At 56.2% G+C, this 230686-nt stretch carries 211 protein-coding genes, 1 tRNA gene and 1 riboswitch (1 of these 213 cut by a window edge); of the genes, 109 read left to right on the top strand and 103 right to left on the bottom strand.

The genetic code is table 11. From position 1 onward, the window contains the following. From N879_RS19225 to phoB, 5 genes are all read right to left on the bottom strand, one after another. On the bottom strand, positions 1-669 hold the 5' portion of the coding sequence (locus N879_RS19225; RefSeq protein ID WP_009458684.1) for a biotin-dependent carboxyltransferase family protein. It extends 345 nt beyond the left edge of the window; only the first 669 of its 1014 coding nucleotides appear in the window; the start codon lies at positions 667-669; its stop codon lies off the left edge, out of view. Beyond that, positions 666-1364 carry a 5-oxoprolinase subunit PxpB gene (gene pxpB, locus N879_RS19220; protein WP_009458686.1) on the bottom strand — a complete coding sequence of 233 codons (699 nt, stop codon included), beginning with the start codon at positions 1362-1364 and terminating at the stop codon, positions 666-668. The genes N879_RS19225 and pxpB overlap by 4 nt, the downstream gene beginning before the upstream one ends. 2 nt (positions 1365-1366) lie before the next feature. Next, positions 1367-1798, bottom strand: a complete 432-nt coding sequence (locus N879_RS19215) for a VOC family protein (protein ID WP_022983640.1) — start codon at positions 1796-1798, stop codon at positions 1367-1369. An 80-nt stretch (positions 1799-1878) separates the two neighbouring features. After that, positions 1879-3177, bottom strand: a complete 1299-nt coding sequence (phoR, locus tag N879_RS19210) for a phosphate regulon sensor histidine kinase PhoR (protein WP_009458690.1) — start codon at positions 3175-3177, stop codon at positions 1879-1881. A 4-nt stretch (positions 3178-3181) separates the two neighbouring features. Continuing rightward, a complete protein-coding gene (phoB, locus tag N879_RS19205) occupies positions 3182-3892 on the bottom strand; it encodes a phosphate regulon transcriptional regulator PhoB (protein WP_039941907.1) in 711 nt (236 codons plus the stop codon). A gap of 257 nt (positions 3893-4149) precedes the next feature. On the opposite strand from phoB, the gene ubiE reads away from it, so the two are divergent. From ubiE to rfaE2, 6 genes are all read left to right on the top strand, one after another. Then, entirely contained in the window at positions 4150-4920 is a 771-nt protein-coding gene (gene ubiE / locus N879_RS19200) for a bifunctional demethylmenaquinone methyltransferase/2-methoxy-6-polyprenyl-1,4-benzoquinol methylase UbiE (protein ID WP_009458695.1), read from the top strand. Positions 4921-5133: 213 nt separating this feature from the next. Next, positions 5134-6126 (top strand): Tim44 domain-containing protein, encoded by a 993-nt coding sequence (locus N879_RS19195; protein ID WP_009458696.1) that lies wholly within the window; start codon positions 5134-5136, stop codon positions 6124-6126. Between the two features lie 180 nt (positions 6127-6306). Continuing rightward, the gene (locus N879_RS19190; RefSeq protein WP_009458697.1) at positions 6307-6936 is read left to right on the top strand and encodes a ubiquinone biosynthesis accessory factor UbiJ; all 630 of its coding nucleotides are present in this window, start codon (positions 6307-6309) and stop codon (positions 6934-6936) included. Between the two features lie 2 nt (positions 6937-6938). Continuing rightward, the gene (gene ubiB / locus N879_RS19185) at positions 6939-8495 is read left to right on the top strand and encodes a ubiquinone biosynthesis regulatory protein kinase UbiB (protein ID WP_022983639.1); all 1557 of its coding nucleotides are present in this window, start codon (positions 6939-6941) and stop codon (positions 8493-8495) included. Positions 8496-8669: 174 nt separating this feature from the next. Next, positions 8670-9539, top strand: coding sequence for a ferritin (locus tag N879_RS19180; RefSeq protein ID WP_026484472.1), 870 nt, complete (start codon positions 8670-8672; stop codon positions 9537-9539). Position 9540: 1 nt separating this feature from the next. Further along, the gene (gene rfaE2, locus N879_RS19175) at positions 9541-10023 is read left to right on the top strand and encodes a D-glycero-beta-D-manno-heptose 1-phosphate adenylyltransferase (RefSeq protein WP_009458698.1); all 483 of its coding nucleotides are present in this window, start codon (positions 9541-9543) and stop codon (positions 10021-10023) included. 133 nt (positions 10024-10156) lie between these two features. Here rfaE2 and N879_RS19170 read toward each other — a convergent pair whose 3' ends face one another. The 5 genes from N879_RS19170 to N879_RS19150 form a co-directional block, all read right to left on the bottom strand. Further along, entirely contained in the window at positions 10157-11479 is a 1323-nt protein-coding gene (locus tag N879_RS19170) for a TolC family outer membrane protein (RefSeq protein ID WP_009458700.1), read from the bottom strand. Between the two features lie 15 nt (positions 11480-11494). Then, positions 11495-12175, bottom strand: coding sequence for a protein-L-isoaspartate O-methyltransferase family protein (locus N879_RS19165; protein WP_009458702.1), 681 nt, complete (start codon positions 12173-12175; stop codon positions 11495-11497). Between the two features lie 74 nt (positions 12176-12249). Continuing rightward, a complete protein-coding gene (locus N879_RS19160; RefSeq protein WP_041203004.1) occupies positions 12250-12945 on the bottom strand; it encodes a 5'-methylthioadenosine/adenosylhomocysteine nucleosidase in 696 nt (231 codons plus the stop codon). Between the two features lie 40 nt (positions 12946-12985). Continuing rightward, entirely contained in the window at positions 12986-13804 is an 819-nt protein-coding gene (thiD, locus tag N879_RS19155; protein WP_022983636.1) for a bifunctional hydroxymethylpyrimidine kinase/phosphomethylpyrimidine kinase, read from the bottom strand. A gap of 7 nt (positions 13805-13811) precedes the next feature. Beyond that, positions 13812-14618 (bottom strand): thiazole synthase, encoded by an 807-nt coding sequence (locus tag N879_RS19150; protein WP_009458704.1) that lies wholly within the window; start codon positions 14616-14618, stop codon positions 13812-13814. 595 nt (positions 14619-15213) lie between these two features. Here N879_RS19150 and N879_RS19145 point away from each other — a divergent pair. The 8 genes from N879_RS19145 to N879_RS19110 all read left to right on the top strand — a co-directional run bounded on the left by N879_RS19145 (position 15214) and on the right by N879_RS19110 (position 21812). Beyond that, positions 15214-15555 (top strand): hypothetical protein, encoded by a 342-nt coding sequence (locus tag N879_RS19145; RefSeq protein ID WP_009458705.1) that lies wholly within the window; start codon positions 15214-15216, stop codon positions 15553-15555. Positions 15556-15665: 110 nt separating this feature from the next. Then, entirely contained in the window at positions 15666-16004 is a 339-nt protein-coding gene (locus tag N879_RS19140) for a hypothetical protein (protein WP_009458706.1), read from the top strand. Further along, positions 16001-16939, top strand: coding sequence for a CorA family divalent cation transporter (locus tag N879_RS19135; RefSeq protein ID WP_009458707.1), 939 nt, complete (start codon positions 16001-16003; stop codon positions 16937-16939). Before N879_RS19140 ends, N879_RS19135 begins: the two co-directional genes overlap by 4 nt. Positions 16940-16982: 43 nt before the next feature. Continuing rightward, positions 16983-17282, top strand: a complete 300-nt coding sequence (locus N879_RS19130) for a hypothetical protein (protein WP_009458709.1) — start codon at positions 16983-16985, stop codon at positions 17280-17282. Positions 17283-17285: 3 nt separating this feature from the next. Further along, on the top strand, positions 17286-18239 hold the full coding sequence (locus N879_RS19125; RefSeq protein ID WP_009458711.1) for a magnesium transporter CorA family protein: 954 nt from the start codon (positions 17286-17288) through the stop codon (positions 18237-18239). Continuing rightward, a complete protein-coding gene (locus tag N879_RS19120) occupies positions 18236-19138 on the top strand; it encodes a CorA family divalent cation transporter (protein WP_009458713.1) in 903 nt (300 codons plus the stop codon). Before N879_RS19125 ends, N879_RS19120 begins: the two co-directional genes overlap by 4 nt. 249 nt (positions 19139-19387) lie before the next feature. After that, positions 19388-21106, top strand: coding sequence for a porin (locus tag N879_RS19115; RefSeq protein ID WP_009458714.1), 1719 nt, complete (start codon positions 19388-19390; stop codon positions 21104-21106). A gap of 388 nt (positions 21107-21494) precedes the next feature. Beyond that, positions 21495-21812, top strand: a complete 318-nt coding sequence (locus N879_RS19110; protein ID WP_009458715.1) for a hypothetical protein — start codon at positions 21495-21497, stop codon at positions 21810-21812. A gap of 150 nt (positions 21813-21962) precedes the next feature. Here N879_RS19110 and N879_RS20235 read toward each other — a convergent pair whose 3' ends face one another. The 7 genes from N879_RS20235 to N879_RS19075 form a co-directional block, all read right to left on the bottom strand. Next, on the bottom strand, positions 21963-22871 hold the full coding sequence (locus N879_RS20235) for a PD-(D/E)XK motif protein (RefSeq protein WP_161808946.1): 909 nt from the start codon (positions 22869-22871) through the stop codon (positions 21963-21965). 23 nt (positions 22872-22894) lie between these two features. Then, positions 22895-23560: a DUF6339 family protein gene (locus N879_RS19105; RefSeq protein ID WP_009458716.1), complete on the bottom strand. Its 666-nt coding sequence runs from the start codon at positions 23558-23560 to the stop codon at positions 22895-22897. Then, complete coding sequence (locus N879_RS19100; RefSeq protein ID WP_009458717.1) at positions 23557-24525, bottom strand: hypothetical protein; 969 nt, start codon at positions 24523-24525, stop codon at positions 23557-23559. The genes N879_RS19105 and N879_RS19100 overlap by 4 nt, the downstream gene beginning before the upstream one ends. Then, complete coding sequence (locus tag N879_RS19095) at positions 24522-26594, bottom strand: hypothetical protein (RefSeq protein WP_009458718.1); 2073 nt, start codon at positions 26592-26594, stop codon at positions 24522-24524. The genes N879_RS19100 and N879_RS19095 overlap by 4 nt, the downstream gene beginning before the upstream one ends. Positions 26595-26602: 8 nt before the next feature. Then, positions 26603-29401, bottom strand: coding sequence for a Z1 domain-containing protein (locus N879_RS19090; protein WP_031233056.1), 2799 nt, complete (start codon positions 29399-29401; stop codon positions 26603-26605). A gap of 260 nt (positions 29402-29661) precedes the next feature. Next, positions 29662-30603, bottom strand: coding sequence for an ABC transporter substrate-binding protein (locus N879_RS19080; RefSeq protein ID WP_235484346.1), 942 nt, complete (start codon positions 30601-30603; stop codon positions 29662-29664). A 187-nt stretch (positions 30604-30790) separates the two neighbouring features. Beyond that, complete coding sequence (locus N879_RS19075) at positions 30791-32635, bottom strand: TonB-dependent receptor domain-containing protein (protein ID WP_022983631.1); 1845 nt, start codon at positions 32633-32635, stop codon at positions 30791-30793. 70 nt (positions 32636-32705) lie between these two features. Continuing rightward, a riboswitch (cobalamin riboswitch) is annotated at positions 32706-32870 on the bottom strand. Positions 32871-33012: 142 nt separating this feature from the next. Between N879_RS19075 and metH the strand changes: the two genes are divergently transcribed. Both metH and N879_RS19065 read left to right on the top strand, forming a co-directional pair. Continuing rightward, positions 33013-36786 carry a methionine synthase gene (gene metH / locus N879_RS19070; protein ID WP_022983630.1) on the top strand — a complete coding sequence of 1258 codons (3774 nt, stop codon included), beginning with the start codon at positions 33013-33015 and terminating at the stop codon, positions 36784-36786. Between the two features lies 1 nt (position 36787). Then, on the top strand, positions 36788-37627 hold the full coding sequence (locus N879_RS19065) for a helix-turn-helix transcriptional regulator (RefSeq protein ID WP_039941917.1): 840 nt from the start codon (positions 36788-36790) through the stop codon (positions 37625-37627). A gap of 129 nt (positions 37628-37756) precedes the next feature. Here the strand turns inward: N879_RS19065 and N879_RS19060 are convergent, their stop codons facing one another. After that, positions 37757-38599 (bottom strand): AraC family transcriptional regulator, encoded by an 843-nt coding sequence (locus N879_RS19060; RefSeq protein ID WP_009458723.1) that lies wholly within the window; start codon positions 38597-38599, stop codon positions 37757-37759. 226 nt (positions 38600-38825) lie between these two features. Between N879_RS19060 and N879_RS19055 the strand changes: the two genes are divergently transcribed. The 7 genes from N879_RS19055 to pdxH are packed head-to-tail and all read left to right on the top strand — an operon-like array spanning position 38826 to position 46568. After that, positions 38826-39716 carry a DMT family transporter gene (locus N879_RS19055; RefSeq protein WP_031233054.1) on the top strand — a complete coding sequence of 297 codons (891 nt, stop codon included), beginning with the start codon at positions 38826-38828 and terminating at the stop codon, positions 39714-39716. Between the two features lie 56 nt (positions 39717-39772). Continuing rightward, positions 39773-40483 carry a B3/B4 domain-containing protein gene (locus N879_RS19050; protein WP_009458725.1) on the top strand — a complete coding sequence of 237 codons (711 nt, stop codon included), beginning with the start codon at positions 39773-39775 and terminating at the stop codon, positions 40481-40483. A gap of 52 nt (positions 40484-40535) precedes the next feature. Further along, positions 40536-42683: an oxidoreductase gene (locus N879_RS19045; RefSeq protein WP_051359156.1), complete on the top strand. Its 2148-nt coding sequence runs from the start codon at positions 40536-40538 to the stop codon at positions 42681-42683. Positions 42684-42697: 14 nt separating this feature from the next. After that, a complete protein-coding gene (gene trpD, locus N879_RS19040; RefSeq protein ID WP_235332462.1) occupies positions 42698-43786 on the top strand; it encodes an anthranilate phosphoribosyltransferase in 1089 nt (362 codons plus the stop codon). Continuing rightward, a complete protein-coding gene (gene trpC, locus N879_RS19035; RefSeq protein ID WP_009458728.1) occupies positions 43783-44574 on the top strand; it encodes an indole-3-glycerol phosphate synthase TrpC in 792 nt (263 codons plus the stop codon). The genes trpD and trpC overlap by 4 nt, the downstream gene beginning before the upstream one ends. Positions 44575-44628: 54 nt before the next feature. Beyond that, entirely contained in the window at positions 44629-45915 is a 1287-nt protein-coding gene (locus N879_RS19030; RefSeq protein ID WP_009458729.1) for a diaminopimelate decarboxylase, read from the top strand. A gap of 11 nt (positions 45916-45926) precedes the next feature. Continuing rightward, complete coding sequence (gene pdxH / locus N879_RS19025) at positions 45927-46568, top strand: pyridoxamine 5'-phosphate oxidase (protein WP_009458730.1); 642 nt, start codon at positions 45927-45929, stop codon at positions 46566-46568. A 65-nt stretch (positions 46569-46633) separates the two neighbouring features. On the opposite strand, the gene N879_RS19020 is transcribed toward pdxH, so the two are convergent. Further along, entirely contained in the window at positions 46634-48067 is a 1434-nt protein-coding gene (locus N879_RS19020) for a DHA2 family efflux MFS transporter permease subunit (RefSeq protein ID WP_022983627.1), read from the bottom strand. A gap of 76 nt (positions 48068-48143) precedes the next feature. Here N879_RS19020 and N879_RS19015 point away from each other — a divergent pair, with 76 nt between their 5' ends. From N879_RS19015 to N879_RS19000, 4 genes are all read left to right on the top strand, one after another. Beyond that, the gene (locus N879_RS19015; RefSeq protein WP_009458738.1) at positions 48144-48335 is read left to right on the top strand and encodes a DUF3460 family protein; all 192 of its coding nucleotides are present in this window, start codon (positions 48144-48146) and stop codon (positions 48333-48335) included. 45 nt (positions 48336-48380) lie between these two features. Then, positions 48381-49223, top strand: a complete 843-nt coding sequence (locus N879_RS19010) for a segregation and condensation protein A (protein WP_009458739.1) — start codon at positions 48381-48383, stop codon at positions 49221-49223. A gap of 11 nt (positions 49224-49234) precedes the next feature. Continuing rightward, positions 49235-50083: a pantoate--beta-alanine ligase gene (gene panC / locus N879_RS19005; RefSeq protein ID WP_009458740.1), complete on the top strand. Its 849-nt coding sequence runs from the start codon at positions 49235-49237 to the stop codon at positions 50081-50083. A 761-nt stretch (positions 50084-50844) separates the two neighbouring features. Continuing rightward, a complete protein-coding gene (locus N879_RS19000; protein ID WP_009458741.1) occupies positions 50845-51120 on the top strand; it encodes a response regulator transcription factor in 276 nt (91 codons plus the stop codon). A 1-nt stretch (position 51121) separates the two neighbouring features. On the opposite strand, the gene N879_RS18995 is transcribed toward N879_RS19000, so the two are convergent. Then, entirely contained in the window at positions 51122-51760 is a 639-nt protein-coding gene (locus N879_RS18995) for a hypothetical protein (protein ID WP_009458742.1), read from the bottom strand. Between the two features lie 134 nt (positions 51761-51894). On the opposite strand from N879_RS18995, the gene coaE reads away from it, so the two are divergent. The 6 genes from coaE (at position 51895) to N879_RS18965 (ending at position 62470) form a co-directional block, all read left to right on the top strand. Then, entirely contained in the window at positions 51895-52497 is a 603-nt protein-coding gene (gene coaE / locus N879_RS18990; protein WP_009458744.1) for a dephospho-CoA kinase, read from the top strand. Between the two features lie 50 nt (positions 52498-52547). Further along, on the top strand, positions 52548-53303 hold the full coding sequence (gene zapD / locus N879_RS18985; protein ID WP_026484449.1) for a cell division protein ZapD: 756 nt from the start codon (positions 52548-52550) through the stop codon (positions 53301-53303). A 222-nt stretch (positions 53304-53525) separates the two neighbouring features. Continuing rightward, positions 53526-54797, top strand: coding sequence for an efflux RND transporter periplasmic adaptor subunit (locus N879_RS18980; RefSeq protein WP_009458749.1), 1272 nt, complete (start codon positions 53526-53528; stop codon positions 54795-54797). Between the two features lie 3 nt (positions 54798-54800). Then, entirely contained in the window at positions 54801-57887 is a 3087-nt protein-coding gene (locus N879_RS18975) for a multidrug efflux RND transporter permease subunit (protein WP_031233051.1), read from the top strand. Continuing rightward, a complete protein-coding gene (locus N879_RS18970) occupies positions 57884-60988 on the top strand; it encodes an efflux RND transporter permease subunit (protein WP_022983623.1) in 3105 nt (1034 codons plus the stop codon). Before N879_RS18975 ends, N879_RS18970 begins: the two co-directional genes overlap by 4 nt. Before the next feature lie 6 nt (positions 60989-60994). Then, positions 60995-62470, top strand: a complete 1476-nt coding sequence (locus tag N879_RS18965; protein ID WP_022983622.1) for an efflux transporter outer membrane subunit — start codon at positions 60995-60997, stop codon at positions 62468-62470. A gap of 294 nt (positions 62471-62764) precedes the next feature. Here the strand turns inward: N879_RS18965 and N879_RS18960 are convergent, their stop codons facing one another. The 3 genes from N879_RS18960 to N879_RS18950 are packed head-to-tail and all read right to left on the bottom strand — an operon-like array spanning position 62765 to position 65347. Further along, complete coding sequence (locus N879_RS18960) at positions 62765-63490, bottom strand: hypothetical protein (protein ID WP_022983621.1); 726 nt, start codon at positions 63488-63490, stop codon at positions 62765-62767. Beyond that, positions 63487-64488, bottom strand: a complete 1002-nt coding sequence (locus tag N879_RS18955) for a Nudix family hydrolase (RefSeq protein WP_009458754.1) — start codon at positions 64486-64488, stop codon at positions 63487-63489. Before N879_RS18955 ends, N879_RS18960 begins: the two co-directional genes overlap by 4 nt. Beyond that, a complete protein-coding gene (locus tag N879_RS18950; RefSeq protein WP_009458756.1) occupies positions 64481-65347 on the bottom strand; it encodes an ATP-binding protein in 867 nt (288 codons plus the stop codon). Before N879_RS18950 ends, N879_RS18955 begins: the two co-directional genes overlap by 8 nt. A 173-nt stretch (positions 65348-65520) precedes the next feature. Here N879_RS18950 and ispB point away from each other — a divergent pair, with 173 nt between their 5' ends. Together ispB and gltS are read left to right on the top strand one after the other, a co-directional pair. Beyond that, positions 65521-66486 (top strand): octaprenyl diphosphate synthase, encoded by a 966-nt coding sequence (gene ispB, locus N879_RS18945; protein WP_009458758.1) that lies wholly within the window; start codon positions 65521-65523, stop codon positions 66484-66486. A gap of 253 nt (positions 66487-66739) precedes the next feature. After that, complete coding sequence (gltS, locus tag N879_RS18940) at positions 66740-67969, top strand: sodium/glutamate symporter (protein WP_009458760.1); 1230 nt, start codon at positions 66740-66742, stop codon at positions 67967-67969. Between the two features lie 183 nt (positions 67970-68152). On the opposite strand, the gene N879_RS18935 is transcribed toward gltS, so the two are convergent. The 10 genes from N879_RS18935 to N879_RS18890 all read right to left on the bottom strand — a co-directional run bounded on the left by N879_RS18935 (position 68153) and on the right by N879_RS18890 (position 77805). Then, on the bottom strand, positions 68153-69055 hold the full coding sequence (locus N879_RS18935) for a TIGR01777 family oxidoreductase (protein WP_022983620.1): 903 nt from the start codon (positions 69053-69055) through the stop codon (positions 68153-68155). Between the two features lie 98 nt (positions 69056-69153). Continuing rightward, entirely contained in the window at positions 69154-69615 is a 462-nt protein-coding gene (locus N879_RS18930) for a short-chain dehydrogenase/reductase SDR (RefSeq protein WP_009458762.1), read from the bottom strand. Positions 69616-69641: 26 nt separating this feature from the next. Beyond that, on the bottom strand, positions 69642-71201 hold the full coding sequence (locus N879_RS18925) for a cryptochrome/photolyase family protein (RefSeq protein WP_009458764.1): 1560 nt from the start codon (positions 71199-71201) through the stop codon (positions 69642-69644). Between the two features lie 12 nt (positions 71202-71213). After that, a complete protein-coding gene (locus tag N879_RS18920; RefSeq protein ID WP_009458766.1) occupies positions 71214-72005 on the bottom strand; it encodes an SDR family NAD(P)-dependent oxidoreductase in 792 nt (263 codons plus the stop codon). A gap of 5 nt (positions 72006-72010) precedes the next feature. After that, complete coding sequence (locus N879_RS18915) at positions 72011-72571, bottom strand: DUF3833 domain-containing protein (RefSeq protein ID WP_003801994.1); 561 nt, start codon at positions 72569-72571, stop codon at positions 72011-72013. Beyond that, complete coding sequence (locus N879_RS18910; RefSeq protein ID WP_031233050.1) at positions 72568-73863, bottom strand: MFS transporter; 1296 nt, start codon at positions 73861-73863, stop codon at positions 72568-72570. The genes N879_RS18915 and N879_RS18910 overlap by 4 nt, the downstream gene beginning before the upstream one ends. 13 nt (positions 73864-73876) lie before the next feature. Next, positions 73877-74446 (bottom strand): chalcone isomerase family protein, encoded by a 570-nt coding sequence (locus N879_RS18905; RefSeq protein ID WP_022983618.1) that lies wholly within the window; start codon positions 74444-74446, stop codon positions 73877-73879. Further along, complete coding sequence (locus N879_RS18900) at positions 74439-75710, bottom strand: SAM-dependent methyltransferase (protein ID WP_022983617.1); 1272 nt, start codon at positions 75708-75710, stop codon at positions 74439-74441. Before N879_RS18900 ends, N879_RS18905 begins: the two co-directional genes overlap by 8 nt. Beyond that, positions 75707-76459 (bottom strand): DUF1365 domain-containing protein, encoded by a 753-nt coding sequence (locus N879_RS18895; RefSeq protein WP_009458773.1) that lies wholly within the window; start codon positions 76457-76459, stop codon positions 75707-75709. Before N879_RS18895 ends, N879_RS18900 begins: the two co-directional genes overlap by 4 nt. Further along, complete coding sequence (locus tag N879_RS18890; RefSeq protein WP_009458775.1) at positions 76456-77805, bottom strand: NAD(P)/FAD-dependent oxidoreductase; 1350 nt, start codon at positions 77803-77805, stop codon at positions 76456-76458. Before N879_RS18890 ends, N879_RS18895 begins: the two co-directional genes overlap by 4 nt. Before the next feature lie 143 nt (positions 77806-77948). On the opposite strand from N879_RS18890, the gene N879_RS18885 reads away from it, so the two are divergent. Next, positions 77949-78605: a TetR/AcrR family transcriptional regulator gene (locus tag N879_RS18885; RefSeq protein ID WP_009458777.1), complete on the top strand. Its 657-nt coding sequence runs from the start codon at positions 77949-77951 to the stop codon at positions 78603-78605. Positions 78606-78667: 62 nt separating this feature from the next. Here the strand turns inward: N879_RS18885 and N879_RS18880 are convergent, their stop codons facing one another. After that, on the bottom strand, positions 78668-79138 hold the full coding sequence (locus tag N879_RS18880; protein ID WP_009458783.1) for a nuclear transport factor 2 family protein: 471 nt from the start codon (positions 79136-79138) through the stop codon (positions 78668-78670). 173 nt (positions 79139-79311) lie between these two features. Between N879_RS18880 and N879_RS18875 the strand changes: the two genes are divergently transcribed. Beyond that, the gene (locus N879_RS18875) at positions 79312-80115 is read left to right on the top strand and encodes a formylglycine-generating enzyme family protein (protein WP_161808945.1); all 804 of its coding nucleotides are present in this window, start codon (positions 79312-79314) and stop codon (positions 80113-80115) included. Positions 80116-80123: 8 nt separating this feature from the next. On the opposite strand, the gene N879_RS18870 is transcribed toward N879_RS18875, so the two are convergent. Together N879_RS18870 and norR are read right to left on the bottom strand one after the other, a co-directional pair. After that, entirely contained in the window at positions 80124-80822 is a 699-nt protein-coding gene (locus tag N879_RS18870; protein ID WP_009458784.1) for a Crp/Fnr family transcriptional regulator, read from the bottom strand. Continuing rightward, on the bottom strand, positions 80815-82356 hold the full coding sequence (gene norR / locus N879_RS18865; RefSeq protein WP_022983615.1) for a nitric oxide reductase transcriptional regulator NorR: 1542 nt from the start codon (positions 82354-82356) through the stop codon (positions 80815-80817). The genes N879_RS18870 and norR overlap by 8 nt, the downstream gene beginning before the upstream one ends. Before the next feature lie 306 nt (positions 82357-82662). On the opposite strand from norR, the gene N879_RS18860 reads away from it, so the two are divergent. The 8 genes from N879_RS18860 to N879_RS18825 all read left to right on the top strand — a co-directional run bounded on the left by N879_RS18860 (position 82663) and on the right by N879_RS18825 (position 93973). Continuing rightward, positions 82663-84942 carry a nitric-oxide reductase large subunit gene (locus tag N879_RS18860; protein WP_009458786.1) on the top strand — a complete coding sequence of 760 codons (2280 nt, stop codon included), beginning with the start codon at positions 82663-82665 and terminating at the stop codon, positions 84940-84942. Between the two features lie 267 nt (positions 84943-85209). Next, positions 85210-86052, top strand: a complete 843-nt coding sequence (locus tag N879_RS18855; RefSeq protein ID WP_009458787.1) for a p-hydroxycinnamoyl CoA hydratase/lyase — start codon at positions 85210-85212, stop codon at positions 86050-86052. A gap of 85 nt (positions 86053-86137) precedes the next feature. After that, positions 86138-88261, top strand: a complete 2124-nt coding sequence (locus N879_RS18850; protein ID WP_031233048.1) for an acetate--CoA ligase family protein — start codon at positions 86138-86140, stop codon at positions 88259-88261. 69 nt (positions 88262-88330) lie between these two features. After that, the gene (locus tag N879_RS18845) at positions 88331-89701 is read left to right on the top strand and encodes an MFS transporter (protein WP_009458788.1); all 1371 of its coding nucleotides are present in this window, start codon (positions 88331-88333) and stop codon (positions 89699-89701) included. A 2-nt stretch (positions 89702-89703) separates the two neighbouring features. Further along, a complete protein-coding gene (locus N879_RS18840; protein ID WP_022983613.1) occupies positions 89704-91479 on the top strand; it encodes an acyl-CoA dehydrogenase in 1776 nt (591 codons plus the stop codon). Between the two features lie 23 nt (positions 91480-91502). Beyond that, on the top strand, positions 91503-92072 hold the full coding sequence (locus N879_RS18835) for a MarR family winged helix-turn-helix transcriptional regulator (RefSeq protein ID WP_235484344.1): 570 nt from the start codon (positions 91503-91505) through the stop codon (positions 92070-92072). 229 nt (positions 92073-92301) lie between these two features. After that, positions 92302-93447 (top strand): copper-containing nitrite reductase, encoded by a 1146-nt coding sequence (nirK, locus tag N879_RS18830; RefSeq protein ID WP_009458792.1) that lies wholly within the window; start codon positions 92302-92304, stop codon positions 93445-93447. Between the two features lie 196 nt (positions 93448-93643). After that, complete coding sequence (locus N879_RS18825; RefSeq protein WP_009460372.1) at positions 93644-93973, top strand: c-type cytochrome; 330 nt, start codon at positions 93644-93646, stop codon at positions 93971-93973. A gap of 24 nt (positions 93974-93997) precedes the next feature. Here the strand turns inward: N879_RS18825 and N879_RS18820 are convergent, their stop codons facing one another. The 3 genes from N879_RS18820 to N879_RS18810 form a co-directional block, all read right to left on the bottom strand. Further along, positions 93998-94792 (bottom strand): exodeoxyribonuclease III, encoded by a 795-nt coding sequence (locus N879_RS18820; protein WP_022983611.1) that lies wholly within the window; start codon positions 94790-94792, stop codon positions 93998-94000. 72 nt (positions 94793-94864) lie between these two features. After that, a complete protein-coding gene (locus N879_RS18815; RefSeq protein ID WP_022983610.1) occupies positions 94865-95674 on the bottom strand; it encodes a DODA-type extradiol aromatic ring-opening family dioxygenase in 810 nt (269 codons plus the stop codon). A gap of 56 nt (positions 95675-95730) precedes the next feature. After that, entirely contained in the window at positions 95731-96132 is a 402-nt protein-coding gene (locus N879_RS18810) for a DoxX family protein (protein WP_009460378.1), read from the bottom strand. 219 nt (positions 96133-96351) lie between these two features. Between N879_RS18810 and N879_RS18805 the strand changes: the two genes are divergently transcribed. Both N879_RS18805 and pyrE read left to right on the top strand, forming a co-directional pair. Beyond that, a complete protein-coding gene (locus N879_RS18805) occupies positions 96352-97242 on the top strand; it encodes a LysR family transcriptional regulator (protein ID WP_022983609.1) in 891 nt (296 codons plus the stop codon). A gap of 53 nt (positions 97243-97295) precedes the next feature. Then, the gene (gene pyrE, locus N879_RS18800) at positions 97296-97970 is read left to right on the top strand and encodes an orotate phosphoribosyltransferase (protein WP_009460379.1); all 675 of its coding nucleotides are present in this window, start codon (positions 97296-97298) and stop codon (positions 97968-97970) included. A gap of 91 nt (positions 97971-98061) precedes the next feature. Here pyrE and gatB read toward each other — a convergent pair whose 3' ends face one another. Genes gatB through gatC form a run of 3 tightly spaced genes read right to left on the bottom strand, consistent with a single transcriptional unit; the run spans position 98062 to position 101357 of the window. Further along, positions 98062-99519: an Asp-tRNA(Asn)/Glu-tRNA(Gln) amidotransferase subunit GatB gene (gene gatB, locus N879_RS18795; protein WP_022983608.1), complete on the bottom strand. Its 1458-nt coding sequence runs from the start codon at positions 99517-99519 to the stop codon at positions 98062-98064. After that, positions 99519-101039 (bottom strand): Asp-tRNA(Asn)/Glu-tRNA(Gln) amidotransferase subunit GatA, encoded by a 1521-nt coding sequence (gatA, locus tag N879_RS18790; RefSeq protein ID WP_009460380.1) that lies wholly within the window; start codon positions 101037-101039, stop codon positions 99519-99521. The genes gatB and gatA overlap by 1 nt, the downstream gene beginning before the upstream one ends. A gap of 9 nt (positions 101040-101048) precedes the next feature. Next, positions 101049-101357: an Asp-tRNA(Asn)/Glu-tRNA(Gln) amidotransferase subunit GatC gene (gatC, locus tag N879_RS18785; protein ID WP_003801948.1), complete on the bottom strand. Its 309-nt coding sequence runs from the start codon at positions 101355-101357 to the stop codon at positions 101049-101051. A gap of 270 nt (positions 101358-101627) precedes the next feature. Between gatC and N879_RS18780 the strand changes: the two genes are divergently transcribed. From N879_RS18780 to rodA, 5 genes are all read left to right on the top strand, one after another. Continuing rightward, on the top strand, positions 101628-102671 hold the full coding sequence (locus N879_RS18780; protein WP_003801946.1) for a rod shape-determining protein: 1044 nt from the start codon (positions 101628-101630) through the stop codon (positions 102669-102671). A 61-nt stretch (positions 102672-102732) separates the two neighbouring features. Further along, positions 102733-103614, top strand: a complete 882-nt coding sequence (mreC, locus tag N879_RS18775) for a rod shape-determining protein MreC (protein ID WP_009460381.1) — start codon at positions 102733-102735, stop codon at positions 103612-103614. Next, positions 103598-104179, top strand: a complete 582-nt coding sequence (gene mreD / locus N879_RS18770; RefSeq protein WP_009460382.1) for a rod shape-determining protein MreD — start codon at positions 103598-103600, stop codon at positions 104177-104179. Before mreC ends, mreD begins: the two co-directional genes overlap by 17 nt. 14 nt (positions 104180-104193) lie before the next feature. Then, positions 104194-106053 (top strand): penicillin-binding protein 2, encoded by a 1860-nt coding sequence (gene mrdA / locus N879_RS18765; protein WP_009460384.1) that lies wholly within the window; start codon positions 104194-104196, stop codon positions 106051-106053. Beyond that, on the top strand, positions 106050-107192 hold the full coding sequence (gene rodA, locus N879_RS18760; protein WP_009460538.1) for a rod shape-determining protein RodA: 1143 nt from the start codon (positions 106050-106052) through the stop codon (positions 107190-107192). Before mrdA ends, rodA begins: the two co-directional genes overlap by 4 nt. 35 nt (positions 107193-107227) lie before the next feature. Here rodA and mutY read toward each other — a convergent pair whose 3' ends face one another. Genes mutY through N879_RS18745 form a run of 3 tightly spaced genes read right to left on the bottom strand, consistent with a single transcriptional unit; the run spans position 107228 to position 109895 of the window. Beyond that, positions 107228-108319, bottom strand: a complete 1092-nt coding sequence (mutY, locus tag N879_RS18755) for an A/G-specific adenine glycosylase (RefSeq protein ID WP_009460540.1) — start codon at positions 108317-108319, stop codon at positions 107228-107230. Beyond that, on the bottom strand, positions 108319-109227 hold the full coding sequence (locus N879_RS18750) for a cell division protein FtsX (protein ID WP_009460542.1): 909 nt from the start codon (positions 109225-109227) through the stop codon (positions 108319-108321). Before N879_RS18750 ends, mutY begins: the two co-directional genes overlap by 1 nt. After that, complete coding sequence (locus tag N879_RS18745; protein WP_009460544.1) at positions 109224-109895, bottom strand: cell division ATP-binding protein FtsE; 672 nt, start codon at positions 109893-109895, stop codon at positions 109224-109226. Before N879_RS18745 ends, N879_RS18750 begins: the two co-directional genes overlap by 4 nt. Positions 109896-110115: 220 nt before the next feature. Between N879_RS18745 and N879_RS18740 the strand changes: the two genes are divergently transcribed. The 6 genes from N879_RS18740 to N879_RS18715 all read left to right on the top strand — a co-directional run bounded on the left by N879_RS18740 (position 110116) and on the right by N879_RS18715 (position 116215). Next, positions 110116-111132, top strand: a complete 1017-nt coding sequence (locus tag N879_RS18740) for an amino acid ABC transporter substrate-binding protein (protein ID WP_022983607.1) — start codon at positions 110116-110118, stop codon at positions 111130-111132. 98 nt (positions 111133-111230) lie between these two features. Beyond that, on the top strand, positions 111231-112418 hold the full coding sequence (locus N879_RS18735; RefSeq protein WP_022983606.1) for an amino acid ABC transporter permease: 1188 nt from the start codon (positions 111231-111233) through the stop codon (positions 112416-112418). Next, positions 112419-113513: an amino acid ABC transporter permease gene (locus N879_RS18730; protein ID WP_009460546.1), complete on the top strand. Its 1095-nt coding sequence runs from the start codon at positions 112419-112421 to the stop codon at positions 113511-113513. It abuts the gene before it with no gap. Positions 113514-113573: 60 nt separating this feature from the next. Further along, positions 113574-114311: an amino acid ABC transporter ATP-binding protein gene (locus tag N879_RS18725; protein ID WP_009460548.1), complete on the top strand. Its 738-nt coding sequence runs from the start codon at positions 113574-113576 to the stop codon at positions 114309-114311. A gap of 70 nt (positions 114312-114381) precedes the next feature. Next, positions 114382-115371: a Bug family tripartite tricarboxylate transporter substrate binding protein gene (locus tag N879_RS18720; protein WP_009460550.1), complete on the top strand. Its 990-nt coding sequence runs from the start codon at positions 114382-114384 to the stop codon at positions 115369-115371. Between the two features lie 265 nt (positions 115372-115636). Next, positions 115637-116215 carry an OmpA family protein gene (locus tag N879_RS18715; protein ID WP_088453170.1) on the top strand — a complete coding sequence of 193 codons (579 nt, stop codon included), beginning with the start codon at positions 115637-115639 and terminating at the stop codon, positions 116213-116215. 1136 nt (positions 116216-117351) lie between these two features. Here N879_RS18715 and thiC read toward each other — a convergent pair. From thiC to N879_RS18700, 3 genes are all read right to left on the bottom strand, one after another. Next, a complete protein-coding gene (thiC, locus tag N879_RS18710; RefSeq protein WP_009460552.1) occupies positions 117352-119268 on the bottom strand; it encodes a phosphomethylpyrimidine synthase ThiC in 1917 nt (638 codons plus the stop codon). 190 nt (positions 119269-119458) lie between these two features. Further along, positions 119459-119836 carry a helix-turn-helix domain-containing protein gene (locus N879_RS18705; RefSeq protein WP_022983604.1) on the bottom strand — a complete coding sequence of 126 codons (378 nt, stop codon included), beginning with the start codon at positions 119834-119836 and terminating at the stop codon, positions 119459-119461. 212 nt (positions 119837-120048) lie between these two features. Continuing rightward, positions 120049-120423 (bottom strand): helix-turn-helix domain-containing protein, encoded by a 375-nt coding sequence (locus N879_RS18700; RefSeq protein ID WP_022983603.1) that lies wholly within the window; start codon positions 120421-120423, stop codon positions 120049-120051. Positions 120424-120535: 112 nt separating this feature from the next. Between N879_RS18700 and N879_RS18695 the strand changes: the two genes are divergently transcribed. Further along, complete coding sequence (locus tag N879_RS18695; protein ID WP_009460558.1) at positions 120536-121297, top strand: helix-turn-helix domain-containing protein; 762 nt, start codon at positions 120536-120538, stop codon at positions 121295-121297. 86 nt (positions 121298-121383) lie between these two features. Here the strand turns inward: N879_RS18695 and N879_RS18690 are convergent, their stop codons facing one another. The 5 genes from N879_RS18690 to rplU all read right to left on the bottom strand — a co-directional run bounded on the left by N879_RS18690 (position 121384) and on the right by rplU (position 126055). After that, complete coding sequence (locus N879_RS18690) at positions 121384-122637, bottom strand: D-amino acid dehydrogenase (protein ID WP_009460560.1); 1254 nt, start codon at positions 122635-122637, stop codon at positions 121384-121386. A 129-nt stretch (positions 122638-122766) separates the two neighbouring features. Further along, positions 122767-123924: a glutamate 5-kinase gene (proB, locus tag N879_RS18685; RefSeq protein WP_009460562.1), complete on the bottom strand. Its 1158-nt coding sequence runs from the start codon at positions 123922-123924 to the stop codon at positions 122767-122769. A 133-nt stretch (positions 123925-124057) separates the two neighbouring features. Then, positions 124058-125146: a GTPase ObgE gene (gene obgE, locus N879_RS18680; protein ID WP_009460564.1), complete on the bottom strand. Its 1089-nt coding sequence runs from the start codon at positions 125144-125146 to the stop codon at positions 124058-124060. Positions 125147-125432: 286 nt separating this feature from the next. Then, positions 125433-125693 carry a 50S ribosomal protein L27 gene (gene rpmA / locus N879_RS18675; RefSeq protein ID WP_009460566.1) on the bottom strand — a complete coding sequence of 87 codons (261 nt, stop codon included), beginning with the start codon at positions 125691-125693 and terminating at the stop codon, positions 125433-125435. A gap of 50 nt (positions 125694-125743) precedes the next feature. Then, complete coding sequence (gene rplU, locus N879_RS18670; RefSeq protein WP_003801901.1) at positions 125744-126055, bottom strand: 50S ribosomal protein L21; 312 nt, start codon at positions 126053-126055, stop codon at positions 125744-125746. Positions 126056-126450: 395 nt separating this feature from the next. On the opposite strand from rplU, the gene N879_RS18665 reads away from it, so the two are divergent. Beyond that, complete coding sequence (locus tag N879_RS18665) at positions 126451-126654, top strand: CsbD family protein (protein ID WP_009460568.1); 204 nt, start codon at positions 126451-126453, stop codon at positions 126652-126654. A 105-nt stretch (positions 126655-126759) separates the two neighbouring features. Continuing rightward, positions 126760-126921: a DUF1328 domain-containing protein gene (locus N879_RS20230; protein WP_009460570.1), complete on the top strand. Its 162-nt coding sequence runs from the start codon at positions 126760-126762 to the stop codon at positions 126919-126921. Between the two features lie 75 nt (positions 126922-126996). Here the strand turns inward: N879_RS20230 and argJ are convergent, their stop codons facing one another. Together argJ and N879_RS18655 are read right to left on the bottom strand one after the other, a co-directional pair. Then, on the bottom strand, positions 126997-128223 hold the full coding sequence (argJ, locus tag N879_RS18660; RefSeq protein ID WP_009460572.1) for a bifunctional glutamate N-acetyltransferase/amino-acid acetyltransferase ArgJ: 1227 nt from the start codon (positions 128221-128223) through the stop codon (positions 126997-126999). A 94-nt stretch (positions 128224-128317) separates the two neighbouring features. Continuing rightward, positions 128318-128848, bottom strand: a complete 531-nt coding sequence (locus N879_RS18655; protein ID WP_009460574.1) for a MarR family winged helix-turn-helix transcriptional regulator — start codon at positions 128846-128848, stop codon at positions 128318-128320. Positions 128849-129581: 733 nt separating this feature from the next. Here N879_RS18655 and N879_RS18650 point away from each other — a divergent pair. Further along, the gene (locus N879_RS18650; protein ID WP_009460576.1) at positions 129582-131231 is read left to right on the top strand and encodes an AMP-binding protein; all 1650 of its coding nucleotides are present in this window, start codon (positions 129582-129584) and stop codon (positions 131229-131231) included. A 55-nt stretch (positions 131232-131286) separates the two neighbouring features. On the opposite strand, the gene hemL is transcribed toward N879_RS18650, so the two are convergent. From hemL to N879_RS18635, 3 genes are read right to left on the bottom strand one after another with little or no spacing between them, the layout of a single operon-like run. Next, the gene (hemL, locus tag N879_RS18645; RefSeq protein ID WP_022983602.1) at positions 131287-132570 is read right to left on the bottom strand and encodes a glutamate-1-semialdehyde 2,1-aminomutase; all 1284 of its coding nucleotides are present in this window, start codon (positions 132568-132570) and stop codon (positions 131287-131289) included. A 44-nt stretch (positions 132571-132614) separates the two neighbouring features. Then, positions 132615-133301, bottom strand: coding sequence for a thiamine phosphate synthase (thiE, locus tag N879_RS18640; RefSeq protein WP_022983601.1), 687 nt, complete (start codon positions 133299-133301; stop codon positions 132615-132617). Then, complete coding sequence (locus N879_RS18635; protein WP_031233047.1) at positions 133294-134103, bottom strand: bifunctional hydroxymethylpyrimidine kinase/phosphomethylpyrimidine kinase; 810 nt, start codon at positions 134101-134103, stop codon at positions 133294-133296. The genes thiE and N879_RS18635 overlap by 8 nt, the downstream gene beginning before the upstream one ends. Positions 134104-134243: 140 nt before the next feature. Between N879_RS18635 and N879_RS18630 the strand changes: the two genes are divergently transcribed. The 4 genes from N879_RS18630 (at position 134244) to N879_RS18615 (ending at position 136254) form a co-directional block, all read left to right on the top strand. Beyond that, positions 134244-134408, top strand: coding sequence for a rubredoxin (locus N879_RS18630; protein ID WP_009460582.1), 165 nt, complete (start codon positions 134244-134246; stop codon positions 134406-134408). Between the two features lie 112 nt (positions 134409-134520). Further along, complete coding sequence (locus tag N879_RS18625) at positions 134521-135042, top strand: YqgE/AlgH family protein (RefSeq protein WP_009460584.1); 522 nt, start codon at positions 134521-134523, stop codon at positions 135040-135042. Between the two features lie 16 nt (positions 135043-135058). Next, positions 135059-135466 carry a Holliday junction resolvase RuvX gene (gene ruvX, locus N879_RS18620; RefSeq protein WP_009460586.1) on the top strand — a complete coding sequence of 136 codons (408 nt, stop codon included), beginning with the start codon at positions 135059-135061 and terminating at the stop codon, positions 135464-135466. Between the two features lie 23 nt (positions 135467-135489). After that, the gene (locus N879_RS18615; RefSeq protein WP_009460588.1) at positions 135490-136254 is read left to right on the top strand and encodes a lysophospholipid acyltransferase family protein; all 765 of its coding nucleotides are present in this window, start codon (positions 135490-135492) and stop codon (positions 136252-136254) included. 5 nt (positions 136255-136259) lie between these two features. On the opposite strand, the gene N879_RS18610 is transcribed toward N879_RS18615, so the two are convergent. The 8 genes from N879_RS18610 to mpl all read right to left on the bottom strand — a co-directional run bounded on the left by N879_RS18610 (position 136260) and on the right by mpl (position 144779). After that, the gene (locus N879_RS18610; RefSeq protein WP_022983600.1) at positions 136260-137096 is read right to left on the bottom strand and encodes a symmetrical bis(5'-nucleosyl)-tetraphosphatase; all 837 of its coding nucleotides are present in this window, start codon (positions 137094-137096) and stop codon (positions 136260-136262) included. A gap of 3 nt (positions 137097-137099) precedes the next feature. Beyond that, positions 137100-138260, bottom strand: coding sequence for an LPS export ABC transporter permease LptG (gene lptG, locus N879_RS18605; protein ID WP_022983599.1), 1161 nt, complete (start codon positions 138258-138260; stop codon positions 137100-137102). 53 nt (positions 138261-138313) lie between these two features. Then, complete coding sequence (mtgA, locus tag N879_RS18600) at positions 138314-139033, bottom strand: monofunctional biosynthetic peptidoglycan transglycosylase (RefSeq protein ID WP_009460596.1); 720 nt, start codon at positions 139031-139033, stop codon at positions 138314-138316. Position 139034: 1 nt separating this feature from the next. Continuing rightward, complete coding sequence (gene aroE, locus N879_RS18595; protein ID WP_009460598.1) at positions 139035-139886, bottom strand: shikimate dehydrogenase; 852 nt, start codon at positions 139884-139886, stop codon at positions 139035-139037. Between the two features lie 106 nt (positions 139887-139992). Next, entirely contained in the window at positions 139993-140862 is an 870-nt protein-coding gene (locus N879_RS18590; RefSeq protein WP_009460600.1) for an energy transducer TonB, read from the bottom strand. A 5-nt stretch (positions 140863-140867) separates the two neighbouring features. Then, on the bottom strand, positions 140868-142757 hold the full coding sequence (locus N879_RS18585; RefSeq protein WP_022983598.1) for a ribonuclease catalytic domain-containing protein: 1890 nt from the start codon (positions 142755-142757) through the stop codon (positions 140868-140870). 41 nt (positions 142758-142798) lie between these two features. Continuing rightward, positions 142799-143386 carry a YqiA/YcfP family alpha/beta fold hydrolase gene (locus N879_RS18580; protein WP_009460602.1) on the bottom strand — a complete coding sequence of 196 codons (588 nt, stop codon included), beginning with the start codon at positions 143384-143386 and terminating at the stop codon, positions 142799-142801. 28 nt (positions 143387-143414) lie between these two features. Beyond that, positions 143415-144779: a UDP-N-acetylmuramate:L-alanyl-gamma-D-glutamyl-meso-diaminopimelate ligase gene (mpl, locus tag N879_RS18575; protein ID WP_009460604.1), complete on the bottom strand. Its 1365-nt coding sequence runs from the start codon at positions 144777-144779 to the stop codon at positions 143415-143417. A gap of 141 nt (positions 144780-144920) precedes the next feature. On the opposite strand from mpl, the gene N879_RS18570 reads away from it, so the two are divergent. The 8 genes from N879_RS18570 (at position 144921) to N879_RS18535 (ending at position 151662) form a co-directional block, all read left to right on the top strand. Further along, positions 144921-145385: a TlpA family protein disulfide reductase gene (locus N879_RS18570; protein ID WP_232466626.1), complete on the top strand. Its 465-nt coding sequence runs from the start codon at positions 144921-144923 to the stop codon at positions 145383-145385. 161 nt (positions 145386-145546) lie between these two features. Continuing rightward, on the top strand, positions 145547-145981 hold the full coding sequence (gene aroQ, locus N879_RS18565) for a type II 3-dehydroquinate dehydratase (RefSeq protein WP_009460608.1): 435 nt from the start codon (positions 145547-145549) through the stop codon (positions 145979-145981). Between the two features lie 86 nt (positions 145982-146067). Next, on the top strand, positions 146068-146520 hold the full coding sequence (accB, locus tag N879_RS18560; RefSeq protein ID WP_009460610.1) for an acetyl-CoA carboxylase biotin carboxyl carrier protein: 453 nt from the start codon (positions 146068-146070) through the stop codon (positions 146518-146520). 4 nt (positions 146521-146524) lie between these two features. Continuing rightward, positions 146525-147874: an acetyl-CoA carboxylase biotin carboxylase subunit gene (gene accC, locus N879_RS18555; protein ID WP_009460612.1), complete on the top strand. Its 1350-nt coding sequence runs from the start codon at positions 146525-146527 to the stop codon at positions 147872-147874. A 96-nt stretch (positions 147875-147970) separates the two neighbouring features. Further along, complete coding sequence (gene prmA / locus N879_RS18550) at positions 147971-148891, top strand: 50S ribosomal protein L11 methyltransferase (RefSeq protein WP_009460614.1); 921 nt, start codon at positions 147971-147973, stop codon at positions 148889-148891. Positions 148892-148915: 24 nt separating this feature from the next. After that, on the top strand, positions 148916-150163 hold the full coding sequence (locus tag N879_RS18545) for a zinc-ribbon and DUF3426 domain-containing protein (protein WP_022983596.1): 1248 nt from the start codon (positions 148916-148918) through the stop codon (positions 150161-150163). 8 nt (positions 150164-150171) lie between these two features. Further along, entirely contained in the window at positions 150172-151113 is a 942-nt protein-coding gene (locus N879_RS18540) for a carbohydrate kinase family protein (protein ID WP_009460622.1), read from the top strand. A gap of 57 nt (positions 151114-151170) precedes the next feature. Continuing rightward, a complete protein-coding gene (locus N879_RS18535) occupies positions 151171-151662 on the top strand; it encodes a glycine zipper 2TM domain-containing protein (RefSeq protein WP_003801873.1) in 492 nt (163 codons plus the stop codon). 61 nt (positions 151663-151723) lie between these two features. On the opposite strand, the gene N879_RS20835 is transcribed toward N879_RS18535, so the two are convergent. From N879_RS20835 to N879_RS18515, 4 genes are all read right to left on the bottom strand, one after another. Next, positions 151724-152962 (bottom strand): methylated-DNA--[protein]-cysteine S-methyltransferase, encoded by a 1239-nt coding sequence (locus N879_RS20835; RefSeq protein WP_022983595.1) that lies wholly within the window; start codon positions 152960-152962, stop codon positions 151724-151726. A gap of 137 nt (positions 152963-153099) precedes the next feature. Beyond that, positions 153100-153663, bottom strand: a complete 564-nt coding sequence (locus N879_RS18525; protein ID WP_009460629.1) for a YggT family protein — start codon at positions 153661-153663, stop codon at positions 153100-153102. A 114-nt stretch (positions 153664-153777) separates the two neighbouring features. Then, entirely contained in the window at positions 153778-154677 is a 900-nt protein-coding gene (locus tag N879_RS20220) for a histone H1-like repetitive region-containing protein (RefSeq protein ID WP_128831683.1), read from the bottom strand. Between the two features lie 461 nt (positions 154678-155138). Then, positions 155139-158597, bottom strand: a complete 3459-nt coding sequence (locus tag N879_RS18515; protein ID WP_009460633.1) for an indolepyruvate ferredoxin oxidoreductase family protein — start codon at positions 158595-158597, stop codon at positions 155139-155141. A gap of 112 nt (positions 158598-158709) precedes the next feature. Between N879_RS18515 and N879_RS18510 the strand changes: the two genes are divergently transcribed. The 3 genes from N879_RS18510 to N879_RS18500 all read left to right on the top strand — a co-directional run bounded on the left by N879_RS18510 (position 158710) and on the right by N879_RS18500 (position 160402). Continuing rightward, positions 158710-159168 carry an Lrp/AsnC family transcriptional regulator gene (locus N879_RS18510; RefSeq protein WP_009460635.1) on the top strand — a complete coding sequence of 153 codons (459 nt, stop codon included), beginning with the start codon at positions 158710-158712 and terminating at the stop codon, positions 159166-159168. A gap of 99 nt (positions 159169-159267) precedes the next feature. Then, on the top strand, positions 159268-159777 hold the full coding sequence (locus N879_RS18505; RefSeq protein WP_009460637.1) for a hypothetical protein: 510 nt from the start codon (positions 159268-159270) through the stop codon (positions 159775-159777). Positions 159778-159853: 76 nt separating this feature from the next. Beyond that, positions 159854-160402, top strand: a complete 549-nt coding sequence (locus N879_RS18500) for a YaeQ family protein (RefSeq protein WP_009460639.1) — start codon at positions 159854-159856, stop codon at positions 160400-160402. A 197-nt stretch (positions 160403-160599) separates the two neighbouring features. On the opposite strand, the gene gltX is transcribed toward N879_RS18500, so the two are convergent. The 5 genes from gltX to N879_RS18475 all read right to left on the bottom strand — a co-directional run bounded on the left by gltX (position 160600) and on the right by N879_RS18475 (position 167016). Further along, positions 160600-162009 carry a glutamate--tRNA ligase gene (gene gltX / locus N879_RS18495; protein WP_009460641.1) on the bottom strand — a complete coding sequence of 470 codons (1410 nt, stop codon included), beginning with the start codon at positions 162007-162009 and terminating at the stop codon, positions 160600-160602. Between the two features lie 103 nt (positions 162010-162112). Further along, entirely contained in the window at positions 162113-162754 is a 642-nt protein-coding gene (locus tag N879_RS18490; RefSeq protein ID WP_009460643.1) for a response regulator transcription factor, read from the bottom strand. Then, positions 162751-163830 carry a sensor histidine kinase gene (locus N879_RS18485; RefSeq protein ID WP_022983594.1) on the bottom strand — a complete coding sequence of 360 codons (1080 nt, stop codon included), beginning with the start codon at positions 163828-163830 and terminating at the stop codon, positions 162751-162753. The genes N879_RS18490 and N879_RS18485 overlap by 4 nt, the downstream gene beginning before the upstream one ends. A 130-nt stretch (positions 163831-163960) precedes the next feature. After that, on the bottom strand, positions 163961-166663 hold the full coding sequence (gene mgtA / locus N879_RS18480; protein WP_022983593.1) for a magnesium-translocating P-type ATPase: 2703 nt from the start codon (positions 166661-166663) through the stop codon (positions 163961-163963). A gap of 134 nt (positions 166664-166797) precedes the next feature. Next, entirely contained in the window at positions 166798-167016 is a 219-nt protein-coding gene (locus N879_RS18475) for a hypothetical protein (protein ID WP_009460652.1), read from the bottom strand. A 393-nt stretch (positions 167017-167409) separates the two neighbouring features. Here N879_RS18475 and N879_RS18470 point away from each other — a divergent pair, with 393 nt between their 5' ends. After that, on the top strand, positions 167410-169881 hold the full coding sequence (locus tag N879_RS18470; RefSeq protein ID WP_022983592.1) for a bifunctional acetate--CoA ligase family protein/GNAT family N-acetyltransferase: 2472 nt from the start codon (positions 167410-167412) through the stop codon (positions 169879-169881). Positions 169882-170068: 187 nt separating this feature from the next. Next, the gene (locus N879_RS18465; RefSeq protein ID WP_022983591.1) at positions 170069-172147 is read left to right on the top strand and encodes a CocE/NonD family hydrolase; all 2079 of its coding nucleotides are present in this window, start codon (positions 170069-170071) and stop codon (positions 172145-172147) included. 59 nt (positions 172148-172206) lie between these two features. Here the strand turns inward: N879_RS18465 and N879_RS18460 are convergent, their stop codons facing one another. Both N879_RS18460 and yjgA read right to left on the bottom strand, forming a co-directional pair. Further along, positions 172207-172875, bottom strand: coding sequence for an alpha/beta hydrolase (locus N879_RS18460; protein WP_022983590.1), 669 nt, complete (start codon positions 172873-172875; stop codon positions 172207-172209). Continuing rightward, entirely contained in the window at positions 172872-173426 is a 555-nt protein-coding gene (gene yjgA / locus N879_RS18455; protein WP_009460660.1) for a ribosome biogenesis factor YjgA, read from the bottom strand. Before yjgA ends, N879_RS18460 begins: the two co-directional genes overlap by 4 nt. A 67-nt stretch (positions 173427-173493) precedes the next feature. Between yjgA and pmbA the strand changes: the two genes are divergently transcribed. The 7 genes from pmbA (at position 173494) to erpA (ending at position 179852) form a co-directional block, all read left to right on the top strand. Next, a complete protein-coding gene (gene pmbA / locus N879_RS18450) occupies positions 173494-174861 on the top strand; it encodes a metalloprotease PmbA (RefSeq protein ID WP_009460662.1) in 1368 nt (455 codons plus the stop codon). Positions 174862-175141: 280 nt separating this feature from the next. Then, positions 175142-176245, top strand: a complete 1104-nt coding sequence (locus N879_RS18445; RefSeq protein WP_009460663.1) for a TRAP transporter substrate-binding protein — start codon at positions 175142-175144, stop codon at positions 176243-176245. 330 nt (positions 176246-176575) lie between these two features. Beyond that, on the top strand, positions 176576-177004 hold the full coding sequence (rplM, locus tag N879_RS18440) for a 50S ribosomal protein L13 (RefSeq protein ID WP_003801836.1): 429 nt from the start codon (positions 176576-176578) through the stop codon (positions 177002-177004). Between the two features lie 9 nt (positions 177005-177013). Further along, a complete protein-coding gene (gene rpsI / locus N879_RS18435) occupies positions 177014-177406 on the top strand; it encodes a 30S ribosomal protein S9 (RefSeq protein WP_009460666.1) in 393 nt (130 codons plus the stop codon). A 159-nt stretch (positions 177407-177565) separates the two neighbouring features. Then, positions 177566-178630: an N-acetyl-gamma-glutamyl-phosphate reductase gene (gene argC / locus N879_RS18430; protein ID WP_009460668.1), complete on the top strand. Its 1065-nt coding sequence runs from the start codon at positions 177566-177568 to the stop codon at positions 178628-178630. Positions 178631-178665: 35 nt separating this feature from the next. Then, entirely contained in the window at positions 178666-179403 is a 738-nt protein-coding gene (locus N879_RS18425) for a DUF6776 family protein (RefSeq protein ID WP_152978331.1), read from the top strand. Positions 179404-179483: 80 nt separating this feature from the next. Continuing rightward, on the top strand, positions 179484-179852 hold the full coding sequence (gene erpA, locus N879_RS18420; RefSeq protein WP_003801826.1) for an iron-sulfur cluster insertion protein ErpA: 369 nt from the start codon (positions 179484-179486) through the stop codon (positions 179850-179852). 388 nt (positions 179853-180240) lie between these two features. Here erpA and N879_RS18415 read toward each other — a convergent pair whose 3' ends face one another. Beyond that, entirely contained in the window at positions 180241-181338 is a 1098-nt protein-coding gene (locus N879_RS18415) for an anhydro-N-acetylmuramic acid kinase (RefSeq protein WP_009460674.1), read from the bottom strand. A gap of 3 nt (positions 181339-181341) precedes the next feature. Beyond that, on the bottom strand, positions 181342-182709 hold the full coding sequence (locus N879_RS18410; RefSeq protein WP_009460675.1) for a M23 family metallopeptidase: 1368 nt from the start codon (positions 182707-182709) through the stop codon (positions 181342-181344). 242 nt (positions 182710-182951) lie between these two features. On the opposite strand from N879_RS18410, the gene tyrS reads away from it, so the two are divergent. From tyrS to N879_RS18380, 6 genes are all read left to right on the top strand, one after another. Then, positions 182952-184178 carry a tyrosine--tRNA ligase gene (gene tyrS / locus N879_RS18405; protein WP_009460677.1) on the top strand — a complete coding sequence of 409 codons (1227 nt, stop codon included), beginning with the start codon at positions 182952-182954 and terminating at the stop codon, positions 184176-184178. A gap of 19 nt (positions 184179-184197) precedes the next feature. Next, on the top strand, positions 184198-184833 hold the full coding sequence (locus N879_RS18400) for a YbhB/YbcL family Raf kinase inhibitor-like protein (protein WP_009460679.1): 636 nt from the start codon (positions 184198-184200) through the stop codon (positions 184831-184833). A gap of 183 nt (positions 184834-185016) precedes the next feature. Beyond that, on the top strand, positions 185017-186267 hold the full coding sequence (glyA, locus tag N879_RS18395; RefSeq protein WP_009460681.1) for a serine hydroxymethyltransferase: 1251 nt from the start codon (positions 185017-185019) through the stop codon (positions 186265-186267). Positions 186268-186303: 36 nt separating this feature from the next. Next, complete coding sequence (nrdR, locus tag N879_RS18390) at positions 186304-186765, top strand: transcriptional regulator NrdR (protein ID WP_003801815.1); 462 nt, start codon at positions 186304-186306, stop codon at positions 186763-186765. A 4-nt stretch (positions 186766-186769) separates the two neighbouring features. Further along, entirely contained in the window at positions 186770-187918 is a 1149-nt protein-coding gene (ribD, locus tag N879_RS18385) for a bifunctional diaminohydroxyphosphoribosylaminopyrimidine deaminase/5-amino-6-(5-phosphoribosylamino)uracil reductase RibD (protein WP_009460683.1), read from the top strand. Positions 187919-188058: 140 nt separating this feature from the next. Further along, a tRNA-Ser gene (locus N879_RS18380) sits at positions 188059-188149 on the top strand. Positions 188150-188292: 143 nt separating this feature from the next. Here N879_RS18380 and N879_RS18375 read toward each other — a convergent pair. Continuing rightward, a complete protein-coding gene (locus N879_RS18375; RefSeq protein ID WP_009460685.1) occupies positions 188293-189276 on the bottom strand; it encodes a GlxA family transcriptional regulator in 984 nt (327 codons plus the stop codon). 253 nt (positions 189277-189529) lie between these two features. Here N879_RS18375 and N879_RS18370 point away from each other — a divergent pair, with 253 nt between their 5' ends. Genes N879_RS18370 through N879_RS18350 form a run of 5 tightly spaced genes read left to right on the top strand, consistent with a single transcriptional unit; the run spans position 189530 to position 193442 of the window. Beyond that, positions 189530-189997 carry a GNAT family N-acetyltransferase gene (locus tag N879_RS18370; protein WP_009460687.1) on the top strand — a complete coding sequence of 156 codons (468 nt, stop codon included), beginning with the start codon at positions 189530-189532 and terminating at the stop codon, positions 189995-189997. A gap of 24 nt (positions 189998-190021) precedes the next feature. Continuing rightward, positions 190022-190744 (top strand): TenA family transcriptional regulator, encoded by a 723-nt coding sequence (locus tag N879_RS18365; protein ID WP_009460689.1) that lies wholly within the window; start codon positions 190022-190024, stop codon positions 190742-190744. Positions 190745-190783: 39 nt separating this feature from the next. Next, positions 190784-191998, top strand: coding sequence for an MFS transporter (locus N879_RS18360; protein WP_009460691.1), 1215 nt, complete (start codon positions 190784-190786; stop codon positions 191996-191998). Next, positions 191931-193235 carry an aminotransferase class I/II-fold pyridoxal phosphate-dependent enzyme gene (locus tag N879_RS18355; protein WP_235484342.1) on the top strand — a complete coding sequence of 435 codons (1305 nt, stop codon included), beginning with the start codon at positions 191931-191933 and terminating at the stop codon, positions 193233-193235. The genes N879_RS18360 and N879_RS18355 overlap by 68 nt, the downstream gene beginning before the upstream one ends. A 9-nt stretch (positions 193236-193244) precedes the next feature. Then, on the top strand, positions 193245-193442 hold the full coding sequence (locus tag N879_RS18350; RefSeq protein WP_009460694.1) for a hypothetical protein: 198 nt from the start codon (positions 193245-193247) through the stop codon (positions 193440-193442). A gap of 85 nt (positions 193443-193527) precedes the next feature. On the opposite strand, the gene N879_RS18345 is transcribed toward N879_RS18350, so the two are convergent. The 8 genes from N879_RS18345 to N879_RS18310 all read right to left on the bottom strand — a co-directional run bounded on the left by N879_RS18345 (position 193528) and on the right by N879_RS18310 (position 200105). After that, a complete protein-coding gene (locus N879_RS18345) occupies positions 193528-193935 on the bottom strand; it encodes a YgiW/YdeI family stress tolerance OB fold protein (RefSeq protein WP_009460696.1) in 408 nt (135 codons plus the stop codon). Between the two features lie 96 nt (positions 193936-194031). Next, positions 194032-195423 carry an ATP-binding protein gene (locus N879_RS18340; protein WP_009460698.1) on the bottom strand — a complete coding sequence of 464 codons (1392 nt, stop codon included), beginning with the start codon at positions 195421-195423 and terminating at the stop codon, positions 194032-194034. Next, positions 195420-196088, bottom strand: a complete 669-nt coding sequence (locus N879_RS18335; protein WP_009460700.1) for a response regulator transcription factor — start codon at positions 196086-196088, stop codon at positions 195420-195422. Before N879_RS18335 ends, N879_RS18340 begins: the two co-directional genes overlap by 4 nt. Before the next feature lie 146 nt (positions 196089-196234). Then, a complete protein-coding gene (gene arsH / locus N879_RS18330; RefSeq protein ID WP_022983587.1) occupies positions 196235-196969 on the bottom strand; it encodes an arsenical resistance protein ArsH in 735 nt (244 codons plus the stop codon). After that, a complete protein-coding gene (gene arsC, locus N879_RS18325) occupies positions 196938-197369 on the bottom strand; it encodes an arsenate reductase (glutaredoxin) (RefSeq protein WP_009460703.1) in 432 nt (143 codons plus the stop codon). Before arsC ends, arsH begins: the two co-directional genes overlap by 32 nt. Before the next feature lie 22 nt (positions 197370-197391). Then, positions 197392-198678, bottom strand: a complete 1287-nt coding sequence (locus N879_RS18320) for an arsenic transporter (protein WP_009460705.1) — start codon at positions 198676-198678, stop codon at positions 197392-197394. Positions 198679-198766: 88 nt separating this feature from the next. Further along, positions 198767-199090 (bottom strand): ArsR/SmtB family transcription factor, encoded by a 324-nt coding sequence (locus N879_RS18315; RefSeq protein ID WP_009460707.1) that lies wholly within the window; start codon positions 199088-199090, stop codon positions 198767-198769. Between the two features lie 157 nt (positions 199091-199247). Continuing rightward, a complete protein-coding gene (locus tag N879_RS18310; protein ID WP_009460708.1) occupies positions 199248-200105 on the bottom strand; it encodes a LysR substrate-binding domain-containing protein in 858 nt (285 codons plus the stop codon). Positions 200106-200467: 362 nt separating this feature from the next. On the opposite strand from N879_RS18310, the gene N879_RS18305 reads away from it, so the two are divergent. Both N879_RS18305 and N879_RS18300 read left to right on the top strand, forming a co-directional pair. Then, the gene (locus N879_RS18305) at positions 200468-201085 is read left to right on the top strand and encodes a LysE family translocator (protein ID WP_009460710.1); all 618 of its coding nucleotides are present in this window, start codon (positions 200468-200470) and stop codon (positions 201083-201085) included. Positions 201086-201463: 378 nt separating this feature from the next. Continuing rightward, on the top strand, positions 201464-202687 hold the full coding sequence (locus N879_RS18300) for an amidohydrolase (RefSeq protein WP_009460712.1): 1224 nt from the start codon (positions 201464-201466) through the stop codon (positions 202685-202687). 198 nt (positions 202688-202885) lie between these two features. Here the strand turns inward: N879_RS18300 and N879_RS18295 are convergent, their stop codons facing one another. Together N879_RS18295 and N879_RS18290 are read right to left on the bottom strand one after the other, a co-directional pair. Next, positions 202886-204532: a long-chain-fatty-acid--CoA ligase gene (locus N879_RS18295; protein ID WP_009460714.1), complete on the bottom strand. Its 1647-nt coding sequence runs from the start codon at positions 204530-204532 to the stop codon at positions 202886-202888. Between the two features lie 140 nt (positions 204533-204672). Then, positions 204673-205557, bottom strand: coding sequence for a LysR substrate-binding domain-containing protein (locus tag N879_RS18290; protein WP_009460716.1), 885 nt, complete (start codon positions 205555-205557; stop codon positions 204673-204675). A 113-nt stretch (positions 205558-205670) separates the two neighbouring features. On the opposite strand from N879_RS18290, the gene phnD reads away from it, so the two are divergent. Genes phnD through phnX form a run of 5 tightly spaced genes read left to right on the top strand, consistent with a single transcriptional unit; the run spans position 205671 to position 210220 of the window. Next, positions 205671-206561 (top strand): phosphonate ABC transporter substrate-binding protein, encoded by an 891-nt coding sequence (phnD, locus tag N879_RS18285; protein ID WP_022983585.1) that lies wholly within the window; start codon positions 205671-205673, stop codon positions 206559-206561. Beyond that, positions 206558-207373 carry a phosphonate ABC transporter ATP-binding protein gene (phnC, locus tag N879_RS18280; RefSeq protein WP_009460718.1) on the top strand — a complete coding sequence of 272 codons (816 nt, stop codon included), beginning with the start codon at positions 206558-206560 and terminating at the stop codon, positions 207371-207373. The genes phnD and phnC overlap by 4 nt, the downstream gene beginning before the upstream one ends. A 2-nt stretch (positions 207374-207375) precedes the next feature. Then, a complete protein-coding gene (gene phnE, locus N879_RS18275; RefSeq protein ID WP_009460720.1) occupies positions 207376-208191 on the top strand; it encodes a phosphonate ABC transporter, permease protein PhnE in 816 nt (271 codons plus the stop codon). Between the two features lie 25 nt (positions 208192-208216). Next, entirely contained in the window at positions 208217-209329 is a 1113-nt protein-coding gene (gene psrA, locus N879_RS18270) for an iron-containing alcohol dehydrogenase PsrA (protein WP_009460722.1), read from the top strand. Positions 209330-209377: 48 nt separating this feature from the next. Next, on the top strand, positions 209378-210220 hold the full coding sequence (gene phnX, locus N879_RS18265; RefSeq protein ID WP_009460724.1) for a phosphonoacetaldehyde hydrolase: 843 nt from the start codon (positions 209378-209380) through the stop codon (positions 210218-210220). Between the two features lie 115 nt (positions 210221-210335). Here the strand turns inward: phnX and N879_RS18260 are convergent, their stop codons facing one another. The 11 genes from N879_RS18260 to N879_RS18210 all read right to left on the bottom strand — a co-directional run bounded on the left by N879_RS18260 (position 210336) and on the right by N879_RS18210 (position 221842). After that, the gene (locus N879_RS18260) at positions 210336-210842 is read right to left on the bottom strand and encodes a LysR family transcriptional regulator (protein ID WP_009460726.1); all 507 of its coding nucleotides are present in this window, start codon (positions 210840-210842) and stop codon (positions 210336-210338) included. A 59-nt stretch (positions 210843-210901) separates the two neighbouring features. Then, positions 210902-213049 (bottom strand): phosphocholine-specific phospholipase C, encoded by a 2148-nt coding sequence (locus N879_RS18255; RefSeq protein ID WP_022983583.1) that lies wholly within the window; start codon positions 213047-213049, stop codon positions 210902-210904. A 74-nt stretch (positions 213050-213123) separates the two neighbouring features. Beyond that, on the bottom strand, positions 213124-213360 hold the full coding sequence (locus N879_RS18250) for a hypothetical protein (RefSeq protein WP_009460728.1): 237 nt from the start codon (positions 213358-213360) through the stop codon (positions 213124-213126). Between the two features lie 11 nt (positions 213361-213371). Continuing rightward, positions 213372-215627: an alkaline phosphatase family protein gene (locus N879_RS18245; RefSeq protein WP_152978330.1), complete on the bottom strand. Its 2256-nt coding sequence runs from the start codon at positions 215625-215627 to the stop codon at positions 213372-213374. Positions 215628-215843: 216 nt separating this feature from the next. Continuing rightward, entirely contained in the window at positions 215844-216578 is a 735-nt protein-coding gene (locus N879_RS18240) for an alpha/beta hydrolase (RefSeq protein WP_031233037.1), read from the bottom strand. Between the two features lie 12 nt (positions 216579-216590). After that, positions 216591-217331, bottom strand: coding sequence for an ABC transporter ATP-binding protein (locus N879_RS18235; RefSeq protein ID WP_009460732.1), 741 nt, complete (start codon positions 217329-217331; stop codon positions 216591-216593). Next, positions 217315-218076 (bottom strand): ABC transporter ATP-binding protein, encoded by a 762-nt coding sequence (locus tag N879_RS18230; protein ID WP_009460734.1) that lies wholly within the window; start codon positions 218074-218076, stop codon positions 217315-217317. The genes N879_RS18235 and N879_RS18230 overlap by 17 nt, the downstream gene beginning before the upstream one ends. Further along, the gene (locus tag N879_RS18225; protein ID WP_009460736.1) at positions 218073-218933 is read right to left on the bottom strand and encodes a branched-chain amino acid ABC transporter permease; all 861 of its coding nucleotides are present in this window, start codon (positions 218931-218933) and stop codon (positions 218073-218075) included. The genes N879_RS18230 and N879_RS18225 overlap by 4 nt, the downstream gene beginning before the upstream one ends. Positions 218934-219089: 156 nt before the next feature. Continuing rightward, a complete protein-coding gene (locus N879_RS18220; protein ID WP_009460738.1) occupies positions 219090-219971 on the bottom strand; it encodes a branched-chain amino acid ABC transporter permease in 882 nt (293 codons plus the stop codon). A 10-nt stretch (positions 219972-219981) separates the two neighbouring features. Then, complete coding sequence (locus N879_RS18215) at positions 219982-221223, bottom strand: ABC transporter substrate-binding protein (RefSeq protein WP_031233034.1); 1242 nt, start codon at positions 221221-221223, stop codon at positions 219982-219984. A gap of 40 nt (positions 221224-221263) precedes the next feature. After that, positions 221264-221842: a cupin 2 protein gene (locus N879_RS18210; RefSeq protein WP_009460742.1), complete on the bottom strand. Its 579-nt coding sequence runs from the start codon at positions 221840-221842 to the stop codon at positions 221264-221266. Positions 221843-221984: 142 nt separating this feature from the next. Between N879_RS18210 and N879_RS18205 the strand changes: the two genes are divergently transcribed. Further along, positions 221985-222590 carry a TetR/AcrR family transcriptional regulator gene (locus N879_RS18205; RefSeq protein ID WP_022983581.1) on the top strand — a complete coding sequence of 202 codons (606 nt, stop codon included), beginning with the start codon at positions 221985-221987 and terminating at the stop codon, positions 222588-222590. A 41-nt stretch (positions 222591-222631) separates the two neighbouring features. On the opposite strand, the gene N879_RS18200 is transcribed toward N879_RS18205, so the two are convergent. Beyond that, positions 222632-223546: a LysR family transcriptional regulator gene (locus tag N879_RS18200; RefSeq protein ID WP_009460746.1), complete on the bottom strand. Its 915-nt coding sequence runs from the start codon at positions 223544-223546 to the stop codon at positions 222632-222634. Between the two features lie 175 nt (positions 223547-223721). On the opposite strand from N879_RS18200, the gene N879_RS18195 reads away from it, so the two are divergent. The 3 genes from N879_RS18195 (at position 223722) to N879_RS18185 (ending at position 229345) form a co-directional block, all read left to right on the top strand. Continuing rightward, positions 223722-224822, top strand: coding sequence for an alkene reductase (locus tag N879_RS18195; RefSeq protein ID WP_031233032.1), 1101 nt, complete (start codon positions 223722-223724; stop codon positions 224820-224822). Between the two features lie 31 nt (positions 224823-224853). Then, positions 224854-225876 (top strand): zinc-binding alcohol dehydrogenase family protein, encoded by a 1023-nt coding sequence (locus N879_RS18190; RefSeq protein ID WP_009460750.1) that lies wholly within the window; start codon positions 224854-224856, stop codon positions 225874-225876. Positions 225877-226057: 181 nt separating this feature from the next. Next, positions 226058-229345 carry an autotransporter outer membrane beta-barrel domain-containing protein gene (locus tag N879_RS18185; protein ID WP_022983580.1) on the top strand — a complete coding sequence of 1096 codons (3288 nt, stop codon included), beginning with the start codon at positions 226058-226060 and terminating at the stop codon, positions 229343-229345. Between the two features lie 117 nt (positions 229346-229462). Here the strand turns inward: N879_RS18185 and N879_RS18180 are convergent, their stop codons facing one another. Then, positions 229463-229990 carry a DUF2478 domain-containing protein gene (locus tag N879_RS18180; RefSeq protein ID WP_009460756.1) on the bottom strand — a complete coding sequence of 176 codons (528 nt, stop codon included), beginning with the start codon at positions 229988-229990 and terminating at the stop codon, positions 229463-229465. Positions 229991-230275: 285 nt separating this feature from the next. On the opposite strand from N879_RS18180, the gene N879_RS18175 reads away from it, so the two are divergent. Continuing rightward, positions 230276-230686 (top strand): IclR family transcriptional regulator (locus tag N879_RS18175; protein WP_022983579.1); only part of this gene is annotated, 411 nt, incomplete at its 3' end.

Raw genomic sequence — 230686 nt, 5'->3', positions numbered from 1 at the left:
TGAGGCCGGGCTGATGCGGTAGCTTTGGCCTTGGAACAATTCCAGCGATTCGTCGGTAAACAAATCGGCCTGATCCAGCATGACGCGCAGGCGTTCCCGTGGAGCCAGGGCCAGGGCGGCGGGCATGTAAATGCGCAGCTCATCCAGCTCGGCTTGCAGACTGTTCAAGGTCGTTTCGTCATTGGGTAGTGGTCGAGCCAATGCGATCTGGTCGCCTTTCTTCAAGGCGCGGCCTTCAAAACCACCCAGGCCAACGCGCATGTGGGTGCTTTGACTGCCCAGCAGGGATTCGACCTGAAAACCGCCGTAAACAGACAGGTAGCTACGGGCACCTTGGCCGGGTTTGGCGGACTGCATCGTCAGGGCTTGTCCGGCACGTGCCAGAGTAGGGCGCAGGACTGCTACGGGTTGGCCGTCCAGGCTGGCATTCATATCTGCGCCGGTCAGGACAAACAGGGCAGCTTCGTCAAAGCGCAGGCTGGGGCCTTGTACGGTAATTTCCAGGCTGGCCAGATCCTGGTCGGTGGTATTGCCTGCTAGCAAATGGGCCAGTCTGTGGGCGCGTTCATCCATGGCACCGCTGGGCGAAACCCCCAGGTGCTGGTGTCCATAACGGCCTCGGTCTTGCAGGCTGCTCATCATGCCTGGTTTGAGGATATGCACCGTCATGCGGGTGTCCAGTGATCAAACTGCTCGTGAGGCAGAGGCACAAAGCGCACTTGGTCGCCGGGGGCGAGCAGGGCGGCGGGCGAGCGCCGGGCATCAAACAAATTAACTGGCGAGCGGCCAATAAGATGCCAACCGCCGGGGGATTCGTTGGGGTAAATAATGGTTTGCTGGTTCGCAATGGCGACCGAGCCTTTGGGCAGCACAGTGCGTGGTGTGGCGCGGCGCGGCACATTCAGTTGCTCGGGCAAGATGCCCATATAGGGAGCGCCGGGGGCAAAGCCCACCATGAATACCAGTTGCACCTGGCTGCTGTGCAGTTCGATGACTTGTTCCTGGCTTAGCCCCAATTGCTCGGCAATGGCAGGCAGGTCCGGACCGAAGAGGCCGCCGTAGCACACGGGAACATCTACCAGTGCGCCGGGAGCGGCCTGGTCCTGGCTGGCATCCAGCTCGACCAGGGCTTGGTGAACATAGTCGTGCAAACGAGCAAGCTGGTCGCTGCTGCCATCCGGGTAAAAGTGGATGGCGACTGCGGTAAAGCTGGGGACCAGATCACGGACACAGGCGGGGGCGTGGTCGCGCAGCAAGCGGGCGGCGCGGGTACAGCGCAAGCCGGTGTCCAGAGAAAGCGGGCCGCTGAACTGTACTAGCAAACAGCGGTCGCCTTGCTCGTTAAGTTGCCAGGATTTGTGCATCTTTATTTGGCGAAAAGCGAATCCAGGCTGTTGAAGGCCTTGAACTCCAGGGCGTTGCCCGAAGGGTCCATGAAGAACATGGTGGCCTGTTCGCCGGGCTCGCCCTTGAAACGGATATAAGGTTCGATAACGAATTTGGTGCCAGCGGCCACCAGCTTGTCAGCCAGGGTCTGCCAGGTGGGCATGTCCAGCACGACGCCAAAGTGGCGCACGGGCACATTATGGGCATCCACCGCGCTGGTGGCGTTGCTGCCACACTCTGAAGGGGCCAGATGAGCCACGATCTGGTGGCCGTAGAAGTTGAAGTCAATCCACTGGTCCGAGGATCGGCCTTCGGGACAGCCCAGTGTCTGTCCGTAGAACTGGCGTGCAACGGCCAGATCATGGACCGGAAAAGCCAGGTGGAAAGGGCGCAGCTCGTTGGTATGGGACATGCTTGGCTCCTGTGCGGCATAAGGCCGCCAACGTGGTCTTCAGAGCCGTTTATTGTAGGGCCAATATGGCCCCACATGTTCTAGCTGTCCTGGAGTCGAACCCGGCTCTTGGGGAAACGCAACATAAATACGCTGCCCACACCCAGACGGCTCTGGATTTGCAGGTCGGCGTTATGTCGCACGATGATGTGTTTGGTGATGGCCAGGCCCAGACCCGTACCGCCGGTGGAGCGGGAACGGCCCTTGTCTACGCGGTAAAAGCGTTCGGTCAGGCGGGGAATATCCTGGGCGGCAATACCGATGCCCGTGTCTTGCACCGAATAACAGGCCTCGCCATTGTCATTCAGATACCAGCGCACGGTGATGGTGCCATCCTTGGGGGTATAGCGCACCGCGTTGGTAATCAGGTTGGAGACAGCCGAGCTCAGTTCGGTTTCCATGCCCTGAATGGCAATGCGAGGGTCCAGATCTGTGACAAAGCTGTGCTGGCCGCCAGAAATAGCCTCGCCTTGTTTCAGCGCGCTTTCAATCAACTGGCTGACCTGTACCGTCTCCCCTTCCACTGTGGGTGAGGATTCCAGCGTGGATAAGGTCAGCAAGTCGGACACAATCGACTGCATGTGGCGAGTCTGCTCCAGCATCATCTGCTCGTAGCGTTGACGCTGTTCCAAAGGCAGGCTTTCGGGCGGCATGTCCTGCAGGGTTTCCAGAAAACCCAGCAAGACGGTAAGCGGTGTGCGCAGTTCATGGGAGACATTGGCCACAAAGTCCTTGCGGGTAGTCTCCAGCATTTCCACCTGGGTGACATCACGCGTCACGATCAGGAACTGGCCCAGGCCATAAGGGGTTAATTGCAGCAGCAAGGAGCGCTCACGTCCGTCTTTGCTCAGATGCAGCAGCAAAGGGCCATCCCATTGAGGCTGACGGGCGTAACGAGAAAACTCGGGTTCGCGCAGGATATTGAAGATGCTGTGATGGCGGTCCGTGGCCAGATTCAGGCCTATGTGCTCACAGGCGGTCTGGTTGCACCATTGCAGTTCCATCTCCCCATTCAGGGTAATGGCACCGTCGGGCAGGGCCTCGGCGGCCATCATGATGCCGTCTACGTAACGATTCAGATCCTGAATTTCCTGGCGATCACGGCGCAGTTGGCGGTAGATGGGAGCCAGAATGGCGTCCCAGGGGCCAACTGCGGGGGGCGGAGGATCATTCAGGTTGCGGGTCCAGCGTTCAACGCGGGAAAGCTGCAGGGTGCTGATGACAACCAGCAATAACAGGCCACCACAAAACAAGGCCAGACCGGTGAATGGCCCTAGCCACCAGCCGATCAAGCTGCCCAACAGGGCCCAGATAACAATAGACGTAAATATGCTGAACATGGGATCAGGCGGTCGGCGCCTTTTCCAGTGGGGAAAGGGCAAAACGATAGCCCGAGCCACGAATCGTTTCAATATTTTTGTCGTGTCCGCTAGGCTCCAGCGCCTTGCGCAAGCGACGAATGTGCACGTCTACCGTACGTTCTTCCACAAATACGTGGTCGCCCCAGACCTGATCCAGCAACTGGGAGCGGGTGAATACGCGCTCGGTGTGTGTCATGAAAAAATGCAGCAGACGGAACTCGGTAGGCCCGATGGTCAGCGCCATGCCCTGGCTGGACAGACGGTGCGTGCTGGGGTCCAGCTGCAGGGTGCCGATGGAGATCACATCGTCAGTTAGCTGGGGAGCGCGGCGGCGCAATACGGCCTTGATGCGGGCAATCAGTTCTTTGGGCGAGAAAGGCTTGGTGATGTAATCGTCCGCACCGGCTTCCAGGCCATCGACCTTGTCCTGTTCCGAGCCTTTGGCGGTCAGCATGATGACCGGAATATGACGGGTACGTTCGTCCGAGCGCAGTTTGCGGGCCAGATTGATGCCCGAGGAGCCGGGCAGCATCCAGTCCACCAGAATCAAATCAGGCAGTTCCGCGCGAATGAGGATCTGGGCTTGTTCGGCATCGAAGGCGCGCAGCACTTTATGGCCGGCAAAAGACAGATTGACAGAGATCAGTTCCTGGATCGCAGGCTCATCTTCCACGACTAATATGCTTGTACTCATTGTTAGCTTCAGACTGGTCCGATAAAAAATAATAGAGGGTCAGGCTGGCTGTCTGTATTGTGCTTGGGCGCGGGGCCTGCTGTTGCCATCAGGCGGCTCAAGGGCAATACGGCAGGCGCTTCAAATCCCTGACTGCACGTAATAGCGCCATCATATGGCGTTAATGTTTCAGGTTTGTGAATGTGTAAAAAAGGGGAGCGCTCAGCGAGCCGGATTTTCGTTTCTGTACCGGGAAATCTGCGTTACGATTATGCACTATGGAAAAACAGCGTCCTCAAACCTCCTCCGCCCAGAACGCCGATACGCACTTCGGTTTTCAAACCGTGGCCGAAAACGAAAAAGCGGGCAAAGTAGCCCAGGTTTTTCATTCGGTGGCTAACAACTACGACATTATGAACGATCTGATGTCGGGCGGCCTGCACCGTATCTGGAAAGCCTTCACGATCGGTCGCGCAGCAGTGCGTCCCGGCATGAAAGTGCTGGATATTGCCGCGGGTACGGGTGATTTGACCAAGACTTTTGCGCGTCAGGCCGGTGCGGACGGCGAGGTCTGGCATACCGATATCAATAGCTCCATGCTGCGCGTGGGTCGTGATCGCTTGCAGGACAAGGGCATCATCACGCCCGTTACGGTCTGTGATGCCGAGCACCTGCCTTTCCCTGACGGCTATTTTGATCGCGTCTCGGTGGCCTTTGGCTTGCGCAACATGACGCACAAGGATCGCGCACTGGCTGAAATGAAGCGGGTGTTGCGTCCGGGCGGCAAATTGCTGGTGCTGGAGTTTTCCCGCGTGGCCAAGCCTTTGCAGGCCCCGTATGACTGGTATTCCTTCAATATCCTGCCCTGTATTGGCAAGTTTGTTGCCAAGGACGAGGAAAGCTACCGCTATCTGGCTGAATCCATTCGCATGCACCCCGATCAGGAAACTCTGGCCGACATGATGCGCGAAGTGGGTCTGGAGCGCGTGCAGTATTTCAATCTGACAGCCGGCGTAGCCGCGCTGCACGAAGGCATCCGCCTGGATTGATGCCAGGCGTTCCCTCTCTATATACAGCGGCACCTTCTGGTGCCGTTCGTTTTTTGTCTGTAATGAACGGTAAAAAAAACATGGTGCATGAGAACTTGTCATGTTAATGTTCAGCTTATCGTAAGTTTTCTTGAATAATCGACTGGGATGGCATGGCCGGGGGCGTCAAAACCCTGTGTGTTAAGCGCTTGTTCTGGTCAGGAGTTTGTGACTATGTCTGGACGGCTTTCTCGTTATTTCATGGCCGCTGTATTGGCTTTTAGCACCGGCGCCTTGCTGACCGTTTCTTATGATGCGGAAGCACGACGCATGGGTGGTGGCTCCAGTTTTGGCCGCCAATCCTCCAACATTACCAGCAACCGCTCGGCAGCGACGCCTCCTGCTGCAGCGAATAACGCGACTCGCTCGGCTACGCCTGCTGCGGGTGCCGCTGCTGCCGGTACGGCTGCGGCTGGTACCGCTGCCAAGTCGGGCATGTCCCGCTTCCTGGGCCCGATCGCCGGTATCGCCGCTGGTCTGGGTATTGCCGCCTTGCTGTCCAGCATGGGTCTGGGCGGTGCTTTCCTGGAAATGATGTCCAGCCTCTTGTTGATCGGTCTGGTGGTCTTCGCCGTTCTGTTCATCGTGCGTCGTCTGCGTGGCTCGGCTGCTCGTCCTGCCATGCAACAAGCCGGTGGTCAGTCCATGATGCGCAATGCTGATCCTGCTCCCAGCCCATGGAAGCAGCCCCAAGCTGCGCCAGCACCTATGCCTGCTGCCGCTCCAGCTGCTCAGCCCGCTGCTGCCGCCGCTGTTCCAGCGCCGCCAGTAGACGAGAGCTGGTTCATCCCCGGTGATTTCGACACGCCTACGTTCCTGGCCAATGCCAAGACCCAGTTCGTGGAAATCCAGAAGCTGTGGGACAAGGGCGACGTGGAGCAACTGCGTACCTTCCTGACCGACGACCTGCTCAAGGAAGCCGCTCCTCAAATCGCTCAGCGCCAAGGCGAGAACGTGACTCAAGTGGTACTGCTCAATGCAGAGCTGCTGGGTATTGAAAAAGTAGCCGACGGCCACCTGGCCAGCGTGCGCTACTCCGGTATGCTGCGTGAAGAAGTGGGTGCAGAGGCTTTCCGCTTTGAGGAAGTCTGGAATCTGTTCAAGGCCGACGGCGCAGGCTGGCTGCTGGCTGGTATTCAGCAGATCCCGGTTGACCCCAACGCTTGATCTTTACCTATACAGACAGCCGCCTTCTTACCCAGGCGGCTGTTCTGTTATGAGCGCTCCCGTTTCGCTGTGATCCCATCTGCCCGTGTTCCTGTCGCCCTGTACATCCGGCCGTGTCTGTGTCGGGTTAAACTGGCTGTTTTAATTGGACTGGTTTACTTGCCCCGGCAGTAGACTTGCATGGACATGCTTGGTATCCCTTCATTCCTAGAACCTGGCGCCGTGGGCGTGCGTTTGCTCAATGCCTTGCTTGATCGCGAGGATTGGGCGCGTGAGCGTTTGCGCAGCCATGCAGGTAAAACCGTGTCGCTGATTGTGGGCCGTTTGCAACTGGTCTACACCATCAGCTCTCAAGGAAAGCTGGAGCAGGGCCATCCTGCCGTCGTGCCGGATGTCACGTTGACACTGCCTCAGGACAAGCTACCTGAACTGCCACAAATTCTTCAAGACGGTGATTTCAGCCGTGTCGCCCAGTTAATGCATGTGCAAGGCGAGGCTGGGCTGGCCAATCTGGTGTCGGACCTGGCGGCCAATCTGCGCTGGGATGCCGAGCATGATCTGGCCAAAATTGTGGGTGATGTCATGGCGGTGCGTCTGTTCAGCGGGGCGCGCCGGGCCGTTTCCGGTTTGCGGGATCTGGGCCAGCGTTTGGCAGGCAATGCCAGCGAATACTTGACTGAAGAAAGTGCTTTACTGGTTACCCGCCCCGAACTGGAACGGATGCGCGAGCAATCGGCTGGTTTGGTCCAACGTCTGGACGAACTGGACCAGCGTTTGAAGCGTCTTGACGCGCGTCGGCGGGAGTCCTGAGCATGTTCTCCTTGTGTCGTCTGCTGACCATTTTGCTGGTTGTATTCCGTTATCGCCTGGACGAGCTGGTGCTATCGAGCATCCGCCACCCTTGGGCATCACGTATGTTGCGCATTGTGCGCCTGGGTCGCAAACCCAAGCTGCCACGTGGCGTACGTTTACGGCTGGCCCTGGAAAGTCTGGGGCCCATCTTCGTTAAATTCGGCCAGGTGCTCTCCACTCGCCGGGATTTGATCCCGCTGGATATTGCCGAGCAACTGGCTTTGCTGCAGGACCGGGTGCCGCCATTCCCTTCGGAGGTGGCGGAAGCCACAATTCAGAAGGCCCTGGGTGCTTCGCCTTACGAACTGTTCCAGAAGTTTGATCGCGAACCCATCGCTTCGGCGTCGATTGCGCAGGTTCACTTTGCCGAGCTGCACAATGGCCGCGAAGTGGCGGTGAAGGTATTGCGTCCCGGTATGCGCGAAGTCATCCATAAAGACTTGCGTCTGATGCGCGTGCTGGCTGCGTTCATGGAACGGCTGGGCCCGGATGCCCGTCGCTTGAAACCGCGCGAAGTGGTGGCCGAGTTCGACAAGTACCTGAACGACGAGCTGGACCTGATACGCGAAGCCTCCAACTGCAGTCAGCTACGCCGCAACTTCACCAAAGATGTAGAGCGTACCCAGCTTTTGATCGTGCCCGAAGTGCATTGGGACTATTGCGCCTCGACCGTGTTCACCATGGACCGCATGAAGGGCATCCCGGTCAACCAGATTGATCGCCTGCGCGCCGCCAATGTGGATTTGAAGGATCTGGCCCGCAAAGGGGTGGAGATTTTCTTCACCCAGGTGTTTACCGATGGTTTTTTCCATGCCGACATGCACCCCGGCAATATTTATGTCTCGGACGCACCGGAGAGCTTGGGCCGTTATATTGCCCTGGACTTTGGCATTGTGGGTTCGCTGTCCGAGTTCGACAAAAACTATCTGGCGCAAAACTTCCTGGCTTTTTTCCGGCGCGATTACCGCCGGGTGGCTCAACTGCACATCGAGTCCGGCTGGGTGCCACCTGAAACCCGTGAAGAGGAGCTGGAAGGCTCGGTACGCGCGGTATGTGAACCGTATTTTGATCGGCCCTTGTCCGAGATCTCCCTGGGGCAGGTGCTGTTGCGCCTGTTCCAGACCTCGCGCCGGTTCAATGTAGAAATTCAGCCGCAGCTGGTGCTGCTGCAGAAAACCCTTCTGAATGTGGAAGGGATGGGGCGGGATCTGGATCCGGAGCTGGATCTGTGGGATACCGCCAAACCTTATCTGGAAAAGTGGATGTACCAGCGTATTGGTCCATCGGGCTTTTATTCGCGTTTGAAACAGGAAGCAGGGCAGTGGGCCCAGATCATGCCGCAGCTTCCGCGTCTGGTGTATTCCGCTTTGAATAGGCCAGAGACAGGGCAGGCGTTGAACCAGGAACTCAAGCTGCTGCGCCAGTCGCAGCAGCAGACCAACCGATTATTGACTGCCTTATGCGCTGTATTGGCGGTTGCGGTCGGGGTGGCCATCTGGGCTTTGGTGGGGCGATAAGTGTGACGACCCCGCAACGCGTCAGTTTTTTTGTGGCTGACATATTTCTGATAACTGCAGGTTCTACGATAGACGCAGGTCCGCCAGCTGATTGCTAAGCTGGCGCTTTCCGGCGCCTTCCGGACGGTGAATGGCCGCCCTCAAGGAACCGCTTGATTCTTTTTAGGAATCGTTATGCTTTACCATGACTTATTTAAATCCATGGAAGCGGTGCGCTGGAATTTTGCGCATGACATACCGTGGGATGACTTTGATGGCAGCAAGCTCACAGACGAGCAGGCCTACACCATCAAAATGAACGCCATTACCGAGTGGGCAGCCTTGCCTGCTACCGAAATGTTCCTGCGTGACAATAAAGATGACAGCGATTTTTGCGCCTTTATGTCCGTGTGGTTCTTTGAAGAGCAAAAGCACTCGCTGGTTCTGATCGAATACCTGCGCCGTTTCCGCCCCGAGCTGATGCCTACCGAGGAAGAACTGCACAAAGTGCGTTTTGACTTCGATCCGGCCCCGGCCATGGAAACGCTGATGCTGCACTTTTGCGGCGAAGTGCGCCTGAACCATTGGTATCGCCGTGCTGCCGACTGGCACACCGAGCCTGTGATCAAGGCCATCTACAAGATCGTGGCTCAGGACGAGGCTCGTCACGCCGGTGCTTACTTGCGCTACATGAAGCGTGCCTTGGTGCACAAGGGCCAGGAATTTGGCCTGCAAGCCCGTCTGGCTTTCTCCAAGATTGGTGTTCTGATGGCTTCTGCTCATCGCACAGCACAGGCGTTGCACCCCACCAACTTGCACGTGAACAAAGCCATGTTCCCGGAAGACACCGTGCAGTCCAAGCTGCCATCGCCTGGCTGGTTGGAAAACTGGCTGGATACGCAGATTCGTTTCGACAAGGAATGGGAGCACAAGGTCAGCTCGCGCATCTTGCACAATATGTCGCTGCTGATGGGTAGCTCGTTCGAGACCGTGCAGGAATTGAACCGCTACCGCAAGGATCTGGCACGTCAGGTCGGCTCTGATTCGACGCTGGTGCAGGCTTGATATGAGCGCACGTTTCGAGGCCAAGGTGATGGGTCTGGATGCCTTGCGTGAAGCGGTGGAGCAGGGGCGCCTGGCGCGCCCGCTGGTCTTTACTAACGGTGTGTTTGATATTTTGCATCGTGGGCATGTCAGCTACCTGGACGAGGCTGCCCAATTGGGTGCCTCGCTGATTGTCGGTGTGAATACCGATGCCTCGGTGCGCCGTCTGAACAAGGGGCCGGAGCGCCCCATCAATCCCGAGCAGGATCGCGCTGCCTTGCTGGCTGCGCTGGCCTGCGTGGATGCGGTGGTCTTGTTTGACGAGGACACGCCCGAAGCCCTGATCGCGGCGCTGCGTCCGGACTTGATCGTGAAGGGCGGCGACTACGATATGGAAGCCTTGCCTGAAACGGCTTTAGTGCGTAGCTGGGGTGGCGATGCAGTCGCGATTCCCTTCGAGTTCCAGCGTTCCACGACAGCACTGGTCAAGAAGCTGCGCGACTAAAAGCGCAGGACAAATTGATGTGTTGAATCCCGGCTTGGTCCGGGATTTTTTTGCTTCTAAGTCGTGAGCTCGAGGTTCTGCTTTTAAAGGCCAGATTGCGGTGCCTAGACTGTATTTTTTGCCAGCGCAGGCTTCAGGACGCCGGTTCAAGCAGATCGTTGACAGCACGCAGATCGTTTTCGTTCAAGGTGCCGCTGGCTGCTTTCAGGCGCAGGCTGTTCATCAGAACTTCGTAACGCGCTTGGGCCAAGCTGCGTTGCGCTTCATACAACTGCTGTTGGGCATTGAGTACATCGATGTTTACACGTACACCGACCTCGTAAGCCAGCTTGTTGGCCTCTAGGGCGTCCTGACTGGATTTGGTGGCTGCTTCCAGTGCCTGCACACGGACCAGACCTGTGGTGACGCCAGAGAAGTACTGGCGCGTCTGCTGGATGGATTGCTGAATAGCGAACTGATGATCGTAGCGGGCCTGTTGCAGGCGCGAGCTTTGTTCGCGTACTTGCGAGCTGGTTTCACCACCACGGAAAATCGGGATGCTTAACTCCAGACCTAAAGCGCTGTTCAGCGAACGTGGGCCACCGCCCGCTTGGCCAAACAGAGTCTGGTCGCTACCGCTGCCGGTTTGGGCTTTCAGGGCCAGGGTGGGTTCGTGCAGGGCCTGGGTGCTTTTCAACTGCTCTTCGGCAGCACGGGCCTTGATATCAGCCAGTGCCACGGTCAAGCCGGATTGGCTGGACTGATCCAGCCAGTCTTGCAAATTCGCAGGCTGCGGGGCGGGAAGGCGTAAAGGCTCACGCAGGCGCGCCAGCGTGTCATAACGCTCCAGCGTCAGCGCAGCCAGCTTGTCCTGAGCCACCTGCAGGGCATTTTCAGCCTGCAAGACGCCAGCCCGGGTCAGGTCCAGGCGCGATTTGGTTTCGTAGGTATCGGTAATCGTGGTGCCACCCAGCTGAAAGTTCTGATCAGCAGCACGTAATTGCTCGTCAATGGCGGCTTGCTGGGCTTTCAGGGTAGACAGCGTATCTTGCGCAGCCAGCACATCAAAATAGCTTTGGCTGACGCGCAGCATCAAATCTTGCCGATCCAGCGTCAGCTGAATATCCGCACCCTGCGCCAGTAATTGGGCACGCTCGTAACGGGCCCAGGCATTACGGTTGTACACGGGTTGGCTCAGCGTCAAGGTCCAGGCAGCTCGGTCACTGGAATGCTGATTGGACAGCTTGCTGGTTTGACGCCGCTCTTGTAGTTCGGCTGTGCCGATGGCGCTTATCTGCGGCAACAGTTGTGCCCGGCTTTGGGGTACTTGTTCCTGATCGGCTTGATGCGCAGCTTGCGCAGCGCCAAACTGCGGTTCATGTGCCAGGGCCTGGTTCCAGGCCTGCAGCAGATCTTGCGACTGGGCGGTGCTACTTAAGGCAAGCAGCGAAAGCAATGCCAGGCGCAAGGGAGTCATGAACCGCATATGTGCTTAAAAGCGGAATTGCGAAACGGCGGTGCCGCGCAACGGTTTGATCCAGGTGTCGAACAGGGGTGTAGTCTCGAAGCTGGCCGCGCTGGTGCGAGTAATACGTACAGCCGTCATGACCGGGTTTTGACCGACCACTACAACCAGACGACCGCCGATACAGAGCTGGTACTTCAAAGCATCAGGAATGGTGGGCACGGAGCCGGTGACCAGAATGGCGTCGTACTCGGTGGTGCCCCAGCCTGCGTGCGCGTCACCCACTTCAACCTTGACGTTGCGCACATTGTTGCGCTGCAGGTTTTCCTGGGCGAAAGCGGCCAGTTTGCTGTCAATTTCGATGGAGGTAACTTGTTGGGACAGGTGAGCCAGCAAAGCAGCCTGGTAGCCCGAGCCGGTACCAATTTCGAGCACACCGTCGCTAGGCTGCAGCAGCAGCTCTTGAGTCAGACGGGCTTCGACTTTGGGCGAGAGCATGGTCTCATGCGTGTCCACGGCATTGATGATCAGTGGCAGCTCGGTGTCCGAAAAGGCCGAAGGGCGCAAGGACGAGGGAACAAAGCGTTCGCGCTGGACCTCGACCAATGCTTGCAGCACTTTTTCGTCGGATACGTTCCAGGGACGGATTTGTTGTTCCACCATGTAGTAACGGGCACGTTCGAGTTCAGACAGCGCAAAATGGTTCATAGCTTCCAGAAAACTAAAGGCTTGGCAAAGAGCCGATTATAAGCCAGCACATCGATAAAGATGCGCAGTTGGGCTTAGCAGGACGGCACCATTGCATGGAGCAAGGTGCTGGCGTTGTTGACGGCAATGGGCAAGAAGGTATCAAAATCCATGTGCGCTTCACTGTTGGCATTGTCTGAAATACTGCGTATGCAGACAAAAGGTACCTTGTTCAGATAGCACACCTGGGCAATGGCGCCACTTTCCATTTCGCAGGCTAAAGCGTTGAAGGTGGCGCTTAACCACTGTATTTTATCGTTACATGCGATAAATTGGTCGCCGGTAACAATTCGGCCCGTATGGACCTGATGGCCTTCGATCTGCTGGGCGGCGGTTTGAGCCACGGTCAGCAGGGCGGGATCGGCGGGGAAATCGAAGGTATCCAGACGGAAAACCTGTCCCGGCGCCAGACCCAGGGCTTTCAGTTCCACATCGTGCTGGACCAGGGTATCGGCAATGACGATATCGCCCGGTCGGATGCTGGGTTCAACCGCACCCGCAATACCGATATTGATAATGCTGTCCACGGCAAATTCCGAGATCAGCATCTGGGTGCAGGCGGCGGCGTTGACCTTGCCCACGCCGCAAACCACGGCCACAACGGGCTTGCCCAGATAGCTGCCGCGATGAAAATCCATGCCGGCGCGCTGGATGGTCTGGGGCTCTTGCAAGCGCTCCAGCACAATCTCCAGCTCTTCGCGCATGGCGACAATAATTCCAAGTGTAGACATAAGACAAGGGCCTTCAAGCGGCCCGATCAAACGGCACGTATCAGGACGATGGCCACAGTTTATGGAAGTGATGCACCGGACCATGTCCGCTGCCCACTGTCAGTTCACCCGAACGGGCAATGGCTTCGTACAAGTACTTTTTGGCAGCCAGAGCAGCGTCAGGCACATTGCTGTATTGGGGGAGCAGGGCGGCCAGCGCAGCCGACAAGGTGCAGCCGGTGCCGTGCGTATTGGCAGTATCAATACGTTTGGCGGGCATTTCGATCATCTTGTCGCCATCGTGCAGCAGGTCTATGCAGTCCGAACCGGGCAGGTGACCGCCTTTCAGGAAGACCCAGCGTTGATCGCTGTGATTCATCAGGCGACGCAGACGCTCGGCAGCCTGACGCATTTCCTTGACGGTTTCTACCGGGCGGGCGTCCAGCAGGACACCGGCTTCGGGCAGATTGGGCGTGATCATGGTGCACTGGGGCACTAACTGTTCACGCAGGGCATGGACGGCCGACTTTTCCAGCAGATGATCGCCGCTTTTGGCGATCATTACCGGGTCCAGCACCAGATGCCTGGGTTTGAAGTGAGCCATGCGCTCGGCCACCACGGTGGTGACGGCCTCCTGGCCCAACATGCCGATCTTGACACCATCAATGCGCACATCGGCAAACAGCGTATCAATCTGCTGGCGCACAAAGTCGGCAGGAACCGGGCTGATACCGGTTACCCCTTGAGTATTTTGTGCCGTCAAAGCGGCAATCACAGCGGTGGCATAAGCACCCAGGGCGCTCATGGCTTTGACATCAGCCAGAATACCGGCGCCGCCGGAGGGGTCAACCCCGGCAATGGTCAGCGTGTTGGGAATCATGTCTCAATCAGGTACGGGAGTGAATCAGCCCTTCGGTGGGGGAGCTGGGGTCGGCATCGTAGTATTTGCGGGGCACACGGCCAGCCAGATAAGCCTGACGACCGGCTTGTACAGCCAGGTTCATGGCGCTGGCCATCATCACAGGCTGGCGGGCACCGGCAATCGCGGTGTTCATCAGGACACCATCACAGCCCAGTTCCATGGCAATGGCCGCATCCGAGGCTGTACCGACACCGGCATCGACCAGCACAGGCACCTTGCTCTGATCGATGATCAGGCGCAGGTTCCAGGGGTTGATGATGCCCATGCCCGAACCGATCAGGGAGGCCAAGGGCATGATGGCTACACAGCCAATATCTTCCAGCATACGGGCCTGGATAGGATCGTCGGCGCAATACACCATCACATCAAAGCCTTCATCCACCAGGGTTTTGGCGGCTTTCAAGGTTTCGGGCATATTGGGGAACAGATTGCCGGAGTCGCCCAGCACTTCCAGTTTGACCAGTTTGTGGCCGTCCAGCAGTTCGCGGGCCAGACGCAAGGTACGCACGGCGTCCTCGGCGGTATAGCAACCCGCGGTGTTGGGCAGCAGGGTGTATTTGGAGGGGGGCAGGTAATCGAGCAGATTGGGCTCGTTGGCGTTCTGGCCGATATTGGTGCGGCGAATGGCCACCGTCACAATTTCAGCGCCACTGGCTTCAATAGCCTGACGAGTTTCATCAAAATCTTTGTATTTACCGGTGCCTACCAATAGCCGGGATTGGTAGCTGGTTCCGGCCAGGATAAAGGGATCGTTGTTCACTGTTTGGGTCATGGTGGTGCTTTGTTGCGCATCCGTCTTTGTTGACGGATAAAGAATTGGTTTTTTGCTGGGCAAACACTGCAAGAATAATCCATTTGGCCGGTGCCCGCAGGAAAACCCGTATGCCGGCTTGCTGGTGTGCGGTAGGGATTTGGCTCGGGCAGGGGGCTGGCCACGGATGCGAGCCTGATTGGCCTGTGGCTGTGGCAAATATATACCTTGGCATATTCGCCTTATGTTTAAGGCCATGCGCAAGGCCCCAATGCAGGCTGGCCCTGCCAGAGTTGCGATGCGAAAATTCTGTTGTTCCTCAAGAACGGGATTTTTCTTGAGGGATCCGTAGATTTCATCCGTTCTTTCTGTTTTATCGCTCGGACACAAGCCTCAGGTGCTGATGTACCTGGGGCTTGAGTTCGATTGGCATTGTTTGATTGTTAAAGGAGCACGTTCTTGGGTCCTGACCCTGAATCTGAAAGACGCACATTTGCGTTGCGCCCCGCGTTTCATGTCCGCATGAAACCCCATTGCGAATTGAGCACCGGCTCCAGGTTCCTCACGGTCTAAGACGTGTGGGGCGCTTCTGTGGCCGTGTGCCCAGGAGAATCTCATGCTGTTTTCCCGCCCTCACGATAGCTTGCAGCGCGCTTTGCGTATGGCTGTCGCCACTTACCGCCCTGTCGCCGTGTGCGACTTGCTGGCCTCGCACGGCACCCTGGCTTTTGCCCAGGCCTTGCCCGAGCTTTCGGCTCGTGTCCGCGCCGATGTTCTGGCCATGCTTCCCGAGTTTGATCGCAGTCAGGTCTACAACGCCATGCATACCGGCGTGCGAGTAGGGCATTTGGGTCGCCGCCGCACTCATGGCCCGTCGCCCAGCCTGTTCACCCTGTTCCCGCACCGCTACGGCACGCAGGACTGGTTGCGTGAGTATCGCCAGCCCCAGCGCTCTTGAGCACTGGACCCTACCCCTTTTCTGTTCAACCTGTCACAGCAGACCAGCCCATGCGGGGTTCGCACCGTCATGGACGGCTGCTGTGGCTTTCATCAACCCAAAAGAGTGCTATGCCGCAAACCATTCCCTCTTCCTTGAGCAGCAAACCGTATCAGGACAACTCGCTGGCCGCCCAGGTCTGGACCCGCTCGGCGCGTCGCCCCAGTGTTGCACCGTTCAAGGGTCGCAAGCGTTGGTCGCGCTACGAGCGTCTGTCCTTTTCCATGCTGCTGTCTTCGTGGGGCATTTTGATTGTGGTGGTGAGCTGGCTGTTTTTCAGCAACTCGCACCTGGAAACCCGGACCAGTTCTACCTCCGGCTCGCATTCCAGCTTTTACATGGGTACCACGACGCCGTCGCCCGATGCGTCCAGCACCCAAGAGACCCGTTCTGATGGAGATCAACAATGACGGACCAAGGTAAAACGCCGCCGCTCTTTGGCAACGACGGCCAGCCCAATAACTGGATGCGCATCAGCATCCATGCCACCGAGCAGATCAGTGGCCTTCGTAAAAAGCTGGGCGTGGAAATTCCACAGACCTTGCAGAACAGTCCCACACAGGAAGGCCCTTTCAGCTTTGTGCCTGTGACGTTTCTGAACGTGGACAAGGGTCAGAAGAAAGCCAGCCGTGTGGTGTTCATCCTGAGCCGCGAAGCCTTGGTGTCCATTGAACCTGATCCCAGCCCCAAGCCACTGGCCCAGGCCCTGCAGCGCTTGCAGCGTGATGGTCGCGAGAACGACGCCTTCGAAAGCTTTGCGGTGATTTTGCAATCCATTAACGATGCCACCGATGAACTGCTGGACTCCCTGAGCCACGATCTGGGCAAGGTGCTGACTCAGACCAACGCCGTGCTCAACAGCCTGGAAACCAAGGACCGGGACTTTGGCGTCAGTGATGTGGTCTCCACCCAGATGGATTTGAGCGAAGTAGAAGAACTCTTGTCCGACTGCCTGGAAAGCCAATTGCAGCTGGCCATGGCTGCTCGTCATGCCCTGGCGCGTTTACCCGCAGATCAGGAAAAACTGAAGCCTGTTTTTCATACCCTGATCGACGACATCGAGGCCGTGGAAAAGCAGGTGAACTTTGTGCACGACCGCGTCCGCCTTTTGCAGACCACCAACAATATGGCGCTGAACGTGAAGCAGAACCAGATTGTGAAAGTGTTCTCGGTGGTGACCGCCGTGTTCCTGCCCGCCATGCTGATTTCAACCTACTACAGCATGAACTTTGCCTATATGCCGATTCTGCAATGGGAGCACGCCGAGATAGTGGGGATTATTTCCACCGCCTTGTTCTCCATGTTGCCGCTGATCTATGTGAAACACCGAGGCTGGCTGCGCTAGAGCGCGCTGCCTTTGATACTTAAATGAATGGGAAGAATTTCGTATGTTGAACACACTGAAAAGCAGTACCGAGGTGGCAACGGCAGGCTCGGATAAATTACGCGGACTGGTTTGGAATGAAGACTTGAGCCTGCAGTCGGACTCCAACGCGGCCGTCCAGCAGCGCCGTCAGGCCATTGACCGGGCGCGTGCCAACCGCCCACGCACCGCGCATATCGAGCGCGAAATCATGATTGCGGTGGTGGTGCTGTACATCCTGATTCTGGGCAGTTTTGCCGGTCTGCATTTGTATGGCCACTACATGGTTTCCCCGGAAGCGGAACAGGTACAAAGTGAGGACTAAGCCATGACTGAAAAAAAACAGGGGGGCGCGGTGGTGTCCAGCCTGAGCGACAAGCGCGGGCAAAAAACGGCATGGTTGCAGCTGTCGGCCAGCCGGCACGATGAATTGGCCGAGGCGCAAGCCAAACTGGGCCTGGACCTGAGCGTCAAACGGGGCCGTGCTGCCGCGGAAGAAGCGGGCTTTATTCTGATTCCCGTGGAGATGGTGATACGTCAGGGCCAGCAGTACCGCGAAACCAGCCTGCTGTTCGCCTTGAGCAAGGACCGCCTGATCAGCGTGGAGCAGGACGTGCGGGTTGATACCTTGGAGCGAGTCAGCCAGCAGTTGAACGCCATGGCAGAGGCCGGACAAGCTGCGCCCAGCCCCGCGTCAATTCTGTTCATGATCCTGCAGGCTCTGAACGACCAGGCTCGTGCCACGATTTCCGATATTGCCGGGCGTCTGGACGAGCGCAGCGATACGGTGGCGGCAGCCAGTGGCGGCTTTGATACCTCCGGCCGTCAGGCCGGGGTAGCGGATATTGCCAGTACCGCTATCGGTCTGGGTGAGGCCGAGGAACTGGTCGCCAAAACCGTGGAAGGGCAATTGATGCTGGCTCGCGCAGGTCGTTGGCTGCGTCGTACGCCCGGTGGCGAAAGCGCAGAGAACCTGTCCATGTTGCTCTCGGATATTCAAAGCTTGCGTCGCTATGCCCGCTTTCAGCACGACAAGATCCGCAACTTGCAGCAGTCCTTGATGACCACGCTGGATTTGAAGCAGAACCAGGTGATCAAGGTCTTTACAGTGGTTACTGCCGTGTTCTTGCCGCCTACGCTGATCGCGGCGTTTTACGGCCAGAACTTTGCCAATATGCCCGAGCTGGAAATTATCGGTGGCGAGTGGCTGGTCATGGGCATGACCGCCGTATTTGCCTTGGCTCCCTTGGCCTATGTAAAGCGTAAAGGGTGGATGCGATGACGGCCCGTTTCAAGGATATGGCTTCCTGGCGGCGCTTGCAGGCCCCTGACCGTCAGGCGCTGGAAGATCTGGGCAAGTTGTATCGCGTGGATTTGTTGCCACAAGCCCAGGCCAGCCTGGGGATGGCCACACGCATACGCTGTGTGCGAGTGAGTGACGAACAGATGCAGGTGTCTGACCTGATCTGGTGTTTGGGGCAGGATGATCAGCCTTTGTATACCGTGGAAACTGGCCATCGTCTGCTGCGTCCCGGCCAGGCTCTGGAGCGCTTGAGTGCCCAGGAAATGTCCTTGGCCAGCTCCCATGCCCTGGCTTTGACTTTGCTGTATCAATTGCTGGCGCAGACCTCGCAAGTGCTGGACCGTATTGATCAGGGCCTGAGTGTCTCGACCCTGTCCTTGCGCGGCTTTCTGTCCAATGTCGGCACGGACTATTCGCGCGGTGCCGAGGACATGATTGATCTGGACAGCCATATGGCAACCCTGCACAAACCGCTGTCTCATGTGATGCATTCCATTGACGATCTGGAGCAGGCCGCACAACGCTTGCGCCGCTGGGTGTATCAGGAAAAAAGCCTGGAGTTGAGCCGAGTGGACGAGCTGATTGCCGCCATTGAAGGCATGCAGCGCCGTGCGCATTTCGCCATTGAACGCCAGCGTTTTCATTGGCGTGCCGCCGGAGAGTCCGTGGCCATGAGCGACCTGAACGTGACCAAGGTCTTTACGGTGCTGTGGGCCTTGCTGGTGCCCGGTACAGCCTTGATCAATTGGTACGGTCAGAACTTCCATGTCATGCCCGAGTTATCTTGGGAGGGCACCATGTGGGTGCAGTTGGTGACCGTGTTGGTGTTGACGGCGGTACCGATCTGGACAATCAAGAAATCGGGCGCGTTGCGTTGAGGGGAAGCGCCGTGTGCTGGCCCGGTTAGGCGGTGCACAGGCTGTTTGTTGAAGAACTCATTGAACGAAACAGAGGTGTTGATGGCCGATGACCACGAGATAGTGCCCGTTGGTTCTGAATGCAGGCCAGCGGGCGGTAACTCCTATCCGAATCAATTAGCGATTTTTGTCTTTCCACTGCGACGGTAAACACATCCCTAACCTTTCAGAGCGGGGTGGCCGTCCCTGCACCAATGTGTAGAGGTATCCATGAATGCAAGCCGGTTTTTCCATCCCGATCACAGCGCCGTCGTCCACCAGAGCCCGGTGCGTCTGGTACGCCGTGCCCACTGTGCGCTGAGCTACTACGCCACCCGCAGCGTGCCACAAGTGTTGCAAGCCTTGAATACCCAGCGCCATGGCCTGGCCTTTGATGAAGTGTTGCGCCGTCTTATACAGAACGGCCCCAATCAAGTACGGGTACTGCGTTCCAGCCCTGCTGATCTGACCCAAGTGGTCCAAACCATGAAAAAACAAACCTGTCAGGTGCGCCGCGATTTGACCATGTACGATCTGGCACGGGATCACCAGTCCCGCGTGCCGGCTCGTATGCTCGTGACTGGCGATATCGTGCTGTTGTCTGCCGGTGATTACGTGCCGGCGGATCTGCGCTTGATCCATCAGGATCACCTGATTCTGAACCGCGCCATTTTGCAGGCCGCACCCGATACTTGCGCCATGGGCGACCGGGTTGTGGCCGGGACCGCACAAGGTGTGGTGGTGGCGACGGGTAATCAAACCTTGTTAGGAGTTCTGATGCGTGAACCTGTTCCTGTGGCCTGCGGCTGGCGTCGTGTGCTGGAGTGCAGTCCTTTTCAATTGAGCAAAGCCGCTTCTTTGGCAGCTGGCGTGGCCCTGTTTGGTCTTGCAGGAGCGCTGATGATGCCCAGCCACAGCCATGCTGAAACCTCGGTGCAGCTCTATGGCACTTTGGATGCCGGTTTGGGTTGGACTCGCGTGAGCGGCGAAGGCTCGCAGCGCGACGTGTTAAGCGGTGGGCAGACGGACTCGCTGTGGGGGATTCGCGGCCATGAGGATCTGGGCGATGGGCTGCGTGCCACCTTCAATCTGGAAAGCGGTATTGATCTGGCCACAGGCCGGGCCGAGGATTCCGGGCGTCTGTTCAACTATCAGGCCTGGCTGGGTCTGGGCAGTGATAACTGGGGTGAGCTGCGTTTTGGACGCCAGTACACCGTGGGCCAGGAATTTGTCTCTGCCATTGAAGTGGGTTCCTGGAAAGACTTTGGCATGGGCGCTTTGATGCGTGCCTCGGACAACTACCAGATCTCCAATCAGTTCAGCTGGCGCAGCCCGGAATGGGCGGGTATGCAGTTAGGCGCCAGCTATAGCGCGGATGTGGGCGAGCAGGGCCTGGGAGGTTCCCGCAGCAAACTCTATAGCCTCGCTTTGCGCTACGAGGACGGCCCCTGGCTGTTGGGGGCCAGTTACGAGAGCTTGAGTCGTGTCGAGTCCCATCGTCCTACGGCCTGGCAATTGGGCGCGAGCTATGACTTTGAGGTAGCCCGCCTTGCAGCTGGCTGGAGCCGTCAGAGCAATGGCTTTGTGGGCCTGAATGGTGATGATGGTCCTGCCCATCTGCAAGACAAGGGCTTGGAAGGCTTGGGCCCGGCGGAGTTCATCAACGGTGGCCGGCTGGACACCTGGTATGTGGGCACGGCGATTCCTGTAGGCAAGGGCGAGTTCCAGCTGCAATGGTCTTTGGGCCGTCCGAACTGGACCTGGGAGGATACCGATGAGCGCGCACGTCGCATTCAGGTGATGTCTGTGGGCTACGTGCATGCTTTGTCGCCCCGAACTAGCGTCTATGCCTTTGCGGCTCAAGGACGTCGCTTTGATATGGAAACGGCAGCCAGTGCCAGCGAACCGCGTAGCAGCCGTGTGGCTTTGGGCGTGACGCATCACTTCTAATGAAATGGCCGGTTTCCTGCACCTGAGTCCGTGTTCTCACTGGCCCTGGCGCAGGAAGGTCGGGCAGGGCTGAGTGCTTGTGGGGACGGCTCAGGAGACATATCCCTAAGTATAAATTTGATGTCTGCAAGGCGATGGAAAGTGTGCAAATGCCTGGCAGACAAGCCCACACTCAGATGCGAAAATACTGTTGGTGCAAAAACCGTTGCACCTTCTTTTTTAACTACTCACGTTTAAAAGTAAATGGACCCTGATCCTTCTTTATGGCTTTGTTCCTGTAAAGGACAAGCCTCCTTAATGACCAGTCAATTGGACACTGGACCACAAAGCGGGCCCCTCTGATGAGGTGAGCACTCTTTCTGGACCCCTGTGTCCGAAGGAGAATGCTATGTTCCGCCTCAACCTGTTTCGTTCCGCCCCACACAACAACGCTCTGCAAGACGCTCTGCGCCTGGCCGCATCCCGCCAGCGTCAAGGCTACCTGCTGGAGCTGCTGCAAACCCACGGCGCTCGCGAGTTTGCTTACGCACTCAACGACCTGTCCGGTCGCACCATTGAAAATGCACTGTCCACACTGCCTACCGTGGAGCGCAGCCAAGTCCTCAAGCATCTGTCCCGTCGTGCCAAAGCCCGTCTGAACGATGTAGAAGGATTTCGCTACCAGCCCACTCATGCCGTGCTGACACTGCCTTCTTTTGTGATGTAAGGGCAGGCCGATAGCGGTGTGAGCTGAATGGCCTGACAGAGCTGGGTATACCGCTGGATTTTCTGTCGCATGAGTTCTCGCACAGGCACGGTTTACATACCGTGCCTGTTTGGAGTCAGGCTTGGCGAGTGTTTCTGGAGTTGGAGTTTTTCAGAATGGTTGTCCTTGTAATGTGGAAAGATCCACATCGTATTCAATGGATACAATACCGGCCGGAATTATGTTATTCCGGAAGCTGGATGGAGTAATACTGGGAAAGTTTTCATCTATTTCATAGATGATCGACTCTAACTGCCGGTATGTTTCTGTTCGAGCAGCCCCGCCGGCATGAAGTCCGATACGGCTTAGTAACGCTTCCAGTTCTTCTTCAACCAGTCCATGGTCGATGAGACGAAGTACTACAGAGTTGATGGAGTCGCCTGCCGTAGAAGGTTCGAACCGATGGTGAATGAGATAAAGAGGGTTGTGTCTGGATCGATTCAATTGAAATTGTCCTGCGATATGTACTACTGAGCCATAGCGACTTAGTGTTGATTTCACCTCGTATGATCTACCAGTAGCTTCAATATCTACAGATCCCTTTAGAGGTCCAATCCATTTTGCATTGATGCTTTGTGAAAGAAGCCGCTCCAGAGTAAGTAGTTCGCCGAGAGTACTGTAGGTCTGCTGGTCTCGATTGGTATTTCCTAATAATTGTCGCCAACGGTCCCACCATGCCAATGGATCGGAGATCAAGTGCGCTCTTGTTTGCCTGCCTATACCCAGTTCAATAAATTGTGCGCAGAGAACTGCAAACTCGTTACGCAGTGCCTCTTGTCCTGAGTCAAGGCGAAGCAAGGTGCGAATGTGCCCTCCAATGTCCCGCTCTACGGCGTTTAGCCTGGCTCCGGCGAAGAACTCGAGAACATGGCGAGGGCTGTTTAAAGGAACGGCGACGCCAAAGCGTCCATCTTCCCGAAATACCCAAGCTTCTGAATCAGTCTGCCCGGATACGACAGGGAGCATTGCGCCTTCTCGTACATTTGCAAAAGCAGTTCGAATTTCTTGTACGACGTTCATTGATTCAACCTGTCTTTTGCGCATCAAGTGAGTTGATCGATCTGTTTGTATAAGGCCTCCACATATTTTGGAAGTCCTCCTTGGTAAATAGAAGGTTCGACCATCACTACGGTCGCTGTATTAAGCTTCATCAGTTGTCGAATCTTTCTGTCCTTTTGAGGCCTTGTGCTTGCCGTTTGAATCATTACTCGGTATAGCTCCACGCGGAAACCATGGCGTCCCGGGCGCTCAACGATTTGTACAACATCGTCGGTGGTCATGCCTTTTATTGCCATGCGTGTGGAGTCTTCGTCGCCCTGCCATGAAAGATGAATGAACCACCAGATTGCACGTAGCCAGATACGGCTTCGATCCCGCCAAAAGCGTGCTTCGGCATTGCCTGAGTTCCATCGCGATCTTACATAGTCGGGTAGAACAATGAGAGACAGATGGCGCCAGATGCTTTCATCTGCGGCTTGGCGAACCTCGAACTTTTTTTCTTTCAGGACTCTGTACAGGGTCAGGCCAGCCTCCAGATCGTAAGCTCCTGCTTCCAGATCGCTGTTTTCAAAAGGTTGAAGATTGTCGACAATTGCTTGCCTTAACTCGGAATAGCTGGTGGCTAAAAAGCCGTGTTTGAATTCATCGTTATTTCTGAGTTCGTCAAATTTCCGGCTGGCTGCGTTACGTGTCAATTTAGCCCAGTTCATTGCGTCTCCAGAGGCGGTCGGGCTGTACTATCAATCCATGATTGAATAGAGCTGATTAGTGCCCCGGGTGACGTACAGTCGAGGTTGCCGCGCTTCACCATTGATGCTGCTGCATCTACTATGCTGCCGGGCACACTTTTTCCCGGCCGTCCGAAGGTAATGGGATTAAAATCATTTCCCATTTCAGCTTTGAGCTCCAGAAGAAATGTGCTCATCCATGCTGTAATTACTTGGCAAAAGAGGGGGCTCCATGCGTCTGACTCTTGTTCGCGCAGCAGTGGGAAAGCTGGATGGTCTGTGTTCAAGCATAAAGATAGCCAGACTGTAGAGAACTCGTCCTCCAAAGGATCAGACCAATCTTGAGTAAATAACCACAGGGGTTTGTCAACGCCAAGTGACTCGGATACAACAGGAAACAGTGAGCCGCTCCCGTCTACTATAAGTCGGGTTTCAGCTCCGAGCGTGCCGAATCTGAATCCTGGAAGACGCGCAAGGCCTTTTTCGCCCTCTTCGAGGGTGCCGACACTGGCAAGTAATAGCTGTAGCGAGAGTGTCCCAGTTCCCCGAGCAGTATTGGCGGGCAAGGTCAGCTTGAGCTTCACCGGGACTGGCGTATCGGATTGCTTGGGTAGCTCTAGAATCGCCGGCTCCCCAAGGAGGCGGCAGCCCGAGTCAATAGAGAGCCATTCCAGAGCTAGCGCCAGCGTCGCGGACCTTGGCGCAACTCCGTGCGGGCCGAATAGTAGGGTGGTGTTCCGGATATCATCAAGACAGCAGCTCACTTCCAGCTCGTCTTTGCTGGGATCCCAGTCGGAGTCATGGCCCAGTGTGTATTGTTCTCCCCATTTTCCTTTTTCTCCTGGACTGGTTCGTGATGAGGAAAATGAAATGGTCGGGGTAATCTCTAATTGTTCAATTAGTGCGGGAGTAAGTACAGGGTGCGGAGGGATTGGAGAATGTTTCATTCTTGTTCCTTCGCAGTTGCCAGTATCGAACTAGCGTGCAGTACTGGGCGCAAACTTCCTGTCATTTCCTTGGATATGTTGATGGTCAGCTCACCATCAAGGGTGGCACCATCCATTTTCAGTAGCCAAGGGTTGATCGTTATTGCAGTTCCGCTAGTGGTCAGGATGTCTGCATTGCCTGAAACGGTTTCTTCATTAATTGATGCTGTTTCGATTGTGAGGGGGAATGCCCCAAGCCCTTCAGCACCCCATTTCTCATGGCTGATGAAGCCCGACTCCGAATCGATCCCCAGTTGTATGTTCCTGCTGGAACGGCCTTTGCCCCAATACAATCTCCAGCAAATTTTTATGTTGCCTTCTCCGTACTGCACATTCCTTATTTCAAGATCAGGTAACGATGGTGTATCGCCCTGGTGCCTGGCTGGGCCCCCCTTGTCAGTCCTTCCGGTCGTTGTAGGTGCGATGCGTCCGTCTTGGCCGAAGCCGGAGGGTAGTAATTTGTCCGCAATATTGCGAGCTTCGCGTAGTGACACACGAGAGGGATTAGCTACTATGGGTGAGTGAAATCTTTCAATCGTACTGCCCGCCTTGCTTCGGATTCTGCTGATGATGGTAAGTCCTGCCTGATCCAACCACTGATGGTGGTCGGCCCGTTCGCATGAGCGTAAGTACGATTCCAGTGTCTGATCGTGATTGCGCAGCTTATCCTGGATGTCTTTTCTTAGTTCTCGGTCTTTATCTGGAACAAACAAGCCTATAAGGAAGGTTTTACCTGCTTCCAGCTGGGTATTTCCTCCCCAGCCTTTTGGGTCGACGCTATTATCCCAGCGGATGACCATGCCGGGTCCGCGCATGAAGGCTACTAAAGGTCGGTCCCGTTGAGCATGTTCTTGTATGTCGAAAATACAACGATAGGGATCGGGCATGTTATCTGGTACTGCCACCTTGAGTTGTTCTTGGGTCAGGCGAACAGCAGCAATCCGGCCGGCATTCGTGCCCGTTTTAAATACTCGGTGCACATCAATCGGAGCGTGGAAAACATTGTTCTCATTGGTACCGCATTGATCCAGATAGTCTTCCCTGAGCCTGTCAGTGGTTGGTTCCATCCTGTTATAGAGTGCTTGCAAAACTTGGAATACCGGCAACATTTTCCGGGTCTCCAAGCGACGTCCATTGATGCTGACTACGAGCGCTGGCCCGGCGCGAAATAAAGGATTGTCAATTCTTGCGCAGAACCACCGTTCCATCGAAATGCGGATATAGTCCGCATAGTTTGTGAACCACCATGGTGGTGGTTCAGATTTCGTTGGCTCATTAAGCTCATCGGAGTAGGCGTCGTCCTGTTGAGGGGTCAAGTCAGGACGAAGGAAAGGGATAATTATGCTTGTACCTGTCTCCTTCCCTGCGTATGGTTGCACATCGATTGCCTGCAGGATCCGTGCAACTTCGGTGGGCTCAGTAATTGGAGCGCCTTCGCCTACCCCCCACCAGGCAATGCCTGTGGCCGAGTCTCGTTGCAGGCGAGACTCGTCAGATTCGTTTTCGACAAGGCAAGCAACGAGTCTCTCTTCGAAATGATCGTCAACTTGAATACGTGAGTAATAGAGTACAAGTCCTATGCCCACCCGAAAGTAACATGTTTTACCAAGCCCCCATGACCCTCCAGCATTTTCATCATTGTGAGTACGACCTACTTCATAGACGAGTTTTAGAAAGTTCCCGCGCGGTGTGTCGGAAGTGACGTCTTTTAAGCGGATTGGGCCGGTTAGCCCTTCAGTGCCTGAATCTCGAATTTCGAGCATGCAGCCACCGTTGGGAAATCGGCGGGTGAGCACCTCTCTGTCGATACCAGACTCAAATAGATTAGTGACAGTGTCAGTTTCATGAGTACGGATTCTCACATCTATAGATACCGTATCAGTGGCAGGCTTTCGGGCAGCATCCAGGCTATTTTGAACAGCTTCGCGGACCAGCAGGTCAAGAGGAATCATTGATTCATTTTGCAATGCCCGCAGCAATGCGCTGCCAGACTCTTGCATTGGCCCCAAGCTTAGTGGAAAGTATTTCATTTATCGTTTCAAATCCCGGTGCCAGGAATATCATCTTCTTCGGTGAACAATACGGTGGGCATTTTCACAGTGAGATGTGTTGCGTAGGATCGTGTGGAGTCTTTAGCTCCTGGAAGCCAGATGCTGACGCCGACGATATCTTCTGTTGCTCCAAGCTCTCCCCTTTCCCTGGCTTTGTCTTTTCGTGGTTTGGATATTTCTGACTCGGCAGGTTTGCTGTTCTTGTCGATCAGGTAAAGTAAGAGTTGAGGGGTCTTGCCCAAGCCCGCTGCATTACGCATGCGTGAGATATCTTCATTGCTTGGGGGTTTGGAGTCGGTGTACTTTGTGTCGGTGTCGGCTAACAAGTCTAATGGATCTCGCAAGACACCAATCGAAACCGCGCTGTCGCTACTTGCGTTTTTTAGGCGAGAGCGAGTGATGAGTCCTATTGTCTCTCCGCATATGTGCCACGGATTGTGACCCCCTCCTGTACCTGCGACAACGACATTCCAATTTTGATATTCCGCATTTCCAGCTTGCTGTCGATACCATTCCAGAAATGGCTCTATGTCAGAGAAAAACTGTGCGTTTGGATGGAAGCTGAGCTTGCTCAAGAGCTGGGCAATCTTCTCGAAAGCTATGTTTTTCCAAATGAGGGCGTTTCGGGTTGAGGCTCTCATGGGGCCATTTGCAAGGCTGCCAAGGAATTTTTCGGTTTCAGATTTATTTTGTTGGAGAATGTGCTTGCTGTCTTCTCCTGAGTGAAAAATAGTTGTTTGCCGGTTGACTCCTGAAAAGTCATATTCAGCGGTGGTGGCATGTGCCATCCTGTTTTTAGCGGTTGGACGTAGCCATGAGGCACGTGGATGAACGCGGACCCTTGGTCCGAACTCATTAGGTTTGGCTCCTCCGTCCATGAATCTTTTGAGGTCGTCTCGCAGATCTTCTTCTGCCAATGTCAAAAACTCAAACTTTTCTTGGGTCAGGCGTGGCATCCAGATTCGGGGGAGGAGTTCATATCCTTTTCTGTAGCCAAACCAGCGGCCCATCTGCATCAGGGAGTCCCCAAGAACGGATGCCCGAAGAAAGTAAGTGCTAACAAGGTTTTCGATCGTTAGTCCGCGAGCAAGGGTGCTTCCACCTACGACGATAAATGCTGTTGAGAACTCAGGGTAGTCTTGAGCGCTGGGGTCAGGGTAGACCAGGCGCCGGATCTCGTTTTCATCATTGACACCATTATTCGCGCAGTTATCTATGCAGATATGAATGCCGCGGTGATAGGCGGTAGAGCCCTCCTCGTCAAGGGGGATTGAGGATACTCCTGCTAGTAGTTCCTTGATATGAGGTTCTAACGTATCGAAATCAGGGTAGTCACCAAGATTATGCAGCCAGCCATAGCCAGGGAAACGTTCGTTGAAATCATCTTTGCTAAGCTGTGTACCAATCTCCTCCCAAGTTGTCCGGCAGGCGGCAAGGAAGTCCAAGTCTGTGCGTGCTGTTGTGAGGTAACCGCGTATAGCATCGGCGAGATGTTTGTGATGCTGTTGCCTTTGACTGGTATGTACCAGCATGCTGACAGGCTTGGCAACGCTATTAGCGCGAAATACCGCTGCCGCGCAGATGAACCAGCGTATCGCTTCTTCAAGGCTATGAGGCATGTTTGCGGACGCCTCATCGTGTAAAACGCTGATGGCTTCTAGATCGCCTGAAGAAATTGGGTTGATAATTCCTAGGGGCTCGATATCGCGGTCAGGGACTCCAAATATCTGTGGTGGTCCGAAATGCTTGTTTGATTGCGGTAGTGAAAGAATGAAATCCTGGGGGTACAACCCCTCTCCAGGTCCTTCGTTCAGGAAGTTGGCTGCAGGTGTTGCTGTGTAGCCGATGTAGTTTACTGACAGCGCTTCAACCTGGGTTAGAGAGATGATTGCCTGGTTGATAGTGGTTCTGGTGTGCTCTGCAGCAGCAGTATTGATGCTGGCTTGATCTGCTTCATCATCAATGATCAAGATCCGCATTTGTCTCAATGACGCTTTGTCTTTCGTAAGCCATTCAAGCAGATTTTTGAGGCGTGTTGGATTTTTAAGGCACACAGTAAGGTAGCGTGACGTACTCCCTGGTCGAAAATGCTTGTCTGATGCTCGATGGCCATCTGGGCTGTCGCTTGAGGGTTGATCGATAGCCTCCCAGTGCAAGTTGCCGGGGTGATTCAGATCGTTAACTAATCGACGAAGCGTCTGGCGTCGTAGGTTTTCCAGTGTGCCGCTCAGGACAATTATTAAATTCCAACCATGATCTGCAGCCATAGCGGATAGCCCGGCAATACTTGCGGTTTTTCCTGACTGGACATGACCGATTACCATGCCTCGTACGGGCTGCTTAAACGGTGTTTTCTTTTTCAGCCGTTTCAGGATTCTGAGTGATGATTCTTCAATGGGTGAAATAGCATTATTGTCCCAACCTTGATTTTGCAGATGGGAACGGTAAAGTTGCCATGCAGAGTGCTCGGCCTCTGGAATATGGATGTCAGGTTCGGTTTCTTCTTGTCCAACTAAAACGAGCGGGCGTTGAGCGCGCGTCATGCGTGTGTCCGCATCTTCTTTTGCATCAAGAAGTGCTATCCATGCTGAAAGCCGATCTTGTAATGTGGAGCCAAGGCTTGGCCATGATGAAAAATCTTGCTGGAACTGCAGCCATTGATCGAGTTTTTCCGGCGTTTTTTCTACTTGGTCCCGCAGTTCTGTCCAAGTTTTGCCTTCTCGTAGTTGTCTTTCTATATGTGCACGATAAGGGTCAAATTCTGGATCAATAAGGAAATTTGTCATGGTTGTCTATGTCTATCCAAATAGTTTTTAATTAGGCAAGGGCAAAGCATGATCGCAATCATTTTCAATTTTATTACCGAACAGTTATTCGTCGGTATTTTTTAGTTACACGATTATGGCATATCGGGTATGGAGGTGGCTAATAAGCCCCTGGGTGATTGGGACTGTGAAGATAATAATTCGCCAATTTTTTTTGGGGCGAACCGCGCAACATGATGCTGGCGGTGAAGTATCAGTTCTAAGCCGAAGTAGAAAACCGCTCAGGATACCTGGGCTCGATAGCGATCCAGTTGCGCGCACAGTTCGCGAGTAGCAGCTATCAGCCTGGGGCCGGGGCGGTACAGCGCATCCGGGTTCAGGTTCAGCAAGGCGTGGGGACTTAGCCCCAGATGCTTTTCCCAGAACAGGTGGCGGGCGCGTAGTTGGGCCGGATCACGGTAGGCCATGATGACCACTTGCGGGCGCTTGTGCAGCACGTCTTCCAGGCTGATGGTGGGGGCGACGGCAGCATGGCGAGCGTAGATGTTTTGCGCTTTGCAGGTGGTCAGCACATCTTGAATCAAGGGATCGCGCGCCAAGGTGTACAACGGCTCGGAACCGATTTCCAGAAACACGCTGACCGTCTCGCCCAAGCGGCTGTTCTGGCGCAGGGCGGCAATCTGATTGTCCAGCAAAGCAGCCATCGGCACGGCTACCTCCGCCGTGTCCAGACTGTCTCCTGCCAGACGGACAAAGGCGGGAATATCGTCCAGTTTTTCAGGGGCGGCAAAGATCAGGCTGATATGGGTTTGCTGTAGCTGGCGCTGTAATTCAGGGCCGATCTGGTTGGCTTGCCAGGCCCAGACCTGATCAGGCTTTAGCTCCAGCAGCCGTTCCGGGTTTACGCGCAAGGCGTCCCCAATGCGGGGCAAATCCTTGGCGGCAGGCGGGTAGTCACTGGAACTGTCTACGGCGATCAAGTGCTCTTGGGCACCGGCGGCAAACAGAATTTCAGTGATGTGAGGGGCCAGACTAATCGCGCGGGCTGGAGCGACAGTTTGTGGGGGTTGGACTGCTTGCCCTGTCGCGGCTTTTTGTATTGTTTTATCTTGCTGCTTGCTCTGTACTTCTTGAGTGCTTTGCTCTGTGCTTGTCTGTGTCTCGGGCTGTGCTTGAGTCTGCGCCTGTGACAGCAGCGGGTCGTGCTCCTGCGCTTGCGTCAAGATGGGCAATCCCAAAAGCAGGGTGAACAGGCAAAGCAAACCCCATAGCCCCAATCCACTCCAGACAGAGCGCTTTGAGTGCTGAAGACGACAAGTCGCAAGCAAAGAGGGCATCGTGCGCCTTTAAGTAAATGGCGCGGCTCTTGTGCAGATCCGCGCCAAAATCAAGCAAAGCTGATTTTACTGATTACATGCGCCAGGCAAAGTTCAGGAACACGCTGGAGCCGGCGTTGTTATAGCCACGAGCCAAGGTGTAATCCTTGTCGAACACATTGTTCCAACGCAGCTGGGCTTCCAGACTGGAGGTCAGCGGGTAGCTTGCGGTCAGGTTCAACAGGCCGTAGCTGCCCAGGCGCTGTTCGTTCTTTGCGTCTTCATAGCGATGGGACGCGAACAAGTATTCTGCGCCGGTTTTCAGGTCACCAAACTTGTGCTCCACAGCAACTTTGTAGTTCTGCTTGGCACGACGCACCAATTGCTTGTCGGTGTTTCGATCTTTGGGGTCGGTGAAGTCGGCACTGGCAGTCAGCGTGGTGTCGCCCAACTGTTTCATGGCAGTCAAGGTCACGCCAGTGATACGCGCTTTTTCGGTGTTGCTGGTCGTGCACTCGAAGTTGGCGTCACACACATAAGGGTTGATCATGTCGCGGATGCGGTTCTGGTAGACCACCAAGCCCAGCTCAGTCGTATCGTCCGTGTAGCGGATATGGCCTTCGACGTTGCGGGATTTTTCCGGTTTCAGATCCGGGTTGCCTTGGAAGCCCCAGTTGTATGGCGAGTACAAGTCCGCGAACGTAGGTGCACGAAAGCCCGTGTTGGCGGCGACGCCTACTGTCCAGTTGCTGGTGATATCCAGGTCATAGCCCAGGCCACCCGTTACCTTGTTGCCATAGCCACTGATATTGTCGTTACGCACGCTGGCTTGCAGGTGGTGTTGATTGATGTCGCCACGGTAAATCAGGGCAAAGGCATTGGTGTTGCGCTTGTCGTCCTTGTGTACGGTGGTGTGGGTCATGCGCTCTTCCAGACGCTCGGCCAGCAAGGAGACGGTATGGCCCTTCGCCACGGTCAGATCGTTTTGCCAGCTGTATTGGCGTTGCAGTGTGGAATAGCGAGAGCCAAAGGCGCGGTTTTCCACTGTTTCTTTGCTTAGCGAGGCACTCAGGCGGCTGGTCCACAACTCAGACAGCTTGTTGGTGCTGGTCAGGCCGTAGGCTTGCTGACGTGTTTGCGTACTGGGGGTGCGGCGTTCGGACAGGCCGTTGTCGAATTGACCATCCATAAAGCTGTTGATGGCAGTCATGCCCAGGTGTTGGCCTTGTGCCCATTCATATCCCAGAGAACCGTTCAGTCCGTGCTGGGTGTAGCCATTTTTGTCCGGGTTGTAGCTGAAGGACAGCGGGTTGGTTGCGTTGAAACCATCGCTGGTGCCGTAGCTGGAAGCCAGGCTGTAGTCCCAGCCTTGGGCCGCACCTGAAAAACCGGCGCTGGCTTTGAAGGTGTCTTGCGAACCCAGGCCTACATTCCCCCATGCGCTCAAGGCACGGTCGCCGCCGCCTTTTTTGGTGATGATGTTCACCACACCACCAATGGCATCCGAGCCATAGAGGCTGCTGCCTGCGCCACGCACAATTTCAATGCGTTCGATCAGGGCGGGGTCAATCGCTTGCCAGTTCACCGAACCACTGGTGGAGCTGTTGATGCGCATCCCGTCGATCATGACGCGGGTATGTTGTGGATTGGTACCGCGCAGGTAAATGCCCGTTGTAGTCTGCGGGCCCCCACTGCTGTAAATCTCCACCCCAGGCTGACGCTGCAAAATTTCAGCCACACTGCTTTGACCTGCTTTCTGCAAGGTTTCCTGATCAATCACCGTCACGTCACCCACCACGTTTTTCAGTGGCTGAGCCATGCGGCTAGGGGTAACAACAATTTGATCCAGTTTGGCGACAGGGGCAGTTTGGGCCGTGGCGATCAAAGGCAGGGCGCCCGCCAGGGCGACCATCAAAGGTCTGATGGACAGTAGTGTCATGGAGATTCCTGTGAGATGTGCGTCCCCGCACATCAGTAAGCGAAGCCGCCCACCGTGGGACGGCCATGAATTCAGGGTCGAGAAGCAGGCTGGTGTCGGGCTTTGCGCGTAGCAGGTACCGTTGCGGGGGCAGCACGTTTGGCAGTTCCAGGGCGGAACCGCTCACGTTTCCCATTTGACTTTCCCAGGCCCAGGGCTACATGGGCCGGAAAGCACCTCTTTCCGAGCGGAAAATGTTACATGCCGCTGGGGCAAAGGTTAAGTGTTTAGGGGGGATTCGCTGTACAAAGCGCTACAATTGTGGCGCCAATCCACCATTCTCGCGGCTCTTGCTGTCAGATGCCGTCAACGTCCCGTTTCGTGTTACGGAGCTTTTAGTGTCCTATCCTGCTTTGCCTTATCCGATCTCTGCCTATACGCGTGGTACCGAGTTTGCGCGCCGTTTGGGGCAGCAAATTCTGATTCTGGATGGTGCAATGGGCACCATGATTCAGCGTTACAAATTGGGCGAGGCCGATTTCCGGGGCGAGCGCTTCGCGAATCACCATAAGGACGTCAAAGGCAATAACGAATTGCTGTCGCTGGTACGCCCTGACATCATTCGTGAAATTCACGAGAAATATCTGTCCGCCGGCGCCGACGTCATCAGCACCAACACGTTTGGTGCGACGGATATTGCCCAGGGTGACTACGATTTGCAGGGCATCAGCTATGACCTGAACCTGGCTTCTGCCCAACTGGCCTGTCAGGCGCGCGATGCCTTCAGTACACCTGAATGGCCGCGTTTTGTGGCTGGTGCCTTGGGCCCGCAGCCCAAGACGGCTTCTATTTCGCCGGATGTGAATGACCCGGCCGCCCGTAACGTCACCTTTGAGCAACTGCGTGTGGCCTACACCGAACAGGTCCGTGCCTTGCTGGATGGTGGCGTTGACATTCTGCTGATCGAAACCGTTTTTGACACGCTGAATGCCAAAGCAGCTGTGTTTGCTCTGGAAACGGTCTTTGATGAACGCGGTGAACGCGTTCCGGTGATGGTGTCGGGCACGGTCACGGATGCCTCGGGCCGTATCTTGTCTGGTCAGACCGTGGAGGCTTTCTGGAACTCCATGCGTCATGCCCGTCCTATTACGATTGGCCTGAACTGTGCCTTGGGCGCTGCCTTGATGCGTCCCTACGTGGCCGAGCTGTCCAAGATTTGTGACACCTATGTGTGTGTCTACCCTAACGCAGGCCTGCCCAACCCCATGGCGGAGACCGGCTTTGATGAAACACCTGCCGATACGTCCAGCCTGCTGCAAGAGTTCACGCAAGCCGGTTTGGTGAATATGGTGGGGGGCTGCTGTGGCACGACGCCAGAGCACATTGCCGCCATTGCCGAGCTGTGCCGCAAGCTGCCTCCCCGCATTGTTCCTGAAGTTCCTGTCAAAACCCGTTTGTCGGGTCTGGAACCACTGAATATTGACGAGGAAACCCTGTTTGTGAACGTGGGTGAACGTACCAATGTCACGGGCAGCAAGGCTTTCTTGCGCCTGATTCAGCAAGAAAACTACGAAGAAGCCTTGTCGGTGGCCCGTCAGCAGGTGGAAAACGGTGCACAGATTATCGACATCAATATGGACGAAGGCATGCTGGACTCGGCAGCCTGTATGCATCGTTTCCTGAACATGATTGCCTCCGAGCCGGATATTGCCCGCGTGCCCATCATGATCGACAGCTCCAAGTGGGATGTGATCGAAACGGGTTTGCGTTGCGTTCAAGGCAAGGCCATCGTGAACTCCATTTCCATGAAAGAGGGCATTGAGCCTTTCCTGGAACATGCCCGCCTGTGTCGTAAATACGGTGCCGCCATTGTTGTGATGGCGTTTGACGAGCAAGGTCAGGCCGATAGTTACGAGCGCCGGGTGGAGATTTGTGAGCGCGCTTATCGCTTGCTGGTGGACGAAGTCGGTTTCCCACCTGAAGACATTATTTTCGACCCCAACGTCTTTGCTGTTGCAACCGGCATGGACGAACATGCGACTTACGGTCTGGACTTTATTCGCGGTGTTGGCTGGATTCACAAGAATCTGCCGCATGCACGCTTGTCCGGTGGTATTTCCAACGTCAGTTTCTCCTTCCGTGGCAACGAAGCCATGCGCGAGGCCATCCACACCGTCTTCCTGTACTACGCTATTCAGGAAGGTCTGACCATGGGTATTGTGAATGCCGGTCAGTTGGGTGTGTACGCCGATATCGAACCGCATCTGCGCGACTTGATCGAAGACGTGATCCTGAATCGGGCCGAGCCCAAAGGGAAAACCGATCCGGCGGACGAACGCACCCCCACTGAACGCCTGGTGGAAATGGCCGAGAGCGTCAAAGGCTCCGGCGCCAAGAAAGAGGAAGACCTGAGCTGGCGCGAAACTACGGTTGAGCAGCGTCTGATCCACTCTTTGGTGCATGGCATTACCAGCTTCATCGTGGAAGATACGGAAGAAGTTCGTCAGAAGATTGATGCCCAGGGTGGTCGCCCCATCAGCGTGATTGAAGGTCCTTTGATGGACGGCATGAACGTGGTGGGCGACCTGTTCGGTCAGGGCAAGATGTTCCTGCCGCAGGTGGTGAAATCCGCGCGTGTAATGAAACAGGCCGTGGCCCACCTGATTCCCTTTATCGAAGAAGAAAAGCGCCAGATCGAGGCCGCAGGTGGTGATGTGCGCTCCAAAGGCCGCATGGTGATTGCCACGGTGAAGGGCGACGTCCATGACATTGGCAAGAACATTGTGTCCGTGGTGATGCAGTGCAATAACTTTGAAGTGGTCAATATGGGCGTGATGGTGCCTTGTGCCGAGATCCTCGCCAAGGCCAAAGAAGTGGAGGCCGATATTGTGGGTTTGTCCGGCCTGATCACTCCCAGCCTGGAGGAAATGGCCTATGTCGCTTCCGAGATGCAGCGCGACCCGTACTTCCGTGAGCGCAATATTCCTCTGATGATTGGCGGCGCAACCACCAGCCGCGTGCATACGGCGGTGAAGATCGCCCCGCATTACGACGGCCCGGTTATCTATACTCCGGACGCCAGCCGCTGCGTGGGTGTGGCTACCCAACTGGTGTCGGACAATGTGGAAGAGTTTTTGGCTGAAGTGCGCGAGGAATACGAGCAAGTGCGCCAGCGCCATGCCAATCGTAAAGCCACGCCTTTGATCTCGCTGGAAAAAGCGCGCGAAGACAAGCCTGCCATTGACTGGTCCACTTACGTGCCACCACGCCCTAAATTCATTGGCCGCCGCACCTTCAAAAACTACGACTTGGCCGATATTGCCCAGTTCATCGATTGGACGCCGTTTTTCCAGACTTGGAGCTTGTTCGGCAAGTATCCGGCCATTCTGGAAGACAAGGTGGTGGGCGAGCAGGCCAAGACGCTGTTTGCCGAAGGGCAGGCCATGTTGAAGAAAGTCATTGAAGGACGCTGGTTGACGGCAAACGGTGTGATTGCGTTCTACCCTGCCAATACCGTCAACGGCGAAGATATCGAGGTCTACTCGGACGAATCACGCAGCGAAGTCCTGTTCACCTGGCGCAACCTGCGCCAGCAAGGCGTCAAGCGTGAAGGCGTGGATAGCAAGTGTCTGGCTGACTACATTGCTCCGAAAGAAAGCGGCGTGGCCGATTACATCGGCATGTTTGCGGTTACTGGCGGGATTGGCGTAGACAAACTGTCCGAGCGCTTCCAGGCTGCCGGCGACGATTACTCGGACTTGATGATCAAGGCACTGGGCGACCGTTTTGCCGAGGGCTTTGCCGAATGTCTGCATGCTCGCGTACGTACCGACTTGTGGGGCTATGTCACCGACGAGCGCCTGTCCAACGAAGAGCTGATCGACGAGAAATACCAGGGCATTCGTCCTGCACCCGGCTATCCGGCCTGCCCGGAACACGTGGTCAAGCACGATATGTTCCGTGTCCTGCAGTGTGAAGACATCGAGATGTTCATCACCGACAGCTACGCCATGATTCCGGCTTCCAGTGTGTCGGGCTTCTACTTCAGCCATCCGCAGTCCAAGTACTTCAACGTGGGCAATATTGGTGAAGACCAGTTGCAAGACTATATCCAGCGCAGTGGTCGTACGGAAGAAGACGTACGCCGCAGCTTGTCGGGCGTATTAGGCTGATATGGGAACGACGGGGCCAACAGGGGCTAATCCGGGCGGCGCCGAGGGCGCCTCTCAAACCCGGCGTCAGGCTTTGGGACGATTTTTGCGTAATGCACGCGAGCGTATCCAGCCTGTAGACCTGGGGCTGGCCCCCGGTGTGCGCCGTCGCACTCCTGGTTTGCGTCGCGAAGAAGTGGCGCAGCTGTGCGATATCAGCACCACCTGGTACACCTGGATCGAGCAGGGTCGCGACGTTACCGTGTCCCCCACGGTCTGCGCCCGCCTGGCAACGGTCCTGAAACTGGCCCGGGCCGAGCGCCACTATCTGTTTGAACTGGCTGACTGCGCCGATCCCGAGCATTGGCAGGGTGATATTCAACCCTTGCCGCAAGGCTTGAGCGCATGTGTCGATAGCATCTCCGCCCCGGCCTACATTCTGGACCGCAGCTGGAACGTACTGGCTCGCAACGAAGCCTTGTTGGGTTTGTTCGATGGCTGGCCCGACCGTAGCGAGCAGCCCAATCTGCTGCGTTATATCTTCCTGGACCCGGCAGCGCGTGAGCTGGTGGTGGACTGGGAGCAGCGCGCCAGCCGCGTCGTGGCCGAGTTCCGCGCTGACGTAGGCGCCCATGCGGACGAGGCCGATATACAGGCTTTGATCCAGGAGTTGGCGCAGCAAAGCCAGGTATTCGCTTTCTGGTGGGGACGCCAGACCGTGGTGGAGCGGGAGGGCGGCTTGCGGGATTTCCGGCACCCCAGCCAGGGAGTGCGCCGCTTTCAGCAATTTACCTTTCGCCTGGCGATACGGCCGGATTGCAAGCTGGTGATGTTGCTGGAGGATGAGGATAAGCCGGTTTAAATTGGCTTCCTTATTATTTATTTTTCAAGATTGATTTTATTGCCAATCAAATTTTTTTCAATAAAATAAATTATCAAAATTATTGATTCTTGATTTGTCGTCTTGAATTAATTATCGGATTTCCCTCAATTACTTGAGCGCCGAAAAAGACTGCATTTTGCGAGATTGAGAGAGGGAGCCGGGCGTCAGGCCATAACTTGAGACGAAATGGCGGGTTAAGTGGCTTTGATCTGCAAAACCCGATAAAAGAGACGCTTGCAGTAAGGTGTGTCCTTGCATGATCAGGCGGCGTGCCATTTGCAGCTGACGCTGTAGTCGATACGCATGAGGCGGTAATTGCGTCACCGCCTTGAACGCCCTTAGAAATTGGAATCGGCTTAAACCGGCCTCCGTTGCCAGTTCATTAAGTGAGACCGGGATTTCTGGGTGAGCATCAAGACGAGCTTTGGCTCTGGCTAACTCGGCAGATAGAATCTCTGCTTCCGTGGGCTGATTATTTCCAAGCAGTGGCACCAGAATTTGAAAAAGCTCCTGCTCCGCAATTTCATCTATCAGTCCTTGCTTGGGCTCGCGCTTTGGATCGGTTAATGCCACGTACAGGCGCTTGAATGCCATGACCGCCGAGGTGTCGCCAAGAACAGGGTGGATAAACTCCACCCCGGCGCTATGCCCCATGGACTGGGCAAACTGGGCGATCAGCTCTGGGTCCAGATACAGCATGCGCCAGGTTCTTGCCTTGCCGTCTACGGGTCTTCCATCGTGAACTTCATTCGGGTTGACGGTAATCATGTTGCCGTTGGTCGCTCGTACCTGTCCGCGACCACTGGCTGAGTCCTGAGCTCCGCTGACCAGCACCCCTATCCCAAACTGATCGTGAGTATGCCGACCAAACGATTGGCTGGACATCGCTTCAACAGCGACGATATCTGTCTGCCCGCATACCTTCGCTTTGAATTGCTTACTGACCTTCATTTGGGATATTTCCTTTCATTTTCTAAGAGCGCACTTCGTGTTCCTGGATGAGTGGGGAAATGACTATTCTAATCGTTTTCTATTTTTGTTTTTATCAAAAAATAGTGCTCCCTCTTGATGTCTGCGGATTTTCTGTTTCCTTGCAATATCGTTCAAGATTTTTCTTGATCAATATTATTAAATACCAAGGTTATTACGTGAATTGATTTGCGTCCTAGAGGAAAAGATGTCAAGTCGCACACTTGGATATGTATTGTTGTCCTTGGCCATGATGACGGTTGGATCGACCGTTATTGCCTCCAAACTGATCGCTGGCAACATGCCTGCTTTTTTGGCAACGGCACTTCGTTTTGCTCTTGCCTTGCCGGTTTTGCTTGCCCTGATGTTCTGGCAGCGAGAGCGGTGGCCCAAGCTGTTGTTCCGGGACTGGGTACTGTTGCTGCTTCAGGCCGGGGCGGGCAGTGTTGGCTATACGACCTTACTGATAGCAGGCTTGTCCCATTTGTCGGCGGCTGATGCGGGCGTAATCATCGGCACATTGCCCGCTGTGTCTGCGCTCTTCTCCGTGATCGTCCTGGGCGAGCGGCCAGGGCTAAGGCTGCTGATCAGCGTCGTGCTGGCGACCTTGGGTGTCATGGCAGTGGTCTGGAAGGGCTCAGGTCCAAGTTCGTCCATTGGCATGTTTTATATCCTGGGAGCCGTGGTTTGTGAGAGCGCATTCATTTTGCTTAACAAGCGCATCCCTGTGCCGCTGCGGCCTTTGTTGCAAGCCACCACGATGACCGGTCTGGGCCTGCTGGTGTCCTTGCCCTTTGCTTTGCTTGAGTTACCGCTTTCCATGCCAGATACCGCAGCGATAGGTGCTGTGGCTTGGTATGCGCTTGTCCCTACCGTTGCAGGGTTTTTGCTGTGGTATGGCGGGGCAGCGCGGGTCAGTGGCAGCGAAGCGTCTGTATTTACGGCGGTGGCTCCTTTGACAGCCGTCACCCTGGCAGCGCTGGTTTTAGGGGAGCAGATTGGGTGGGTACAGATTGTGGGTGTTGCCACGGTCATTCTTGCCATTTTTGTGTTGACCTTCCCGGAGCGAACCCGAGCACGAACTGTACTGACGCAATAGGCAGTGTGCTTGCCTGTATTTCACATTTTCAATTGGCGAAAGGTGCCCTGCATACCATGTACTTCAATCATTCTGACACTGTGTGGAACCGCTTTCCGAGGCTGACGGCATTGGTCCTGGTTTTACAAGGGGTGAGGGTAGCTAAACTCCAAAACGATGCCCTGAACAGCACATTTACGAGGGTTGGCCAGTTGCTGGAGCAGGGGCCGGAGAGCGAACTCCCGTCTATTCAGGCCTGGCGTCAGGCGTATTCCCAGATGGGCATGAAGCCGACCCAATACCGCTGTGCGGTTGAGGCATTGCTGCGTCGCTTTCGTAAAGACGGACACCTGCCTGGCTTTCATCCCTTGATCGATACTTTGAACGCAGAGTCTATGCAGGCAGCCATTCCGATTGCGGCATTTGACTGCGCCCATATTTCTGGAGGCATCACAGTTCGGCCTGCCGATGGTACGGAGATTTACCGAACCTTTCAGGGTGAGGTCGAACATCCAACAGAGGACGAGATTGTGTTTGCCGATGAGGCCAACCATGCGCACTCACGTCGCTGGGTTTTCCGGCAGGGGGCTCAGTCCGTGGTCTCTAAAGAGTCAGATACGGTACTGGTCGTCGCGGAGGCATTACATGAGCGGGCTTATGAAGATCTGGAGGCCTTGCACGAACGCATCACGATACGTGCGGCTGAGTTGGAGATAGAGGTTCTGAAGGAGGGAATGCTGACTCAGCACAGTCGACGTTTTGAGTTTGTGCCTGAACTCTGTAAGTAGGGCATGGCGTTGGCGTCTTTCAGGTCTGTCAGCACAACAATCAGAGATAACAATGACTATTTTCCCCCCAGTAAGTGTTGATCGTTATGCACCACTTTTTGAGCCTTTGAGTATTGGTCCGGTAATCGCTAAAAACCGTTTCTATCAGGTGCCCCATTGCAATGGTATGAATCGGGTGCACCCAAGTGCAATGGCTCGAATGCGGGGGATCAAGGCTGAGGGCGGATGGGGTGTTATTTGCACTGAGCAGTGCGACATTCATTACTCCAGTTGTCATCCGAGAGAGCTGAGGCTTTGGGATACCAGGGATATACCTGTTTTATCCAAAGCTTGTGAGGAGATAGCGCGATACGGTGCTTTGGCAGGCATAGAGCTTGCTCACAATGGTTTTCACGTAACTAATTTGGAGACGCGTGCTATCCCTTTTGCCCCTTCCTTGGCTCCGACAAGAGGAGTGGCTCCCGTTACTGCCAGGGAAATGGACAAAAGTGATATTCGAGACTTTTTGCGTTGGCACAGGAATGCTGCGCTTAATGCTAAGAGAGCTGGGTTCGATATTGTGTACATCTATGCAGGCCACGACATGACGCTTCCAGCTCATTTCTTGTCGCGGCGTCATAACCAGAGAACAGACGAGTATGGGGGCAGCCTGGAAAATCGAGTGCGTTTATTAAAAGAGTTGCTCTTGGATACTAAGGAGGCCGTGGGGGATCGATGTGCAGTCGCTTTGCGATTCAGTGTAGATGAGCTGGCTGGACCTTTTGGTCTTTCTGCTGAGGGGGAGGGCCGTGATGTTGTTGAAATGTTGGCCGACTTGCCGGATCTTTGGGATGTAAATCTCAGTCCATTTGGGAATGATGGACAGACATCGCGTTTTAGTGATGAAGGTTTTCAGGACAGTTACATCAGCTTTGTGAAACAGGTCACTGGAAAGCCGGTTGTAGGTGTAGGTCGGTATACATCCCCGGATCATATGCTGTCATTAATCTCGACTGGGAAGTTGGATTTGATTGGGGCGGCGCGGCCCTCTATTGCAGACCCCTATCTTCCGGAGAAGATCAGAACAGGGGCATTTGAGGATATTCGAGAGTGTATCGGTTGCAATATTTGTGTGGCATCAGACAAGCTCAGTGTCCCCTTGCGATGCACTCAGAACCCCACCATGGGTGAAGAGTGGCGTAGAGAATGGCATCCAGAAATCATCCAGCCCAAAAATACAGATCATAAAGTTTTGGTGGTAGGGGCCGGGCCTGCTGGTTTGGAGGCCGCATTGTGGTTGGGAAGACGTGGCTATGAAACGATCTTGGCTGATAAGGAGCGCAATCTAGGTGGACGTGCTCTGACGGAGGCTAGTTTGCCTGGCTTATCAGCATGGCGTCGGGTTGCCGATTGGCGAGTGGGGCAGTTGCGCAAGAATCCGAATGTCCTTGTTCTACCGGAGAATCCTGTTTCCGCCAGCATGGTTCTGGAGACAGATTGCGATTTGATTGCCGTGGCAACTGGCGCTCGATGGCGGGCAGATGGTGTGGGGCGTACCTACTCGGCACCCGTTGAAGGTTTGAACCGGTTACCGGTTTTTACTCCTGACGATGTAATGGCTGGGAGTTCGCTTGGCGGCCGGGTACTCATATTTGATGACGATCACTACTACATGGCAGGGGTGATTGGAGAGCGGCTTGCCGCCCAAGGTTGTTCCGTGAGTTTTGTGACGCCAGAGAGCTTGGTCTCGGCATTCACGCTCAATACGGCTGAGCAGCCAAAAATTCAGAAAAGATTGATCGAGCTGTGTGAGGGTGTACATGTATCCCACAAGCTAGAGAAGATTTTATCGGATGGCGTTGTGATTGCTTGTGTGTTTACCGGGCGCAAGCGATTTCTCCTTGCGGATGCGGTGGTATTGGTGACCTCACAGGTACCGAATGATTCCTTGTATCGGGAGCTTGATGCGCAGCTTGCTGTTCTCAATGAAGGGGATGGCCCCCAGCGACGAGTAGTGAGGATTGGTGATTGTTATGCACCGGGTACGATAGCTGCCGCAGTTTATGCCGGTCATTTGTTCGCTAGGACATTGGACAACCGTTTATATGACATACCTCCATTTCGTCGAGAGAATGTGACATTGGATTGGAACCAGACTCTCCCGGAGGATTTGGATGTATTCAATGCGTTTCAGTCAGAGCGCATGGATATGTGTTCATAGCCGCTGAGGTTTTCATGCAGACCCCCATAACAATGCAAACCGACGCGTTTGATATCAAATTGGCTATTCAAGACCTTGTCTCGTACAGGTCGTTGAGTCGTAACGGTATGGCTGCTTTGATGGACAGTATCGTTTCTGGGAAAGCTAGCCAGGCACAAGTTGGGGCAGTGCTGACTGCATTACGCATGCGTGGTGAGACTATCGATGAGATAGTCGGTGCCGCTCTTGCAATGCGAGCACGTATGGTGACTATACAGGCTCCACCAGGAACGATGGATATTCTGGGAACGGGGGGCGATAACTCGGGGACATACAACGTTTCTACATGTGCTGCTTTTATTGTGGCAGGTGCTGGAGTTCGCGTAGCCAAGCAAGGGAATAGAGCATTTTCCTCAAGGTCTGGTGCTGCTGATGTCTTGCGAGCGCTTGGGGTAAATCTGGACGTACAGCCTCACACGATTGAACGCTGCATTGATGAGGTTGGAATTGGGTTCATTTTTGCTCCTGCTCATCATCCAGCTCTTGCGAAAGCGATGCCGGTGCGCGTAGAGCTTGGAACCAGAACACTTTTTAATATTCTTGGTCCGTTACTCAATCCAGCTGGGGTTAAGCATCATTTGGTTGGTGTTTACGCCAGAAGCTTAGTTCGCCCTTTAGCTGCTGCTTTGGCTGAGCTTGGATCTGAACGGGTTCTTGTTGTTCATGGTTCTGATGGACTAGATGAAATTACTACCACAGGTCCGACTTTTGCAACGTTGGCTATCAGTGGTCATTTGACTGATCTCGAGATACGGCCAGAGGACCTTGGCTTGTCTATAGCTGCGCCTGACGTCTTAAAAGGAGGAGATCCGCAGACGAATGCACATGCACTGCGTTCAGTCCTCGAAGGGGAGGCTGGGCCTTATAGGGATATCGCATTGATCAATGCGGCTGGAGCATTAATTGCATCCGGGAAAACAGAGGGCTGGTTGGATGCCATACGAATTGCGCGTGCTTCCATTGATGAGGGCCAGGCATTGCGATGTTTGCAGCGTTTGATCTCTGTTTCTTGTCAGGGGGATGCTCCCCAACTGTTTTCCTCTGAGCTTTCTGGTGACCTATGAGTATTTTGAACACGATCAAGGCTTATAAGCTTGAGGAAATCGAACGAGCTCGTAGCGAGATGTCTCTATCTAGGTTTGAGTCTCTTATATCCCGGTTGCCACTACCTCGATGTTTCGTTTCCGCCATGGAAAAACGCGTGGTGCGAGACCAGATTGCACTGATTGCAGAGATCAAGCGAGCGAGTCCATCAAAAGGATTGCTTAGAGAAGGCTTTGATGTTGTTGAGATTGCCCAAGCATATAAAAAGGGCGGTGCAGCATGTTTGTCGGTTTTGACTGATGCCCATTTTTTTCAAGGGAAGGCAGGGGATCTGCAGCTTGCAAAATCTGCGTCTGACTTGCCGGTACTGCGTAAGGATTTCATTGTGGATATGTATCAGGTCTATGAGTCCAGAGCGATGAACGCCGACTGCATTTTATTGATTATGTCGATGCTAGGTGATGACTCCTTACTGAAAGAGCTGATGGAGCGGGCTCAGAGTCTTGGAATGGAAGCGCTGGTTGAAGTTCATGATGAGGCCGAGGCAGAACGCGCCTTGTCTATGAATGTACGAATGGTCGGGATAAATAACCGTAACTTGAGTGACTTCTCGGTTGATCTTGGCGTGTCAGAGCGATTGTTCAAGATGTTGGGGCCGCATTGTTTGGCAGTTAGTGAAAGTGGAATATCCAGTCCAGCAGAAGTGCTTCGTCTTAAAGCTAGCGGAATAAAGGGTTTTTTGATTGGTGAGCAGTTGATGCGAGTGTCTGATATTGAACATGCGACGCGCTCTATCACCTGTTTGTAGTGGGTGTTTGCAACCCACCTTTCTTTGTTGTGACTTTGTTTTAAGAGGAACACTATGTCGATATATGAGGCCGCAGAGCAAGACGTGCCGTGTTTGGATGTTCGTTATTTAGAGAGTCATTGGGTTTCAACAGCTAACCTAGCTAATATTTGCTCTAAATCCGGCACCCCTGTCTTTGTTTACAGCGAAAGCCAGGTTCTGAAGAACTTTCAGCGCATTACATCAGCCTATCGTGCTGCAGGCTTGGAGGGGCGTGTCTCCCTGTACATTCCGTTTTTCCCCAATGCAAACCCTCATGTCATGAAACCTCTTCATGATGCAGGGGCTGGTATCTTGTTACAGATGCCTAATGAGTACGAGCTACTCACACAGTATGGGTTTGACAGATTCATTATTTCTCCAGGGCATGTTTCGAACAAGGAACTCAGCTATTGGAATGCCAAAAAGCATTTGGTGTTTCTGGCTAGCCTTGATGAAATCGCATTTGCTATTGAGCAGAATGCGCCGACGATCAGTGCTCGTATAGATAGTCTTCGTTCGGATAAACCTGGGGTGAAGGTCGAGCAACTGGGACAATTAGCCCAAATGTTGAAAGATAGTGGGCGAACTCTGGAGTGCTTTGAGGTGTATTGCGGAAGTGGCAATTCACTTCAGGATATGGTTGATATCGTGCGTGAAATCTTCCACATGTTTGTTAAACACTTTCCATCAGCGAAATCAATTAATTTTGCGGGTGGGCATGGTTTTAACTATGAATTATGGGATGAAGAGAAAAAGCATTTTGACTGGAATACCTATTTCCTTGCGATCCGTGACCTAGCGGTCGAAATGAAAATACCTGAGACGGTTAAATTCTTATTTGAACCGGCCCGTGATGTGTTGGCTGATTCCGGTGTTTTGGTGTCAAGCGTCAAACGAGATGTAGTGCGTCATTCCAATGGGCATATCGTTGTTACAGATAGTTCTCGCATGTTGATGCCCTCTGCCCAGCTACGTAATCGGCCTCACAATACTGTCTTTCTGGACGACCACTTTCAGGAAATTACAGACTACAAGGACGCGGGTAGAGCCAAAATTCGAGGCCGCACGCTGCTACGGAATGACTATCCTATACCAGGTGAAGTGACTGTCCCTGCCTCGGTAAAGGCAGGTGATTATTTGCTGGTTCTTGATGTGGGAGCGTATTGCGCGACGCAGCATATGGAGTTTTTGAATGTGCCGCCTGCTGGTGAGGTGATCGTTGGCAAGGATGGCCAGGCTCGCATGATCAGCAAGCCGGGTGATGACGCTGATAAATGGCGCAATCTGCTGGCGGCGCCCCAACTACTTTCTTTCGCTTAGGTGTTTCGAAGATGACTCAAGTGACGCACGATGTGAGTGAGGCTTTTAACGATGAGACAAATACAGTTGTAGGCAATGACCCAATTGTTTTGTTTGGGGAATGGCTCGAGTTAGCTCATCGGAGTGAGGTGAACGATGCAAATGCGATGGCGCTTGCTACGTCTGATGCCTCTGGAATGCCCAATGTCCGTATGGTCTTATTGAAGAAATTTGATCAAGAAGGACTGGTCTTTTATTCCAATACACAGTCTCAAAAAGGAGGAGAGCTGCTTAGCAATATGCAGGCTGCCGGGGTGTTGCATTGGAAGTCTTTGCACCGACAGATTCGTTTTCGTGGACAGGTTCAGCAAGTTTCGGACGCCGAGGCTGATGCACATTTTGCGTCTAGAGATCGTGCAAGCCGGATAGGGGCGTGGGCAAGTCAACAATCCCGCCCTTTGCTCAAACGAGGGGACCTGGCCAAAGCGGTTGCGGTCCAGGCGGCTCGCTTTGGCATTGGTGAAGTTCCAAGGCCCTCGTATTGGACTGGGTTTCGTATCGTTCCTCTGTCGATGGAGTTTTGGATCGATAAACCTTTTCGGCTTCATGATCGGTTGGTGTTCAAACGCAGTTCCATAGAGATGCCTTGGGCCTCTAGCCGCATGTATCCATGATTACCGCTGAGGGTGTGGCCCCTTAATCGCGTTTGTTTTACCCGGGGTCAGTTTGGCATGTAGATCTACTTCTTCTGCAAAGACTCACCATCGCTGGCTGACAGTCGGGCAAAAGACAGGCTGGAGATGGCCGTAATAGCACCCAGAATCAGAAAGGCCCAGATCGTATCCTGGGTCTCCACGCTGCTGGCTCCGCGCAATGCCATGCTGACATTCAGCGTTACCGCCGCACATGCTACGCCCAGACTGATAGCCAGTTGCTGCGCCATGGCAGCAAAACTGCTGGCCTGGCTCATGGCCTCAGAATCCAGGTCGGCGTAGGTCAGGGTGTTGACTGCGGTGAACTGCAGGGAGCGGAAAAAACCGCCTGCGGTCAGGACGGCAATCATGAGCCACATGGGCGTGGTGGCCTGGAACATGGCGCACAGGGCAATGAACAGGCCCGTCAGCCAGGCGTTGACGATCAGGACTTTGCGAAAACCGTAACGCCGGATGATGGGTGGGGCCACCAGTTTCATGCCCAGAGCACCAATCGCGCCGGTGAAGGTAATCAGGCCTGCTGATAATGCGCTCATGCCAAAGTTGGTTTGCAGCATGATGGCCAAAAGAAATGGCGCAGCGCCCAGCGAGAAACGACACAGATTGCCGCCCAGCACGGAAATGGCAAAGGTTTTGGTGCGCAGCAAGGACAAATCAATTATTGGGTAGGCAACTTGCCGGGAGTGCCAGACGTACCATGTGCCAGCGACCAGACCGGCCAGTGTCAGCCAGCCCAAGGTATCCCAGCCCAGCGTGCCATGGCCTACGTTCTCGAAGCTGGTCACCAGAGTGGCCAGACAGATGGCGCTCAAGATAAAGCCCAGCCAGTCCAGGGGCGGGCGCTCTGTGGGGTAGTCCTCGCGGATATAGCGCAGCACCAGGGCAATGCCCAGTATGCCAACGGGGATGTTGATCAGGAAAATCCAGTGCCAGCTGGCGTACGTGACTAAAAAACCACCCACGGGCGGGCCGATGATGGGGCCCAGCAAGGCAGGCAAGGTCAGCACCGCCATGGCGCTTAAAAGCTCATCTTTAGGGACGCGCCGCAGTAAGATAATGCGTCCCACCGGCACCATCATGGCCCCGGCCATGCCTTGTATCACGCGGGAAATAATCAGTTGTGACAGGGTCTGGGACAGGGCACATGCAACAGAACTGGCGGTAAAGAGTAGAATGGCGGCCAGGAACACCTTGCGAGCACCAAAGCGGTCTGCAGCCCATCCACTGATTGGAACGAATACGGCCACGGCCAGCAGGTAGCTGGTAATGATGGTATTCATGCGGATGACGCTGGTATCCAGCGACAAGGCCATCGTGGGCAGGGCAGTGGCTACAACCGTAGAGTCCAGCATTTGCATGAACAATGCACATCCCACAATGTAGGGAATAATGCGTATGGCTCGACGCTCTTGAGGGGACATGGTCGCCGGTTTGGCGGCTTCGGTCTGTTCAGATGCCATGCGGCGAACTCTCTGGTGTGCGGTGCAGTAAACTCAAACTTTTCTGTTATCCAATTTATTTAGGCGTACAGGTATTATGGCAAAGAATTTCGAATCCGAAATTACCCAGTTTCTTAAACAGTATAAAGAGCAGAACGCGGATACCGAAGCACGGCAGCGTGAAGGCCGTTATCGTCTGTGGGACAAGCAGATTGACCAGGAACTGCAAGACGGTTACAAGGCTGCTCGCACGCCTCAGAAACCTTACGTGTACTACGAAAACAACTAAATCTGTACACCTGCGCCTGTGACTGAGATCGCACAGCAGACTGTTGTGGATACGCCAGCTCCTCAGCCCGAGGATGTGCTGGCGCGTCTTTATGGTGAGCCGCTGTTTGCGATCCCTCAGGATCTGTATATTCCGCCTGATGCGCTGGAAGTATTTCTGGACGCCTTTGAAGGCCCGCTGGATCTGTTGCTGTATCTGATCCGCAAGCAGAACTTCAATGTGCTGGATATTCCGATGGCCCAGGTCACCGGGCAGTATCTGGCCTACGTGGAGCAGATCCGCGCCACCAATCTGGAGCTGGCGGGGGAGTATCTCTTGATGGCCGCGTTGCTGATCGAGATTAAATCCCGCATGTTGCTGCCAGTGCGGCGCGCTGACACGGGAGAAGAGGTGGATGATCCGCGTGCCGAGCTGGTACGCCGGCTGCTGGAATACGAGCGCATGAAGGAAGGCGCGCGTCGTCTGGACGAGCTACCCTTGATGGGGCGCGACTATCTGCTGGCCAATGCCCAGGCCGAACTGGTTATTGAGGCCATTCCACCGGAAGTGAATGCGGATGATTTGCGCGAGGCCTGGCTGGGCATCTTGAAGCGTGCCAAGCTCAATGCCAGTCACAAGATTACGCGTGAGCAGTTGTCGGTGCGTGATCACATGAGCCAGATTCTGCGACGTTTGCAGCATGTGCGCTTCATGGAGTTTACAGAGCTGTTTAATGAACGCCTGGATCAGGGTGATCCGGCGGCGGTGCTTGTCGTGCATTTTCTGGCGATGCTGGAATTGGCACGAGAGTCACTGCTTGAAATCACGCAGGCCGAGCCCTACGCTCCTATTTATTTGCGCCTGACTTATATTCGAGCGCAGGCCGATGGGCCTGATCTTATTCCGTAGCGGAGAATTTTTTGAAAGTCGTCCATAACATCCAAGAACTGCGCGATCAGCTCCAGGGCCAGACACGCGTGGCATTTGTTCCAACCATGGGGAATCTGCATCGAGCTCACCTGGACTTGATGAAGTTGGCTCGTCAGCATGGCGATCCGGTGGTGGCCAGTATTTTTGTGAACCGCCTGCAGTTTGGCCCTAACGAGGATTTTGATCGTTACCCGCGCACTTTGCAGGAAGATGCGGCCAAGATGGAGCAGGAGCGCGATGTGTATGTCTTGTTTGCTCCTTCGGAGCGCGAGATGTACCCCGAGCCACAGAGTTTTCGCGTCAGCCCGCCTGATCATTTGGGCCGTATCCTGGAAGGTCATTTCCGTCCTGACTTCTTTGAAGGCGTGTGTACGGTTGTGTTGAAGCTGTTTTCCTGTGTGCAGCCGCGTGTGGCTGTGTTTGGGAAGAAGGATTATCAGCAGTTGATGGTGGTGCGCCAGATGGTGCGTCAGTTCCAGTTGCCGGTAGAGATTCTGGCTCACGAGACGGTGCGGGAAGAGGATGGTTTGGCCATGTCTTCGCGTAATCGCTATTTGAGTCCCGAGGAACGCGCTCAGGCTCCGCAGATTTATTACGCACTGCAGGAAATGAATGAGCGTTTGCAGCAAGGTCAAAGCCGCGAGGAGATTGAGGCTTATGCGACCAAGAAGATGACGGATCTGGGCTGGAAGGTGGACTATATGGCCTTGCGTCGTCAGTCGGATTTGCTGGAACCGACGCCAGAGCAAATTGCAGCTGGCGAACCGTTGGTGGCATTGGCCGCTGCCAAATTGGGCGCGACGCGTTTGATCGACAACCTGGAAATGGTTAAAGCCTGATTTCTTGTGTTGTTTGGTGAGAAAAGCACAGTTTTTACTGTGCTTTTTTTATATCTGCGTGGTTTATTTTTGCAGTCTTTGTCTTTGTCTTTGTCTTTGTCTTTGTCTGGTGCTTTGGTTGGGGTGGTGGCAGTTCAGGCCCCCTCATGCCAGGGTGGGACTCAGTAAGACGCCACTCTGACGCGCAGCTCTGGGGGGCGGCTGACTACTTGCCGGTGCTGCGCACCGGTGCCCTTGTCGAGAGATAGCTACGGGCGCACCCTGAACTCACCCGGTACTTGGTCCCCCGGACCAAGTACAAGCGTCGGGTTCAAACAGCAGGGTGCTTGCATCCCTGCGCTATCTCCCGCCGGCGGCAAGCAGTCTGAATCGCCGCCCCCCAGAGCTGCGCGTCAGAGTGGCTCATGGCCGTGAATGCTCATCTCTGCTGGCAGTTTATGGGGCCGGGTTTGTTGTGTTGCGTTGTGTTGTGCTGTGGTGAGGTGGGGTGTTTGACCGATCCGGGGGGGTGACCCAGGTGATTGTTGTGTTTCTTGGGGGGATGAGGCTGTATCTTTGTCTGCGTTTATCCCCAATTTGAGGCGTAAAAAGATGGTTTTCCGACGCATTGAAAACCGTGTATCTATATTAGTCCTGTGACAAAAACATCCCGTACAAGTTAACAGTCGCGTAGTCCCTGCCTAAAATGACAAACTCTGTCTATGGTTGATTTTTCACATCGCAGGCGGCCTGTTCGCCTGGTACAGATATACGAGACTGACATGGTATTGAATAGTCATTTGCCCGCCTCTGTGCTGTTTGAAAGTCTGACTCCGCGCGAGCGCGACGTGCTGTCTTATATCGCCATCGGCAAGGCGAACAAGGTGATTGCGGCTGAATTGGCGATTTCCCAGCGTACGGTGGAGGCGCATCGGGCACGCGTTTTTCAGAAGTTACGCGTGCGCAATGCGGTTGAATTGACCCGCTTTGTATTTAGCGAGCCGGGCTTGCGCGATGTGCTGCCGCCCAGCCTGGTGGGCAGCCTGTCTATTCCTTAGATTAGCGGCAGGCGGGAGTGGCCTGGCCGTCCAGCTCGCTGATCGGGTCGATGTCGGCTTGGCGAGTCAGGTGGCTCTCCAGCGTAGGGCGTTGCTGGTTAAAGGTGTGAATGCGCAGTACGTTGTTGTTCACAAAGCTCAGATCGGCCAAGGTCGAGTCGTTGTTGGCCAGCAAAGCGATGCGGGTAGGCTGTGTGCCGATAGGTACCCAGCAGCCGCTCATGCGGTGTTCTTCGCCAGCACCCAGCGGGGTGGCACGCAAGCGCCATTGGCCAGCAGGAGCCAGGGTTACGCTGATTTTGTAGGGCTCACATGCGCCGCCTTGTGGTGGGCAGGACAGGGTGCCCAGAAAGGTTTTGGGCTCGGCCAGCTCTGGAACGCTACGGTCGACCATGGCGGCAGGCTGCTGGGCGCGGGCCGGTGTGATGGCGTGCAGGCCTTCCTGGTTACCGAAGCCTAAATTGATTTGCGAGGGGGCACGGGCGGTGCCGCTACCTTGCGCTTGGCGCAGGGCGTCTTTCTGGGTGGAGTCGCGACCCTCGTTGGGGGTAGGCTGAACGGGTGCTTGGGCACATGCTGCCAGCAAAACGACCGAAAGCAAGGTAAGGGAACGCAGGGGGGAAATCTTGGTGAAAGACATGGCGGGCTTCCGTGGACTGGTTGATAGCTGAATTCTACGCTAGACCTGGGGCGGCGGGACAGTATCAGGTCTATTCAGGGTAGGAGGATTGGCGCGGGTACGTTACAGTTTTGTTTTTTATCCGTGGATTGCGCATGCTGACAATTGGGCTGACTGGTGGAATTGGATCGGGCAAAAGCCAGGTGGCCAATTTTTTTGCCTCTTGGGGGGCGGCTGTCGTGGATACGGATGTCATCGCGCATGAGTTGACCGCGCCCGGTGGTCTGGCCATTGAGCCGATTCGCGCTGCTTTTGGGGCACAGGCCTTGGCCGCGGATGGTTCCATGGATCGGGATTGGATGCGGGCCTGTGTATTTGCCGATCCTGATGCCCGTCATCGGCTCGAGGCGATCATTCATCCCCTGATTTGGAACGTAACAAAAGCACAGACCTTGAAAGCGCAAGGATGTTATCTTGTTGTGGTTGTACCCTTGCTGGTGGAATCAGGACGATGGCGAGACCGTGTGGACCGGATTTGCGTTGTGGATTGTGATGAAGCGACCCAGATCGAGCGTGTTCAAAAGCGCAACGGGCTGGCAGTGGCCACAATTGAACGTATCATGGCAGCACAGGCGCAACGTCAGCAGCGCCTGGATGTGGCCGACGACGTGGTTCTGAATGATGGGCAGACGACTTTGCCCCTGTTGGAAGAGCGGGCGCGAGCAGTACACCAACGCTGGTGTGCCTTGACTGCCTGACAACACGACGTGTCTGACCCTCCAGTCGACAAAAAAAGGTTTTTAAACGCGTGACTCTATACGAATACCCCTGCAATGAGCGTGTCCGGGCTTTACTGAGAGTCGAATACTTGTTCGATAGGCTGTTTCATTTTTCGGCCAACCAGGATGCGTACTCGCATCAGATCGCTGTAGCGACTTTGTTTGATTTACTGGACATCTCGGATCGAACCGATTTGCGTTCTGCTGTTCTTCAAGACCTTGAGCGTCAGCGCGTGGCGCTGGCTGCGCTGCGTGAACACCCCGGTGTTCAGCTGCAGGCGCTGGACAAGATGATTGAACAAATTGTGCGCGCTTCTGCTGACCTCTCGGCCCAGGGGCGGGTGGGGCAGGGCCTGCGTGAAAATGAATGGTTGGCCAGTTTGCGGGGCCGGGTTGCTGTGCCCGGTGGCACGTCCCAGGTGGACATGCCTTCTTATTACTCCTGGCAACAGCGCCCCGATGCCGATCGTGTCCAGGATTTGCGCCGTTGGTCCGAGTCTTTCCTGCCACTGTATCAAGGTCTGGCCTTGATTTTGCGCTTGCTGCGTCAGTCGGGTGACTCGGCAGACCAACTGGCCCGTGACGGTTCCTATCAAGAAATGCTGGCAGGCAAGACCTTCCAGTTGCTGCGGGTGTGGGTGGACGCCGGTGCGTGCATCTATCCGGAAATGAGCGCTAACCGCTACGTCATCTGGATACGCTTTGTGCAGCAAGATAATCAATTGAAACCGCAGGCCGTGACGGGGGATATCCCCTTCAGGCTGGCCCGTTGCAACTTCGGCTGAAAACGCTGTTCATATAAGGTTCAGACTGCCGCTTTTATACTTGCTGTGCCAGCGTGGTCTAGCAGGGATGCGGTTTTGTCAGCGCTTGTATCTCTTTATCGTTTGAAACTAATTGCTATCGTGTTTTGGCTGCATAATGCGTGTCGCCGTCACGATCGGTAGTGCTTAAACGCTTATTTAGACCGTGCATAGAGACAATCAAGTTTTAGCCGGGGAGTATTCATGTCGGAGTTGAACACAGGCAGAGGTCGGCGGTCCCGATCCTTCTATGTCTGGGTGGTGGTAGGGCTGCTGGTGGTAGCAGGCCTCGTTTATTACGCCCTGTCTTCCCCTTCCAGTACGTCCACTCCCATGCGCGGGCCTCGCGGCATGATGGGGGCGACTAAAGTCCCGGTGCAGGTGGCCACGGTCAAGGAAGGCCTGATCGACCAAACGGTCAATGCGATTGCCACGGTTAAACCTTTGCAAACAGTCGCCGTGCGCGGCGAAGTTGATGGTGTGCTCGAACGCATCCACTTCAAGGACGGCCAACGTGTAAAGGCCGGCGATTTGCTGGCCGAGATTGATCCGCGTACCTATCAGGTGCAACTGGATCAGGCGCGTGGCCAATTGGCGCAGAATCAGGCTCAGCTCAAAGGGGCGCAGCAGGAACTGGCCCGCCACCGCGTCCTGTTTCAACAGAATTCTATTGCTCGCCAGGCCTTGGAAACCAAGGAAACGGCCGTTCAGCAACTGCAGGCACAGATCAAATCCAATCAAGCAGAGGTGGCCCGTGCGCAGGTCCAGCTGGATCGCACTCGTATTACGGCGCCTTTGGATGGCCGCCTGGGTTTGCGCAAGCTGGATCAGGGCAATCTGGTGTCTGCCGGTAGTACCGATGGGATTGTCGTCATTACCCAGACGGATCCCATAGGCGTGGAGTTCTCCTTGCCGCAGAATCAATTGAGCAGCCTGCTGGAGGCCATGAAACAAAGCGAATCGCCTTTGCGGGTGTCCCTGATCGACAGCAAGGGTCAGCTCTTGTCGGACAAGGGCCGTTTGCAGGCACTGGATAACCAGATCGACATCAATACCGGCACGCTGAAAGTGAAGGCCGAATTTGATAATGCCGATGAAACCTTGTTTGCTAATCAGTTTGTCAATTCCCGTGTCTTTTTGGGCCAGGAACAAGGCTTGCTGATCCCATCGCACGCTGTGCAACGGGGTTCGGTGGGCACGTATGTGTACACCCTGGATGCCGAGGACAAGGTCCATATCCAGGTGGTGGAATTGGGTACGGCCACGCTGGAATTGACCTTGATTAAAACCGGCCTGAAAGAGGGCGATCGTGTGGTGGTTGAAGGGACTGACCGTTTGCGTGAAGGCTCGGAGGTCGAGGTGATGCAGCAAGATGGTCAGGTCAAGGAAAAGCCTGCGCCCGATGATGCCGCCGACAAGCCAGAGCAAGGCAAACGTCCGGGTGAGGGTCGCCGTCCACGTCCTGCAAGCGAGTAAGCCGTGAGCATGTCGCGTATCTTTATCCTGCGCCCGGTGGCTACCACCTTGGCGATGGTGGCCTTGCTGGTGTCCGGCTTGCTGGCCTATCGCATGTTGCCCGTAGCCGCTTTGCCGCAGGTGGATTACCCCACTATTCAGGTGGTCACGCTCTATCCGGGCGCTAGCCCGGATGTAGTGGCGGCCTTGATCACTTCACCGCTGGAGCGGCGCTTCGGCAGCATGTCGGGCCTGTCGCAGATGATTTCGTCCAGCTCGGGCGGGGCATCGCGCATTACCTTGCAGTTTGATTTGGGCTTGCCCCTGGATGTGGCCGAGCAAGAGGTGCAGGCGGCGATTAATGCCGCCTCCAATATGCTGCCCAATGATTTGCCTGCACCGCCTATCTATAACAAGGTCAATCCGGCTGATACCCCGGTTATTTCTTTGGCGGTGACTTCCCCCAATATGCCCCTGCACGAGGTGCGCGACCTGATTGATGTGCGGGTTGCACAAAAACTCTCGCAGGTGACGGGTGTCGGACTGGTCAGCATTGCGGGTGGTCAGGAACCAGCCATGCGCATTCAGGCTGATCCCAACGCCTTGGCCGTCCGCAATCTGACCTTAAGTCACCTGCGGCAGGCGGTGGTCGCGGCCAACGTGAACCAACCCAAAGGCAATCTGGATGGGCCTCAGCGTTCCACCAGCATCGGTGCCAATGAACAACTGAAAACGGTACAGGATTATGAAAATCTGATCGTCAGCTACAAGGACGGTGCTGCTGTGCGTCTGGGCGAACTGGCCAAGGTGGTGCGGGATGCACAGGATGTGCGTCAGGCCGCCTGGATGGGGACTGTGCCTGCGATCTTGCTGAATATTCAGCGTCAGCCTGGCGCCAACGTCATTGATGTAGTGGACCAGATTCAAAGCCTGCTGCCCGAGATACGCCGTTCCTTGCCGGTCGGTGTGGATGTGGAAGTCGCCACGGACCGCACCCAGACCATTCGGGATTCGGTTGACCATGTGCAAAAGGAAATGATGCTGGCCATTGTGCTAGTGGTGCTGGTGACTTTTGTGTTCTTGCGCACCTGGACGGCTACGCTGATTCCCAGCGTTGTCGTGCCTATCTCCCTGATCGCAACGTTTGCCATCATGCTGATGTGGGGATTCAGTATTAATAACCTGACCCTGATGGCCTTGACGGTTGCCACCGGCTTTGTGGTTGATGATGCGATCGTGATGATCGAGAACATCGCCCGCTATATCGAAAAGGGCGAAACCGCCTTGCAGGCCGCTTTGAAGGGCGCGGAGCAAATTGGCTTTACCCTGCTGTCCCTGACCATCTCCCTGATCGCAGTGCTGATTCCGTTGCTGTTCATGAGTGATGTCATCGGCCGTTTGTTCCGTGAGTTTGCCATTACCCTGGCCGTCGCCATCCTGCTGTCCCTGTTCATTTCGCTGACGCTCACGCCCATGATGTGTGCGCGTATGCTCAAGCCCGAGGACGAGCGCCAGTATGGCCGTTTCACGACCTGGTTGGGCGATCAGATGGACCGCATCATTGCGGCTTACGACCGTGGCCTGATTGTGGTGCTGCGCCACCAGACGCTGACCTTGTGGGTAGCTCTGGGCACAGTGGTGTTGACGGGCCTGCTGTACGTGATCGTCCCCAAAGGCTTTTTCCCGCAACAGGATACCGGCCTGATTCAGGCGATTACCCAAGGACCGCAAACCGCGTCGTTCCGCGCAATGGGGAATTTGCAGCAGCAAGCCGTTGCGATTGTGCTGGAAGATCCGGATGTGGAAGCCGTCACGTCCTTTATCGGGGTAGATGGCACGAACGCCACCTTGAACAATGGCCGTCTGCAAATTGCTTTGAAGCCCATTGGTTCAGGCCGGGCCAGCGCCAATGAAATCATGGCCAGGCTCGATGAGCGTCTGAAAGATATTCCCGGTTTGTCGGTTTACCAACAGTCCATTCAGGAGCTGACGGTAGACGATCAGATCAGCCGTAATGTGTACCAGATGGCCTTGTCGGACCCGGAAACAGAGGTGCTGACGACCTGGATGCCGCGTTGGCTGGATGCCGTCAATGCCTTGCCGCAGATTAAAGATGCATCCATGAGCCTGCAAAACGATGGCCTGCAAGTGCTGCTGGATATAGACCGGGATGCGGCAGCCCGTGTGGGCGTGACCAAGGCAAATATCGACGATGCACTGTACGACGCGTTCGGACAGCGTTTGATCTCCACGATCTACACGCAGTCTGCCCAGTACCGCGTCGTGCTGGAGGTAAAGGATCAATATCGCCAAGGCCCGCAGGATCTGGAAAATATTCATGTAATGACAGCGGCAGGTACACCTGTGCCGATTACTTCCCTGGCGCGCATTCAGCTGGTTCCCACAACGTTATCGGTAGAGCGCTTGGGACAGTTCCCGTCCGTGAATGTGTCCTTTGACCTGGCTGATGGCTATTCCTTGTCCGACGCCATTGAAGCCATTGAAACCGTGCCCGACCAGATCGGTATGCCATCCTCGGTGGATACCCGCTACCTGGGTGCCGCCAAGGCCTTCCATGCCTCTTTGTCCAGCACGCTGTGGCTGATGTTGGCCGCCGTGCTGACCATGTACATCGTGCTGGGTGTTTTGTACGAAAGCTATATCCACCCCATCACTATTTTGTCGACGCTGCCTTCGGCTGCCATCGGCGCGCTGCTTGCCTTGCTGTTAGCCGGGCGGGATCTGGACATGGTGGGGGTGATCGGGATCATTCTGCTGATTGGTATCGTGAAAAAGAACGCCATCATGATGATCGACTTCGCCCTGGAGGCGCAGCGCGAGCAGGGCATGAAACCGCAAGAGGCCATTCATCAAGCCGCCTTGCTGCGTTTCCGCCCCATTTTGATGACGACTCTGGCGGCCTTGTTCAGTGCCATCCCTTTGATGCTGGCCACCGGCTCTGGCGCAGAGCTGCGTCAACCCTTGGGACTGGTCATGGTGGGCGGTCTCTTGGCTAGCCAAGTGCTGACCCTGTTCACGACTCCCGTGATCTATCTGTTTTTTGACCGCTTTACCCGTAATGGCGCCAAGTCGGTACGCGAGTCGACATGAAACGCTTGTTAGGGCTATTTATCTTCCGGCCAGTGGGCTCCAGCCTGCTGGCACTGGCGATGGTCTTGGTGGGCGCATTGGCCTTGCGGCTCTTGCCCGTGGCGTCTTTGCCGGAAATGGATTTTCCGGTGATTGCGATTTCGGCCAATTTGCCCGGTGCCAGCCCTGAAACCATGGCTTCCAGTGTGGCCACGCCACTGGAGCAGGCTTTAGGTTCTATTGCCGGGGTGTCGGAAATGAGCTCTCGCAGCAGCGAGGGTTCCACCCAGATCATGCTGGTATTTGAGTTGGACCGGGATATTGAAGGGGCTGCACGCGATGTGCAGGCCGCTATCAACCAGGCCCGGCCCATGTTACCTTCGGGCATGTCCAGCGTGCCCACCTACGAGAAGGTCAACCCTTCGTCCATGCCTATCATGGTGCTGGCCTTGACCTCGCAGACGGCCAACAAGGCCCAGCTGTTTGATATGGCCAGCGGCATTGTGCAGCAGAAGCTGGCCCAGATTCCGGGCGTAGGTTCGGTAGACGTGGGCGGTGGCTCCTTGCCAGCAGTGCGGGTGGGATTGAATCCCAAGGCATTGGCCTCGGCTGGCATTGCGCTGGACGATGTGCGTTCGGTGATCAATAACGCCAACAGTCTGCGTCCTAATGGCTATCTGGAAAGCGAGCAGGGCCAGTGGCAGATCAACTCGGGTAAGCAGTACAACCAGGCACGGTTTTTTGACCCCTTGATTCTGAAGAATCAGGATGGGCAGGTTATCCGTTTGGGGGATGTCGCCAAGGTCGAGGACTCTGTCGAAAACATTCACAGTATGGGTTATTGGAATAACCAGGAAGCGGTGCTGTTGATTGTGCGTCGTCAGGCGGGCGCCAATATTATCGAGACGGTCAATACCATTCGTGAACGCCTGGCTGGTATCGAGGAAATGCTGCCCACCCAGGCGCAATTGACAGTGGCTCAGGATCGTACGCCCAGTATTCGCGCCACGCTGGAAGAGGCCCAACTGACACTGATTATTGCGGTGGCCCTGGTGGTGCTGGTGGTCTTGCTGTTCCTGCGAAACTGGCGCGCTGCTTTAATTCCGGCCATTGCCGTTCCGGCGTCCTTGATCAGTACCTTTGCCTTCATGCATTTGTTCGGCTTTACGTTGAACACCATTTCCCTGATGGCCCTGATTGTCGCTACCGGATTTGTGGTGGATGACGCCATCGTGGTGCTGGAAAGCATTATGCGTTACCTGGAAAAAGGCTTGTCCCCCATGCGGGCGGCCTTGCGCGGGACGCGGGAGGTGGGCTTTACCGTCACAGCCATGAGCTTGTCGCTGGTGGCCGTGTTCATTCCCTTGTGGCTGATCGGGGGGCTGGCGGGGCGCTTGTTCATGGAGTTTGCCGTCACCTTGTGTACCGCCGTGCTGGTGTCCCTGGTGATCTCCTTGATGCTGACTCCCATGATGTCATCGCGCCTGCTGCGTCCTGGGCCGCAAGAGCATGAGTCCACCAACCCTGTCAGTCGTTTTTTGGGCTGGATAGGCAGTGTCAGCTGGCGTGGCTACCGTCGTTCATTGGGGTGGGCGCTCAAGCACCATCGACTGATGCTGTTCTCCTTGTTTGTCACAATTGGCCTGAATGTGTACCTCTACGCCGTAGTGCCCAAGGGGCTGTTCCCGCAGCAGGATACTGGCCAGTTGATGGGTTTTTTCCGGGTCGATCGGGGGACTTCCTTTCAGTCCATGGTGCCCAAGCTGGAATACTTCCGTTCCATCCTGAATCAGGACCCGGACATTCGTTCGGTGGCCGTGTTTGCCGGTGGTCGCAGTGGCAGCACTTCGTCCTTTATTCTGGTTGAACTCAAGCCTATGGATGAGCGCAAGGCCAGCACGACGGATGTTGTGAATCGTCTGCGCGAGCCTTTATCCACCACGCCGGGGGCGCGCATGTTCATGGTGCCGCAGCAGGATATTCCGGTCGGTAGCGGGGGCGGCGGGCGCAGTGGCTCTTACGACTATTCCTTGCTGGGCAGTGACCTGGAGCTGTTGAAAACCTGGTTGCCCAAGGTTCAGCAAGCCATGGCCGAATTGCCAGAGCTGGTGGACGTGGACACTGGCACGGACGATAAGGCCGGTCTGGTCCAACTGGAAATTGACCGCGATATGGCCACGCGCCTGGGCATTGATATGTCTATGGTGGCAGGGACTTTGAACAACTCCTTTTCCCAGCGTCAGGTTTCCACGATTTTTGGCCGCTTGAACCAGTATTACGTAGTCATGGAAGTGGAGCCGCGTTTTGCGCAGGATCTGGAGTCCCTGAAGGAAATCGAGGTTGTTGCCAAAGACGGCACTCGCGTTCCTTTGTCTGCCTTTACGCGCTTTACGACCGGCACCGCGCCGCGCAGCATTAACCATATGGGCTTGCTGGTGGCCGAGTCCGTGTCCTTCGGTTTGGCCGAAGGCGTCACCCTCAGTCAGGCAACGGCGGCCATTGAACAGGCCATGGCTCGCATTCAGCTTCCTACACGCGAGATCCAGGCCGGGTTTGAAGGTAATACGGCGCAGATGCTCGATGCCCTGGCCAAGCAACCCATGATGTTTCTGGCTGCCTTGGTGGCTTTGTATATCGTGCTGGGGATGCTGTACGAGAGCTATATGCACCCGCTCACCATTCTGTCCACTTTGCCTTCGGCCGGGATTGGGGCATTGCTGGCTCTGATGATGACCAGTGGCGAGTTCAACCTGATTGCCATGATCGGGGTGTTCTTGCTGATTGGTATCGTCAAGAAGAACGCCATCATGATGGTGGACTACGCCTTGCAAATGGAGCGTGAGCGCGGCATGGGGTCGCGTGAGGCTATTTACGAAGCCTGCCTGGTGCGATTCCGCCCCATCATGATGACGACCTTGTCCGCCATTTTTGGTGCTATTCCTTTGATTCTGGCCTCCGGGCCCGGCGTGGAAATGCGCCAGCCCTTGGGAGTCACCATTGTGGGTGGTTTGGTGCTCAGTCAAATCCTGACTTTGTACACCACGCCGGTGGTTTATCTTTATCTGGATCGTTTGCGCCATCGCTTCATGCGCCGCAAGAACCAGACAACTTTGAATATATAAGCTGATATGCCTACTTCTAACGCCATGATTCTTCCGCGCTTCGCACTGGCTGGGATGGTGCTGCTCCTGTCCGCATGTGCTGTTGGCCCTGATTATCAGCGGCCCGAAGCGCCGGTGGGCGAGCACTTCCGGGAAGAGGTACGGTCCACGGCCTGGAAGCAGGCCGAACCGGCTGATTTGAAAGACCGCGGCCCCTGGTGGGAAAGCTTCAACGATGGCGTGCTCAACACCCTGATGCAAAGCCTTAATGAGCAGAACTTTACCTTGCAGCAGGCACAGGCACGCGTTCGTCAGGCGCAGGCCACTCTGTCCAACACGCGTTCGACCCAGTTCCCGCAAGTAGGCAGTTCGGTCGGCACGACAAGGCGTGGCAGTGGGTCCGGTGATACCAGCCAAAGCAGCAGCGCCTATGACGCCAGCATTACGGTGAATTGGGAAGTGGACTTGTGGGGGCGGATTCGCCGTCAGGTAGAAGCAGGTGATGCTGGCCTGCAAGCCAGTGCTGCGGATATGGCTGCCACACGCTTGAGCCTGCAGTCTCAATTGGCGCAGACCTATTTGCAGTACCGCAGTGTGGAGTCCAGCGAGCGAGTGCTGGATGAAACCGTGGCCGCGTACGAGCGTTCTTTGCAAATCAATCAGAATCGCCTGGACGCCGGGTTTTCGGCACCGGGAGATGTGGCCGCAGCCTTAAGCCAGCTAGAGGGGGCTCGCACCCAGCGCTTGGCCTTGAATCGCGAGAAGGCCTCCTACCTGCATGCGATGGCTGTGTTGGTAGGCCGCGCACCTTCCCAGTTTGAGGTGGTGCCTCATGCGCCCTGGCCTGTTGCTCCGGATATTCCGGTGGGTCTGCCATCCAGTTTGCTGGAACGTCGCCCCGATGTGGCCCGTGCCGAGCGTCGCATGGCGCAGGCCAATGCCCAGATTGGTGTGGCCAAGGCTGCCTGGTTTCCCAGTTTGAGCCTGAAGGCCAGTGGGGGGTTCAGCAGCAGTGATCTTGGCGAATGGCTGACGGCACCCGCGCGTGTCTGGTCCCTGGGTCCTGCCTTTGCCCTGACCTTGCTGGATTTTGGGGCACGCCGTGCGCAAGTCGAGCAGGCCGAGGCCAGCTATGACGAACAATTGGCTGCCTACCGTCAGACGGTGCTGGATGCGTTGAAGGAAGTGGAAGATGCCTTGTCTGAACGCAATGGCCTGGAGCTGGAGCAAGCCAGCCAGGCGCGTTCTCTGGCCGCGGCACGCGAGTCCTTGCGGCTGACACGCAATCAGTTTGATGCCGGTCTGGTGGATTTTCTGAGTCTGGCCCAAACCCAGGCCACGGCGCTGTCGGCCGAGCGGCAGGCTTTGGACCTGGAGTCTCAACGCCTGCGGGCGGCGGTCAAACTGATGGTGGCCTTGGGCGGTGGCTGGGATGTGACGACAGGTCTGAGTCCCGAAGAGCCGAACGCGGTGGAAGCTGATCCAGCCGCTAAAGCAGAATAGGTTCGGCCTGACCTACACTAATCTGACCTGACCCGATCCAATCTGGTCTTAATCAAGTTTGGTTTAGTTTGGTTTGATGTGGTTCGGCGTTGGCTGAACTTCTTGGCGCTTGGTTTGGTTTAGTTTGGCCGTTTCATCGTGCTCTCCGGCCTGGCTGGGCCGGAGCTTCAACGCCCGGTTTGCCCCGTATGGACCAAGTAAAGATTGGACTACCTCCCAAGCTTGGGGCTGCAGTTTGCTTGCTTAGCGTTCAACAGCGGCTCATTCCTTGCTTGATATGGCGTGGAAACCGCCTCAGTCCTGGTCCATCCAGGCATACAGCCCGTCAACCCATTCCTCGCCGTCGGCCAAGCCCAAGGTGGCGTGGATCTCTTCGGCCCGCTGGTACAAGTCATCAAAGTCAATTTGTGGCGGGTCAGCAAAAGCCAGGGCGACCAGATTGCCATCGTGCGTTTCAGGTAACCAGACTACGGCCGGGAAGCTTTCTTGAAGCGCATGCAGATTGCGCGCATGGACCAGTTCCGAGCCCAGCAAATTCACCGTTAACAGTCCTTGTGGCCCCAGAGCCTTGCGGCAGGCCTGATAGAAAGCTGCGCTTTCCAGGGCAGGGTGTTCGGCCTGGTCGGAGTACACATCAATTTGCAGCACATCCAGCTCGCCGTAGACGGCATCCAGGTAGTCCAGCGCGTCTACCGTGTGCACGTTCAGGCGTTCGTCGTCGGGCGGCAGGTTAAACAGCAGGCGACTGGCCTGCACCACTTCCGGGTTGATTTCCACGGCGTCGATGCGCGCCTGGGGGAAGTGCTGGTAGCAAAAGCGTGTCAGGCTGCCTGCGCCCAGGCCAAGCTGGGCAATACGACGTGGATCGGTCTGGAACAAGGTCCAGATCATCATTTGGCGAATGTAGTGCAGCTCTAGCTGATCGGGAGCATCCAGACGCATGGCACCTTGCACCCAGGCAGAGCCCAGGTGCAGGTAGCGTACGCCTTCATGTTCTGAAATAGTGACGTGTGGCGTCATGCCGGGTCGTTGTCCAGCATGTGGCGTATACCGGCAATACCGTGTGCACCGTGGTTGCGGGCGTCAGCCAAGGTCCTGGCCGATTGCCCGCCTATGGCAAACACTGGCAGGCCAGCTTGTTCCGCCAGGCTGGCGAAACGGGCCCAGCCCATGCCTGGATCGCCGGGATGGGAGGAGGTTTCCAGGACATGGCCCAGAACCAGAAAGTCCGCCTGGATTTTGCGGGCTATTTCAATATCACTTTCATTGTGCGTGGACATGCCGATCAGGCCTTTGCTGATCGCGGGAAATGTCGTCAGGGTGTCGTGGCATTTCGCGGAAAGGGATTGGGCGTCGCTGGCGCGCAAATGCACACCATCGGCATGGTCCCACCAGCTCTCGGGGTGCAGGCTATTGACCAGGCAGCGCGCTTGGTAGCGCTGGCACAGGTTCACAACTTGCAGGAACGCCTGGTGCAAATGGAATTCGGCATCGGGCCGTGCAGCCCAGGCTGGCTCACGAAACTGGACCAGGGCCGGGCCTTGTTGCAGGGCTTGTTCCAGTTGTTCCAGATAGGCGGGTAAGCGGGCCGGCTCGTCGATGTTGGTAATCAGATAGCGTTCGGGCAGTTGCAGCCATTTAAGTGGCGGTTCGGTAGCAGGCAGTACAGGGCCGACTTCCAAAGGACCTTCAGGGTTGACCCAGGCAAGCTCTTGGCCTTCCAGGCACTGGGGTTCGCCTTCCCATTCCCGCACCAGGCAGAAAGAGAGTTTGACGAAATTCTTGGGGTATTCGTGTGTATAGGTAACCCAGGGGTGTGCGTGGGTGGTTTCAATGCCGAGTTCTTCGCGCAGTTCCCGTACCAGCGCCTGTATGACGCTCTCGCCCGCCTCAATCTTGCCGCCTGGCAGTTCCCACCAGCCCGGCCAGGGTTTATCGGCTGGGCGTTTTCCCAGTAGCACTTGGCCGTGTTGGTTCAGTAAAACGCCAACGGCCACTTCCAACGTGGGTTTAGACATGTCTAGCGGTCCAATCTCTAGCAAATTGACGTGCTACCCGGCCGGAGCGAGAGCCACGTTCCAGAGCCCATTGCAAGGCTTCCATACGCGAGCTTTCAATGTGTTCTGCAGGGCAACCCAAAGCGCCAAGCCAGTAATACACAATGTCCAGGTAGTCGTCTTGTTTAAAGGGGTAAAACGACAACCATAGTCCAAAGCGCTCGGACAGGGATACCTTTTCTTCAACGGCTTCACCGGGGTGGATCTCGCCGTCTGCAGACGTGGAGGCACTCAGGTTCTCTTTCATGTACTCGGGCATCAGGTGACGTCGGTTGGACGTGGCGTAGATCAGTACATTGTCGCCAGGGGAGGCCAGCGAGCCGTCCAGCACGGATTTAAGCGCCTTGTAACCGGCTTCACCTTCTTCAAAGGACAGGTCGTCGCTGAAGATGATGAAGTGTTCGGGGCGGGTGCTGATCAGGTCAATGATGTAGCCCAGGTCGCCCAGATCGGATTTGTCCACTTCGATCAGACGCAGGCCCTGATCGGCAAATTTGGCCAGCATGGCCTTGACCAGCGAGCTTTTGCCCGTACCGCGAGCACCTGTCATCAAGACGTTATTGGCCGGTTTGCCTGCCAGGAAATGGCGGGTGTTGCGCTCAATAATGCCCTTTTGGCGTTCGATATGATGCAGGTCTTCGGTCTGGATGGTGGCTACGTGCTGGACACCTTCAAGCCAGCCGCGCGAACCATTGGTACGCCAGCGAAAAGCAATGGAATCCCAGTTGATAGGGGGTGGAGCAGGGGGCAGCCAGGCTTCCAGTTGAGCGAGAACCCGCTCGGCCCGGCTGATCAGGGTACTAAGGTCTTGCGAACTCAAGACAGTCTCCGTTTCAGGTTGAAATGCTTATTATCGCTAATTTGGCCCCTTTTTCTGTGATCACTGTTGTGCTTGACGCGTAACAATAGGCCCAAAGCGATTCAAAATCGTATAATCATCAAGTTACGGTTGGCCGATAGCGGCCCCCTCCCTTACTCGTCCGGAATTCTGTTTTGAACCTGTCCACCCTGATTGAACCTATTGCCGACGACATGAAGGCTCTTGATGTCGTCATTCGTGAGCGCTTGAATTCGGATGTGGTGCTGATACGCACAATCGGCGAATACATCGTTAGTGCTGGCGGCAAGCGCATGCGTCCTGCGCTGCTGTTGCTGGTAGCCCGCGCGCTGGCTTATCAGGGGAGCACGCACCATCTGTTGGCAGGTGTGGTGGAGTTCATCCACACCGCCACCTTGCTGCACGACGATGTGGTCGATGAATCCGATATGCGACGCGGTCGCCACACGGCCAATGCGGTCTACGGTAATGCCGCCAGCGTGCTGGTTGGCGACTACCTGTACTCGCGCTCCTTCGAGATGATGGTGCAATCGAACTCCATGCCGGCCATGGCCGTGCTGTCGGCAGCCACCACGGTGATCGCCGAAGGCGAGGTTTTGCAGCTGCTGAACGTACACGACCCGGACGTTTCCCTGGAACGTTATCTGCAAGTCGTACGCTATAAGACAGCCAAGCTGTTTGAAGCGGCGGCGCAAGTGGGGGCGATTGTGGCCGGTGCTTCGCCTGAAATGGAAGAAGCCATGGCCGCCTATGGCCGCCACCTGGGTACCGCCTTCCAATTGGTTGACGACGTGCTCGATTACACCGGTGATGCCCAGGCCTTGGGCAAGAACGTGGGTGACGATCTGCGCGAAGGCAAACCCACCATGCCACTGATCCGTGTCATGGAAGTTGGCACACCCGAGCAGGTTCAACTGATCAAGTCGGCCATTGAAACCGGTGATGCGGATTTTGCCGCTGTTGCACAGGCTATCGAGCAAACCGATGCTTTGGCCTATACCCGTGAAGCGGCCAAGGCAGAAGCCCAGCTGGCTGTTCAGGCCTTGGCTGATGTTCCCGAGAGCGAATTCAAGCAGGTATTACTGAGCTTGTGCGCGTTTTCCATCGAGCGCGACCGCTAAGTCTCCAGCTTTTCCCAACCCGCCACATGGCGGGTTTTTTTGTAATAAAGCGGGCCGATTCAGGGAAATTGGCGTCATTAGGCGCCTGTTCATGTTATTTTTCTCGGTTTTACTACGCTGTTGGTGGTCATGCCTTTGTCCCACAAGGACGAAGTAGCGACGATAGACATGCCTATTTGAACAAATTGGTTTGAAGCCTCTGTCAGACACAAAGGTGCAGGCCCCTTATTCCAAAGATGTAAGGAACGGATAGATGAACATTCAGCTCGATATCGCGCAAACGGTAGGTTTGGCGGCTGTTTTTCTCGTGCTGGGAGAATATATAAAGAATCGCGTTGCTGTATTGGCCCGCTATTTTATTCCCAGCCCCATTATCGGCGGATTGATTTTTGCCTTGATTGCCTTGGTTGGACATCAGACCGGCTCGTTCAACTTTACGTTTAACGACGATATACGCAATTTCTTGCTGATGGCCTTTTTCACGACCATCGGTTTTTCAGCCAGCTTCGAGTTGCTGAAAAAGGGTGGTCTGGCCGTTGCTTTGTTCCTGGGCTGCGCGGTTGTCCTGATTATTTTGCAGAACGTGATGGGCGTGACCTTGGCGACCCTCATGGACGCCAATCCCTTGCTGGGTCTGGCCGCCGGTTCGATCTCCATGACGGGGGGCCACGGTACTTCTGCTGCCTTTGGTCCAATGCTGGAAAATGCTGGTGCTGTTGGGGCTTTGCCTGCTGCCATTGCCGCTTCGACATGGGGGCTGGTAATGGGTTGTGTCATCGGCGGCCCCTTGGGCAAGCGCCTGATGAAAAAATACAATATCGACGGTCCTGCTCCACACCGTCGTCATCGTCGTCAGCACGAAGGCACAGATGCGCCTCATGCGATGGAGACTACGGTCAAGCAAACCGTTCAGGCTGATGATGGCGGCTTTGAAATGCCGGTATACGCCGTAGTGCTGCTGTCTATAGCGATTGGTGTGGGCAGTGTCATCATTGAATGGCTGGGCGATCGTGGCATTGTCTTGCCTGCTTACCTGGGCTCCATGCTGGTGGCGGCCATCATCCGTAACGTGATCGACTGGCGTCGTTACCGCTTGCCGGAAAAAGAGTTTGAGATCATCGGCAATGTGTCGTTGGCTTTCTTCCTGGTCATGGCGCTGATGGTGATGAAACTGTGGGAGCTGGCTCAAGTGGCAGGTCCGCTCTTGGTGATCCTGATTGCCCAGACTGTCATGATGTTCTTCTTTGCCAGCTACGTGACTTTCAAGGTCATGGGCAAGGACTACGATGCTGTGGTGATGTCGGCTGGCCATTGTGGTTTTGGCATGGGTGCAACGCCTAACGCCATGGCGAATATGCAGGCCTTCACGGAAGATAATGGTCCATCACGCAAAGCCTTCTTTGTGATTCCTCTGGTGGGCTCCTTGTTCATCGACTTCTTCAATGCCGTGATCATTACCGGCTTTGTGAACTTTTTGACGTAAGCGCGCAAGGTTCAGGCCGCGCCGTTCGGCGCGGCAGTGTCTCGTGGCAGGGCCCTTGGGCGTCACGGACAGGGGGTGTGTGGATTTTGCTCGGGACGGCTTGGGCAAAGGCGATGCCCGAACCTTAGCGTACGCCGTTTTTTGATGGGCAAGATGGCAAGACCACCTCTGTAAACGATCCGTTCAGGCTTTGTTAAGCACATCCCTTAAGGCCTCGGACAGTTCAGGGTGACGCCAACTGAAACCTGCTTGCTGGGCGCGTTGCGGAATCAGTCGTTGTCCGCCCAGCAGCAGAACAGACATCTCTCCCAATGCCAGCCGTAGCACCCAGGCCGGGGCATGAAACAGGGCTGGCTTGCCCAGCTCTTGCGCCAGGATGCGGGTGAACTCCGCATTGCGCACAGGCTGCGGCGCACACGCGTTATAGGGGCCTTCACAGCTTTGACTGTGCAAAAGGTAGTCGATGAGAGCGACCTGGTCTTCAATGTGTATCCATGGCATCCACTGCTGACCATCACCTAGTCTGGCACCCAATCCTAGCTTGAACGAGGGGAGCAGCCGAGCTAGCATCCCGGCGTTTCTGGCCAAGACGGGCGCGGTGCGCAGCAAGACCACGCGCGCCCCCCACTGGCGAGCCTGTTCAGCCTCTTGCTCCCAGGCCACGCAAAGTTGGCTCCCAAAGTCCTTGTTGCCGGGTGCGCTGGCCTCAGTCAGTTGCTGTTCGCCGCCATCCCCGTACCAGCCTACCGCGGAGCCCGAGATCAAGACGGGGGGCACCGACGCTTGTCGCCCCATCCAGTCCACCAGACGGCGTGTCAGATCGACCCGACTTTGCCATAGAAGCTGGCGCCGTGCCTCAGTCCAGCGTTGATTGGCAATGGGAGCTCCGGCCAGGTTGATGACCGCGTCAAACGGCGCGCTGCCATTGAGCTCGTCCAGCACCGCGATACCCGTTGCGCCTGGGCACAATTGGGGGACTTGCTGGGGGTTTCGGCTCCACACCCAGAGTTCGTGGCCGTATTGTTGCCAGTGTTGGCAAAGGGCCTGTCCAATGAGGCCCGTGCCTCCTGTCAGAAGGATGCGCATGGAATTCTCCGTGTGTGAAGGTGAGCAAAGAACTTACCAAGGCAGTCCGTGACCATTGTAGGCCCAGAAACCACCACTGTCCTTTGAGCTGAGTGTGTCTAGCGTGGCCAGCAGGGCTTGCGCCGCATCGGCAGGCGGGCGGCCGATTTGAGCGCCCCGAAAGGGCGCCGACAAGGCTGAGGTAACAGTGCCCGGGTGCAGCGCTCGTGTCTGGGGAGCAACGGTGCAAAATGGGCCAGTACCAGGGCCGGGCCTATCGCGTTGGTGCTAAAGTTGGCCATCAGGTGGGCGGCATTCAGATCGGCCAAGCGCTTTTCAGGACCCCCGGTAGGGCTACTGAGCATGCCGGTGGCAAGCACGATGAGATGCCAGGGTCCTTGTGTGCTCAAGGTTTGGGCCGCTGTGGCAATCGTCTCGGGCTGATCGAAGTCCAGGGCGGGTGTGCTGCGCCGATGCAGGCTAACCAGCTCGCCGCAGCGAGGATCGGCGGCCAGCTGGGCGGTCATGGCGCCGGAGCTGCCCAGGATAAGGGCACGGTAAGCGGTGGGCAGGGATTGCATGTCATGCCTCGGTCAGTGTGGGTGGCTTACAGAGTATCCAGGTTCTTGCGCAGTTGCCCTGCGTGGGTGCGTAGGGCAACTTGTTGCTCGGGGGCCATTTTCTGCCATTGGCGATACATCAATGCCATCCGTCCCGCGCCTCCCAGTTCTTGGGCATTGCAGGCAAGGAAATCCCAGTACAAGGCATTGAAGGGGCAGGCGTGTGGCCCTGTTTTCTCCTTGGGCTTGTAGGCACAACCCTGACAGTAGTCGCTCATGCGTTGTAAATAGGCGGCGCTGCTGATGTAAGGCTTGGTGGCGATCAGGCCACCGTCGGCATACTGACTCATACCCAGTGTATTGGGCAGTTCCACCCATTCAAAAGCGTCAATATAGATGCCCAGATACCAGCGGTGGACAGCAGCCGGGTCGAGTCCGGCCAGCAGAGCAAAGTTGCCAATCACCATCAGGCGCTGGATATGGTGAGCATGAGCGCTGTGCAAGGACTGCTGAATGCACTGTTTCAGGCATCGCATGCGGGTGTTCCCAGTCCAGAACCAGTGCGGCAGTGGCAAATCATGCCCGAATGCATTGAGGCTTTCGTAGCCCGGCATGTGAGCCCAGTAGATGCCGCGTACGTATTCGCGCCAACCCAGGATCTGGCGTGTAAAGCCTTCCACGGCAGCCAAGGGGGCCTGTTCCTCTCGCCAGGCCCGTTCGGCCCGTTCCAGCACCTCAAGCGGGTGGAGCATTTTGACGTTCAGGGCGAACGAGAGCAGCGAGTGAAACAGCCGAGGAGCTCGGCTGGACATGGCATCTTCGTAGTCGCCAAAATGCGGCAGAGCATGGGTGATGAAGGCCTCCAGACAGTGCAGTGCTTCCTGGCGGTTCAGCGGCCAGCGAAAGGCGTTGGCCTGGGGATCGCCAAAGCTGGGCACATCACAACGCTGCAGCTTTTCCCAAAGCACACTGTGGTCGTGGCAGGGCCGCCAGTCGGTGGGTTCAGCCGGAGTGCCGGGCCAGGGTTTGCGATTCTCATGGTCAAAGTTCCACTTGCCACCGACCGGCTGCTCATGGTCGTCCAGCAGCAACCGGTACCGGCGACGCATACGGCGATAGAAATGCTCCATCAGCCATTGGCGTCGACCGCGCATCTGGGTCGCCAGCTCATCGCGGCGGCTCAGAAAGTGTTCACTATCCACCCCTGAGCAACTCAGGGACTGCGTGTCTGCCCACTGTTGCAATTGAGTATCCAGTCGCCATTCGTCGGCTTGTTGCCATTGCACCTGGTGGACACCGTAATGCGCCGCGAGCGCCGTCAGGTTGCCGGTGATGGAGTGACGGTTGCTGGGGTCTTCAAAGGTCACATAACGCACACGATGGCCAGCGGCTCGCAACTGCTGCGCAAAGTCACGCATTGCAGCGAAAATGGCCAGAATTTTCTGTGCATGATGCAAGACATAGTCGGTTTCCTGACGCACCTCCATCAGTACATAGACCACCTGACTGTCCACCTGTTGGAACCAGCTGTGCTGTGGGTTGAGCTGGTCGCCTAGTATCAGGCGCAGAGTGTGGGCGCGGTAGTGCGCGGGGTGTGCTGTCTCCATGTGCGGCTGCGTTTACATTCCAGTGACACGACGTACCGCCGAAAAGTACCAGCTATCGGGCAGGCATCGCATGAGCTTTACCCAGCGGGTAAAACGACGGGGGAAGTTCATTTCAAACTGTCCCTGTTTCCAGCCATGCAGGATATGACGGGCTGCTTCTTCTGGGGTGATGAGCGCGGGCATCTTGAAGCTGTTCTGGACGGTCAGCGGGGTGTCTACAAAACCGGGGTTGATAATGGAAATGCCCAGTCCCAACGGGTGCAGATCCAAATAGAGGTTCTCCGCCAGATTATTCAGTGCGGCTTTGGTGGGCCCATAGGCCAGGGACATTGGCAGCCCGCGGTAGCCCGCCACGCTACCCACCAGGGCCAGGTGGCCGCGTCCGGCCTCAAGCAGCATCGGGATGACCGCATCGAGCAGATGCAGCGCGCCCACATAATTGACTGCCAGATGTTTCTGCATCTCCAGAAGATTGAACTCGGTCGCCCGTTGGGGCAGGTACCTGCCTGCGCAATACAGCACCAGATCGGGCGCCATATCGACGCAGGCTTGTACTTTCAGCTTGGCCGCAGCCAGCGTTTCAGGTTCGGTGACATCCAGCGGGACGACGACAAACCTCTCCCGGCCTTGGGCCAGCTCGTGCAGCGCATCGGTGTCTCTGGCCGAGACGATGACCTGCGCGCCTTGCGCATGAAGCGCCTCCGCGGTGGCTCTGCCTATGCCTGATGAGGCACCGACAATCCAGGCGTATTTTCCTTGCCAGTGACTGAGCGGCGGATTGAGTTTTGCGTGTAGCAGTGTCATCACACTTACTCCTTCATGAAGGACAGTGTCACATCCCCCAGATGAACGCCGAATTTGCTCATGGCAGCGCGGTTGAGCATGGTGCGGCCATCCATCAAGTACATCCAGTCATCCATGTTCACGTTCCAGACCTTGCCGTCCACCGGCAGTGCCAGCACGTAATTCCAATGAAAGGCGTTGCCAGCGGTCTGGCCCTGGGCCTGGCCGACCACATCGTCAGCGCGTCCGCTGTAGCGGCCATCACCCAGATGCTTCAAATGCCAGATCCGTTGCTGAGTGGTGCCATCGCTGTAGACAAAGTGCTCGTCTAGCACGCCTTCATCGCCCTTCCAGGTGCCCGTCATGCGCACGGTAAAGCGCTTGACCACTTTGCCGGAACGGTCTGTGAACAGGCCGTGGGCGGTTAAGGGGCCATTGAAATATTGACGCAGGTCCAGTTCAGGGCGTTCCTGGGCATAGTCCTGGACCGTGGGTCCCACGCATCCGGCCAGTGTGCCCATGAGTGTCAGTCCCAGGGCAACGCGCCGCCAGGGCAGGGTTGAGACAAGGCTGTTTGTCAGTTTCATATCAGTCTCCAGGATGAGTGCAGATGCTCGGCGCGCCACAGGCCAGCCCACGCCAATAGTTTGAACAGGCAGGGAAGGCCCCCATAAGCCCAGGCCAACGCCTGCAGGCCAGACGGGTCGCTTGTGCCGCTCTGGTAACCCAGGGCGGAAAGAAGGGGCAGGCACAGACCGGCTGCCAAGGCTAGGTTGAGCTTGGCAGCACAAGTCCACCAGCCCAGATACCGTCCTTCGCCCGAGCCGCCCTGACCGGATTCATGGATGACACCGGTCAGCAGGGCGCCTGGCAAGGCCAGATCCGCGCCCAGAGCCAGCCCGCTTGCCAGGCAGATAACGAGGAAGGCGTCACCGTCGCTGGCATCAAGCCAGGGTGTCAGGGAAAAGGCGACAACGCTTGTCAGCATGCCGGCCCGCCAACTGGGTGCCAGTCCCCAGCGCGAGACAGCCCGTACCCATAAAGGCAGCCCTGCCGCGGCGGCGCCGAAATAGCACAGAAGAAAGAGCGGCTGCATCTCCGGGGCCTGCAGGCGGTCTGCCACGAAAAAGGGCAACAAGGTAGCGGGTATGGCGGCGGCTACGCCGTTGAGCATGAAGACGAATAACAGCCTGCGGAAACTGGCATCAGCCCAGGGTGAGGTGCTTGATGCAGAACTGCTGTGCCCAAGTGCATAATCCATGGGGTGGGCGGTAGCGAGCGGCAGGCGATGTAGCCCGAACAGGCCTATGGCCAAGGCTAGAAAAAGCACGACACTGGTCGCATCAAAGCCTAACCAGGTGGGCAATACGCTGGCCAGCAAGACACCAAGAAGCGTGGCGCCTTCACGCCATGCGGTGACACGCGCACGCCAATTGGGATCACCACCCCAGCGAGTCCCCCAGGCCTGATGCAAGATGCTTACGGCGCTATAGGCCAAGGTGCATACCAGCAGGCTGAGTGCCAGCCAGATCAACATCTCTTGTGGGTCACCTTCGGGAGGATGCCACAGTGCTGCAAAACCCAAGCCCATAATCATGCTGCCCAACAAAGCGGCCAGCCAGGCCTGGCCCAGGCCTCGATGCAAAAGACGATCGGCCAGCCTTCCCAGCGCAGGGTCTAGCACCGCGTCAACGGCTCGGGTAGCCAGCAGCACGGCGCCCAGGCCCGCCAGCGGCACCCCGGCCACCGCCGCGTAGTAATGCGGCAGGTTCACATATAAAGGGAGCGACACGAACGACAGCGGCAGGCCAAGACTTCCATAGGAGAGTCCCGTACGCCAATGCAGCGGCTTTAAGGGGCGGGAGCCTGGGGGGAGCATGGTTGCGCCTTTATCAGCGTTTGCCTAAGAGGGCTGTTCGCAAGCCTGGTGCAGAAGTCTGCTCAGACAGCCAAATTCCGAAAAACAGGCGCGCATACTCTGCGTCCTGAATACGGGCGGTTTCACGTCCATTATGGAAAAAGCGGACATCGCCGGTTCCGTCTGTCACGCCCAGCAGGCGATCTTGTGCCAGGACATCCGGAAAAGCCTTTTTCATCAGGAGCAGCCATTGGCGAGCCTGCTGCTCGGAGAAACTGCCCACACGCCGCATTTCGGCAACTGAACGCTCGGCAATGGCTTCGCCTTCCAGTTTGCGGTCATAGATCAGCTCCAGGGCGAAGGGCTGGCGTGCATACTCTTTGGGCTCGAAGTCCGGCATTGCCCACAGGCGCGCCTCGTAAACCCGCAGTCCAAAAAAGCGCATGGGACCACTGCCAACAAGATGGGCAGAGGGCAGGGTGGAGCGCAGCTCCTGGGGGACAGCCGCTGCGGCCGCCGAGAGATTAGGGGTCATGGCAATAAGGGTAGGGGCGAGAAGGCTGATGCCCACGATCAGGGCCTGGCGTCGTCGAATATCAGTCATGGTCAGGCCTTCTCAGGGTGAACTGGACTACATCGGTGTTGCCCATATCAAAGGCAGCCTCGCAATAGGCCAGATAAAATCGCCAGATGCGAACAAAGCGCTCGTCAAAGCCCTGGCTGCGGACTGCATCGAGCTTTTGCTCAAAAGCCTGACGCCAGCGTCGGAGTGTTTCGGCGTAATCCTTGCCAAAGCTCATTGCTCTGACCACGGTCAGGCCAGCTCGCTGGGCCTCGCGCTCGAAGGCCGTGACACTGGGCAGCAGCCCTCCGGGAAAAATGAATTGCTGGATAAAGTCGGAGGAGTGCAAATAACGGGCAAAAAGGTCTTCGCGCAGGGTGATGGATTGCACGCAGGCATAGCCGCCCGGTTTGAGGCAATCATGCAAAGTCTTGAAGTAGGTGCGCCAGTATTCATGCCCGACAGCTTCGAACATTTCAATGGAGACAATGGCGTCAAAGGGCTGCGCCGCGTGTTCTTTCGCCAGATCCCGGTAGTCCTGATAACGCAGATCAACCTGTTCCTGCAGGCCGGCTTTGCTTATGCGCTGCATGCCCCAGTCAAGCTGTTCGCGTGACAAGGTGACCCCTGTCACCTGCGCGCCGAACTCCGTGGCCGCTGTCTGGGCAAGCGCTCCCCAGCCACAGCCAATTTCCAGCAGTCGTTGCCCCGGCTGCAGTCCCGTCTCACGCAGCGCCCGTCTGGTTTTTGCGCCTTGAGCCTGCTCCAGATCAGCCTCGTGCAAGGCCGAGCCGTCAAGACCTTCGAACCAGGCAGCGCTGTAGCTCATGCTTGGGTCCAGCCAGAGTCGATAAAAGTCGTTGCCCAGATCGTAGTGAGCATGAATGTTTTTAGCGCTGCCCGCCCGCGTGTTGCGGTGAAGCATATGGCGCAGTCTGAAGCCCAGTCGAGCCCACCAGTGACCGTACACCAGTTGTTCCAGGTGATTGCGGTTGCGGATGCACAGACGCAGCAAGCCGCTTAGGTCATCGGTGTCCCATTGACCTTCTATATAGCCTTCCGCAAAGCCAATGTCGCCCGAGCTCAAGATGCGGTCCAGCGCCTCCCACTGCCCGATTGCGCAGCAGGCGTCGGGTTCCACTGCATTTTGCTTGGGAAAATGCCGCACTTGCCCATCGGGCAACTGAAGCTCCAACTGGCCATGAGGCAAATGCGTCAAGAGCTTCAGGACGCGGTTCGCGTGAGGTGACAAGTCGCTGCTTGCTGTTGCGGACTTGCTCAAGAGAGTGGCGGTGCTTGTATTCATCGTGTGACAGAGCGCTTGGGCGCTGGTGGTTTGCGATGGAAGGGAAGCCGCTTTGCCCACAGGCGTAGTGCTTGCCAATGGATGCGAACAATGACCCCCAGGGTCATCAGCGGTGTGCCAAAAAATGCCCTGCGTACGGTAGCCGCATTCAGGGGGTGTAGCGTTCCTTGAACACCTGTGCGTAACAGGGGGCCTGCGTCGTCGTACAGATCGACGAGCGCCAGGTTGGTAGTTTCATTGCGCGAGAATCGAAAGCGATACTCGCCGTGGGTTTCGCAAAACGGGGAGACATGAAATTGCTTGCTGGCAACTTGTTCGCAATCCCAGCCCAGATGCGGCCCTGCCAGGAGATAGGCATGACGCTCACCGAAGGTGTTGTTGACTTCGGCCAGAATCGCCGCCAGCGAACCGTCGGCCCGATGGGCGTACCAGAAGCTCACGGGCTTGAAGACATAACCCAGGACGCGCGGAAAGGTATGCAGCCAGATCTCGCCATCCGCATCCTCAATACCTTCCTGCTCTAACAGAGATTCAAACCAGGCCAGAGCGTCATTACCGCCATTGCCATGATCGCTGTCATGAAAGCTGATCCAGCCGCGTTGGTTGCGGCGCAGGACGGGGACTGGGTGTTCCCGCAGGCTACGCATGGGAAGCAGCAGGAAATAACCAGGGTAATGAAAGGCGTGCTCGACTGGCCGCAGCCGCCGATGCCAGATATGACCAAAGCCAATGAGAGCGGAGGCATTCATACGGTTTCCTCCTGCCTGAGATCAGTGTTGGCCGCCTGCTCTGCACGGTTCAGGGACAGCAGAACCTGGTCAGCGGCGCTCAGACCCGAACGCAAACCGTCCTCGTGAAATCCGTAGCCGCACCAGGCACCGCAGAACCAGGTCCGGCGTTGGCCCTGCAACTTTTCAAGCTGTTGTTGTGCCAGGATGGCGGCATGGTCAAAGACTGGGTGGCTGTACGTAATGCGCGCATGTACCTTGTCCGCGGCTATGGGACGGGCCGGATTGAGCGAGACCACGACGGCTTGCTGCCAGGGCAGTGGCTGAAGGCGGTTGATGAGGTAATGCAGGCAAACTCCGGTTTCCTCTGAAGCCGCCGAGCTGGCGCGTTCATAGTTCCAGGCCGCCCAGGCGGCTTGGCGCTGTGGCAAGACGGCAGTGTCGGTATGCAATACGGCTTCATTGGCTTGATAACGAATGCTGCCCAGCACGGCACGCTCTGTCTGGGTTGCGTCCTGGCCCAGCAGGCGCAATGCCTGATCACTATGGCAGGCCAGCACGACAGCATCGAACTGCTCGGTACCGTGAGGCATTTCTACCATGACGCTTTGGGCTTCACGTTTAAGGCTGAACACAGGGGCGTTCAATCGGATTTCGTGGCGGCCGTCCTCTTGCAGTCGCTCAATCATGCGGCGTACGTAGCGTTGAGAGCCGCCTCGAACGGTGTGCCACTGGGGACGGTTGGTGATCTGGATTAGTCCGTGATTGTGACAAAAGCGAATCAGGGTAGCGACGGGGAAGCGGAGCATTTGATCGGTCGGACAAGACCAGATGCTGCCAATCATGGGCAACAGGTAGTTGTTGCGAAATGTGCTGCCAAAGCCATGCAGATCCAGAAAGGTTTCTATGGGCGTATTGAGTTGTGACTCAAGCTGGCGCTGGGCGATATCCGTCGTCAGACGATTGAAGCGCAAAATTTCCAGCAACATGCCAATAAAGCGTGGGCTTATCAAGTTCCTGCGCTGTGCAAACACGCTGCCTAGAGAGCTACCGCTCCATTCCAGCCCCGGTCTGCCATCAGGGTGGGGAATCTGCACGGAGAAGGACATCTCCGAGGGGGCGGTCTCTACCTCCAGCTCCTTGAATAGCTTTGTGAGCAGGGGATAGGTGCGGTGGTTGAACACCAAAAAACCGGTATCCACCCCGTGGCTAATACCATCCAGGCTGAGCTCGACAGTATTGGCATGTCCGCCGAAATAAGAGTTGGCTTCAATCAGACAGACGCGATGCGTGTCTTGGGAGTGAGCAAGACGATAGGCAGCGGCCAAGCCGGATATGCCCGAACCGATTACAGCGATACGACGCATGGCAGCTCCTTAGGGTGTTGCGCAGGAGGTTATGAACCGGAAAGATCAAACAGTGAACTCATTAGTTCAAACTATAAACCTTAAATAATATTTTTGCACTATTTGGTATGCAAGATGATCTCATTCGTCCTAAAATAGAACTCATGAACGCTCGATCCTCAATCAAAGAACAAATCCAGCGCGTACGCGTAGAAGCCATCGTGACCGCTGTTAACCGTCTTTTGGCGACCAAAGGCTACGATGCCATGACGGTCGACCAAGTCGCCGCCGAGGCAGGCATGGCCAAGGCCAGCCTATATAAGCTGTTTACGTCCAAGGAAGAATTGGCCGCTGCGGCGATGGTGGGCGTGCTCGATCGCGCCCTGGCTTTTGTGGATGAGCTGCGCAAACAGGCTCAGGATGCTGCAGAAGCAGGCCAACCCATTACGGCGATTGATCAGCTCAAATCTGTGGTGCGCTGGACGATGGATACCCAGTTGCAAGGGGAAATGCCGTCGCTGCCCGCGCAGAACTCAAGCCTTAGCGCCTCGCTCCAGTCAAATGATGAGTACATGGATCGCCTGATTGCCTTGAGTAATCGTCTGAGCACCTGGATTATCGAGGCGCAGACGGCAGGCAGCCTGCAATCGGGTCTGCCAGTCGAGCTGGTGCTCTACACCTTGTTTGCGCGTGCATGTGACCCTGTGGTGAGCCTTCTCAAAGAGTCGGGGCAGTACACCCACGAGCAGATCATTGAATGGGTGAGCAGCACCACCTTTGATGGTCTGGCAGGTTCGGGCCGTACGTCCTTGGCACAGTAAGACAGTCTCCGGAATCCGTCCGGCACCCCCTGCCGGTGTTGGGGACGGAGTGTGAGGGGGGGCTACTTTTCCGATGTGGACATCGTACGTCGCAGCCAGCGCATCAATAAACCCAGCATGGGTAGCTTTTCGTAAAGCTCCTCTGCCGCATCCCAATAATCTCGATGATGGGTCACCCGACCTTGTCCATCAAAGGACAGCGCTGACGCTCCCCGGATGCAGTGTTCAAGATCCGGCTTCCAGCGTTTGATGCAGAAGCGGAACTCCCATTCCAGAAAGGCTCGTTGGTCCTGGACGATCTGCTGCGTAATGACAAAGCGTGGCGAGTGCAACGCTGTAAACATGTGCTCGAAGATGCCGCGGATGGCTGCAACGCCCTCTACCTCATTGAAGGGGTCCTTGAAATGGGCGTCAGGCGCATAGCAGACCTCCAGCTCGGATAGCCGGTCTGGCGTCAGCCCTTGATAAAGATGGACAATGCGGCGCACTGCCGCCGCCATATCTTCGGAACCTGTCGTCAAGTCAGCATTCATTTTTTTGGCCCGAGGGTTCAAGGAGCGATGGGAGACCAGCAGTATAAGGCTCAAGGAAGGGGCAGGAACGTGTGAGCGGAGAATTTTGATGCCTTAAGGACGCTGTTTGCCTTGGCGCAAGGACATGAACCACTGGCTACGTTTCAATGGTGGCTGTCTCTTGGGAGTTCACAATGCAAAGTCGTGTAGCGGGAACCGTGCTGTTAGCGGCCATCTTGGCCGGATGTTCGGCTGGGGAGTCCAGCAATCCGTCCGCTTTGCCCGAACTGGTGGAAGTGGCTGGCCCGGCCCGTGAGCTCATGCAGGCTGGCGAGTACTTGCTCGATGGCCGCCTGGTCGCGTCCGATACGGTGATGTATGCCCCGGCCCCGACCCTGAAAGCGATGAAATATCAAGTCAGCCAGTACGAGTACGATCAGTGCGTTCGTGCAGAACGTTGCAAGGCTGCAGATGCAGTGGGTCGAGGGCAGGCCAAGAATATGCCGGTTGTCGGGGTGAGCTGGCAGGACGGACAGGATTACGCTGCCTGGTTAAGCGAGCGTACAGGCAAGACATTCCGTTTGCCGCAGTATCTGGAATGGAGCTATTTCGCCGATCAGAAAGTACCTGAATCGGCGCAGGGTGGGCTGGATGAGAATGAGCAGGCCGCTTTGTGGCTGCAGGAATATCAGGAAAGCTACAAGCGCAAACAGGAGCAAGAGGTGCCCTTGGCGCCTTTGGGGCAGGGCGTTGCCAATGCTTATGGGGTGTTTGATGCGGGTGGGCAGGTGGCTGAATGGACCAATACCTGCCATGTCCGGGTACACCGCATCAGCGTGCCGCGCGCAGAGTCTCGCCTGGAAAACTGCGGTGTCCGTACCCTGGGGGGCGAGCACATTGCGGTGATGCCCGACTTTATTCGCGACCCAAAAACCGGGGCGTGTTCGGTGGGTGTGCCACCGCGTTACTTGGGTCTGCGTCTGGTCACTGAAGACTAAACCTGCGCTTAGCCGCGTTCCAGAACCGCTTGTGCAAACTTGTCCAGGTCCGCAATCGTAATTTGCTTGCGGCCTGCCAGAATCAAACCTTGATGATCCCAGCTGCTGACGACGCGGCTGGCCGTGTACAAGGTGGTTCCGGCCAGGTCAGCCAGATCTTGCCGGGTTACCGGAATACTCAAGGACGTCCCTTGTGCACCGCTTTGGCCCACCTGACGAATCAAGCGCAGCAGGCTGTGAGCCAGTCGCTGCTCCACTTCCAGACTATGAATTTCCAGCAGGCGATCATCGGCATCGCTTAGTCGTTGCGCGACCGTGTCTTGTGCAGAGCTGAGCAGGCAAGGAAAGCGTTGCGTCAGGCTGTCCCAGGACTTTTCAGGCCAGGCCAATGCGGCGCTGGTGGTTACGCTAATGGCGGTTGCCGGATAGTTGCGACGGCGCAGGGCAGGGGCAATGCCAATTACGTCGCCGGGCAAGGCAAAACGTACCAGGAGTTGTGAGCCATTGGGCATGGTGCGTACGACTTTGATCAGGCCTTGCAGCAGAACAAAAAAGTGGTCGCTGCTTTGTTCCTGACGAAAGACCTGGCTGTCCTTGTCGTAGTGGATCAGGCGCCCCTCCTGCCACAGTTCGTTAATGCTGGCTGCGTCCAGCTGGGAGAAAACGGGCAGGCTGGCTAACAAGGAGGGGTAGGATATGTCAGTCATCACTTAAGCTTTCTGAGCGGGTTTTAAGCCCTAGTTTGCTGGCCAGCTTGTGCAGATTGCTGGGGTCTATGCCTAGCTGCCGGGCAGCCTGGCTCCAGTTACCGTCGGTCTCATCCAGAGCTTGCCGGATCAGCTGGCTTTGCAGTTGCTCAACGGACTGACGCAAGGATTGGCGAGGTGCACCAATAGCCGTACTGGTCGTTGCGACAGGCTGGTGGGTAGAAGGTAACAAATTGAGATTATCGGCGCTAAGCGTAAATATTTGGTTACGATCTGGCGCATCGACCAGCAGGCGGATGGTTGCCCGACTGATCAAATGTTCTAGTTCGCGAACATTACCCGGCCAATGATAAGCCAGTAAAGCGGTTTCTGCGTCGGGGGATAAGCGAATTCCGCGCAATCCCAAACGAGAACGGTTGGTTTCCAGAAAGTGGCCTGCCAGCAGCAGAATGTCCTGATGGCGCTCGCGCAAGGCGGGGATCGTGAGGGGGAAAACCGACAGACGGTGAAACAAGTCCGCCCGGAATCCACCTTGGGCGATCTGCTGGCTCAGATCACGATTGGTGGCAGCAACCAGACGTACATTCAATTTGATGGGGTGGTCCGCCCCCAGGCGCTGAATCTCGCCGTTCTGCAAAGTACGCAGCAGTTTGGCCTGTATCGTTAAAGACAACTCGCCGATTTCATCCAGAAACAGGGTGCCGCCTTGGGCGGCTTCAAAGCGCCCGGCCCGATTTTCATGGGCACCCGAGAATGCGCCCTTTACGTGCCCGAATAACTCGCTTTCTGCCAGAGACTCGGGCAGGGCAGCGCAGTTCACGTAGATCAAGGGTTTGTTGTGGCGTGGTGAGCGTTGGTGCAGGCGTTGTGCAAATAACTCCTTTCCCACGCCGGTTTCACCCAGCAAGAGCACAGGCAGCTCGGAGGTGGCCACCGTGTCCAGCAATTGAATGACCTCCAGCAGGGATTTGCTGTTGCCAATGATGGCGGCCGAGTTATTGCGCGACAGGTAATCGGGCGGCAAGGTGGAGAGCAGGCGCAAGCTGCGGTTTTCTTCTTCCAGCTCGCTGATGCGAATTGCGCTTTCCAACACCAGACACCAGTGCTTGAGTTCCACCAGCTTGGAGGCTGAAAACGTCCCTGGTCGCAAGGCATCCAGCGTCAGAATGCCCCAGGGCGTGCCCTGGACTTGCACGGTAATTCCCACGCAATCATGCACCGGTAGGGGCTGGCCCAGCTTGTCATCAAGCAGGCCGTCATAAGGGTCCGGCAGGGCACAGTTGGGTTCAAAGCGGGTCAGGCTGGGGGAGTGCAAAATCCGCGCCAGTCGGGGGTGATCTGCAATGACAAAGTGTCGCCCCAAGGTGTCATGGCCCAGGCCACTGGCCGCCACAATACGCAGCACCGTGTCGTCCAGCTTCAGCAAACCCGCCGCATCACAGCCAAAGTGCCGTGCCAGCAAATGCACCATGCGTTGCAGGCGTAAAGGCCCCGGAATCTCGGTGGCAAGGTCGGCAATCAAGAGATCTAGCATGGGTGAAAAATACCCTTATGGTGAAAAATACCCAGTTTTGTCGAGGTAGTTTATACCCAGGCTGATTGCAATCCTTTGATCTATGTCGTCCAGAACTTGGCACGGTCTTTGCTTTAGATGTTTTGTCATACATTTTTAAGGACTATGACATGACCCCCGACTTAGCAGAACATCGCTACAAGGCGTGTGCTTCGGTCCGTCCCCCGTTCCGGGGCCGTACCCAAACAGGTTTTGACCAGGTAACTGGGTCCTGCCAGGACTTGTTTGGATTGGGTCGTTTGATTCATCAGCGAGACGGAGAAGAAAATGCGTAGCTATAAAAAACTATGGTGGTCCCTGGTGGCAGTCACCATGGTGACCTTTGCCATCCTGGGATGGACAGGTGTGGAGGTGTATCGCCAGGCACCCCCCATGCCCGTCAAGGTAGTCACACCGGATGGCCGTGAGTTTACCTCACAGGAACAGATACATCGTGGCCAGTCCGCCTGGCAAAGTACCGGCGGCATGCAGCTGGGCTCGATCTGGGGGCATGGGGCCTACCAGGCCCCGGACTGGAGCGCCGACTGGTTGCACCGCGAGGCTCTGGCCTGGCTGGATCTGGCTGCCCAGCAAACCTACTCGCTGAACTACGATCAGCTGACATCCAGTCAGCAGGCCACTTTGCGGCAGGAACTGCAGGACGAATACCGTCCCAACCGCATTGATGAAGCGACGGGCGTATTGCAGATCAGCGAACGTCGCGCCAAGGCCATCGATACCACCGCCCAGTATTACATCGACCTGTTTGGCGACGCGCCTGAGCTGAAGTCCAGCCGCGAAAGCTTCGCCATGAAGGACAACACCTTGCCAGAGCTGCAGCGTCGTCAGGACATGACCCGCTTTTTCTTCTGGCTGTCTTGGGCCACGGTAACCGAGCGTCCTGGCACCACCGTCAGCTATACCAACAACTGGCCACATGAGCCTTTGGTGGATAACCATCCTTCCACGGCCAATATTGTCTGGTCCATTGTCAGTATCGTGCTCTTGCTGGCCGGTATTGGTTTGCTGGTCTGGATCTGGGCCTTTACGCACAAAGAAGAGGAAGCCCCTGTTGCACCGGCCACTGATCCGGTTCTGGCTTTCCGCCTGACCCCTTCGCAGCGTGCCCTGAAAAAATATGCCTTCCTGACGGTTGCCCTGTTTGTCATCCAGGTCTTCCTGGGCGGCTTTACGGCGCACTACACGGTCGAAGGCCAGATGTTCTATGGCATAGACGTGTCGCAGTGGTTCCCTTACTCCTTGACCCGTACCTGGCATATTCAGGCAGCCCTTTTGTGGATTGCCAGTGGCTTCCTGACCGCTGGTCTGTTCCTGGTGCCATTGATTAACGGGGGCGAGGATCCGAAGTTCCAGCGTCTGGGTGTGGACGTTCTGTTCGGCGCTCTGGTTGTGCTCTTTATTGGTTCTTTTGCCGGCAACTTCCTGGCCATCAAAAACATCCTGCCCCCCGAGCTGAACTTCTGGTTCGGTCACCAGGGTTATGAGTATCTGGATCTGGGCCGTTTCTGGCAGATCATCAAGTTCATTGGCCTGGCTTTCTGGCTCCTGCTGATGTTGCGTGGCATGTGGCCTGCCTTGCGTCGTGACAAGGGCGACAACCATTTATTGGTTCTGTTGACCATCTCTACCGTGGCCATTGGTCTGTTCTACGGTACCGGCTTGTTCTATGGCGAGCACACCAATATCACCATCATGGAGTACTGGCGCTGGTGGGTGGTTCACCTGTGGGTTGAGGGCTTCTTCGAGGTCTTTGCAACGGTTGCCATGGGCTTTATCTTCCTGACCTTGGGTCTGGTTTCCAAGCGTAGTGCCACGATTGCGGGTTTGGCAGCGGCCTCGCTGTTCCTGGTCGGTGGTGTGCCTGGTACTTTGCACCACCTGTACTTCTCGGGTACGACCACGCCGATCATGGCCATTGGTGCTTCCTTCAGCGCGTTGGAAGTAGTGCCTTTGATCATGCTGGGCTACGAAGCTTTCCATAACTGGAAGATGCAGAAACAAGCCAGCTGGATGAGTGATTTGCGTTGGCCTGTCATGTTCTTTGTGGCCGTGGCCTTCTGGAACATGCTGGGTGCTGGTGTGTTTGGCTTCCTGATCAACCCACCTATCTCGCTCTACTACATCCAGGGTTTGAACACCACGCCATTGCATGCTCACGCAGCCTTGTTCGGTGTGTATGGCTTCCTGTCTCTGGGCTTTGTCTTGCTGGTGGTGCGTTATATCTCGCCCGAGGTTCGTTACAACGATCGCCTGATGAGCTGGGGCTTCTGGACGCTGAACCTGGGTCTGGTGCTGATGATGTTCGTCAGCTTGCTGCCGGCCGGGATTATTCAGGCTTGGGCCAGCATCTCGGAAGGCATGTGGTATGCCCGCAGCGAAGAGTTCATGCAGCAGCCTATCCTGCAATCCCTGCGCTGGTGGCGTACCTTGGGTGACGTTGTGTTCATTGCCGGTGCCTTGATTGTGTTCCAGCAGGTTTGGGTACGTATTTCCGCACGGCGTCGGACAATCTCGGCCAATTCTGCGGGTGCTATCAAAACATCCTGATCTTGTTCCCTCACGCTTTCTTATCTTAAGAGAGAGTCTCTGCAAGAAAACCGCCTTCGGGCGGTTTTTTTCATATTGAACGCAGATTGGTCAAGCAGGGAGCGCACCGCTTGACCAGGTCAGAATAGTGACCTTATGCAAGGTTGTATTTGTAGTCACCTAGGGTTAACGCTGTATTGTGATGATCAATAATGGTTATATATCATAATAATTATCTAATTGAATCAATTGATCAAACACTCAGTTTTAAAAGAGCAAGGAAGGCTGATGAATATTGAACGCACAGAAGAGCAAACCGTGTTGTGTACGGTAGAGGGCCGTATCGCTTGGGTGAAATTTAATCGTCCCGAGAAACGCAACGCCATGAGTCCGCAACTTAATCGTCAGATGATGCGTGTGCTCGATGAACTGGAGTTCCGTGAGGACGTTGGTGTGGTGGTGCTCAGTGGCGAGGGCTCGGCTTGGACTGCTGGTATGGATTTGAAAGAATATTTCAGGGAAACAGAAGCCACTGGCCTGAAAGGGACGCGTAAGGCGCAACGCGAAAGCTACGGTTGGTGGTGCCGACTGCGTTGGTTTCAGAAACCGACGATTGCGATGGTTAATGGCTGGTGCTTTGGTGGAGGCTATGGTCCCTTGTTTGCCTGCGACTTGGCGTTTGCCGCGGATGAGGCCACGTTCGGCTTGTCTGAAATCAATTGGGGTATTTTGCCCGGTGGAGGGGCCTCAAAAGTTGCTGTGGAGTTGTTGTCATTCCGTAATGCGATGTATCACGCCATGATGGGTGAGAGTATTGACGGTCGGACGGCAGCCCAGTGGGGGCTGGTCAATGAGTCCTTGCCCTTGGAGAGCTTGCAAGAGCGCGTGACACAGGTCGCCCGAGTCTTGCTGCAAAAAAACCCGATTGCATTGAAGGCCACCAAGGATGCCATCCGTCGTGTGCAGGAGATGACCTACGACAATGCGGAAGATTATCTGGTGCGTGTTCAGGAGGCGGCCAACAGTTTTGATAACGAAGGTCGCAAAGAAGGTATGCGGCAGTTTTTGGACGACAAAACATACAAACCTGGCTTGGGAACCTACGACCTTTCCAAACAAGAAGCCCGATAAGGGGCACAGCAGGGGGACAGCCTCTTTGGTCTGAAAGAGAGCTGCCACCACTCAATGGGAGACAGCAGTGATAAGGACACAGAGGGTGGCCGCTCAGCGGCCGGATATCGGGCGGCTATTAAGGCCGGGCTCCATAGCTATTGTGGGCGCATCGGCCACACCCGGAGCACTGGGTGCATCGGTACTGGGTAATCTGGAGCGAAACGGTTTTGCCGGCGAGATTTACTTGATCAATCCCAGGCGAGTCCAGATAGCAGGCCGTCCTTGCTTGACATCCGTTGAGCAGTTGCCTGACGGCGTGGATGTGGCTGTATTGGCGATTCCACAAATGGCCGTTCTGGATACCGTTCGTTCACTGGCCAAGCGGCGTGTCGGTGCGGCGATCATCTTTACGGCAGGTTTTGCCGAGGCCGGTATACAGGGGCAAGCCGAGCAAAATGAGATTGCCCGAATCGCGGCTGAGGCTGGCATGGTGATCGAAGGGCCCAACTGTTTGGGGAGTATCAATTATCAGCAAGGTGTGCCATTGACGTTTGTGCAAGTTGACATTCGGCACAAGACGCAGGAACAACAGCCGTGCATTGGGGTGGTGTCGCAAAGCGGTGCGATGATGACGGTGTTGTGCACCACCTTGTCCAGTCGCAACTTGCCCTTGTCCTACGCGGTTTCGACGGGCAATGAGGCGGCCAGTGCTGCGGAGGACTATGTGGAGTTCCTGCTGGAGCAAAGCCATACCCGCGTTATTGCGATGATTGTGGAGCAGTTTCGTCATCCAGAGCGCATGCTGGCAGCGGTTACTCAGGCACGTAGTCAGGGCAAGACGCTTGTACTGCTTCATCCGGGCAAAAGTAGTGCGGCTCGCGCGTCCGCGGCCACACATACCGGTGTTCTGGCAGGCGACTATTCATTGATGCGCACCAAGATGGAGCGTGCGGGTGCTGTTTTTGCTGAAACGCTGGAAGAGCTGGGTGATATCGCCGAGATTGCCATTCGTTGTCCTGCCTTGCCGGCTGCGGGCGTAGCGGTTCTGGGTGAGTCGGGGGCCTTCAAGGCCTTGACCCTGGATTGGGCCGAGGCTCTGCAACTGGACCTGCCGGAGATCAGTGATCAGGACTCACCGCAGCTAAGGTCGGTGTTGCCCGGCTTTGTGGGTGTGAGCAATCCCTTGGACTTGACGGCGCAAGGTTTGGTTGATCCGGACCTTTACTACCGTACTTTGACGGCTTTGCTGAGGGACGAACGCTTCTCCACTCTTGTTGTTGGCCTGATTCAGGGCGATACGGTGACCTGCGGCATCAAAATGCCACCGGTGCTGCGAGCCATACACGACTTGCGTCCCCGAAAAGCCGTGGTGCTTGCCGGATTGGACGAGGGGGCGGCTGTTCCTCCCGAGTTCATTGAGCAAATGCGTAGCCTGGGCGTTCCATATTTCCCCAGTACCGAGCGGGCCTTGCGTGCCGTACAACGTTTGACAGCGTTTCAAGCACGTAGCTTTGACAGTAGTCACAGCGAACCCAAAGCTTTAGTGTTGCCGACAGATCGTACCGTCATTCCTGAATATCAGGCCAAGCAGATCCTGGCCCAAGCGGGCATACCATTTGCCCGTGGAGAACTGGCTACGTGCCTGGAACAGGCGGTAGAGGCTGCCCAGACGCTTGGTTGGCCTGTTGCGCTCAAGGCCCAGTCTGCGCAGTTAAGCCATAAGAGCGATGCAGGCGGTGTCATTCTCAACGTTGGCGACAGGCCATCTTTAGAGCAGGCCTGGAACCGTCTGCATGAGAATGTGGCTAACTACGACGTGAGTATTGTTCTTGATGGTGTGCTGGTAGAAGTCATGGGACGGCGCGGCCTTGAGATGATTGTAGGGGCGCGTCAGGATCCGCAGTGGGGACCCGTGATTTTAGTAGGCATGGGGGGGGTTACGGCAGAAATCATGCGCGATGTTCGCTTGTTGGATGCTGATCTCTCCATGACAGAGGTATTACATGAGCTCGATCAGTTGCAGGCAGCGGCCTTGTTGCATGGCTATCGAGGCTCCCCCAGACTTGATCGCGAAGCGTTGGCCGAGTTGATCATCCGTCTTGGGCAGGTGTTGCGTGGGACGCCTGCTATTAGCGAGATAGACCTCAATCCGATCATTGTGCTGCCTGAAGGTCAGGGTGTAGTTGCATTAGATGCCTTGATGCTGCTTCAGGGCCAAAGCGGCTGAGGCCCACCAGGGCTGGCTGTTCATGCCAGTCCATTTAATTTCCTTCCCCATCCTTCACAGGAGTTTGCCTTGAGCCTGCCTTACTTGCCGGGCCGTGTACGCATGCCCGCTTCCAACCAGCTTTCAACCTTGGGCTATGCGTATTACGTCACGATTGTCTTGTTGCTGGCCTACACGCTGTCTTTTGTGGATCGCCAGATTTTGGGCCTGTTAGTGCAGCCCATCAAGAAGGATTTGCATCTGTCAGATTGGGTGTTCAGTATTGTTCACGGCTTTGCATTTGCCATTTTCTATACGTTTGTTGGAATTTTTCTGGGCCGCTTGGCGGATAGTTGGAATCGTCGGAACCTGATTGTGATCGGAATGGTGGTGTGGGTGTTGGCCACTGCCGCAGGAGGCTATGTGACTGGCTTTGCATCGCTTTTTGTCGCCCGTATGTTTGTGGGCATTGGCGAGGCCGCCCTGTCTCCGGCCGCCTATTCTATGTTGGCCGATTACTTCGCGCCCGAGCGTCGGGCCCGCGCCATGAGTATCTATACATCAGGGGTTTATATAGGATCGGCGACTGCATTTATTGTGGGTGGGCTGGTTATTGAAGCGACCAGCCAATCAGGCACGCTGATGTTTCCGCTGCTGGGCAGCTTCAAACCCTGGCAGGCGGCCTTCATCTTTGTGGCTTTGCCCGGTATTCCTCTTATTCTGCTAATGCTGACCGTGCGCGAGCCGGTGCGGCGGGGCATGAAAGGGACTGACTCGACTCCACATGCCGGTTCGGCTCCCGCTCCTGATTGGCGCTATGTGCTGCGCCATAAACGGGCTTACTTTCCACTGCTGCTGGCTCCCGGCTTGACTGCCATGATCACGTTCGGCGTCACGGCCTGGCTGCCCGCCACCTTTATCCGCCAGTGGGGGTGGACTCCTGGTGAAATTGGCCCAGCCTATGGGGTCATTATTCTGAGCTTTGGCATTGGTGGCATGCTGGTCAGTGGCTTTCTGGCTGACCATCTGACAGCACGGGGCAAGCTGGTAGGCTCGATCCTTATTTCCTTGGCCGCCACCAGCGTTTTGATCGTGACTGGAGTGGCGCTGGCCTTCGCCCCTTCTGCCGAGCTTGCTTTGGTGGCTGTGGCAGCAACGACCTTCTTTCTGGGGATGCCCGTTGCCTTGGCCCCCCCTATCTTGCAGGCCATTACCCCCAATCAATTGCGGGGACAAGTCACGTCGATTTACCTGCTTCTGATTAATTTGATTGGCTTGGGTATGGGGCCCTTTCTGGTCGCTTTTTTCACGGATTTTATTTTCCATGACGAACAGAAAGTAGGGCTGTCATTGGGTTTGGTCTCTGCCTTGGCAGCCTTGTTGTCAGCAGTGTGCCTGGCCCGGGCGATTGGCCCGTATCGTCAACTGGTCGCCATTTTGGCACAGCAAGAGAGGACTTAAGTATGCAAGCATCGCATTATCAGCCCCCATTAGAGGACTTTCGTTTTGTACAGCAATATTGCTTGCAGGCGGAGGAGGATTGGTGCCGTTTGTCGGCTTACGAAGGGCTGGATCAGGAAACGGCAGATAGGGTAGTTGAGGCTGCCGGTCGCTTCTGTGCCGACGTCTTGGCTCCGCTTAATGGGCCAGCTGATTTGCAAGGATGTCGTCTAGAGAATGGCCGGGTCTTGACACCAGACGGGTTTGCCAAGGCCTATACAGATTTTGTGGCGGCTGGATGGCCTGCGTTGGCCTGCGATCCCGGCGTGGGTGGCCAGGGCCTGCCTCAGTTGCTCGATACGGCCTTGCATGAAATGTTGGCATCAGCCAATCATGGCTGGGCCATGTATCCAGGAATTCTGCATGGTGCCTATGCCTGCCTGAATGCTCATGGTGATGAATACATTCGCCGCACCTATCTGCCGCATATCGTTAGCGGACGCTGGTTAGCCACAATGTGCCTGACTGAACCACAAGCCGGTTCCGATTTGGGTTTGCTGCGTACCCAGGCGCTGCCCGAACAAGAAGGTTCTTACCGCCTGCATGGCAACAAGATCTTCATCTCCGGTGGCGATCAGGATATGAGCGAGAACATCGTTCATCTGGTGCTGGCACGTCTGCCTGATGCCCCTGCAGGGACACGGGGGCTGTCCTTGTTCCTGGCCCCGCGCCTGATTCCCAAGGAGGGGGGGCTTGTGCCCAATACGATTTACTGTGATGGCCTTGAGAAGAAAATGGGCATCAAAGGCAGTGCTACTTGCTCGATGCGTTTCGAGGCAGCCCATGCGTGGCTGATAGGCAAACCGCATCAAGGCCTGGCCGCCATGTTTGTGATGATGAATTCGGCTCGTTTGCATGTTGGGTTGCAAGGCTTAGGTCATGCAGAAGCGGCGTGGCAATTGGCCCGCTCTTATGCTCACGAACGTTATCAGATGCGGGTGCAACCCCGCCCGGCACAGGCCAATGGAGTAGCGGATCCTATTGCCCATCATCCCGCTATGCAACGCATTCTCGCCGACTTGCGTGTCTGGACGGAAGGTATGCGGGTGATGGCGGCATGGACAGCGCATCAGCTTGATTTGGCGCAGAGCTTGCCAGAGGGTGAAGAGCAGACTCGGGCGCAGGACCTGGCCTCTTTACTGACACCAGTCGTCAAGTCGTTATTTACAGAGCGGGGCTTTTCCTTGGCCAGCGACGCACTGCAAGTTTTTGGCGGCTATGGGTACGTACATGAGTATCGTATTGAGCAAACGCTTCGAGATGCGCGTATTGCCATGATTTATGAAGGAACCAACCAGATCCAGGCGTTGGATCTGCTACAGCGCAAGATTGCCGCCGTGGGGCCCGAGGCCTTGCAACCTTTGCTCCAGGCCTGGCGCTGGGAAGCGGATGCCTGTCTGGAGGCGTTGGCAGAATGTCCATGGGGGAAAGCATTAAGACAGTGGAGTGACCAGCTGTACATAGTGACGACCCATTTATGCACCTGCGCTCAACACGATACGCAAGTACTGGCCCGGTGTGCGGAGGACTATCTGCGCTTGGTCGGCATCGTGTGTATGGCATTTGCCTGGGCACGGGCAGGGCGGGTCAGTCGCTTGCATGCCGATACCAGCTTGTGCGAGCGCAAGGTGGCTAGTGCCGATTATTTCTTTGATCATGGCTTGCTGGATGCCCGCTATTACTTGAGCAGGATCGAGGCGGCAGTGACAAGCGCGGTGCCTGTGCACAAGCTCGTCTGAGACGGTTGGTGGGTCTATGCTCTATGATTGATGTCTGCACCGATCAACGGTGTGCCACTCAGGATGGTGTCGATGTTGTGTCGACACTGTCTTGCAGGCATTTTTCTTTTTTAGTCAGACACCAACTCATGGACAGTGCTCTCGAATCCGCGGTTGACCAGTCACGCCTTCTCCGCTTTCTGGGCTATCGCCTCACGCGTACGGAAATTCATATTCATAAGTTGTTTGCGCATCGTGTTGCCGAGCATGATCTCAAGCCCAGTGAGTTTTCTATTTTGATCTTGCTCGATGCTAATCCGGGAATCTATTTGCGCCAATTGGGTGAAACGCTGGATATCTCGCCATCCAATCTGGTGCCGGTGGTCGAGCGTCTGGTCAAGCGTGGCTTGATCGAACGTCATTCAGATCCGCGGGATCGACGCTTACAGCAATTACATCTGACTGCCCAAGGCCAGACTTTGCTCTTGCCTGCTGAAGAGCAGGTCGGAAAACTGGAGGAGGAATTGGAACAGATACTCACCGCCGCTGAGCGGCGCCATTTGTTCTCGGCCCTGGACAAACTGATGGCAGTCCAAGAGAGTCGCGAAAGCTGATCAGTTGCAGAACGGCTAAGCAGATGATCCTTGCGGATTGGGTGGCTGCGTATCGTTAACAGGTATTTTCTGGAACCGCCTTTAAGGCGGTTTTTTTTGTGTTCATCGCCAATGCTTGCGCTGCAACAAAGATGGCTTGGGCCAAGTACGTTCAAATACATCCTGTAACTGTTAGAGCAATCAACTATTTAATCAGCAGGCATCACGCCTGGATCAAACCGGAGGTAGTATGGAACGTCGTCATTTCTTGAAAAGTGCTGGCCTAGGTGTCGCCGCAGGAACGACTTTGCTGGCGGCTCAAGTACAAGCCCGCGAGACGGCTGCACCAAAAAAGAACGCGCCCTGGTTGGCCGCGCGTACAGAAGCCCAGATCGCCAAGCTGGAGCGGGTCAAGGTGGATCTGGTTGCGCCTCCTATGGTCCACAAGCACGAGCAGAAAGTAGGTCCCGAGCCTCGCGTGGTGGAGTTCCGCATGAGCATCGTGGAAAAAGAGATCGTGGTCGATCGCGATGGCACCACCATGCACGCCATGATGTTTGATGGCTCCATGCCCGGCCCCACCATGGTTGTGCATGAAGGCGACTACCTGGAGCTGACCCTGGTCAACCCAGCCAGCAACACCATGCCGCACAACATCGACTTTCACGCCTCGACTGGCGCGCTGGGCGGTGCCAAGTTGACCAACGTGAACCCCGGCGAACAAGCCACCTTGCGCTTCAAGGCCGACCGTACCGGTACGTTTGTGTACCACTGCGCACCCGAAGGCTCGGTAGCCTGGCACGTGGTCCAGGGCATGCACGGTACCGTCATGGTGCTGCCACGCGACGGCCTGAAGGATTCGGCGGGCAACTCGCTGCATTACGACCGTGTCTACACCATTGGCGAGTTTGACCTCTACATCCCTCGTGATGAAAAGGGCAACTTCAAAAAGTATGGTTCCTCGGCTGAAAGCTACGGCGATACCCTGGAAGCCATGCGTGGTCTGATCCCCAGCCACGTGGTGTTCAACGGCAAGGTCGGTGCCTTGATGGGCGACGGTGCCATGAAGGCCAACGTGGGTGAAACCGTGCTGTTCATTCACTCGCAGGCCAACCGCGACACCCGTCCTCACCTGATCGGTGGTCACGGTGACTGGGTTTGGGAACTGGGCAAGTTTGATGATCCACCTGCCAAGAACCTGGAAACCTGGTTCATTCGCGGCGGTTCGGCCGGTGTGGCGCTCTACACCTTCAAGCAGCCTGGTGTGTACGCCTATGTGAACCACAACCTGATCGAAGCCATGGAACTGGGCGCAGCAGGTCACGTTCTGGTCGAAGGCGAATGGAACGACGACTTGATGAAGCAAGTCAGCCCTCCCGGCCCGATCAAGGGCTAAGCAGGGTTGGCACCCGGTATGCGGAATTGAGAACCAGAAACACCCATCATTTCCGTCCGGGCTTCAAGGCAGTTATTGGATAGTGATTAGCTAGTGAAAACGCAAGAGGTTCGAACCATGAAAAACGGGCCTCTTGTACAGAAAACGAAGTATCAGCTAGGCATGCGTTCATGCCGACTGTTTAAAGGGTAAACCCATGAGAACCTATCGCCCCGCCACCATGATGTACTCCGCAATGGCCGCTTTGTTTTTGCTGGCCGCCGCACCTGCAGCACATGCCAACTCGGACGAAGCTCTCAAGCTGTACAAGTCTTCGTGTATGGTCTGTCATGCATCGGGTATGGCCAATGCCCCTCGTTTGGGTGACAAGGCTCGTTGGGAGCCCCTGATCGCCCAAGGCGAAGATGCCATGATGCAAGTTGTGCTGAACGGCAAGGGCGCCATGCCCCCACGCGGTGCAGCTCCCAAAGCAACCGATGAACAATTGCGCAGCGTTGTGCGCTACATGATTGAAAAAGCCAGCTAAGGCGCTGGCTTTTTCAGGCTGGATTTACAGGCTCCAGTCGTAATCAACCGTCAGTGGCGCGTGGTCGCTGAAACGCTCTTCCTTATAGATCGTTGCACCGCGCGCCTTGGCAGCAATACCTGGGGTGGCAATTTGATAATCAATGCGCCACCCCACATTTTTGGCCCAAGCCTGGCCGCGGTTGCTCCACCAGGTGTAGCACTCGTCCGTGGTATCGGGATGCAGGCTGCGGTACACATCCACCCAAGCCAGTTCGCCTAGCACTTTGCTCATCCAGGCGCGTTCTTCTGGCAGAAAACCGCTGTTTTTCAGGTTGCCTTTCCAGTTCTTCAAATCGGCTTCGTGGTGCGCAATATTCCAGTCACCACAAATAATGAACTCGCGGCCGGTATCACGGTGTTCCTGCATCAAGCCATTAATCCACTGCTCAAAATGATCCAGAAAGCGGTACTTGGCGGTTTGACGCTCGTCGCCCGAGGAACCCGAGGGCAGGTAGGCGCTGATCACACTAAGGTCGTTCCAGTCGGCGCGGATAATGCGGCCTTCAGCATCGAACTCTTCGCAGGCCATGCCTTCGGCCACGCTTTCTGCCTTGTGGTTCAGGTACAGGCCTACACCGCTATAGCCTTTTTTCTGAGCATGGTGGAAATGCCCGTGGTATTGACCGGGGTTGGTCAAATCGGGGGTCAGATCAGGCTCGCTGATCTTGATTTCCTGCATGCAGACAATATGAGGTTTCTGGGCTTCCAGCCAGGCGGGCAGGCCTTTACGAAAGGCGGCCCGAATACCGTTGACGTTTAACGAGGTGACGCGTAACACGTGGCAATTCTCCTTATAGCGTCAGCACTTTAACCCGTAACCTGCCTGGATGTCAGTGGCCGTCAGAGCTTGTTACGACGCTGAGCCGAAGCGGTAGCTGGACACGGTCAAGCCACCAAAGGCCTGGGTTTCGTGGTGGAAGCGATGCGCTGCGTCGCCACGCGCAGCACCAGCGGCCACCATGAGGGGAACCAGGTGATCTTCGCGGGGATGGGCAACACGTGCGGCCGGCGCCTGTTCCCAGTCCATCAAGGCCTGACGACGGGCGGCAGGGTCCTCCAGGCTCAGGCTTTGATGCAGCCAGGCATCAAACTGGGCAGAGGGCTGCACACCGCCAGGTCCCATATTGCGCAGGTTGTGATAGCTCAGACCGCTGCCAATAATCAGCACCTCTTCGTCTCGCAAAGGCGCAAGCGCCTCGCCCATGGCGTAGTGCAGGGCCGGGTCGTAGTTGGCGTGAATGGACAGTTGCACCATAGGCACTTTGGCTTGCGGATAGATCACATAAGCCGGTACGAATGCACCGTGGTCAAAGCCACGCTGCGAATCCAGATGAGTGGGCAGGCCAGCGCCTTCCAGCAAATTACAGACCTGTTGGGCCAGAGCAGGATCGCCTGGTGCAGGGTAGTGAATCTCGTACGTGTGGGACGGAAAGCCGTAATAGTCGTACACCATGCTCGGTTGTGCTGCGGCGGCAACCAGCAGATTGGCTTGTTGAGCTTCCCAGTGGGCGGAGACCATCAAGATCGCTTTGGGTGTACGCCCCAATTGGCGTGGAATATCCTGCAGGGCAGCACGCAGCGGGGCGTACATGGTTTGCGCTTCAGGCATCCAGGGCCAGGGTCCGCCACCGTGCGAGATGAAATAGGTGGGCATTGTCATGATGATCTCCTGCCCCTGCCCTGATAGGGGCAGGGGATAAGGGGTTGAACAAGGCGTCAGGCTTTGTCGCGGCCTGCGTCAATACTCCATGGGCCTGGGCCGGCAAAGGCCAGGTACAGGAAGGCAAAGCAGAACAGAACTGCCGCCTCACCGCCATTGAGGATAGGGGTTGCGAAGGTGCTGCCGCTGGCGTGGCCAATAAAGTAAGCGAAAGCGCACAGGCCCGAAGCAATAAAGGCTGCAAAACGAGAGAACAGACCAATCACCAGCAAGACACCCAGAACCAGTTCCAGAATGCCCGCAATGCCGTAAATGGAGCTGATTTGCAGGTTGGCAAACATGTCTACTTTGGGGAAACCCAGGATCTTGGCAGTACCGTGTGTCAGCAGGAGATAGCCTGTAACGATGCGCAGCAGGCTAAGGATGCGAGGAGTCCAGCTAGAGGTAAGGGCGCTCATGTATGTTCCTTTGGAAAGTTGACAGTATCGGTAAACGAAGCACTGGCCCGGCGTAGTGACAAAAGCTCTGTGTCAGGCATGACGTGATGACATCCTGGTGCTGGTCCCGCCCATTCAAGGCCCAGACAGGCACCGGGTTAGCGCTCGTTCAAGATTAATCAATTACTATCAGGAAATAAACAGGCCTATTTTCATTAGTTACTTTCTTATTAGGAAAGCATGGATACGATTCAGAGTTTGCGGGTGTTCCGGGAAATCGTCGCAGCGGGCAGCTTTGCAGCGGCGGCGCAACGCTTGGATATGTCTGCGCCCATGGTCAGCAAGCACTTGGCCAATCTGGAAAAACAGCTGGGCGCCCGCTTGCTCCATCGCAGCAGCCGTCGTTTGAGCCTGACGGAGTTGGGGCAAACCTACTTTGATTATTGCTTGCAGGCACTCGATACTCTGGAGCGCGGACAGCAGGCATTATCGGGTTCTGAGCATCAGCCCCAAGGTGTGTTGAGAGTGACGGCCCCCGTATGGTTTGCCAACCGCAAAGTGGCGCAGCTGTTGCAGGATTACCAAACACGCTATCCGGAAGTGACTCTGGACATGAGCCTGAGCAATCACAAAGTGGATTTGGTGGCGGAAGGTTTTGATCTGGCCTTGCGGGTGATGCGCGAGCCTGCGCCGCATCAGATTGCACGTCTTATTTGCCCCACGCCCTTTCATCTGGTGGCCAGCCCGGAGTTTGTGGCCCAGCACGGCATGCCGCGTAACTGTGCGGAGGTGATGCGTCTGCCGGCTATCAGCCCCAGTTATTTACAGCAGCCCAGTTTTGAATTTTTGGGGCCGGACGGGCCGGAGTCCTTGCGCCTGAATCCTTTCATGCGTTCGGATAACACCAATCTGACTTATTACAGTGCGTTGGGTGGAGCAGGGCTGGCCTATTTGCCGGAGTGGCTGGTGATGGATGATCTGGAAAGTGGTCGGCTGGTTCGCCTGTTGCCCGATTACACCGAAGAGCTGCAGCAGCTGCATGCCGTCTATGCCAGCCGTCGCTATTTGACACCTAAAGTGCGCAGTTTTATCGACTTCTTGCTGGAAGAACTGGCCGAACCTGCCAAGTGATGGCTCACATCACGCTAAAATGCCCTTCGTCTCTATCTTTTTCATACTCTGTCATGTCGGCTAATAACGATAATCGTCGCAATTTTGTGCGCTTTTCCCTGGAACAGGGAGTGCTGCGCTTTGGGGAATTCAAGGTCAAGTCTGGCCGTTTGAGTCCTTACTTCTTCAATGCCGGCCTGTTCAATACGGGACGTAGTGTGGGTCAGCTGGCCCGTTTCTATGCTCAGGCTTTGCTGGATTCGGGCGTGTCTTTTGACATGCTGTTTGGTCCTGCCTACAAAGGGATTCCTCTGGCTGCCGCAACCTCAATTGCCCTGGCTGAGCACCCGCAAATCGGTGAGCGTGATGTGCCTTTTGCTTTCAACCGCAAGGAAGCCAAAGACCACGGTGAAGGCGGCACCCTGGTGGGCGCTCCTTTGCAAGGCAAGGTCGTGATTATTGATGACGTGATCACAGCGGGTACGTCCGTGCGTGAATCCATGCAGATCATCAAGGCCGCCGGTGCAGAACCTGCCGCGGTGCTGATTGCTTTGGATCGCATGGAGCGCGCCGGTAACGATCAGGAACTGTCCGCGCATTCTGCAGTGCAGGAAGTGGAACAGACTTACGGTATTCCTGTGATCAGCATTGCCTCTTTGGCTGACATCATGGCGGTGCTGGCGGATGACACCACTTTGGCAGCTCACGCTCCCCAAGTGAAAGCCTACCGCGACCGCTACGGTGTCTGATCATCTGCGTTTGTTAAGCAGGGTTCAGCAGTAAAAAAAACACCAGGCCTTGGCCTGGTGTTTTTGTATCCGCTAAGCGCAGAGTCCGGACTTAGGCGTCCAGCTTTTGCTTGAGCATTTCGTTGATCTGCTGCGGATTGGCCTTGCCCTTGGCAACCTTCATCACCTGACCGACCAAGGCGTTGAAGGCCTTTGGCTTGCCGGCACGGTGCTGCTCGACGATGCTGGGGTTGGCGGCCAGTACTTCGTCCACCATGGCCTCAATGGCACCTACGTCATTGATCTGCTTCAGGCCACGGGCGTCGATAATGGCATCCACATCGCCATTGAGCTCGCCGTCCCACTGCGCCGCGAACACGTCACGGGCAATCTTGTTGGAGATGGTGCCGTCCGCAATACGGGCAATCAGCTGAGCCAATTGTGCTGGGCTGACTTTGGACTGCTCAATGCTCAGCTCTTCACGGTTCAAGGCAGCCGACAGTTCGCCCAGAATCCAGTTGGCGGCCAGTTTCGCGTTCGCCTTGGAGCCCGCCTGCAAGATGGCTTCGAAGAAGTCAGCCGTTGCACGATCTACCGTCAGTTGCGAGGCATCGTAACGGCTCAGTTCAAACTCTTGCTCGAAGCGAGCCAGTTTCTGGGCGGGCAGTTCAGGCATGTCCTGACGAACCTGTTCGATCCACTCTTCACTGATAAACAGAGGTGGCAGGTCAGGATCGGGGAAGTAGCGGTAATCGTGTGCGTCTTCCTTGCTGCGCATGCTGCGGGTCTCGTCACGGTCCGAGTCGTACAGGCGCGTTTCCTGGATGACTTTGCCACCGTCTTCGATCAGCTCGATCTGGCGGCGTGCTTCGTATTGAATGGCACGTTCCAGGAAGCGGAAGGAGTTGATGTTCTTCAGTTCGCAACGGGTGCCAAATTCTTTCTGGCCTTTGGGGCGTACCGATACGTTGGCATCCACACGGAAAGAGCCTTCCTGCATATTGCCGTCGCAAATGCCCAGCCAGACTACCAGGCTGTGCAGGGCGCGTGCATAGCCCACGGCTTCAGCTGCCGAGCGCATTTCAGGTTCGGACACGATTTCCAGCAGCGGAGTGCCTGCGCGGTTCAAGTCGATCCCGGTGCTGGATTCGCCGTAAGGACCACGGAAGTTTTCATGCAGGGATTTACCGGCATCTTCTTCCAAGTGGGCGCGAGTCAGATTGATGGTTTTTTCTTCACCGTCCAGCATGAAGCTGACCGTACCGCCGCTGACGACGGGAATTTCCATCTGGCTGATCTGGTAGTTCTTGGGCAGATCCGGGTAGAAGTAGTTCTTGCGCTCGAACACGGAGCGCGGCGCAATGTGGCCGCCTACGGCCAGACCCAGGCGAATTGCCCGTTCGGCAGCGCCACGGTTAAAGACAGGCAGAGCGCCGGGCAAGGCCATATCGACTTCGTTGGCTTGCGTGTTGGGCAAGGCGCCAAAGCGAGTGCTGCTGCTGGAGAAGATTTTGGATTCGGTCGAGAGCTGGGTATGAGTTTCCAGCCCGATCACAATTTCCCATTCCATTATTGTTGTCCTGGTTGACGTTGATGCCAGTCGGTGACTTGCTGGAAGCGGTCGGCAAAGGCCAGCAACTGGCCTTCACGGAAGTAGTTGCCAATGATTTGCAGGCCGATGGGCAGGGGACGCTCATCCTTGCTGAATCCGCAAGGAATGGACATGGCGGGCAGGCCGGCCAAGCTCACGCCCAGTGTGTAGACGTCGCCCAGCCAATCGGTGGTGGGATCCTCGATGGTGGCACCCAGCTTGCGGCCCAGAGCCGGTGTGACGGGGCCCAGGATCAGGTCGCACTGTTCAAAGACTTTCTGGAAGTCGTCCACAATCATGCGGCGCACGCGTTGGGCTTGCAGATAGTAGGCGTCGTAGTAGCCATGCGAGAGCACATAAGTGCCGACCAGGATGCGGCGTACCACTTCAGGGCCAAAGCCTTCCGAGCGCGAACGCGAAATCATGCTGTTCAGATCGGTGTACTGGCTGGCGCGGTGGCCAAAGCGTACGCCGTCAAAGCGCGACAGGTTGGTGGAGGCCTCAGCGGGGCTGATGACGTAGTAAGTCGGGACAGACAGCTCTGTCAGGGGCAGTTGCACGGTGACGCGCTCTGCACCCAGGCTTTCGTAGGTTTTCAGGGCGGCTTCAATGGCGTCGGCAACGACCGGGTCCAGGCCGGGGCCAAAGAACTGGGCGGGCACACCAATACGCAGGCCTTTCAGTGGCTGGCTGCCTTGGGCTTCTTGTTGAGCCTGTTGCTGTTCAAATTGCTGACGAATGCGCGCGCCGTTATTGGGCTGGTCGTCGCAAAATTCCAGGCTGGTGGCGTCTTGCGGGTCGAAACCACACATGTTCTCCAGCAGGTCCAGCAAGTCGCTTGCATTGCGGGCGATAGGGCCGGCCTGATCCAGGCTGGAGCCGTAGGCAATAATGCCGAAGCGGGAAATCGTGCCGTAGGTGGGCTTGATGCCGCTGACACCACACAGGGCGGCAGGCTGGCGAATCGAACCACCGGTATCGGTTGCAGTCGCACCCGCTACCAGGCCAGCAGCGACAGCGGCGGCAGAACCACCCGAGGAGCCACCGGGCACCATGGAGTGATCCCAAGGGTTGCGCACGGGGCCAAACACCGAGCTTTCGTTGCGCGAGCCCATGGCGAACTCGTCACAGTTCAACTTGCCCAGCGAGACAGCACCGGCTGCCTGCAGCTTGGTCACGACCGTGGCGTCAAAGGGGCTGACGTAGCCTTCCAGCATTTTGCTGCAGGCGGTGGTCTGCCAATCCTTGGTGACAAACAAATCTTTGTGGGCGATAGGGATGCCGGTCAGTGGACCGGCCTTGCCTTGAGCAATCAGGGCGTCAGCGGCATCGGCCTGGGCCAGGGTCAGGGCAGCGTCCTGCTGCACGAAGGCATTGAGCTCTTTTTGACGGGCGCTGTTGTCCAGGGCTTGCTGGGCCAGCTCGCGGGCACTGACGGTTTTGTTTTGCAGAGCTTGGCGCAGCGCTGCAATAGTCGCGAATTCAGGGGTAAAAGACATGGTTTTGCTTTATTCGATGACCGTGGGCACCAGAAACAGGCCATCCTGCTCGGCGGGGGCGTTGCGCATCATGGCCTGACGGCTTTCTACCGTTCCGGAAGGCAGGGCCTTGTCCTCGCGCAGACGCAGACTGATCTGCTGGCGGGCGGACAAAGGGTGGGCCATGGGCTCAACGCCTTGAGTATCAACGGTTTGCAAGGTCTGGATCAGGCCCAGGATGCGCGTCAAATCGTGCTCGACCTGGGAGGCTTGTTCAGCAGAAAGATCAAGGCGCGCCAGTTGCGCTATACGGGCAACATCCTGTTCAGTGATAGACATGTGGGTGGGTACTGGAAAATGAGTAATAAAAAAAAGCGGAAATCCGTCAGTTAGGGACAGTTTGGCACTTTTACAGCAAATGCGGGGGTTACAGAACTTAACTGACCATTAAAACAGTCCTAATGTAGAGCAATTATAAGTTATCATTGACCGTTTCCTTCCCAGGTATTTTTGAATTCGTTGCCTGGTTCTTGTGCCTGTCGTTTTACGCTTGAGTTCCGCGCCGAATTTACCTGCCTTTTCCCCAAACACTTTACACTTTGCGCGCCCATGTTCGGATTCCTACGCAGTTACTTTTCCAGCGATATGGCAATCGACCTCGGTACGGCCAATACCCTTATCTATGTACGCGGCAAGGGTATCGTACTGGATGAACCGTCCGTTGTAGCCATCCGCCATGAAGGTGGACCTAATGGTAAAAAAATCATTCAGGCCGTTGGGCAGGAGGCCAAGCAAATGCTGGGTCGGGTGCCTGGCAATATTGAAGCCATCCGGCCCATGAAGGATGGTGTGATCGCGGACTTTACGGTTACCGAGCAAATGCTCAAGCAGTTCATCCGCATGGTTCACCCACGCAGCATGTTTGCTCCCAGCCCACGCATTATCGTGTGTGTGCCTTGCGGCTCCACCCAGGTGGAACGCCGTGCCATCAAAGAATCTGCTCTGGGCGCTGGCGCCAGCAAGGTCTACCTGATTGAAGAGCCCATGGCGGCCGCGATCGGTGCAGGCCTGGCCGTGTCCGATGCCAGCGGCTCCATGGTGGTGGATATCGGTGGTGGTACAACCGAAGTGGCAGTGATCTCTTTAGGCGGTATGGTCTATAAAGGATCGGTTCGCGTCGGTGGCGACAAGTTTGACGAAGCCATTATTAATTACATCCGTCGCAATTACGGAATGCTAATTGGTGAACCTACGGCTGAATTGATCAAAAAAGAGATCGGTTCCGCATTCCCTGGCACTGAAATTCGCGAGATTGAAGTCAAGGGTCGTAATTTGTCCGAAGGGGTGCCACGCAGTTTCACGGTGTCGTCCAACGAGATTCTGGAATCGCTTACCGATCCCTTGAATCAAATCGTTTCCGCGGTTAAAACCGCTCTGGAACAAACTCCTCCAGAACTGGGTGCGGACATCACTGACAAGGGCATCGTCCTGACAGGTGGTGGTGCTCTGGTTCATGACCTGGACCGTCTGCTGCAAGAAGAGACCGGCTTGCCCGTCGTGGTGGCTGAAGATCCTCTGACCTGCGTGGTACGGGGTTGCGGTGAGGCTCTGGAACATCTGGAGCGTCTGGAGTCCGTATTCATTTACGATTGATCTTTGCTTGGCCTTCACGGCAGTGTCTGCCTGTGGGGGCAAGCGATCGAGTGCTTGAGTAATGCGAGAACAAGGCTCCATCCGGCTATTTAGGCGCGGCTCATCAGCTGAGCTGCGTCTGGCCGCTCTTTTGGTGCTGGCTGTGGGCTTGTTGATTACTGACGCTCGTTATGCTGTGCTCGAACCCGTGCGGCAGGCCGTGGCCACTGTGCTGTATCCCTTTCAGCGTGTCATGCTGGCCCCTCGTGATCTGGTTACTTATTTCAGCAGCTGGACCGACGCGGCCTCCACCGCCCGTTCCGAAAAAGAAGCCTTGCAACGCCAGCGTATCGAGCTGGCTCAGTTGTCTACCCATGCCGCCCAGCTGTCTGCTGAGAACGAGCAGCTGCGCCGTTTGCTGCAAGTGGCCGATACGGTTACCCAACCGTCTGTCGCGGTAGAGGTTCTGTACGAACCGCCTAATGGGTACGCCCGTCATCTGATCTTCAATAAAGGCTCGGCCAGCGGCATTCGACCCGGTATGCCGGTTATTGACGAAGGCGGCGTGGTTGGCCAGGTGGTGCGTGTCACGCGCTTTACCTCGGAAGCTGCGCTGATCACGGACGATAAAGTCTCGGTGCCGGTACAGGTGTTGCGCAATGGTCTGCGTTTGATTGCCTTCGGTGGCAACCCCGGTGGCAAAGTGGAAGTGCGTTTTCTGACGGCTGATGTGGATCTGGAGCCGAACGATACCTTGATCACCAGCGGTATCGGGGGCTTGTTCCCTGCCGGTCTGCCGGTGGGAATGGTCAGCAGTATCGAGCGCGATGATGCGTCCGGTTTTGCGCTGGCCTTGGTGACGCCTTTGTCGCACCCCGAGCGTTATCGCCATTTTCTGATTTTGCTAGTGCCCGAGAGCGAGCGCCCTCTTGAACAGGACGATGCCAATGATGCGACGCGCTGAGTCCTCGGACACCTCTGGCCGTAAAACCCGGTCCTCATCCTTGAGTAGTTTGCAGCCTATTGATAGCAGCCCGTTTTCGCGCGCTTCCAGTCCCTGGTTGGTGTGGGGCTCGATTCTGCTGATGTGGCTGGTTTCCATGCTGCCCTGGCGCCTGCTGCCCTTTGCGCCTGATCTGTTGATGCTGGTACTGGCTTTCTGGGCTGTACACGAGCCGCGCCGTGTTCCCATGTCACTGGCATTTATTGTGGGCATTCTGGTGGATGTGCACGATGGCAGTCTGCTGGGCGAACATGCCCTGACCTATATTCTGGTCGTGTACGGCGCATTGCTGCTACGCAAGCGCATCCTGAATTTTGGCATGTGGACTCACTTCTTGCACATGGCAGTTGTCATGCTGCTGGCCCAGTTGATCGTGCGGGTTCTGCACGCCTGGCTGGTAGGGGAGTGGTCTGGCTGGGAGTGGGCCGGAGGCGCCTTGTTGACCGCCGCCCTGTGGCCGCTGGCCGATAGCGTGCTGTTCTTGCCGCAGCGGCGTCTGGACGAGTCCGACTCCGGTTCGTCCTGACGGGTAGGGCGGCCATGTTTGAATTCAAAAAAACTTCGCATCAGTTGCGCCAGCGCATTCTGTTTCGCGCCTTGGTAGCGGCCGTTCTGGCCTGCGTACTGTTAGGGGTGCTGGGCGTGCGCTTGTGGTATTTGCAAGTGGTGCGCTACGAAGGCTTTGCCGCCCGAGCCGATCAAAACCGTATTGCCGTCATCCCGATTACCCCTCGTCGAGGCGAGATTCTGGACCGCAATGGCGAGGTACTGGCCCGTAATTACCGGGACTACACCTTGTCGGCCGTACCCGCCAGTTTGGGCGAGCCGGTAGACGATATGCTGGATCGTGTCGGCGAACTGGTGGAGCTAAGTCCACGTGATCGTCGTCGATTCAAGCAGAGCGTCGCGCAAAACAGTCGATATTCTGAAATTCTGTTGCGCAATAACCTGAGCGATGATGAAGCCGCCTGGTTTGCTGCCCATGCCTTCAAGTTCCCTGGTGTGACCTTGCAGGCTCGCTGGGTGCGCGAATATCCGCAGGGCGAGGCGGCAGCGCACGTGCTGGGTTATGTGGGCCGTATTTCCGAGGGCGATCAGCAGCGCCTGGAAGAAACCGGGCAAACCGGTAACTACCGTGGCACGCAGGTCATTGGCAAAAAAGGGATCGAGAAAACCTGGGAAAAGACCCTGCACGGTCGCACAGGGATAGAGGAAGTGGAAGTGGCCGCGTCGGGCCGTCCAGTACGTACCTTGAGCCGGGTCGACCCCGTACCGGGTGCCAGCTTGCGTTTGTCGCTGGACATTGGCCTGCAGAAAATGGCTGAAGCCCTGTTTGAAGGACGACGCGGCGCGCTGGTGGCCATCGAGCCCAGCACTGGCGAAGTGCTGGCTTTCGTGTCGGCCCCGTCTTTTGATCCGAACCTGTTTATTGACGGTATTGACGTAGAGAACTGGCGCAAGCTGAATGACTCGCCCGACCACCCGCTGATTAACCGCCCACTGTACGGCACCTATCCTATCGGCTCGACTTACAAGCCCTTTGTGGCCTTGGCTGCTTTGGAAACCGGCAAGCGCAAGGCGACGGACCGTATTTCTGACCCTGGCTACTTTGAGTTTGGTGGTCAGCGTTTCCGTAACGCGGGTGGCGCTGTATATGGCTCTACCGACATGCACCGCGCCCTGGTGGTATCCTCCGATACCTATTTCTACTCATTGGGCCCGGAAATTGGCGTTGATAATCTGCACGATTTCATGAAGCAGTTTGGCTTTGGTCAGCAAACCGGCATTGATCTGGATGGCGAGCGCCAAGGCATTCTGCCTTCTACTGAATGGAAACGTCAGGCCTACAAAAAACCGGCCCAACAGCGCTGGTATGCCGGGGAAAGTATCTCGGTGGCCGTGGGCCAGGGCTATAACTCGTTTACTGTGCTGCAACTGGCCCATGCGACCGCCGTGCTGGCCAGCAATGGCATTGTGCGGCCTCCACATCTGGTCACCCAGACGCTCAGCCCCCATGATCCGGAAATTGAACAGCCCGTGCGTATTGATGCCAAGCTGATCCCCCTGAAGCAGGCTAATGTGGATGTGGTCAAACGTGCTCTGGTGGATGTGGTGCGTTTGGGTACCGCCCGCCGGGCTTTTGCGGGTGCGGCGTATCAGGCTGCTGGCAAAACGGGTACGGCACAGGTTTTTAGCTTGCGCGGTGCCAAGTACAACGCCAACGCCATTGATGAGCGTTTGCGTGACCACGCCTTGTTCATGTCCTACGCCCCGGCAGAGAACCCCAAAATTGCTGTTGCCCTGATCGTGGAAAACGCAGGTTGGGGTGGGTCGGTTGCGGCACCGATTGTGCGCAAGGTCTTTGATTACTGGTTGGTGGAACGAGGGCAGATGCAATGAAGCGACTTTTGCAACTGGGCCTGAGAGCCGTCACCGCCTTTGATTGGCCTTTGCTGCTTTTGCTGGTGCTGATGGCTGCGCTGGGCATGACCGTCATGCATTCCGCTGTGGGCGGTACAGACTGGCGCTTTGCCGATCAGGTGCGTAATTTCCTGTTGGCCTTTAGTGTGATGTGGCTGGCCGCCCTGATTCCGCCTGCCTTGTGGATGAAGCTGGCTCCGGTGGTGTATTCGATCGGGGTCGTGTTGCTTTTGGGGGTGGAGTTCTTTGGCGAAACCAGCAAGGGCGCAACGCGCTGGCTGGACTTGGGGGTGGCACGTATTCAGCCCTCGGAAATGCTCAAAATTTCCGTGCCCTTGATGTTGGCCTGGTATTTCCACCGCTATCAGCGGCCCAAGATGAGCCTGCTGGACTTCATGGTGGCAGGCATCTTGCTGATGATTCCGTTCCTGCTGATCGTGCGTCAGCCGGATTTGGGTACGGCTTTGCTGGTGTTTGCGGCCGGTTTCTGCGTGATTTACTTTGCAGGCCTGTCCTTCAAGCTGATCGTACCCATTGTGGTGGTGCTGGTGCTGGGTATTAGCGCCTTGCTGTACTACGAAGACTATATCTGCGTACCAGACCTGGATTGGGTGGTGTTGCACGACTATCAAAAGCACCGTGTCTGCACCTTGCTGAACCCCGGTAGTGACCGTTTGGGCAGAGGGTTCCATACCATCCAGTCCATGATTGCGATCGGTTCTGGTGGTGTTTACGGCAAGGGCTACATGATGGGCACCCAGTCCCATCTGGATTTCGTGCCCGAGCGCACAACCGACTTTATTTTTGCAGTGTTTGCCGAAGAATTCGGTTTGTACGGCGGCATCATGCTGCTGGTGCTGTACGCCTTGTTGATCCTGCGCGGCTTGTCGATTGCTGCTGTGGCTCACACCCAATTCAGCCGTTTGCTGGCCGGTTCCATGTCCATGATGCTGTTCGTTTATGTGTTCGTGAACATAGGCATGGTGACGGGAATTTTGCCCGTGGTAGGCGTGCCTTTGCCGTTCCTGAGCTATGGCGGTACGGCCTTGATGACCTTGGGTGTAGCCTGCGGGATGCTGATGAGCATCAGCAACGATAAGCCAGCGCGGCCTGCATAGCGCCATTCCCCCGGATTAGGCCGGGGATCTTGGCATTAGCTCAGAAGTAATTGTTCACTATCCTTGCTCTGGTACAAACCCAGCAGCAGCTTGCGTATGGGTGCAGGTAAAGCGGTCTGCTCCAGTGCTTCATGGTCCTGCCATTGCTGGCCTGCCACTGGCTCGGCCAGTACAGATTCATCGACTTGCAGTAACCAAGGGGTGATGTGCAGCTTGAAGTGAGAAAACACATGCTGGAAAGAGGCCAGCGCAATAGCTTCCTCGTCAGACCAATGCAGTGCCGCCGTTTGCAGGCTGATGGCATCGTCAAACTGGGGCAGGGTGAGCAGGCCACCCCAAATTCCCTTGTCAGGACGTTGTTCCAGCAAAACCTGGCCATTCAACTCCAGAATCAGCACATGCGCATAGCGTTCATCCTGACGAATGCGTTCTTTGGGGCTGGGCAGCTCGGATTGTGCCTGGTGCGTGTGGGCGTAGCAGTCGCTTTGCAGCGGACAGAGACTACAGGTGGGCTTGCTGCGGGTACAGCATTGCGAGCCCAAGTCCATCAGCCCTTGAGTGTAGGCCGCCATATCCAGGCTGGCGGGGGCGAGTTCCACGACCTCATCTGCCTTGGCCCATAAGGCGTTTTCCACGGCCTTTTTCTGCGTGGGCCCGTAGATCCCGAAGTAGCGTGTGAACACGCGTTTCACGTTGCCGTCCATGATGGGGCTACGTTCGCCAAAACAGAAGGCGGCGATGGCACAGGCGGTAGAGCGGCCAATGCCGGGTAAGGTCGCCAGATCTGTGGCATTAGCCGGAAAACGGCCACCCCATGTCTCCATGACCTCGCGGGCACAGCGGTGCAAGTTACGGGCGCGGGCGTAGTAGCCCAAACCGGCCCAATAAGGCATGACTTCGTCTTGCTCGGCCTCGGCCAAATCCTTGACGGTGGGGAAGCGTTCCAGAAAACGCTCGTAATAACCCAGTACGGTAGCGACCTGGGTTTGCTGCAACATGATTTCGGACAGCCAGACGCGGTAAGGATCTTGCGTGTTCTGCCAGGGGAGGTGGTGGCGGCCGGAGGTTTTTTGCCAGGCCACCACTTTTTCGGCCAGATCTTGGGGACGGGGTTCAGGAAGTGACATCAATATTGGGTACTACGGGTAACAGACCAGCGTGCTGCCAGGGCGCCCAAAATGGCGACCAAAATAGCCGCTGTCAGCAACAGAGAAAATTCTGGCAGCCGGAGCGTCAACTGGACGCCATAGCTTTGGGCCAGGCTGGATAAAGCTTTGTTCAGCGGGGTCAGTGCCAGCAAGGCCAGACCGCATGCCAGAGCGCTGGCCGTCAGGCCGGTTAGCGCGCCCATATACAGGAAGGGGCGGCGTACAAAGGCTTCGGTGGCGCCGACCAGACGGGCCACGGCAATTTCTTCACGTTGGTTCAGGGCTTGCAGACGGACGGTATTGAACACAGTGGCAATCACGACTACGCCCACGCCTGCCATCAGAATCCATAAGCCAATACGGATGAAGCTCAGAATCGCAGCCAGACGCTGCACCCATTCGCTATCCAGCAGCACACTATCCACGCCTTCGCGGCCTTGCAAGGTCTTGGCCAGGGAGTCGGCACGCGTCACCAAGTCCGGGGTTTCATGCAGAGTCAGCACAATGGCGTGTGGCAAGGGGTTGCTGGGCAAGGCGCCCAAGGCGTCTGTCCAGCTGGGGTTGCTTTGCAGTTGTTTGAGCGCCTGCTCCTTGCTGACCAGCCTGATCTGGGCCAGTTCAGTTTGAAACTCTTTGCCCACGGCCTGACTGAAGGCTTGCGCCTGTTCCAGCGTGCTGTTCTGCTTCATGAACACGGTCATTTCGGGCGAGGTCGGAATCTCGCGCACGACAGGTTGAGCGGCCAGCAAGATACTGGCTCCCAGAACGGGCACAGCCAGGGTCAAGGCAATGACCAGCAGGTTGGACAGGGAGGAGAAGGGTTGCACTTTCAGGCGGCGCAGGGCCACCAGAAAGGCGTATTGATGATGACGCAGCCAGGTTCTCATGCCAGCACTCCTGGGTGATCGGAAAAACGGCCGTCCTGAATCAACAGGGTTCGACGTGCATAGCGTGCCATCAAATTCAGATCGTGCGAAGCAATCAAGGTGGTGACACCCACCCGGTTAAAGTCCATCAATACATCCATGATGCGTTTGGCGTTATCAGCGTCCAAATTGGCAGTGGGTTCGTCGGCAATCAAAATAGCCGGGCGATTCACAATAGCGCGGGCAATCGCCAGCCGTTGTTGTTCACCCCCCGACATTTCCACCGGCTTTAAATCTTCTTTGCCACGCAGGCCCACTTTTTCCATGGCGGCGCGAGCACGTGCCTGGGCGGTGCTGGGCTCCAGGCCCATGACTGCCAGGGGCAGGAGCACATTGGCCAGGGCGCTGCGGTCTTGCAGCAAGTGCGTATCTTGTAGAACCACACCCACCGCGCGTCGCAGATAGGGACGGGCGCGGGCCGGCAGCTTGTCCAGCCTGTGCCCATTGACCTGAACCGAGCCACGGCTAGGCAGCTCCAGGCCTCCGATCAGACGCAATAAAGTGGATTTACCTGCTCCAGAGGGGCCGGAAACAAAAATGAATTCGCCGTCATCAATGCGAAAATTAATGTCGGCTAGAATATTTTTACTGCGGCCATACGATTTAAAAACGTGTTGGAACTCGATCATCGCGACGCACAATTAAAGAGGAGTCTGCTTGGAAAGCCCCTGGGGAATGACCGCCGGGGCTCGCATGAAAATGTCGGCGTAGGTAAAAGTATTAGTCAGATTGTTAGAGGGAAACCCCCGATTTGTGTTTGGACAGTCTGGCTCTACGATTGGACACCACAGCTTAGCTGCAATTGTAATCTGCATCCATTTACCAAAAGTAAACAGGAGGTGATATTCCATGACCTTAGTGAAAACCATTGCATGTAGTGTTGCGTTGATGGCCCTGGCCGCTAATGCACAGGCAGGTGAAACCCTGGACTCGGTGAAGAAGAAAGGCTTTGTTCAGTGCGGTGTCTCAACCGGTATTGCAGGATTCTCGCTGGCAGACAGTAAGGGTGTCTGGTCCGGCATTGACGTGGACATGTGCAGTGCGATCGCCGCTGCTGTTTTTGGGGATGCCAAAAAATACAAGGTTACGCCCTTGACCACTCAGCAGCGCTTTACCGCCCTGCAATCGGGTGAAGTCGATGTGCTGACCCGTAATACCACCGCGACGATCTCTCGCGATACGACCTTGGGTTTGGTCAGCACTGGCATTAACTACTATGACAGCCAGGGCGTGATGGTGAAAAAATCCCTGGGCGTGAAAAGCGCTAAAGAGCTGGATGGGGCCGCTGTGTGCGTACAGCCCGGCACCACGACCGAGCTGAACCTGGCGGACTGGTTCCGTGGTCAGGGTATCAAGTTCAACCCTGTGGTGATCAACAACCCTGAAGAAGCCATGCGCTCCTTTACCTCCGGTCGTTGCGACGGCTTTACCAGCGATAAATCCCAGCTGGCAGCCATGCGTGCCGCCCAGGCTACGCCGGATGAGTTCGACATCCTGCCCGAGGATTTCTCCAAAGAGCCGCTGGGCCCATTCGTGCGTCAGGGCGACGAGGACTGGTTCACCCTGGTGCGCTGGACTCTGAACGCCATGCTGGAAGCCGAAGAATATGGCATTACCAGCGCGAACGTGGATGAAAAGACCAAGAGCGATAACCCGAACATTCAGCGCATTCTGGGCGTGTCCGGCGAGCTGGGCAAAGGTCTGAAGCTGGATAACAAGTGGGCCTACAACATAATTAAACAGGTCGGCAATTACGGTGAAAGCTTCGAGCGTAATCTGGGTAAATCGACGGCATTGAAGCTGGATCGCGGTTTGAATGCACAATGGCGTGACGGTGGTGTGATGTACGGTTGGCCAGTGCGTTAAGATTTCGGTCTTCACTGTTTGTTCTTGCGTCTGGCCTTGGCCAGACGCGCGCCACCTCGCAGGGCTACGCGTAGTGCTGCATCCACGGGTTTTACGCTATGGCACAAAATACACCTGCCGCGCCAGCCCCCCCTAAACGGCGCCTGTCCTGGAATGATCCGTTCACACGCGGCATTATTTACCAGGTGCTGATTTTGGGTGTGCTCGGTTTTTGTGTGTGGTATCTGGTCTCCAATACCCTGCACAACCTGGCTGTTCGCAATATTTCTACAGGCTTTGATTTTCTGAATCGAGAGGCAGGCTTTGCCATTGGCGAGTCGGCGCTGGCTTATAAGCCCTCGGATACTTATGGGCGGGCCATTCTGGTCGGCCTGGTCAATACGCTGAAGGTGGCGGTGATCGGCATTATTGCTGCCACCGTTTTTGGCACCTTGCTGGGCATTGCACGCTTGTCCAAGAACTGGCTGGTTTCCCGGCTGGCGGGCTTGTACGTGGAAGTGATGCGTAACGTGCCTTTGCTGCTGCAACTGTTCTTCTGGTACGCCCTGATTACCGAGACCTTGCCCGGACCGCGGCAGGCTTTGAATCCGCTGGGCGGCGTATTTTTATCGAATCGTGGTTTGAAGCTGCCCACCCTGCAGGGCGATGGCATGGACTGGATTTTCATGGGTCTGGGCCTGGCGGTGGTGCTGTGGGTCTTGATGGCGCACTGGGCGCGTCGTCGTCTGGAAAAAACGGGCCGTCCTTTCCCCACCATTCGCTTTGGCATATTGCTGCTGGTTCTGATGCCGGTTCTGGCCTTGCTGATCAGCCCCGAACCCTTGGCGCTGGATGTGCCCCGTCTGCAAGGTTTCAACTTTGTCGGGGGCGTGACCTTATCGCCTGAGTTTGCCGCCTTGCTGGCCGGTTTGATCACCTATACCTCGGCCTTTGTAGCGGAAGTGGTGCGTTCCGGTATTCAGGCCGTGGGCAAAGGACAATGGGAAGCGGCGCAGGCACTGGGTCTGTCCCGTGGCCGCATGATGCGTCTGGTGGTTCTGCCCCAGGCTCTGCGCGTGATTGTGCCTCCCATGACCAGCCAGTACTTGAACCTGACTAAAAACAGTTCCTTGGCCGTGGCCATTGGCTATCCCGATATTGTGTCTGTGGTGAACACCACCTTGAACCAGACAGGGCAGGCGATTGAAGGCATTTTGATCATCATGGCGGCTTACCTGACGGTCAGCTTGTCGATCTCGATCTTCATGAACTGGTACAACAACCGAATTGCTTTGGTGGAGCGCTAAATGAGTCATACGCCTACATCCACCGTAAGCGGGCCACCGCCACTGCAGCGGGGCACCCTGGGCTGGCTGCGCCAGAACCTGTTTTCTTCTCCCTTGAACGCCATTTTGACGGTGTTGTCGGCCTGGCTGCTTTTGATGACTGTGCCAGCCATGATCGATTGGCTGTTCATCAAGGCCAATTTCGATGCGCAAACCGCGCAGGATTGTCGGGCCAGTGCGGGTGCATGCTGGGCTTTCATTCGTGAAAAGCACCGTCTGATCCTGTTTGGCATCTATCCCTATGACGAGCAATGGCGACCCTTGTTGGCCTCCATCCTGCTGACCTTGCTGATCGTGTGCAGCTGCGTGCGCTGGTTCTGGAAACCCTGGCTGCCTGTGATGTGGCTGGTCGGCCTGACTGTCGTGGGTATTTTGATGTGGGGCGGTGTGCTGGGCCTGAGCTATGTGGAAAACAGCCTGTGGGGCGGTTTGCCGCTGACCTTGATTCTGGCTACCTTCGGCATCGCGTTCGCCTTTCCTTTGGGCTTGTTGCTGGCCTTGGGACGTACCTCGCGCTTGCCGGCCGTCAAGGCAGTGTGCGTGGTTTACATCGAACTGATTCGTGGCGTGCCGCTGATCAGCTTGCTGTTCATGTCCTCGGTAATGCTGCCTTTGTTCATGCCCGAGGGCTTTAACATCGACAAGCTGCTGCGTGCTCAGATCGCCATCATTTTGTTTGCGGCGGCGTACATCGCGGAAACCGTGCGGGGCGGCTTGCAGGCCATTCCCAAGGGACAGTATGAAGGCGCGGCTTCGCTGGGCTTGAGCTACTGGCGCACCATGCGTCAGATCATCTTGCCGCAGGCGCTCAAGATCGTGATCCCGCCACTGGTAGGCATTTTCATTTCCCTGTTCAAGGACACCTCCCTGGTCGTGATTATCGGTATTTTCGATTTGACCCAGGCGGCCAAAGTGGCCCTGGCCGATGCGGCCTGGCGCGGCTTTAGCCGGGAAGCCTATCTGTTCATCGCACTGATTTATTTTGTGTTCTGCTACTCCATCTCTCGCTACAGTCGTTCGCTGGAGCGACGTTTGCAAACGGGTTATGAACGCTGACACAGGTAGCAAAGCCTTGGGTAAGACCTATTGCTTTGCTGGCCAGACAAGGAGTTTTGCATGGCAGACGCCATTATTCAGCTAAAGAACGTCAATAAATGGTACGGGCAGTTCCATGTGCTGCGCGATATCAATCTGGATGTGGCCCCCGGCGAGCGCATCGTTATTTGCGGGCCTTCGGGTTCGGGCAAGTCCACCCTTATCCGCTGCATCAACCGCCTGGAAGAGCATCAGAAAGGGCAGATCATTGTGGCTGGTGAGGAGCTTACCAACGATGTGCGCCAGGTCGAGGCCATTCGGCGTGACGTTGGCATGGTGTTTCAGCACTTCAATCTGTTTCCTCACCTGACCGTGATGGAAAACCTGACTTTGGGGCCGATGTGGGTTCGTCGCAAGACCAAGGCCCAGGCTCAGGAGCTGGCCATGAAGTATCTGGAGCGTGTACGTATTCCAGAGCAGGCCAACAAGTATCCCGGACAGCTCTCTGGCGGACAGCAACAGCGCGTGGCCATTGCACGTTCCCTGTGCATGGAGCCTAAAATCATGCTGTTTGACGAGCCGACCTCGGCGCTGGACCCGGAAATGGTCAAGGAAGTGCTGGAAGTGATGGTCGAGCTGGCCCATACCGGCATGACGATGTTATGCGTGACCCACGAGATGGGTTTTGCGCGTAAAGTGGCTGATCGGGTCATTTTTATGGATCAGGGCGAAATCATCGAGCAAAATACGCCTGATGAGTTCTTTGACTCGCCACGCAGTGAAAGAACGCGTGAGTTCTTAAGCCAGATCATTCATTAAGGATCAGTGGCTGCTCTGCATGGGCTGCCTTGTGCAGCCCATATGCATTTTTATTTCAAGGAAAAAAGTGATGTTTCGAGTCTGTAAGTGGCTGCTGGCTGTCTCTGGTGTTGCGGCTGTCATGGCTGCCCCGGCTGTAATGGCGGAGGATGCTTATCCTTCCAAACCTATCCAGTTCGTGGTGCCTTATCCACCGGGTGGCCCTTTGGACAGCATGGCTCGCTTGCTGGCTGAACGCGTCAAAGGCGACCTGGGCACGGTTGTGGTGGAGAACAAGTCGGGTGCGGGTGGCAATATCGGTGCCAGCATTGTGGCCAAGGCTGCTCCGGACGGCTATACCCTGATGATGGGTGCGGTGGCGATCAACTCCATCAACCCCTGGCTGTACAAGACGGTGCCTTTTGACCCGGTCAAGAGCTTTGCGCCTATCGCCCTGGTTGCCTCGGTGCCTAACATCCTGATCGTGAACAAAGAGTTTGCCGAACAAAACAAGATTGCTTCGGTGCAGGATCTGATCAGCTACGCCAAAGAGCATCCCGGTCAAATGAACTTTGCTTCGGGCGGTAATGGCAGTGCGGGTCATCTGGCCGGTGAAGTCCTGAACACCCGTGCCCAGATCAATTCCGTGCATGTGCCTTACGCCGGTGCCAACCCCGCCAAGACGGCTTTGCTGGCAGGCCAAGTGCATTTCATGTTCGACAACCTGGCTTCGGCAGCGCCGCTGATCAAGGCAGATACCGTCAAGGCCCTGGCTGTGACGACTCTGGAGCGTTCCAGCTTCCTGCCTGACGTTCCCACCATGGAGCAGGCTGGTGTGAAACCGTTTGATTTGGGCACCTGGTTCGGTGTGTTTGCTACTGGCGGTACACCACAGCCTGTGCTGGACAAGCTGCATGCCGCTTATTCCAAGGCTTTGATGGATCCGGCCGTGCGTGAAGCACTGGCTACCATGGGCTCGGATGTGCAGCCTGGTACCATGGCTGAATTCAGCGAGCTTGTCAGCAATGATCTGAAGAAGTACAAAGAAGTCGTTGCCGACTCGGGTGCCGAGTTGTTCTAAGCTTTCAAGTACTTAGCCCCCAGGCAATCAGTGACTGCAGTTTGTGCGGTCGTTGGCAAGATCAAGAATTGTTAAAGAAGGCAGTGAAGTCTGTTTTGAAGTACCTGCTTGCGGTGCCTCTTGCTAGTATTGGAGGCATTCAAGCGGTCCTGGTACTTAATTTGAGATTACGGAGCCAATAATGACAATTTCCATTCGTTCTGCAAAATTAGCAGCATGTGCTGGTGCTCTTTCCCTTTTGGCCGCTTGCGGCACGATGGACAATATGAGCACGGGTGGTCGTACCGCAGTGGGTGCGGGTGGCGGCGCTGCTGTGGGGGCTGGTCTTGGGGCTTTGATTGGTGATAGCAGCAAGGCCGCCATGATTGGTGCAGGTATCGGTGCACTGGCTGGTGGTATTGCAGCGTACAACTGGTCTGGCATTAAAAAGGATGTTCAGCAGTCTGGCGCAACTGGCCTGGGTGTGGATGTGACCGAAATGCCCGATGGCAGCTTGCGGGTCAATATTCCTAGCAGTGTGTCGTTTGATACCGGCCATTATCAGTTAAAGCCTGCTTTGCTGCCGGTTCTGGATAGTGTGGCTCGCGCCATGAATCAGCATCCAGAGCTGCGTGCCAAGGCTGTCGGTCATACCGATAGCACCGGGTCGGCACAGACCAATCAAACTTTGTCGGTTAACCGCGCAAGCGCTGTGACGAATTACCTGACGCAGCAAGGTGTGGGACAAGGTCGTTTGATGGTGGAAGGCCGTGGCCCGAACGCTCCTATTGGGGATAATGCGACGGCTGAAGGCCGTGCCATGAACCGCCGCGTGGAGTTGTATTTGTACGCTCCGCAGAAGTAAGTCTCTGCTTGCCGCCTTAAGGCGTGCTGACAAAAGGCCCGGTTTTTTAACCGGGCTTTTTTTTGTTTGATCGGGGAGTGAGGGCATGGTTTGAGGGCAGCATGTTCTGTCAGTTGTCAGTTGTCAGTTGTCAGTTGTCAGTTGTCAGTTATTAGTTGTGAACTGCTGATTGGTGGTTATCTGTTGTCGTTGATGGCATTAACGTTATTTGAGAGGGGCAGGGCTGATTATTGAGTAGAACCCAGTAATGAGCACGCCCTTGGGGGCGGTGGGCACCCGGAGGGGCTTGAGCACTTGCCGGTGCTGCGCACCGGTCCCCTTGTCGAGGGCATCATCCGGGCGCACTCTGAACTCGCGGGGTGGTTCGTCCCCCGGACGAACCACAAGCGTCCCGCTCAAACAGCAGAGTGCTTGCACCCCGGATCATGCCCCCGCCTGCGGCAAGTACTCTGAATCGCCCCTCCGGGTGCCCACCGCCCCCAAGGGCTCATACCGTGGCTATTCAAGCAATCATGTATTGAGGGTCTGGGTCTGAGATTTGGGATTTCGGATCTTGGGTCTGAGGTTTGACGTCTGAGGAGAGAGGTCGGAGGTGAAAGGTCTCAGGTGATAGGTGATAGGTGATAGGTGATAGGTGATAGGTCAGAGGTCAGAGATTCGACGCAGACCAGGAAAGTGCCACACGCTATTCAAGCATACAGTTTGAACCGTCCAGAAAAAAACGATTGTGAGCCAGTTAAGCCTAGCTTCAGGGTGTCCGGGCGGTTCAGAGGGTTTGCCGCGGTCGGGAGATAGCGTAGGGGTGCAAGCATCCTGCTGTTTGAGCCGGACGCTTGTACTTGGTCCGGGGGACCAAGTACCCGGCGAGTTCAGGATGCGCCCGTAGCTATCTCCTGACAAGGGCACCGGTGCGCAGCACCGGCAAACCCTCAGCCCGGACACCCTGAAGCTAGGCTTAACTGGCGTCTTCAGCAACGATCTCTTCTGACTGTTAAACCTTGCTTTCCAATAAATGAAATGACGAAGCCCCCAAAAAGAAAAAGCCCCAGGCAGAAATAATCCACCCAGGGCTTCAACCTATCAAGGCCTGATCAAACAAAGATCATGTTCACACCAGGCCCGCATTCAACACAGCATCAAGCCTCCTGATACAGCTTGCTGCCCTGTTGAACAAACTGCACTGACATTTCCTTCATCCCCTGATCCACAGCGGACTGCTCATCCAGGCCATTAGCCTTGGCATAGTCCCGTACATCCTGCGAAATCTTCATGCTGCAGAACTTGGGGCCACACATGGAGCAGAAGTGCGCCACTTTCATCGAGTCTTTCGGCAAAGTCTCGTCGTGGAACTCACGCGCTGTATCCGGGTCCAGACCCAGATTGAATTGATCATCCCAGCGGAATTCAAAGCGCGCCTTGGACAAGGCATTATCCCGGAATGCCGCAGAAGGATGTCCCTTGGCCAAGTCCGCGGCATGTGCTGCGATCTTGTAAGTGATGATGCCGTCCTTCACGTCCTTCTTGTTCGGCAAGCCCAGATGCTCCTTGGGCGTCACATAGCACAGCATCGCCGTACCTTGCCAGGCAATCATCGCCGCACCCAAACCGGAAGTGATGTGATCGTAGCCCGGCGCAATGTCCGTTGCCAAAGGCCCCAAGGTGTAGAAGGGGGCCTCATGACAGTGCTCCAGCTGCAACTGCATGTTCTCTGGAATCAAATGCAAAGGCACATGACCAGGACCTTCAATCATGACTTGAACATCATGCTTCCACGCTACCTGGGTCAACTCGCCCAGGGTACGCAGTTCCGCGAATTGTGCCTGATCATTAGCGTCATAGCCCGAGCCGGGACGCAAGCCATCGCCTAGCGAGAAAGCCACGTCGTACTGCTTCATGATCTCGCAGATGTCCTCGAAATGCTCGTACAGGAAGCTTTCGCGGTGATGCGCCAGACACCACTTTGCCATGATGGAACCACCGCGCGAAACAATGCCTGTCATGCGGCTGGCCGTCATGGGAATAAAGGGCAAACGCACACCGGCATGAATGGTGAAATAGTCCACGCCTTGCTCGGCCTGCTCAATCAAGGTGTCGCGGAAAATATCCCAAGTCAGATCTTCGGCAATGCCGCCGACCTTTTCCAGCGCCTGGTAAATAGGCACCGTACCGACTGGAACCGGCGAGTTGCGAATAATCCATTCGCGCGTCTCATGGATATTCTTGCCCGTGGATAAATCCATGATGGTGTCCGCACCCCAGCGAATCGCCCAGGTCATTTTTTCGACCTCTTCGCCAATGGTGGAGCCCAGGGCGGAGTTACCGATATTGGCGTTGATCTTCACCAGGAAGTTGCGGCCAATAATCATGGGCTCGGTTTCCGGGTGGTTGATATTGGCGGGCAAAATGGCTCGGCCACGCGCAATCTCATCACGAACAAACTCGGGGGTGACCGTGGTGGGCAAGCTGGCACCGAAACCTTGACCAGGGTGTACCTTGGTCAGGCGACGAGCCATCTCTTCACCTTGCGGACCGCTGGCGCGCAAGCTTTCAATGTATTGCTCGCGTCGCAGATTTTCCCGAATCGCCACAAACTCCATTTCGGGAGTGATGATGCCGCGCCGTGCGTAATGCATTTGCGTGACATTGGCTCCCGAAATGCTGCGTCGAGGCTGACGCTTCAACTCGAAGCGTAACGTGTCCAGTTCCGGGTCGGCCTGGCGGGCTTGACCGTACTGGCTGTTGAGTCCTGCCATCAACTCGGTGTCCTTGCGCTCGCTGATCCAGGCTTGGCGTAGCGGGGGCAGGCCTTTGCGAATATCGATCTGCACCGAGGGGTCTGTGTAGGGACCGCTGGTGTCATAAACGCTTAAGGGAGGATTCGGCTCGGCGCCGAAGTGGCTGGGCGTATCAGCCAGGGAGATTTCCCGAAAAGGCACACGCAGATCAGGCCGTGAGCCGGTTTGGTAGATTTTTCGGGAGTTGGGTAAGGGCTGGATCGCAGCCGGGTCTACGCTGGCCGCTGTGGCCGTAAAAGAAGGGGTTTTGCTTGTCATTGCAGCTCCAAAGAAATGGTGGAGCCGATATAGGAAGAAGTGCCGTGCAGGCATTGCACCTGTGGCACACGCTCCCAGCATCGGCATTATCCGTACTGGTACGAGGGTTTATCTCAACCCGCCAAATGGCGAGTACCCCTGCGTGCTGACAAGTATAGGTATCTTGGAGCTGCTTGTGGACGTATAAGGCTTATTTTCTTTTCATACCGTTGAGCAGATGACGGATGGTTTGATCCAGGTGGTCACGCTCTTTGGGTGGCAAAGCCACAATCTCGTCCACGGAAAAGCGGTTGAAGGGCCAGGTCACAATCGGTGGGCCTTCGCCGGAGTCTTGCAAGGTGGTAGCATGGGCTGCACTCAGCTCCATATTGCCCAGCCCGTTTTTCAGCCATTGAGCACTGATATTCAGGGCTTTGGCCAGATCCAGAATTTCGCGCGCGTCACGCCGCGTACCACTCTCGTAATTGGAGATGGCGCTTTGACTGAGGTTGCACAGACGAGCCAGCTCGGCTTGAGAAAAGCCGCGTTGCAGGCGGGCGTGGCGGAGGCGATCAGAGAAGTGTTTCACAGTACAGATTGTTCATGGAACGCCCTGCACGATGGTTTTGAGTAAAGATGTCGTATGTGATAAAAATGTCTGGCTTAACCGGCTGAATGAAACGAAGAGAAGCTTAAGATGGGAGCAGCACCAGATTTGTCGGGTTCAAGCCTGTGCTTAAAGCTTGAATGTCAGGGGTGTTTAACAAGGCAGGCGGTATAGGCGGGTAGAACGTACGGTGCCTAGCGTTTTTTCATGCCGTCCAGTAAATGACGCAAAGTGCGATCGAGCAAATCACGTTCGCCATCTGCCAAAGCAACCACTTCATCGACGGAAAACAGACGGAAAGGCCAGGTAACAATGGGAGGACCATCCAGGGGTTCGGACAATGTGTAGCTGTCCTGCGTGAACTCCATCGTGCCGATACCCTTGCGCAACCACAAAGCGCTGACATTCAAGGCTCTGCTCAACTCCAGAATTTCACGTGCATCCCGACGAGTGCCATTTTCATAATTGGAGATGGCGCTCTGGGTCAATCCGCATAGACGTGCCAAATCTGCCTGAGAAAGACCGCGATGTTGACGTGCGTGGCGAAGGCGTTCGGAGAAATGTTTCACACAACAGATTGTTGATGTAAAGCCAAACACGATGGTTTTAATTAAAAATCACAGTCGTGATTTATACTGTCCGGCATAGTCATCAGATGTCATTATAGTTAAGGTATCAACTATGTCGGTTGCAAATGAAATTGCTGGCGGTCCTGTTGTTCTGTACCTGGCCACGTCTATCCCTGATCGAAACTTACTAGAACAACAAATTCAGGCTCTGGCAGAACGTGGTTATCGTCTTATTTTTTGTCCGGATGCGACGGCTTTGCTGCAGTTGGCCCAAACGCGGGGCCGTTACGCCGGTTCGATATGTATTGCCTGGTTGGGCGGGGCCTTGGCGGAAATCTGCTCGGCGGCCGTGCGCTTACGTATGCTGTGTCCGCAAATTGGAATCCTGATGCAGTCCGATGCGACGGACTCGGCCATGCTGCAAGCCTTGCATAGCGGCGGAGATCAGTTTTGCCCCAGGGATGCGTCTTTGGAGTTGCTGGCAGCCAGTTTGCACAGCTTGCAGCGGCGCATGATGCAGATGCCCATCATTCCTGAACCGTCTCAGCCCCAGGAGTGGGTGCTGGATCAGGAGGGCTGGGCCTTGATATCGCCTGTCGGGATCTCGTTTAGCCTGACCAGCACGGAGCGCGCCTTCATCGTCCGCTTGCTGCGCGAAGAGGATCGCCGGGCCAGTCATTACGAGTTGATGCGGGCTGTGGCTAGTAAAACGGATGTAATCAGCAATCCACCCGGTGCTTCGCATATCAACCGCCTGGGCGTTCTGGTCAGCCGTATGAGACGCAAATTCAACCAGGGAGGCACGGTTCTGCCTATCCGCTCGATTCATAACTGGGGCTATATGTTCGCTGCTAATTGCCAGTTGCTGGCCTAGTCAGGATGTCATCAGGGCAGGGCAGTTGAAAAAGGCCCTGTCGGTTATACCGGCAGAGCCTTTGTTCATGCTGTGGGGGGCAGGGCTTAGTAGTAGCGCTGCACCGACAAGTCGTCTGCACGGATGGCAGGCTCCTTGTTGCTGATCAGATCAGCCAGCAATTGTGCACTGCCGGTAGCCAAGGTCCATCCCAGCGTACCGTGGCCGGTGTTCAGGAACAGATTGGAGTAGCGGCTACGCCCCACAATTGGGGTGCTGTCCGGCGTCTTGGGACGCAGGCCGGTCCAGAAATGCAGATCTGCATCGCTTTGGTAGCTGCCGGGGAACAGATCATTCAGGACCATCAGCAAGGTCTGTTCACGGCGGGGATTCAGGCGCTTGTTAAAGCCGACGACCTCGGCCATGCCGCCCACGCGAATGCGATTATCAAAGCGGGTCAGGGCGATCTTGTAGCTTTCATCCAGCAAAGTGGACTGAGGCGCACGCGAGGCATCCGCAATTGTGGCGGTAATGGAGTAGCCCTTCAACGGGTAGACCGGGATGGCCTGCAGGTCTTTCATCAAACCCGTAGACCAGGAGCCCAAGGCCACCACGTAGGCATCGGCAGTCAGCAGGCCATCGGAGCTTTGGACGCCGCTGATCTGCGTGCCGTTGCTGTGAATGCGCTGAATGTTCTGGTTCCAGCGGAATTCCACGCCTTCCTTCTCGGCCAATTCGCTAAGGCGGCGGGTGAACATCTGGCAGTCGCCGGTTTCATCTTCCGGGAAGCGCAGGCCACCGCTTAGTTTGTGCTCTACGTGGCGCAGAGCCGGCTCAATCGTGTGCAATTCGGAGGCGGACAGCAGCTCGTAGGGCACGCCAGCTTCTTTCAGGACCTCGATGTCGGCAGCAATGCCGTCCAGCTGCTTTTGCGTACGGAAAAGCTGCAAGGTGCCTTGGGCACGGTGCTCGAATTGAATGTCGGTCTGGGCGCGCAACTCGGCCATGCAGTGGCGGCTGTATTCAGCCAGACGCACCATGCGTTCTTTATTGATGGCGTAGCGGTCTGCTGTGCAGTTGCGCCACATGGCCAGTAGCCACTTGATTTGTGTCAGCGTGCCATCCGGGCGAATCGTCAGGGCCGGATGCTCGTCGAACATCCACTTGATGGCTTTGCGCGGGATACCCGGCGCAGCCCAAGGGCAGGCATAGCCAAAGGACAACTGACCGGCATTGGCAAAACTGGTTTCCAGAGCGGGCCCAGCCATGCGGTCGATGACCGTTACGCTGTGTCCTTGGCGGGCAAGATAATAAGCGCTGGTTACGCCTTCTACGCCAGCACCTAGCACGAGGATCTTCATACGGTTCCTTGGGCGCATCGCCCGAAAGGGAAAGTGTTGCAATCAGGCGCGCAAAAACCGCGCGCACTGTCGCAATTCGATACGTTTTATCCGTCTATTTCAACAGGCGGGCAGGGTAGGGGTCAAGGATTAGTCCTGATCCGGTGCACTGCGTGGGAACACCATATTGTTACGGTGTATCAGCTCTGTATCGTGTTCGCTGCCCAGCAATTCATTGATCAGGTGGCTGGGTTGGCCCATGATGCGGCGGGTGTCGTCCGAGGAGTAGTTGATCAGACCACGGGCGTATTCCACGCCGTGCTTGTCCACGCAGGCAACGACATCGCCACGGTCAAATTCGCCCTCTACATGGGTGACACCGACGGGCAGCAGGCTCTTGTGACCGTCTATCAGCGCACGTACAGCGCCTTCGTCCAGCGATACGCGACCACGCACACGCAACTGGTCGACCAGCCAGCGTTGGCGGGCCGAGCGTACGGGCAAGGTGGCACGCAGCTCGGTGCCGATGCGCTCACCTTGCGCCAGGCGGGACAGGACTTGCTGTTCCCGGCCAGAGGCAATAATGGTGTGGCCACCGCTTTGCGCAGCGCGTTTGGCGGCCAGGATTTTGGTGATCATGCCGCCGGTGCCGATATTGCTGCCCGAGCCGCCTGCCATGGCTTCCAGCGTCGGATCGCCCGCCTGTCCCAGCGAGATGAACTGCGCATCAGGATTGCTGCGCGGGTCGGCACTGTAAAGGCCAGCCTGGTCGGTCAGGATAATCAGGGTTTCGGCTTCGATCAGATTGGTGACCAGTGCGCCCAATGTATCGTTGTCGCCCACGCGGATTTCATCCGTGACCACCGTGTCGTTCTCGTTCACGATGGGGACTACACCCAGGTCCAGCAAGGTGTTGATGGTGCCTCGTGCATTCAGGTAGCGATGGCGGTCGGCCAGATCTTCATGGGTCAGCAGAATCTGAGCGGTGCGCACACCATGGCGGGCAAAAGCCACTTCATAGGCTTGAATCAAGCCCATCTGGCCGACGGCCGCCGCCGCTTGCAACTCATTCATGGCCTTCGGTCGGCGCGGCCAGCCCAGGCGGGCCATGCCTTCGGCAATGGCACCGCTGGAAACCAGCACCAATTGCTTGCCTTGGGCATGCAGTTGAGCAATCTGGGTAGCCCATTGCTCTACGGCATCCAGGTCAATCCCTTTGCCCTCGTTGGTGACCAGGGAGGAACCTACTTTAATAACCAATCGGCGCGATTGCGCAACGGCCGATTCAGAATGAGAAGAGTGCTGCATGACGAGTTCAGAAATCCATCGCTTGGCGTGTAAATAGAGAAAATGCCAGGAGTAGGGCGGTTGGCTTAACCGCGTCTTCCGGGCATTTTGGGGTTCAGTCCTGGAGTCTAGATCCTGGACCTGTGTAGCACGATCAGTCTGGGGCAAACCTCTCGTCGTAAATATGGGTGCCGTCGGCAATATCTTGCTCGATATGCTCTTTGCGGCTTTCTTCATCCAGCCAGGATTGCAGCTGATAGACCAGATCCTGTGTACCGACACCGGTCAGGGCGGAGATACCAAAGACCGGGCCTTCCCAGTTCAGCTCTTTGAGCAGGCGGGCTTTCAGGTCTTCCGGGTCCGAGACCATGTCCAGCTTGTTCAGAACCAGCCAGCGTGGCTTGGCGTACAGCTCTTCGCTGTACAGACGCAGTTCTTCAACAATGGCACGGGCCTCTGCAGCCACTTTGGCTACAACATCCTCGTCCGGGTCCAGGCTGGATACGTCCAGCAGATGCAGCAAGATACGGGTGCGGGTCAGGTGGCGCAGGAACAAGTGTCCCAGGCCGGCACCTTCGGAAGCGCCCTCGATCAGGCCAGGAATATCGGCCACTACAAAGCTGTGGGCTTCGGACGAACGCACCACACCCAGGTTGGGGTGCAAGGTGGTGAAGGGGTAATCCGCAATGCGCGGCTTGGCGTTGGAAATGCGGGTGATCAGCGTGGATTTACCGGCGTTGGGCATACCCAGCAGACCGACATCAGCCAGCACCTTCAGTTCCAGACGCAGCTTGCGATGCTCGCCTTCCTTGCCGTAGGTAAATTGACGCGGGGCACGGTTCACACTGGATTTGAAGTGCAGGTTACCCAAACCACCGGCGCCGCCTTGGGCCAGGGTTATTTTTTCGCCATGACGCTTCATGTCAAACAGCTGCTCGCCGGTTTCTGCGTCAAAAATCATGGTGCCAACGGGCACACGCAGGGTGATGTCCTCGCCACCCGCGCCATATTGGTCGGACCCACGGCCGTTTTCGCCGTTGCGAGCGCGGTGCAGGCGGGCGTAGCGGTAGTCGATCAAGGTGTTGACGTTACGGTCGGCCTCGGCATAAATGCTGCCACCGCGTCCACCGTCGCCGCCATTGGGGCCACCTTTTTCAATAAATTTTTCTCGGCGGAAACTGGCAGCGCCGTTTCCACCTTTGCCTGCGACCACTTCAATGGTCGCTTCGTCTACGAATTTCATGGTGATGAGTGCTGTATAGGTCCAGGGGCCGCAGAACCGTATGGGCTGCTGGTCTGGGAGCAGACCATTTTAAACAAAAACCCCAATTGCTTAGTGTATAGGAGATTGGCTTATCTGCCGGTATGTGCCGTGATAGTGGCCGATTTTTAATCTCTTGCTGTGGCCGTAGGGAGACTGGCTAAGCCGGGTGGGCGGGTTTGGGCGATGGCAGGTTGGCCATGCATAAAAAAAGCCCTGCCTAGGGCGGCAGGGCTTTTTCGCAGCGAGTACGCTTTGATCGGGTGGCTTATTCGCCAGCAACGACCGAAACGGTACGCTTGTTCAGAGCACCAGTGATGGAAAATTTAACTTTGCCATCGACCAGGGAGAACAGTGTGTGGTCTTTACCAATGCCCACGTTCACGCCGGGGTGAAACTGAGTGCCGCGCTGACGAACAATGATGCCGCCAGCCGAAATTACCTGACCGCCGTAGACTTTAACGCCCAGACGTTTGGCCTGTGAGTCACGGCCGTTCCGCGTAGAGCCGCCGCCTTTCTTCTGTGCCATTTCTTTAGCTCCTAGATGAAGAAAATACCAAATTCGCTTTTAGCAACAACTTAGGCGTTGATCGCTTCGATGCGGATTTCGGTGTAGTTTTGACGATGGCCTTGCGTTTTGCGGTAGTGCTTGCGACGGCGCATTTTGAAAATCTTGATTTTGTCGTGACGGCCTTGCGCAAGAACAGTAGCCTTGACCACAGCGCCAGCAACGAAAGGAGCACCGATTTGCAGTGCTTCACCTTCGCCGACGGACAGAACCTGGTCAAGCGAAATTTCTTGCCCAATGTCTGCCGGTATCTGTTCTATTTTGAGTTTTTGGCCAGCAGTAATGCGATATTGCTTACCGCCGGTTTTTATAACCGCGTACATAGGGAATCCCTTAAAGAGTCAAACAGGCATCGCGTAAAAGGCCAATAACAGCCCGCTGTAATGCCATCTAACATAAAAAAATCTTGACACGCAAAATGCCAAGCAAAAAATAATAGGATAAAAAGGCTTTGCTGTCAATGGCTTGGACCTTCTCCTGTCTGTATTTTGCATCCAATCCTTTCGTTTTTCACTGGGTAGGCAGGGTAGGCCCCTTGTCTTGGGGGCGTAAAGGACGTGTGAGGGGACCTGCCCCGTCCAGAACAGGGCATATCGCTAATTTGTTACATTTCTCCTCAATCTGTGGCCTTTGAGTGGCTCGCCTTCCGCTACGGTAGAGCTGTTGCGTTCACAGAAGCGTAAGTCATTTATTTTTCGGACCTACTAAGGGGAAGCGTATGAATAAGGACACGATCGAAGGCAAATGGAAACAACTGGCTGGTAAAGCCCGCAGCGTCTGGGGCGAAATTACGGATGATGAGTGGGCCAAGGTGAAAGGGGATGCCACGCAATTGGCCGGTCTGGTGCAAGAGCGCTATGGCCGTACCCGCGAAGAGGCGGAGCGCGAGGTTAAAGACTTCTACGACAAGTACGACCGTTAGCGGGTGGGAACCTTTTTTTGTCTGTAGGTATTTCATGAGCTGTCGTTGAGATGGTCCGTCAGACAAGGTGCTGTCCCTGTACGTACTGATGATGAGGAGAATCGTATGCTTTACTACGCCGTAATCTTTTTTATTGTAGCTATCGTGGCTGCTGTGCTGGGTTTTGGTGGCATTGCCGCTGGTGCTGCTTCGATTGCCAAGATCCTGTTTGTCGTGTTCCTGATTCTGGCGGTGCTCTCGCTGGTCAAGGGCATGGGCAAGAAATAGAACAAGCCCGCCAGTGGCGGGCTTGTCCGTAAGGAAAAACCGTCTCCACCGATTGGGTGGAGGCGGTTTTTTTTATCAGGAGCGGTAGTCCGCGTTGATAGTGACGTACTCGTGCGAGAAGTCGCAGGTGTAAACCGTTTCGCTGTGTTGGCCACGGCCCAGAGAAACACGTACCAGAATTTCGGCTTCCTGCATGACGCGCTGGCCATCTTCTTCCTGGTAGTCGGGGTTGCGGCCACCGTCCACGGCTACCAGCACATCACCTAGCCACAGACGCAATTTGCTCACGTCCAGATCGCTAATGCCGGCGTAGCCAATGGCGCACAGAATACGGCCCAGGTTCGGGTCGGAGGCAAAGAAGGCTGTTTTCACCAGAGGTGAGTGAGCGATGGCGTAAGCCACTTTCAGAGCTTCTTCGCTGGAGCCGGCGTCATCAACCTGAATGGTCATGAACTTGGTGGCGCCTTCGGCGTCACGCACGATTTTCTGGGCCAGTTCGCGCGAGGCGTCGACCAGGGCATCCAGCAAGGTGTTGTAGTTCGGGTCTGCAATCGACTCTACCGTGACACCGCTTTGGCCGGTTGCCATGATGATGAAGGAGTCGTTGGTGGAGGTGTCGCCATCAACCGTAATGCGGTTGAAAGAGCGGTCTGCCGCCTGACGACACATATCGCGCAGCAGTTCGGGAGCAATACCGGCGTCCGTAGCCAGGTAACCCAGCATGGTGGCCATATTGGGGCGAATCATGCCCGCGCCTTTGCTGATGCCGGTCAGTGTGATGGTTTTACCCGACAACTGGATCTGGCGAGACACGATTTTGGGTTGCGTATCGGTGGTCATGATGCTGTGAGCAGCATTGAACCAGTTGTTGTCGGCCAGATCGTTCACCGCCGCAGGCAGAGCGCCCAGCAGGCGATCCATGGGCAGAGGCTCCAGAATGACGCCGGTGGAAAAGGGCAGCACTTGCTGAGGCAGGATGTTCAGCAGGCGCGCGGTTTCCGTGCAGGTTTGCTGTGCTTTTTCCAAACCAGCCTGACCTGTGCCAGCGTTGGCATTGCCGGTATTGATGACCAGGGCGCGGATGCCATCGTGCGTAGCCAAGTGCGCTTCGCACACTTGTACTGGAGCAGCACGGAAACGGTTGGTGGTGAATACACCGGCCACGCTGGTACCGGGGGCCAATTCAAACACGGTCAGGTCGCGTCGGTTGGCCTTGCGAATACCGGCTTCGGCAATACCGATTTTGACACCGGCAACAGGGTGAATATCAGATTCAGAGGGGATGAACAGATTGACGGCCATGACGCGATCCGAAAAACAATGTTAAAGGCGGCTCAAAGCAGTAATGATACTTGCTTTGAGCCGCCTGAGCATATCTTTGGTCGCGCCGGAGCGCTTAGCTTTCGCGAGCAGCCATGGCCACGTTGTTGCGAGTGATCAGCTTGAGTTCGCCCAGGGCTTCAAACAGGTTGACGCGTGCTTTTTCCGACAGGTTGGCAAACATCTCTTGTAGCCACTGTTCGTGGGAGGCAGCCATTTTCTTGAATTGGCGCTTGCCCTTGGGTGTCAGGCGGATCAGGGAGCTGCGACGATCGGTGAGCACCTTGATGCGTTCGACCAAACCTTCTTTTTCCAGCTGATCGGTAATGCCCGTGATATTGCCGTTGGTGACCATCAGGTGACGGGACAGCTCGCTCATTTTCATGCCAGCGGGCTGACGCTGCAATTGAGCCATCAGGTCAAAACGGGGCAGTGTGGTCGTGTGCTCGGTACGCAGGCGACTGCGAATTTCGCCTTCAACCAGATTGGTGCAGGCCATCAAGCGCAGCCACAGGCGGGTGTCGAAGTGGTCGTCGCTATGGGCACGGCTTTCCAAGTCGGGAGCGGCATCGGCGACGGCGGAAGCGGGGATATCGTTCATGATCATAGATAGCTTGCCTTAATGGTGCATGTCCAAAATGTTTAGCTTTGAAGGACGCAGACCGCAGCCATGAGCAAGCTGGGTTAGCTTGGTGGGTATCTTAGGGGCTGGTTCGAAGTTTGACATTGCGACAGATCAAAGTAAATTCGTTTTTAAGCTTAAATTAATCAACTTGATAGAAAGCACCGGCAAAGCAGGCAAAGCATTGGGTAAGGAAATGCAAACTCTTGTCTGCTATTTACTTTTAGGGCCACGGCTTTGAATAATCTTCGGACGGCACTCTAACTTTGATCCGACACGATAAGCTGGCTAAATTCAAGTGATTATTTATTTGAAGTATAAGGCATTTGCCTCTGTATCGCCTGTTCGCTTAATCACTTTTCTGCTTTTTCTGATACTTTTTTTTGTTTCAAAAATAATGCCTGCCGTAATTTTTCTTAATTGAAAAAAATGCATGCAGAAGATCGATTTATTTCTTATATCCTGAAATTCATTATTGAATTTTGCGTTGCGCGGGCAAGGGCCTCAGAGGAGCCGGGATCAGTCTAGGATACCCCTTGAAACAGCGGAGGATGATGCGCTACTGCGGATAACCCGTAGTCGGGATTGCTGATACTGGAGCATTTTTTTTGCTAATATCCTTTAGAACTAAACAATATAGACCTTGCCAATTTGGCTGGCGCCTTTGATGGACCAAGGTCTACGCCTGAGTGGGGCGTAATCTACGCAGGAGATAAGGATGGAACGTTCAGCGCACCTTGATACCTTTGCACGCGACAATCTGCCACCCATGGAGTGGTGGCCAGAGATGTTGCTGGAAGGCAATCCGGATGTGGACTATCCCGCTCGTCTCAATTGTGCCGTGGCGCTGTTGGGAGAGCAGGTAGCAGCGGGGCATGGTGATCGCGTGGCTTTGCAGTGGGCACAGGGCGATGAGAATCGCAGTCTGACCTACAAGCAGCTGGACGTGCTGACCAACCGTATTGCTCATGTTCTGGTTGAGGACATGAAGCTGGTGCCCGGCAACCGGGTTTTGCTGCGTGGTCCCAATAACCCCATGATGGCCGCCTGCTGGTTGGCCAGCATCAAGGCCGGTCTGGTTACGGTTCCCACCATGCCTTTGTTGCGGGCGGTGGAACTGAAGACGATTCTGGACAAGGCCGAGATTCATGCTGCCTTGTGTGACGAGCGCCTGCGTGAAGAGCTGGAACACTGCATGGACTCCACGCATGATTCCTACACGCCTGCTCTGAAGCAACTGCTGTGCTTTAACGATGAAAGCGCCAAGGGTCTGGAAGCCTTGTTGGCTGACAAGCCCGAAGAGTTCACCGCTTGCGATACGGCGGCTGACGATGTTTGTCTGATCGCTTTCACCAGCGGCACGACCGGCCAGCCCAAAGGTTGCATGCACTTCCATCGTGATGTGCTGGCAATGTGCGATACCTTCTCGCGTCACGTACTGCGTTTGACCCCGGATGATGTGGTCTGCGGTACGCCTCCTTTGGCCTTTACCTTCGGCCTGGGCGGTCTGCTGTGCTTCCCGCTGCGTGTGGGTGCATCTACTGTCCTGCTGGAGCGTCTGACGCCTTCCGATCTGCTGGGCATGATTGATCGCTTCAAAGTGACCATGAGCTTTACCGCACCCACCTTCTATCGTCAGATGGCTGGTTTGGTGGATCGTTACTCCTTGGCCAGCTTGCGTGCCACCGTGTCGGCAGGCGAAGCCTTGCCAGATGCAACGCGTCAGCTTTGGAAGCAGGCCAGCGGCATCGAGATGACGGACGGCATTGGCGGTACGGAAATGATTCACGTGTACGTGTCCAGCCCACCTGAAAAAGTGCGTGCTGGTGCCATTGGCCAAGTGGTGCCCGGTTATGTCGCCACGATTCTGGACGATGATCTGAATCCGGTGCCAGTCGGCACGGTAGGCCGTTTGGCCGTAAAGGGGCCAACAGGCTGCAAGTACCTGAACGACGAGCGTCAGAAGCAGTTTGTTCAGGGCGGTTGGAACTTCCCTGGCGACACCTTCAAGATGGACGAGGACGGCTACCTGTATTACCAGGCTCGTAACGACGACATGATTGTTTCCTCGGGCTATAACATTGCCGGTCCTGAGGTGGAAGGCACCTTGCTCAAGCACGAGGCTGTGGCCGAGTGTGGCGTTGTAGGTGCCGCCGATGAAGAACGGGGCCAGATTGTGCAGGCCTTCATTGTGCTCAAGCCTGGCTTTACCGGAAACGATGAGCTGAAAAAGAAGCTGCAGGATTTTGTGAAAGAGAACGCAGCGCCGTACAAGTATCCACGCGCCATTGAGTTCGTGACTTCGCTGCCTCGTACCGAGACAGGGAAGTTGCAGCGCTTTGTCTTGCGGCAGATGGCGCAAGACTGATTGTTCAGAGCATAAAAAAAGCGGGCATATAGCCCGCTTTTTTTGTCCGGCGCTTTTAGTTTTTGAAGGTGGCAAAAACTTCGCGTGCCGCTTGCACAGTGGCGTCGGTAATGTCCGGGGTGTGCTGCACCGAAACAAAACCTGCTTCAAAGGCCGAGGGTGCGAAGTACACACCCTTGTCCAGCATGGCGTGGAAGAACTGCTTGAAGCGCTCGATGTCGCCAGCCGACACTTGGGCCAGGGAGGTGGGCACGGTTTCGCTGAAGTAGATACCGAACAAGCCGCCTTGGTGGTCTGCCGTAAAAGGTACGTCTGCTTCTTTTGCAGCGGCCTTCAAGCCCTGGATCAGCTTGGCGGTGTTGGCTGTCAGGGTGTCGTAGAAACCGGGTTGAGCCAGTTTCTTCAAGGTTGCCAGACCCGCGGCCACAGCAACAGGGTTACCGGACAGGGTGCCTGCCTGGTAAACACCACCGACGGGAGCGACGCATTGCATGATGTCGCGACGGCCACCGAAAGCACCGACGGGCATGCCGCCACCAATCACCTTGGCCAGGGTGGTCAGGTCAGGACGAATGCCGGTCAGGCCTTGCACGCCTTGAGGGCCAACACGGAAGCCGGTCATGACTTCGTCAAAAATCAGTACGGCACCGTATTCGGTGCACAGTTCGCGCAAGCCTTCCAGGAAGCCGGGGGCTGGGCGCACCAGGTTCATGTTGCCGGCAAAAGGCTCAACGATAATGCAGGCGATTTCGCTGCCTTTCTGTTTGAAAGCATCGCGCACGGCGTCCAGATCGTTGTAGTCCAGCACCAGGGTGTGGCCGACAAATTCGGCTGGCACGCCTGCAGAGGTGGGGTTGCCAAAGGTCAGCAAGCCGGAACCGGCTTTGACCAGCAGACTGTCAGCGTGGCCGTGGTAACAGCCTTCAAACTTGATGATGGTGTTGCGGCCGGTAAAGCCACGGGCCAGACGAATGGCGCTCATGGTGGCTTCGGTGCCGGAGCTGACCAGACGCACTTGCTCGATGGACGGCAGCATTTTGGTCAGAGTTTCAGCCAGCACGACTTCGCCTTCGGTAGGCGCGCCGTAGGACAGGCCGTGTACGGCGGCTTCCTGTACGGCCTTGATAACGTCCGGATCGGAGTGGCCCAGAATGGCCGGTCCCCAGGAACCCACGTAGTCCGTGTATTGCTGGCCGTCTGCATCCCAGATGTAAGGGCCCTGAGCGCGTTCGATAAAGCACGGGGTGCCGCCCACGGAACCGAAGGCACGGACGGGCGAGTTGACGCCGCCGGGGATGACTTTGCAGGCACGTTCAAAAAGTTCGGAGTTACGGGACATGAGGCAAGAATCCAGATGTGAAAAGGTCAAGGCCAGGCAAGGGGTCAGCGCATAAAGCGCGATGAGTCCTGGGCGTGAAAGTAGTCAGTAAAGCGTTGCGCCGTGGCACGTATATCGCTGGTTTCAAACAGGCTGCTGATAACGGCAACGCTATCGACCCCTGCTTCCAGCAGTTCGGGCATTTTCTCGGGTGTGATGCCGCCAATCGCAACAATGGCAGCACGCCGTCCCTCGTGTTCTTGTTCTTGGCAAAGCAGTCGAGCTTGTCGCAAGGTGTTCAGCTCAGCCGGGGGGGCTTCGGGTTTGACGCTGGAAGGGTACATGGCCCCAAAGGCAATGTAGTCTGCATCGTCTGCCAGGGCCTGGCGAGCCAGATCCAGACTGTTGTAGCAGGAGCGTCCCAGCAGGGCTTGCGGCCCCAGTGCCTGACGGGCCTGGGTCAACTCGCCATCGCTTTTACCCAGGTGCGCGCCTTGCACGTCAAACTCTTGCGCCCAGCTCCAGTGATCGTTCACCAATAGCGGCAGATCCAAAGACAGGCACAGCTTGATCAACTCTTTGAGTTGTTGCTGGCGGATTGGTTCCGGGCCGTTCTTGCGACGGAACTGCAAGACCTGCAACCCCCCTTCGTGAGCGGCACGTACTGCGTTCAACAAGCGGGCGGTGTCGTCCCATTCGGGAGTAATGCCGTATAGACCGGCAGGAAAGCGCAGGGTGGTGGCGTCAGTCATTTTGGGGAGCAACAGGGTTGAACAGGCGGTGGCCCATACCGGGCTGGAAGGTGTCACTGGCACGTGCCTGCAGGTGCAACAAGGCTGATTCTACCGCGTTATCCAGCTCGTGGCCTTGAGCCAGAAAGCTCAGGCAGGCGGTAGCCAGCAAACTGTCTATGTCCTGCTGACGCAGGCCGCCATCCAGCGGCATGCTGTAGTCCAGACGACCGTGATGTCCCTGAAAGCGCGTGTGCCATTGTCCGGCAGCACCGGGGACGCCGGTGACCAGTACGGCATTGGCTCCGTTGTTCAACAAGGTTTCCACGGCATCGGGGGTGTCGCCCAGCAGCTCGTCGGCCTGCCAGCGCTCCAGGCTGGGGTGGTCGATCAATAATAAGGAGCTCAGGGGCAGGAGCAGGCGTAAACTGGCATCAAGAGCATCGTCCGCATCCAGCTCGTCCAGGCCGGTGGGCATGGCGCTCAGGTGCAGGACCAAGGGCAGTTCAGGGTAGTCGGAGCAAAGCTCGGCCACCATGCTGGCGATTTCAGGACTGTAGACAGGACCGCACTTGATGGCCTGAATGTTCATGTCCTCCAGCAAGCAGCGCGCCTGGTCGTCGGCAATGTCCTCTGCCAGGGTCTGAATGTTTTCTTGCTGCGCGCTATCGCGCACCAGCAAGGCGGTGGGCACGCTGACGATATGGCAGCCCAGATGAGCGCCAGTGATGGCATCGGCGGGCAGGTGGGCACCGCCGCTGGGATCATAAGGAGCCAGCACGAGCGCCAGAGCAGGACTTGAATTTTTGATTTCAGCAGCCATCTTGTCTTGGTTACCCATGCAGGGCCGGCAAGGCTCTGGATGTCACGGGTTGAGTAATTTAGTAATATGAACCCCATTTTAATGGATTGCCCCGATTTGCACGCGGATCGGACTATGTTTACAAATACAGTAGGAATACTATGCGTACGTGGATGTGCCTGATTTGCGGCTGGATTTATGATGAAGAAGCAGGTTTGCCTGAGGAAGGCATTGCGCCGGGCACACTCTGGGAAGACGTCCCTCCGAACTGGGTCTGTCCCGAATGCGGAGCTCGTAAGGAAGACTTCGAAATGATCCAAGTGTGATCATCTCAAGTTCCAAGGTGGTTTGTTTTGACGGGAGGTGTGTATGAGTGCCACTAGCCAGTCCCCGCTAATCCAAGAAAGCGCTGATCTAACGCACCACCTGTTACTTGCCATGCCCGGTGTGGTTTCGGGCAGCTTGGCCGACACGGTGATTTATGTCTGTGAACATAATGAGCAAGGTGCCTTGGGCCTTGTTATCAATCGACCAACGGATCTGAGCCTGGTTGAGCTGCTGTCTCGTATCGAGGTGGATGTGGAAAACCGGGCTGATCTGGCCGCGACGTCTGTCTACTTCGGTGGACCGGTGCAAACGGATCGCGGCTTTGTTCTCCATGATTCCGATAAAACCTATACCTCCAGTCTGGGGGTAGGTGATCTGACTCTGACTACTTCGCGGGACGTGCTGCAGGACGTGGCCCAAGGCCAGGGGCCAGTGCATATGCTGGTCACGCTGGGTTATGCCGGTTGGGCTGCGGGCCAGCTGGAAAGCGAGATGGCCGACAATGCCTGGCTGAGCATCAAGGCTACCCATGAAATCCTGTTTTCTACCCCGGTTGGGGAGCGCTATGATCGCGCCCTGGCTTTGCTGGGAATCAGTCCTTTTACCCTGACAGGTGCTGCGGGCCATGCCTGAACACGAAACACCGTCAATGGTCAGCTCGGCGCAAACCTTGCTGGCCTTTGACTATGGCCTGAAAAAAATTGGCGTGGCGCTGGGCAACACCTTGACGCGCCAGGCCCGCCCTTATACGATTTTGCGGCCCGTTACACGGGAACAGCGCTTTGCGGCTATCGAGGCTTTGCTCAAGGAATGGCAGCCCGATCGCGTCGTGGTAGGTTTGCCTTTGACCCTGGATGGTGGCGAGCAGTATGCTTCGCTGCGGTGTCGGCGTTTTGCCAACCAACTGCACGGTCGCTATGGCGTTGCAGTAGACCTGGTCGATGAGCGGGGCTCCAGCATGGAGGCTCAAGAATTGCTGGGCAATAATGACGATGATGATGCCATGGCAGCTTGCGTGATCCTGCAGCGATATCTGGACAGCCTGCCACCGGCCTGAGCTCTCTACAAGGTTGCAGCCTTTTGATTAGTTTATTTCGTTTTAGTTGGCGCGCTGTCGCTCTGATTGTGTGGATCGTGGTCGGCTTGTTAAGCGTCGGTCTGCTTTTTCCGGTATTGCGTCCAGGCGGGCGCCGCGTCATGGTGTTGCGCATGTCGCGCCTCTTGATGCTGATCTGCGGCGTGCGTGTACTGCAGCACGGCCAGGCCGTTCAGGATCGCTCCGTGCTCTATGTGTCCAACCATATCTCCTGGTTGGACATTTTTGTACTCAACAGCGTGCGTAGTACCTCTTTCATTGCAAAAAGCGATATTCGCCGTTGGCCAGTGATTGGCTGGCTGGTGGCGGGTGCAGGGACGGTTTTCATTGAGCGCGGACAGCGTCGCGCCATTCAGATTGTCAGCCAGCAAATGGCTGTGTGCTTTGAGCGTGGTGATGCCGTAGGTCTGTTCCCTGAAGGCACCACTTCAACCGGACTGGATGTACAGCCTTTCCACGCCAGTTTGTTTGAGACGGCTATCAGCCTGAATGTGGATATTCAGCCGGTGGCTCTGGTATTTGAGCAGAAAGGTCAGCGCAGTGAGCGCTTTGCCTTTGTGGGCGAGCAGTCTCTGGTTGGCAATATCTGGGTTCTGCTCAGTGCGCGTAATGTCTCTGTGCACTGCCATTTTCTGGACCTGATGCCGGCTCAATCCTGTACGGAATGGGGACGTTCGCAAACGGCACAAACAGCTCGTGAACAGATCCGTGCGGTCGTGTGCCCCGAGGCCGTCACTGTCGAGGCCTGATGGCTTTAGCCCGGTTTTTTGCTTTCCGGGCAGTGAATCTGAACCAGATGCCGGTCTTGCAGGCGTACAGCACTAAGCTGGCGACCCCAGACGCAGCCGGTATCCAGACTGATCACGGTAGGCGTGTTCAGCAAGCCCAGCGTAGACCAATGTCCAAAAATAATAGGGACCTGGGCACAGGCGCGATTCGGCATTTCATACCACGCTAGCAAGCCGGACTCGGCATCCGGCGCACCCTTGTGCTTGAAGTCCATGCGACCATTCACATCGCACATGCGCATGCGGGTCAAGGTGCTGACAATGGCGCGCAGGCGATCGTAGCCTTGTAGCCCAGCATCCCAACGATCCGGGTTGTTGCCGAACAACTCAATAATCTTGTCTTGCCAGTCATCCGCACGTAAGAGTGCTTCCAGCTCGTGGGCGTATTCCAGCGTTTGCTCCGGGCTCCAGTCGGGGTGCACTCCGGCATGTACCATCAGATGGTCATGCTCATAATGAGCCAGCGGTTGGTGTCGCAGCCAGTCCAGCAACTCTTGTGCGTCCGGCGCGGCCAGCAGTTCCTGCAAGGTATCCTGCTTGCCGGGCTTGCGCACCCCGGCAGCGACTGCCAGACAGTGAATGTCGTGGTTGCCCAGTACACAGACGGCGCGATCGCCCAGAGAACGAATCAGGCGCAACGCTCCCAGAGAGTCCGGGCCACGGTTGACCAGATCGCCTGCAAACCAGAATTTGGCCTGGCTGTCGGCTGCAACATCAGGATGGCTGAGCAAGCTGTCCAGGGGGCGGCAGCAGCCTTGAATATCACCAATCGCCCAGATGGCAGGGGAAGTAGCTAAGGACATGATTTAGTTGGTTGTGCTGGAGTTGCGACGACGCCGGTTGTGCCGGTTTTCCATCATGATAAGAGCACTCAAGGCCATGGCCATGGCGATCAGGTTCGGAACCAGAGCGGTGACCCACGGCGCCAGATTGCTGAGCATGGCCACGTTCAAGGCCAACTGATTGATCATGAAAAAGCCCACGCCCAGCAAGATACCGGTAAAGACCTTGGTGCCCACACCGCCGTGGCGGGTCTGCATGAAGCCGATAGGCGCAGCAATGGTAATCATGACCAGCAAGGTAAAGGGGTAAGCGACTTTGCGCCACAGGGCCACAACCTGACGTTTGGTCTGCAGCTTGTTCGCGTCCAGATAGCCGATGTAGTCCTTCAGGTCCAGAATGGACATGCGCTCGGGTGTCACGACGCGTGCAATCAGTCGATCCGGCGTTAGCGTGGTGGTCAGCGTCAAGGTGGGGCGTTTTTCAATTTTGACCAGCGCTTGATCAGGTGCCTTATCCTGTGACAGAGCCGTGTGGGCCTGCTCATTGACTTGGGTCTCGGTAACGTCCTGCAAGTCCAGCTGGTTCTTGTGGAACTGTCCGCTGGGCGCTTGAGTCATTGCACTCAGGCGCTGCCCATCCGCGAAGTCGAACACGCTGACATCGCTTACTTTGCCATCGCCCTGCAGGTTGGCAATATTGATGATGCGCACCCCGCCACTGTCATTGCTCTCCTTGAACCAGTAGCCACTGTCCAGACGGCCGCCACCGGAACGTCCCAGCAAGGCCATGCCTTGCTCACTGGATTTGATCTCGGCCATGGGGGTGACATACTCGGACAAAACAAAGGCCCCCCCTACCAGGGGCAGGGTAATGGTCCAGAGCATCAGCATCATGTGCAGGCCGCTAACGCCTGACGCACGCAAAATTACCAGCTCATTGCGCTGAGCCAGACTGGCCAGGGCCAGGGTGGCACCAATCAACAGGCCAATGGGCAGCAGGTCGTACAGACGGGTGGGCAGCTCCAGGGCCTGGATGTAAAACAGATTCATCAGGGTGAACTTGGAGCCGACCTTGTCCAGCTCTTCAATCAGGGCGAAAAAGGTAAACAGGCCAAGCAGGGCAATCAGCACCACGGCGCTGGAGCGATAGATTTCGGAAGCGAGATAGCGGCGTGCGGTGCGCATGAAAATAGGGCCCAGGAAAGACGTGGCTAGCTTAACAAAAATGCGGATTGCAGTCAGGGAATAGCGACTTGTCGCATACGTTGACTGATAGTGCGCGTGCGCGATTGCAAATAGGGGCTGTTACGGTTTTTGTCATAGTAGGCCGGGTTGGGTAACATGCCTGCCAGACGGGCGGCCTGCATGGCACTGAGCCTGGCCGCATCCACCTTGAAGTAGTGGCGTGCCGCCGCCTGGGCGCCAAAAACGCCTTCTCCCCATTGAGCTACGTTCAGGTATAGCTCCAGAATGCGTTCCTTGCTCATGACGGTTTCAATCATATAGGTCAGAATCAATTCCTGACCTTTACGCAGATAACTGCGTGATTCTGATAGAAACAGATTCTTGGCCAATTGCTGGGAAATGGTAGAACCACCACGACGGCGGGTAGAGCCCTTTTCCGACTGGCGGCGGTTGTATTCCCAGGCTTTGCGAATGGCATCCCATTCGACCCCCGAATGGTTCAGGAAGTTCGAATCTTCGGAGGCAATCACCGCGCGTTTCAAATTGGCGCTGATCTTGTCGTACGGCACCCATTGATAGCGCAGTTCGGCATCCGCATTGGCGCTGCGCAACTGGCCCTGTTCGGCCGCCATGAAGGTGGTCATGCGGGGCGGCACCACGCTGTACCAGAGCACCATCAGAAACAGGGCGATCTGATAAAGCAGAACACCAGCGGCCACGGCCAGAACGGCCAGGCCAGCCAGTTTCCAGGGATGGGCCAGAAGGCGACGCACGTCAGATTTGTCCGATGTCCTGGCGCAGCTGGGCCAGTACGGGTTCGACATCGGCCTCTACGCCGTGCCAGATCTGAAAGCTGGCGGCCGCTTGGCCTACCAGCATGCCAAGGCCATCTTTGCTATGTGTGGCACCGGCTTGCTCGGCGGCACGCATGAAAGCAGTGGGTTCGCTGGCATAAAACATATCGTAGGCCAGAGAGTTGCTGCGATAACGGGCATCTGGCAGTTCGGGCAGATTCTGGTTCAGGCTGGCCGAGGTGGCATTGATCACAATGTCCCAGTCGCCACAATGGTCGTCCAGACCGCCCGCGCTCAGGCGGCGGGAGGCATCCGGGTCCAGAGCAACGACCTGCTCACGAATGTCGTAGGCTTTGGCGCTGGTGCGGTTGATGATGTGCAGCATTTCGCAACCGGCTTCCAATAAGGGGAACACCACTCCACGCGAGGCACCACCTGCACCGATCAGCAAGATACGCTTGCCTTCCGGGTTGTGGCCGACACGCAGCAGGTCCGAGCACAGGCCCACGCCATCGGTATTGCAGCCGTGCAACTGTCCATCTTCCAGCCATAGCGTATTGACGGCTCCGGCCATGCGAGCGCGACGGCTCAAGCGTGGGCCCACCAGATCATAAGCCTGCTCTTTGAAGGGCAAGGTGACATTCAGGCCGCTGCCGTCCCTGAAAAACTCCTCCACGGTGGCGTTAAAGCCATCCAGTGGTGCCAGAATGCGCTCGTAGCTCAGGGCCAGATTGAACTGGCTGGCAAACTGCGTATGGATTTGTGGAGAGCGGCTGTGCTCGATAGGGTGACCAATAACGCCGTAGCGCTTGGCGGGAGTCGTGTCGGGCATGGTTGAGCGATGCTTGTCTTGTTGTGAGGTGTCAGCCCCAAGGCTGAAAGCGCATATTTTACCCTAGGGTCTGCTTTTGTCAGAGCTTGCTGTGGACAATACGATCTTATTGCACATCCGTGCCGTGCATACTGAGCCTGTCATGCGTAAAACTCCAGCTGCGGGTAATGACGAGTACATCCGCGCCAGGAGCCACTTGTTCGGGCAGGGGGGCGAAGGGGGCGGCCAGTTCCACAATGCGGCGGGCCGCCAGATTCAAGGCGGCCTGATCTGAAGGCTCAGTAATCTGGGCACGCAGCAGGCTGCCATCGCGCCGGATATAGACTGTCATTTGCAGCTGACCGTACAGTTGCTCGCCATTTTGCTTCGGATAGTGGCGGGTGCCGGTCTGCTCAATTTTTTGACGCCACTGATCCAGGTACTGGGCTTGTTCGCTGGCTTTGGCGCTGGGGCCTACATAGTGGTAGCGGGGTTGGCGTTGTTGTTCACGAATCTGCTCACGCAAAATCGCCAGTTGGCTATTTTGCACTTGTGGGTCCAGATCATGGTCGTCCGGGCCGGGCTCAATGGACGCGCCAATATATTCAAAGCTGGGTGTCGACAAAGGTGCCTTGTCCTGACTTTCCAGCTCGCCCAGCAGGCGCTGCTGTTCAGCTTCCAGGCTTTGCTGGCGTGCACGCAAGGCTTCCAGCACTAACTGATTCGGCAGATTGGGATCGGTCAGCGGCAAAGGATTGCTGGCTTGCCCTTGCTGATGCTCTCCGCCGCCATCCAGATTCAACTGCGCTAACAGTTGGGGACTTAACGGTGCCGAGTCGGTACTGAAATTGACCAGTGCTACATCCAGACTGTTGGCTGGTGCGGGCGAGGGCGCGCGAGCCGGCCAGAAGATCAGCAAAAGATGAATCAGTGCCGAAAGGGCGACCGCCAGCCACAAATAGTCTTTGGGCGCGTGGCGGCGGTCGAGCTTGGTCATGATCGTCAGTCAGCCGTGGCGACCGAGCGCAAACGGGCTTCCACCGTCAAAGCCAGTTCGTCGAAGGACAACAGATCCAGCGTGACTTCCTGACCACGTTCAAGTGCTGGCAGGCCGGGGACATGAAGAACCAGCGGCGCATTGCTCAGGCGCACCAGATCCTCCTTGATGAAGTTGGCCTGGACTTGCTTGATGTCGTTTTGTTGCAGCCAGCGCAGGCACCAGAAGCGCTCCAGAGACGACTGGTAGTCCGACCACTGGGTGTATTGCGATTCAAAGGCGCCAATAATGGCGTACAGATCCGCATCCTTGGGCTGGAAGGGGGCGGCCAGGCGTGCGGAGATGCCGTGCTCGGCCGCCGCCAGAATCTGGCCCTGATTGATCAGGTCCACATAACGGCGCAGAGGCGAGGTCGACCAGATGTATTGCGGCACACCAATGGATTCGTGCGGGCCGGGCGTGGTGGACATACGCGTACGCATGAACTGCTGGGAGCGGTAAATACCGGGCACATTGTGCTCGGCCAGCAAACCGCCCCACAGCTGATTGGCCAGAATCATGTATTCAGCCACCAGCAGGCTTAGCGGCGCATTGCGCACGCGTGGCACCAGACGAATGATGGAGTTTGGATCGTCGTGCGGGCCATCCAGCTCGAAGCTGTATTCCACACGGTTATTGTTTTCCGGTTTGCCACGCACGGCTTCACGCTGGGCTGACAGTTGGCGCGAGAAGTTCCATAGCGGACGCAGCCATTGTGCATAGGGCAGTTCGGCGTTTTCGTCGGCCAGAGCTTCTTCGCTGATGAGCGGGTCCAGCTCGTGTTGGCGCAGGTTGCCCGCCACGGTAATGCGTTCCAGACGAGTCTGATGCGACAGGATTTCACCAGTGCTGATGTCGGCGTCTACATACAGCGACAGGGTAGGACGAGTCTGCCCTTGATCCAGGGAGAAATGCGCGATCAGCTCGGGCGGCAGCATAGGGATCTTGTAGCCCGGTGTGTATACCGTTGCCATGCGATTGCGGGCGATCTGGTCGATCTCGTTGCCACGAGCCAAGGCCAGCGAAGGCACGGCAATGTGAACCCCGATACGCAGGCGGCCCGGTTCCGGATGCTGGACGGACAGGGCGTCGTCAATTTCAATCGTATTGGCGTCGTCCACCGAGTAGGCGGTGACATCGGCCTCGGGCAGGTCCTGCCCCCAATTTTGCAGGGCAATCTCCGGAAAGCCTGTCCCTTTGGGGAAGTGCGCGGCCAAAAAGCGATGTTGATGCAAAGTCAGTGGATTGGACCAGGCACCCAGCGACAGCAGCAGCTTTTCCGTGCTGACACCCAGTTCTTTCTGGGCCTGATCAAACGCTTTCCACTCCAGCGTGTTCTTGTCTGGCTGAGTCAGGAAGGTGCTGGCTTTCTCGGCAACTTCGGGCGGCAGTTCGCCCTTGATCATCTGTTCGGCCCAGGTCTGGATCTGCTCTTGCTGCAGGCGTTTCTTTTCAATGGCGGCCAGAGCGGCTTGCAAAATCTCTGGCGGAGCAGGGCGGTACAGCCCTTTGCCACGACGGTGAAAGTAGGCGGGTGCGCTGTGCAGGGCAAAGATGGTGCCGGTTTTTTCGACAGCGCTGGGCGCGTGACCGAAATAATCCTGTGCCAGCGTGGACGCTTCAAACTCCTCCTGGGGGGCGCATTCCCATAAAAAATTGATATCCAGGGATTCGGCCAGCGCTTGGGCTTTTTCCAGCAGTTCTGCCGGGGCGGGCTGCTCGAAGGTAAATAGAACGCTGTTTTTCTTTATTTTGCTGCGTTTGCCAGACGCGGATTCCACCTGCATGGTGGTATCGCTGTCAGAAAATATTTTTTCTGCTTTGAAATTACCGCTGTCTTCAAAAAGGACGTACATGATTTTCCATCTGGATGGTGCTGGCCATCCGGTAAAGATAGTTAAGGTTGTTGCAGGGCAAAGCGCAAAATTTCGTCGATCCAGGGATCAAAGTCGGTCAGGCCGTGATCTCCGCCTTCCAGAATGTGACCTTGGCTGCCTTTGTACCAGTCCGCCATCTCGCGCCAGTTCAGGACTTCATCACCTTTGGCGGCCAGCAGGTAAAAGCGCTGGGGATCGCTGGGGCGTGGTACGTGAATGTCGTTGAGCTCATCCACATAGTCGGGCAGGAAGTGAAACGGGTCGGGCGAGTGATAACAGACATGCTCGCCCACCTGCGTAGCCAGATCGCGCCCTGCGTAGACCACCGGGTTAAGCAGCACGGCGCGGCTGTGATAGTGCTGCGCCAGGTGGCTGGCATAGTAACCGCCCAGCGAGGAGCCGATCACACACAATTGATCGGCGCTCATGCCCGCCTGCATTGCCGTGTCCACAATGCGCTTGCACATGGCAATGGCCTGGGCCGGGCTGGCGGGCAATTGCGGGCAGCGCCACAGGTGCAGCAAGCCCCTGTCCTGCATGGTTTGTTTCAGGCGCTGCGCTTTGTAGGACGAAGGCGAGGAACGAAAGCCGTGTAGATAGAGGATCATGGAGGCACCTGCTATATAGATAAGAGGGTCAGCGTGACAGTTGATCCAGCAGGCGCTGATGAATGCCGCCAAAGCTGCCGTTACTCATCACGACAATGGCATCGCCGGGCTGGCTGGCCTGAACAATGGCCTGAACCATTTTATCCAAATCATTCCACGCTGTGGCGCGATCCCCTAAAGGAGCCAGGACCTTGGCCGCATCCCAACCCAGCGCGTGCTTGCCCTGGGTCTCGCCGTAGCAAAAAACCAGGTCGGCATCTTCCAGCGAACCGGGCAGGCGGGCAGCCATGGCACCCAGCTTCATGGTGTTGGAGCGTGGCTCCAACACGGCCAGAATTCGGGTGGCTTTACCTGTCTGGCTGCGCAAACCGGCTAGCGTAGTAGCAATGGCGGTAGGGTGATGGGCAAAATCGTCGTAGACGGTAATGTCATTGACCACGCCACGCACTTCCATGCGGCGCTTGATGCCGGCGAATTGGCTCAGTGCCGCGCAAGCCTGTTCAGGTTTGACGCCCACATGGTGGGCAGCGGCGATGGCGGCCAGAGCGTTCAGGCGATTGTGTTCGCCGGTCAGTGTCCATTGGACGATGCCTTGGGACTGGCCTTTGAACATCACGTCGAAAGAGGTGGCGCTGATTGCCTTGCTGTCCCAATCTCCGTCGGGGCCAAACTGTTCAACCGGCGTCCAGCATCCACGGGCCAGGGTTTCGTCTAGGCTGGGGGTGTGGGTGGGACGCAGAATCAGCCCGGAGGAGGGGATGGTACGCACCAGATGGTGAAATTGGGTCTGGATGGCGTGCAGATCAGGGAAGATATCAGCGTGATCGTATTCCAGATTGTTCAGGATGGCCGTGCGGGGGCGGTAGTGAACAAATTTGGAGCGCTTGTCGAAAAAGGCGGTGTCGTATTCGTCGGCCTCGATCACAAACAAGGATTGTTCTGGATTGAAGCGGGCCGACACACCCAGGCCGGGGGCCACGCCACCGATCAGGAAGTTGGGGGACAGCTGGGCCTGTTCCAGGATCCAGCCCAGCATGGAGCTGGTGGAGGTCTTGCCGTGCGTGCCGGCCACGGCCAGAACGTGCTGCTTGTGCAGAATGTTCTCGCCCAGCCATTGCGGGCCGGATGTATAAGGCAGACCCTGATCCAGAATGGCTTCCATCAGAGGATTACCGCGCGTAACTACATTGCCCACTATATAGAGATCAGGGGACAGCCTGGTTTGCTCTGCGCCAAAGCCTTCAATAAGCTCAATGCCTTGTTCTTCCAGCTGCGTGCTCATGGGCGGGTAGACCCCGGCATCGCAACCGGTAACCGTATGGCCAGCCGAGCGGGCAATCAGGGCCAGACCACCCATGAATGTGCCGCAAATTCCTAGTATATGTATGTGCATGACAATCCTCCGGCCTGTATTCTAGACGACTGTTTGATCTGATGCGTGAGCTTTGGTGAGGGCCGGTGCTATCATCCCCAGATGATATTTTTTCAGGTGTGAGCCGGTATGCGTAGGCGTCTTTTTCTGCAGAAATCGCTAGTGTGTGCAAGTCTTTTGGCCCTGCATCCCGCCCCTTGGGCCAGTTTGCTGCCTTCAGACCCCTTCCTGGCGCAAAGCTTCAAGGATCTTCAGGGCGAAGATCGCGCGCTCTCTACTTATATAGGCAAGCCCCTGGTGGTCAATTTCTGGGCGACCTGGTGTGCACCTTGCGTCAAGGAAATGCCGGATCTGCAGGAACTGCACAAACGCTACCCCGAGGTGAACTTTGTGGGTATTGCAGTGGACTCGCTGGATAACGTGAAAGAGTTTCTGGAACGCGTGCCGGTCAGTTACGACATTTTGCTGGCTGGCTCGGGCGGCCTGAAGCAAATGCGTAGCGTGGGCAATAAAAAGGGCGGATTGCCCTTTACTGTCGTGTTTGGCAGCAATGGCCGGGTCAGTGAACGCATTTTGGGCCAGATAGATCCCGAAAAGTTGGACGAAGTTATTAAAGCTCAACGCTAACTGGCCGACTTTTTCGCTTAATTTCGTCAAATTGTCGGTCTGGTCCACCCCTGTTTCAAACGGGATGGGACCAATGCTAACTGTTTGTAAGCCAAGCAGGTTTATGGACAAATGACGTTATTTAGCGTAAAAAGGCGGTCTGTCTTGACGAAAAATCCGCTATGGCGAAACATGTCCTGGTCCTTAACGGGCCCAACCTCAACCTGCTGGGTACCCGAGAACCCGATGTCTACGGACATCAGACTCTCGACGATATCAACAGTGGTTTACAGGTGCTGGCCGACCAGCATGGCGCGCAGTGTCATTTTTTTCAAAGTAATCACGAAGGCGGGCTCGTCGATCGAATTCATCAAGCCCGTACCGAGGGCGTGGATTTCATCCTGATCAATGCTGGGGCCTACACCCATACCAGCGTGGCGATACGGGATGCGCTTGCCGGTGTCGGTATTCCGTTTATTGAAGTTCATCTGTCCAATGTTCACCGTCGTGAGCCGTTCCGTCACCACTCCTATCTCTCTGACATCGCTAGCGGTGTCATTGTTGGTTTGGGGGCCTACGGTTATGAAGCCGCGCTGCGGTTTGCTTTGAATAGTTAGGCGGTTCGTTTCGTTTTTTTGACCAATATTTTTTTAATGCCGTCCTGACCCAGTCAGTGGCTAGTGCGGCGTTGCGGGAAGTACGCATGGATCTTAGAAAACTCAAAACCCTGATCGATCTGGTAGCCGAGTCTGGCATTGCCGAACTGGAAATCACTGAAGGTGATGACAAGGTTCGCATTGTGAAATTTTCGCAAAGCTCGGCAGCTCCCGTGGTCTATGCTCCCGAGGCTCCTGTAGCCCAGGTGGTAGCCCCCGCCGCTGGCGCTCCTGCCGCAGCTCCCGCTGCACCCGCCGTTCCCGAAGGCCACGCCGTCAAGGCTCCTATGGTCGGCACGTTCTACCGTGCTCCTAGCCCAGGCGCTGCTCCTTTTGTGGAAGTGGGCCAGACGGTCAAGGAAGGCGAGCCTTTGTGCATTATCGAAGCCATGAAGCTGCTAAACGAGATCGAAGCCGACAAGTCCGGCGTGATCAAGGAAATTCTGGTTGAAAACGGCGGGCCGGTGGAATACGGTCAGACTCTGTTCGTCATCGGTTGATGATATGTTTGAAAAAATCCTAATCGCCAATCGGGGCGAAATTGCCTTGCGTATCCAGCGCGCTTGTCGCGAGATGGGTATCAAGACAGTCGTCGTTTATTCTGAAGCTGATCGTGGTGCCAAGTACGTGCGTCTGGCCGACGAGGCCGTGTGTATTGGCCCCGCCCAAGCCCGTGACAGCTACCTGAGCATGCCTGCCATTATCTCGGCAGCAGAAGTCACCGATGCGGAAGCCATTCACCCTGGCTACGGCTTTATGGCTGAAAACGCGGACTTCGCTGATCGTGTCGAAAAGAGCGGTTTTGTCTTTATCGGCCCACGTCCCGAGAACATCCGCACGATGGGCGATAAGGTCATGGCCAAAAAAGCCATGATCGAGGCCGGTGTGCCTGTGGTTCCCGGTTCGGACGGCGCCTTGCCCGACGATCCCGCAGAAATCGTGCGCATTGCCCGTGAAGTGGGCTATCCGGTCATCATCAAGGCCTCTGGCGGTGGTGGTGGTCGCGGTATGCGCGTGGTCTACACCGAAGCCGCTTTGCTGACGGCCGTTGCCACGACCAAAACCGAAGCCGCTGCTGCGTTCAATAATCCCGAGGTCTACATGGAAAAGTACCTCGAGAATCCACGCCATATCGAAATTCAGGTATTGGCTGATGGGGATCGCAATGCAGTTTGGCTGGGTGAGCGCGACTGCTCCATGCAGCGTCGTCACCAGAAAGTGATTGAAGAAGCACCGGCTCCAGGTATTCCACGTCGCCTGATCGAACGCATCGGCGAGCGTTGTGCTGATGCCTGCCGTCGTATGCGTTACCGCGGTGCTGGTACGTTTGAATTCCTGTACGAAAACGGCGAGTTCTTCTTTATCGAGATGAACACCCGTATTCAGGTCGAACACACCATCACTGAAATGATCACCGGCATTGATCTGGTCCAGGAGCAGATCAAAGTGGCCGCAGGCGAGAAGTTCGTGCTGCGCCAGCGTGACATCGAGTTTGAAGGTCACTCGATCGAATGCCGTATCAACGCGGAAGATCCATTCAACTTCGTACCAAGCCCAGGCTTGATTACCAAGTGGCACACTCCCGGTGGCCCTGGCGTGCGTATCGACTCGCACGTGTTCACCGGCTACACCGTGCCGCCGTACTACGATTCCATGATTGCCAAGCTGATTACCTACGGTAAGACGCGCGAGCAAGCCATTGCCCGTATGGACATTGCCTTGTCCGAAATGGTGGTGGAAGGGATCAAGACGAACGTGGATCTGCACCGGGAATTGATGCAGGACGCCAGCTTCAAGGCAGGCGGCACCAGCATTCACTACCTGGAACAAAAGCTGGCCCAACGTAGCAAGTAAGGGCAGCAACAGGTCAGGCCACAGCCCTGACCTGATAAGAATGATGACTATGTAAAACAGGGGCGAACCCCCTGTTTTGCTTTATGGAAACTATGTATGCGTGAACTCTTACTGAGCTGCCAGGAACACGAGGCCGAGCGCTTGTCCGATGCCTTGCTTGAGGCGGGCGCCTTGTCGGTGTCGGTGGAAGATGCCGATGGTGATACCGACCAGGAAAAGCCCCTGTTTGGCGAACCTGGTATCGAACCGGATGTGCTGGCCTGGGATCGAAATCGGGTGGTGGCCTTGCTGCCCGAGGAGCTGGAGCCAGAAGAGTTGCTGCAACCGCTTTTTGAAGCCGGTGTGCTGGATCCTGCAAAGGCCCAGTGGAGCGTGCGCGAAGTACCCGACGAGGATTGGGTTCGTTTGACGCAATCGCAGTTTGGTCCCATCCCGGTGGGCGATCGTATCTTGATTGTGCCCAGCTGGCACAAGGACGACGAGGACCTGCCAGTCGCCCAGGAAGGCGATGACGGCTTGGTGCGTATTGAATTGGACCCCGGCCTGGCCTTTGGTACCGGCAGTCACCCCACGACGCATTTGTGTCTGGATTGGCTGGCCCATCATGTGCAAGCGGGTCAGACCGTGCTGGACTACGGTTGTGGCTCCGGTATCTTGGCGATTGCCGCCCGCAAGCTGGGTGCTGGCCATACGGTTGGTGTGGACATTGACGAGCAGGCCGTGATTGCCACGCGCTACAATGCGCAAGTCAATCAGGTCGAGGTTGAAGGCTTGCTGCCCGATGCCATGCCCGCCGGGCAAACGGATCTGGTTGTCGCCAACATTCTGGCCAATCCCCTGCGTATGCTGGCTCCCATGCTGGCCAACCGTGTCAAACCGGGCGGGCATTTGATCCTGTCCGGTATTTACGATTGGCAGGCCGAGGAGATGATCGAGGTCTATTCCTCCTACTTGCCCATGTCGGTTTGGCAGGAGCGCGATGGCTGGGTGTGTTTGGCTGGTCAACGCCCGTTATAAGACGGCAGAACTTAAGGTGAGTTCATGGAGCTAAAGACTCGCTGCCCCCGTTGCGGGACATCGTTTGCAGCCAGTGTAGAAACGCTGCAACGCCGCCGGGGCTATATACGCTGCATTCAATGTGCGCATATCTTCGATGGCTTTGAAGAAGTCATTGATGAGCAAGCCCCTGAGCCTTCCTATCATTCCCCCGCCACGCCGGTTCAGATCGAGCCGCGCCTGGCGCCCGAGCCACCTGTTTCGCCACGGCAGGAACAGGTGCAGTCGGTGGACCTGCAAGCGCCCATTCCAGGGCCGCGATTTGTGGAGCACTCCCGTCACGCCCCGCCGCGTGATGAAGGCACGGCCCACGAGTCCTTGCAGGTACGCAAATTCCCCGACTCCATCCTGACACAAGCACCTGTCCCTCCGGCCGCGCCTGCTGCTGTAACTACCGAGCCTTTTGTCCGCCCGGCAGAGCCTGCGGTTGAGTCGGTAGAGCCGTCAGTCATTCGCGCCCGCTCCAGACACGAGCCTTTGCCGCAGGATGATCAGGACACCTCGTTTTTCGTATCGACCGGCTCTGTTTCTGAGCCAGATGGGGACCATCATATTGGTCAGGCATCGTGGTCGGCTGCCGAGCCTGAGTTCAGTGTGGGCGACCGTGCCAGTGCCTTGCGCGCCTCTTTCCCCTCGCGTCAGGCTGATGGTACGCATGATAGGGATGGCGAGGATTTTCAGCAGGGCTGGGTCATTGACCCCAACCCAGCCTTGCAACGCGAGACACGTTATGAGGGCGAAGCCAGCTTTGGTCAGCGTGTGGGTTCACTGATCTGGACCAGCTTGTGCGTTCTGGGCGTTGTCCTGTTCGTCGTGCAGCTGATGTACGTGTATCGCGTACAGATTGTCAGCCAGATACCCATGCTGCGCCCCGTGTTCGAGAGCGCGTGTCAGACCTTGTCGTGCAAGGTTCCCTACGAACGTCGTCTGGACCAGATTCGCGTGCAGGCTTCGGCTTTGCATAAAGCGCCGAATCAGCCCGGACAGTCCACCTTGGGCTTTACGCTGCGCAACGAGTTTGAACGGCCCCAGGAGTGGCCTACGCTGGTACTGGATTTGAAAGATTTTTCCGGAGCCCTGATCGCCCGGCGCAATATTACGCCCGATCAGTACCTGGCTTCCGAGCGACGTGAGCCTGCTTTTGCAGCGCGCAGTGAAATCATGGTGCGCCTGCCTTTGAATACCGGGCAGCTCCAAGTTAATGGCTACCAGATTAGCCCTTTTTTTCCTTAAGGTAATTTATGACCGAGCGAGTGCTGGTATGTGGTTCGATCGCGTTTGATACGATCGCGGTTTTCGAGGGGTACTTCAAAGATCACATCTTGCCCGACAGCATCAAAACCCTGAGCGTGTCCTTCTTTGTGCCCAGCTTGCGTAAAGAGTGGGGCGGTTGTGCGGGTAATATTTCCTACACCTTGAACATGCTGGGTGGCCAGCCTGTTCCTGTGGGGGCTGTTGGCAGCGACGGTGTGGATTATGTACAGCGTCTGCAGAACCTGGGTATTGATACCAGCATGGTGTGTGTGATGCCCGAGATGTTCACCCCTCAATGCTTTATCACCACAGATCTGGCCGCCAGCCAGATCACCTCTTTCCACCCGGGCGCCATGATCAATTCTGCCCAGATCGATTTGTCTGGTCAGGAAGCGGCATGGGGCATTGTGGCTCCGGATTCCAAAGACGGCATGTTTGCTCATGCCCGCCACCTGCATGCGCAGGGTACGCCCTTTATTTTCGACCTGGGTCAGGCCATGCCTTTGTTCGCGGGTGAGGACCTGCTGGAGATGCTGGAACTGTGTCAAGTTCTTACGGCTAACGAATACGAAGCTGAAGTTATCGAGCAGCGCACCTCCAAGAGCATGGCCGAGATCGCCCAGGGCTTGCAAGCCGCTGTCGTGACGCATGGAGAGCATGGCAGCACGCTTTATCACAATGGTCAGACTTACGAGATTGCCCCTGTGCCCGTGGAAAATGTGGTGGATCCCACCGGCTGTGGCGATGCTCATCGCGCAGGCTTGTTATATGGTCTTACAAAAGGCTGGAGCTGGCAGGAGGCTTGCAGCTTGGGTAACTTGATGGGCAGTATTAAAATTCAGGCGGATGGCCCGCAAAATCATGAATTTAAACGGTCAGATATCTCGGCCATGCTAAAACAGCACTATGGTATTGAGCGCAGTCTGTAAAAGAGCGCTCGATAGTTTTTTATGATTCGGCCAGCTACGTTTTTTGGAGTAAACCGTATGTACGTTTCTTTTTTCGATCGACCCAAAGTGCGTCTGCTGGTAGTGGCGAGTCTGGCAGCCCCCGTGTTTTTGCTGGCAGGTTGTGCCAATAAATCGGCATCCAGCTCGGTATACAGCTACGGTCAGGCTCAGCGCGAACAGATCGTGCGTTTGGGTACCGTGGTTTCGGTACGCGCCGTCACTATTCAGGAAGACCAGAATTCGGGCGTGGGCACCGTGGGTGGCGCAGCCTTGGGTGGTGTCGCTGCCAGCAGCATTGGTGGTGGCCGCGGTAGCATCCTGGCCAGTATCGGTGGTGCGATTCTGGGTGGTCTGGTTGGTAATGCGGTTGAAAACCGCATGGGCAAGACCCAGGGTCTGGAAATCACGGTTCAACTGGATAATGGCGAAACCCGTGTGGTGGCCCAGGAAGCCGATGTACCTCTGTCCGTTGGTCAGCGTGTACGTATGCTTAGTGGTAATGGCCCAACTCGCGTGGTGCCCATGTAATCAGAGCTTTAGTGCTTGGTGCATAAAAAACCCGGCCATTGGCCGGGTTTTTTTACGCCTGTCAGCGCTGAGCCTTTTGGGGGCGTTCGCGCTCCAGCAAGGTTTTCTTGCGCTCCAGGCCCCAACGATAGCCTGCCAGATCCCCGCTTTGCCGCACGACCCGATGGCAGGGGATGGCAATGGCCAAGGTGTTGGTGGCGCAGGCTCGTGCCACGGCACGGGCGCCTTTGGGCATGCCCAGACGTTCGGCAATCTCGGTATAGCTCAAGGTCTGGCCTACTGGGATATGACGTAGAAACTCCCAGACACGTTGTTGAAAAGGGGTGCCCTGGATGTCCAGGGGCAGATCCAAGCCCAGGGTCGGCTCTTCTACCATGGCAACGACCTGGGCCACTCGTTGATTGAATTGCGGATCGGCTTCGATCAGCTCAGCGGCCTTGAATTGCTCTTGCAACTGTTCCAGCAAGACTTTGGCATCATCGGCCAGGGAAATCGCACAAATCCCGCGCTCGCTTTCGGCAACGAGCAATGTACCCAAGCTGCATTGGGCAATCGCAAAATAAAGAGGGCTACTTGGAGTTTGTTGGCGAACGGGCTTGTCCTGCGAGCGCGGGGCGCGATTTACCTTGTTCGAAGAAGGTGCCAATGCTGGCGCCTGTTTGGGCATGCGCCACAAGTACCAGGAAGCCACGCTGCGGTAGGGTGCCCAAGCTTGGCCAATTTCACGCAAGACACGGGCTGAGGGAGCCTTGTCCAGCTGCTTCAAATTGCGATAGCCCTCGCGCACCCCAAAGTCGTCCGCGGGCAGAATGTCTTCATGCTCCAGCGTGTACATCATCATCATCATTTCCACCGTCCAGCGACCTATGCCGCGCAGCGTGGTCAGCCGCTTGATCAGCTCTTCATCCGGCATTTGCAAAGCGGTGGCCTGGTCGGGAATGATGCCATCCAGGCGAGCCTGGGCCAGGCCCAGAATGCTATTGGCTTTGGCACCGGACAAGCCACAAGCGCGCAGGGTGTCATACGGCGTCGCCAGCACTTCCTCGGGCGTTGGGCAATGGCCGTGCGGATAGATATCAATCAGGCGTTGCAGGATGCGCTCAGCCGCCCGGGTATGCAACTGCTGATACACAACAGAGCGGATCAGGGCTTCGTAAGGGTCGCGCTCGGGGCGTGGCTGATGGATGCAAGGGCCCACGTGGGCGACCAGCGCTTGCCAGTCGGGGTCCAGTGCGGCCAGGAATTGTTCGGCCTCGCGGTAGCGGCTGGATGTGTCTGGTTTTGATGGAAGGCGAGTCATGGAAGTGGCCTGCTGATTGGTGGTGAGGCCAGTATAAGGTCCACTTTCGCACAAGACATCCTGATTCTTGCTCTTGAATTCAGGATAAAAAAAACCTGGGCTATACCCAGGTTTTTCATGCGTACAGTCCGCTGTGCTTAGATTGGCACCAGACTGAAAGCGGTGCGCGTGATGACCATATTGAGCACTTGAGTCAGCAGCAGGACGACCAGCGGCGACAAATCCAGACCACCCAGGTCAGGCAAGACGCGACGGATCGGGTCCAGCAAGGGGGCCGTAATGGAACGCAGCAAGGGCATGCTGGGCGATTGTGGCTGAATCCAGGATAGTAGCGCTTGCAGCAGGACCACCCAGAAGATCAGGCTCAAGGTCCAGCGCAGAACGGTGAAGACGGCTGCCAGCAAGAACATGGGGAAGTTCGAGAGCATGGACACCGATCCGGTCAGTACCATGGCGCTCAAGACCAGGTATACCAGGGCGCTAAGCCAGGCGGCGAACAAAGAGGTCCAGTCCCAATGGTTGCCGCTTTTAATGACACGGCGCAAAGGCATGACCAGCCAGTCCGTGACCTTGAACATAGCTTGCGAATAAGGGTTGAAGGGATGGATTCTGAGCGCATACACCCAGGCACGCAGTAGCAAAATCGTGCCCAGCAGCGACAGAACAATATGGATTAGGAAGAGGGCGACTTCACTGAACATAGTTGCTTGGTATGAATTGATGGGAGAGGGAATTGTCGCATGCAAGTGCTACAAACCAAAGAGCCACCCTGATCAGGGTGGCTCTTTGAGGAGAAACATAAAAGTAGCGTGTGCTTAAGGACGCTTGCCTGTTGGGAAGGGCCAGGAGCCAGCAGGATTGACATCTTCGCGGCGAGGTTCGGCAGGCGCTGCTGCTGTTTTGGTCGCTTTGCGAGCCGCTGTTTTATTGCCTGCTTTAGCGGTGGCGTTAGTCGTTGTGCTGGTCTTTGGAGTCTTGGTTTCTGCGGTCACGGATTTAACTTCTTTCTTCTTTGGAGCTACGGGTTTCTTGGCACTGGTAGCAGGACTGGCTTTTTTAGCCGCGGTCTTTACAACTGCTTTGGTGCCGGTTTTGGTGGCAGGTTTCGCTGCCGCTTTGCTGGGGGTGGCTTTTTTGGCCACGGGTTTGCTTGCCTTGGTGCTGGCCGGTTTTTTTGCGGCAGCGGTGGCAGCAGGTTTGGTGGTAGCGGGTTTGGCGCTGGCCGTTTTGGGCGCAGCTGATTTTTTAGCTACCGATTTTTTGGCAACCACTTTCTTTGCCACCGTCTTCTTGGCTACCGCTTTTTTAGCGACGGCCTTTTTGACAACGGCTTTCTTGGCTACCGCCTTTTTAGCGACTGTCTTTTTAACAGCTGCTTTTTCGGCTACGGTTTTAGCGGTGCTTGTCTTGGTCGCAGCGGCTTTAACAGCCGTGGTTTTTGCTGGAGTGGCTTTCTTTACCGCTGTTTTTTTCGCAGCCGTTTTCTTGGCGGGTGCGCTGCTTGCAGACTTGGCAGGGGCTTTTACAGCAGCCTTGCTGGTCTTGGTAGCGGTGGTTTTAGCGGGGGACTTGGGGGCAGCGGTTTTGCTGCTGGGACTGGTCTTGGTAGCAGTAGCTTTTACGGGTGCTGCGGCTGCTTTTGCTGGCGTTGCTTTTTTGGGGCTAACGGCTTTTGTGCTTTCTGCTTTTGCTGCGCCTTTCTTGGCTGTTGCCATGATCATGCTCCTTGAGAACAAGTCTTTAGTTTGTCCACACCCATTTGACCTGGCCTGGAAAACTGCAATGGCCTTTTTCAAATGACGCAGGCGTTTAAGGTCGATACCTTATACGCTTAGAAGTCTAACGCAAGCCCCTACACAGTCAAGCATTAATCATGGCTTGGGGCTTATGGAATTAGGAATCGGTGTCTGCTGTCTCAAATAAGTTGCGTTCTGGACACGTGCAATCGGCCCATAGTCGCATCCAAGTCTCTGATTTTTGACGCATTGCTGGATCGATTGCATGGCCTTTTCATGCTTTGAAAGACCTGTGTTAAGCATGGAAAAGGCGCTTGAAAACGGTCTTTAATTCGAGGTTGATTGATGCTTTTCAATGTCGCTTCAAATCAAAAAAAAGCCCTGCATAAGCAGGGCTGAAAGGGCAGGTTAATCGTTTCGAAAGCCGCAGTGGGCAAGGCTTAGGCGGGAACAGCCTGAATTTCCGGGCCAGTGTTTTTCAACTGCTGCGATAACTCGGCAAAGCGGGCTTCATACTTCCTGGCCGATTCCATTTTCACGGGACCGAAACCGCGCAATTGTTGGGGCAGCTCGGCCAGTTCCAACGCTGTGGCGTAGTTGGCTTGATTCAGGTTCTTGCTCAAGCTGTTGAGCAGGCTCTGGTATTCGCGCCAGAAGCGACGTTCCATACGACGCTCATGGGTGTAGCCAAATGGATCCAGCACCGTGTTGCGCAGACCTTTGCCCTTAGCCATCCAGCGCAGTAAGGTGGCGGTGCGTGGACCCAATGTGATCTTGCGTGGGCGGCCGGTAGCCGGATCACGGCGTGCCAGCAATGGAGGTGCGAAGTGGAAGCGCAAGGAGAAGTCACCTTCAAATTGCTGCTCCAGATCCTGGCGGAAAGCGGGCGAGCTGAACAGGCGAGCAACTTCGTACTCATCCTTGTAGGCCATCAGCTTGTACAAGCTGCGTGCGGCTTTTTCAGTCAAGGCAGGGCGCTGACCCGGACGCAGTTTTTGCTCGGCGTCACGCAGTGCATTGATGGTGTTGGTGAAGCGCTGGGCATAAGCGGCGTTCTGGTATTGCTCCAGGCTGCTGGTGCAGCGCTGCATGATTTGCTCCAGTGTTTCGCGACGCTGCAAGGTCACCACTTGAGCGGCTGGAGCCAGGAGGCTGGCCAGTGCTTCTTCATCGTGAGCCAGAACGCGACCCAAATGGAAGGCATCCAGGTTGGCTTGAATCGCCACACCGTTCAGACGGATGGCCTGTTCAACCGCTGCGCTGCTCACTGGCATGGAACCTTGCTGCCAAGCCATGCCCATCAAGAGCATATTGGACAACAGGCTATCGCCGAACAGCAGCGTGGCAGCCTGGTGAGCATTGAAAGAGCGCACCTGGTTTTCGCCAGCGGTGGTCTTGAGTTGGCTCAGCAAGTGCTGGGCATCCAAAGGGGCATCCGGGTTGCGGGTGAACTCGGCCGTGGGAGCCAGATATTCGTTGATGATGGCGTGGGTATGACCAGGACGCAGGCAGGAAAGGGCATTGGGGTGAGCGGCGGCCACCACGTCGCACAAGATCGCCAGGTCGGCTTGGCCGGGATCGACACGCACCGCACCCATGTTCTCTTTATTGGCAGATAGACGGATGTGGCTGATGACGGTGCCGCCTTTTTGTGCCAGGCCCGTCATGTCCAGCACGGAGCTGGAGCGGCCTTCCAGGTGTACCGCCATGGAGAGCACCGCACCAATAGTGATCACACCAGTACCACCTACACCGGCCACAATCACATTGCAGTCCTTGGCTTGAATATTGGGTTGCGGCAGCGTGTCCAACTTGGCCAGCAACTGGGCTTTCATATCGGCCTGACCGTTTTGATCGCCACGGCGCAGGGCACCGCCCATCACCGACACAAAGCTGGGGCAGAAACCGTCCACACAGGAGTAGTCCTTATTACAGCTGGACTGGTCGATCTGGCGCTTGCGGCCTTCGGGCGTTTCAGCAGGCACCAAAGACAAGCAGTTCGATTGCACGCCGCAATCCCCACAGCCTTCGCAGACCGCCTTATTGATAAAGAGGCGACGGGCAGGATCGGGGTACTCGTTCTTTTTACGACGACGGCGCTTTTCAGCCGCACAGGTCTGGTCGTGAATCAAAATGGTGACGCCGGGGATCTCGCGCAGTTCGCGCTGCAAACGATCCAGCTCGCGACGGTGATGAACGTCCACACCGGCAGGCAGGCTGACACCGCGATAGCGTTCTGGCTCATCGGTGGTGATGACCACACGACGCGCACCTTCACCAATGGTCTGCTGACAAATGCGAGGCACAGATATCGGGCCGTCAACCGGCTGACCGCCTGTCATGGCAACCGCATCGTTGAACAGAATCTTGTAGGTAATGTTGGTACCCGCGGCAATGGCCTGACGAATTGCCAGATAGCCGGAGTGGAAATACGTGCCTTCACCCATGTTCTGGAACATATGGCCGGTCTGGATGAAGGGCGACAGGCCCACCCAGTCCGTGCCTTCGCCACCCATTTGAGTCAGACCACGGGTTTTGCGGTCCATCCAGGTCGCCATGTAGTGGCAACCCACACCCGCCATAGCCTGGCTGCCTTCGGGTACTTTGGTGGAAGTATTGTGCGGACAGCCCGAACAGAAGTAGGGGCGACGAGTCAGACCATTGGTATCAATCGGTGCCAGGTTTTGCACCGTACAGGCAGGCAACTGCACATTGGCGTGATGGCCCAGCCAGCGACGCAGACCCACGGCCACACGGGCAGGGCTGAGCTGGCCATCGGCAGGAATGAGCACTTCATTTTCGATATCGCGCTTGCCAGACACCGTAGGGCGCTGGGCACGGTTAAAGAGCAGATTCTTTAACTGGTCTTCAATGATTGGGCCCTTTTCTTCAATGACCAGAACGTGGTCCAGGCCTTCAATAATATCGTTCAGCGATTGCGGGTTAACAGGCCAGCTCAAACCAATTTTCAGATGGCGAATGGCGGGCAGATCTTTCAGGCTGCTGAGCTGTTGCAGCGCATCCAGCGTATCCAGTGTGGCTTTGCCGGTGGACACAATACCGATACGCGCATCAGGTGCCGCTTCCAGCACGCGGTCCAGGCTGTACTTGTGAGCAAATTCACGCACGCTATCTAGGCGGGCGTCCAGCGTACCTTCCATGGAAGGGGTCAGGAATTTGCTGGGGTCGTAGGGGTGTTTGCCGCCTTGCTTGTCGGCCAAGGCCGGGGCCAGATCATCCAGAGGGGCAATCTCGAAAGAGCGGCCGCTTTCCACGGTTTCGGTAATGGCTTTGAAGGCTACCCAGGAGCCGGAGTAACGCGACAAGGCCCAGGCCCAGATACCAAAGCGTTCGTATTCTTCAACCGAGCTGGGGTTGACCACCGGGATGCCCCAGGCGATCAGGGATTGTTCGCTGGCGTGGGGAATGGACGAAGACGAGGCCACGTGGTCATCACCCACAATCATCAGGACGCCACCGTGTTGGGAGGCACCGGCAGCATGGCCGTGGTGCAAGGCATCGCCCGCGCGGTCTACACCGGGGCCCTTGCCATACCACATGGAGAACACGCCATCGACGGTACGGTCGGCACGCTCGCCAGCTTGCTGGGTGCCCATAATCATGGAGGCGGCCAGGTCTTCGTTAATAGCGGGTTGGAAACGGACCTTGGCCTGGTCCAGATACTTCTGGGCCTTCCACATGATCATGTCCACGCCACCCAGCGGCGAACCACGGTAGCCGGAGACAAAACCGGCGGTGTTCAAACCGTGTTCTTTATCCAGGCGAGCCTGGGTCAGCAACATGCGCACCAGGGCCTGTGTGCCAGTTAAAAAGATGCGTCCTGATTGTGCGGTCAGGTTGTCGCTTAGCTTGTATTGAGTGTCGACGGACTGCGTCATGATGAAACCTCCAGATAGAGATCATGATAGAGAGTCTGCCCTCGCTTTTTTTTGCGTTATAGTTGCGTGTATTCCCTATTCTTTGAAATGTTCATTTCGTAAATATTCAAATATGGATAAAACTGACTTAAAAATCTTGGACGCCTTGCAACTGGATGGCCGAGCCTCGGCTCAGCAGGTCTCCGAGCAGGTGGGTTTGTCCACCGCGCCCGTCTGGCGGCGCATCAAAAACCTGGAAAAAAACAAGGTTATCCAAGGCTATTATGCGCGCGTGGATCGCCGTCAGGTGGGACTGCAAAGTTGCATGTTTACCCAGATCAGTCTGGACCGTCACTCGGGTGAAATAGTCGATAACTTCATCCGTGCCGTGCGCGATGCGCCCGAGATTCTGGAATGCCACGCCGTGACTGGCGATGCGGATTTTCTGCTCAAGATCATGGTGCCAAGCGCCGAGTCCTATGACGATTTCCTGCACCGCTTCCTGTTCAATATGCCGGGCGTGCGTCAAACCCGCACGATTGTGGCCATGCGTGAAATCAAGAACGTGACCCGCTTGCCTTTGCCACTTTGAAGCATCTTGTTATGGGGTAATACAAGCGCCTTCGGGTAGAATAATCAGGATTCGCTGGCCTGTGGTGGGTCGGTATGTACGCATGAAGGACGGGGTTTTATGACGAAGGCGAATATCTTGCGACGCACTTCCTGGGTTGCTGTGCTGGCTACCGTGTTTTTAAGCGCCTGCGCGGTCAAAGCGCCGGCTCCCGAGCCTGCTGCACAAGCGGCTACCAAGCCTGTCCATCCCGCATGTCAGCCTGCTGCGGCGGGGGACCAACTGGCTGGTAATTGGCTAAGCAAGCACCGCCAGAAAGGCGTGGTTGGCGAGTTGCGTACCTTGTTCACCTTGCAAACTGACGGCTCCATGGCATACACCGAACAGGTCAAGCGGCCCAACAAGCCTTCGCAAGGCTTGAACGAAAGTGGTTGCTGGGTGCGCAAGGGCAACGACTTGCAAATCAGCACGCAAGAATCCAATGGGGTCACAACCGAACCGGGCGACCCGATTTATGAAAACCACTACAACATCGTCAGCCTGACAGCCCGCAATCTGGTGCTGCGTGACCAAAGTGGTACCACCTATCGCTTGACCAGAATGTCGCCTGGCTACCGCCTGCCATTCTGATCTCTGCTTGTTTGAATGATTCCTGGCCGTCCTGGGGGCGGCCAGTTTTTTGTCTGTTTCTTTTGCTGGACGCTCCATGGCTCTGCGCGCGACGATTTATAAAGCTGAACTTAATGTGGCCGATAACGATCGGGCTTACTACGGCAGTCATACCCTGACGCTGGCTCGTCACCCCTCCGAGACCGAAGAGCGTCTGATGGTGCGTTTGTTGGCTTACGGTTTGTATGCGCAAGCGGATGAAGCCTTGAGCTTTTCGCGCGGGCTAAGCGACTCGGACGAGCCCGCCTTGTGGGAACATGATCTGGGCGGCAATTTGCTGCATTGGCTGGAGGTAGGCCTGCCGGACGATAGACGTCTGATCAAAGCCAGTGGCCGTGCTGACAAAGTGACGGTGCTGGCCTATGGCCGCAATGTCTCCGTCTGGTGGAGTGGCATCAAGGACAAGATCAGCCGCGCCCGCAATATACAGGTCTATGCGCTGGATACCGCCGGGACTGACGCCTTAGCCGCCCTGGCCGAGCGTGGCATGACCATCAATCTGAATGTTCAGGACGGCACGGTCTGGGCCAGTAGCGATAAGGGCGAAGCGACAATTGAAATCAGCCACCTGAATGCGGCTGTTTGATATGAGCCAACTGCTTGCAACGAAGTAACCTGGCTCGCCGGAGCCAAAGAGCATCGGGCAAGTGGCGTTGGAGTCGGCCTTAGGTGGTATGCAGGTTTAACGTCGATAGACGAGCCATCGAGCCGATGTCAGGGTACCAAGCAAAAAGAAGGGCATCTCGAATGAGATGCCCTTTATGTAAGCCTTAGCTATAACGCTTACAGCCCAGCCAAACGCCCCAACACCTTGTCGCGTCCAACCAAAGCCAGCACCGCATCCACCGCAGGCGTCTGCTTCTGTCCTGTCACTGCCACGCGCAAAGGAATCGCCAGCTTGGGCATTTTCACCTCGTGATCCGCCAGAACCTGCTTGATCAAAGCAGCCAGATTCTCCGTATTCCACTGCGGCAAGCTAATCGCCTTGCTGGCAAAATCACGCAGCAAAACACGCGCTTCCGGCGTCAACACCTCGGCCATCAGCTCATCGCTGGCAGGCTCGAAAGGACGGCAGAATAACAAAGCACCTTCAGCCAGCTGATTCAAAGTCTCGGCACGGTCTTTCAACAAACCCATGATGCCGGGCAAATCCTGACCATCCGTCTTGCCACCCAAGGCCTCAATACGGGGAGCCACACGCTCGGCCAGATCCGCATTGTCGCTGGCCTTGATGTAGTGCGCGTTCACCCAGTTCAACTTCTTGGGATCCCACTGCGAAGCCGACTTGCTCAGACTGCGCGTATCAAACCATTCCACCAACTGCTCGCGGGTGAACAGCTCGTCATCTCCGTGACTCCAGCCCAAACGAGCCAGGTAATTGATCATGGCCTCAGGCAGATAACCGTCCTTGTCGTAATCCATGATGCTGACCGCACCATGACGCTTGGACAGCTTCTCGCCATCAGGGCCCAGAATCATGGGCACGTGACCGTACTCAGGCAAAGTCGCGCCCAAAGCCTGCAAAATCACAATTTGACGTGGCGTGTTGTTCACGTGATCGTCACCGCGAATCACATGAGTGATCGCCATGTCCCAATCGTCCACCACCACGCAGAAGTTGTATGTAGGCGTGCCATCCGGGCGGGCAATGACCAGATCGTCCAGCTCGCTGTTATCAAAGCTGATGCGGCCCTTCACCATATCGTCCCAGCTGGTTGCGCCGGACTGGGGGCTCTTGAAACGAACTACAGGCTTGCGATCAGCCGGGATGGCAGGCAATTGCTTGCCAGCCTCAGGACGCCAGGTACCGTCATAGCGAGGCTTCAAACCTTGAACACGCGCTTTTTCGCGCATGGCTTCCACTTCCTCGGGGCTGCTGTAGCAGTAATAGGCATGGCCGTCTTTCAGCAGCTGGGCGATGACCTCGCGGTAACGATCCATGCGCTGCATCTGGTAGAACGGACCTTCGTCGGCATCCAGGCCCAACCATTGCATACCATCCAGAATGCCTTGAACCGCCTCGGGGGTGGAACGCTCCAGATCCGTATCCTCAATACGCAGCACAAAAGTGCCTTGATGATGACGGGCAAAGGCCCAGGAGAACAGTGCAGTGCGTGCGCCGCCCAGGTGCAGATAACCAGTGGGCGAGGGGGCAAAACGGGTGCGGATGACGTTGGAAGTAGACGTGCTCATAACTTGTGTGTGGCCTTGACCTTGGGAAGCCCGCATACGGGACCGAATCTGCGTATTTTAACCCAGCACGCCAACTAGGAAAGAACCGCCGCGCAGAACTGTCCTAATGGCCGCTTTCTGTATTGAGTTGATCGAACTGGCGCACCAGTTCCGCCAGTGACCCGGCTTGCATTTTTTGCATCACGCGGGCGCGGCGAACTTTGACCGTCACTTCTTTCACATCCAGCTCGGCCGCGATCTGCTTGTTCAGCAGGCCTTGCACCACCCGCTCAAAGACATCGCGCTCGCCCGCGTTCAGGCTGTCCCAGCGTTGCTGCAAAGTCAGCCGGGTTCTGGCTTCTTCCTTGCGCTGCGCATCAGCCGCCAGAGCCGACTGCACGGCATCAATCAGGGCCTGATCTACAAAAGGCTTGGTCAGAAAATCCCAGGCACCATGCTTGATGGCCTTGACCGCCATATGAATATCGCCGTGGCCAGTAATAAAAATGACCGGCATATGCAGCCCGCGCGATTCCATCTGCAAATGAAAATCCGTGCCGCTTTGCTCGGGCATGCGCACATCCAGCACCAGACAGGCAGGGGCATCAGATAAAGGATGCGCCAGAAAGTCTCGTGTAGAGGCAAAGCTCAGCGCGTTCAAGCCTACGCTGGCCAGCAAATCGTCCAGGGCCGCGCGAACGGACGGGTCATCATCAATGATGTAGACGGTGGGCGTGTTCAGAGAGGAATCCAGATTTTCTGTCATGGCGCCAAAGGTAAGGTGAAATGAAAGGCAGCACCGCCATCGGCTTGGTCAGTGGCCCAGATATGGCCGTTATTGGCATCAATAATGGTGCGGCTGATGGTCAGGCCCAGGCCCAGGCCGCTTGCCTTGGTGGTCCAGAAGGTATCAAACAATTGGGACAGCTGCGTGCCCGACAAGCCGGGACCATTGTCCTTGATGGAAAACAGCACCTTGTTGGCTTGCGGCTTGTCGCCGGGCAAAACGCTGGTTTCTATGGTGATATGAGCTGCATGGTAGTCCGAGGGAGGGGACAGGGCTTCGATGGCATTGAGCAGCAAATTGGCCATTACCTGCTGAATCTGAACCCGGTCGGCAAAGACCTGGGGCAGATCGGACTGCAAGGCCAGACGCAGATCAATATGCTGACGTCGCATCTCGCCACCGGACAGGCTAAGCAGCTCGGTCAGAGCCAGATTCAAATCAAACGCGCTGCTGGTGGGGGCTTCGTTACGGGTAATGCTGCGTACCCGATCCAGCACATCCTTGGCGCGCTGGGCGTCGTACACAATACGCTGCGCGGCAGCCTGTGCCTTCTTGACATTAGGGGGCGAGGCTTCCAGCCAGCGCTGACAGGCGCCCGCGCTGCTGTTGATGGCGGCCAAAGGCTGGCTGACTTCATGGGCAATCGAGGTGCTGAGCTGGCCCAGGGTAGTCAAACGGGACAGTCGCAGCAAATGCTCGCGCGTCTCATGAGCCGCCGCCTGCACGGATTTGAGCTTCAGCCCCAGATACGAGGTGATCGCGATGGCAATAATACTGATGCCGGTATTGACCAGGCCCACGTCGTAGTCGCCCGAGCGGGTCAGCAGAAAACTGACCACGGTCAGCACCATGCTGATGGTAGTCAGGGCAACAACTTGCCGTGCCGACAGAAAACGAATCGCTATCAGCAGCAGCGGGGTGTGAAAGACCGCAGCGGCGATAGCGTAGTTGGTGACGGTATCGGCAATGAAGACCAGCGCCATCAAAATACAGATGCCGGTCAGGGCCAAGGCTCGGTAGGTTTTGCTCGATAGGAAGCGAAGGGGCGGTGTCATATCTTTCGTGTATGGGCCAGGCCGCAGGATGGTGTCTGTCGTGTGGCCATCATATACCCGAGGTTCTTTCAGAATGTGCGTTAAGGCCTGAGCCCCCGAAAGGATTTCCGGGGGCCCAGACCTGTCCGACTTAGAACCACTGGCCAAAGCGGCGGATGTACAGCATTTTCATACCCTGTGCGACCAGGCAGTAAGCCAGCAAGGTGCCGACCAGCCACGGGAAGTATTCCCAAGGCAAAGGCTGCAGGCCAACCAGTGCACCGACGCCCGAGAAGGGCAGATAAATACCAATAGCGGCAATCAGGAAGGTCATCAGCATCACAGGCAGGGCTGCGGTGCTTTGGATGAAGGGGATCTTTTGCGTACGCAGCATGTGAACAACCAGTGTCTGCGAGAGCAAGCCTTCAATAAACCAGCCGGACTGGAACAGCGATTGCAGTTCGGGCGTATTGGCGCCAAACACGTACCACATCAGGACAAAGGTGGTGATGTCGAAGATGGATGAGGTCGGGCCTATCCAGATCATGAAGCGGCCAATATTCTTGGCATCCCATTTACGCGGTTTGCGTAGAAAGTCCTTATCCATGCGGTCCCAGGGCAAAGCCAGTTGGGAGATATCGTAGAGCAGGTTCTGAATCAGCAAGTGGATGGCCAACATGGGCAGGAAGGGGATGAACGCACTGGCCACCAGCACCGAGAACACATTGCCAAAGTTGGAGCTGGCTGTCATGTTCAGGTACTTGATGATGTTGCCAAAGGTTTCGCGGCCTTTGATCACGCCTTCTTCCAGAACCAGCAGGTTCTTTTCCAGCAGGATGATGTCTGCCGATTCCTTGGCAATATCCGTGCCGCTATCCACCGAAATCCCCACGTCGGCATCGCGCAGGGCGGGGGCGTCGTTGATGCCATCCCCCAGAAAACCGACGGTGTGACCATTGGCTTGCAGCGCTTTGAGTACACGTGATTTTTGCAGGGGCGTGAGCTTGGCAAAAACCGAGTGGCGCTCGACAGCGCAACGCAGATCGGGGTCTTGCATCAGCTCGATTTCAGGTCCGAGCAAAGGCTTGCCGGGCTCCAGGCCCACTTCACGGCAGATTTTCGCGGTAATGATTTCGTTATCGCCGGTCAGTACTTTTACGGCTACACCGTGCTCGGTCAGGGCGGCAATCGCTTGGGCAGCACTTTCCTTTGGTGGGTCCAGGAAGGTCAGCAAGCCTTGTACCGTCATCTCGCGTTCATCCTGGGCTTCATAACGGCTCTTGGCCTGTTCGACAGGAATACGGCGAGTGGCAATCAGCAGGACACGGAAGCCGTCCGAGTTGTAGCGGTAAGCCATTTTCAGCAAACGGGCACGTTGCTCGGTATCCAGTGGCAAGCGCTGGTCACCGTCTTGTACGTGGGTGGCAATGCTGAGCATTTCTTCCACCGCACCCTTGCAGACCATGAGCTGTTCGCCTTGCGGATTTTGCACGACAACCGATAGGCGACGACGCACAAAATCAAAAGGCAGTTCGTCTATCTTGCGGTAGGAGCCAATGGCTTGCAGGGCAGAGGGTGTTTTTTCTGCGAAGCGCAGTACCGCCTGATCCATCAGGTTCTTCACGCCGCTTTGGTGCAGGCTGTTGAGCAGCGCCAGTTCCAGAATGCGAGGACTGTTGCGATCATCCAGACCCAGATGGTGTTCCAGAATGATGCGATCTTGTGTCAGGGTGCCGGTCTTGTCGGTACACAGCACGTCCATGGCACCAAAGTTCTGGATCGCGTTCAGACGCTTGACCACCACCTTGTTCTTGGCCATGGCCACCGCGCCCTTGGCCAGGTTGGAGGACACAATCATGGGCAGCATTTCAGGGGTTAGGCCCACGGCAACGGCCAGTGCGAACAGGAAGGCTTCGGTCCAGTCGCCTTTGGAGAAACCGTTGATCAGCAGCACGATGGGCACCATGACCAGCATGAAGCGAATCAGCAGCCAGCTGACGCTGTTTACGCCCCGGTCAAAAGAAGTTTCGGCGCGCGAACCGACAATGGCTTTGGCCAGCGAGCCGAAATAGGTCTTGGCACCGGTGGCCACAACCACTGCCGTGGCCGTACCGCTGACTACGTTGGTGCCCATAAAGCACATATTGTTCTGGTCCAGCACACCGGCCTGGGAGCTGGACGCCGTAGCACTTTTGCTGCTGACTGCGCTAAAGACATCGTACTTTTCGACAGGCAGGGCTTCACCTGTCAGGGCGGCCTGGCTGACGAACAAGTCGCGGGACTCTATCAAGCGCAGGTCTGCCGGGATCATGTCCCCAGCCGACAGGCGCACAATATCGCCGGGCACGATCTGGCTCATGGGGATTTCGCGCATGACCGTGGCGCTGGACACGGTAGAGCGTCGTTGTACGCTGGCGGTGGTACGAACCATGGCTTTCAGAGCCTGGGCAGCTTTGCCGGAACGGTACTCCTGCCAGAAACGCAGCAGGCCGCTCAAGGTGACCATGACCACAATAATCAGCACGCCGGTGTAGTCCACTTCTTCGCCCGAGCGCATGGGCAAAATAATGTCGGTGACAGCACTAACGGCGGCCAGCACCATCAGGACCGCAATAAAGGGATTTTTAAAGGCCAGCGCCAATTGAATCAGGGCGTGGGCGGGCTTGTCCCGGGCGACCTCGTTAGGGCCGTATTCGGTCAGGCGGCTCAAGGCTTCGGCGTCGGTCAGGCCATTCAGATTGGCTTGTACAGAGGCCAGGGTTGTCTCCAGGCTAAGTCCGGTTTCGGTGGCCGTGCGCAGCTTGGCGTCGTAGTCCACTGAGCGCAGTGGCGGACGATGTTGTTGAATGCTCATGTAATGCTCCTGGTGTACAGGCGTGACGGTGCTGTCCATCCCAAGAGATGGACACAGCAGGTCCTGCCGACCGGTGTGAGGGTCGGCAAACTAAAGATAAGAACAAGCGGATTTAGTAAGCGTCAGGCCAGCGTTTAGTGGCTGGGCAAGGTGCAGCGCCACACTCGCGCTGAGGGTGGTTTGTCACTGTCTGCAATCCAGTGAATTTCTGGTTTGCGACTGGCCGTGTTGATACGCCAGGCAATAGCGGGGCGGCGGCCGGGAACAGCACGCTCGCGAGGGCAAGGTGTGGCAAGATGCGAACCCGACGAGGTCAGGGCCCGGATCGGTCCAGTATGAATAATGCGGTGCATGGTTGACTCCTGATCGTGCTGCGCAAGCCACATCAGCAGACAACCCGGTGGGTCAGTAGCGTCTGAGGGGCCTGTGCAGCATCTTTCTTCGACTGTCGTCGCTGGACATAGTGTGTTTTTTCCTGTCAGAGAGAACGAAAGGTCCTGCTTTCCGAACGGGTGTTATTTTACGACCTGCAAGCCGCTTTGCGACTGGCTTTGCGCCCGTTTTGCCCAGGCATTGGCGTATGGTTGCTATACGAAAGTATATGAATGGCCCGCCACGGGATAAAAAACCGGCTGCATGATGCAAGACAGAGATAGCCAGCCAAGTCTCTTTTATTTGTAGGCGGCTGTGCTTAAGATGGGAGAATTCATTATTTTGGTGTGTGGTTTTCTTATGGCGGAACAATCATGGCAGCCCTAAGGCATCGTCTGACAGCATTGTTTGAGCCCCGTTCGGTGTTGGTCGTGTCCACCTTGCCTTTGCCCCTGATAAACGAGATGCCAGCCCGATTGGCTGGGCGGATCACGCAGGCACGGATTACAGCCACGCAAGTGCTGGTGCCCGATCGTCTGGAAGGATTGACCGATACACAGCGCCTGGATCTGGCGCTGGTGTGTATCGAGCCGGTGCGTTTGCCACAGGCCCTGGATGCCATCCGGGTGCATAAGCCACGTGTGGTTCTGTTGCTGCCCTCCAATCTGGCCTCCCGCGATCCTATGGAAGACATGGTGTATGCGCGCTCCTGGGCCCGTATCAATAATTGTCTGGTGCTGGGGCCGCGTGCCTTCGGGATACAACGGCCGCATCTGGGCCTCAATTTAAGTCACGAGCCGCAAATGGCACTGGCGGGCCGTGTGGCCTTGGTGTCTCAGTCGCGCTCCATTACCTCGGCCTTGATGGACTGGGCCGAAGATGTCAGCCTGGGTTTCTCCGCCATTGTGTCGGTCGGGGACGAGGCCGTTATCGACGTGCCCGAGGTGCTTGAATATCTGGCCATGGACCCGCGCACGGACAGTATTGCGCTGTATCTGGAGCACACACCTGCTTCTCGTCGTTTCACCAGTGCCCTGCACGCCGTGGCGGCCGTCAAACCTGTGGTGGTTCTGAAGGTAGGCGGCCAGCGTCAGCAGGGCGAGGCCCACGAGGCGGTCTTCAATGCCTTGATGCGGCGTGTGGGGGCGGTGCGCATTCGTTATTTTGTGCAGCTGTTCTCGGCCCTGAAAGTGCTGGTTTACACCCGCCGTCCCAAAGGGCGGCGTATTGCCTTGTTCTCCAATGGGAATGGGGCCGCGCAGATGGCTTTGGATGTACTGGGTTCGGATGCCGCGGTGACCTGCCCGGAGCTGTCGCCCTCTACCCAGCGGGCGCTGGATAATCTGCTGGCTCCTGGCGACCAGGTTCAGAACCCGGTCGTCACTTATGTGCCACTGACGCCCATGCGTATCGACTCGGTTATTTCCACCTTGCTGGATGACAAGGAAATTGACGGGGTGCTGGTCTTGCTGACACCAGACCCCTTGGCCGATATGCCGGCGGTATCGCGTGAGCTGGCCATGCTGTCGGCCAGTGCTCGCAAACCCATTATTACGTGCTTGATTGGGGATGCGGATATGCGTCCCCTGCGTCATTTGCTCGATGGTGTGGGGACGCCGGCTTTCCGTACCCCGGATACGGCTGCCAACGCCTTCGATCTGCTGGCCCGCTATCACTACAACCAGCATTTGTCGCAGCAGACCTTGCCGCCTTTGCCGCTGGGCACCTTGCCTGAGGTAGAGCCTGCCCGAGAACTGGTACGCCAGATTCAAAGCGAGCGCCGCGAGGCTAGCGAGCAGGAGTGCCGCGATCTGCTGCGCTACTTCCACGTGCCTGTTGTCGACTTGCGTGTGACGCACGATCAGGGTGAGCCTGATCCTGATGTCCCGCCCATGGGTCTGCGTTTTGAGACCGATGACAAGTTGGGCCCTTACGCCGTCTTTGGTGGGGCCGATCACGCGGATTGGCTTTCCTCATCCTATCCGGCGGTAGAACTGCCACCGCTGAACCGCTATCTGGCGCGCCAGTTGGTGGAGCGTAGTCCCTTGTGGCGCAAGAGCCTGTCCTCGCAATTGACGCCTTTGGTGTTGACGCAACTGTTGCAGGTGCTGGAGCGTCTTTCGGATTTGATGAGCGAGTTGCCCGGCGTGCGCCGTGTGGTGCTGGACCCCATCATGGCGGGCGAGAATAGCCTGTACATCAAGAGCATTTCCATTTCCCTGAGCAGGCAGTCCATGCTGGTACTGCCTGAAACGGCTGGCTATCGCCACATGGCGATTCATCCCTATCCGCGTCACATGATTGAGCGGCGTCAGTTCAAGGATGGGCAGCGCTGGACCTTGCGCCCTATACGTCCCGAGGACGCCGAGGCCTTGCAGACCTTTATGCGTGGCCTGTCGGATGAAAGTCGCTACATGCGCTTTGTGTCCATGCTGCGAGAACTGACTCCACGCATGTTGTCGCGCTACACCCGTATCGACTACGACCGGGAGCTGGCGCTGATCGCTACCGTGCGTTCGCCCAATCCAGATAACCGTAACCATCCCCGTGACGAGATTATTGGCTTTGCCCACTATCTTCGTAATGGTGATGGTCGGGGGGCGGAGTACGCCCTGGTTATCGGGGATGCCTGGCAGCGGCGTGGTCTGGGAGTCATCCTGATGGAGGCGCTGATACAGGCTGCCGCCGAGCAGGGGCTGACCTACATCGACGGCTATGTGCTGGCCTCCAATGCGCCTATGCAAGCCTTGATGAAGCGTCTGGGCTTTCAGAACGATGCGGACCCGGAAGACCCCAGCATGCGTCGCGTCTGGCTGGATCTGGGTGAGACCCGTCGCTCGGATTAGGCACAGGCAGGCCTGTCTGCTTGTCAGGTAAATACCCGTTTAATTGTTCCCCTGATGTCCCGATTCACTCAACGGTGGCGGGACTATGATGCACTCGTGATGGCAGGCAGTACAGCGCTGGAGTGCTGGCTGCCGCCGCATCAATGGATGGTGCCCACCACCGACGGCGCCACATACCGGGGACACAATGATGCGATTGAATCTGGCTGCTTTGCAGCGCTGGGTGCTGGGCTTGTTCTTGATAGGCGGCCTGCTGGCTTGCTCCGGGCAGACAGTGATGCCACCTGAAAAAAACCATTACGAGTTCTCCATGGAGAACGACAGCCTGGAAATGCGCGATGGTGTGCGCTTGGCGGTGACGTATTATCGGCCATCGGCTAAAACACCGGGTGAAACCTTCCCGGTCATTCTGGAGATGCTGCCTTATCGCAAGGACGATTTCTTCGCGCTGGGTGACTACGAGTACGGCTCTTATTTTGCCAAGCGGGGCTATGTGCTGGCGCGGGTTGATGTGCGTGGCACAGGTGGCAGCTCTGGCCCTGTCCCTGTCAGCGAGTATTCCGCTGCCGAGATTGCCGATGCCGAGGAGCTGATCGATCAGTTGTCTCGCAAGAGCTGGTCCAATGGCAAGGTGGGTATGTACGGCCTGTCCTGGAGCGCCTTCAACTCCTTGATGACGGCTCACAGAAAACCGCCAGCACTCAAGGCCATTATCGCGGCGCACGGTTCTACCGATCTGTTTTACAACGACGTTCACTATATTGATGGTGCCTTGCATATTGACTCCTATGCGCACCAGATTGATACCGATAACGCCATGCCGCAAAGCCCGGATTATCGGATTGACCAGGAGTATTTCAAGAACCGTTTTGACCGCGAGCCCTGGATTTTTACCTGGCTGCGTCAACAACAGGACGGCGATTTCTGGCGTGCCCAGTCCCTGGCCTTCAAAAAGCAGCCTTTGGAAGTCCCGGCCTATTTGATTGGTGGCTTGCTGGATGGCTATCGTGATTTTGCGCTGGATGTCAGTCGAACCTCGAAAGCGCCTGTAATTGTGGAAATGGGGCCCTGGAACCACGCCTGGCCAGAATATGGCGTGCCTGGCCCGAATTATGAGTGGCGCGAGAAGGCGGTGCGCTGGTGGGACTACTGGCTTAAAGACATAGATACCGGAATTCTGGATGAACCGCGTCGGATGGCCTTCATGCGTACCGGCCATGCTCCCGCTACCGATCGGACCAGCGTGCCCGGTTATTGGCGCTGTGATCCGCAATGGCCGGTGGAAGGCGCGCGGACTCAACGTCTGCATCCTCAGGCCGGACACCAGCTGGCTGCTATTTCTCCTGCCTCCGGTTTGGCTCAGACCTTGCGTTACAAGGCTGGAGCGGGTTTGGCTGGTGGTGGCTGGTGGGGTGAGCAAACGGGCGATATGGCTGCCGATGATGCACATAGCCTGGTGTATGACTCCGCGCCCTTGAGCGATGCCATGGAAATCATGGGTATGCCTAAGGTACGTCTGAAGGTCGCGGCTGATGCGCCTTTCTATCAATGGACAGTGCGACTGGAGGATGTGGCCCCGAATGGGCAGGTTTCTTTGGTCAGCGGGGCAATCATCAACCCTTCCCAGCGTATCTCGCGTCTGGAACCACAGCCCTTGGTGCCGGGTAAGGCCACCAATTTGGAAACATCCATTCACTTCACTACGTGGCGTTTCAAGCCGGGCCATCGTATCCGCCTGGCGGTGAGCAATGCGCAGTTCCCTATGGTCTGGCCCAGCCCGACGCCGGGTGTCACCAGTCTGTTTCCGGGTGCGGATACCTGGGTAGACCTGCCCGTGGTGCCTGTGCGGGAGCAGGGTACGCAGGCTTGCGTCATGTCGCCACCCCAGGCGAGTGAAGCGGCTCCTTTCGGCCGCACTATTGACGGGGATGGCCCCATGTTCAGCAGTGTTCGTAATGAAGCTACGGGCGATTCGACGTTCACCACCAGCAATGAGCTTAGCTGGGTGCTGCATGACAATTTGTACCGCTCCGAGGAGATGTATCGCTGGGAGGTCAATGATGCTACGCCTGCCAAGGCGCGCTATCAGGGTGATCGGCGCAATGTCTTTACGATCAAGGGGCGGGAGATTGATATGTCAGCCCAGGCTCGGATCGAGTCCGACGAGTCGTATTTCTACCTGACTTTCACGCGGGTGCTGAAAGAGGATGGGGTGCAGGTTCGGGAAAAGACCTGGCAAGAGCGTATTGCTCGGATCTATCAATGAAAAGCTGAATAAGAAACGCCGCTGTGATTGCAGCGGCGTTTTTTTGTCTTGTGCTCTGATTAGCGCAGTACCTGTTTCAGGAAGTGGCCAATCGCGCTGATTTCTTCCGGGCAAACAGCGTGGGGCATGGGGTAGACATTCCATTGCACCTGATAGCCCATGGCTTCCAGTTGCTGACGGCTGGCTTCGGCACGTGTCAGAGGCACGACCGGGTCCATGCTGCCATGCGCCATGAATATAGGCGTGTTCTGATTGGCCTGATGACGTTCTTTTTCCACCGCTGTCGCCAAAGGCAGGTAACCGGACAGGCAGAGCATGCCAGCCAGACGCTCTGGCAAGCGCAAGCCGGTTTGCAGCGTCATGGCACAGCCTTGCGAGAAACCGGCCAGAACAATATTTTCCGTGGGAATGCCGCGAGCGTTTTCGCGGGCAATCAGGTTCTGCACTTCGATCTGCGATTGGCGCAGGCCGCTTTCGTCCTCGTGGCGCACCAGGTCCGCCACATAAATGTCGTACCAGGAACGCATGGCCATGCCGCCATTGATGGTGACGGGCTGGATGGGGGCGTGCGGGAAAATGAAACGAATAGCGGGGGCGTTTTGCAGGCCCAGCTCTGGCACGATAGGGGCGAAATCGTGGCCGTCAGCGCCTAAGCCATGCAGCCAGATAACGGCGTGCTGAGGGTTGGCACCGGTTTCAATCTCAATCGACTCAAGCAGAGGGTTCATGCGGACTCCGAAAGATCTACCAAGGTCTTGATGTACTGGTACAGGGCGCGGTAGTGCTTGCGCTGTGGGTCCTGGCCTTGTACCAGTGTGGAATTTTTCTCGGCTTCTTTGCGTGCGGCACGAATCAGGGTGCGCAATTGCTGGATATCGGCGCCGGAAAATTCATTCATGAATTCGGTCAGAGCGTCGTCATCACGCAACAACAGGTCGCGTAGCGCTTCCAGCCTGTGCATGGCACGGGTGTCTTCCTTGGAGCCGTTTTCCCAGACGTCCAGTTGTTTCAGGATCGGTTCGGGCTCCACATTGCGCATCAGCTTGCCCACGTAGTGGATTTGACGGCGGCGTCCTTCGCGGGCCGTCGGGCTGATGCGCTTGGCATCCTTGATGGCAGCCATCAAGGGCTCGCCCAGATCAAGTTGTTTGAGTCGGTCGTCCGAGAGCTCAATCAGGCGTTTGCCCAGGTCGAGCAGAGCGTGCATTTCGCGTTTTACCTGCGATTTGCTGGGGCGGTCGTAACCGTTTTCATCGATTTCAGTGCGTGGACGGGCCATAAGAAGTGAAATAGCAAAGATTGTCGCCAATTGGCTATGATAACCGCCTAACCCTCAAAGAGTAGCAATGAGTCATCCAACTATTTCCCAATTGTCGATCAGTGCCAATCAGTTCCAGTTTTGTGAATTGGTGGATGAAGCGCTGCGGCATGCCAAAAAACTGGGCGCCAGTGATGCTGCCGTCGATATTTCAGAAAACAAAGGTCTGGCCGTCTCTGTGCGCCAGATGGAACTGGAAACGGTAGAGCAGACGCAAGACCGCTCCTTGGGTGTGACCGTGTTTGCAGGCCAGCGCAGTGGCTCGGCCTCCACGTCGGACTTTTCGATCAAGGCGCTGCGTGAAACGGTGGAAGCCGCCTGGCATATTGCCCGCTACACCGCTGAAGATCCTTTTGCTGGGCTGCCTGAAAAAGACATGCTGGCGCAAAGCTATCCCGATCTGCACCTGCACCATCCCTGGCTGCTGGACGCGGATCAGGCCGTCAAACTGGCGATTCGTGCCGAGCAGGCTGCGCTGGAGTTGAGTCCTCTGATCAGTAATTCCGAAGGCGCGTCGGTCGATACGCTGGAAGGGCATTTTGTGATGGGTAACAGCCGCGGCTTTCTTGGGGGCTACCCCTATAGCCGTCACTCGCTCAGCGTCAGCCCCATTGCCGGCAAGGGCGACAATATGCACCGCGACTACTGGTACAGCAGCTCGCGTGACCCTTCCCGCCTGGCCAGCCCCGAGTCGGTTGGGCGTTATGCGGCCGAGCGCACTTTGTCGCGCCTGTCGGCCCGCCGTATTCCGACCGGCCGCTATCCGGTGTTGTTTGAAGCCCCGCTGGCTGTGGGCTTGATCGGCTCTCTGGTGCAGGCCACCAGTGGCTCGGCCCTGTATCGCAAAACCAGCTTCCTGCTGGATTCTTTGGGCAAGTCTGTCATGGCCAAGCACATTGACGTGCTGGAGCGTCCGCATCTGGCTGCCGCCATGGGCAGTGCACCGTTTGATTCGGAAGGGGTGCGTACCTGCGACCGTGATGTAGTGCGTGGCGGCGAGCTGAAAGGCTATTTTCTGTCTTCCTACGCAGGCCGCAAACTGGGCATGCCATCTACGGGGAATGCCGGTGGTTCGCACAATTTGCTGCTGAGCTCGCGCCTGACTCGTCCCGAGGACGACCTGGATGCCATGTTGAAGAAAATGGACCGAGGTCTGCTGGTAACCGAGCTGATCGGCCAGGGTATCAATTACCTGACCGGCGACTACTCGCGTGGTGCCTTTGGCTACTGGGTGGAAAATGGTCGTATTCAGCATGCCGTGGAAGAAGTGACGATTGCAGGCAATCTGGCCGAGATGTTTGTGCAGATTGTGGCCGTGGGTGCTGATACCTTTGCGGCTGGCTCCAAGCGTACGGGTTCCATCCTGATCGAGCAGATGTCGGTGGCCGGTTCCTGATTTCTGCTACCTGGAAAACTGGCTTGGCCCCTTATACCTTGCCACGGGCAAGAGGGCGCTCAATAAACAGATGTTTACGGCCTGAGTTCGGAGTCGCTTCCGACTCAGGTCGTTCTCTATGGAGCGCCGTTCAGGTGTTTCAGGTCAAAGACCCGACAATATAGGGCCGGATTTGCGGGATAATCCGGGCTTTCCCAGCCCCCCATTCGGGGCGCGCCAGTGTACTATCCATAGCATAAAAATATTTCCCAGTTACCGAATACCCACAAGGAGGTTATTCATGCAGCGTCGCTCGTTTCTGAAAAAGGCAGGTCTTGGCGCCGTAGCCAGTACCGCCGCTATTGCTGCTCCTGCTATTGCCCAAAGCAATCCCAAGGTTAATTGGAAGCTGACATCGACTTACGGTCCCGCTACCCCGGCTCTGTTTTCGACAGCCCAGTCGTTTTGCAAGATGGTGGAAGAGGCCTCGGACGGCAACTTCAACATCCGTCTGTACCCAGCCGGTGAAATTGTCCCCGGTTTTGGTGTGATGGATGCAGTCAGCAATGGCACGGTGGAGTGCGGTCAGACAGCTTCTTATTACTACTACGGTAAAGACCCCTCGTTCAGCTTTGACACGGCCGTGCCTTTTGGCCTGAATGCCCGTCAAATGAACGCCTGGATGCAGGAAGGCAACGGTACCAAGCTGCTGCGTGAACTGTTTGCCACTCGCAACATCATCAACTTCGCTTTCGGTAACACCGGCACCCAGATGGGTGGTTGGTACCGCAAGGAAATCAACTCTCTGGAAGACCTGAAAGGTCTGAAGATGCGTACGGCCGGTTTTGCTGGCGAAGTGCTGGCCCGCATGGGCGTGGTGCCTCAGCAAGTGCCACCAGGCGATATTTACCCATCGCTGGAAAAAGGCACACTGGACGCCGTGGAATTCGTCGGTCCTGTGGATGACGAGAAACTGGGCTTCCAGAAAGTGGCCAAGTATTACTACTATCCCGGTTGGTGGGAGGGGTCGGCCCAGGTTTCGCTGTACGTGAACGACGCTGCTTTCAATGCACTGCCCAAGCAATACCAGTCCCTGATTGAAATTGCTTCGCGTGCTGCGGGCGAGCGCATGATCTGTCAGTACGACGCCCAAAGCCCAGGCGCCCTGCGTCGCCTGATCGCCAGCGGTGCGGTACTGAAAGCCTTCCCGCGAGACGTGATGGACGAGTCCTTCAAGACCGCCAATATTCTGTACAAGGAGTTCTGCGACAAGGATCCCATGTTCAAGAAGATTCACGACGACTACATGGGCTTTCGTGACGCGATTGTGCCTTGGTTCCGTGTGGCCGAAGGCTCTTACGACAACTACCTGGGCATTGCTCTGGCAAACCAGAAAAAAGGCTGATCCCCGTAGTTGGGACCGGGCAGGGCAGTCTGCTCCGGTTCGACTAACCAGTCTTGTTAACCCCTGTTTTTCCTTTGGAAAGCAGGGGTTTTTAATGCGCCTTCCCTTTATGAGAGAGCGCCTGGTTGTGGCAAAAAACCTGTGTTTTTGTGCAAAACCCTAGTGTTATCCACTATTTATGTTATTATGGCGAGCTATTTGGCAGAAATGCACGGGCGGAATATAACGCCTTGGCAGGGTCAAATAGAGCTGCCCGGCTTGAAACAGCGGGTAGATTGTATGGGCCGAGCATGTTGCTTTGACCCAGAATTTTAATATTTAGGAACCATCATGAAGACCTTCGTGGCCAAGCCGCTTGAAGTCAAACGTGACTGGTTTGTGATTGACGCTAAAGGCAAAGTCCTTGGTCGTGTGGCCAGCGAAGTCGCACGCCGTTTGCGTGGTAAGCACAAACCCGAATATACCCCTCACGTTGATACCGGCGATTACATCATTATCATCAACGCTGCTGACATTGCCGTGACCGGTAACAAGGCGCAGGATAAGAAGTACTATCGTCACTCGAACTACCCAGGCGGTATTTACGAAACCAACTTCCAAACCATGCAAGAGCGCTTCCCAGGCCGTGCCATCGAAAAGGCCGTCAAGGGTATGTTGCCAAAAGGCCCTCTGGGCTACGCCATGGCCAAGAAACTGAAGGTTTACGCTGGTGCCGAGCATCCTCACAGTGCTCAACAGCCTAAAACTCTGGACATCTAAGGATAGGTCATGATTGGTAACTGGAATTACGGTACGGGCCGTCGCAAGACCTCCGTTGCTCGTGTCTTCATCAAGAAGGGTACGGGTCAAATCGTAGTCAACGGCAAGCCTGTTGACGAATACTTTGCTCGTGAAACGGGTCGCATGATTGTGCGTCAGCCCCTGGTGCTGACCAACCATGTTGAATCGTTTGACATCAAGATCAACGTGCATGGCGGCGGCGAAAGCGGCCAGGCCGGTGCTGCCCGTCACGGCATAACCCGTGCTCTGATCGACTACGACGCAACACTGAAGACAGAACTGAAACAAGCTGGCTTGGTGACTCGTGACGCTCGTGCTGTTGAGCGTAAGAAAGTCGGTCTGCACAAAGCACGTCGCCGCAAACAGTTCAGCAAGCGTTAATTCGCTTCGCGACCTGTTTATGGTGCTCAAAAACCCCGGACGTGTCCGGGGTTTTTGTTTGCTGGCTACATTTGTCCTGCTTTGCCCGCTCTGGTACTTGAGAACAGGCAGGACTACGTTAAGATAGAATTTTTGCTCGTCTCTCTTTCAGGAAAGTTCATGGCTACACATAGCGATACCCGGATCAAGGTAGGGATTGTTGGCGGTACAGGTTACACCGGGGTCGAGTTGCTGCGTCTGTTAAGTCAGCACCCCCAGGTAGAACTGGTTGCCATTACCTCGCGTAAAGAGGACGGCGTGCCGGTATCGGATATGTATCCGAACCTGCGTGGTCATGTGGACCTGAAGTTCTCCACGCCGGAAAATGCCAATCTGGAACAGTGTGACGTGGTCTTTTTTGCCACTCCACATGGCGTGGCCATGAGCCAGGTCGAACGTCTGCTGGAAGCGGGCGCGCGCGTTATTGACCTGGCCGCAGACTTCCGCCTGCAAGATACGGACGTATTCCAGAAGTGGTACAAGATGGAGCACAGTTGCCCGGACATCCTGAGCCAATCGGCTTATGGCCTGCCAGAGCTGCTGCGCGACAAGATTGCTCAAGCCAAGGTTATTGGTAACCCTGGTTGCTACCCCACCACCGTCTTGTTGGGCCTGGCTCCCTTGCTGGAAGGCGGCAAGGCGCTGGTTGATACCCAGCATCTGATTGCAGACTGCAAATCCGGTGTGTCCGGTGCTGGTAAAGGGGCTTCGGTTCCCAATTTGTTTGCTGAAGCCAGCGACAACTTCAAGGCATATGGCGTGTCGGGTCACCGTCACCATCCGGAAATTGTGGAACAGCTGCAGCGATTGGCTGGTGGCCCGGTGGGTCTGACCTTTGTGCCCCATTTGGTGCCCATGATCCGAGGCATGTTCTCCACGATCTACGCACGTATCAAGCCCGAAGCCATGGATACAGACTTTCAGGCCCTGTACGAGCAGCGCTATGCCCAGGAAACCTTTGTAGATGTGCTGCCTGCCGGTACTCTGCCAGAAACCCGCTCGGTACGCGCTTCCAACCAGCTGCGTATTTCCGTGCAGCGTCCTGGCAATGGCGATCAGCTGATCATTCTGGTGGTGCAGGACAATCTGGTTAAGGGTGCTTCGGGTCAGGCGGTGCAGAACATGAATATCTTGTTCGGTCTGCCAGAACAAACCGGCTTGAATCACGTTGCAATTTTGCCTTAAAGGGAACTTGGCCTTGGTGAACAGGTCAAATGTTTATGGCTGAATCACCGCAAACCAATTCTTCTACTGTCGCTCCTTCCCGTTCGCGGGGCGGGGCGACTACGATTGGGCTGGCCGTATTGCTGGGAGTGTTGTTGGGCGGTGGAGGCCTGTGGCTTTACCGCAGCCTGACTCAACCGGCCGATCAGTCCGAACAAATACAGCTGGCCATGCAAAATCTGGCGCGTAGCCAGCAATCCCTGCAGCAAATTCAAAGTGAATTTGAAGGGCTGCGCGGGCAACTGGTTCTGGAAGAGAGCACGCGCAAGGGTTTGGAAAAGTCCTTATCGTCTACCCAGGCCGAACTGGCGCAGACGCGCGAACAGTTGGCCTTTTACGAACAGTTGCTCCCACCCGGTCCCAGTGGTTCTGTTACTGTCCGAGCCCTGGACGTTGCAAAAAGGGGTGATTTGCTGGAGTACAAGGTACTGCTGCAACGTAACGCCCCAGAAGGAAAGGCTTTTTCCGGTCGCCTCCAGTTTCAGCTGACTGGGCGGCAAGACGGAAAAAACGTTAAAATCGATTTATCACCCAGTTCCGGGCCGGACTCGGTACTGGCAGAGTCGTCTGTAGAACAGATCGATCCTTTGGTTTTAAACTTCAACCAGTTTCAGCGCGCCGTGGGTTGGCTGGCTTTGCCGCCAGGCTTTGAACCCACCGCCTTGACGCTGAACGTCCTGGAAGGAAGCGTTATCCGCGCCTCTCGCCAGGAAAAAATCGCCCAGCCAGACTAATCACCTTACCCGCGGGTGGTCATGTGCAAGGCGATCACATGATAATTATTCATGCCGGCGGGGGCCGGCAGGAGAACCACATGAGCACTCTTACCGAATCCGTTGATCTGCAAGCCCCTCCTTCCCCACTGATCTTTACCGATTCAGCGGTTGAGAAGGTCCGTGAGCTCCTGATTGAAGAAGGCAGCCCCGAACTGAAGCTGCGCGTCTTCGTGCAAGGTGGCGGCTGTTCCGGCTTCCAGTACGGCTTCACCTTTGACGAACTGGTAAACGACGACGACACCATTATTGATAAGGATGGCGTGCAACTGCTGGTTGACGCCATGAGCTTCCAATACCTGGTGGGCGCTGAAATTGATTACAAGGACGACCTGGACGGCGCTCAGTTCGTGATTCGTAACCCGAATGCCACAACTACCTGCGGCTGCGGTTCTTCCTTCACGATGTAAGAAGGCAAGGCTGGCGCTGATTGCTTAGCGTTTCTGGCCTTGGCAGGTTGCTACAAAGTACACCCCAGACTCTGAGTTCAGAGTCTGGGGTGTTTTGTTTACGGGGTTTTGTTGAAGGCCGTGCAGCGTCAGGTTTCAGGGCTAATCCCTTGTAGGGCGCTTCGCGGTTCAACTTTGGGTGCTCGTTCGGAGCCTGGGTAGGGCGGCGAAGCAGCTCAATGCTGTTAATGGCACGGCCCAAAGAAAAGAACGGCTTGCTTCTATTTGTTTTGAACAGGAGGGGCGCTGCCTTGTCATGTTCTGCTTTTTTGGCAGGTGCTTGGCTAACGGATTATGAGTCCGCCGCTGTATTTTAAAGTTTTGCGAAGCTAAACGTTAAAAGCAGTTCTCAGGCCGGATAACAAGCGCCCAGCACCGTAGCGCGCCGTGCGCCTGTCACAGCGGGCAGTCCCGCAGGAATACGTTCGATATGCGCGTAAGCCAGCCAGGCAAAGGCCAGGGCTTCGATGGATTGCGGATCCATGCCCAGCTCGGCGCTGGAGCGGATAGGCATAGTCACCAGATCGCCCAGGCGTTTCAGCATGGCCGGATTGGCAGCGCCACCGCCACACACGATCACCTCTTGAATATGATCTTCGTAAGGCCTGATGGCTTGTGCAACGCTGTGTGCGGTCAAATCCATCAGAGTGGATTGCACCGTAGCGGGCTGAAGCTCGCCTTTCGGATCAACACGATCCAGATGCTCCTGCAGCCACCCCAAATTGAACAGATCACGACCTGTAGATTTAGGAGCAGGCAGAGCAAACCAGGGTTCGCTCAATAGGCTGGCAAGCAAGGCAGGATCAGATGCCGCGCTATCAGCCCATTGTCCGCCCTTGTCGTAGGACTGGCCTTGATGCTTGTTCATCCAGGCATCCAGCAGCATGTTCGCCGGGCCAGTATCGAAGCCAAAAACATCGCGTCCAGGCAGCAGCAGGGAGATATTCGCAATTCCACCCAGGTTCAGAATGACGCGGCCATGTTCGTGACGGAACAGGGCTTCATGGACGATGGGCACCAAAGGTGCACCTTGGCCGCCCGCCGCTATATCCCGGCTGCGGAAATCCGCAATCACGTCCACTCCACAGCGTTCGGCCAGAAGAGCAGGGGCATTCAATTGCAGGGTATAGCCCTGGTCAGGCGCATGGCGGATAGTCTGACCGTGTACGCCAATCGCACGGATCAGGTCTTTCTCGGGGCCTTGAGTCCAGGGCGTGCAAGTCTGAGCATAGAGCTCGGTCAACTGCTGGGCGGCGATGCTGGCGCGGGCCAGTTCATCGTGCCCCGGATGCTGCAAAGCCAGCAGCTCGTCTCGCAGAGCGGCTGGCATGGGCAGGCTGTGGGTTTGGTGTATCTGTGCCCCCTGTGGGCCGAAGGATGCCAGCACGGCATCCACACCGTCCATGCTGGTACCAGACATCAGTCCGATAAACAGGGGGGCTTTCATGGTTTAGCGGCTGGCCAGCTTCACGGGCTCAGCATCTGTGTGCAGCAAGGCAAAGCTGTTTTGGTAGGAAGCCAGGGTTTGCTGGAACTGCTTGCGCTGCGGGGCATCCAGAACGCGTGCTACTGGCAGGTCTACCGACAGGGGATCAACGGCTTTCTGGGCGATACGGAATTCGTAATGCAGATGTGGGCCTGTTGCCCAGCCCGTCGAACCCACATAGCCAATCAATTGACCCTGTTCTACGCGGTCGCCTTTGCGCAGTCCAGCGGCAAAGCGGCTCTGGTGAGCGTACAAGGTGGTGAACTGACCGTGATGCTTCAGGATGATCGTGTTGCCGTAGCCGTTCTGGCGGCCAATAAACTCGACCGTGCCATCCGCGGTAGCGTGGATGGGGGTGCCGGATGGGGCGGCATAGTCCACACCCTTGTGGTCGCGCCAGCCACCATGTACCGGATGGCGGCGACCGCCAAAGGTGGAGCTGATGCGGGTGAACTTCAGGGCGGTGCGCAGGAAAGCGCCTTTCAGACTTTGGCCGCTGAAATCGTAATAACCGCCGGAGCCATTTTCAGGCTGGAACCAGGCGGCCTCATGGATTTTGCCCTGATTGATGAATTCCACTGCCAGCAAGCGGCCCGAACCCACGTCCTGGCCTTCATGACCGTAGGACTCGTAGACCACGCGGAAACTGTCGCCTTTGCGCAGATCTTTCAGAAAGTCGATCTTGCTGCCCATCACATCCGCCATTTGCAGCGTGATGTTGTCGGGGATGCCGGCCTGATCGCTGGCGCCAAACAGCGAGCTGTTGATGGTGGCTTGAGCCACGCGCACTCGGGTCTGGGTCAGGTCGGTTTGTTCCTGGGCGATAAAGCCATTGTTACCATCCGGGCGTACTTCCAGCCAGCTTGCCAGACCTTGGCCGGACTGATCGGAGTAGGGAGTATGACGGTAGCGCAGCCACTGCAAATTGCCATTGGCATCCAATGCGGCTTGTACGGTACGGCCAGGGTAAAGCTTGTAGATGGAGCGCGCTTTCTTGTCATGCGTCAGAAATTGCAGCAGGCCCTCTTCACTGACTTCCATGCGCTGGAGCAGGGCGGACAAGGTGTCGCCACGGCGGATGCGGGTTTCAGTAATGTAGGCTTGCTGGTCCTGGGCCTGCAGCACGGTCAGGTCCGATGGCAGGGTCAAGGCGGTGCGGGCTTGGTAAATCTGGGGTTCCGGGCTGCTGGGCATCACCACGGCAAGTGCACCGGCGGCTACAAAAGAGCCAAGGGCAAGCGTGATCAAACCGGCACGGATAAAAAGGGCTCGGGCGGACCGAGGCTGGTGGATGTTGAGGTGGGAGGAGGAGCGTTTCCCTTTGCTGAACATAAAACCAGAACCTTGTTGGACGTACGGTTTACCGTCCACCCGGCTGGCAGGCGGAGGTCAGTTGTACTGGGCGGACAGAACATTCCAGCCCTGGCGATCTGACCTGCGCGGGAATGATAAAATAATTTGGTTTACGAAACCTTGCTCAATTCTTAAGCACGTCTCGCAATAGCAGGCTATCCTAGCGCATTAGGCTTAATTTTTCGAGCATTTTTACTCATTAGTTTGTCACCAGATTTGTTATGTCATCCCCCTCAGAGCCCCTTTCTCCAGAAGTCCTGGCTGATTTAGCCATCGTCAAACGCGGCTGCGACGAATTGCTCGTCGAATCCGAGTTTGCCCGCAAACTGGCGCGCAGCCATGCAACAGGACAGCCGCTGCGTATCAAGCTGGGTCTGGACCCCACGGCTCCCGACATTCACCTGGGGCACACAGTGGTGCTCAACAAGATGCGCCAGCTGCAGGATTTGGGGCATACCGTCATCTTTCTGATTGGCGACTTCACTTCCACCATTGGTGATCCCAGCGGCCGCAACACGACTCGTCCGCCCCTGACGCCCGAGCAGGTCATTGCCAACGCCAAGACCTACTACGATCAGGCTGCGCTGGTTTTGGACCCTGCTCGTACCGAAGTTCGCTACAACTCGGAATGGTGCGACAAGCTCGGTTCGCGCGGCATGATTCAACTGGCTTCGCGTTATACCGTGGCCCGCATGATGGAGCGTGATGATTTCACCAAGCGCTTCAAGGCGAATCAGCCTATTTCGGTGCACGAGTTTTTGTATCCTTTGCTGCAAGGCTACGATTCGGTTCAATTGAAAGCGGACGTGGAATTGGGCGGTACCGACCAGAAATTCAATTTGCTGGTGGGTCGTGAATTGCAAAAAGAATATGGTCAGGAACAGCAATGTATTTTGACCATGCCATTGCTGGTGGGTTTGGACGGCGTAGAAAAAATGTCCAAATCCAAAGGCAATTACATTGGTATCAGTGAAACGCCGGACTCCATGTTCGGCAAGTTGATGTCCATCTCCGATACCTTGATGTGGCGTTACTTCGAGCTGTTGTCGTTCCGTAGTCTGGAAGACATCGCCGGTCTGCAAAAGCAGATTGAAGAAGGCCGTAACCCACGTGAAGTCAAAGTGGAGCTGGCACAGGAGATCGTCACACGTTTCCACAGCGCCCAGGCCGCCGAGCAGGCACTGGAAACATTTGATGCCCGTTTCCGTCGTGGCGAAATGCCCGAAGACATGCCCGAGGTAACCGTGGCCGGTGAACTGGCCTTGCTGCGCGTCTTGCGCGAAGCAGGTCTGGTTGCTTCCGGCAGCGAAGCCCAGCGCAATGTGGAGCAGGGCGGCGTGCGCATCAACGGCGAACGTGTGGACGATAAAGGTTTGCAACTGGAGCCGGGCAGCTATGTGCTGCAAGTGGGCAAGCGCAAGTTTGCGCGAGTCACTTTGACCGGCTGATTGATTGTGGAGGTCTGCAATGAAACTGCGTAGTGATTCTTTTCAAGATCAGAGCGTGATTCCCGAGCGTCTGGCGTTTTGCCGTTACGACGCGCAATCGAGAGTCGCCTTGGCCGGTAACGCCAATCCGCATCTGGAATGGTCCGATGTTCCCGAGCAGACCCAATCCTTTGTGGTTATTTGCCACGACCCCGATGTCCCCAGTAAACCGGACGATGTGAACCAGGATGGGCGCGAGGTACCGGCGGATTTGCCACGGGTGGATTTCTTTCATTGGGTCTTGATCAACATCTCGCCCGAGCTGCGTAGCCTGGCAGAAGGCTCTTATTCCAAGGGCATCACGCCACGCGGTAAAGCCGGTCCACTGGCTCTGGACGATACGCGCCAGGGCGTGAACGACTTTACCAACTGGTTTGCCAGCGACCGCGACATGAACGGTGATTACTTCGGCTACGACGGCCCGTGCCCTCCGTGGAACGATGCTTTGCCGCACCGTTATGTCTTTACGGTTTATGCCCTGGATATTGCCGAGCTGCCTTTGGAAGGTCGCTTCAATGGCCAGGACGTGTTGCGCGCCATGGAAGGTCATATTCTGGGTCGTGCATCCCTGACCGGTATGTATACCCTGAATCCCCGTTTGATCCAGCAATCCTGATTCCCCAGGGCGGACTGTTTGAGTTTTTTTCATATTCTCTTGAGTCCGCCTGCCGCCGCCTTACTTATTTCCATGTTTTTTGGGGTTTCTGCCACCAGAGATGTTTGTCTCGGTGGTTTGACGCGCTTCCGCGCTAAAATGTTGCTTTCTTAGTTTGCTACCACTTTATCCTTAGGAACCCTCATGTTTGACCGTTCTGCGACTCTTGACAAAGTTGACCCCGATCTTTGGGCTGCGATTCAAAGCGAAGATGTGCGCCAGGAGCAGCACATCGAGCTGATCGCCTCGGAAAACTACACCAGCCCCGCCGTGATGCAGGCCCAGGGCACACAACTGACCAACAAATACGCGGAAGGTTATCCTGGCAAGCGCTACTACGGCGGTTGCGAGTTCGTGGACGTGGTCGAGCAACTGGCTATTGACCGTCTGAAAGAGCTGTTCGGTGCAGAAGCCGCCAACGTGCAGCCCAACTCCGGTTCGCAAGCCAACCAGGGCGTGTACATGGCTGTGCTCAAGCCCGGTGATACCGTTCTGGGCATGAGTCTGGCAGAAGGTGGTCACTTGACCCACGGTTCCCCCGTGAACGCATCGGGCAAGCTGTACAACTTCGTATCCTACGGTCTGGACGAGAACGAAGAGCTGGACTACGACGAGCTGGAGCGCCTGGCCAAAGAGCACAAGCCCAAGCTGATCGTGGGTGGTGCCTCGGCTTACGCCCTGCGCATCGACTTCGAACGCATGGCTCGTATTGCTCATGAAAACGGCGCCTTGCTGATGATCGACATTGCCCACTACGCCGGTCTGGTTGCTGGTGGTGCTTACCCCAACCCCGTGCCTCACGCTGACTTTGTGACTTCTACGACTCACAAGTCCCTGCGTGGTCCTCGTGGTGGCGTCATCATGATGAAGGCCGAACACGAAAAAGCCATCAACTCGGCTATTTTCCCCGGCATTCAAGGCGGCCCACTGATCCACGTGATCGCTGGTAAGGCTGTTGCGTTCAAGGAAGCTCTGGCTCCCGAGTTCAAGACCTACGCTGCTCAAGTTGTGAAGAACGCTGACGTTCTGGCCCGCACTCTGGTTGAGCGCGGTCTGCGTATCGTGTCCGGTCGCACCGAAAGCCACGTCATGCTGGTAGACCTGCGTCCCAAGGGCATCACCGGTAAAGTGGCTGAAGAGGCACTGGGCAAGGCTCACATCACGGTCAACAAGAACGCCATTCCTAATGACCCAGAAAAGCCATTTGTCACCAGCGGCGTGCGTTTGGGTACTCCTGCCATGACCACTCGCGGCTTTAAAGAAGCCGAAGCGGAATTGACGGCGCACCTGATTGCTGATGTACTGGACAACCCTCACGACGAAGCCGTTTTGGCGGACGTTCGTCGCCGTGTACACGAGCTGACTGCCAAGTTGCCCGTTTACTCCTCCAAGTAATCCAGCCGGAGCGGGCCGTGAGGCCCGCGATCTTGAATGAAGTGTCCGTTCTGCCACCATGCCGATACCCAGGTGATCGACTCTCGAATCACCGAAGAAGGCGACGCCATACGGCGACGTCGTAAATGCTCGGCCTGTGAACGGCGCTTCACGACTTACGAGCGTGCCGAGCTGAGCCTGCCTGTTGTGGCCAAGCGCAATGGCACTCGTATGGATTTTGACCCCGCACGTTTGCGGGCGAGCATGGGCGTTGCGCTGCGCAAGCGTTCCATCCCCATGGCTCAGGTCGATGCCGCTGTGCAGCGCATCGAAGAAAAACTTCAACTGACTGGCGAGCGCGAAGTCTCCTCCGAGACCATAGGCGAGCTGGTCATGGCCGAGCTCAAGCAGTTGGACCAGGTGGCCTATGTGCGCTTTGCCTCGGTCTACAAGAGCTTTAAAGACATCCGCGAGTTCGTAGAGGCGATCGACGAAATGAACGATCCCGACCGCGGCTAAGGCTATGGTCGAGCAAGAAGACGTCATCTGGATGCGGCAAGCCCTGGAGCTGGCCGAGAAATCCCTTTATATCAGTGCCCCCAACCCGCGAGTCGCCTGCCTGATCGTGCGCGATGGCCAATTATTGGCTTCGGGTTCAACACAGCAAGCGGGTGGCCCCCACGCCGAAGTGATGGCCTTGCGCCAAGCCAAAGAGCGCGGCGTCAGTGTGGCCGGCGCGACCTTCTACGTCACCCTGGAGCCTTGCAGTCACCACGGGCGAACCCCTCCTTGTGCCGATGCGCTGATCAAAGCAGGCGCTGGGCGTGTTGTCTTTTCCATGTACGACCCCAACCCCTTGGTGGCTGGTAACGGCGTTTCACGCTTGCGTCAGGCGGGTATTACCGTAGATGGCCCCTTGTGCGTAGAGCAGGCGCTGGCGATCAACGCCGGTTTCTTTGCCCGCATGACACGTGGACGTCCCTGGTTGTGGATGAAGATGGCTGCTTCGCTGGATGGCCGTAGTGCCTTGCCGGACGGTCGCTCTCAATGGATTACCGGGCCGCAGGCTCGTGACGACGGTCACCACTGGCGCGCCCGCAGTTGCGTCGTGCTGACAGGCATAGGAACCGTGCATGCCGATAATCCCTTGATGAATGTGCGTGCGGTTTCTACGCCGCGTCCCCCGATCAAGGCTGTGCTGGACACGCATTTACGCATGGACCCGAAAGCTGCCTTGCTGGACGGCACGCCGTGCTGGGTATTCAGTCACCGTCGTGATCCCGAGCTGGAGGCGGAGCTGGCAGATCGAAATGCACAGGTTATTCCCATGCCCTTGCACGAAGGTCAGGTGGATGTTCGTGCCGTTCTGGACTGGATGACAGATCAACAGATCAATGAAGTCCACGCAGAAGCCGGTGCTCGCCTTTCCGGTGCCTTGATTGATGCGGGTGTAGTGGACCAATTACTGATGTACCTGGCCCCCAAGATCCTGGGGCAGGGGCGAGGCGTGGCCGATATTACCGAACTGGCCGGGCTGGACGATGTAGAGCCGTTTGAGTTTACCGATGTGCGCTTGCTGGGTGCCGACCTGCGCGTCCTGGCGCGCCAGCGCGATCATTGGGAAGCCTTGCTGCGAGCGGTGGGTGGAGCTTATCCGCCGGACTCGGAATAAGCTGTTTGTACGCTTTACTGTTCAGTTGCTACTAATTAGCCGAAGAAAGAATTTGAGCACTTGCGTTACAAGGATAAGTGCTGCTATTATTATGGACTTGGCGTTAGCAGCTTCAAATTGCTTGGCCAAAAGAACAGTTAGGACAGGTGGCCGAGTGGTTGAAGGCGCACGCCTGGAAAGCGTGTATACGTTTATAGCGTATCGGGGGTTCGAATCCCCCTCTGTCCGCCAGAATTCAAAAGCCCTCGCACAGCAATGTGCGGGGGCTTTTTTCTTGGCTGCGTTTTACAGAGTCGGTGAAATTAATAATTCATTTGTAGTCAGGCTCTGCGTCGTCGTTGCAAAAAAGGTCGCTGACCGGGAACCGCGCAAGATCAGCGCAGGCCTTGAGAGTCTTGCCTTTGTTTCTCTCGCCATTTTGAGGGAGGAAGTGTTTCGTGTTGCCGCCAGGCGGCGCGAAATGATTGCAGGCTGGCAAAACCACAATGCTCGGCAATTCGCTCAATAGACCAGTCTGTATCCATGAATAATTGACGCGATCTGTCCAGCCGCATGGTTTGTTGGTACTGCTTCAGACTGATGCCGCATTCTTTCATGAACAGGCGGCTCAGATGCCTGTAGCTGACTGAAAATTGTGCTGATAAGGATTCGTTGAGCGGGGTTTGAACCGTCTGTTGTGCCAACCAGTCCTGTACTTCATGAATCAAGGGATGTTGATGATTGCGATAACTCAGATGGACGCTTAACTGCGGGTCTGCTTCCAGACGACGAAACTGAATCAGATTTTCGCGCGCGATACGTGCGCTGATTGCGCTGCCGAAATACTGGGTGATCAGGTGCAATGCCAGATCTATTCCTGCAGAAACGCCAGCTGAGGTATAGATAGGACCATCCTGCACAAGGATGCGTTTGCTGATAACCCGTGCTTGTGGCGCAAGTTGTTGCAGGGTCTTGAGGTGATTGTGATGTGTCGTGCAGAGGCGACCATCCAGCAGTCCTGCTTGTGCCAGCAGCACAGCGCCTGTGCAAACGCTGGCGATCACTATTCCCGACGGTAGCTTGCCCCCGATATCACGTAGCCATTGCGTCACTTGTTGCTGTGCCGGCGTTGCGGGGAGTTCGGCCTGGATTTTGCTTCCGACTACGACAACGACATCTCCTGCGATCAGACGCTTGGGAAGAGGAGCAATCGCGCTTAGAAAAATCCCCTGGTAGCTTTTGATGTGGGATTCCGGCCCGACACACTGGATCTTGATGTCGGCTATATCCAGTTCTGTTAGAGAAGCAAAAATCTGCATAGGCCCTCCCAGATCCAGGATGTGCATCTGGGGAAGGACGACAAAGAAAATCCGTTTCATGTGTTATTCGGATGAGTCATTGATTTGATTTAGCGATGTTATCGCTTTTTATTCTTTTTTCTTAATGGTGTTTTCTTTTCTATTTATGTCCTGAAACGGTCTGGAGCCTGGATGGTCGAGAATTTACGATAAACAAGAAATTTTTACATCGAAAGGGTTTGTCCTCGTGGCGGAAGAATCAAGAGTTATTGAGCTTTATTGGAATCCCGCTTTTACGGGAGCAACGGGGGCCGGGGTGCTGGAGCTTATCAATATGACGGTCGCTGATAAGGGCACGCTGGGGTTTGCCTCTGAGCTGTCGGGAGAGCAGGCGCATCTGTTCCTGGACGCCCTGAACCGCAAAGTGGCAGACGGGGATACGCAAGCCTTGTATGCCAGCTATGCCGGTCAACCAGCCTTCTTTGTGATGATGAATTTGAGTGGCATGCCCAATTGCCGACACAGTGCTGAACTCGCCAAGGCGGTCGTGGCGCCGGGGTTTCGTGGACAAGGTTTACCGAAACATGCCTTGCGAGCCTTGATCTGTCGAGCCAGGGAGTTGGGCATCGAGCAGTTTGTTCTGGATGTGCGCGAGGGGTCTCGGGCACATCGGTTATGGACTCGATATGGTTTTCAGACTTGGGGAATTCTTCCGGACTATGCCCGCGTGGCAGGACAGGTTTTCGCGGGTCACTACATGTCGCAATCCATAGAAGTGCTGGCCCAACGCCTGGGAATTTAGGAATTCTTCAAAAGGATCTTGTAAATGTTGAGTAAGTCAGAATTTAAAAATGAGCTTGAAAGTACATTGCATGGCCATCTTACATTGGCTCATCCTATCTTTATTGAATTGCTCAATACGCAGCAACCTAATAAGGAGTTGCTGAAACAGGTGGCCTTGCAAGGTTATCAATTGACCAAGCATTTCCTGCATTATGTGGAGCACCTTTTTTTCTATTGTCCAGTTCCTAAATTCAAGAGGGCTTTGCTGGTTAATGTGTATGAAGAAGAGACGGGTCGCCTTTCCCAGACAGACAACCATGTCGTTTTGATGCAGAACTTTATTCGTGCCCTGGGAATTAGTGATGAAGAGCGCGACGCCGCTACCCCTTTGCCCGCCACACAAGAACTGATTGATTATCGACTGAAAGCGGTCGAGGATCCGCAGCGCTACCACGTGGGCGCGGCGGCGGTCATGATCGCCAGCGAAGGCCAGAACCTGGAGACCAAGGCAGGTGAGGCCCGCCACACCTTGCTGGGAGAAGTTTACGGCTTGCAGGAAAAAGATCTTTTGTTCTTTTCCGTGCACCAGGAAGAGGATGTGGGGCATGTCATGCAGGGGCTGAACTTGGTGACCGAGCTCTGTAACACTGAAAAGTTGCAGAAAGAGGCGCTGGAGGCCGTGGACCATACCTGCACCTTGTTCTGGAACATGTATGACAACTTGCATCGAGAGTACTGCCAGCCAAGCCCCGTTCGTCTGAGTTGATTCGGTGCGCCATTGAAAATATGAGGTGGATGTTGCTTCATGCAAAACAAGAATGTTGTCCGCTCTCTGGTCGGGCTGGGATTTCTGGCCATGTTTCTCTCGAGCGCGTTCAAAGGGGTTTTCCAGGTTTATTTCAATGACCTGGCTCTGTCTTTTGAGCGCGGCCGATCAGATTTCGGTTTTGTGGGCGGGGTGTTCCTTTTGGTATCCGGGCTGGCATCGCCGATGGTCGGTGCCTTGTCGGATCGCTTTGGGCCCATCTGGACCGTCTTGATCGGCAGTGTGCTTGGAGGGGGAGCATTCCTTTTGCTTGGCCTTCTACCTCATCAGTACTGGCTTTTTGTCATTTTGTATGGACTTTTGGCGGCGTTTTCTCTGGCGGCGATGACGTTTGTGCCCATGGGCATATTGGTTGACCGGTTGTTCGACCAGAAAAATAAAAGCTTCGCTTATGCCTTGATCACTAATGGCACGGCAATTGGATTCATTGTCCTTTCCCCATTCTGGTTGTGGTTGCAAGCCCATTTCGAATGGCAGCAGGTCTTTTTTGTTGTTGGTCTGCTGTTCCTGGGGCCTTTGGCCTTGCTGTTCTGGCTGGGGGCACGAGTGCCTTTGCCTGCGAAAGAGTCTGTCGGACATATTCAGGAGAAACGCGTTGGCACTTGGCCTGTCGTGTTGCGCGATCCTGGCTTTTACGTGCTTGCCTTTGGTTTCTTCGGCTGTGGGGCGTCGATGGCGTTCATTGACGTTCATCTGGTGCCTTTATGGCGCGATGCCGGGGTCAGCCGCGCAAGCATGGGGATGAGTTTGAGCCTGTTTGGCGTGCTGGAAATGATTAGCGGTTTAGTGGCTGGCTGGTTGGCGCTGCGCTTCTCCCAGTATCGGCTGCTGGCGGCATTCTACGTACTACGCTGTCTGGCCATGAGCTTGTTATTGGCTCCCTCCGGGATAGTGACGACCTATGTATTTGCGGCTGTATTTGGGGCCAGTTATCTCGGAACAGTCATATTGACCTCAGCGATCTGTCTGGATCGCTATGGAGGCGCCGTCAAGGGACAGGTATTTGGCATGCTTTTTCTGGTTCATCAGATCGGCGCTTTTGGGTCTGCTCAATTAGGTGCTTACGGCTATGACCGTTTGGGTAGCTATCAGGCCACAGTCATGGTCCTGGCCATGCTGACCGCGATTGCCGGTATTTCTTCACTCTTTCTGTCGTCTGTTGCGTTTCGACGGACTCAATCTGAATTCAACTGAGATCTCCATGATGTTCAATGACCAAGGTGCTACTCAAATGCTCAGGATTGGACAGGGTATCGATGTCTCTGACAGCTTTTGCGAGCCGCTTGCACTGACCTCTGCCTATTGCTTCAGTTCAGCCAGTGAGGCAGCCGCTCGTTTTGGCGGGACGGAGCCGGGCAATGTCTATAGTCGATTTACCAATCCAACAGTCAAGACTTTCGAGCAGCGGGTTGCTTTCCTGGAGGAGGCTGAAGCGGCGGTAGCGTTTGCATCCGGCATGGCCGCATTGTCAGCGGTGGTGATGGCGTTTGCCGCGAGTGGTCGCAATATTGTGTGCGCACGTGATGTGTTTGGCACGACTCTGACGATGTTGCGTCAGCATTTTTCCCCTTATGGAGTGGAGGTGCGCGTCGTTGGCATGTTGGATTACGACGCTTGGGAAAAGGCGATCGATAGTGCTACATGCTTGGTTATTGTTGAAACTCCAGCAAATCCGATGCAGCAGGTTGCCGATATTGCCCGGCTGTCGCGCATGGCCCATGCCCATGGGGCATTGCTCCTGGTAGACAGCACCATGCTGACCCCAGTTTTGCAGCGACCATTGAGGCACGGCGCGGATCTGGTATTGCACTCTGCCGGTAAATATATGGATGGCCAAGGGCGGTGCATAGCCGGTGTAGTCGGTGGGGCCGAGGCATTGATGCAGCCACTGCGGGCGGTGTTGCGTTCGCAAGGAGCCTGCCTGAGCCCTATGAATGCCTGGTTACTGCTCAAGAGTCTTGAGACGCTTGAGTTACGTATGCAGCGCATCAGTGCCAGCGCACTGTCGATAGCGCGTTGGCTGGATAAGCATCCGAATGTCGGTTCGGTGTTTTACTCGGGCCTGGAGTCGCATCCCTGCCATGAAATCGCTTGCGCGCAGCAGGCCGGCTTTGGAGGGGTGGTCAGCTTTGAAGTGGGCACGAGCCAAAAAGAGGCTTGGGCTTTCATGGATGCTTTGCAGCTGATTTCAATTGCCACCAATATTGGAGATACACGCAGCATGGTCACGCACCCGGCATCAACGACACATGGACGCTGGTCGCCGGAGGATCGCATGCACTGCGGGATTGGGGACAATCTCGTGCGCTTGTCTGTGGGCTTGGAGTCACTTGCCGACTTGCAGCAGGATATTGATCTGGCACTCCAGATTGCCCTTGCTCAGAAGGATCAGAGTGTGCGGGGCTACTCCTTGCTTGAGACGCTGGAATGAGGGGGACAGATGTTTTTGACGTTGTTGTTTTCTGTCGTACTGACTTTCCATGCGCTGGTGCTGTCAGATAGCGGGCGACGCTCCAGGCAATGGTTTCGGTATCTTGTTATCAGCTTGATGGCTCTGTTGCTGAGCTTGCCGATTGATTTTGCCACCCTGAGCGACCGCCGGATTGACGGCCTCGCCTTTGGTGGCTTATGCGGTTGATGGCTGAGGGGGCCTGGTACCGGATAAGCCCATTGGTTTCAGCTTGTCCGGTACCAATTCCACTGGGACATCAGACCAGGCAGGATTAAGGCAGCAGGCTCAGGCGGTCGACTTCAAATTCGGTTTTGCGCAGGCCTTTGTCGAACTCGCCCGTCAGCTCCACTTTCTGTTCGGCGCTGATGGTTTGACCAGCCGGAAAGTCCTTGTTGTCGATCTCTACCGTGATACGGCCGGTGGCATCTTCAAAAATATAGCGCTCATCACCTTCAAACGACACCAGACGGCCTTGCAAACGCGCGATTTGATCGTCGCGGCCGGTTTCCAGGAACTGCTTGACGGTCATGAGCGGCACATTGTTAGGGCCAGAGTAGGAGCCGGCAGCCGTGGCGGCTTGAGGTGCATTGCTTGGGCCTGTGTAGTTGGCTGGTTGCGCGAGGGCAGCGGTGGCGCTCAGAGCAAGTACGGCGGCAAGAGTGGGTAAAGTGAATCGCATGATTGGGTTTCCTGTATCGGGTTATCGGGTCAATGTTCCGCCGATTGCGGAATGGTTTTATTAGACCCCCCGAACCTGAAGGCAATCTTAAGATACTTAATTGGGTGGGAAATCCAGCACGACACTCAGACCCTGGCCGTCCAGCCCCTCTTCAAAGGACAGCGTGGCCTCGTGCAAGGCCGCGATGCGGGCCACGATGGACAAACCCAGTCCGTTGCCTGTTTGGCCGGTTCCCAATACGCGAAAGAAGCGTTCTCCCAGTCTGGGCCGTTGTTCGGGGGGGACGCCAGGCCCATTGTCTCGGACCGCAAGGCGTACACCGCCATCGTGTCTGCGTGTTGTTTCGACCCGTACTCGGATGCCTGCGCCGCCGTAGCGAATGGCATTGCCAATCAGGTTACGTAAAGCGCTGTTTAACAGCACTGGCGCCGCCTGTATGCTTGTGACGGCCAGGGCTCTTTCCATGTTGATGGATGCCGAAGGCAGTGATGGAACCAGACTGTCCAGGACCTGATTCAGGTCTACGGTTTCACGCTTCAAGGGTTCGGCCTGCGGCTCCAGTCGCGTCAGGGCGAGCAGGCTTTCTACCAGGGCGGTACAACGGTCCAGGTCTGCGCGTAATTGCTGCAGATGGGCGTCAGGCAGTTGCAGCTCGCGCTCAATTAGTTGAACGCGCATGCGCAGCCCGGCCAAGGGCGTACGCAGTTCGTGTGCGGCATCGGACGTAAAGCGCCGTTCACTTTCCAGTGCGGAAGACAAGCGTGCCATGAGCGCATTCAATGCATCCAGCATGGGTTGCAGCTCGCGTGGGGGATTTCCGCCTTCTACAGGAGTGAGGTCATCAGACGATTTGGAATTGATGCGTTTAGCCGTGTCCTCCAAAGGACGCATCAGGCGTCGGATCAGGAACCAGCTGGACAGACCCAGCAGCGCCAGTAGCCCCACTGCGGGCCACACCAGGTTCTCGGCCATGTCTTCAAGCAGCTCCAGGCGTTCTTCCATAGGCTGGCCAACCTGGGCTGTGACCCCTCCGGCTCCGGGGCGCACGTAAACCCGCCAGAGTTCGTCATCAACCCAGACAGTGGTGATTTGCTTGCGTTTCGCCTGGGGGATAAAAGCCGTTTTGGGAGTGTCGTCGCCGCGTAGCAGTACCCGGCCATCTGCGGCCACGAGCTGGTAATACATGCGCAGCTTGAGAGCCGCGTCACGGTTCAGTCGTGTGTCTGTTGTATTGGCAGAAGCCTGCGCCTCTTGCGGGTCCAGCATCAGTACCAGACGTGCCCCTTCTTCAAGGGCATCATCAAGCACATCGCCGGTTGCGTGCCAGGCCACTCCGACTACGATGGCCAGGCTGACCAGCCACAGCCCAATACTGGTGCCCATGACGGTAAGCAGCAGACGATGTCGTAAGGACCAGCCTTTCGGGCGTGACACCGGGGACTTGGCGGTAAAGCGGATACGCGTTAGTTTCTGGAGCAGGTTTTTCATGCGGGTGCCAGAACGTAGCCTTGATTACGTACGGTGACGATGAAGTCACTGCCCAATTTCTTGCGCAGATTGTAGATGTGTACTTCGATAGCGTTGCTTTCCACTTCTTCGCTCCAGCCATAAAGGGCTTCTTCAAGCTGGGCACGACTCAGAATATGGGTGGGATGATGCATCAAGGCTTGCAGAACAGCGAATTCGCGTGCAGTTACGGCCACAGGCTTGTCGTTCAAGGTGACGCGCTTGGCTGTCGGGTCAATGGCGACGGGACCGTGACGCCATTGGGGAGAGGCTTGGGCGGCACTGCGGCGCAAGGCTGCACGTACGCGCGCGGACAGCTCCTCAAGATCAAACGGTTTGACCAGATAGTCGTCCGCGCCCAGATCCAGACCCTGTACCCGGTCAGCCAAGGTATCGCGCGCAGTGATCACAATGACGGGCACTTGTGCGTGAGATCCGCTGGCTCCTCGCAGACTGCGTAAAACCGCATCGCCATCCACACCGGGCAAGCCCCGATCCAGCAAGATGCACTGATAGGTATGAGTGGCCAGGGCTGTGGCAACTTGATCGCCACGTTGCAACCAGTCCACAGCGTAGCCGTCCAGATGCAGCCAGGACTGCAAGGAACTGCCCAGCGAAGGATCATCTTCGATTAAGAGAATACGCATGTGCAAAGCCTGGCAGGGAAAGATGAAGGGAAACTGATGTAGCTGCGGGGTATGAGGTAAAGCAGGGGCAAGCCCCTACCTTGTTTGTATAGCGACTGTGTGTTTTTGAAAAGTGCAGCGAGGTGTTTTCCGTTCTGATTGGCGCGCTAGATGCTGCGCTGTTGTACCCGTGCAGACAGCTCCTGCGCCGTCTCCTTGCGCTCGCTATATCGATCCACCAGATACTGCGCACAGTCACGCGTCAGCAAGGTGAACTTCATCAGTTCCTCCATCACATCCACCACGCGCTCGTAGTAGGACGAAGGTTCCATGCGGCCTTCTTCGTCAAATTCCAGAAAGGCTTTGGCAACCGAAGACTGGTTGGGGATAGTGATCAGGCGCATCCAGCGGCCCAGAACCCGCATCTGGTTCAAGGCGTTAAAGGATTGCGAGCCGCCTGACACTTGCATCACGGCCAGTGTTTTGCCTTGTGTTGGGCGTACAGCACCGATGCTTAACGGTATCCAGTCAATTTGTGCTTTCAGAACGCTGCTCATGGCACCGTGGCGCTCGGGCGATGTCCAGACCATGCCTTCGGCCCACTGCACGAGTTGGCGCAACTCCTGCACTTTCGGGTGGTCTTCTGCTGCACCGTCGGGCAAGGGCAGGCCTTGCGGGTCGAAAATTCTGGTTTCTGCACCCATTGCTTCCAGCAGCCGTGCTGCTTCTTGTGTCAGAAAGCGGCTGTAGGAGCGTTCTCTCAGGGAACCATATAAAAGCAGAATTCGAGGTGGGTGTGTGGCGCGTGCTTGAGGCAGCAGTTCTGCCATATCTGGAGTGTTAAATGCGTGCTCGTCCAGATTGGGTAAATCAGGCTTGCTCAATTCTTTGTCCTTTTTCATCAATAACGGCTTGGCCGTCTTCTTTCCGGAAGGCACCTTGTTGTGCTTGGGGAAGTATCTCCAGCACCTGTTCCGAGGGACGACACAAGCGCGTTCCCAATGGGGTGACAACAATAGGGCGGTTGATCAGAATCGGGTGTTGCAACATGAAATCAATCAGCTGTTCATCGCTCCATTTCGGGTCGCCGAGCCCGAGTTCTTCATAGGGCGTACCTTTTTGTCGCAAGACTTCACGCACGCTCAGTCCACAGTTTGCGATCAACTTAGTCAGCGTGCTGCGGTCCGGCGGTGTTTGCAGATACTCGATGATGGTGGGTTCTTGTCCGCTATTGCGGATCAGGCCCAAGGTGTTGCGCGAAGTGCCGCAGGCGGGGTTGTGATAGATGATGATGTCTGTCATGGCGCGATCTTGATATCAGGGTTTAGTGGGCGATACCCAGTCGCAGCGCCAAGGCTGCCAGGGTGATCAGCAAGACGGGTGTGGTCAGGATGGCTCCTACTTTGAAGTAGTAGCCCCAGCTGATTTTTGTGCCTTTCTGGGCCAGGACATGCAGCCACAGCAAGGTGGCCAGACTGCCTATAGGTGTGAATTTCGGGCCCAGATCGCTGCCAATGACGTTGGCGTAAATCATGGCTTCCTTGACGACGCCCTCGGCGCTGGAAGCGTCAATGGACAGGGCGGTGACAAGGACCGTGGGCATATTGTTCATCACCGAGGACAGCAGCGCAGACAGGACGCCGGTACCCATGGCCGCCCACACGCCAGCTTGGGCGAACTGATCCAGCAATAAACCCAGGTAATCGGTTAGCCCGGCATTGCGCAGGCCGTAAACCACCAGATACATGCCCAGCGAGAACACGACGATTTGCCAGGGGGCGCCACGCAGCACTTTTCGTGTGCTGATGACTGTGCCACGGGCGGCAACCGCCAGCAAAATGATGGCGCCTGCTGCGGCAACCGCACTGACAGGGACACCCAGGGGTTCCAGTGCAAAAAAGCCTGTCAGCAATAACGCCAGCACCATCCAGCCAGCCTTGAAACTGGCCATGTCCTTGATAGCTTCAGCAGGCGCTCTTAATTGTTCAAGGCGATAGTGGGCGGGAATGTCGCGACGGAAGTACAGCATCAGAACGACCAGGCTGGCCAGTGCAGACACGATGTTGACGGGTGCCATGATGGCGGCGTAGTCCGTGAAGCCCAGTTTGAAGTAGTCGGCAGAGACGATGTTCACCAAATTGGAGACGACCAGCGGCAAGCTGGCTGTGTCCGCAATAAAACCGGCTGCCATGACAAAAGCCAGAGTTGCTGCCGGTGAAAAGCCCAAGGCCAGCAACATGGCCATGACAATCGGCGTCAGAATCAATGCGGCCCCGTCATTGGCAAACAGGGCAGAGACTGCTGCGCCCAGAATCACGATAAAGGCAAAGAGCTTGCGCCCGTTGCCGGCTCCCCAACGGGCGACATGCAGGGCGGCCCATTCAAAAAAACCTGCCTCGTCCAATATCAGGCTGATGATGATAATGGCGACAAATGTGGCGGTGGCGTTCCAGACGATATTCCAGACCAGGGCCAGGTCAGTCCATTGCACGACGCCAGACAGCAAGGCAGCAACTGCGCCTAAAGAGGCACTCCAACCAATGCCCAAACCTTTGGGCTGCCAGATCACCAGGGTTAAGGTAGCGATGAAAATGAGTACAGCAAGAAGCATGACGGAGTGCTCTGATCAGGGGGTAGCCAGCAAGGCAGTTAAGTTCCGAATAGTTTTTGCAGGACGTGGATATCAAGTGTCCGGCGCTCTAGCAGTTCTGACACAGGTCTTGCGTTGGGAGGCAGGTTTGACCCTGACAGCAATTCTCGGTCAGATAAGTAAGCAGATTGTTCATGGCGGGAAAGGTGGCGCTGTAGAGCAGATTGCGACCTTGCCGCTCGGCGTGGATCAGCCCGGCATTGCTAAGCTCCTTTAAATGAAAGGACAGGGCGTTGGGCGCAATGCCTAGCTGCTCGGCCAGAGAGCCGGGTGTCAGTCCGGTGGGCCCGGCAACAACCAGTGCGCGGAAAACCCGTAGGCGGGCTTCGTGGGCCAGAGCGGCCAGGGAGCGGATAACTTGAGATTCTTCCATGGAGTAATAATACAACAATTCAAGAATTGTTGAATTAATTATTGCTTTCCAATCGCAGTACTTTTGCGGACTGCTTATCTATTTGAAAGACAAAGTCACGATGATGTTCTGGTATAGCGCGTATGGCCCATTTTGCTGTTTGCCGCCAGCGCTGGGCTTAAGCCGCCAACTGCTCACTTAACCAGTCGGCAAATACTTCCGCACGCGGGTTTTGATCCAGAGCCTGGGGAGAGAGCAGGTAGTACGCCGAGCCGTCCGCAATGAATCCTTGCGGGGCAATGAGCTGCCCGCTTTGCAGTTCATCTTGCACCATCAGGCGCGACACAATACTCATGCCTTGTCCGGACAAGGCGGCCTGGATACATAAATAAAAATGCTCTAGTTCCAGCTTGTTGGCAGAGCGTATGACTTGGCCGCTAAGTCGCGCCCAGGTGGCCCAAGCTTGCGGACGGGAGCTGCTTTGTATCAGCACCTGTTTGGCCGTGTCCTGGGTGTGGGGATAGTGAGGCTGGCAGACCGGCCCTATCATTTCTTCGCACAATTTCAGGCCGCAGACCGAGTCTGCCCAATGAAAGTCGTCACGGCGTATGGCCAGATCCACTCCCATTTGAGCAAAGTTCACTGGCCCCCCGGCTGTAATCAGATGCACGGTGATATTAGGGTGCAGAGTGTGAAAATCCCCCAGTCGGGGTATCAACCATTTCATTGCAATGGTGGGCTCGCAGGAAACGACCAGCGCATGTTCACGCTGTGTCTGCTGCAACTGATACACCACGTCTTCCAAGCGCTCGAACATGGGCGCGGTCACATGCAAAAGCTGGCGGCCTGCCTGTGTCAGAAATACAGCTCGATTGCGCCGTTCAAACAGTTCTACCCCCAAAGATTCTTCCAGCGCCCGAATCTGGCGACTGACCGCGCCGTGAGTGACATGCAGCAGCTGGGCTGCCTGCACAAAGCTGCCTGCCTTGGCGGCCGTGTCGAAGTAGCGGAAGGCCGTGAGATTGGGGATTTGCATGGTCGATGAAAACTCACAGAAATAGCGCAGGAATTATCGTTTTTAAATTAGCACAGGATTATCAATAATGAAATCCTGAGAGCAAATATTCAAACAAGAAAACGATAGAAGTTTTGGAGGGTTTTTCTTGGGTTTTGAAAATCTGGATTGATCCCGCTGAGAATAGCAAAAACTATATAAATTGGATGAATACATAGCTCACCAGGAAGGGTTTTCACATTCTGACTGGAGCGGTCTTTGCAGACTGGTAGATCGTCCGCGAAGGAACGATCTCATTCCTAGAGTGTAGGACTGGCTCTGCGGTTTGGCTGCCTTTGACCTAGCTTGTCACACCGATTTCATCAAACTTAGGCTTGTTAAAAATGCATGAACTGTTGGCCGTTGCCACTATCACTATCCTGGCCGTGATCAGCCCAGGCCCCGACTTTGCCATGGTCACTCGTAATGGCTATTCCTTTGGCCGCAAGATTGGCCTGATTTCGGCTCTGGGTATTGCTGCCGGGGTGCAGGTGCACGTGGTCTACACGGTGCTGGGCGTTGCAATTCTGATTACTCAGTCTCCCACCTTGTTTCTGGTGATGAAAGTGGTGGGAGCAGCGTACTTGATGTACCTGGGCTATCAGTCTTTCCGTAATCGCACTGTTTTGAATACGGACGGCGAGGCGGGAAATATGCCCAGCGCCTGGCAAGCTTTTGGCATGGGGTTTTTGACCAATGCCTTGAATCCAAAAACCATGTTGTTTGTGGTGGCCACCTTTACGCAGCTGGTGCAGCCGGATGCATCGTTCTGGCTGAATTTCGCTTATGGATTTTTCATGTCTTTTGCCCATTGGGTCTGGTTCAGCATTGTGGCGCTGGTGTTCTCAAACAAGCGCTTGCGGGCAGCCATGCTGGCCCGGCAAAGATTGCTGGACAGGGTGATAGGCGTGGCCTTGTTCAGCTTGGGCGCTTCGCTGCTATTTGCCAACTCGGTGTCTTAGGGCGGCCATGCGGGAGCAGGTGCTGTGCACAGGCGATTTGTACTGCCTGATTATTGAAGTGATTAATAAATTGGCTCGAATTAAATTAAGAATTTAATTGAGTATTTTATTTTTAATTTGGTTTTGAATTATATTTGTATGGCTATTAATAATAAAAATATAAAAGTATGGAAAAAAATATGAATTAAATTCTTTAAAAGAATATCTGTTATCTTCTGTCATTTATTGACGGCGCTCTGGGTATGGTTGTTACGTTGCCGTTTCAGGTTTCGCACACTACTTGTAGAGAGGGAGACAAGAATGACTTGCCATCATATAAACGCAAAAGCGCTGGCTGCGTCTGGCCTGGCTTTATTCGCAGCGGTTCAGAGCAGTGTTATGGCTCAAAGCCCGGAGCCCCGGCTGGATACCAGCCAGCTGTATGCAGACGTGCATTTCCACGCTTCTAATTACGCCATGCAAGGTATTTCCTTAAAGGAATATGCAGAGCGCTATATGAGCGCCAATCGCCAGCAAATTGTGCGCTCCACCATCATGCCGATTCCTTTGCAGCAACGCTGGGACGGGTTTGAACAGTACCAGGCACAGTCTGGCGATCAGATGTATGGCCCGAACTACTACATAGGCCCCAAAGCAGACTTGTATTACTACTCTTTTGTGGATGCCATGTTTGCGCGCGAGTACGAACGCTTGCCGCCCCAGTATCAGGAAAAGCTGGATGTCATGATTACGGCCTTCAATCCCATGGACGTATATGCCTCGCAACATATCAAGCGTGCGGTGCTCAGTTTTCCAGGCGTGTTTGCCGGGGTGGGAGAGTTCACCATTCACAAGGAGCTGGTGTCCAGCAAGCTGGCTGGTGAAACGGTAGAACAAACCAAGGCCCCCTCTGTGCCGCTACCGCCTGATGCGGGCGATGGCAGCAAGGTATCGCTGTATTCCGAGTCGCTGGAGTATTTGTTCAAGACCATTGAAGAGATTGGTCTGGTCGCGATCTTGCACAACGATATGTACCGGGTAGAGGTCAATTACCAGGGTGAGCTGGAGCATTCCTATCCCGATCAGGACTATGTGGACGGCTTGAAGCACGTGTGTGGACATGCGCCCAAAGCCAAGGTGGTGTGGGCGCATACGGGCCTGGGGCGTTTTGTGAAACCCACCAGCGACCACATTATGCGCGTGAAAAAAGTGCTGGATGCCTGCCCCAGCTGGTCTACCGATATTTCCTGGGATCTGGTGCAGGACTATATGTTGAATCCCGAGCTGGGCATGCCCAGTCGCCAGGATTGGCTGAATTTCTTCAATGAATACCAGAACCGGATTCTGTGGGGTTCAGATGTGGTGATCTTTACGCGTAATCGCTTTGAGTCGGCCCCTCCCACTTCAGTGACACCGGGCGGTTTGATGGAACCGGCTCAGTACCATGCGGACTTGTCCAAGATGAGGGAGTTTCTGGACGAGTTGCCAGTGGCCATAGGCAACAAGATTCGCTATGAAAACTATCTGGGTCTGTTCAATCGTGCCAAGTTCTCTGTGCGGGCCTGGGAGCGCGAGAATGCGGATCTCAATATCTGGGATATTCCTACGCCCGTGCGTCCTTGAAGGAGGCATGCTGTTGATATGGGCGATCAGCCATAGATACTGGACTTGATTCTGGCCCTTTCAAAGCCAATGGCAAAGGCAAAAAACAGCCCCCCGACAGTTGGATAACTGTCGGGGGGCTGTTTGCGATTGCGCGTCAAGAAAGCCGAGCCTGGCTTCTTGATTCTGCTTTCAGGCATCTGGCTGGATGCAGCCTGGTTAACCGGCCTTGTTCTGCGCAGCCAGCTTGTCCAGATCCTCCTGAATCAGCTTGCGAATAGCGGTTTTCAAGAGCTTGCCGGTTGCTGTGTGCGGCAGTTCATCGACCACGATCAGTTCGTCAGGAATACTCCATTTGGAGACTTGTTCTGTAAACAGATCAATCATGTCCTGCTTGGTGAAGGTGGCGTCGTCCTGTAGCTGCACCACCAGAACCGGACGTTCGCCCCAGCGCTCGTCGGGCTTGGCTACGACAGCCGCTTCCTTGATCGCCGGGTGAGCCTGGGCAATGTTTTCCAGCTCGATGGAGCTGATCCATTCGCCACCGGATTTCACCACATCCTTGGTTCGGTCCACGATCTGGATAAAGCCATCCTGATCAATGGTCACCACGTCGCCCGTATTGAACCAGCCATCTTCTGTATGGGCAGAGGTGTCATTGCTATTGAAGTAAGAAGCCGCAATCCAGGGGCCGCGCACCATCATGGCACCAAACATCTTGCCGTCGCGGGCAATGGGTTGACCATCGTCGCCATCTACCCGGAACTCGACCCCGAAGAGCGGACGACCTTGCTTGGCCAGCAGCTTGAGTTTCTCGTTCTCCGGCAAGGACTCGTGCTTGGGCAGCAGGGCAGCCGCCAGACCGACCGGGCTGGTTTCCGTCATGCCCCAGGCGTGGCGTACCTTGACACCCAGCTTCTGGAAGCGGGTAATCATGACCGGAGGCGCAGACGAGCCGCCAATCACCAGGCGTTGCAGGCTGCTGAAGGTTTTGCCATTGGCTTGCATCCAGTCGAGCAGGCCTAGCCAGACGGTAGGCACACCGGCTGTCATGGTGACCCCTTCGTTTTCAAACAAGGTATGCAGGCTGGCGCCGTCCAGTTTCGGACCGGGCAAGACCAGTTTGGCGCCCACCATCAAGGCCGCATAGGGCAGGCCCCAGGCATTGACGTGGAACATGGGCACGATGGGGGTAATGGTGTCAGAAGCAGACAGACACAGGGCATCGGGCATGCTCAAGGCAAAGGCATGCAAGATCGTGGAGCGATGGCTGTAGAGCACGCCTTTGGGCTTGCCCGTGGTGCCGGAGGTGTAGCACAGGCCGCAGGCCGTGTTCTCATCAAACACCGGCCAGTCGAAATGATCGGATTCAGACGCAATCAGGGTTTCATAGCACTGCAGGTTGGGCAGCAGGTCCGACTTGGGCATGTGCGCTTCGTCCGTCATGATGACCACGGCTTTCAGCTTGGACAGCTGATCGGCCAAGGACTCCAGAATCGGCATGAAGTTCAGGTCGGCAAACAGCACGCTATCGTCTGCGTGTTCAATGATGTAGCCAATTTGATCCTGAAACAGACGCGGGTTGATGGTGTGGCACACCAGGCCCGAGCCCGATACGCCGTAATACAGCTCCAGGTGACGATAGCCGTTCCAGGCCAGGGTGCCGACGCGGTCGCCATGTTGCAGACCCATTTTTTTCAGCGCATTGGCCAGTTGCTGGCTGCGCTTGGACAGATCGGTATAAGTGTACCGGTGAATGTGGCCTTCAACGGTTTGGGAGACGACCTCTCGGTCTGCGTGATAGTTCGCTGCGTGACGCAGTATGGATGATACTAGCAGTGGGGTATTCATCATCATGCCAAGCATGGTCTTCGTCCTCCCTGGGAGTAAATCAAACAGAACTGACGGGCCTTGAAACTGTGAGTCTACGCGCAGAAAATGGACGAAACACATCACTGACTGTCATGGCCTACGTTTGCACAGTAGCCTGAAACTCACAAATACGTCTATGTAGTCGTTTGTATTTGCTTGCGTAATGCCAAAGCTTCTGTGAAAAATTGGGCAATCATGCGGCTGTCCCGGCGCTCGGCCAGGCAATATAAATACGTGTCGGTGCGCACGGGGTCTCCCTGAATACGAACGGCTTTGAAACGGTGGTCCGGAATGAATTCGGCCTCGGATACCGTACCGACGCCCAGCCCTCGGGCGACGGCTTCCCGCAAGGCCTCCCGACTACCAATTTCCATGACGGCGCGGGGCCGGATATGCTCCTTTTCCAGTGCTGCTTCCAGACAGGCCCGTGTGGTAGAGCCCGATTCCCGCTGCAATAACGGCGCATCCTGCAAGGCGGACAGAGGCACGCTGTCGTGCCGGGCCAAAGGGTGCGACAAGGGGGCGAACAGAATGACAGCATGGCTGGCGTAGTGCTCGGTGTGAAAAGCCGGGTCCTCGCAGGCTCCGGCCAGCACGGCAATATCGGTGGCATAGTCGGCCAGGTCGGCCAGCACCTCGGCCGAGTTCCCCATATGAATGGAGATATCCACCCCTGGAAACAGCTTGTGGTAGGCCTCTACCATTTCGATCACATGAAAAGGCCCCACGGCCCCAATGCGCAAGCGCCCCACGTGCAGCTTGCCACTGTCATGCAGGAGGTTGAAGGCATCTATTTCCAGAGCCCCCAGTTGCTGTGCCACGGGCAGCAGGGCCAGCCCGACCTGGGTTAGCTGAATCCCGCGCCCCCGGCGATGAAAAAGCTCGACATCGTGTTGTTGTTCCAGGCCCTGAATCTGTTTGGTAACGGTGGGTTGGGCCAGTCCCAGGGCGCGAGCCCCGGCGCTGAAGCTGCCGTGGCGGGCAACAGCCAGAAAGGCACGTAGGCGTGCGGCGGACATATAGACTCCATCTATAGATAACTGATGTTTTCAATCCTAAATCGATAACATGAAGGCAATGTGACCTTCCTAAGATGTCGGCATTCCTCCTACAAACCCTAAGGACGACTGCCGTGAACAAGAACGTATTTCAGACTGCCCGCCGCTCTTTCATCGCGGCAACGGCCGCTACAGCTGTTTTTTCGGTGTTCGGTACAGCGGCTCAGGCCGCACAGGACACGCTGACCATTGGCTTGATCCCTGCCGAGGATTCCCAAGCCATGATCGAATCCAGCAAGCAGGTGATTGAACAGCTGGAGCGCGAGTCGGGCATGAAGGTCGAGCCCTTTGTCGCCACGGACTACAACGGCATCATCGAAGCCCTGCGTGCCAAGAAGCTGGACGTGGCTTATCTGGGCCCATTCTCTTATGTGCTGGCCAATTCGGTGGCCGATGTAGAAGCTTTTGCCGTGGCTGTGACCAAGAAGACGGGCAAAAGCGCTTACAAGAGCTTGATCGTGGTGCGCGCAGACAGTGGCATTGAAAATGTGGAGCAGTTGAAAGATCGCACCTTTGCCTTTGTTGACCCCAGTTCCGCCTCCGGCCACCTGTTCCCTAAAGCGGGCCTGGAGAACGACGGTTACAAGCCCGAGGTGCTGTTTTCCCGTGTGGTGTTCTCCGGTTCGCACGATGCCAGTCTGCTGGCCGTGGCCAACAAGAAAGTTGATGCTGCCGCTGTTGCTGACCGTATTTATACCAGCGCCATTGCCAAGGGTCAGTTGGCCGAAGGCGATTTGAAGGTTGTCTGGTCGTCCAGCGATATTCCCGAGTCGCCCATGGTCTGGCGCAAGGATCTGGACCCAAGCGTGAAAGAGAAAGTCGCCAAGGCTCTGGCCAATATTAAAAATGTTCCTTGGGGCGATCAAGGCATGCTCAATGGCTTCCAGCCTACCACTGACGCGGCTTACAACGTAGTGCGCGATACTGCCAAGGTGCTGGATCTGGATCTGCGGAGCATGAAATGATCCGTGTGCGTGGCCTGAACAAGTGCTACGGCAGCAATAAGGTGCTGTGTGGTGTGGACATGGATGCAGAGGCTGGCGAGTTCCTGGTGGTACTAGGCCAGTCCGGGGCGGGCAAGTCCACCCTGCTGCGCTGCATGAACCGGCTGGCCCAAGCGGATACGGGCGAGTTGTCCGTGGCCGGCATTGACGCCATGTCCGCCCAGGATACGCGAGCTTTGCGGCGCCAGGTTGCCATGATTTTCCAGCATCACGATGTGGTGCCGCGCTTGTCGGTGCTGCGCAATGTGTTGACTGGGCGCCTGGGAGCGGTGCCCGTGTGGAGTTCCATTTTGCAACTGTTCAGCCGGGCAGATATCGCTCTGGCCCAGGACTGTCTGCAACGGGTCGGGCTGGCTCACAAGGCCCAGGCCCGTACCGACTCCCTGTCCGGTGGTCAGCGTCAACGGGTGGGCATTGCCCGTGCGCTGGCTCAGCGCCCGCGCATCATTCTGGCCGACGAGCCGGTTGCCAGTCTGGACCCTAAAACGGCCCGTCTGGTGATGCGTTATCTGCACGATGCCAGCCGGGAACTGGGCATTACCGTGGTCTGCAACCTGCACCAGGTTGATTACGCACGCGAATTTGCGGATCGCATTGTGGGTCTGGCTCATGGCCGTGTGGTGTATGACGGTGCCCCGGAGCAGATGACTGAGGATGATCTGGCACGCATTTACCCCGGCCCCGAGCCTGGGCACAGCGGTGTGTCGGGCAGTACGGGTGATGCCGCTTCTTTTCTGGCCGAACCGCTAAGCATTGTTACCAAGGGAGCGTGAAGATGGACAGCAAGTACTCCTGGGTCATGTCTACCCCGACCAGCGCCAAGGGCTGGATTCTGACCGCCCTGATGGTGGCCGCCATTATGGTGGGATTGCAGTGGAGCGCAGAGGGGGCGCAGTTAAGCGCCGCCGAGTTTGCTGCCGGCCTGCCACAAATTGCCGACTTTCTAAGCCGCACCTTTCCACCGGACTGGAGCATTTTGGGCAATTTGCTCGCTCCGGCCATCGAGACCATTCAGATTGCGATCTGGGGCACGGTGTTGGGCGTGATCGGCGCAGTGCCCGTGTCTTTTCTGGCTGCCCGTAACCTGAAGGTCAACCGCTACTTGTACGGTTTTACCCGCCAAAGCCTGAACATCATCCGCAGTATCAATGAGCTGATTCTGGCCCTGGTGTTTGTGGCTGCCGTGGGCCTGGGCCCTTTTCCTGGTGTGTTGGCTCTGGCCGTACATGGAGTGGGAATGCTGGGCAAGTTTTTTGCCGAAAGCATTGAGGAAATTGACCAGGGGCCATTGGATGCCCTGCGTGCTACTGGCGCGCGTCCTTTGCAGGTGATTGTGTTCGGTGTCTTGCCGCAGGTTATTACCGCCTGGATTGCCGTGATCCTGTATCGCTTCGAGGTCAACCTGCGTTCGGCCACCGTGCTGGGCATGGTGGGGGCTGGCGGCTTGGGCTTTGAACTGGTCAGCAGCCTGAAACTGTTCAAGTACCAGGAAACAGCGACCTGCATTGTGGTCATTACCGTGATGGTGGTGGTGGCCGACCTTATCTCCAACCGCCTGCGCGAAGCGATTCGCCACAACGGGCGCGATTGATTGCAGTTTTTCTTTTGAGATTGTTATGTGGCATTTTTTCAATCCAGTTCAGATCGATGCGGGGCATGGGGCTTTTGAGCGTCTGCCCGAGCATCTGGGAACCCGGCGAGCCATTCTGATTGCCTTTCCCGAAGCGCGTGAACTGGGCCAGTGCGATCGTTTGCAAGCCTTGCTGGGCGATCAACTGGTGGCGATCGAAACCGATATACAGCCCAATCCGGATGTGTCCTGGCTGGCCCCGCTGTATGAGCGCCTGTGGCGCGATCATCCCGATGTGGAGTGCATCATTGCTCTGGGTGGTGGCAGCGTGATCGATTGCGCCAAAGCCATGCTGAGCAGCACGCCTTCGGGCACGTTTTCCGAATTGCTGGACTGCCTGTCCGGCAAGACCAGCCTGAGCCAGCCTCCAGGGCGGGTGCGCAGCCTGATTGCCGTGCCCACCACGGCAGGCACCGGGAGCGAGGTTACCCCCTGGGCAACGATTTGGGACAAGGGACAGGGGCGCAAGTACTCCCTGCATCTGCCCTGGACCTGGCCTCAGGCCGCCATTATTGATCCGGGCTTGATGCGCAGCCTGCCTGCAGCGGCGACGTTGGCCAGCGGCCTGGATGCCTTGTCGCACGCCCTGGAGTCTTTGTGGAACGTCAACCGCAATCCGGTGTCGGCAAGCCTGGCGGTCTCGGCAGCGCGCCAGATCATGGGCAGCCTGCCGCTGCTGATGCAGGACTTGTCCAACCTGGAACTGCGCGGCCAACTGGCGGTTGCGGCCGTCATGGCAGGGCTGGCGTTCTCCAATACCAAGACGGCCCTGGCCCATTCTCTGTCTTACGAGCTGACTCTGGAACAAGGGCTGCCGCATGGCATCGCCTGCTCCTTCAGCTTGCCGCATGTGATGCAAATGGCACTGGGGCAGGATGCAGATCTGGACCGCTTGCTGCTGTCCATTTTTGATGCGCACAACGGCCTGCAGGCGGTGACGGCTCTGGCCCGTTTTCTGGAGGGGCTGGGTGTCAGTACAGACCCGGCCGCTTACGGTCTGGCTCCCGAGCAGTGGCAAGAACGAATTGCCCAGGCTCTGGAAGGCCCGCGAGGACGTAATTTCATTGGTGCACAGACTCTGGATGCTGTGCAGGTATAAGCCCGGCTATTGATCCGGTTTGTTTTCAAAACTGAAGGTTTTTCAATAATGACTCAGAATTTCAATGCTCTGGATACGCTTATGTCGGACAAGGTCGAGGCCGTTATTTTTGACTGGGCTGGCACGCTGGTCGATTTCAGTTCTCTGGCACCGACACAGATTTTTGTGGATGCCTTTGCCACCTTCGGGATTCAGATCAGCCTGGAGCAGGCACGTGGTCCCATGGGCTTGTCCAAGCGCGATCATATCCGTACCTTGCTGGCGACTGAATCGATTCAGGACCAATGGGTGGCCCAGTTCGAGCGTGCTTCCACGGATGCCGATATTGATGCCATCTACGAGCGTTTCATGCCCATGCAGATCGAGAAAGTAGCCGAGTACTCGGCTCCGATTGAAGGGGCGGCAGCTGTTCTGGAGCAGTTACGTGCCAAGGGCATCAAAGTGGGTTCCTGCTCGGGCTACCCTCGTCAGGTGCTTGATGTGTTGCTACCTGCTGCAGCCAGCCAGGGCCTGGCTCCCGATTGCGTTATCGCTGGTGATGAGTTGCCTGCTGGTGGTCGTCCCGGTCCTTTCATGGCCTTGGCCAATGTTCTGGCTCTGGGCGTGGGTGATGTGCGTCGTTGTATCAAAGTGGACGATACCGTGCCCGGTATCGAAGAAGGCCGCCGTGCGGGGATGTGGACGGTGGGCTTGAGCCTGTCGGGTAACGAAGTGGGCTTGTCGCTGGCCGAACTGAAGACTGCTGACCCAGCTGAAGTAAAAGCACGAGTCGAGCGAGCCAGCGAGCGTTTGAGCCAGTCCGGCGCGCACTACGTGATTGAAACCATTGCGGACTTCCCAGCCATTGTCCAGGCGATCCAGGCGCGTCTGGCACAAGGCGAAACACCCTGATTTCGTGGGGGCATTGAATCAGGCGTGAAGGGAAGGGCGGGGCTTTATGCCCCGCTTTTTTTATGCCTGGTATCAGTATGGCCGGGCGTGCTTCAGGTATTGCGCCGCCAGGCGACTAGGCACGTAGAAAGGCAATGACCGGATAACGGGCATAGGGTTGCATGCAGTAGCGGCGCTGGGGCTGGCAACTGGCCACGACGCCGACATCGCAGACGTACTTGTCCAGGTCGTCCAGGACCAGCTCGGAGTTGCCCAGTTTGACGGACAGCTTGATGCGCGGGTACACCGCGTGGAAGGACTCGATCAGTTCGGTGACGTGGTAAGGGCTGACGGCACCCAGTTTGAGGGTGCCGTAGTGCAGTTTGCCCGTGCCATCCAGCATTTGGCGCATGTCGGATTCCAGCGAGATCATGCGCCGGGCCATGGGCAGCATTTCCAGCCCGAGGGTGGACAGTTCGACACGCCGGCCCCGGCGATGAAACAGCTCGGCTCCGTATTCGCGTTCAATCATCTGTATTTGTGAACTGAGCGTGGTGTGGCTCATGTTCAGGGCCCGCGCGGCGGCGGTAAAGCCACCGTGCTGGGCCACCATGACGAAGGCCCGAATCTGGTTGAGCGTCATCGTGTTTCTCTAACTGTTTTTTCCGGGACTGGCTGCCCTATCTTGCCTGATCAGTCTGACTAGCGTGCGACACCCATGGCCGGATCACTGATCCCGTCGCGGCCATTTTCCAGACGGCCAGCAAAGCGGCGCTCGAAATGTTCGCCCATGGTGGCGGTGAAGTCATACCAGTTGGCCGAGCCTTCCAGCGACCAGCGCGCGTCAATCTGCATGCCGGGGTCCACGGTGTACACCCATGGGCCATCTTCCCGATACGCATTGGCGGTGACCGTGACGGTCGCCGCTTCGCTACCCACGTTCATGATGGTCAGAGAGACGGTGTTGGCCTTGGGCTCGTAGCAGACGCGGACTTCGGGTTTGGGGCCCTGGCGCAGGGCGTGCAGATTGCCCTTGAAATGACGGTGGTAGCCGTTGGGGCCCAGCACCCACAAGCTGTAGTCGCCGTTCTGGTCTGCGCCCACGGTCCAGGAGTCCGAAATCATCTTGTCGGCTTCTACGGTAAAGCGACGTGGGTACTCGGACAGATGCAGCTCGTCGTACACATGGAACACGGTGCCTTGGGTGCCAGTGTTGCTGAAGGTCAGCCAGACCTTGTCCTTGTCCAGATCCACATTGGCGCTGGTATGCAATTGATAAGGCAGGGCACGGGAGGGGCGTAGCATCAGATCCTGTGTGGGCATGGGCTCGGAACCCACAGGCGGCATGGGAACCTTGCCCGCCTGTACTTGCTGCGCCAGTGTGGCATCGGCCTGATCGCGGGTGGGGGCTGACACCAGGGCAGGCTTGTTGGCATTGGGGGACTTGAAGTCAAAGCAGGAGCGCATGTCGCCGAATACGGCTCGACGCCAGGGGCTGATATTGGGCTCCTGCACACCGAAGCGCTGCTCCAGAAAGCGCAGAACGGAGGTGTGGTCAAACTGCTGGGAGTTCACCCAGCCGCCCACGCTCCAGGGAGAAATGATCAGGGTTGGCAAACGGGGGCCGGCACCAAAGGGGCGGCCATCGGGGGGCAGTTTGCGCGAGTCTCCATCCGGGGCGGGCATGGTGTAGTACTCGTTCGAGACATCCACGGTGGACTTGCCGGCCGGAGTGCCGTCGCGGTGACGCCATGGTGGGGCTGGTGGGGGCATGTGGTCAAAGAAGCAGTCGTTTTCGTCGTAGTTCACGATCAGAACGGTTTTGCTCCAGACTTCGGGGTTGGCCGTCAGGATGTTCAGCAAACGCTCCAGATACCAGGCACCCTGTCCGGGCACGCCCATGCTGGGGTGTTCGCTGTAAGGGCCAGGGGCCACAATCCAGCTGACCTGTGGCAGGGCACCCATCTCGATATCGTCGGCAATGGCTTGCAGAAAGCCGCCGTCGGGCATGGTATTGCCAAAGCCCTTGTACAAGGGGGACAGTGCTTCCATTTGTGGTGAATAAGTGGCCGAGGGTGAGCCCATCGAGGCCAGCTCTTCATTGACCTTGCGGTAGGACGCAAATGCCACCAGCTGATTGTTATTGCTGTTGTTGCCGGGACGGTTGTAGACCTTCCAGCGCACGCCTGCTTCCTGCAGACGCTCCGGGTAGCTGGTCCAGTCCAGCCCGTCTTCGGATGGGCCCAGGCCCCCCCAGTTAGAGTTGGTCACGCAGGCACGCCCGGTGACATTGGCCCCGTTGGTGCCGCTCCACAGGAACATGCGGTTGGTGAAGGTGCCGGTGTTGATGGAGGTGTGATAGGCATCACAGACGGTAAAGGCGTTGGCCAGAGACCAGTGAAAGGACAGGTCCGACTCCTTCAGGTAGCCCATAGCCACATTGGTGTATTTGGCTTTGGGCCAAAAGGCCATGCGGCCGCCGTCCCAAGCCTCCTGCTGGTCATTCCAGTCGTGTGCACCACCCACGCGCAGGGCATTGCCTTTGGTGGCGTCCAGATAATAGGGCTGCACCACGCCGCTGCTGCCTTGCTGACGCCAGACCGATTCGCCCGAGGCCATGGGGATGGTGAAGCGGTCACTAAAGCCGCGTACTCCCGGCATGGTGCCGTAGTAGTGGTCAAACGAGCGGTTTTCCTGCATCAGGATAATGACGTGCTCCACATCATTGATGGTGCCGGTGGCATTGTTGGCCGGGATGGCCAGTGCTTTCTGAATGGCGGGGGGAAAGGGCCCCAAGGCAGCGGCGCTGGCGGCCAGCCGCAGAAAATTGCGACGATTAAGGTAAGTCATGGGAAAGCCTTGTCGATTGAGTGTTGCAAGAGGGCCAGGCGCGGCAGTGGCCACCGCCCGGCCAAGGTGCCCTATCAGGGAGCGCAGTCCAGTTGCGAATTGGGGGTGGCGGGCTTGTTAGTACCCTGTTCCCCCAGCGAACCGCTGGCCGGAGGCGTGACGATGGGCACCTGCTCACTGCCCGAGCCCGTGTTGCTTGCTGGGGAAGGGTTGCCGCTGCTGCCATCGCTGCAGGCACTCAACAGCAGGGCCGTAACGCTCGTCAGGGCCAGGGTTCGCATCAAGCGAGCCAGAAGAGTCAAAGAGGTCATGGCGTGCTCGCTTAGTGGGTGGACAAGCTGGACAGCGGCTTGTTGGACCAGTAGATCGACTGCAGCTCTTCGTCGCTCAGCACACGATTCCACATGGCCAGATCACCAAACATTTGCTGGGTTGGCGGAGCAACAGCACATTTGCCCACGGTGTAGGGCGGCGTAACCGAGCCATTGCACTTGTTCATCAGGAACTTGCCGGTGCCATCATCGCCAATCCCCCATTGCGGATAGGGAGAGAGCTTGGACAGATCAACAGCGCCAGTGGATTTGCCAGCTGCAACCTGCGTTGTCTGGCCGATGACCGGGTCGAAGATCTGCATGTTCATCTTCTTGGCCACACCGTCCACCGCAAAGGCAATGTAGACCCAGCGGCCTACCGGAATTTGCGTGTAGGGATTGGTGGGGCCGTCGGCACGAACACCGCCTGAACCAATATTGAAGGCCACGCCACACTGATTCTTGGTGGAGCTGCTGAACAGGCCAATCGCCACACCGGCATTGCCACCGCTGACATAGTTCTTGTTGGACAGGATGGTGACGTTATTGCGGTCAATGCACTGGGGCACCTGATACCAGAAGCCGATGGTGAACTGGGGGCTGCTGCCGGTGGAAATATCAAAGCCTTGTGTCGGCGTCATGCGGTAGCCTTCCAGCCCTTCCACGGTGACATGATTGGTATCGACCAGCAGCCCATGCGTGCCGCTAAAGGGGCCGGGCACCACTACCCCTGCGGCCGAAGGCAGATCGGCAGAGGCGGGGGCCATGCTGCTGTTGCCTTGTGCATCAACAGGCGGCAGGGTCGCGCTGAAGGGGTAGTAAGAAAGCAGACCGTTGCGCAAGGTGGTGGCCAATGGCACAGGCGGCAAGTAGGAGATGGGCGGGCTGATCAGGTTGCGCCAGGCGGCCTGCTCGCCCGAGCCTGCCTGCACGGTGTAGTCAAACTGATACGTGCCTTTGCTGCTCAGGTCGGCCGTCAACTGATTGTCGGTATAGCTTTGTGTCCCTGCGGGCAGACGCGAAGCAATGACCTGGCCATCGCGCAGGATATCGATGGGGGCGTCGGCCGGTGCTTTCCAGTCCAGCTTGATGGCCACGGACGAAGAATTGTTGTCCACGACGGTGGCATTCAGATTGGACACGGCTTGTGGGCCCAGCAGGCTGCTGCCATCGAGCTTGTATTCTGCCGCTGGGGGCAGCGTGTCCAGATAGCGCATGACGGTGGGAGCGACATCAACCAGGCTGTTGTACTGATACAGCTCGGCCAGTGTCTGGGGCAGGCTGGCTCCTACGCCTTGTTCCCCTGTATTGACGCTTTGGTTGAAGGCCAGGAAGGTAGCGGACTGGGACAGCAAGGGCAGGCCATTGTCTTGCCCATGCTCGCTCAAACCGTGGTTGCCTGTCACGACAATCAACCATTCGCGATCCTGCTGCTTGGCCGTGGCCGCCATCAAGGTACCGATCTCCTTGTCCAGCTTGCTCAGGGTGGCCCGGTAGTCAGGCGATTCGACACCAAAATCCAATGCCGCATCTTTGGCAGAACGGTACTGAACCAGAACCTTGCGGTAGTTCCCTTCAATCATCTTCATTGCCTGGGTGGAGACACAGGACAGGGTGACGGCTTGTGCAGAACAATCGGCCAGCTCGTGCAGACGCTCGGCATCATGGTCAGCCTTGAGCAAATGGGCCAGTCCGCTGGATGCAACGGCCGCGGCATTCTGGCCAGGCTGGGCAGAGTGAAACAGGCTGTTTTGACGCAAGACCTGGTCTGGTGCCGTAGATACCACACCGTGACGATTGGCCCAGGTGCCGGTCAGCAGGCTGGCCCAGCCCGGCATGTCCAGATTGGCTTGTTGGCTGGGGGTGCCCACCACACCGCCGCTATAGGCCAGTTGGACGTTCAGCTTGGCCAGATTAGGAAGGCTGCCCGCTGCCATGCCTTGCTGCACAGCGCGGTAGGTAGCCCCGTCCAGATCAATGATCAGGGCGTGACGAGTGCTGGGTGTGTCAGGCTTTTCCGGATTGGTGGGTGTTTCGGGGTCGGTGGCCGGGCCCGAGCTGGTTTCAGAGCCACCACAAGCGGCCAGAGCGGCAGATAGGCTTGCTACTGCCAGGGCCTTGAGCAGGCCTGTTTTGCTGCGTCCTGCGCGGCCCAGGGGCGGGTGTTGCAAGCAGCCAGCTTGGGCCGCGTTCAGATACCGGGTTGCAGAAGGAGGGGGAAAGCCGGGCCCTTGAGAAAGGGGGCTGGCCATGTGCGCATGTCTCATGATTCGATTGCCTTGTCGCTGACGTTAAGAAAGGATCGATCGAATTAGAGCAAGGCAGCATGACGGCCTTGGGTCGATATCCTAGACGTTCATCGTCGTTGCTGTTTGTTTTTTCGGCGGAATCTCTTGGAGGTTTGGAGCGCGAGTCAACAGTGCCGGTTCTGGAGTGTGAACAAGCCCGCTGTTAGCGGGCTTGTTTTGTTAAAGAGGGAACGCTTAAACAGTAGGAGTTGCGCAGGATAGGTAAGGCTTCAGAGTTTGTAGTGTTTCAAGGGGATGGGAGATCATGCAGTCATGGCCAGCTTGTAGTTCCAGATAAGGCCAGCCTAGTTGGCGGGCATATAGCTTGCTGCTTTCCAGAGCGCTTAGAGCAGGTTGAGTACAGTCTATGTAGATGCCGGGATATAAGTCTGGGCCTACATTTTGTATATCTGTGTAGGTGCGGGCGGGGTGCGGCGTCAGCATGCGGTCTGCCCAGCGAATGTCTGCTGGGTCATGTACCCCCATATTTGCAACTGTGGGGACAGGAAAGACCGTTGTGCTGTTGCTACCCTGGTAGCTGGAAATCAAGCGTTGTCGGCGTGTTGCGGGGTCGTGTGCGTCGGACCAGCTTTGACCGCAAGGGACCAGGACAGCATCGAGATAAATGGCACGTTGTATGTGCGTGCTGCCGGTGATATGCAGTTGCTCTTGTAAGCCGGGCATGATCAGACCCGCATAACTATGTCCGATCAGGACACAGTCATCGAGCTCCTGATATTGCAAGAACATCGCAATATCTTGTATGTGAGTGTGTATCCCAACCTCTGGTGTCAGAAGGTGGGCACGGTCTCCCAAGCCTGTGAAGGTGGGTGTGAAAACCCGGTGGCCATGTTGCTCTAGCAAGGTCTGTAGGCCGCCCCAGCTCCAGCCTCCGTGCCAAGCTCCATGTAGTAAAACAATATTGGACATGACAGACTCTTTTTAAACTGCGCAGTAGCGGTCCTGCATTTCTTGATCGATTAGTAGTTCGGCAGCACTGGCACGGTGCACAACAGTGCCATTGTCGATAATCACCGCACGGTCTGCGATCTCCAGAGCGAGAGCCACATTTTGTTCGACTAAAACCAACGTTTTCCCTTGCTGGCGCAGCTCGGTAAATAGCGCAAACATTTCATCGACCAGTTTGGGCATAATCCCTTCAGAGGGCTCATCAAGCAAAATGAGCTTCGGATTGCTCATCAGGGCACGTGCAATCGCTAGCATTTGCTGTTCCCCACCAGACATGGTGCTGGCTGCTTGCTTGAAGCGTTCTTTCAGGCGGGGGAAGGTTTGTGCAATTTCCTCAATACGCTCTGTCAGCTTGTACTGGCCGGGTGTCGCTGCCAGACCTAACTGCAGGTTTTCCAGGACCGTAAGTCCCGGGACGATCCTGCGTTCCTCAGGGACGTAGCCCAGACCGTAGCGGAAGCGTTGATGGGCGGGCCGGGCAAGTATTTCTTGTCCTCCGTACAAGACTGATCCTTGGACTTTCGGTACCAGGCCCATTATTGCCTTCAAGGTAGTGGTTTTGCCGGCACCATTTCGACCAAGAATAGCTAACAGTTCACCTTCTTTAACGGAGAGGTCGATACCTTGAAGAATATGGCTGGGCCCATACCAGGCTTGGAGGCCGGTAATGTGCAGCAGCGTGTCTTGCGGTGGGCTACTAGTGGTGGGCGGCATGTTTTTCCCCTAAATAAACACGTTTGACCTCGGCATTGTTCATGATGTCGGTGGGAGGGCCCTCGGCCAGTAGGGCACCATGATGGAGGACAAGAATCCGATCACTTATATCCATGACCATCTTCATTTTGTGCTCGACTAGTGCAATGGTGCGTTGTTGGCGCAATGCCTGGATCAATTCGATAATTTGTACTGTCTCTTGTGGTCCCATGCCGGCCGTTGGTTCGTCCATTAAAAGCAGCTCTGGATCGCTGGCCAGAGCCATGGCAATCTCTAGTGCACGCTGCTCTCCATGAGATAGGGAACTAGCCAGTAAACCGGCCTTATGATCCAGTCTGACCATGGCTAGCAGTTCTGTGATGCGCTCTTGGGCCTGGGGGCGCTCATCGCGTACAGTCCAGAAATTCAGGGTGGTTTTAGGAGTTTCCAAGGCTAGAAAAATATTTTCTGCCAAAGTGCTTTCCAGAAAGAGGCTCGTGATTTGATGAGACTTGGCAATACCTATATTGACAAACCGGTGCCGGGGGGTAGACCGGGTGTCTTGGCCCTTAAACAAAAGTTGACCAGTATCGGGTTTGATGGTGCCGCTCAACATGTTGAATAATGTGCTTTTCCCGGCCCCGTTGGGGCCGATAATTGAAAGCAGCTCTCCGCGTCGGATGTTAAAGCTGATGTCTCTATTGGCGACATAGCCACTGTAAGTTTTGCTCAAACCTTGGGCGGAAAGAATAATGTCGTGTGTCATGGCTTTGGCTCCGCAGGACGGCTCTGTCGTATTGCTTGAACGCCACCCCAAATACCTTTTGAGAAAAACAGTACCAGCAGCATGAACAAAATACCGCTGATCATTTGCCAGTAGTCAGTCAAGTCGGAAAGAAGGTTTTCAGCGCCTAGAAAGACAACCGCTCCTACCACCGGGCCGACAAAAGTGGCCATGCCCCCTAGTAGCACCATCATCACTACTTGCCCGGACAGGTGGACCGAGAGCGTCTCCAGGGGGACTGTTCCTATGTGATAGGCATATAGAGCTCCTGCTAAACCGGACAGCAAGCCGGAGATTGCAAAGGTGATCTGCCGAACACGTAGAACAGGCACACCGCAAGCTGCTGCACGCTGCTCATTTTGACGGATCATGGACAAGGAGCGACCCAGGGGGGTGTAGAGCAAGGCACGCAGCAGACTCAAAGCGCCCGCTACAATTGCAAAAATCAGGTAGTACTTGCTGAGTGGGTCGGAACTGGACAGTTGTAAGAATCCCCAGTCTATTTCCAAGGGGGGCACGCCTCGCAAGCCGTTGTCCCCTCCGGTCCAGTTTGGATTGCGGTAAGCGAAGAAGTACGCACATTGCGCCAATGCCAATGTGATCATGGCAAAGTAGATTCCACGCACCCGTAAGGATAAAAAAGCAAAGAGCAGGCCGATCCCCAAACCCACCAAGGCGCCAGACAGCAAAGATAGTTCCCAAGGGAGTTGGCCGTGGACAGCCGCGATGCCAGCCGCATAAGCTCCACCTCCAAACAAGGCTGCGTGTCCTAGCGATAGCATGCCGCCATAACCGAAGACTAAATTGTATGCACTGGCAAAGAGTGCAAAAATCAGCATGGAGGTAGCCAGGGATTGATGGGGAACCAGCCAGGGAAGCAGGCCCAGGAACGCCAGTGTTCCAAGCAGGTCCAGCCATCGTCCGGATCGGTGGATGCGAGCAGCCGGTCTTGTGTCGCGGTGTGCTCTTGTAAGAATTGATGTTTGCATAATTTTTTAGCCTAAAGCCCCACGGCGCCCCAGAAGGCCTTGGGGACGCGCCAGTAACATGAGAGTCATCAGCACATAGATGGAGAGTTCTTGGAACTCGGGGGCGAACAGGGTCACAAAACTGACAACCATGCCGATCAGCAGGCCGGCCAGTACAGCGCCAGATAAGGACCCCATCCCCCCTACGACCGTTACAACGAAGGCATCAACCAGAATGGCCGAACCCATATCCGGATGGACGCCCCGCATGGGTGCAGCCAGAATTCCTGATAGGGCGGCCAGTCCTGACCCCAGGGCAAAGGCCATAAGCCAGACTCGCGAAATGTCGATGCCCAGAATGCGGATTATGGTCCCGTCTTGGGCTCCAGCGCGGATAATCAGTCCCCAACGTGTGCGCTCCAGCAGCAGCCACAACAGCAATACGAGTCCCAGACAGAGCGCGATTAGAAAGAGCCGATACCCCGGCAAGAGGCCAAACCCAAGATCAACCACCTCGCTTAGGGCCTCAGGAGTAGCAATATGGACACCCTCTCGGCCAAAAATCATGCGCACCGCATCGACGATGACGTATGCTGCCCCAAAAGTAAGCAGGAGGGGATAATCGATACCTTTGCCGTACAAGCGCCGAATCAGAAAGCGCTCAAAAAGTCCTCCAATGGCAGCCCCACCCAGAGCGGCTACAACGAGGGCTGCAGTAAAGCTTTGCGTGTACTCCAGCGTGACAAAGCCCAGGTAGGCGCCCAGCATGTAAAAGGCTCCATGTGAGAAGTTCACCACGTTAAGCAGGCCGAAAATCAGTGTTAGTCCTACCGCTAGCAGAACATAGATGGAGCCGAGCGCCAGTCCAGCTGCAGCTTGTTGGAAAATCAGGTCTATTGTCCATTCCATAGCGCTGCCCCTATGCGGTAAAGCCCAGGCTTTCACAAGACATCAAACGATTTTCCGCCGCCTCTTCGGTTGCCAGAATCTCAAATAAATCATCGTCAGTCTTGGCTTGTTCGGGAGCTTTGGACTGCACGATAAAAACAGATTGCACTGATTGATGGTCGCAACGACGGTAAAACTGGGGGCCTTTGTAGTAGTCGTACTGCATTGAGCTGAGCGTGTGAACAAGTGCGTCAGGTTCAATCGACTGAGCCTGGATTGCGGCTTTCAAGGGAGACAGGACGCTGGCATAACCCAAGGCCGCGTAATCAGATGGATTGGCACCATCCGAAATTGCACGAAATCCAGCGTTAAATTTGGCCGCGCTAGGCACCGAGTCTTCAATTCCCCAGTAGTAGCCGATGCAGCCTAAAACGTCTTCATAGACCTTATGTCCGTCCACTTGCCTGGCGGTATGCACCATAAGGGGAACAGCCAGTTTCATTTTGCGTTTCAGGCCAAACTCCCGGGCTTGCTTTAAAGCGACTTGTTGGTCTCTACCGAAATTATTGATGACCAGCAGGTCCGGTTTGAGCGCCAGAATGCGCGGGAACAATGTGGAGTAATCATTGACGCCTAAAGGGTGACGAATATCGTCGATGATTTCTGCCCCTTGCTGTTCTGCTGCGAGCCTGAAACCTGCGGCCATTTCTTGCCCATAGATATATTCGGCAGTCAGCATGACGATACGCTTGGCACCTTGTGGCACCACGTAGCGAGCCAGTGCGCCTGCAGTGGCCGTTGGTGTTAGCCCTTCATGAAACAGGTACTTGCTCCATTCAGTCGCCTGGTTTATCGAATCGGAATTGGCTATAGGGGTGTACGGTACACCTTTGGCCTTGATGACACTGTTGACCGAGAAGGCAGCTGGGCCAAAAGGACCTGCAATGAAATTAACCTTTTCCGTTTCGATCAGTTCCAGTGCGCGTGTTGCACCCTCGCCGGCATTCAGCCTGCAATCGCGTACCAGCAGTTCAGCCATGCGCCCCCCCAGGCCGCCAGCTTCATTGAATTGCTGGATAGCTAATTGGGCACCCAGCACTTCCAGGCGAGCGTCGGCGCCATAAGGGCCTGTAAGTGGAGCGATGAAACCGACCTTTATAGGTGAGTTGGCTTGTGCCCGTGCCCAGCTAGGCACGGATAAAGCCGTGAGTGAGGCCGCCGAAAACTGGAGTAATCGACGACGCTTTGGGGAGCAGAGAGCGTTCTTATCCATGAGAGGGATCCTTGAGAGCATGGGCCAGGCAACTGGAGGACTACTGAGTATTGGGTTGGTAGGGGGCAAACCGCTGTACCGCGTTTTCGGTGTACTCGACCTTAGGCTGTGTTCCGGCAATGACGTAAAGCAGCAGGGACTCTGCCTCGGGGTCGCCCTCGGTGATATTTTCAAATCCGCGGGCAATGCCGGCTGGCATGGAAATCACGTCGTAGGGGCCCAGATCTACATGCTCTTGCTCAGAGCCCTCGTTAAAGAAAAATCGCCAACGGCCTGTTAAAGGCATAAAAGTCTCGTTGGTGTCATGCACATGGGCAAAGGCACCGCAACCTGGCTTGGCACTGGCAAAGCCCAGATTAAATCCCTCATTGATTGCAATGGCTGCAGCCGCAGAGGCGGCGGAGCCGACAGGAGAAAGCCCACCCTCTTCAGGTGGAGCAAAGCCTATGACGTTCATCAGGGTTCGGACCCCCAATGGGTGATTCATATCGGGCAGTCCTGTGCTGGCACCACGCAGATCTGCGAATCTAGCGACACGGGTCAGCATCTCCTGGCGAGAGGCAACTCTGCAGGGGATGATGCGGTTGGAATTAGTGGGGTTTTGATTGTGCTCAATCATTGTCTCTTTCCTTAAAGTTTATCAAACGATAAAAAAGATTATCGTGCGATAATTTAAGTTCCGCAATTTAATTTAAATGAGGGGTTTCCCTAGCATGGCTGAGCACTTACCGCCTTCAGATACACCCAGAAAAGAGGCTGATATGCCACGGAAGCATTTGTCTGGGGTAGACCGACGAGATCAAATGGTGGAGCAGGCCATCGAGCTTTTTGCTCAAAAGGGATTTGCCTTGACGACCAGAGAGTTGGCTCGTGAGCTGCACATCACGCAACCACTGTTGTATCGATACTTTCCTAGCAAGCAGGAGCTGATTGAGCAAGTGTATGAGCGGGTGTTCTTAAGTCGCTGGAATCCGCTTTGGGAGGTCTGGCTGGCTGATCGAAGTCGTCCATTCCGGGATCGTTTGGTGCAGTACTTTGTGGACTACACCCAGGCAATATTAACTAGCGAATGGGTACGGATTTTTCTGTATGCGGGCTTGCAGGATCCGTCTTTGAACCAACGTTATCTGCAAATGCTTCATGAACGGATTTTCAGAATTCTGAGCCAGGAGTTGCATTACGACTTGGGGCGGGAGCAGGCCTTGACATCAGATCAGGCGATGCTGGAGAACGAGGCTTGGTGGGGGCTACACAGTAGTTTCTTTTATATGGGGGTACGCAAATGGGTGTATCAGCTTGAGGTGCCTGATGAACTGGATGCCGTGATTGCGTACCGTGTGGATGCTTTTTTGGACGGACTAAGGTAAAGATTTATGCGGCTAAGCCCAGTCTGTTTCAATAACCACCCTCAATAAGAGGGTGCCTGCCCCCATGCCTTGATTCGCTGGACTATAAATTGGTGCAGCTCGCGCAATAGCGGTGTGATCTGTTGGCGGCCAGCAGCCAGCAGGTAAAGGGGCGAGGCTTCAAAGCCCCAGTCTTGGCAAAGTGGAAGCAAGTGCCCTTTGGCAAGATCGTTCGCTACGTCGAAGTAGGCTTTATAGGCAATGCCTTTGCCCAATAAAGCCCAGCGCCTGACAACATCCCCATCGTTAGACACATTTACGGCTCTTACAGCTACAGTCATTGTCGGCTCACCGCCTCGTTCAAAACGCCAACGATCGTGTACGTCCTCACCTAGCATAAAACACAGGCAGTCATGGTTTTTGAGCTCATCAGGGGTCTTGGGGGTACCGTGACGACTTAGGTAAGAGGGGGCTGCACACAGCACGCGCCGATGCTGGGGGGCGATAGGCAGAGCCACCAAATTGGAGTCTGCCGGATGACCATAGCGAAAGGCTGCATCAATGGGTTCGCTGTATACATTAGCCAGCCGATCGGACAGATGCAGGCGTATGTCCACGCCCGGATTGGCATCCTGAAATTCATTTAACCAAGGCAACAGCACATTGCGCCCCAGATCGGACGGGGCGGCCAGCTTCAATTGGCCCCGGGAGCCTGGGCGGCCACTGGACAATTGCAGGCTGGCTTGCTGCAAGGCGGACAGGGCGGGACGACATTGAGTCAGAAACACTTCGCCTTCAGAGGTCAGCCGCAAATGGCGCGTGGAGCGCAGAAAAAGCTGTACACCCACTTCTGATTCGAGGCGTTTGATTGCCGCACTGGCGGCTGCCGGTGTTATGCCCAAACCTCGTGCCGTGGCGGACAGACTGGCGTTGTCAGCGGTGCGAACAAAAATTTCCAGATCTTGCAGTGCTTTCATAACGTGCCTCGCTGGGCTGGGTTTTTATGCTGAAAAGCTAATTAATGGAATTAATTATGACGCTATTTTCAACGTATTTTTGAATATCGTTTCAAGCAAAAGCCTGTTTTTCTAAAGATCCTGAAAAGGCACACTGTGATCCACATTTTCATTTTCTTGATGAGGCATACAAATCATGGGTCTAGCAACATCTACTTTGTTTTCGGCATTGAAAGTGGGCAGCTTGCAGTTGCCTAACCGTATCGTGATGGCTCCCATGACACGTAGCCGCACTGATCAGCCAGGAGATATTCCGAATGCGCTGATGGCCCAGTATTACGCTCAGCGTGCCAGTGCAGGCTTGTTAATTAGCGAAGCGACGCAGATTTCGCGACAAGGGCAAGGCTACAGCTTTACTCCCGGCATCTACACCCAGCAGCAGGTGCAGGGCTGGCGCTTGGTAACAGATGCTGTGCACCAAGCAGGTGGCCGGATTGTCTTGCAACTGTGGCATGTGGGTCGGATGTCTCATGCCAGCTTTCATGCAGATGGTCAGACTTTGGCCCCTTCCGCCTTGTCTCCCCAGGCTCAGGTTTGGGTAGTGGGGGAGGACGGGGTGGGGCGGATGCTGGATTGCCCCGTACCGCGCGCCCTGAGCGAGCAAGAGATTGCAGCTGTGATTAAGGACTACCGCCAGGCGGCCGCCAAGGCCATGCAAGCGGGATTTGATGGCGTGGAAATCCATGGTGCCAATGGCTACCTGATTGATCAGTTCCTGCGCACCACATCCAATCACCGTGAAGATGCGTATGGGGGCAGTGTGGAGAACCGTATTCGTTTTGCCACAGAGGTGGTCGAAGCAGTAGCGGCAGAGATAGGAGCAGAGCGCACGGGTATCCGTCTGGCCCCCTTTATTACGCAGCGAGCCATGAACTGCCCCGAAATCATTCCAACGATCTTGCAGTTGGCCAAGGGATTGGACGGCAAGGGTCTGGCCTACATTCACTTGTCAGAGGCTGATTGGGATGATGCCCCTGAGATTCCTGATGATTTTCGCCATGCCTTGCGTGCCCACTTTTCGGGTCGAATTATGGTTGCGGGCAAATATGACGCACACAGAGCCGAGAAGATTGTAAAGAGTGGCCTGGCTGATCTGGTGGCGTTTGGTCGCCCCTTTATCGCCAATCCGGATTTGCCTGCACGCTTGCGTGATCAGCTTCCCTTGGCAAGCTTCGATCCACAAACCTTGTTTGGGGGTGGCGCACACGGGTATACCGATTATCCGAGCATGGCCTAAGACAGGTCATTGATTTTTATAAGGAAAAAAGATGAAAGCGATTGCGTATAAAGCGCCCCAAGCGATAGAGCTGCCTGAGTCCCTGATGGATATTGAGTTGCCCGACCCGGTGGCCACAGGCCGCGACTTGCTGGTCCAGGTAAAAGCGGTGTCCGTCAACCCGGTCGATACCAAGGTGCGACAGCGTGGTGGGCCGGATGCCGGGCAGCAGTACAAGGTGTTGGGCTGGGATGCCAGTGGCATTGTGAAGGCGGTTGGCCCTGAGGTCCGCTTGTTCAAACCGGGTGATCGCGTCTGGTATGCCGGTTCGATTGCGCGTCCGGGCACGAACAGCCAACTGCATCTGGTCGATGAGCGCATCGTGGCGCATGCACCCAAATCGCTGGATTTTGCCGCAGCAGCCGCTTTGCCCCTGACCACCATCACTGCCTGGGAAATGCTGTTTGACCGTCTGGGGATCGCACCTGGCAAGGCTCCCAGCGGCAAGAGCCTGCTGATTGTAGGGGCGTCCGGTGGAGTGGGCTCCATCATGACGCAACTGGCATCCCGCCTGACTTCCTTGACCGTGATTGGCACCGCTTCCCGCCCCGAAACCCAGGCCTGGGTGCGTGAACTGGGTGCCCACCATGTGATTGATCACAGCAAGCCCTTGACTGACGAGCTGGAGCGTGTCGGCTACCCGCAAGTGGACTATGTCGTCAGTCTGACGCATACCGATCAGCACTTTGAGCAGATTGTTCAGGCCATCGCCCCGCAAGGAAAGTTTGGCCTGATTGATGATCCCGCCAGTCTGGATGTCAGCCAGCTCAAGCGCAAATCTGTGTCCTTGCATTGGGAGTTCATGTTTACCCGCTCCTTGTTTGGCACGGACGACATGCTGGCCCAGCATCGCTTGTTGAGCGAAGTCGCTGACCTGATTGATGCCGGTCTGATCCGCACAACCTTGACCGAGCGTTTTGGCAGTATCAATGCCAGCAATCTGAAAAAAGCCCATGCCTTGCTGGAGTCGGGTAAAGCACGTGGCAAGCTGGTGCTGGAGGGGTGGGACGCGTAAACCGCTTATTGTGTTTTGAGCCACCAACCCGCGTTGCCATATGGCCACAGCGGGTTTTTGGTGGTTTGAATTAAACGGTTTCCAGGCTTTATTTGCATTAATGTGCTTGCTCGGAGGTTGTCCCTGGGGCGTTTACTACACGGGACGTCTTGTGTATTGCCCACGCCTGGAGCCCAAGCTCATGTCCGCGATTTTGAAAACCCTGTTCAGTGCTGGTGTCTTGCTAGCGGCTTCGGCCAGCGCCCACGCCTACCAGACTGAAATTATCTACAACAAGAAAGGGGAAGCGGCCTTTGAACTGCGGGTCTTTGGCCCTCAGGATGGTCCTTATGGCAATATTGGGCCGTCGGCCTTTGATGTGGACGAAAACGGCCGCCGCAAGATTCGTGCGGCGCTGGAGCGCTGGGCTGAAATCCTGATTCTGCCGCCGAATTACCGTCCCGGCGTTGTCCATCTGGGCACCTTCGCGGCGCCCGGTGCCTCTGCCAGCAGCGATCCCTGGTTGATGGCGGGTGATCCGGTGGCGGTTTCCATGCTGCAGGCCGCTCTGTTCAATGCCTTGTCGCCAGAGGACTACGACAGCCCCCATGGGATTATCAATATCGGGCTGATGCCCTTTGATACGGCCCCGGTCAATCCCAGCCAATTACCCTTGACGGGTCAGGCGGACTATAACGGGGTCATTTTTCACGAGTTGGCGCATGCCCTGGGTTTGGGGAATGTGGTTGCCGACAGGAATGGGCCTGGCACAGGTACACCGCAGTTTGCTCCTTTCCTGAATCGGTGGGCGGCGGGTTTGCGGGATGACAATGGCAATCCGGCCCGCCCTGAGCAGAACATTCTGTGTACGCCTTGCCGTCATCCCTATGATGCGCAGGCCTTCGATCTGCGCAAGGATCAGGGCTACTTTACCGGCCAGCATGTGCAGGAGGTGTTGGGTGATGCCATGCCCGGCGTCCCGGTCAGCATTCTGACTTTTCATGACAATCCTGCTGCCGGTATAGACACGGATTACATGAGTCACAGCGAGTTGCGCAACAGCCTGATGAGCCATCAACGTTACCGCAATTACACCAACTTCATGGAAGCTGAAATCGCGGTGATGCAGGATCTGGGCTTGCAGATCGACCGGCGTAATTTCTATGGTTATTCGGTTTACGGGGATGACGTCACTCTGGTCAATCAGAATGGTTTCTTTGCCCGTAATGCCGAGGGTACGGCGTATCTGCCGGGGCAGTACAACACCGCGACTCAGGGCCTGGGCCTGCACATTTATGGCCAGCGCAATACGATTACCCAAGCGGCGGATTTGCTTGGCGCCGGCCCTGGCGGTATAGGCGTGCGGGTGGACGGTAGTGAAAACACACTGATTATTCCGGCCTCTACACGTATCCATGCCCAGGGCTGGGTTGGGCGTGGTCTGCAGTTCAGCTATGGCCGTAATCACACGATCGTGCAGCAGGGCGAAGTGCGTGCGCAGGGTGAGGACGGGGTGGCGGCATTGTTTGATTTTGGCAATAACGCCAGGGGCAATCAGGATGGTTATCATGGTTCATGGCAATGGTTCTCGCCGTTGGAGAACAAGCCGCTTGGCTATGTGCCCCAGATTTTGCAGGGCGCACTCATCAAGGACTACCATTTAGCCGGTCTCTTGTCGGGCAAGAAAGCCGCTATCCAGATTTCCAGCAATGCACAGGTTGAGAATATCAACGTCATGCAAGGTGCCCGGATTCAGGGCGATATCCTGTCTGACTATTCCACTCGTCAAAGCAACGGCGAGCTGTTTGTCACCCATGTGAATTTTGGGCAGAAAGCAGATGAGCAAGGGCGTGCCACGCTAGAGGCCGATCCTGATTTCCGCCTGCGTTATGACGGCAATATTCAGGGCGCGGACAACTTGGCCGTGGTGATTGCAGGGGGCGAAAGCTCGCTCAATGGCCAGCATCAACTGCATGGTCTGCGTGTGGATGCAGGCGCTACGCTGAGCGGCAATAGCAGCTACGCCATCAATCCGGAAGGTAATTTCAGTAACCACGGCACCTTGAGCCCGGGTAACTCCTTTGGTCAGATGACGATTCAAGGCGATTTCGTTCAGGCTCCTGAAGGCCGGGTATTGATCGAAGCCGACACGCGTCAGAATGACCGGATTGAAGTGCAAGGTCTGGCTCAACTGGCTGGTGAATTGAAGCTGCAATTGCAGCCTGACTGGTATGCCGATGGCTGGTCCTTGAGCCAGAACACGGTCTTTCAGGCCACACAGACCCAGGGTGGTTTTGATCTGCTGACTGCCAGCCTGAATTCGCCCAGCCTGAGCGTGCACGTGAATAACGGTGGCTGGTCGGTCAGTCGTCAGGCAGCAGCTTACTCGCCCTATGCAGTTAATCCGAATGCGGCTGCCGTAGGCCGCAGTCTGGAGCAGGCCTCCACTGACAATCAGCGTCCCTTGGCCTCTGTCTACCAGGCTTTGGACTTCTCCGCAGCGGATGGCAGCGAGATTGGTGACGCACTCAATCAGTTAAGTGCTGGTGCTTATGGGGCTCAATTGGCGGCCAGCTTGCGTCGCGAGCAGTTGGTGTCCGAGCAACTGCGTCAGCGCCCTGGCCTGGGCAAGGATGGCTGGCAGACTTTCATCCAGCCTTTTGGTGGCCGTTATCACTGGCAGTTAAGCAGCAATGATGTAGACCACCGCAGCCAGACTTATGGTGTCGTGTTCGGTGCGGAACATCGCGCTGCAGGCAGCGAGTGGAGTTGGGGTGCCCATGCGACTGCCAATGAGCAAAGCTTGAATATAGATGCCCCTTATCAGGCCAAGAGCACGCTGACGGGGTTGGGTGCCGGTGTGCATGCCTTGTACCGTGCGGATGCTCGTGAGGGCTGGAAAGGCTTGGCGCAAGTCCGTATGGGCCTGGAGCAGGGTAAATTGAACCGACGCATTGCGTTTTCTGATTATCAGGCCAATCCCAAATCTGACTGGACGGGCCATACCTTCGCTGCAGGCGTGCAGACGGCCTATCACTGGCCCTTGGGTGAAGCAGGCAGCATAGGTCCAGTGCTGGCCCTGGATTACCTGCGTTACAGTCGCCCCGGTTTAGGTGAAGAGGGTGATGCAGGTAGCCGCTTGCAGCTGGATTCGACCCGCGCCCAGTCCTTGCAAGCGTCGCTGGGCTTGGCTGTTAGCCAGGCTTGGGAATTGAAACAGGGCCGTCGTTTGAAGGCTGAGGTTTCGGCTTCGTGGGAGCAGGCTTTGCTGGGCCGCAAGCAGACGCAGTACGCACAGTTTGAGGCCTCGCCACAGACGGGCTTTGATGGTCGCTATGCACGGGTAGACAATCATGCGTTGGCCTTGCGCGCAGGATTGACGCTGCAAAGCTCCGAGCGCTTGCGTCTGGGGGTATCGGCGGGGACCCGTTTGCTGGGCAATAGCCGGGCAGATATTTCGGGGAGTGTGTCGCTGAACTGGGCGTTCTAGGCTGGATTAGCCGGGGTTTTGAAGGGCTATCTGTTAGCCATGACTATTTGATAGGGAACTGCCGGATTGATTCTGGCAGCTCCGTAAATTGGATCACGCTAGCCCCGTTGAAGGCCTTCAGGCGGCCTGGCGGCTGTTCTCGAACCAGTCCCACAGTGCCTGACGCTCCGGCTCCAGTTCCACCGCCAGGCCACCTGTAAATTCACGCCATGCAGGCAGGTAGGTGTGGGCCACAACAGTCAGCACCGCGTAGCCCTGGTCGATCAAGGCCAGGATCTCGTTATTAAAGCCCTGGCCGTCCGCTTCCATGATTCCAAAGCGATTCACAATCACCAGATCAGCCGGGCTTTCCAGCGCCTGCCGCAGCACTTCGCTGGCTTCCAGCAAGGCACCAATGTCCAGGCAACAGGCGGTGGATTCCGACCCCAGGTTCTGGGTAATGGGATACAGCGTACCCTTGTCCAGATCCTGTACCGTGCGCAGGCTATGGCCTTCCTTCTGAATTTCCGGACCTTGCACCAGACCACAGACGCGATAGTTCTTCGCGCGCAATTCCTGCACGAATTCCAGTAGCAAGGCGTCGGCACTGCCTTTGCCTGCGTGCACGATGGCCGCAAGGGCAAGAGGCGGGGAATTGGTGTCCATCGGGATGTGGCTCCGGGCAGTAGAAAGAGAAGGCAAGGCTCTTTGTACACGCATTTGGCCTGGGCTGGAAAGCGGAAAAACCTCTGTGCTGCTGGCCGGTGTTTGGCCTTGGTGGGTAGCAGGCTTGTTGTTTAAGGTTCAAGTCTCGAAGCCTTTCTGCTTGAACAGCGGATGGAACTGTTGCGAAAGCCGCTTGCTGCTTTGCTATACGGGCTTGTCTGGCTATGGCGTGGTTCTGTTCCATGAGACAATTCATGCACTTTTAGTGACTGATGGGATATTCGATTGGACAAGACTTTTGTTAAGGGCCTGGTGCTCCTGGAAGCCCTGGCCAAGCACGAACGCGGTTCGGGTGTCACCGAACTGGCCAATCAATTGATGCTCAATAAAAGCAATGTGCATCGCCTGTTGCAGGCCCTGGTTCACCAGGGCTTTGCACGCAAGAATGAAGATACGGGTCGCTACGAGCTGACCATGAAGCTCTGGGAGCTGGGTTCGGGCCTGGCAAACCGTCTGGATGTGCGGGAGGAAGCCTTGTCTTTCATGAAAGAGCTGGCCGAGCAAACCCAGGAGACGGTGCATTTGTCGCTGCTGGACGGGGTCGAGGTGCTGTATATCGAAAAGATAGACAGCCCGCAGCCCGTGCGCGCCTACACCACGGTGGGTGGTCGCTCGCCTGCGCAATGTGTGGCTACC

The organism is Alcaligenes sp. EGD-AK7, assembly GCF_000465875.3.
In the GTDB taxonomy this organism is placed as follows: Bacteria; Pseudomonadota; Gammaproteobacteria; order Burkholderiales; family Burkholderiaceae_B; genus Alcaligenes; species Alcaligenes phenolicus.
The sequence above is the reverse complement of the archived record's forward strand: the minus strand, read 5'-3'. Positions and strand labels throughout refer to the sequence as shown.

Coding starts and splice junctions, on each gene's coding strand:
- coaE (WP_009458744.1), top strand. CDS start 51,895: ATGCTGACAATTGGGCTGACTGGTGGAATTGGATCGGGCAAAAGCCAG.
- N879_RS18500 (WP_009460639.1), top strand. CDS start 159,854: ATGGCTCTGCGCGCGACGATTTATAAAGCTGAACTTAATGTGGCCGAT.
- N879_RS18995 (WP_009458742.1), bottom strand. CDS start 51,760: ATGTCTTTCACCAAGATTTCCCCCCTGCGTTCCCTTACCTTGCTTTCG.
- N879_RS18360 (WP_009460691.1), top strand. CDS start 190,784: ATGCAAAACAAGAATGTTGTCCGCTCTCTGGTCGGGCTGGGATTTCTG.
- N879_RS18345 (WP_009460696.1), bottom strand. CDS start 193,935: ATGCGATTCACTTTACCCACTCTTGCCGCCGTACTTGCTCTGAGCGCC.
- phoR (WP_009458690.1), bottom strand. CDS start 3,177: ATGTTCAGCATATTTACGTCTATTGTTATCTGGGCCCTGTTGGGCAGC.
- N879_RS18445 (WP_009460663.1), top strand. CDS start 175,142: ATGCAGCGTCGCTCGTTTCTGAAAAAGGCAGGTCTTGGCGCCGTAGCC.
- N879_RS18350 (WP_009460694.1), top strand. CDS start 193,245: ATGTTTTTGACGTTGTTGTTTTCTGTCGTACTGACTTTCCATGCGCTG.
- N879_RS18925 (WP_009458764.1), bottom strand. CDS start 71,201: ATGGAGACAGCACACCCCGCGCACTACCGCGCCCACACTCTGCGCCTG.
- pdxH (WP_009458730.1), top strand. CDS start 45,927: ATGACTCAAGTGACGCACGATGTGAGTGAGGCTTTTAACGATGAGACA.
- N879_RS18665 (WP_009460568.1), top strand. CDS start 126,451: ATGAATAAGGACACGATCGAAGGCAAATGGAAACAACTGGCTGGTAAA.
- N879_RS18225 (WP_009460736.1), bottom strand. CDS start 218,933: ATGCTGATTTTTGCACTCTTTGCCAGTGCATACAATTTAGTCTTCGGT.
- mutY (WP_009460540.1), bottom strand. CDS start 108,319: ATGTCACTTCCTGAACCCCGTCCCCAAGATCTGGCCGAAAAAGTGGTG.
- gatC (WP_003801948.1), bottom strand. CDS start 101,357: ATGTCTATCACTGAACAGGATGTTGCCCGTATAGCGCAACTGGCGCGC.
- N879_RS18525 (WP_009460629.1), bottom strand. CDS start 153,663: ATGTTCAGTGAAGTCGCCCTCTTCCTAATCCATATTGTTCTGTCGCTG.
- N879_RS18260 (WP_009460726.1), bottom strand. CDS start 210,842: ATGACGCTCAACCAGATTCGGGCCTTCGTCATGGTGGCCCAGCACGGT.
- mpl (WP_009460604.1), bottom strand. CDS start 144,779: ATGCACATACATATACTAGGAATTTGCGGCACATTCATGGGTGGTCTG.
- N879_RS19120 (WP_009458713.1), top strand. CDS start 18,236: ATGACGGCCCGTTTCAAGGATATGGCTTCCTGGCGGCGCTTGCAGGCC.
- N879_RS18535 (WP_003801873.1), top strand. CDS start 151,171: ATGTACGTTTCTTTTTTCGATCGACCCAAAGTGCGTCTGCTGGTAGTG.
- N879_RS20230 (WP_009460570.1), top strand. CDS start 126,760: ATGCTTTACTACGCCGTAATCTTTTTTATTGTAGCTATCGTGGCTGCT.
- N879_RS18835 (WP_235484344.1), top strand. CDS start 91,503: ATGATTGATGTCTGCACCGATCAACGGTGTGCCACTCAGGATGGTGTC.
- N879_RS18690 (WP_009460560.1), bottom strand. CDS start 122,637: ATGAAGATCCTCGTGCTAGGTGCTGGCGTAGAAGGCGTAACCAGCGCT.
- N879_RS18295 (WP_009460714.1), bottom strand. CDS start 204,532: ATGCTTGGCATGATGATGAATACCCCACTGCTAGTATCATCCATACTG.
- thiD (WP_022983636.1), bottom strand. CDS start 13,804: ATGATTCCCAACACGCTGACCATTGCCGGGGTTGACCCCTCCGGCGGC.
- N879_RS19160 (WP_041203004.1), bottom strand. CDS start 12,945: ATGTCTACACTTGGAATTATTGTCGCCATGCGCGAAGAGCTGGAGATT.
- N879_RS18815 (WP_022983610.1), bottom strand. CDS start 95,674: ATGACAATGCCCACCTATTTCATCTCGCACGGTGGCGGACCCTGGCCC.
- N879_RS19190 (WP_009458697.1), top strand. CDS start 6,307: ATGGACATGCTTGGTATCCCTTCATTCCTAGAACCTGGCGCCGTGGGC.
- accC (WP_009460612.1), top strand. CDS start 146,525: ATGTTTGAAAAAATCCTAATCGCCAATCGGGGCGAAATTGCCTTGCGT.
- N879_RS18245 (WP_152978330.1), bottom strand. CDS start 215,627: ATGAGACATGCGCACATGGCCAGCCCCCTTTCTCAAGGGCCCGGCTTT.
- yjgA (WP_009460660.1), bottom strand. CDS start 173,426: ATGGCCCGTCCACGCACTGAAATCGATGAAAACGGTTACGACCGCCCC.
- norR (WP_022983615.1), bottom strand. CDS start 82,356: ATGCTAGATCTCTTGATTGCCGACCTTGCCACCGAGATTCCGGGGCCT.
- N879_RS18400 (WP_009460679.1), top strand. CDS start 184,198: ATGAAACTGCGTAGTGATTCTTTTCAAGATCAGAGCGTGATTCCCGAG.
- N879_RS18720 (WP_009460550.1), top strand. CDS start 114,382: ATGTTTCGAGTCTGTAAGTGGCTGCTGGCTGTCTCTGGTGTTGCGGCT.
- N879_RS18410 (WP_009460675.1), bottom strand. CDS start 182,709: ATGTTCAGCAAAGGGAAACGCTCCTCCTCCCACCTCAACATCCACCAG.
- N879_RS18235 (WP_009460732.1), bottom strand. CDS start 217,331: ATGCCGCCCACCACTAGTAGCCCACCGCAAGACACGCTGCTGCACATT.
- psrA (WP_009460722.1), top strand. CDS start 208,217: ATGTGGCATTTTTTCAATCCAGTTCAGATCGATGCGGGGCATGGGGCT.
- rodA (WP_009460538.1), top strand. CDS start 106,050: ATGAAGCGACTTTTGCAACTGGGCCTGAGAGCCGTCACCGCCTTTGAT.
- N879_RS18195 (WP_031233032.1), top strand. CDS start 223,722: ATGGGTCTAGCAACATCTACTTTGTTTTCGGCATTGAAAGTGGGCAGC.
- N879_RS18190 (WP_009460750.1), top strand. CDS start 224,854: ATGAAAGCGATTGCGTATAAAGCGCCCCAAGCGATAGAGCTGCCTGAG.
- N879_RS18920 (WP_009458766.1), bottom strand. CDS start 72,005: ATGACACTGCTACACGCAAAACTCAATCCGCCGCTCAGTCACTGGCAA.
- aroQ (WP_009460608.1), top strand. CDS start 145,547: ATGGCGAAACATGTCCTGGTCCTTAACGGGCCCAACCTCAACCTGCTG.
- N879_RS18425 (WP_152978331.1), top strand. CDS start 178,666: ATGGCTGAATCACCGCAAACCAATTCTTCTACTGTCGCTCCTTCCCGT.
- N879_RS18320 (WP_009460705.1), bottom strand. CDS start 198,678: ATGCTTCTTGCTGTACTCATTTTCATCGCTACCTTAACCCTGGTGATC.
- prmA (WP_009460614.1), top strand. CDS start 147,971: ATGCGTGAACTCTTACTGAGCTGCCAGGAACACGAGGCCGAGCGCTTG.
- ribD (WP_009460683.1), top strand. CDS start 186,770: ATGGTCGAGCAAGAAGACGTCATCTGGATGCGGCAAGCCCTGGAGCTG.
- N879_RS18590 (WP_009460600.1), bottom strand. CDS start 140,862: ATGACCAAGCTCGACCGCCGCCACGCGCCCAAAGACTATTTGTGGCTG.
- N879_RS18915 (WP_003801994.1), bottom strand. CDS start 72,571: ATGAAACTGACAAACAGCCTTGTCTCAACCCTGCCCTGGCGGCGCGTT.
- N879_RS18460 (WP_022983590.1), bottom strand. CDS start 172,875: ATGAACCCTCTGCTTGAGTCGATTGAGATTGAAACCGGTGCCAACCCT.
- N879_RS18625 (WP_009460584.1), top strand. CDS start 134,521: ATGCCCGGTGTGGTTTCGGGCAGCTTGGCCGACACGGTGATTTATGTC.
- mreC (WP_009460381.1), top strand. CDS start 102,733: ATGCGAGAACAAGGCTCCATCCGGCTATTTAGGCGCGGCTCATCAGCT.
- N879_RS18725 (WP_009460548.1), top strand. CDS start 113,574: ATGGCAGACGCCATTATTCAGCTAAAGAACGTCAATAAATGGTACGGG.
- N879_RS18475 (WP_009460652.1), bottom strand. CDS start 167,016: ATGCACCGCATTATTCATACTGGACCGATCCGGGCCCTGACCTCGTCG.
- N879_RS19195 (WP_009458696.1), top strand. CDS start 5,134: ATGTCTGGACGGCTTTCTCGTTATTTCATGGCCGCTGTATTGGCTTTT.
- N879_RS18340 (WP_009460698.1), bottom strand. CDS start 195,423: ATGAAAAACCTGCTCCAGAAACTAACGCGTATCCGCTTTACCGCCAAG.
- mrdA (WP_009460384.1), top strand. CDS start 104,194: ATGTTTGAATTCAAAAAAACTTCGCATCAGTTGCGCCAGCGCATTCTG.
- N879_RS18240 (WP_031233037.1), bottom strand. CDS start 216,578: ATGTCCAATATTGTTTTACTACATGGAGCTTGGCACGGAGGCTGGAGC.
- arsH (WP_022983587.1), bottom strand. CDS start 196,969: ATGAAAAAGGACAAAGAATTGAGCAAGCCTGATTTACCCAATCTGGAC.
- N879_RS18200 (WP_009460746.1), bottom strand. CDS start 223,546: ATGAAAGCACTGCAAGATCTGGAAATTTTTGTTCGCACCGCTGACAAC.
- N879_RS18540 (WP_009460622.1), top strand. CDS start 150,172: ATGACCGAGCGAGTGCTGGTATGTGGTTCGATCGCGTTTGATACGATC.
- thiC (WP_009460552.1), bottom strand. CDS start 119,268: ATGACAAGCAAAACCCCTTCTTTTACGGCCACAGCGGCCAGCGTAGAC.
- N879_RS19015 (WP_009458738.1), top strand. CDS start 48,144: ATGGCAAAGAATTTCGAATCCGAAATTACCCAGTTTCTTAAACAGTAT.
- N879_RS19150 (WP_009458704.1), bottom strand. CDS start 14,618: ATGACCCAAACAGTGAACAACGATCCCTTTATCCTGGCCGGAACCAGC.
- N879_RS18840 (WP_022983613.1), top strand. CDS start 89,704: ATGCAAGCATCGCATTATCAGCCCCCATTAGAGGACTTTCGTTTTGTA.
- N879_RS19000 (WP_009458741.1), top strand. CDS start 50,845: ATGGTATTGAATAGTCATTTGCCCGCCTCTGTGCTGTTTGAAAGTCTG.
- thiE (WP_022983601.1), bottom strand. CDS start 133,301: ATGACTGACGCCACCACCCTGCGCTTTCCTGCCGGTCTATACGGCATT.
- N879_RS19125 (WP_009458711.1), top strand. CDS start 17,286: ATGACTGAAAAAAAACAGGGGGGCGCGGTGGTGTCCAGCCTGAGCGAC.
- N879_RS18290 (WP_009460716.1), bottom strand. CDS start 205,557: ATGTCCGCCGCACGCCTACGTGCCTTTCTGGCTGTTGCCCGCCACGGC.
- N879_RS19180 (WP_026484472.1), top strand. CDS start 8,670: ATGCTTTACCATGACTTATTTAAATCCATGGAAGCGGTGCGCTGGAAT.
- N879_RS18965 (WP_022983622.1), top strand. CDS start 60,995: ATGCCTACTTCTAACGCCATGATTCTTCCGCGCTTCGCACTGGCTGGG.
- N879_RS18905 (WP_022983618.1), bottom strand. CDS start 74,446: ATGACTGATATTCGACGACGCCAGGCCCTGATCGTGGGCATCAGCCTT.
- N879_RS18585 (WP_022983598.1), bottom strand. CDS start 142,757: ATGTACGTCCTTTTTGAAGACAGCGGTAATTTCAAAGCAGAAAAAATA.
- N879_RS20235 (WP_161808946.1), bottom strand. CDS start 22,871: ATGAACGTCGTACAAGAAATTCGAACTGCTTTTGCAAATGTACGAGAA.
- N879_RS18970 (WP_022983623.1), top strand. CDS start 57,884: ATGAAACGCTTGTTAGGGCTATTTATCTTCCGGCCAGTGGGCTCCAGC.
- N879_RS18885 (WP_009458777.1), top strand. CDS start 77,949: ATGAACGCTCGATCCTCAATCAAAGAACAAATCCAGCGCGTACGCGTA.
- N879_RS19130 (WP_009458709.1), top strand. CDS start 16,983: ATGTTGAACACACTGAAAAGCAGTACCGAGGTGGCAACGGCAGGCTCG.
- N879_RS18855 (WP_009458787.1), top strand. CDS start 85,210: ATGAATATTGAACGCACAGAAGAGCAAACCGTGTTGTGTACGGTAGAG.
- N879_RS18515 (WP_009460633.1), bottom strand. CDS start 158,597: ATGACGCAGTCCGTCGACACTCAATACAAGCTAAGCGACAACCTGACC.
- pxpB (WP_009458686.1), bottom strand. CDS start 1,364: ATGCACAAATCCTGGCAACTTAACGAGCAAGGCGACCGCTGTTTGCTA.
- rpmA (WP_009460566.1), bottom strand. CDS start 125,693: ATGGCACAGAAGAAAGGCGGCGGCTCTACGCGGAACGGCCGTGACTCA.
- N879_RS19030 (WP_009458729.1), top strand. CDS start 44,629: ATGTCGATATATGAGGCCGCAGAGCAAGACGTGCCGTGTTTGGATGTT.
- N879_RS18715 (WP_088453170.1), top strand. CDS start 115,637: ATGAGCACGGGTGGTCGTACCGCAGTGGGTGCGGGTGGCGGCGCTGCT.
- N879_RS19045 (WP_051359156.1), top strand. CDS start 40,536: ATGACTATTTTCCCCCCAGTAAGTGTTGATCGTTATGCACCACTTTTT.
- N879_RS18305 (WP_009460710.1), top strand. CDS start 200,468: ATGCATGAACTGTTGGCCGTTGCCACTATCACTATCCTGGCCGTGATC.
- N879_RS18810 (WP_009460378.1), bottom strand. CDS start 96,132: ATGAGCGCCCTTACCTCTAGCTGGACTCCTCGCATCCTTAGCCTGCTG.
- N879_RS19020 (WP_022983627.1), bottom strand. CDS start 48,067: ATGGCATCTGAACAGACCGAAGCCGCCAAACCGGCGACCATGTCCCCT.
- N879_RS18735 (WP_022983606.1), top strand. CDS start 111,231: ATGGCACAAAATACACCTGCCGCGCCAGCCCCCCCTAAACGGCGCCTG.
- N879_RS18310 (WP_009460708.1), bottom strand. CDS start 200,105: ATGCAAATCCCCAATCTCACGGCCTTCCGCTACTTCGACACGGCCGCC.
- N879_RS18960 (WP_022983621.1), bottom strand. CDS start 63,490: ATGACGCCACACGTCACTATTTCAGAACATGAAGGCGTACGCTACCTG.
- trpD (WP_235332462.1), top strand. CDS start 42,698: ATGCAGACCCCCATAACAATGCAAACCGACGCGTTTGATATCAAATTG.
- N879_RS18880 (WP_009458783.1), bottom strand. CDS start 79,138: ATGAATGCTGACTTGACGACAGGTTCCGAAGATATGGCGGCGGCAGTG.
- trpC (WP_009458728.1), top strand. CDS start 43,783: ATGAGTATTTTGAACACGATCAAGGCTTATAAGCTTGAGGAAATCGAA.
- N879_RS19050 (WP_009458725.1), top strand. CDS start 39,773: ATGTACTTCAATCATTCTGACACTGTGTGGAACCGCTTTCCGAGGCTG.
- obgE (WP_009460564.1), bottom strand. CDS start 125,146: ATGAAATTCGTAGACGAAGCGACCATTGAAGTGGTCGCAGGCAAAGGT.
- rplM (WP_003801836.1), top strand. CDS start 176,576: ATGAAGACCTTCGTGGCCAAGCCGCTTGAAGTCAAACGTGACTGGTTT.
- N879_RS18185 (WP_022983580.1), top strand. CDS start 226,058: ATGTCCGCGATTTTGAAAACCCTGTTCAGTGCTGGTGTCTTGCTAGCG.
- N879_RS18980 (WP_009458749.1), top strand. CDS start 53,526: ATGTCGGAGTTGAACACAGGCAGAGGTCGGCGGTCCCGATCCTTCTAT.
- tyrS (WP_009460677.1), top strand. CDS start 182,952: ATGTCATCCCCCTCAGAGCCCCTTTCTCCAGAAGTCCTGGCTGATTTA.
- N879_RS18510 (WP_009460635.1), top strand. CDS start 158,710: ATGGATAAAACTGACTTAAAAATCTTGGACGCCTTGCAACTGGATGGC.
- N879_RS18635 (WP_031233047.1), bottom strand. CDS start 134,103: ATGGCTGCTGAAATCAAAAATTCAAGTCCTGCTCTGGCGCTCGTGCTG.
- N879_RS18740 (WP_022983607.1), top strand. CDS start 110,116: ATGACCTTAGTGAAAACCATTGCATGTAGTGTTGCGTTGATGGCCCTG.
- N879_RS18750 (WP_009460542.1), bottom strand. CDS start 109,227: ATGAGAACCTGGCTGCGTCATCATCAATACGCCTTTCTGGTGGCCCTG.
- rfaE2 (WP_009458698.1), top strand. CDS start 9,541: ATGAGCGCACGTTTCGAGGCCAAGGTGATGGGTCTGGATGCCTTGCGT.
- N879_RS18375 (WP_009460685.1), bottom strand. CDS start 189,276: ATGAAACGGATTTTCTTTGTCGTCCTTCCCCAGATGCACATCCTGGAT.
- N879_RS18210 (WP_009460742.1), bottom strand. CDS start 221,842: ATGATTGAGCACAATCAAAACCCCACTAATTCCAACCGCATCATCCCC.
- hemL (WP_022983602.1), bottom strand. CDS start 132,570: ATGTCCCGTAACTCCGAACTTTTTGAACGTGCCTGCAAAGTCATCCCC.
- nrdR (WP_003801815.1), top strand. CDS start 186,304: ATGAAGTGTCCGTTCTGCCACCATGCCGATACCCAGGTGATCGACTCT.
- N879_RS19060 (WP_009458723.1), bottom strand. CDS start 38,599: ATGAAGGTCAGTAAGCAATTCAAAGCGAAGGTATGCGGGCAGACAGAT.
- erpA (WP_003801826.1), top strand. CDS start 179,484: ATGAGCACTCTTACCGAATCCGTTGATCTGCAAGCCCCTCCTTCCCCA.
- N879_RS18335 (WP_009460700.1), bottom strand. CDS start 196,088: ATGCGTATTCTCTTAATCGAAGATGATCCTTCGCTGGGCAGTTCCTTG.
- gatA (WP_009460380.1), bottom strand. CDS start 101,039: ATGTCTTTTACCCCTGAATTCGCGACTATTGCAGCGCTGCGCCAAGCT.
- nirK (WP_009458792.1), top strand. CDS start 92,302: ATGGAACGTCGTCATTTCTTGAAAAGTGCTGGCCTAGGTGTCGCCGCA.
- N879_RS18655 (WP_009460574.1), bottom strand. CDS start 128,848: ATGATCATGAACGATATCCCCGCTTCCGCCGTCGCCGATGCCGCTCCC.
- N879_RS19170 (WP_009458700.1), bottom strand. CDS start 11,479: ATGACTCCCTTGCGCCTGGCATTGCTTTCGCTGCTTGCCTTAAGTAGC.
- N879_RS19110 (WP_009458715.1), top strand. CDS start 21,495: ATGTTCCGCCTCAACCTGTTTCGTTCCGCCCCACACAACAACGCTCTG.
- N879_RS20835 (WP_022983595.1), bottom strand. CDS start 152,962: ATGACTCGCCTTCCATCAAAACCAGACACATCCAGCCGCTACCGCGAG.
- phoB (WP_039941907.1), bottom strand. CDS start 3,892: ATGAGTACAAGCATATTAGTCGTGGAAGATGAGCCTGCGATCCAGGAA.
- N879_RS18875 (WP_161808945.1), top strand. CDS start 79,312: ATGCAAAGTCGTGTAGCGGGAACCGTGCTGTTAGCGGCCATCTTGGCC.
- N879_RS19140 (WP_009458706.1), top strand. CDS start 15,666: ATGCCGCAAACCATTCCCTCTTCCTTGAGCAGCAAACCGTATCAGGAC.
- N879_RS19115 (WP_009458714.1), top strand. CDS start 19,388: ATGAATGCAAGCCGGTTTTTCCATCCCGATCACAGCGCCGTCGTCCAC.
- N879_RS18910 (WP_031233050.1), bottom strand. CDS start 73,863: ATGCTCCCCCCAGGCTCCCGCCCCTTAAAGCCGCTGCATTGGCGTACG.
- argJ (WP_009460572.1), bottom strand. CDS start 128,223: ATGGCCGTCAATCTGTTCATCCCCTCTGAATCTGATATTCACCCTGTT.
- gltX (WP_009460641.1), bottom strand. CDS start 162,009: ATGAGCACGTCTACTTCCAACGTCATCCGCACCCGTTTTGCCCCCTCG.
- phnX (WP_009460724.1), top strand. CDS start 209,378: ATGACTCAGAATTTCAATGCTCTGGATACGCTTATGTCGGACAAGGTC.
- N879_RS18370 (WP_009460687.1), top strand. CDS start 189,530: ATGACGGTCGCTGATAAGGGCACGCTGGGGTTTGCCTCTGAGCTGTCG.
- N879_RS18805 (WP_022983609.1), top strand. CDS start 96,352: ATGGATACGATTCAGAGTTTGCGGGTGTTCCGGGAAATCGTCGCAGCG.
- N879_RS18505 (WP_009460637.1), top strand. CDS start 159,268: ATGACGAAGGCGAATATCTTGCGACGCACTTCCTGGGTTGCTGTGCTG.
- N879_RS18465 (WP_022983591.1), top strand. CDS start 170,069: ATGATGCGATTGAATCTGGCTGCTTTGCAGCGCTGGGTGCTGGGCTTG.
- N879_RS18930 (WP_009458762.1), bottom strand. CDS start 69,615: ATGCAATCCCTGCCCACCGCTTACCGTGCCCTTATCCTGGGCAGCTCC.
- ruvX (WP_009460586.1), top strand. CDS start 135,059: ATGGTCAGCTCGGCGCAAACCTTGCTGGCCTTTGACTATGGCCTGAAA.
- N879_RS18900 (WP_022983617.1), bottom strand. CDS start 75,710: ATGAATACAAGCACCGCCACTCTCTTGAGCAAGTCCGCAACAGCAAGC.
- N879_RS19055 (WP_031233054.1), top strand. CDS start 38,826: ATGTCAAGTCGCACACTTGGATATGTATTGTTGTCCTTGGCCATGATG.
- N879_RS18890 (WP_009458775.1), bottom strand. CDS start 77,805: ATGCGTCGTATCGCTGTAATCGGTTCGGGCATATCCGGCTTGGCCGCT.
- N879_RS18610 (WP_022983600.1), bottom strand. CDS start 137,096: ATGTCCTTAGCTACTTCCCCTGCCATCTGGGCGATTGGTGATATTCAA.
- N879_RS18230 (WP_009460734.1), bottom strand. CDS start 218,076: ATGACACACGACATTATTCTTTCCGCCCAAGGTTTGAGCAAAACTTAC.
- N879_RS18180 (WP_009460756.1), bottom strand. CDS start 229,990: ATGGACACCAATTCCCCGCCTCTTGCCCTTGCGGCCATCGTGCACGCA.
- N879_RS19145 (WP_009458705.1), top strand. CDS start 15,214: ATGCTGTTTTCCCGCCCTCACGATAGCTTGCAGCGCGCTTTGCGTATG.
- lptG (WP_022983599.1), bottom strand. CDS start 138,260: ATGCGCACCGCACGCCGCTATCTCGCTTCCGAAATCTATCGCTCCAGC.
- N879_RS18490 (WP_009460643.1), bottom strand. CDS start 162,754: ATGACAGAAAATCTGGATTCCTCTCTGAACACGCCCACCGTCTACATC.
- pmbA (WP_009460662.1), top strand. CDS start 173,494: ATGAGTCATCCAACTATTTCCCAATTGTCGATCAGTGCCAATCAGTTC.
- N879_RS18205 (WP_022983581.1), top strand. CDS start 221,985: ATGCCACGGAAGCATTTGTCTGGGGTAGACCGACGAGATCAAATGGTG.
- N879_RS19165 (WP_009458702.1), bottom strand. CDS start 12,175: ATGAACCATTTTGCGCTGTCTGAACTCGAACGTGCCCGTTACTACATG.
- N879_RS18650 (WP_009460576.1), top strand. CDS start 129,582: ATGGAACGTTCAGCGCACCTTGATACCTTTGCACGCGACAATCTGCCA.
- aroE (WP_009460598.1), bottom strand. CDS start 139,886: ATGCCCGACACGACTCCCGCCAAGCGCTACGGCGTTATTGGTCACCCT.
- N879_RS19105 (WP_009458716.1), bottom strand. CDS start 23,560: ATGAACTGGGCTAAATTGACACGTAACGCAGCCAGCCGGAAATTTGAC.
- N879_RS18895 (WP_009458773.1), bottom strand. CDS start 76,459: ATGAATGCCTCCGCTCTCATTGGCTTTGGTCATATCTGGCATCGGCGG.
- N879_RS18365 (WP_009460689.1), top strand. CDS start 190,022: ATGTTGAGTAAGTCAGAATTTAAAAATGAGCTTGAAAGTACATTGCAT.
- phnE (WP_009460720.1), top strand. CDS start 207,376: ATGGACAGCAAGTACTCCTGGGTCATGTCTACCCCGACCAGCGCCAAG.
- gatB (WP_022983608.1), bottom strand. CDS start 99,519: ATGGAATGGGAAATTGTGATCGGGCTGGAAACTCATACCCAGCTCTCG.
- pyrE (WP_009460379.1), top strand. CDS start 97,296: ATGTCGGCTAATAACGATAATCGTCGCAATTTTGTGCGCTTTTCCCTG.
- N879_RS19095 (WP_009458718.1), bottom strand. CDS start 26,594: ATGAAATACTTTCCACTAAGCTTGGGGCCAATGCAAGAGTCTGGCAGC.
- rpsI (WP_009460666.1), top strand. CDS start 177,014: ATGATTGGTAACTGGAATTACGGTACGGGCCGTCGCAAGACCTCCGTT.
- mgtA (WP_022983593.1), bottom strand. CDS start 166,663: ATGAGCATTCAACAACATCGTCCGCCACTGCGCTCAGTGGACTACGAC.
- N879_RS18870 (WP_009458784.1), bottom strand. CDS start 80,822: ATGACTGACATATCCTACCCCTCCTTGTTAGCCAGCCTGCCCGTTTTC.
- mreD (WP_009460382.1), top strand. CDS start 103,598: ATGATGCGACGCGCTGAGTCCTCGGACACCTCTGGCCGTAAAACCCGG.
- rplU (WP_003801901.1), bottom strand. CDS start 126,055: ATGTACGCGGTTATAAAAACCGGCGGTAAGCAATATCGCATTACTGCT.
- ubiE (WP_009458695.1), top strand. CDS start 4,150: ATGGAAAAACAGCGTCCTCAAACCTCCTCCGCCCAGAACGCCGATACG.
- accB (WP_009460610.1), top strand. CDS start 146,068: ATGGATCTTAGAAAACTCAAAACCCTGATCGATCTGGTAGCCGAGTCT.
- N879_RS18470 (WP_022983592.1), top strand. CDS start 167,410: ATGGCAGCCCTAAGGCATCGTCTGACAGCATTGTTTGAGCCCCGTTCG.
- N879_RS18255 (WP_022983583.1), bottom strand. CDS start 213,049: ATGACTTACCTTAATCGTCGCAATTTTCTGCGGCTGGCCGCCAGCGCC.
- argC (WP_009460668.1), top strand. CDS start 177,566: ATGGCTACACATAGCGATACCCGGATCAAGGTAGGGATTGTTGGCGGT.
- N879_RS19135 (WP_009458707.1), top strand. CDS start 16,001: ATGACGGACCAAGGTAAAACGCCGCCGCTCTTTGGCAACGACGGCCAG.
- N879_RS19215 (WP_022983640.1), bottom strand. CDS start 1,798: ATGTCCCATACCAACGAGCTGCGCCCTTTCCACCTGGCTTTTCCGGTC.
- N879_RS18695 (WP_009460558.1), top strand. CDS start 120,536: ATGTCGGTTGCAAATGAAATTGCTGGCGGTCCTGTTGTTCTGTACCTG.
- gltS (WP_009458760.1), top strand. CDS start 66,740: ATGAACATTCAGCTCGATATCGCGCAAACGGTAGGTTTGGCGGCTGTT.
- N879_RS19100 (WP_009458717.1), bottom strand. CDS start 24,525: ATGAAACATTCTCCAATCCCTCCGCACCCTGTACTTACTCCCGCACTA.
- N879_RS18825 (WP_009460372.1), top strand. CDS start 93,644: ATGAGAACCTATCGCCCCGCCACCATGATGTACTCCGCAATGGCCGCT.
- N879_RS18580 (WP_009460602.1), bottom strand. CDS start 143,386: ATGATCCTCTATCTACACGGCTTTCGTTCCTCGCCTTCGTCCTACAAA.
- N879_RS18250 (WP_009460728.1), bottom strand. CDS start 213,360: ATGACCTCTTTGACTCTTCTGGCTCGCTTGATGCGAACCCTGGCCCTG.
- N879_RS18730 (WP_009460546.1), top strand. CDS start 112,419: ATGAGTCATACGCCTACATCCACCGTAAGCGGGCCACCGCCACTGCAG.
- arsC (WP_009460703.1), bottom strand. CDS start 197,369: ATGACAGACATCATCATCTATCACAACCCCGCCTGCGGCACTTCGCGC.
- ubiB (WP_022983639.1), top strand. CDS start 6,939: ATGTTCTCCTTGTGTCGTCTGCTGACCATTTTGCTGGTTGTATTCCGT.
- N879_RS19065 (WP_039941917.1), top strand. CDS start 36,788: ATGGGAACGACGGGGCCAACAGGGGCTAATCCGGGCGGCGCCGAGGGC.
- N879_RS18780 (WP_003801946.1), top strand. CDS start 101,628: ATGTTCGGATTCCTACGCAGTTACTTTTCCAGCGATATGGCAATCGAC.
- N879_RS20220 (WP_128831683.1), bottom strand. CDS start 154,677: ATGGCAACAGCCAAGAAAGGCGCAGCAAAAGCAGAAAGCACAAAAGCC.
- N879_RS18315 (WP_009460707.1), bottom strand. CDS start 199,090: ATGGAAGAATCTCAAGTTATCCGCTCCCTGGCCGCTCTGGCCCACGAA.
- N879_RS18860 (WP_009458786.1), top strand. CDS start 82,663: ATGCGTAGCTATAAAAAACTATGGTGGTCCCTGGTGGCAGTCACCATG.
- N879_RS18630 (WP_009460582.1), top strand. CDS start 134,244: ATGCGTACGTGGATGTGCCTGATTTGCGGCTGGATTTATGATGAAGAA.
- N879_RS19075 (WP_022983631.1), bottom strand. CDS start 32,635: ATGACACTACTGTCCATCAGACCTTTGATGGTCGCCCTGGCGGGCGCC.
- N879_RS18485 (WP_022983594.1), bottom strand. CDS start 163,830: ATGACACCGCCCCTTCGCTTCCTATCGAGCAAAACCTACCGAGCCTTG.
- N879_RS18215 (WP_031233034.1), bottom strand. CDS start 221,223: ATGGATAAGAACGCTCTCTGCTCCCCAAAGCGTCGTCGATTACTCCAG.
- N879_RS18745 (WP_009460544.1), bottom strand. CDS start 109,895: ATGATCGAGTTCCAACACGTTTTTAAATCGTATGGCCGCAGTAAAAAT.
- N879_RS18300 (WP_009460712.1), top strand. CDS start 201,464: ATGGCTCAAAGCCCGGAGCCCCGGCTGGATACCAGCCAGCTGTATGCA.
- proB (WP_009460562.1), bottom strand. CDS start 123,924: ATGCAGCACTCTTCTCATTCTGAATCGGCCGTTGCGCAATCGCGCCGA.
- N879_RS18935 (WP_022983620.1), bottom strand. CDS start 69,055: ATGCGCATCCTTCTGACAGGAGGCACGGGCCTCATTGGACAGGCCCTT.
- phnC (WP_009460718.1), top strand. CDS start 206,558: ATGATCCGTGTGCGTGGCCTGAACAAGTGCTACGGCAGCAATAAGGTG.
- N879_RS19090 (WP_031233056.1), bottom strand. CDS start 29,401: ATGACAAATTTCCTTATTGATCCAGAATTTGACCCTTATCGTGCACAT.
- glyA (WP_009460681.1), top strand. CDS start 185,017: ATGTTTGACCGTTCTGCGACTCTTGACAAAGTTGACCCCGATCTTTGG.
- N879_RS18545 (WP_022983596.1), top strand. CDS start 148,916: ATGGAGCTAAAGACTCGCTGCCCCCGTTGCGGGACATCGTTTGCAGCC.
- N879_RS18415 (WP_009460674.1), bottom strand. CDS start 181,338: ATGAAAGCCCCCCTGTTTATCGGACTGATGTCTGGTACCAGCATGGAC.
- N879_RS18955 (WP_009458754.1), bottom strand. CDS start 64,488: ATGTCTAAACCCACGTTGGAAGTGGCCGTTGGCGTTTTACTGAACCAA.
- N879_RS18220 (WP_009460738.1), bottom strand. CDS start 219,971: ATGGAATGGACAATAGACCTGATTTTCCAACAAGCTGCAGCTGGACTG.